Origin of the sequence: Brucella cytisi (genome assembly GCF_038433355.1) — a bacterium.
Lineage (GTDB): Bacteria > Pseudomonadota > Alphaproteobacteria > Rhizobiales > Rhizobiaceae > Brucella > Brucella cytisi.
In genome coordinates, this window is sequence record NZ_JBCAUP010000004.1 from 115,344 (window position 1) to 346,029 (window position 230,686).

A 230,686-nucleotide genomic window follows, 5' to 3' on the forward strand; every position below is an offset into this window, starting at 1 on the left:
CGGCTGGAACTCGCTGACCGGCACGCCGGAATATGGCGGTCAGGGCCTGCCCACGATGATGTCGGTGGCAGTGAGCGAAATGTGGAACTCCGGCACGCTGGCCTTCGCCATCGCGCCGACACTGACCATGGGTGCCGTCGAAGCGGTCGAAAAGCACGCCTCCAAGGAGTTGAAGGACATCTATCTCGAAAAGCTCATCAGCGGCGAGTGGATGGGCACGATGAACCTGACTGAACCGCACGCCGGTTCCGATCTTGGTGTACTGCGTACCCGTGCGGAACGCGCCGGTGACGGCAGCTACCGCATCTTCGGCCAGAAGATTTTCATCACCTATGGCGAGCATGACCTGACCGACAATATCGTGCATCTGGTGCTGGCGCGCCTGCCCGATGCCCCGGTCGGGACGAAGGGCATTTCGCTTTTCCTCGTGCCAAAATTCCTCGTCAACGATGACGGCTCGCTTGGCCGCAGGAACGATCTGTTCTGCTCTGGCCTCGAGCACAAGATGGGCATCCATGCCTCGCCAACCTGCACCATGATCTATGGCGATGGTTTCGTGAAGGATGAAGAACAGGGTGCCGTCGGCTACCTGATCGGCGAGGAAAATCGTGGGTTAGCCTGCATGTTCACGATGATGAACAATGCGCGTCTTCTGGTCGGCATTCAGGGTGTCGGCGTTGCCGAGGCCGCTTATCAGCAGGCCCTTGCCTATGCCAAGGAGCGCAAGCAGGGCCGCGCCATCGGTGCTGATCCTAAGCAAGGCATGAGCCCGATTATCGAGCATCCAGACGTCCAGCGCATGTTGCTGACCATGAAGGCACTGACGCAGGTTGCCCGTTCGATCACCTATTCCTGCGCGCATGCCATTGATATGAGCCATGCAACGGAGGGCGCGGATCAGCAGTTCTGGTCAGATCGCGCCGGTCTACTGACGCCGCTAGCCAAGAGCTTCGCGACCGATGCAGGCGTGGATGTCGCTTCGCTGGGCATCCAGATTCACGGCGGCATGGGCTTCATCGAAGAGACAGGTGCTGCGCAATTGCTGCGCGATGCCCGGATTACCCCGATCTACGAAGGCACCAACGGCATTCAGGCCATCGACCTCGTGGCGCGCAAGCTGCCGCTTGGGCATGGCGAGCATATCAAGGGCTTCCTTGCAGAATTGCAGGACGACGCCGACAAGGCCGCCGCATCCAATCGTCCGGAACTCGGCGAAACCGGCGCTCGCCTTTCCAAGGCCATCAATGAGGCCCGCGAAGCCACGGACTGGCTGCAAAAGGCAGTTGCCGAAGGGCAGCTTGAGGCAGCACTTGCCGGAGCCACGCCTTATCAGCGGCTTTTGTCACTCGTTTCCGGCGGCGCCTATCTCGCGCGTGCGGGGCTCGCGGATGACGATAGCGGTCGCGCAGTGCTGAGCCGCTTCTTTGCGGAAAATATGCTTACCGAAGTATCGTCCCTGAAAGACACAGTCATCACCGGCGCTGCCAGCCTTGCCGCCGCCAAATCCGCGCTGGAGGCATAAGCATGAGCGAACACATCCTGATTGAGCGCAAAGGCGCGATCCAGATCATCCGTCTTAACCGGGCCGACAAGAAAAACGCCATTACCCGCGCCATGTATGCCACTATGACAAAGGCGCTCAAGGACGGCGATGCCGATGACGCGGTGCGTGTGCATGTGTTTCTCGGGGTTCCGGGTGCATTCTCATCCGGCAATGACATGCAGGATTTCATGGTCGCGGCATTGGGCGGCGATCTCGGCAACGATATTCTCGATTTTCTGGGTGCTCTTTCCAGCGCAAAGAAGCCGATCGTTTCCGGTGTCGATGGCCTTGCCATCGGCATCGGCACGACCATCCACCTGCATTGCGACCTGACATTTGCAACGTCGCGCGCCTTGTTCCGCACGCCTTTCGTCGATCTCGGCCTTGTGCCGGAAGCAGCTTCCAGCCTGCTGGCACCACCGCTGATGGGACATCAAAAGGCATTTGCCCTGCTGGCGCTCGGTCATGGATTTACCGCGGAAGCCGCACAGGAAGCCGGGATCGTCTATCAGATCGTTGCCGAGGATGCGCTGGAAACGGAAGTGATGAAGGCCGCAGAAGAAATCGCTGCCAAGCCTCCGCAGGCCATGCAAATCGCCCGTACGCTGATGCGCATGCCAGCTGAAAAAGTTTCCGAACGCATTGCGCGTGAGGCCAAACATTTTGCTGAACGGCTTACCTCCGATGAAGCCCGCGAGGCTGTCATGGCGTTCCTCAGCCGCAAAAAATAAACCCGGATGTCTTCTTTTCTGAGCGCATCTTTTCCGAAAACGGTTTCGACTTTTCGGGATGCGCCCCAAGACGTCCGGGGGCTTTTGGAGGTCAGCCGAATTTTTTGAAAGGGTCACTTTATCTCAGGCAACCTTTTCAGATTCAATTTCGAGCAATGATTTCCTTACCCGAGATCACCAGACGGACACCAAGCGTACCGGTCTTGCGGCGAGCAAGAAAACGCGGACGGCGCCGGCGCGGCTCCTGCCCCTGACGGCGAGCCTGCGGCTGGTAGGCGCGGACAGCGCCTGTGCTTTCGTAAAGCGGGCGGGCGACGCCGTCTTCCTCAACGAGCATCATCGGCAGATTGAAGCTTGCAGCCCAGGCACGCCAGTCGGCGGCAACGTCGGTCAAATCATGGGCGACCAGCAGGGGAACGGAAAGCTGCGGGTCTTCATGCATCAACTCCAGCGTCACTGTGATTTCGCCGAACTCATCTTCCACCGCACGGGCGGTAACGCCGACAAATGCGTTGGCCGGGAGAGCGATGGACATCGGCAGACCGCTTGACGGCAGAACCTGCCGGATCACTGCGCCGCGCTCGTTGATGGTGAAGGTAACGTCGCTGCTCCCGTCTTGGGTCGCATAGCTCACAACCTGCGGAAAGTGAAACGGATCAAGCCGCAATTCCCGTCCTGCCCAATCGGGCTTCAGTCCCTTGCTCATCATTTTCGACGCCTCTGTCTCTCTGTCTTTTTTATTGTTGGGAGCCGGTTATTCCGACTTCCCTTGGTCGAGCTTTTTGCTCTTCGTTGAGATGGAGAATAGGCGCGGTTTATTACCGACGAGCTTAATGAGTTAAGTTAACTTTTTCCTGCCTTTTCCTTTGGTTAGCAGATTGCAACCAGGTGTAAGAATTCGGAAATTCTTCTGAAGAAGTGTTTACTAAAACAAACGGGCGGTTAAAGCGCATCCCGAAAAGTGTGAAACGGTTTTCGGACAAGATGCGGGTTCAAAAAACAGTTAGCGCGCAGATCTGATTAAATCAGATCTGCGCGCTAACATCGCCCGTCTTACTTCGTGGAAATATGCTATTTTTACAGAACCTTGCCGGGGTTCATGATGCCTGCCGGATCGAACGCCGACTTGATGCGGCGCATCAGGTCGAGCGCGACATCCTGCTTGAAGAAGGCCAGTTCTTCACGCTTCAGTTGACCAATGCCGTGCTCAGCCGAAATCGAACCCGTATAGCTCGCGACGATCATGTGAATACGGTGGTTCAGTTCGTGCCAGCGCGCAAGGAAGGCTTCTTTGTCGGTGCCGACAGGCTGCGAAACGTTGTAGTGCAGATTACCGTCGCCGATATGGCCGAAGCAAACGATGCGCGCACCGGGAATCATTTCCAGCGTCGCTGCATTGGCTTCGTGGATGAAGGCAGGAATGGAAGCAACCGGCACGGATATATCATGCTTGATCGAGCCACCTTCCGGCTTCTGTGCCCAGGACATTTCCTCACGCATTTTCCAGAAGGACTGTGCCTGCGCCACGCTTTCGCCGATGGCCGCATCCTGAATAATGTCGCTCTCGAAGGCTTCGGTCAGGATCGTTTCTAGCGTCGTGCGCGCATCCTCTTCCGAGCGGGTAGAAGAAATATCGATCAGCACATACCAGTCATGAGGGCTTTCGAGCGGATCGCGCACGCCATCGACATGGCGCACCGTAAATTCCACACCCACGCGCGGCATCAATTCGAAGCCGGTCAGCGATGGGCCTGCATGTTCCGTCGCAAGCTGGAACAGGCGCAGCACATCCTCCGGATTGCGCAGGCCCGCATAAGCCACGCCCTTGCCCTTCGGCTGCGGGAAGATTTTCAGCACGGCAGCCGTGATGACGCCGAGCGTGCCTTCCGAACCGACGAAAAGGTCTTTCAGGTCGTAGCCGGTATTGTCCTTCTTCACATAGCGAAGATCGTTGAGAATCTCTCCGGTCGGCAGCACAACCTCAAGACCGAGGCAAAGCTCGCGCATGTTGCCATAGGCAAGCACTGCCGTGCCGCCAGCGTTGGAACCAAGATTGCCGCCGATCTGGCAAGAGCCTTCGGCACCCAGCGACAGAGGGAACAGGCGACCGGCCTTTTCAGCGGCTTCCTGAAGATTCTTCAGAATGACACCGGCTTCAAGTGTTACCAGATTGCCGACTGTATCGAGATTGCGGATGCGGTTCATACGACCAAGCGACAGAATAATGGCCGCGCCGCTTTCATCGGGCTGTTGCCCCCCGACGAGGCCAGTATTACCGCCCTGCGGTACAACAGGTGTTTTTGTCTCGCTGGCAAGCTTCATGATAGCAGCGACTTCTTCCGTCGAACCCGGACGAAGAACGAGAGGTGTGCGACCGTGATAGAGATCGCGCTGCTCGACGAGATAAGCGGCGAGATCTTCCGGCGCGGTGAGCGCATTCTTTTCGCCCACGATGGCGGAGAAACGTTCGATCAGAGCGGTATCCAGCATAGTCTGTCTCTTACATAGGAGGATGTTAACGCGGGGCCGCCGCGCGTTTCAAACGGTCGTTGATGGCCTCGCCGAGGCCTTCAAAGGGGATAGGCTCGACAGCGATGGTGGCGGCACCTGTCGCATCCAGCCTGCGCATGAAGTCGAACAGATTGGCCGCTGCTTCCCGCAAATTTCCATTAGCACTCAGATTCATGATCGCCTTTGCCGTATCAGAACCGGCCACGCGCTGCGGGCCAAAGGCAAGCAGGGCCTCGCCCGACAGCACCGAGCCGACATCAAGCCGCATCGCAGCATCGGGCGCATAATGCGATGCCATCATGCCCGGCGCCTGAATTGCCGATGTTTGGTCGGCGCGCACGAGCTTTTCGCCGATGACGGCCTCGATTTCTTCCGCAGCCAGCCCGCCCGGACGAAGCAGATGCACTTTGTTGCCATCAACCTTGACGATGGTGGATTCAACCCCAACACCACAAGGGCCGGCATCGAGGATGAGATCCAGCTTATCGCCAATATCGTCTGCAACCGCATCGGCGCTTGTCGGGCTGATGCGGCCCGACGTGTTGGCGCTCGGCGCTGCCACCGGACTGTCGAGTCCCTCAATGATATCGTGCACACGGCCAAGCGGCATGCGGATGGCGAGGGTCGAAAGCCCGGCGGTCACAAGCGGATGGATTGGACGATAAATGAGACGGGCAGTGTCCTGCCTGTCCTTCAGTGGCAGCACGATGGTCAATGGGCCGGGCCAGAACAGTTCGGCAAGCTTGCGCGAAAGAGCGTCAAAAATGACATAGCGCTCGGCCATGGCGATGCCGCTCACATGCGCGATCAGCGGGTTGAACTGAGGCCGCCCCTTGGCCGCGAAAATACCCGCCACGCCCTCGCCGCTGGAAGCGTCGGCGGCAAGGCCATAAACAGTTTCGGTTGGAATGGCGACAAGACCGCCGCGCCGCAGCACTTCCACCGCGCGCTGGACTGCCTCATCATCGAATTTGACTATATCGGACACTGGTTTTCCGCCTCTCGAGCGTCCCAAGTTGGAGCGCATCCCGAAAAGTGTGAAACGGTTTCGGATAAGATGCGCGTCAAAACAGACCGTTAGAGCGCCGATCTGACTCAATCAGATCGAAATGCGCTCTAAGCCCGTTCTGCCTACACAAGCTCTGGCCCCGGTGCAAGCGATGTGCAAGCAAGCTCGCCCCCTATCCGGGCACAATCACGGCAAGACGATCACGGTTGCGTATGAAAAATTGCGTTTTGTTAGGTTTTTCAGGTCATAATGATGTTATTCATGCGTGAGGTGAATAATGTTATCGCGATTTATCGCTATTTCGCTGACGGCCATCGGACTGCCCGGAATTGCTTTCGCAAACGGAGGTGAGCGCGGGGCGCCGACCTATCAGGTCGGCTCCATAGATTATATTGGCTATGACAAGATTGGCACCAACGGCCTGCCAGTCTGCGGCACCTGTGCGCAAAAGCAGGCAGCCGAACTGGACGCACAGAAGGAAATCGAAGCCCGCCGCAAGCGCGCTCGCGCTTATATGGCGCGTATGCAGGGCCAGCCCGTCCCGGACGATCTGCTTGAGCCAGCCGCAGCACCGGCAGAAGACTTTGATCTCGCCAAGCCGGTACGGGTCGTTGGCGATCCCTGGGCCAGTGCATTGGGCGAGATCGACCTCAGTTCACTCGAACTGAGACCAAGTCTGAAATAAACAAAAATGGCGCCCACAGGCGCCATATTTTTTATCATACTGCCAATAATCAGCCAGCGATTTTCGAGAAATCCGCCACCTTGCCGGTGGCCGCACGAATCTGGTCGAGCAATGCCAGACGATTGGCGCGGACATTCTCGTCCTCGTCGTTCACCAGCACCTTTTCGAAGAACGTATCGACGGGACCGCGCAGCTTGGCGAGTGCCAGCATCGCACCGTTGAAATCTTCACGGGCAATTGCCGCCTCGGCATCTTGCGAAGCCAGAGTGACAGCTTCGAACAGCGCCTTTTCTTCCGCTTCGCGAAGAAGAGAAGCGCTCACGCTGTCTGCAACCTTCGTACCCTTCTTCTCTTCTGCAGCGAGAATATTGGCGGCGCGCTTGGCACCGGCCAGAAGGTTTTTGCCATCTTCTTCATTGATGAAGACGATCAGCGCTTCCAGTCGACGCGCAACCAGAAGCAGATTGTCGGCATCCGGCGTCAGCACGGCATCGATGGCGTCGTAGCGTGCGCCCTCTTCCTTCAGATGCACCTTGAAACGGTCATGGAGGAACGACAAAAGATCGACCAGCAACGGCTCGGACGATGCCTCCGCCTCGGCGCGAGCCTGCTTTTCATAGCTGGCCAATGCGTTGTCGACGTCCTGTTCGCCGTCAACATCACCGGAGTTTTCCGCAGCAAGCTTGGCTTCAAATTCGCGCAGCTTGCGCTGGACCTGACCTTCTTTCAGCGCGGCAAACGCCGAGCGGAAGAGCGGAAGCAGCGGGAACTTCCATTCCTGCGACAGCAGGAGTCGGATCACGCCCAGTGCCGCACGGCGCAGAGCAAACGGGTCCTTCGAACCGGTAGGCTTTTCGTCGATCGCCCAGAAGCCGACCAGCGTGTCGAGCTTGTCGGCAAGCGCAACGGCAACCGAAACAGGGTTCTTTGGCACAAAGTCAGATGGACCTTGCGGCTTGTAGTGTTCTTCAATCGCAGCGGCGACGGCTTCATCTTCGCCCTGAAGCAACGCATATTTGCGACCCATCGCGCCCTGAAGCTCGGGGAACTCTCCGACAACTTCGGTGGTCAGATCGGCTTTGGCTAAAACTGCGGCACGGGCTGCAAGCTTCGGATCGGCACCCACCAGCGGCGCAATCTGCGCAGCCAGTTCGCGAATGCGTTCAATGCGTGCGCCTTGCGTGCCCAGCTTGGCATGGAAGGTCACATTCAGTGCATCCAGACGCGCCATGCGCTGATCGAGCGGCTTTTTCAGCTCAAGACCGAACTTTTCCGCCGAAGCGGCAAGCTTGTCGAGGTCGGGCAGATCATGCTGATCGGTGTGCCAGAAATAGAGCGCATCCGACAGGCGTGCGCGCACGACCTTGCCGTTGCCATAGGCGATTTCCGTGCCGCCATCGCGGGCCGCAATGTTCGACACCAGAATGAAGCGGTTGGAAAGCGCTTCGGTTTCGCCCTGCTTGCGGGTGACGAAGCACTTCTGATTGGCGCGGATAGTGAGGCGAATGACTTCCGGCGGAATGGCCAGGAATTCTTGCTCGAACTCGCCCATCAGCACCACCGGCCATTCGACCAGACCGGACACTTCTTCCAGAAGTCCATCGTCTTCGACCAGCTCAAGGCCGGAAGCGAAGGCGAGATTATGCGCATCCTGCGAAATGATTTCCTTGCGGCGCTCGGCATCTAGAACCACGAAAGCCTTTTCGAGCTTTTCGACATAATCCTCGAAGCGGCGCACCTTGATCGCCTGACCGTCGCTCAGGAAACGATGGCCATAGGTGACATTGCCCGACTTGATGCCATCGACATCGAAATCGATAACCACGGTTTCCTCGGTTTCAGGACCGAAGGTGCAGAGGATCGACTGTAGCGGGCGTACCCAACGAAGCGAACCCGGCCTAGCGGAAGCAGCACCCCAGCGCATGGATTTCGGCCATGGGAAATTGCGGATAGTCTGCGGCACCAATTCGGCAACGATCTCTTCAGCTGCACGGCCCGGCTTCGTCAGATGGGCGACGTAGAAATCACCCTTCTTCGGATCGGAGTGGATATGGGCTTGGGCTACATCCGTCAGACCGGCCTTGCGCAGAAATCCTTGAATGGCCTGTTCCGGTGCTGTGACCGATGGGCCCTTGATGTCTTCATGCACGTCCTTGGAACGCACGGTGAGACCGCGAATATCAAGCGTCAGACGACGTGGCGTCCAATAAGGGGTCGCAGCTTCATAGGTAAGGCCAGCCTCCACCAGACCATCGGTAATCATCTTTTTCAGATCACCGGCAGCCTTGCGCTGCATGCGAGCGGGAATTTCTTCGGAAAAGAGTTCGAGCAACAAATCAGGCATGTTCTTTACTCGCCCTCACGCTTGAAATTGAAACCACCGGCATCCGTCAAAAGGAATGCCTCGCCGCACTGACGCGCAAGATTGCGCACGCGCAGAATATAGCTCTGACGCTCGGTAACCGAGATCACGCCGCGCGCATCCATCAGATTGAACACGTGGGATGCCTTGATGCACTGGTCATAGGCCGGGAAAACGCACTTATGCAAGGAGGTCTCGCCCATGCTGCCAGCTTTCAGAACGGCTTCGCATTCACGCTCGGCATCGATAAAGTGCTGATGTAGCATTTCGGTGTTAGCAATCTCGAAATTGTAGCGGGAGTATTCTTGCTCGGCCTGCAGGAACACGTCGCCATAGGTGACCTTTTTGTCGCCTTCGAGGCCGTTGAAGTTGAGGTCGTAGACGTTGTCCACGCCCTGCACATACATGGCGAGGCGTTCGAGACCGTAGGTCAGTTCACCGGAAACCGGCGAGCATTCAATACCGCAGACCTGTTGGAAATAGGTGAACTGCGACACTTCCATGCCGTCGCACCAGCATTCCCAGCCAAGGCCCCACGAACCCGTCGTCGGATTTTCCCAGTCGTCCTCGACAAAGCGCACATCATGCAGGTTCATGTCGATGCCGATTGCCTTAAGTGAACCAAGATAGAGTTCTTGCAAATTGGGTGGGCTTGGCTTCAGGAGAACCTGATACTGATAATAGTGCTGGAGACGGTTCGGGTTTTCACCATAGCGTCCATCTTTTGGGCGGCGTGAGGGCTGAACATAGGCCACGTTCCACGGACGCGGTCCGAGCGCCCGCAAAGTCGTCGCCGGGTGCAACGTACCCGCGCCCACTTCCATGTCATAGGGCTGCAAGATAGCGCAGCCGTGCTCCGCCCAATAGTTATGGAGCGTCAGGATCAGCCCCTGAAAGGAACGGGTGGGATGCATATGTGCTGGCAACGTACTGGACACGGGGTCGGGCCTTGTAATTGAAATGATGGCCCGGTCTAATTTGTCCGTAACGCAGGGTCAAGCATAGGCTGCCAGTTTCGGTGTCACACCATCTTGAAACCGACAGCCTGAAGTTCGTTAGTCCGTAGCAGGCTTTTCCGGAGCCTTATCGGAAGGTGCGGCAGGAGCAGGCGATGGCGCGGGATCTCCCGGCTTCTGCCCATCCGGCTTTTTCACGGCAGGCTTTGCAGCTTCAGCAGAAGATTGCCCCGGAATATCCGGCAGTCCCTTCTTCAGCTTCGCCTCGATCTTCACCAGATCTTCCGGCTCGGGTTTGCCTGCAATGGCATGGTTCCACTGGAACGTCGCTTCCAGAAGGCGCCCGACACGCCAATAGGCATCGCCCATATGGTCGTTAATCGTCGGGTCTTCCGGGCGAAGCTTGACCGCCTTTTCCAGTTCAACCACCGCCTCATCATACCGACCCAGCATGTAATAGGCCCAGCCCAGCGAGTCGACGATATAACCGTCCTGCGGGCGCAGCTCGACCGCCTTCTTGATCATGCCCAGCGCTTCATCAAGATTATCACCACGGTCGACCCAGGAATAACCGAGATAATTCAGCACCTGCGGCTGGTCGGGATAAAGCTCAAGCGCCTTGCGGAAATTGGGCTCGGCCTTGTCCCATTGCTTCAGACGTTCATAGGCAATGCCGCGCTGGTAGAAGACTGGCCAGTCCTTGCGTTCCGGTGTTTTGATCTGCTCCACAGCAGCATCATAAATTTTCGCTGCATCGGCAAAATTCTTGTCCTGCGCATAGACGCCACCGAGGGCCAGATAAGTGCGCATGTCGGTCTTGTCGCGGTCTAGCAGAACTTTCAGCTGCTTGACGGCCTCGGCAGACTGGTCGTTTTCTGCCAGATTGAGCGCGCGCTGCATTTCCGCGTCACGGCGATAAGGCGACTTCTCTGGCACGCGGCCATAATAGTCGATTGCCTTTTCCGGCTGGCGCAATTTGGCGGAAATATCGCCCAGCTGATAAAGCGTTGCGTCATTGCCCGGACGCAGCGGCAGTGACATCTGCAGATAAAGCTTTGCAAAGGCTTCAGCGCCACTGCGGTTGATCGCAGTGCCAAGCGTGTAGAGGGCTTCGGCAGTACCTTCCTGAGCGGTTTTGATCAGGCGGCCATATTTCTCGCCAGCCTCGATCTTTTCACGCATTTCTGTGATCGTCATGCGACCGTTCAGAAGTTCGGCTGCATCGTTCAACGTCTTGATCGCACCTTTCTTGTCGCCCTGACGAAGTTTGAAGGAGGCATAGGCCATCACGATGCGTTCATAAGTGTCGGGGGCAGAGCTTCCGCCCGGCCGGTCGTCGATAGCCTGCTGGTAGAAATCACGCGCCTCCTGCTTCTGGCCGGCGAGATCGGCTATGAGCGCAGAATTATAGGTGCGGAACAAACCATACCATTCCGGTCCCTGCATTTTCTGGATGTCGGCGAGCGCCTGTTTGGGGTTGCCCTGCCCGACCTTCACCCATGCGCTCATGAAGCCTGTCGCAAGGCGATCCATATCGGATTGCAACGACAGCATCAAAAGCGGCTCGACCTTGCGATATTGCTTGCGGTCGATGGCGTCGATGGCCAGCGCCACGCGAGAAAAACGCTCGATATCCGGGACGTTCTTCAGTTCCTCCGCCAGAGGCAGGGCATCCTTGAAGCGGCCCTCGGTCAGCAGAACCAGCAGCAGATCCTGTTTGACCTGCGCATTGCCCGGATCAAATGCCATGGCCTGACGATAGAAATCGACGGCAGCGGCAAGATTATTGTCGGATTCGGCAGTACGTCCGGCAAGATAGGCCCCGGCGAACGAACCGGCGCGGACAGGAGGCGGTACAGGATCGGTTGTCGCCTTGGCCAAAGCACCGCTTGTCGGGATCGCGATTCCCGCCAGAAGCGAGAGCAGCAATCCATAAAGCGGGCGGTATTTCGATCCTTGCCGCATAAAGCCCTATCCTCTTCTCAAATCCCTGTGACAGATACCGGCAAGCAAACCCTCAAGTGGCTCAAAGCCGGGCACGCTGTCTCTTTGCCGGAAAAGGCACCCCAAGCATGGCCTTTTTGGGATGGCGGGGCAAGAAAAGCATCCGTGATAGGATGCTTTTCCTGAGTATTCCTGGCTCGCAAGAAATGCTGGCCGGAGTTTGCAACTGTTGTCGGTCAGTTCACACGGCTGATGCAGAAATCGATGACTTCGATCAGCGCGTCCTTCTGAGGCGTCGCTTTCAGAGGTGCCAGAGCATCGCGGGCAATTTCGCCAAAATGCCGCGCGCGCTGTACCGTGTCGGCAATCGCACCGTGTTTCGTCATCAGGCCGATGGCTTTTTCAAGCGAGGCGTCATCGCTCGCACCGTCCTCGATCGCGTGCTTCCAGAAAGCGCGTTCATTGTCGGTGCCGCGGCGATAGCTCAGAATCACCGGAAGCGTGATCTTGCCTTCGCGGAAGTCATCGCCGGTATTCTTGCCGAGTTCGGCTGCCGAGCCGCCATAATCGAGCGCATCGTCAACGAGCTGGAAAGCGAGACCGAGATTGAGACCGTAATCGCGTAGTGCCGCACGATCCGAACGCTGTGCGCCCGCGATGATCGGGCCGACCTCAGCGGCTGCCGAGAACAGCGCCGCAGTCTTGGCTTTGATGACCGCCAGATATTCGTCTTCGGTAGTTTCCATGTTCTTGGCAGCGGCAAGCTGCATTACTTCGCCTTCCGCAATCACCGAAGCCGAGGTCGCCAGAACGTCGAGCGCGTCCAGCGAACCGACATCGACCATCATCTTGAAGGCCTGACCGAGCAGGAAGTCGCCGACGAGAACGCTGGCCTGATTGCCCCAGATCATGCGCGCCGTGCTTTTTCCGCGACGCAGATCGCTTTCATCAACCACATCGTCATGCAGAAGTGTTGCAGTGTGCATAAATTCCACAGCAGTCGCGAGACGCACATGGCCATCGCCTTCGTAACCGAACATGCGGGCCGCCGCGAGCGTCATCATGGGACGCAGGCGCTTGCCGCCGGAGGAAATCAGATGATTGGCGACCTCCGGTATCATTTCAACATCGGACCCGGCCCGGGAAAGGATCATCTCGTTCACCCGCGCCATGTCGGCCTTTGTCAGATCGACAAGCGGTTGAACCGATCCTCCCTGTTCCTTTTTACCGTCCAGATTCAGAACCACACCCAATGCCATTTCTCCTAGCTGCCCGGCCACATTATTGAAACGGACCGAATTGCTCAAGACGCAACTGCCCCCAAAGCGCCCTCAAAGCGTTACTATTCCAACGCCTGTTCACCATTGAAGGAAGCTGTTGTCAATGCGGTGCATTCGCTACAAACTGTTCAAATGATCGAACTTATCCGTACGAATGATTCCGTTCTGCTGTCCTTTGCCGAGGCCTTGATGAAAGAGGCCGGGATCGCCTATTTTATTGCCGACACTAATATGAGCATCATCGAAGGCTCTCTCGGCGTATTGCCTCGTCGCCTGCTGGTCAGCGAAGAACAGCTTGAGGAAGCACGGCAGATTCTGATCGATGCCGAGATTGAACACGAACTGCGCGATCGATGACTTCGGAAGCAAGTTTTGAAACTGAAGATGAGGCTGGAGAAACGCTTGATGTGTTTCATCGTGGGGCGTTTCACCTCATCCAGCCCGCATTGAAAGGCCATCGTTCCGGTGTGGATGCGATGATTCTGGCAAGCGCCGTTCCAAGCGGCTTTGCCGGGCGCGTTGCCGATCTTGGCAGCGGTGCAGGTGCTGCGGGGCTTGCTGTTGCCTCGCGCTGCCCTGACACCAATATCACTCTTGTCGAACGTTCCGGTTTCATGGCCGGCTTTGCCCGCAGAAGTGTTGCGCATCCGCTGAATGCCGCGCTGGCAGGCCGTATCAGCGTGATCGAAGCCGACGTCGCGCTGAGAGGCAAGGCACGCATTGCCGCAGGGCTTGTCGACAACAGTTTCGACTTCGCCATCATGAATCCGCCCTTCAACGAAGCGCGCGATCGCAGTACACCCGATCCGTTGAAGGCGGAAGCGCATGTCATGCCCGAAGGTATGTTCGAGCAATGGGTGCGCACTGCGGCAGCTATTGTGAAGCCCGGCGGCGGTATTGCCATTATTGCCCGACCGGGCTCAATTTCCCCCATCCTTGAGTCTCTGTCGGGACGGTTTGGCGGGCTTAGGATCATCCCCGTTCAGCCGCGCCCCGAAGCGGCGGCAATCCGTATTGTCGTGACAGGCACACGCGGGAGCCGCGCCGGTCTTTCGCTGATGCCAGCGCTTGTTCTCCACGGCACCAATGGACATGGTTTCACGCCACGTGCCAACGGTATCAATAACGGGCTCGACGCTCTGATCTAGAAACGCGGTTGCGTCAGCACGACCAGATTGCGGTCCGGGTCATGCAACCTCAGAATCATCCTATAGTCGGCGGTCTCGACATTGCCAGGACGAACCCCGTCGAACGAAAGACGCGCATGTTCGGCCCTCACATCGCGGACGATCAGTGTCAGGGTGCCGTGCCCTGCTTCAGCGGGGTTCTGGTAAAGCTGGAAGCCCGCACTCGAACCGTGATGCCACTCAGCCAGTCCCGGCATTGGTCGCGCATCGGGGTTCCGATCGAAAATCGTGGCGAACCATTCCGTGCTGCGTTCGAGGTCGGAGCAATTGAGCTGGGCGAAAATAGCTGTGAGCACCATCGCGGTGTCCTCCCGGATCGGATAACATCGCAATATTTCAGAAGTTCCACTCACACGAGCGGATCGTTTTCGGTCCGAGCGGGTGATTTTGGTTGAAACCCTATATTCGAGCCAATATTCCTAAAACCGCAATTTTCGTTCTGCGGCTCCCCGCCGCCCTTTTCCGAAAAAGCGCAAACAGCAAAACGACAAGAACAGGCAACGGGACCAATGAACCATAGCCCAAATCAAAGCCGCCCCGTATCGATCATGCGGCGCTTTCTGGATAGCGAATCTGCAGGGGGTGTAAGCCTCATGGTGGCGGCAGCGCTTGCGTTGATCGTGGCGAACTCTCCCTTCTCGCAGGCCTATTTTGAAGCGCTTCACTTTTATATCGGGCCGCTCAGCCTTTCTCACTGGATCAACGACGCCTTGATGGCCGTGTTCTTCCTTCTTGTGGGGCTGGAGATCAAACGTGAATTTCTCGACGGCCAACTGGCAAGCTGGCCGAACCGTATGCTGCCCGGCATTGCCGCCGCGGGCGGCGTCATTCTTCCGGCCATCATTTTCACCGCGTTCAACTGGCACGACCCAGCCAAGGTGCGCGGCTGGGCGGTGCCCTCCGCTACTGACATTGCCTTCGCGCTCGGCGTGCTGTCACTTTTGGGGTCGCGGGTTCCCTCGAGCCTCAAGGTTTTTCTGGCGACACTCGCAATTTTGGACGATCTCGCGGCCGTCGTCATCATCGCCATCTTCTATACAGCTGAAATCTCCATGCCTTATCTGGGCGGAGCTTTCGCCGCCGCTATCGTTCTGTTCGTCATGAACCGGATGGGAGTGATGAAGCTCCTGCCCTATCTGATCGGCGGAGCCGCCCTCTGGTTCTTCGTACTGAATTCCGGCGTTCATGCAACGGTTGCAGGCGTGGTGACGGCGCTGATGATTCCGCTGAAGGCAGCGCCTGGCAAGCCTGACGACATGACCTCGCCGCTGCATGTGCTGGAACATGCGCTGGCCAGGCCTGTTGCCTTCATCATCGTGCCCATTTTCGGTTTCGCCAATGCGGGCATATCGTTTGCGGGTCTCGATGCCTCGGTGATGCGGGATACACTTACTCTCGGCATTATGCTTGGCCTCTTCATCGGCAAGCAGCTTGGCGTTTTCGGCGCGGCCTGGCTCGCGATCAAGACGGGTCTCGCGCAAAAGCCGCTTGGAGCTACGTGGATACAGCTTTACGGCGTAGCGGTCCTGTGCGGGATCGGCTTTACGATGAGCATCTTCATCGGCCTCCTCTCTTTCCCATCCGAACTCATGCAAGCGGAAACGAAGATTGGCGTACTGGCCGGTTCGGGCCTGTCGGCCATTTGCGGCTATATTCTGCTGCGTCTGGTCACAAAGCCGAAAAACGTCTGAGAGAAACGACGTCACCGCCCGAAAAACAAAATTTCCGGGCGGTTTTCTTTGTGTTTCCCATATGGCTTCCTACATTCCCGCTGAATGATTTCAGTTAGCAGGAGTTAGCCTTGTCCGGTTTATTGACGCGCCTCGTTCCACGCCGCTTCCGCCCGGTTTCCATCGAGATTCCTGTCGTGCGACTGCATGGCGCCATCATGTCCGGCGGTTCTGCGTTCCGTCCGATGCTCTCATTGGCGTCGACTGCGACTGTTCTTGAAAAGGCGTTCACCGACAAGGAAGCGCCCGCCGTCGCCATTTCGCTCAACTCGCCCGGCGGGTCACCGGTTCAGTCCCGTCTGATCTATAGGCGTATTCGTGATCTTGCCGCCGAACATCAGAAGAAGGTTTTTATCTTCGTCGAAGATGTAGCCGCCTCGGGTGGCTATATGATCGCGCTGGCTGGTGATGAAATCATCGCCGACCCGTCATCCATCGTCGGTTCGATCGGCGTCGTGTCAGCGTCATTCGGTTTCCCCGAACTCCTGAAAAAGATCGGTGTTGAGCGCCGCGTCTATACGGCGGGTTCCAACAAGGTGACGCTTGACCCGTTCCAGCCGGAAAAGAAGGCCGATATCGAGCGGCTGAAATCACTGCAGCTCGAAATCCACGAAACCTTCATCGAAATGGTGAAGGAACGGCGCGGTACAAAGCTTGCCGAGGACAAGGACCTGTTTACCGGACTGTTCTGGACCGGCATCAAGGCGCAACAGCTTGGCCTGATTGACGGGCTGGGCGATATGCGCAGCTTCCTGCGCAAAACCTACGGCGACAAGATCAAGCTCAAGCTCGTGGAACAGAAACGCGGCCTTCTGGGGCGCAAGATGCCCGGCGTTGATATGGCGCTCGGTAATCTTGAACCGGCTTCCGTCGCCGCGCATCTCGGCGATGGGCTGCTTTCGATAGCCGAAGAAAAGGCACTTTGGGGCCGCTATGGCCTATAAAAATAAAGCGAAGGCGAAATTCAGCAGCGATTTTCGAACCAAAGCTTTGAATTCCTTCGTTTCACCATGATATGGTGTCTGAAAGTGGGGTGGGCCGCTTCCCGCCCCTTCATGAACATCCCGCATTTCGACTTTTGCGATCCGGCAATCCGAAATGCGACCCTTAAGGACTTGAGGCCATGCCCCAGCTCATTTTTCTGCTGCTGATCATCGCCGCCGCCTGGTACGGCTACCGCTCGTTCAAGCGTGAAGCCTCGCGCGTATCCCAGCGTGTGCGTCAGGCAGAAAAGGAAGCGCAGAACCGGGCTCACGGAACACTCGTGCAAGACCCTAAAACCGGCGAATATTACGTCAAGAAGGACTGACCTTTCCACCACGAACAATTGCCGGCGAAGCGGTGCGATCGCCATGTTTTCTCGCGTCCCGGTTCCCTAGCAGACATGACCCATTCTACGACAACCGAAACGCCCGCAAATGCCGGGTTCGCACATGTGGTGACGCGTCTTGCCCCAGCCAAGATCAATCTCGCGCTGCATGTGACGGGGCGTCGAGATGATGGCTACCATCTACTCGATATGCTGGTGGTCTTTGCGCGCTATGGCGACCTCATCCGTATCGAGCACTCCGAAAAGGACAGCTTCACTGTCAGCGGTCCTTTTGCAAAGGGCATACCGCTCGATGGCGGCAATCTGGTTCTCAAGGCGCGCGACGCCTTGCACGAGCATGCACAAAGGGCTTTGCCGCCCGTCGCCATTCATCTGGAGAAGAACCTGCCGATTGCGTCGGGCATAGGCGGCGGATCGAGCGATGCCGCAGCAACGCTGCTCGCACTTGATGCGTTGTGGGGGCTTGGTCTCGGTTTCGAGCAACTCGCCGCGATGGGGCTTACCCTTGGCGCCGATCTGCCCATGTGCCTGCATGGCGCATCGAAGGGCACACCATTAGCCGCACGTGGCATCGGTGAAAGCCTGACCCCGGTTGCGGGATTGCCAGCCGTGCCCATGCTCCTCGTCAATGATGGAACCGCTGTTGCAACGCCGGATGTCTTTCGCGCACTCGACAAACGCGACCATCCAGCGCTGAAATTCGCCTCCCATGCAGATATTGCCCCCCTTTGCGCCTATCTGGAGACGACCCGCAACGACCTTCTGCCTCCAGCCCTAAAACTTGCCCCCCAGATCGGTGACAAACTTGACCTGCTTCGCGCAAGCGGATCGCTTTATGCGCAGATGTCCGGTTCAGGTGCGACCTGTTATGCGATCTTTGAAGATATGGCTGCTGCAGAGCGCGCAGCAGCGCAACTTTCCGCCGAAAGACCCGACTGGTTCGTCATTTCGACCTATAGTGCCCCTTCTCCAAAATAATTTCTGAACGGCTCTCCCAACCAAAAGCCTGAAAATGCCCTATTGTTCACTTGGACAATACATTGGGACAGACTGTTCGCTCTTTTTGAGAAAACCGCCTTTTTCAGCTGCATCAGAACGACGAACAAACGCCGCTCCATCTTCCACGGAGATAGGAAAATGAAAAAGATTGTTGTTGCTGCCGCTGCCCTCGCTCTTAGCGCCGGTGCTGCTTTCGCTGAAAACCCGCATCTCGGCGAACCTGCCAATCTCTATGCGAACGACCGTACGCCGGTCGCAACGCAGAGCCAGAAGCTCTCGACTACGCGGCTCCTGCCTCGATAGAGGCTCCAGTCCATCAGGATGGTTCGGCTCATCGCGTTGGCGATACTTCGCCCTCCTCTCACCAGAACTAATCCGGTCGGCATGTATGCCGAAAAAGGCTAAGCTTCAGGTTTCACCTTTCTGTTTTGGTCAGTCTTCGTCGGGCGGCAGAATGGGGTGTTTGAGGCGGACAGACCGTAAATGTTGCGGAAGCTGATCAAACGCCACGCTGTCGAGCAATAGCGGCTTTACAAGGTCCAACCGGACTAGGAGCCCGGCATCAAGTGTCGCTTTGCGGCCAACGATTTTCCGAACCAAACCGAAACCGCCATCTTCCGGCAGTGAAAAGCGCGCGGCGGCGCCATCATTATCCATGTGACGGCGGAGGACTTCCTCCCACCCCTCCTGCGGAATAGCGCCCGGTTTCAGCAATAGTACCCACTGCGTTCGAATTTCATCGAGCGCAATCTCAATATCCGTTTCAGCATAAAAGGCGCAGCCTGCACCTAGTGCGACGAGAGCGGTTTCATCTGACGATCCCCGGTCGATAACGGTAACACGACGCAGCAGCCCCTCCACGACGGCAGGCACCAAAGCCGAAAGCGTGTGGGCTAGCGCTCTTTCAGAATTCAGGGTTTCAATGACGACAGACAACATGCGCGCTTCATATATCAAGAACGCGTGAACGGGAAGCTGCTGCTCGTATGTTCTTGCTTTGTTCTCAATCTTGGGATAGGAATAGATTCATCAAAACAGAGTCGCATGGCAGCACGGCACGCGCAACAGAACAGTTCTTAGCCCTGAAAGGGTGTGCTGTTTCCCGGTTTGCTTTCGCCGTGATTGCACAGGGAGACGAAGATGGAAGTGATCCAGCAGGCAGATATCATCAAACAGGCCGACCGGGCTGCCTTCGGTAACGGGCGCGCGGATCACGCCAACGCGATGATCGGTGAGGCAGGCCTGCGCATTGATCACGCCCGCAGGCGCGGACGCGGCGCGGGCATCAACCCTACCGGACGCTTCGAACCGACAACGCGGCATGATTTCGATGATGGTTGGACCACGCTTGAGGAACTACCGCCGTTCAAGACCGATGTGCAGATCGAAAAACCGCGCACGATCATCACCCGCAATGATTCACCTGACATCAATTTCGACCGCTCGATCAATCCATATCGCGGTTGCGAGCATGGCTGCATCTATTGCTTTGCCCGACCAACCCATAGCTATATGGGGCTTTCTGCTGGTCTCGACTTCGAATCCCGCCTGTTTGCGAAACCGGATGCCGCGCGCCTTCTGGAACGCGAGCTGGCCAAGCCCAGTTATCAGCCGAAAACCATCGCTATCGGCACCAACACTGATCCTTATCAGCCGGTCGAGAAGAAATGGCGTATCATGCGCGAAATTCTTGAAGTGCTGGAGGCTGCCAATCATCCGGTTGGCATCGTGACAAAATCTGCTCTGGTTGTCCGTGACATCGATATTTTGAGCCGCATGGCTGAGAAAGGGCTGGCCAAGGTCGCCTTGTCGGTCACGACGCTCGATGCTCATCTGTCCCGTACAATGGAACCACGCGCCTCTACGCCGACGCTGCGGCTTCAAGCCATCCGCAAACTGGCCGATGCGGGCATTCCTGCCTCCATCATGATGGGCCCGGTCATTCCGGGCATAAACGATCACGAGATCGAACGCATTCTGGACGCCTCTTATGCACAAGGTGCACGCGAGGCAGGCTATGTTTTGCTGCGCCTGCCGCTCGAAGTAGCACCGTTGTTCAAGGACTGGCTGCTGCGCAATTATCCAGATCGTTACCGTCACGTCATGTCGCTGGTGCGTTCTATGCGCGACGGCAAGGATTATGACGCCGAATGGGGCAAGCGCATGCGTGGCACAGGCCCCTACGCCTGGCAGATCGGACGCCGTTTCGAGATAACCGCGCGCAAGCTAGGCTTCAATGCACGTCGCCTTCAGTTGCGCACCGATTTGTTCGAGCCAGTCGAAAAGGGAGGCAAACAGCTTTCGCTATTTTAGTAGAAGCACACATAGAGGCTCCAAAAGGCGAACTTCACCTTGGACTGGTGTCGCCTTTCAAACTGAATACCCTATCAGTCGACAGCTCAACTCCCGTCTGACTTCGTGTCGGACGGAGGGCTACCTGCTTTCACGCCACCATCCTCGAGCAGGGCCCTTGCGGAGAATCGGAAGCAATGCGAGCATAGCCGCCAAATGAAATGCTCGGCTTCTGATTCTCCGCTCCTCTTTGATATCCCACTCGCGCCTGACTTTTCCGAAGAGAAAAGACTGCTTTCACGCGGACTGAAACACATCGTCGGTATAGATGAAGCCGGACGTGGCCCCTTGGCTGGTCCCGTGGTTGCCGCTGCGGTCGTTCTTGATATCGATGACCTTCCAGACGGCCTGGATGATTCCAAGCGTCTCACGGCTGCAAAACGGGCAGCGCTCTACGAGATCATTCTGGAAAAAGCTATCACCGTTTCGGTGGCAAGCCTCAGCGCGCGCAGCATTGACGGAAGCGATATCAGGAAAGCCGCGCTCGAAGCCATGCGTCGCGCATCTGTCGGCCTGACTTTGCAGCCATGCCATGCGCTGATCGACGGGCGCGATGTTCCGGCGGGGCTGCCCTGCCCTGGATCGGCTCTCGTCAAAGGCGATCAGCGCTCTATCTCGATCGCTGCTGCCTCCATCGTGGCCAAGGTGACGCGTGATTGTATGATGATTCGTGCTGGCGCGGCACATCCGCCCTATGGATTGGAAATCCATGCGGGCTACGCGACCGTGAAACATCGCGCTGCCATTGAAACGGCTGGCCCCGTTCCTGGTATCCACCGCTACACCTTCGCGCCCATCAAAGGCCGCTACAGCATTTAAACCCTAAACCGCAGCCAGCCTGGCGGCGAAGCCAAAAAGCAGTGCTGCAAAACCCCAGCGCTGGACAGACTGTATTGCCGGATAACGTTTGAACAGGTTTCCAAGCGACGAACCTGTAAAGGCGTAGATCGTGTCGAACAACAATCCCACAATCGTCATCACTGCCCCCAGCAACGCGAACTGGAGCGTAATGCTGCCATTCTCGGGGTGAACAAACTGCGGCAGCAATACTGAACAGAAAAGCAGCGCTTTCGGGTTGAGCAGATTGGTGAAAAGGCCTTTCCGGGCCGACGCCAGATAGGACCGCCGCTCACGCATGCCGCCAACTGCATCTACTGCAGGCAAGGGGTGGCGCAAAATGCCGATGGCAAGCCAGACAAGATAGCAAGCACCAATGATCCGGACGAACTGAAACGCAACAGGGAAGGCATGCAAAAGCGCAGCCAGACCAAGTGCGGCAAGTGCAACGTGACAAGCGCGTGCGATTGCGAGACCCGAGGCAGCCGCCAGCGCGTGCGCCCTCCCCTGTGCCGCACCAGTCTGGAGGAGCAGAAGCATGTCCGGACCCGGAATAAGAAATGCAGCAGCCAGTGCGCCTGCGTATAACCACATCTCGCTCATCGATATCGTCCACAAAAGAGGATGTCAGCCAGTCCACTATGTGAAGCAGCTGCGATGTCGAAACTATGCGGAGATGGATGCGCATGTCCTTGCGATTTATGGCATAATATTACGGCTTTGTGATATATTCTGCTAACTTAACAACTCTGATTGTCGGATCATGCCAAAATTGAAACTAGACACTATCGACCGCAAGATATTGACGGCACTCCAGGAAGATGCGCGGCTCTCCAATGTGCAACTGGCAGAAAAAATCGGCCTGTCGCCTTCCCCTTGCCTGCGGCGCGTCAAGATGCTCGAAAATGCAGGCGCTATTCAAGGCTATCACGCGGCGCTGGATCGAAACGCGGTCGGCCTTGGACTGACTGTATTTGTTGGTATCCGGGTGGAGCGTCATCACGAAGAAACCGCGACGGCGTTTCGCACCTCCGTGCAAAATCTGCCGGAGGTCTTATCATGCCATCTTGTGTCTGGAGAATCCGATTTCCTGTTGCAGGTCGTAGTGGCCGATCTGGCAGCCTATGAACGCTTTCTATCAGGCACGCTGTTACGGCTTCCCGGCGTAATCGATATTCGGAGCAACTTCGCCATCCAGACGGTCAAGTCACAAGGAGAGCTGCCTCTCGCACATCTGTCCGAGAGAGACCGGGACTAGCAAGGCTCCAATAAGCAGGCCAACCGAAAAACAAAAACGCCGCCCTTTCGAGGCGGCGTTTTCTAGAAAACTATATAGGCCGTTATTAGTTCAGGTTCGACTTGACCTGTGACAGAGCGTCCTTGAACAGGTTGCCTGCGACCTTCGTGTCGACCTTGTTGGCAACGATCTTACCGGCTGCAGCAACCGCCAGATCAACCGCCGAAGCGCGAACTGCGTTGATGGCATCGACTTCAGCCGTTGCGATCTTCTGCTCGGCAAGCTTGTTGCGGCGTGCAACATACTCTTCCGTCGCGCGCTTGGCGTCTTCGAGAAGTGCTTTGGCTTCACGCTCGGCGGCAGCAACGATGTCGCCTGCTTCCTTTTCGGCTTCCTTGCGTTTGCGATGATATTCGGCCAGTAGCTGCTGGGCTTCTTCGCGAAGCGTGCGGGCTTCTTCCAGTTCGTTCTTGATGCGGTCGGCCCGCTCATCGAGCGAACGACCAACCATGCCCGGAACCTTCAGGTAAGCCAGGATTGCCAGGAAGATAATGAGGCCAATCAGTGCCCAGAATGTAGCGTCCATTGTCCTCTCCTCAGGCGTTCGAAGCCTTGACGGCTGCTGTTACTGAAGCCTTGTCGGCCTTGGTGCCCAGAAGCTGCTCGACGATCTCTGCCGTGGTTTCCTCGGCAATGTTGCCAACATCGTTCATGGCCTTGGCCTTGATCGCGGCGATACGTTCTTCGGCTTCCTTGAGCTTGCCTTCCAGCGTAGCTTCGGCCGCAACGCGTTCTGCGTCGGCTTCGCCCTTGCCCTTTTCACGAGCAGCTTCGGCAATCGAAGCAGCCTTGGTGCGGGCCTGGGTCAGTTCCTGCTCGTAAGCAGCGATAGCGTTGTCGGCATCCTGCTTGAGGCGGGCTGCCTGCTCGAGATCCTGAGCGATACGGTCGCGACGGGTTTCGATCACGCCGCCGATGCGCGGCAGAACCACGCGCGACATGAACAGATAGAAAAGCCCGAAGGTGATCGCGAGCCAAAGGATCTGCGATGCATAGTGGGTGGAATCAAACGGCGGGAATACGCCGCTGCCGTGTCCGGCATCGTTGGCGACCCCGGTTTCGGTGTGCACAGCATCGGCTGCGCCGTGCTCACCAGCAGCAGGTGCCGGTTGCGATTCTGTGGCGGTTTGGGCAAACGCCGTGGACACGAACATCCAGATTTCCCCTTTAATCCAGCACGATCTGATCCAGATGGAGAAGAATCATGCCCTACTCAGACGTCATATGCAAAGGCCAGCCGCGCTGCATTTCAAGATACAGATCGCGGCCAGCCAGTTCCTTGCAACCGTTGATTAGACGGCGAAGAGGAGCAGAAGCGCGATGAGCAGCGAAAAGATGCCCAGAGCTTCCGTAACGGCGAAACCGAACACCAGACGGCCGAACTGGCTGTCAGCAGCGGACGGGTTGCGCAGAGCGCCGGAGAGGTATTGGCCAAAGATATTGCCGAGGCCGAGAGCCGTACCGGCCATACCGAAACAGGCGAGACCGGCGCCGATGTACTTTGCTGCTTCCGCTTCCATGTTAAGCTCCTTCTGGATTGAATATAAGCGCGGATTTCAGTTCTGGCGGTCGCCCGCCGGCTTGAACTCAGTGTCCCGGATGTACTGCGTCGTTGATGTACATGCAGGTGAGAACGGTAAACACGTAGGCCTGCAGGAAGGCTACGAGGAATTCGAGTGCGGTGATCGCGACTGTCATGATCAGCGGCAGAACAGCGCCGCCGATGCCGATCGGGCCAAGTGCAGCCAGCGAAACGACGAAGCCCGCAAAAACCTTCAGTGTGATGTGGCCAGCAAGCATGTTCGCAAAGAGACGAACCGAGAGGCTGATCGGACGCGACAGGAACGAGATGATTTCAATGGCGACAACCAGTGGCACAATGATGCCGGGAACTCCGCTCGGCACGAACAGCTTGAGGAAGCCCAATCCGTGCTTGAAGAAACCGTAGATAATGACCGTACCGATGACCAGAACGGCAAGCGCGAAGGTCACGATAATCTGGCTCGTAACCGTATAGAAATACGGGAAGAGACCGAGGAAGTTTGCGACCAGCACGAACATGAAGAGCGAGAAGACGAAGGGAAAGAACTTCATGCCCTTCGACCCTGCTGAATCCCGCAAACTGGTGGCCACGAATTCGTAGGCCATTTCTGACACCGACTGAAAACGGGTCGGGATCAGGCCGCGGCCCGAAGACGTCAGATAAAGGAAGCCCGAAGCGACCACGACGGTTGCGACCATGAAGGCCGAAACATTCGTGAACGAAAGGTCCACACCGCCTACATCGATGGGAATCCACCGGGAAACCTGGAACTGATGGATCGGATCGTTCGCCACCTTAACCTCGTCTGTCTTCCCTGCCCGAAGGCAATTTGGCCTGCCCGAAGGCGTTTCAGTCTCGGACCAGAGGGCCCGCTTGTTCACTTACACTTGAACGAACTTTACCGTGAAGCCCGTCAAGTCCTATTTCTTGTCGTTCTTTTCCGCGCTAGATTTAATGTTAGCCTGTTCGGCAACATATCCAGCGGAACGAAGCACGTTGAGGACGCCCGCACCGAAGCCCAGAAGGAGAAATACGATCAATCCCCAGGGCGATGTACCGGCGACACGATCAATGAACCAGCCAATCAGCGCACCGACCAGAACCCCTGCGATAAACTCGCTGGAAATCTTCATGGCCTGCGCGACCGAGCTTGCAGTCGCCGATCGCTCCTCCTCGGAAGCTGGCTGCTTGAGCACACCCTTCCTGGCCAGTTCGGCCTCCAGGCGGTTCAAACGCTGATCCAGCTCCCCGGAACCGGGTTCGTTCTTCGCATTCTTGATCGCACCGGATGGCTTTCCGGGTTCAGTCCCGCGCGCCATTGGCAGCTCCCTTTTTCAAGAAATACGAGGATTTCAATCCCATTTCCAAGTTGCGCGCAACATATTGACACGCCGCCCGCTAGTCAAGGCGGTGGAGGCATTGCTCCAAAAGGTTTTTTATCAAGCAATGTCAATTACTTAGATATTAGTGCGACTCATTTTCCGACCAAAGGATCAGATTGGCCACATTATTGGCTAAAAAAACGGAATCGATTTCGGATGATCATGCCGCTTCCAAGTCAGGAGGAAAGTCGGCCTTATGCGCCTGTTCGACCTTTTAGTCCGCTAACAAAAACGTGACTTGAAATCGGTCGATCCCGCTATTGCCGCTAGAGGAAGCGATCAGCTCCATCCCCCGCCGTAGGTGCGATAGAAAATGTGGAGACCGATCTTGGCGACCTTCTTCATGGTCGGAGCCCAGAACGGGCGAACATAGGTTGCATGATAATGGGTGGCCGAACCGACTTCCGGCAGCCATATCTGACCAGCGGAGACTGTCTTCGCCACCTGTTGCGCCATGCGCCACTGCGGCATTTCGGTCACACGGTGCTTCTGGCCGTCGCAGGCAAAGGAAAACTGGCAGGCATTGAGCCAGTCGCGATTCTGGTAGACCACACCGCAGATCGATCCGGGATAGGCCGGGTTGCGCACGCGGTTGAGGACGACTTGGGCGACGGCAACCTGTCCCTTCACGGTCTCACCGCGGGCTTCATAATAGACAGCTTCTGCGAGGCACTTCTGTTCGCCTTTGCTGAAAGCGGAAGGCGGCAGTGGCGTAGCCGCCCATTCGTGGTCTTTCTCACCGATCGGTGGCACGAAGCGACCTTCGTCCGGCTGAGGCTTCAAAATGCTTTCGAACGGCGATGTCTTGCCATAGTCCGGCGTCGCAGGCGCATAACCAAGGGCCAGTGCATCCGGCTGGTCATTGGTAATGAGCTTGGCAAGTTGGGTTGGCATTTCGGAGCGCGGCTTCGGCGGCTTGACCGCATGGAACGCCATGGTGATGGCAACTTCCTTGCCTTCCAGCTTGTTGGAAAAGGCCATTTTCGCGTCCGTCTTTTCCGGCGGACGCGTGATCATGCTGATCTTGTCAAACATGCTACCGGCAGTGAAGGCCTTGGCGGGCGCCTTGGGCTTCACCGAGACGAGACGGCCCGTCTTGTCGGAGCGATTGATACGGTTTTCATCCGGGTTCGGATCGTCAGGGCCGAGCTTAGCTGTCTTGCGTCCGCCTGAAAGTGCAACACGACCAATACCCGGCACTTCTATACCATTGGTCGCGATGCTGCCCGTCACCGTCGTTGCATCCACGAACGGCATTTCTGCCTGATGGACGGAGCCGACCGGCGCCTTGGCGACGAAGGCGGTCCAGCGATGTGACCCCAGATCCGCCGACGGCACAAGGCTTGCCATGTCCTGAAAGGCAATCGCATTGGAATTGAAGAGATATGTCATGGCCGCCAGAACCAGCGGCACCAGACGGTGCGGTTTATGAACTGTCTGACGTGGCTTTGCCCTTACGGCGTAATAGCGTCCCTCTTCCGGGCAATAGCCCGTGACAGGGTAATGCCACACCGGTTCAGCAACGGCCTTCCTTTGACCAAACAGCGCTCGTAAAGATACAAGACGCACCGCACACTCCACTTACACTGACTAAACTGACGCGGTGATAACGGAGTATTAACCTTGCCCAATGGGTGGAGGGCACGCTTGCAGCTTTGGCAAATACAGTCATTATCAGCAGCGCGTTAACCATGAACGAATATGGTTAATGCAGGGTTTAAGCTCATTCGGCTTGGCGAAGGCCGGATAGCTAGGCAAAGTGAGGTGTGACATGGATAAGGTCACGGGCGGATGCCTGTGCGGCAATGTCCGTTTTGAAGCAACGGGACGGCCATATCGGGTCGGCATCTGCCATTGCCTCGATTGTCGCAAGCATCATGGAGCGCTGTTTCACGCTTCGGCGATATTTCCTGAAGCTGCTGTTACAGTTGAAGGGGAAACCAGCAACTATGCGGGACGATTTTTCTGTCCCCATTGCGGGTCGCCTGTTTTCGGGTGCAGCGCAGATGAAATCGAAGTTAATCTCGGTTCACTCGACGCACCTGACCGGTTCAAGCCAACCTATGAACTCTGGACCACCCGCCGCGAAGCCTGGCTGCCGCCGTTCCCGGACATGAAGGGTTATGACGGTGACCGCGATAGGTCGAGCCGCTTTGAAGATTAAAGCACGTCCCGAAAAGTGTGAAACGCGATCACAGAGAAGTCAGTCCGCTGGACTGATTTCTGATCCTGCCTCGAACGGACAAAGATGCGTGGGAAAACAAATACAATAGAGCGCTCCAAACACTTCAATTTTATTTAACGATGAAATGCTATCGGTGCCATCTTTTCTTTAATGAAAACCGTTCTATTTGTGATGAAGACAGTATCGTCAAAGTTTTGGGGAGGAATTTTATGTGGGGTTTGAAAATCGGGGTTATCGGGGTGGCTTTCAGTTCTTTTGCAGTCATTGCCACAGCGCAGGCCGACGACTGCCAGAACGCCAGTTCGCAGTCCGCGCTCAATGAATGTTATGGCAATGCCTACAAGAAATCGGATGCTGAGTTGAACAAGATATTCAAGACCTTGCAGCGTCGCGCCGACAATGCGGACTTGAAGAAAAAGCTGGTTCAGTCGCAACGAACATGGATTGCCTTTCGCGACGCCGAATGCGACATGCAGACAATTGGCGGCGGCAGCATTTCCGGCATGGCCTATTCGATCTGCCTGTCCGACCTGACGGCAGAGCGCGTCAACGATCTCAAGAAGTATCTCAAATGCGGGGAAGGCGACAGCAACTGCCCCTTCCCCGCCGCCAGTAACTGATCAGTTCTATAATTATCAGTTCTGGCTCTCATAGGCGGCATCGAAGAATGCCTTTTCCAGTTCAACCGCTCGCCTGAAGAACTGCTGGCATTGTTCTGCCGCTGCCGGGCCGACCCGGTCGAGTTCCGAGCGCAGGAAACCGACAAATTCCACGAAGTATGGATTGTCGTGCAACACGATCCATTCCGCGAAAATAAAATCGTCGGGCAGAGGCTTTGGCGCTTTTTCAGCCCAGTCGAGATAAAGCCATTCGGCAACGGTCAGCACCGACAGGCAGATCGAATAGGAGCCGGATCGCGCAGCCTCCAGCATCAGGTCCTTGAATGCAGCGGTCGGCGCTGTATCGGGCGCATCGAAACGCTCGGCTTCAGCGACTGCGAGTTTCGCAAAGGCGCGTTCGAAATAGGAGTTCTCATCGCTGCTGATCATACCGATGAAACGGCCCAATGTCAGCTTGGCTTCCATCCTGTCGCAATTGACGAGCGTTCCGCCCAGCAGTGAAAGAAAGCAGTCGATAAACCGATGGTCCTGCACCAGATAGCGCGTCATGACATCAGGCGCGACCGTGCCCGTATAGATTTCGCTCACGAGGCGATGGCCAACGGCGTGCGACCAGAACGGTTCGGCACCCTGACGAAGATTATCACTAAAACGACTGGCTTTGGTATCACTTGGCATGGAACGACCGACTCCTTGCTATTTTCACGGTCGAACCTTATCGGCGCCACCCAGTATCGGCAATGAACATGTCAAAATCTCCTATGCATCGCCTGCAGATTGGTTATGCTGCTGAAATGAAATGGATATTTTTCTGAGGGGAATGATGAACACACGCTTTTCGTCTGCCCGTGCGGCACTTCTGCTTGCTGTTGCGATGGCTCTCCCGACAGGGAACGCCTTTGCCAAATCTGCCTGCGATGGCGTGACGACAACGCTGACCATCCAGCAGAAATCCGACTACAGGTCTCTCATCGCGCAAAGTCTCGGCAAGAAAGTCAAACCGGCTTCCATTAGCATTGAGAGCTTCATGCAATATGGCAACTGGTCCGTCGTCTATGCGGATGTTCCGGTGGCTGATCCTGGCTATTTCTTTTTCGACCATTCCAGCAAGCAGCCGAAACTGAAGGACGTCTGGGGCGGGATGGCTGAAAGAAGCGAGATACCCGATCTGATCAAATGGGCGAGAAAGCTCGGTGCCAACAAGCAAATTGCCGCCTGCTTTGCCGATACGGCAACCGCTCCTTAAGTTGAAGCGATGACTTCACAGGCTATTGTCGACTTGTGACGGCCCCAATCATCTGTGAAAAGCGGGCGATAACGATCTGTTCGAAGCGAGCCCCATGATCAAGAAAACCCTCTTCGCCATAGTGCTCATCACTATTGCATTATTCGGCTATACGAAAGTCTTGGCCAGGATAAGCTTGGCCAAGCCTCCGCTTGCCGCACCGTCTGAACAACAAGCCGACACGATCAGGGTTGAAAAGGCCAACCGACAGATGACCCTGTTGCGCGAAGGCAAGACAATCGGCACTTATCGTATATCGCTCGGGAGCAATGGAGATGGTGGTCACAAACAGCGCGAAGGCGATGAAAAGACTCCAGAAGGCCGTTATATTATAGACTGGCGCAATCCGCGTTCAATGGCTCATCTGAGCCTGCACATTTCCTATCCCAACGAAAACGACAAACAGGCGGCCGCTGCAGCCGGTCATGCGCCGGGCGGCAATATCATGATACATGGCCTGCCGAATGGCTGGGGCTGGCTGGCATCCGCACATCGGCTTTGGGACTGGACCGATGGCTGTATTGCTGTCACCGACGCAGAAATGCGCGATATATGGGCAAAAGTACCGAACGGAACGCCGATTGAAATTCTGCCCTGACGGCCTGTCGCCGATCGCTAACCATCCGGACTGCCTCTAGCTCTTCACAGACCAGCGTTCGATATCTGCGCTTTGTCCGATCAATGCGAGACCGTTGGCGATGGAATCGAACTGGTTCGAGCTGGTCACCACGGCATCGGGGAAGCGGTTTTCAAACACGGTGCGGATGACCGGCACGAAAGACGTGCCGCCAGTGAGGAAAACACGGTCGATACACGACGTTTCCAGCTCCGCTTTATCCACCGCCTGCTGCACCGACTGTTCGATCTGGCGCACATCGTCCGCGATCCAGTTTTCGAAATCGTTTCGAGTGATATCGGAACGGATTTCGAAGCCGTCGGCCTTGAAGTGCAATTCCGACATACGCTGCGAGGAAAGGCGCACCTTCAGGTCCGAAACGGCACGATAGATTTCATAGCCGTAATCGTTCTCGATCAGATTGATGAAATGTTCGAGTGGCTTAGGATCGACCGCTTGCCGGGCCAGTTCATCCAGATCGCGAATGGTCGCCGGAGAGTTCATCAGAAACAGCGTGTTCCAGCGCGCAAAATTTGCATAATAATGGTTCGGGATGGTCAGCCTTTTGCCGAATGACTGGTATTCAGTGCCCTTTCCAAGCAGCGGCGAAACGGCATTGTCGATGATGCGATAGTCGAACGTATCGCCTGCAATGCCAAGACCCGTCTGGCTGAGCGGCGTGAAGCTGAGGCCATTCTTGCCCACCTCGAAGCGCACGATGGAAAAGTCACTCGTACCGCCGCCAAAGTCGGCCACCAGAACAGTGGATGCAGCTTTCAGTTCCTGTGCATAGAAATAAGCTGCAGCAACCGGCTCATAGACGTAGTGAATATCGGTGAAACCGAACGTCCGGAATGCCTTTTCATAGCGCTGCATGGCCAGCGCTTCATCCGGTGAAGCGCCCGCAAAGATCACAGGCCTGCCGATGACCACGCGATTGCCTTTTGGCGGCAGCCGGTCGCCCAGCCGCGCGGCGACCGTTTGGAGGAAAGTTGTCAGAATATCCTCGAACTTAAACCGCTTGCCGAAAACCGGTGTATCGGTGAAGGATTTCGATGCTGCGAATGTCTTGAACGATTGCAGCATACGCGTCGAATGCGGCGCGTTGACGAATGCGTCCATCGCCCAAGGTCCGCTTTCAACGGTGCGCTCGCCGGTTTCGCGATCCTGCCAGAAGCAGAGGATCGAGCGATAGCCGGTAATCTCGAGGCCATCCTTCGGCACACTCAGAACTACGGTGGTTCCATCGAGTGCCGCCACAGACAGAACGGTGTTGGTGGTGCCGAAGTCGATGCCCAATGTCACGCCGTTAAAACGGCTCTGGTCAGCCTTCGTCATCATCACACCTTTCTTGGAGAAAACCGGAGAGCGGGCGAATTAGCAGTCACGGGGGCCAAGCTCAACCCGAAAGTGCCGATTTAAACACTTGTTGCGATCACTATCTCGATCGCGCGGTCCAAATGAGAAAATTTTCAGGTCGCGCAAATGTTAATGCGTGTTTTTAAAGTTTACATGACCTCTTTCTTCCGCCTGTTAGGTTTCTGCGCCGCAACTGGAGTGGTTCGTCTTCACTCACATCCCCTGAACTGCTCCGCTTATTTGTTTTCACCGCCTTCACGTAACGCCAGATATTTTCCGTCTGGCTTCGCTATGCCCAAGGTTATCCAACAAATGAAAGCGATACACATGGCGTTTCTCTCACGTACGGTTCTTGCCACTATCTTGCTGTCGGCCAGTGCTCTTCCCCATACGGCCAGTGCTCAGGAGGCTGCCGGCCAGCCCATAGCAACCGGCTATCACAGCAGCGGTCAGGCCACCGCAGAGGTGAGCGGCGTCGTGGCAGATGGCGACAAGCTGACCGTCAAGGTCCGCTTCATCAATGCCAAGGAAAACGGGAGCGTTTCGACGACGCTTTACAGCTCTCTGTCGGACGAGGACTACGAGAATGACTACTATCTTCTCGCAGGCGACAAGAAATATCTTCTGCTGAAAGACTCCGAAGGCAAGCCGCTTACTCCGGCATCGGTTTCCCTGTTCGGCACCGGCCATGTCGTCGGCGTCTGGCATGGCGTCTTTCCCGCTCCACCGAAAGGCCAAAAAGTGACGCTTTATATCAAGGGGGTCGAGCCGCTCGGACCGTTCGCCGTTCCCGCCGAATAGGGGGCTGGCCATGACCAATCAGATCAAAGGCTGCATCGCTTTCGGGCTTGCCGTGCTCTGCCTGCCGTCCATTGCGGCAGCACAGAATACAAGCACCGACAACAGCGCTTATATTCGCGACCTTGTGCCTGAAATCCGCGATCTGGTTTCAGCATCGGGCAGCACCGATGGCAAGGCACGTGGCCTGTCCGGTGCAGCACAGGAGATTGTCGAGAAGAGCGGCAACATCACTATGCGGGAAACCGATGACAGCATCGTCCTTTCCGTGACGAGCGATATTCTGTTCGATTTCGACAGCGCCAACCTGACCGGCAAAGCCAAGGCAACGCTGACCGATATTGCCGTAATATTGGAAAGCATGCCGGATTCAGCCGTACGTGTGGTGGGCCATACGGATTCCAAAGGGTCCGACAGCTACAACGATAAACTGTCAAAAAACCGTGCCGATGCGGTCATCAAGTTTCTTGTAAGCAATAGTGTTCCATCGGCACGGCTGAAGCCGGAAGGACGTGGCGAAAGCGAACCTGTCGCGCCCAACGAAATCAAGGGCAAAGACAATCCGGACGGGCGGGCGCAGAACCGGCGTGTCGAATTTGTACTGCCGAAGGCGTGATGCTGTCTCATCACTTCAAAAAGGAAAGCCCTGATTGCTCAGGGCTTTTTCTCTGTCTGGCGTTTATTTCTTTTTCTTCGCGCGGCCTGCGAACGGATTATCCGAGGTGCGTAATGAAAGCCGGATCGGCACGCCCGGCATATCGAAAGTTTCACGCAGACCGTTGATGAGATAGCGCACGTAGGATTGCGGCATAGCGTCCGGACGCGAGCAGGACACGACGAACCCCGGCGGACGGGTCTTCACCTGTGTCATATACTTCACCTTCAGGCGACGGCCAGAAACTGCCGGTGGCGGCTGGTGCGCTATGACGCCAGCCAGCCAGCGATTGAGACGTCCAGTCGAAACACGACGGTTCCAGATTTCGTGGGTCTTGACGACATTCTCCATGAGCTTGTCGATACCTTGGCCGCGCTCGCCGGAAATCGGCACGGCGCGAAGCCCACGCACCTGAGGCAGCAGGCGGGCCGTCTTTTCGTAAAGATCGGCCAGAACCATCTGGCGGTCCTCAATCAGATCCCATTTGTTGAATGCGATGATCGGTGCCCGACCTTCACGGATGATGAGATCGGCAATCTGCAGGTCCTGCTTTTCAAACGGGATCGTCGCATCAAGCACAATAATGACGACTTCCGCAAAACGGATCGCACGCAGGCCATCGGCAACCGACAGTTTCTCAAGCTTTTCCTGCACCCGCGACTTGCGGCGCAAACCGGCCGTGTCGAACAGCTTGATCTTGCGGCCACGCCATTCCCAGTCCACCGAGATCGAGTCACGTGTGATGCCTGCTTCCGGCCCGGTCAGCAGACGGTCTTCACCCAGCATCGTATTGATAAGCGTCGACTTGCCAGCGTTGGGTCGGCCGACAATGGCGATCCGCAGCGGTTTGGTCGCATCATAGGCCAGGATTTCTTCTTCATCCGGGTCTTCGATGTCGTCGCCGATCAGTTCACCGACAGCCTTCGGCGCGAAAACCTCGTCGGCGACATCCTCTTCCTTCTCGTCGGCGAAGACGCGATCTTCGCCCAAAAGCTCGACAATGGCGTCACGCAGGTCGGGCATGCCCTGACCGTGTTCGGCTGAGATCGGGCAAGGTTCGCCAAGGCCAAGCTGGAAAGCGTCATACATACCTGACTGCGCGCCGCGCGCTTCCGCTTTGTTGGCGACCAGCACGACCGGCTTGCCGGAACGGCGTACAACTTCAGCAAAGGTGCTGTCAGTCGGTGTCAGGCCGTTCTTGGCGTCAACGACGAACAAGATCACATCGGCTTCCTGAATGGCAGCCTCGGTCTGGGCACGCATGCGCGCTTCCAGGCTGTCATTGGCAGCCTCTTCGAGACCTGCCGTGTCGATGACCTGAAACTTCAGATCGTAGAGCTTGGCATCGTGGATGCGCCGGTCGCGTGTGACGCCCGGCAGGTCATCAACCAGCGCCAGCTTGCGGCCGACGAGGCGATTGAACAGCGTGGACTTGCCGACATTGGGACGCCCGACGATGGCGACTGTGAAACCCATGGGAGAAGATGACTCCAGAAACCAGAGCGGTTCCGCTTTCAACCGAAACGTGGAGCCGCTCTATCGATTTATTTCTTCGCGCATCTTATCCGAAAACCGCTTCGCACTTTTCGGGATGCGCTTGTTTTATTATGTGCTTTGCGCGTCAGGCACGTTGACGCCTGCGCTGCGCATCAGATCGAGCATCGTATTGGAACGCTGGCGGATATTGGCCGGAGCCAGGCTGTCATTGGCAATCTGCTGGAACAGTTTGACCGCATCATCGAAACGTTCAGCCTTCCAGGCAGCCAGACCCAACGCTTCCCGTGCACTTGAACGCATCGGATTGCCATCTGCGGAAAGCGTCTCGACACGCTTGGCGACGTCGTCGTAGGAACCGTTGTCGACCAACAGATAGCCGGCGCGAAGGCGAGCGACATCGCGGAGTGGTACAGGCACGGCGTTATCAGCAGCAACATCGTCGAACGCCTTCACGGCACCGGCGGCATCGCCCTTGTCCGCGATAACCGATGCGGCGCGAAGACGCGCCAGCACTGGATAGGAGCCGTAGCCGGTCTTTTCCAGATCGTCGAGCGTGGTCAGCGCTTCGTCGTTCTTGCCTTCCGAGGCCAGATCCAGTGCGACAAGAAACTTGTCACCAGAGGCGGAAGCCTTGCTGTCGACCCAGTGCTGATAGCCGACCCAGCCAGCTGTTCCCAGAACAATGGCCACAGCGCCACCGATCAACAGCGGACCGAAATTCCGCCAGATCTGCTTTGCCCGTTCCGAACGGATTTCCTCGTTTACCTCGCGAATGAAACTGTCGTCTGCCATGGACCTGCCACTAAAGCCAAATTGAGATGCGTACATATTTGTACTTGTTCATTCTGGCGCTTTTAGTCGCATTTCGCGCCATATGTAAGACCCGTCAGCGAAATAAGCCGAAACACCTGTCACAAAGTGCATTTCGGTCCGACAATAGCCTTATTCAAGAACTAGCGACGGAATTTCTGGAACTATTCCTCTTTCCCCTCGTTTCGTGGTCCATGCGCATCCTATCCCCCCGCCCTGTTCTTTTGTCCGCCTTCGTTCTGGCTACCTGTACCGCACAGGCGGAGCCGGTAGCCACAAAACCACAGTATGTGCTGATTTCCTTCGATGGCGCACATGACAACACGCTGTGGACCCGCTCACGTGAACTGGCGAAGAAAAACAACGCCCGCTTCACCTATTTCCTTTCATGCGTTTTCCTGATGACCAGGCAGGACCGGCGCGATTACAAGCCGCCCCATAAGCGGGCCGGTTCGTCCAATGTCGGTTTTGCGCTAAGCCGCGACGAAGTTGTTGCCCGCCTTGGCAATATTTGGCAGGCGCATCTGGAAGGAAACGAGATCGCCAGCCATGGCTGCGGCCACTTTGACGGTACCGATTGGTCGACCGCCGACTGGGACAAGGAAATCAAGGAATTCCGGCGCATTACCGCTGACGCCTACAAGAATAATGGCATCAGTGGTGAGCCGGAAGGCTGGCGCAATCTAGCAGTTAAGGGCATCAACGGGTTCCGCGCGCCCTATCTCGCCGCATCAAAGCCGGTACAGGACGCGCTCAAGGCAAATGGATTTCGTTATCAGGCATCGTCCATCACACGCGGCCCCGAGGAGCCGACCCTTGCCGGTCAGTTTGTTTCGTTCGGATTACCGCTTGTCCCGGAGGGCCCGTCGCAGCGTCCTATTGTGGCGATGGACTATAATCTCTATGTCCGCCACTCGAAGGGCAAGGAAGCGCCACTGCAATCGGCAGTTTTCGAGGAGCGGGCCTATAAGGCTTTCCGGGCGGCATTCGACAAGCAATATACAGGCGAGCGCATTCCGCTCCAGCTCGGCTTCCATTTCGTACTGATGAATGACGGCGCCTATTGGCGCGCCGTGGAACGGCTCGTGACAGACGTCTGCACCAAGACCGACGTCAAATGCACAACCTATAGTGATTATCTGGACAGTCTCGACAAGGACACTGTCCATGCAAACCAGAACAGGTCGTAGCCGTCCCCTTAAGCCGAAGGCGTTGCATCCAGATTGGCACTGTCCAGCAAGGGTAGAGGCTCATCGCGAATGACCGCCTCAAAGGCCCTCAAGCGCTTGTAGATCGACAGCAACTCGATGATCGTCGTCCATGAATTGACAAGATATTGAAACGAACCCTGCACCTGCGAAAAGACATTCGTGATCTGGTTCATCAGGCCGAGCGTCAGCTTGCCAGCCACAATCGACGGAACAAGGATCAGGGTCGGAAAGATATTGTCAGCCTGAATATAGAAAATCCGGGCGACGTTGAAATAGACATAGTGGAAATAGAGCCGGAAATAATTATGCCGGACATTGCGGAACAGCTCGCCCAATGTCACCGGCTGGGCACGATCCGCATGGTCCTCACCATAGACCAGTTCCTTGCGGTAAGCCGCTTCGACGCGCTGATTGTTGAATTCCAGCCCCGGTAGCTTGATACCGACCAGCGCCAGAAATCCGGTACCGAAAGCAGCCCAGAAGATTGCCGCCACGACCAAGGCATGCGGCACCATGCCAACCACTGGCAGCTCACTGACCTTTTCCGAAAAACTGAACAGGACCGGCAGAAAGGCGATCAGCGTCATCACCGATTTGACAAGGCTGACGCCGAGCTGTTCCAGTGTCGTTGAAAAGCGCATCGTGTCTTCCTGCACGCGCTGGGCCGCACCTTCGATGGAACGCAGTTTCGGCCAATGGCTGACATAGTATTCATTCATCGCCGAACGCCAGCGGAAGATATAATGGCTGACGAAAAACAGGCTCAGAACACCGACAGTCACACCGATAAAGGCGATCTCGGCAAATGTGACCATGCCCCAGTAAAAGTCGGAGGCGCTGACGGCTCCGGGCGATGTAAGTGCCTTTTGAACCAGATCGTAGAACGGCCCATACCAGGCATTGACCGCAACACTGACCTGAACGCCGAAATAAGTGGTGAACAAGATCAAGGCCGATCCGAGAATGGACCAGCGCTGCCAGCGATGTGGTGAAAACCATGCCCAGAACAGGTAGAAAGCGAACGTCACCACCGCGAAATAGATATAGAACCAGAGAAAAGGCGCCGACCAGAACAGGCTTGCGCCGATTATCGGCGTGGCGGCGTGTGCCAGCGGCTGCAGACCGAATACGGCGCCTAGCCTTTCTCCTCCCTCGTACCAGCCAAGTATCGCCAACAAGGTCCAGACGAACGCGGACCAGAAGAACAATTTGGGGCGGGGAAAGAACGACACAAACACTGAATTTCAGTCCAACTTCATGAAGAATTTCCTCATATGAAGCCTGTCTGCGTGCCTTTACCAGTTAAATTCCTGTAAGGTTTCAGCCCTGTGATCTTGTCATGCGGCCGGCCATGATGCCAAGCACAGCGACTACCATCAGCGAAAGCGCTGCGGCCAGACTTGCCGAAGTAAACGAACCGGAACGCTGCGCCATGAGGCCCGCAACCAGCGGGCCGACGATCTGGCCAATGCTGAAGCAGACTGTCATCCGCGCCAGAGCGCGTTTTGGCGAAGCCGGTGCGAGTGTGCGGGCGATCTGCAATCCGAACGCCGTCAACGCCATGAAAGTGATGCCCAGAAGCGCGCCACCCACCAAGGGGCCCAGCGGCGGCGCCAGAACCACGCTCGCGGCAACGCCGACAGCCTCCAGAATGGCTGTCAGGGCAAATGCATTGAAGAGGCCAAATTTCCTGGCAGCCGGTGCCCACAGCCAGATCGAGGGCGCAGCCGTCAGGCCCGTCACAACCCACACAGCCGCTTCCATCAGCGGACCGCCATCGGTCGCGCGCACGATTGCAATCAGGAACGTTGCCGTGATCACATAGCCAAAGCCGAAAATGCCATAGGCCAGCGCCAGCGCGTTGAAGGCAAAGCTCTTGGGGAGCGGCGGTTCACCTGAGCCACTTTTTCCACCAACCGGCCCTTCCCTGACGAAAGCCGCAACCAGAACAACCATAACGAGGGTCAGAACTGCAGCACCGATCCAGTCGGCGCGCCAGTCAAGTCCGGCAAAACGGATCAGCGCCACAAGAATCGCAGAGAGTGCGATGCCGCTGCCGACACCGCCGAAATGCAAGGCTCCAAGCCCAGCCCTTTCCGCCGCAGTGACATGGCTCAACACGATTGCGGTGCAAAGGATCATCGTCACCGCGCTGATGAAACCAGCTGCAAAACGGATGATGGAGAACAGCCAGACACCATCGAAGAGTGCCATGGCAGCGCATAGCAATCCGCTGATGATCAGGCCTGCAATCACGCTTTTCCGCTCGATGCCCGCGGACCAGCCAAAACCGGCAACGACTGCTCCCAGCAAATAGCCGATATAATTTGCGGAAGCGATGAAACCCGCATCGGCAGCCGTGAAGCCGATATCGGCCATCATTCCCGGCAGGATCGGTGTATAGATGAAACGCCCGATCCCCATGGCTGCGGCCATGGCCAGAAAACCGCCGAAGGCATAACGGACGGCAGTGCGATGTTGTGAAGATACAGGCTTGGTGATTTCCAGGGAGGTCATTGGCGGGAAAATAAACCTCAATCATCCAAGGACAATTGAATTTTTCTGATCGGATCGATCACGGGGATTGAGGCTGCAACCACACAGTTGGATTTGAACTCTGTCGAAGCAGGCCTACAATAGATTGAATACACTCTCTTGATGGAGGATCAGGATGAATAGATCGGGACTATCCGTTTGTCTGTTGGCCGCCGTTACGATTACCGCCACGGGTGCCGTTCAGGCGCAAGAACTGAAGACGATGGACGACGTCGGAAGCGCGCTGAACGCCTGCTGGTCTCCGCCTTCAGGCAGCAAAAATTCTGCTGTTACCCTCAGCTTCAGCTTCAAGCGTGATGGAAGCCTGATAGGACCTCCCCGCGCCAGCGCGATCAACGTGCAGGGTGATGACAAGGTGAAAAAGACGTTCGTGAATGCTGCAATTGAGGCGGTTGAAAAATGCACACCGTTGAAACTTGCGCCATCACTGGCAGAGGGTATCGGCGGAAATGTCTTCACCATGCAGTTTCACTCGCCTGATTAATCAAGGCGTCCAGTAAGGCCTTGCGAATCACATAAGTGTGTGCTTATGTGATTGCATGATTGAGAACGACATATTCAGAGCACTTGCCGACCCGACGCGCAGGATGATTTTCGAGAAGCTGGCATCGGGCAGCATGAATGCCAGTGCGCTGCGGGAAGGCATGGAAATCAGCCAGCCCGCCATGTCACAGCATCTGGCCGTGTTGCGCGGTGCTGGACTGGTGCGTGAGGAACGCGAGGGGCGCTTCGTCAATTACGAAGTCGATCCGAACGGACTGACGCTCATCGCCAACTGGCTTGCAAAATATCGCGCCTACTGGCCGGAACGTATCGACGCTCTCAAAACCTTGCTGAAGGATATGGACCAATGACCGACCGGCGGGAAGAACCACGCGAAAAGGGCATTGAGCTTGAATATGAGCTGGATGCCGCGCCGCAGAAAGTGTGGCGCGCGATCAGCATTCCAGAATTCCGCAAAAACTGGCTTCCATCCGAGGCATTGGCCGATCCGGAGCCTGCATCCTGCAAGCCCGGTGAGGAGATCAGTTACCGGATGCGGGAAAGCGAACCGCCCTTTCTGGAAAGCGTGGTCACGTTCCGCATTGTACCGGGCATTTCCGGCGGTACCTATCTACGCGTCATCCATGAATTGAACGACGCACAACTGAAGCGCACCGCGGCAGTTGCCGCCAACAGCAACCGGACGCCGATGATGCGGGCAGCCTAGAGCAGTTCCAGTTAAAACAGAGCCGTTAGACCCGCCCTATCTCTTTGTTTTTACGCATTATCCTACGCAAAACGGCTTCGCACTTTTGCTGAAAATGCTCTAACACCCCAAAACTCTGGTAGAGAGGAATTCGCCGATGCGCGAAACGATGCAACTCGTCCCTATGGTCGTCGAACAGTCGAGCCGTGGCGAAAGATCGTTCGATATCTATTCGCGCCTGCTGCGCGAACGGATCATCTTTCTTAACGGCGAAGTGAACGACACTGTGTCCACACTGATCTGCGCACAATTGCTTTTTCTGGAAGCGGAAAACTCCAAACAGCCGATCAATCTCTATATTAACTCGCCGGGCGGCGTTGTGACCAGTGGCCTCGCGATCTACGATACGATGCGCTATGTCCGTGCGCCTGTGCACACGCTTTGCATGGGGACAGCCCGCTCGATGGGCTCCTTCCTGTTGATGGCAGGTGAACCCGGTCACCGCGCCGCTCTTCCCAACGCAAACCTGCTTGTTCACCAGCCCTCCGGTGGCTTTCAGGGACAGGCATCGGACATTTTCATCCATGCCGAGGAAGCGCAGCGAACCAAGCGGCTGATGACCCGTCTTTATGCCGAACATTGCGGGCGCACCTATGAAGAGGTGGAGCGCGCCCTCGACCGCGATAATTTCATGACCGCGGAAGCGGGTCTAGAATGGGGTTTGATCGATCGCATTCTGGAACAGCGTGAAGTTTCAGCGGTGTGAGAACGGCAGGACATTCTACCTTCAGCCATTATTGTATATGTCCACCAAGGACAGTATCAACGAATAATGAACGGAAATCACTTAACAATACCGGAAGAAGCGACAAAGGCTCTGACCGTTTTGCGGGATTGTCTGGGGCAATCGTTGCAGGCCGTGTATCTGCACGGCTCTGCCGTAAATGGCGGACTTCGCCCCAATAGCGATGTCGATCTGCTGGTGGTCAGCAACCAGCCTCTCACGCTGGAAACCAGTGCGCGTCTCGTCGACAAGCTCATGCAGATATCAGGTCGCTATCCGGTCAGACCCGGAACACCCAGATGTCTGGAAGTGATGATCTTTCTGCAGAAGGATCTCGCCGCACTCAGCTATCCTGCGCGTTGCGCGTTCATTTATGGAGAATGGTTGCGCGACGAATTCGAGGCGGAAACCGTGCCGCAACCGCATCCAGATCCCGAATACACATTGGTGCTCGCGCAAGCCGGTCAGGAAGCGGTAAGTCTCATCGGCCCCGCACGGGAACATTTTCTACCAGCAATACCGCGTGAAGATGTGCGCAAGGCGATTACCGATGCGTTGCCCGATCTGATCGACAACCTTCAGGGTGACGAGCGCAATGTGCTGCTGACGCTTGCGCGCATGTGGTACACACTCGAAACTGGAAAATTTACCCCGAAAGATGCGGCTGCCGAATGGGCGCTGCCGCTGGTTTCGTGCGAAACCGCCTCTGCCCTTGCGCTTGGGCAGGCTGCCTATCGCGGGGTTGCCTTCGACGACTGGCGGAACCGCCCCAAGCTGGCACGACAAGCGGCGGATGAGCTGGCGCATCATGTGCAGTCGCTTCTCTGAAAATCTTCAAGCTGTGACTTCGTCCTGCTTTTGCTGCTGTCTGGGCAAGGGAATACTGTCTGGAATATCGGAATGCAGGAAGTGCAGAAGCGTGTCTTGAACCGACGACAGCCGGTGTGCGCTATCGCGCCAGCCGAAGGGAATGTCCTTTGGCATCGGCGGAATCCGGCGCGGCTCCTGCCCTTCCTCCAGCTCGCAATTGGCAATGACCACCTGTAAGGCTTCGGCAAGCCAAGGCGGTGGCGGCGCCTCCTTCTTTCGCAGCGCATTGCCCAGAGCTTCACCGAACAGCAGCGCCGATGCATAAAGACGAATACCGCGCCGGTCGTAGCGGCCCGCCATTTCCGTAACCTCGCGCGCCACCAGCCGCCCGCGCAACGACCAGCGTGCATTGCTGCGCGCAAGTGCAATACCGTCGCCGAGGGCGATTACTGCCCGGTGCGCCGATGTAAACTGGTTGATCGCACTCTGGGCGCGCACGAGGTCCTGTTTTTCGAGCGCGACAGCCGATTGCTTGAGCCCGTTCGCCAGTCGATCGAGCAAGCCACGAACGGCCTTGTCGATCAGCAGCACCGGGCTTGGCGTCATCAATATCTGGCTGAATAGCAAGCCCACGCCGGCACCGACCAGAACATCGACCAGTCGGGTAATTCCCGCGACCTGCGGACCCATGGCGAGAACCAGAATTGCAGAGACACCCGACTGGATGGCAATTGCCGGAGCCATGCCAAAAGAGGTCGCCAGAACCATGGCAACGAAGGTCACTATGCTTGTGTGGAACACCGGAACGGTTTCTGGCAGGAGCAGCGAGAGTTCTCCCACCAGCACGCCTGTCGTGACACCAACCATCACCCCTATCGCCTGCTTGCCATGGTTGGGCAGGTTGGGCGCTAGGCAGATCACCGCCGTGACCATGGCAAAGACGGGTTTCGGCTGCCCCAGCGCCAACTGGCAGATCAGCCAGGCGACACCGCCCGCAAAGGACGCGATCAGGGAATCACGCCAACTTACTGACCATTGCTGAACGACCTTATTCGCGCGCTGCCGCATCGATCTCTCCATCTGGTTATCGGCAGCTATTTATGGCAACGTTCGTCCGCCTCAAGACTTGAAGAAGTTTTCGTACTGGTCCGGTTTGAAACCGACCGTCAGCTTTCCGTCCTTGTCGAGAACAGGGCGCTTGACCATGGAAGGCTGCGCCAGCATCAGTGCCCGTGCCTTGGCGGCATCGATGTTCTGGCGTTCTTCTTCGGGCAGTTTGCGAAACGTCGTTCCGGCCCGGTTAAGCAACTGTTCCCATGGGACACTTTTCAGAAAGCGGTCGAGCGTTTCGCCGTCGAGACCATCTTTCTTGTAATCGTGAAATCCGTAGTCGATACCATGATCTTCTAGCCAGGTGCGCGCCTTCTTCATGGTGTCGCAGTTCTTGATACCGTAGATGGTCACGCTCATATCCGACTCCTTTGATCGCTTTGTCGCGATCAAAGGCCATCGAAACCCCGGTTTCAACCTCTATCTGGAATCGTGAAAGATTATGCCCAGCGTATGCCGCTGCCCGGACCGGATGCGGCTGACTCCGTGCCGCATCTTGACGCGATAATCCCCACGTGTGCCCTGCATCGGACGATCATTGACCGCGAAAACCACGCCGTCGCCCTGCCGAAGCGGCACGACTTCCGCCCGGCTCTGCATACGGGGACGCTGTTCGGTCAGCACGAATTCGCCACCCGTGAAATCTTTCTCAGGCTCCGAAAGCAAAATCGCTACCTGCAACGGAAACGCAATATCACCGTAAATATCCTGATGCAGGCAATTATAGTCGCCCTCGACATATTGCAGGATAAGCGGTGTCGGACGGGTCTGCCCTGCCGCGTGGCACCGGTCGAGAAATTCGTCATGGGTCGGCGGGAAACGGATATCCGATCCCAATCTCTCACTCCATCGATTGGCGATGGGCGCAAGCTGTGGATAGAGCTTCTGACGCAAATTCCAAATTAAGGCAGGAATGGGATTTGCGTAATATTTGTATTCTCCGCGCCCAAAACCGTGTTTTCGCATCGAAATCACCGTTCGAAATGCGGTTAGACTGTAATAGGCGGCGGCTAATTCACGGCATTCTTGTGGTGAAATTATGTTCCTGAGGACTGTGGCGCCGAACTCGTCCAGTTCAGCGCCAATTTTTTGCCAGTCATAGGCGGCGATATTTTCCACCTGCATGGGTTCATTTTTGTTCATGCCTGACTCTCCCGTTTCAGGAGATCGCGCTTGCGCTCGACGCCCCAGCGATAGCCGGAGAGACCGCCATCGTTGCGCACGACCCGGTGACATGGAACTGCAACAGCAATCTTGTTGGCCGCACAGGCCTGCGCCACAGCGCGGACCGATTTCGGCGCGCCGATGCGTTCGGCAACTTCAGTGTAACTAACTGTTTTTCCCGCAGGAATTTCACGCAATGCCTGCCAGACACGTTGCTGGAAAGCAGTTCCCTGGAGATCGAGTGGCAAGTCGAGGCCGATGCGTGGCGCTTCGACAAAACCAACCACCTCGGCCACCATGTTCTCGAAATCACGATCCGCTCCGATGAGATTGGCCTGCGGAAACCGCTTTTCCAGATCGCGGATCAGTTCTTCCGGGTCATCGCCCATCAGAATAGCGCAGACGCCCTTGTCGCTTGCAGCCACCAGCACGGCGCCGAGCGTCGACTGGCCGATGGCGAAGCGAATATCCGCGTTCTTGCCACCCTGCTTGTAAGCCTTTGGGGTCATTCCCAAAATCCCGTTCGAAGCTTCATAAAAACGGCTGCTGGAATTGTAACCGGCATCATAGATGGCGTCGGTTACACGGATTTCCGGTGCATCGAGCGCCGCGCGCATTTTCTTCGCACGATGTGCATCCGCATAGGCTTTCGGGGTCAGCCCCGTGAACTCCTTGAATACACGATGAAAATGGGCAGGGCTCGCCTTCACGAAAGCCGCTATTTCTTCCAGGGAAGGCACTTCTTCCGCGGTCTCTATGAAGCGGCAGGCGCTTGCAACCATGTCGGCGTAACGGGTACTGTTTTGCGTCGCCAACGTCTCCGAGAGATGTGGCTTGCAGCGCATGCATGCCCGAAAGCCGGCGCGTTCGGCATCCTCGCAACCGTCGAAGAATTGCACATTCTCGCGCTTTCCGCGCCGCGACGGGCATGATGGGCGGCAATAGACGCCCGTGGTGCGGACAGCATAGACAAATACACCGTCCGACGCCTTGTCGCGGTCGAGTACATTTTGCCAGCGATTTTCATCAGGGTCGTGAGTTTTCGTGGTCATAAGATTCATGTCCGTATTCCTTCAATATGAGCATGAAGGAAGGCTAATGCCATTGCGTCGAAGCTACACTCCGCTGCTTGCTTTCAAATTCGAAGCAGCGCCGTTGCACAGTCTGTTCACAAATAAGGATCATGCAAGCTCCCGGCTTTTATACCATGATACGAGAGGTAAACAGGGAGAAGACCATGACGACAATCGGCTTCATCATCGATGGCAAGGAAACTGAATCCGCATCGGGCAAGACATTCTATCGCAAGGACCCGGTTACCGGAAAAGTCACTACTACCGCACCTGCGGCCAACCTTGCCGATGTCGATGCGGTTGCAAAATCTGCCGCGAAAGCCTTTGAAAACTGGTCTGAAACCGGCCCGAATGAGCGTCGTTCGCTTCTGAACAAGGCTGCCGACCTGATGGAAAGCCGGGTCGATGATTTCACCCGTCTCATGCTCGAAGAGACCGGTGCAACCGGCCCATGGTCGGGCTTCAATGTCCATCTTGGAGCCGGTGTGCTGCGCGAGGCTGCCGCGCTCACAACGCAGATTACCGGCGAAATCATCCCTTCCGACAAACCCGGCATCGTTTCCATGGCCGTGCGCCAGCCTGTTGGCGTAGTGCTTGGCATGGCGCCATGGAATGCGCCTATCATTCTTGGCGTGCGCGCAATAGCAGCGGCACTTGCCTGCGGCAACACGGTTATTCTGCGTTCGTCCGAATCCTGCCCCGGCGTTCATCACCTGATCGTCAAGACGCTCAACGATGCGGGCTTCCCTGCCGGCGTGGTCAATGTCATTTCCAATGCGCCAGAGGATGCACCGGAAATCGTCGCGGCCCTCGTTGCCCATCCTTCCATCCGCCGCATCAACTTCACCGGCTCTACCCATGTCGGCAAGATCATCGCCAAACAGGCAGCAGAACATCTGAAGCCGGTTCTGCTGGAACTGGGCGGCAAGGCGCCCTTCATCGTGTTGGAAGATGCCGATCTTGACCAGGCAGTTGATGCCGCGGCTTTCGGAGCCTTCATGAATCAGGGCCAGATCTGCATGTCTACAGAACGCTTCATCGTGCATGAGAAGGTGGCGAGCGCCTTTGCCGAGAAGCTTGCCGCCAAGACAAAATCCCTGCCTGCCGGCGATCCGCGCGGCAATGTCGTTTTGGGTTCACTGGTCGATCTCAAATCGGCTGAGCGCATGGACGCCCTCATCGAGGATGCGGTAGCGAAAGGTGGCAAGGTTCTGGCAGGTGGCAAACGCCAGGGTTCAATCGTTGAGGCGACGATCATCGATCATGTGACGCCGGATATGAACATCTATGCGCAGGAATCCTTTGGGCCGGTGAAACCCATCATTCGCGTAAAGGATGCCGAAGAGGCGATCCGCGTGGCAAACGACACCGAATATGGCCTCTCATCGGCGATCTTCAGTCAGGATGTGAAACGGGCGCTGGCACTTTCTAGAAAGCTCGAAACCGGCATCTGTCACATCAACGGCCCGACGGTAGCCGACGAAGCGCAGATGCCTTTCGGCGGTGTTAAGTCTTCCGGTTATGGCCGTTTCGGCGGAAAGGCCGTCATCAATGAATTTACCGATCTGCGCTGGATTACCATCGAAGGTCCGCAGCAATATCCGTTTTGAATCAAAAAGGGCGGAGTTTCACTCCACCCTTTCATTACTGGTATCAATTTAAGACTTTCGAGCTTCCTTGATCGCTTCGATCAGTTCCGGCTCTTTCATGACACCGCCATAAAGCTTGGTGCCGATGACAAAGGAGGGGGTGCCGCCGAAATTGAAGGCTTCACCCTGGTCCATATTGCGTTCAAGAATGGCATTGATGCGCTTGGAATCGGCTTTATAGGCAGCGTTGAGCTTTGCCGGATCAAGCCCGCCCTTCTTCAGTGCCGCATCCACTTGTTCCGGCGTGAGACGACCCGGTGTTGCCATCAACGCTTCCATGGCCTTTACATAGTTACCCGACTTTTTCGCAGCCAGAACGAGACGTGCGGCATAAGCCGACGTGTCGCCAAAGATAATCCAGTCCTTCATGACAAGGCGAACATTGCCGTCATTCTTGACCACGCGCATCAGCTCGCCATGCCCCTTCTTGCAGTATGGGCACTGGTAATCGAAATATTCTACGATGGTCACATTGCCGTTCGGGTTACCCAGAACCGGAATTTCCTTGTCATAGAGCACTTCCGCAACCGTCGGCACGCGCTGCGCAAGGCTCTCGCCGCCTGAAATCGCAATCGTTGCGGCACCGGCTGCCGTTGCGGCCAGTATCTGACGACGGTTCATCATGTGCTTGCTCCTTTGCCCGATTGAGATTTATCCAACACGACGACACGCGCACCGGCTGTAGCACGCTTGTAGAGATCGAGGATGTCCTGATTGTAGAGACGGATGCAGCCGGACGACGCCGCCTTGCCGACGGACCAAGGCTCGTTGGTACCGTGGATGCGGTAAAGCGTGTCCTTGCCATCACGATAGAGATAAAGCGCGCGGGCACCCAGCGGATTGCGGATACCACCTTCAAGGCCATTCGCATATTTTGCGTAATGCTCCGGATTGCGCTTGATCATATTGGCCGTGGGCGTCCAGCGCGGCCACTGCGACTTGTAAGCAAGCTTGGCATCACCCTTGAAAGTAAGACCAGCGCGACCAACGCCCACGGAATAACGGATCGCCTTGCCGCCCGACTGCACGAGATAGAGATAGCGCGCATAGGGATCGACCACGATGGTCCCAACCGGTTCGGTCGTGGCATAATCGACTTCCCGGCGCAGATTGCGATCCGCAATCTTGTTGAGATCAAGTGCCGGAATGAGATTGCCGCGGTCGTTCACCGCGCCATACATGGACTCATATTCACTCTTCGCTGTCTGCACTTCTGGCGCTGGTTCGCTGACTGGTTCAACGGAAACAGGCTCTGGCGTGAAGGCAACAGTCTGCGGCATGGTGACGGCAATCGGCCGATCTGCGGATGCGGTCGTGCATGCTGCGACAGCTAAAGACAGACAGGCAACCACGGCCATACGCATCAACGATCCCCGTGCGTCCGGCTTTTCATTCAATACCATCAATTTCCTTGCCCCCGGGCCATCTTGAAATCCTTTATTTCTGGAGCATTTCCTGTCTTTCCTAAACCATTGGAAATGCTCTATCTCTTTGTTTTTGCCGCATTTTCCGACGCAAAACCGCTTCGCACTTTTGCTGGAAATGCTCTAGTCAGCGCTCACGAGGCCGACCGAACGTTCGATAGAGGCGGTCGTGACATCGCCCACCAATCTGGTCCCCTCCGGTTCCTTGCTGATACGATCAAAGAAGATCATCGTCGGAGGACCGGCCACCCCAAGCTTTGCCATAAGATCGGCATTACCGCTGGTGAGCTGCGAAATATCCGCCTTGATGAGCTGATAGCCACCCAGCGCCTTCTTCACGCTCGCGTCGGGCAAAACCCGGCGCTCCACAGTGGAACAGCTTACGCACCAGTCCGCCGTGAAATAGACAAGCGTCGGCTTGTCGCCGCGCACTTCAACAAGTATCTCCTGAAGGGAAGAAACAGTCTCGACCGGCGCAAATTGCAGCGCGGCCAGATTCTGGTTGCCGCCACGGTTACCGAATGCGGCCAGCGGTTGCAACGGGTCTTTTCCGCCCGAAGCCACGCCGAGCATCAAAATGACACCGTAAACGAAGGATGCGGTCCCGATTGTGCGCGCCACAACGCTGCGTCCCGGAATCCTGAGAAATGCGAAACTCGCTATTGCGAAAAGCAGAAGTGCCCACAGCACCATGTCAACACCGGGCGGCAGAAGCGGTGCGGCAACGAAAATTGCAGTTGCCAGAAAACCGAAGCCGAAAATCTGCTTCACCGTTTCCATCCATGCGCCAGCACGCGGAAGCGTGCCCGCACCGAGCGTGGCGAAAGCAATGAGCGGCAGTCCCTTGCCGATGCCAAGCGCAAAGAGCGCCGAAGCACCCAGCGCGACATTGGCCGTCTGCGCGATATAAAGCAGCGCGCCTGCAAGCGGTGCCGTCACGCAGGGTCCGACAATCAGCACGGACGAGAGACCGAGAATGGCAGCGGAACGTTTGGAACCTGTCCGTTGGCCCGTGCGTGACGAAATCGCGCTGACCCATGAATTTGGAAGCTGTATCTGAAACAGGCCAAACATGGAGAGCGCCAGAAGCGTGAATAGTCCGGCTAGCGCGAGCGCGGTCCATTTCGATTGCAGCACCATCTGCAGGTTCTGCCCCGACCAGCCAGCAATTGCACCCACCAAAGCAAAGCCCAGTGCCAAGCTCACGACATAGACGGCTGAAAGCACGAAGCCGCGCTTTGCCGTCAGCTTTTCACCTTCACGAGCCAGCGTTCCGGCAAGGATCGGATAGATGGGAAATACGCACGGCGTGAAAGCAAGCAGAACACCGAAAGCTAGAAATGCCACGATCACCAGCGCGGCACCGCCCTGATCGAGCAGCCCTTCGACCATGCCCTTTTCGGGTGCGAGTGCAAATGCCGTATTCTGCTCAACAGACAGCATAGAAGCCGGAGCAAATGCTGATGCCTGCGTCAGTCCCTTAGCCTTCTGACCCATTTCGCTGGATATTGCCAGCGTGACCGGATCGATGGTTCTGGCTTCCGGACGGTAGCAGATGCCGTCTTCCTGACAGCCCTGATAGGTCAGTTCAACTGGCTGTGCGTTTGCCTTCAGGCTTGCTGTGGCATGGGTGTAATAGACTTCAAGCCGCCCGAAATTCGGGTCATCCTTTGGCTGGCCGGGTTGCGTATCGACAGTAAACGCGTTTCCCTGCCCATCCTTCGCCTCGATGTGATCGCGATAAAGATAGTAACCGTCCGCGATCTGCCAGTTGAGTACGAGGCGGCCATCCGTATCTTTCAGCACGCTCAGGCGGAAAGCCTGATCGACCGGTAGTGGGTTCGCTGCCAATGCCGGGCCGAGCGCGAGAAACAAACTGATGAATAAGCCAGCGAGGCCCGCAAAGAAACGCATTACGATTTTCCGCTTAAATTCGATTCGGACAAATTGATCATGTTGCAAAAGGCGAATGCTCCGGCCACCTTAAGACAGCCTTAAGCTGGCGCGGTGAAAAGCCGTGTGCTTCTAATTATCAATGAAGGCGGAAACAGGAACTCATGCGCATACTCGTGGTAGAAGACGACACGATTCTCCTCGACGGACTGACTGTAGGTTTGGGTCTTGCCGGTTTCACCGTGGATGCCGTCTCGAATTGCGGCGACGCGGAAGCAGCCCTGGCCGCCCAGAACTATCATGCCGTAGTGCTCGACCTGATGCTTCCCGACGGTTCAGGCCTCGACATCCTCAAGACGATGCGTCGCGGCCGCGACGAGACACCGGTTTTGCTGCTGACTGCACGCGATCAGGTGCCCGAGCGCATTGCAGGCCTTGATGCGGGTGCCGACGATTATGTCGGCAAGCCCTTCGATCTGCATGAGCTTGCTGCCCGCGTACGCGCGGTCGCCCGACGCGGTGCCGGACGCGCCAATGCCCTGCTCGAATGGCGCGGCGTGGAACTCGACCCGGCGGAGATGTCAGTGCGTTTCCATGGTGAACCCGTCAGGTTGACCCGACGCGAATTCTCGATTCTGCGCGCCTTGATGGAACGACCGACCGCGACCTTCTCCAAATCCTCGCTGGAAGAAGCGCTTTATGGCTGGCAGGAAGAAGTGGAGAGCAACGCGGTGGAAGTACATATCCATCATCTGCGCTCGAAGCTCGGCTCCGATTACGTCGAAACGGTGCGTGGGGTCGGCTACCGTCTGGCGGGGGCAACCGCATGAATTCCATTCGCAGCCGCCTGACCGGCATCCTGATTGGCGTTACCTGTCTCGTCTGGCTTTTCGCGGTGGTTTGGATTCACATCAGTACCCAGTCACAGCTTGAGAAAGTGCTCGATGCGCGCCTGATGGAGGCTGCGCGCATGGTCAATTCGCTTCTGACCGAGCATCGTGTGGAGGTTGGCCCGGAAGGCGACGGCGGGCAATTGTCGCTGAAGCCGATGCCGGATTTTCCGCTCTATGACCGGCAGCTGTTCTGCCAGATATGGGCACTCGACGGCAAGCTGGTGGGACGTTCCGAAAGTGCGCCCGGCGTGCGACTCACCAGTGTCGCGAACGGTTTTTCCGATACGGAGGTTGCGGGCGATCGCTGGCGTGTGTTCGCGGTCGAAAATACCCAGCTCGGCCTGCGCGTCATGGTTGGCGACAGCCTGAGCGTTCGTGAAAAGCTGGTACAGAATGTTGTGACGGGCCTCGTATTGCCGGCCTTGTTGATGCTGCCTGTTCTGGCGCTCATGATCTGGCTGTGCGTGCGGCGCGGTCTCGACCCGCTGAGCCGCCTTGCTTCTGTGCTTTCCAAAAGGCAGGCGCAGGATTTGCGACCACTTCCCGAACAGAACCTGCCTAAGGAGATCGCACCTGCCGTCACGGCGCTGAACGGGCTTTTCCACCGTGTTGAAGAGGCGCGCGAGCGCGAGCGCAACTTTGCGATCTTTGCCGCGCATGAGCTGAAGACGCCGCTCGCCGGACTGAAGACGCAGGCACAGATTGCCGAAGGTGCGACGGACGAAAAAATGCGCGCCAATGCGGTGCGCCAGATCGCGGCGGGCGTCGACCGCACCAGCCGCCTCACCAACCAGCTTTTGGATCTCGCGGCGCTCGAAACCAGCGATGAGATTGAAGCGCCGACATGCGAACCGGTGTGCCAGCTTCTGGTTGCGGTTTCCACCGACATGCGGATGCTCGCAGCCCAACGCGGCATTTCCATCGAATTGCCGGACAACATGCCGCTGGCGCAGTTGCCTTCCCCGCATCTCTTCACGCTCGCTGCCCGCAACTTGATCGAAAATGCAGTCAATCACTCGCCTGAATATGGCGCCGCGCGCTGCCGGATCGAAGCCGAAGCGGGCAAAGTCAGGCTCACCGTCGAAGATGACGGACCTGGTATTCCCGAAAGCGAAATGCCGCACGTGACCGAGCGGTTTTTCCGTGGCACGCATCGCAACGAAGCTGGCAGCGGCCTCGGCCTCGCAATTGTGAAAATGGCGGCGGAACGGATGGGAGGCGAATTGCAGCTGCAAAACCGCCCAAAAGGCGGGCTAAGCGCATCAATCATCGTGCCAGGCATGATTATCGAATGATATAAAGCTGCATCCCGTGTCATGATGCAGCTGGAGCGGGATATTGACGAATCCTGAGCAAGGCTCTCTTCCTTATTTTTCGGGCCTTCTGGCAGCTGTCTTTGATTTAGATCAATGACAGCTGCCCCCTAAGCGCTGATAGGAAACTTATCGCTATTGCTGTCTCATCCGAGATGGCTCTTGTCATGCGCTGCGAGGGGATTTCATGAACTACGCCGCTGGAACAGTCCTTTCCGGTCTGGGAGCACTTTTTGCCGTGCTTCTGGCCGGATTTTCCCATGATGAGCTGTTCAGAACCCATATGTGGATTCTGTTCGCTACACTGGCCATCTTCACCATTCTTCTGCTGCGAAATGCCGATTACGGCCTGACGCAGAAAAAGGTCGACCAATCCACCTATATGGACGGCCCGATTCGCTACGGTGTCATCGCGACGGTTTTCTGGGGGGTGACCGGTTTTCTGGTCGGAGTGGTTATCGCCGCGCAGCTCGCCTTTCCCGATCTCAATCTGGAACCTTATCTGAACTTCGGCCGCCTGCGTCCGCTGCACACCTCTGCGGTGATCTTCGCATTCGGCGGCAATGCGCTCATAGCATCGTCGTTTTATGTCGTGCAGCGCACCTGCCGCGCCCGCCTGATCGGCGGCGACCTTGCATGGTTCGTGTTCTGGGGTTATCAGCTCTTCATCGTGATGGCCGCGACCGGCTATCTGCTCGGCATCACTCAGAGCCGCGAATATGCCGAACCGGAATGGTATGTCGACATCTGGCTCACCATCGTCTGGGTCGCCTATCTGGTCGTCTTCCTCGGTACGATCCTGAAGCGCAAGGAGCCGCATATCTATGTGGCGAACTGGTTCTACCTGTCCTTCATCATCACCATCGCCATGTTGCACATCATCAACAATCTGGCGATCCCGGTTTCTTTCCTCGGCGTCAAGAGCTATTCGGCCTTTGCAGGTGTGCAGGATGCTGTGACGCAGTGGTGGTATGGCCATAACGCCGTTGCCTTCTTCCTGACCGTGCCGTTTCTGGCCATGATGTACTATTTCGTACCGAAGCAGGCAGAGCGTCCGATCTATTCCTACCGCCTGTCGATCGTGCACTTCTGGTCGATCATATTCCTCTATATCTGGGCCGGTCCGCACCATCTGCATTACACCGCTGTTCCCGATTGGGCGCAGACGCTGGGTATGGTTTTCTCCATCATGCTGTGGATGCCGTCCTGGGGTGGCATGATCAACGGCCTGATGACGCTTTCGGGTGCCTGGGACAAGGTCCGTACCGATCCGATCATCCGACTGATGGTTGCAGCCATAGCCTTCTACGGCATGGCAACCTTTGAAGGCCCGATGCTGTCGATCAAGGCCGTCAATTCGCTGTCGCACTATACGGACTGGACCATCGGTCACGTTCATGCGGGTGCGCTGGGCTGGAATGGCATGATCTCGTTTGCCGCCGTCTATTATCTCGCACCGAAGCTGTGGAACCGCCAGCGGCTCTATTCGATCCGTATGGTCAACTGGCACTTCTGGCTGGCGACGCTCGGCATCGTTCTCTATGCGGCCGCAATGTGGGTTGCCGGTATCCAGCAGGGCCTGATGTGGCGCGAATATGACGACCAGGGCTTCCTCGTCTATTCCTTCGCGGAAACCGTGCTCGCCATGTTCCCGTATTACGTCATCCGTACGCTTGGCGGCGTGCTCTACCTCGCCGGTGGCTTCGTGATGGCCTGGAACGTCTATCAGACCATTCGCGGCAATCTGCGCAACGAAGCGCCCATGGGCGGTACGCAGCCTGCGACCGGCGCCACCATGCAGCCTGCCGAATAAGGAGCGTGTGATTTATGTCGATACTAAAGAACCACTCCAAGCTGGAGAAAAACGCAACTCTGCTGCTGATCGCATCACTCGCCGTGGTCACGATCGGTGGCATCGTTGAAATCGCACCGCTTTTCTATCTCGAGAACACAATCGAGAAAGTGGAGGGCATGCGCCCCTACTCGCCGCTGGAACTCGCGGGCCGCGACGTCTATGTCCGTGAAGGCTGTTACCTTTGCCACAGCCAGATGATCCGTCCGTTCCGCGACGAGGTGGAACGCTACGGTCACTACAGCCTTGCTGCGGAATCCATGTACGATCACTCATTCCAATGGGGTTCCAAGCGCACGGGGCCGGACCTCGCACGCGTCGGCGGCCGATATTCGAACGAATGGCATGTGCAGCACCTTGTCCGTCCGCGCGATGTGGTGCCGGAATCGGTCATGCCGAGCTATGCCTTCTTGAAGGACCGTCCGCTGGACGCCGCCAACATTGCTGGCAATCTGAAGGCCAATGCGGCGGTTGGTGTGCCCTACAGCCAGGAAATGATCGACAGCGCGCTGGATGATCTGACGGCACAGGCAACACCCGATGCGGATACTTCCGGCGTCGAGGCCCGCTATCCCAAGGCCAGGGTCGGTGATTTCGACGGCAATCCGCAGATGATCTCGGAGATGGACGCACTCATCGCCTATCTCCAGATGCTCGGCACGCTGGTCGATTTCTCGACCTACGACCAGTCCCCTAAAGCGAGATAAATCGGAGATTTAGCGATGGATTACAACACCATGCGCACTTTCGCCGATAGCTGGGGTCTGCTCGGCATGGCGCTCTTTTTCCTCTTCGTCGTCTTCTACGCGTTCCGGCCAGGCAGCAAGCAGATGGCCGACCACGCGAAGGACATTCCTTTCAAGGATGACGCAAATGACTGACAAGCAAATTGACGATGTCACCGGCGTAGCGACGACCGGTCACGAATGGGACGGCATCAAGGAACTCGACAATCCGATGCCCCGCTGGTGGCTGTGGACATTCTACGCCACCATTTTCTGGGCCCTAGCCTATGTCATCGCCTATCCGGCCTGGCCGTTGATTTCCAGTTCCACCGGCGGCGTGCTCGGCTGGTCGAGCCGTGGCGCCTTCTGGGAAGAAACCGCGAAGATCGACAGCGAGCGTCAGGGCATTATCGACCAGATCAAGGCCAAGGACGTGCACGAGATTCTGGCTGACGAAAACCTGCGCCAGTATGCGATTGCCGGCGGCGCCGCTGCCTTTCGCGTCAACTGCGTGCAATGCCACGGTTCTGGCGCACAGGGCGCACCCGGCTATCCGAACCTCAACGATGACGACTGGCTGTGGGGCGGTTCCATCGACGACGTTCTGACGACCATTCGTCATGGTGTGCGTTCGAAGGACGATGCCGACACCCGCATCTCCGAGATGCCGGCTTTTGTCGACGTGCTGGAACCGCAGCAGATCCGCGATGTCGCTGCCTATGTGGTGAGCCTCTCCGGCACACCGCATAATCCGGGAATGGTGCCGGAAGGCAAGAAGGTGTTCGCCGAAAACTGTGCTGTCTGCCACGGCGCGGATGCCAAGGGTCTGCGTGAGTTCGGTGCGCCGAACCTGACAGACGCCATCTGGTTCTACGGTTCCGGCGAGGACGCCATCATACGTCAGGTATCGCATCCCAAGCATGGCGTCATGCCTGCATGGGAAACACGCCTCGGTGATGCGACCGTCAAGCAGCTTGCCATCTTCGTCCATTCACTGGGCGGTGGTGAGTAACAATAACTGGCCCTCACATCGGTTCCGATGAGAGGGCCAGGTGCTCCCGGCTTAAACGGCAGGCCGGATAAACTTCGAACCACTGCATTGGAACGGACGGCGAATAACCACCCCGCTCTCAATTGTTGCAAGTGCGATCATTCCGGGAAACCAGCTTCTGTCTTTCCGGGATCACGCTTCAGGAGCAAGGCAAATGTCAGACGATGTCGAACGCATTGACGTTCAGGCAGTCAATTCCCCCAAGACCCGCCAATCGCTTTATGCGGCGCGGGTGAAGATTTTTCCGAAGCGCGTGCAGGGCGAGTTCCGGCGCTTCAAGTGGATTGTAATGCTCATTACGCTGGGCATCTACTATCTGACGCCCTGGCTGCGCTGGGATCGCGGTCCCTATGCGCCAGATCAGGCGGTGCTGATCGATCTTGCCAACCGCCGCTTCTATTTCTTCTTCGTCGAAATCTGGCCGCAGGAATTCTATTACGTTGCAGGCTTGCTCATCATGGCGGGCCTCGGCCTGTTTCTTGTAACGTCCGTCGCAGGCCGCGCCTGGTGTGGCTATACCTGCCCCCAGACCGTATGGGTCGATCTCTATCTGGTCGTCGAACGCGCCATCGAAGGCGACCGCAATGCACGCATGAAACTGGACAAGGCACCTTGGACCTTCGACAAGATCTGGAAGCGGGTCGCCAAACACTCCATCTGGATCATAATCGGCGTCCTGACCGGCGGCGCCTGGATCTTCTATTTCGCCGACGCGCCAAAGTTGCTCTTGGATTTCGTGACAGGTCAGGCCGCACCTGTCGCCTATTTCACTGTCGCCATCCTAACCGCCACCACATATATTTTTGGCGGACTGATGCGCGAGCAAGTCTGCACCTATATGTGCCCATGGCCGCGTATTCAGGCCGCGATGCTGGACGAAAATTCGCTCACCGTCACCTATAATGACTGGCGCGGCGAGCCGCGTTCACGCCATTCCAAGAAGGCGATTGCCACAGGCGAAACCGTAGGCGATTGCGTGGATTGCAACGCCTGTGTCGCAGCCTGCCCGATGGGTATCGACATTCGCGACGGCCAGCAGCTCGAATGCATCACCTGTGCACTGTGCATCGATGCCTGCAATTCGGTGATGGACAAGATCGACAAGCCGCGCGGTCTCATCTCCTATGCGACGCTGGCCGATTACGAATTCAACATGGCGCTCGCGACCAATAATGGCACGGCTCCTATCGATCAGGCACGCGTCTACAAGGCGCCGAACACTTTCTCGGACAAAGTGCAGAACCTGTCATGGAAGAAGGTGTTACGCCCGCGCAGCATGTTCTACTTCGCCGTATGGGCGCTGATTGGCCTGACACTTGTCATCTCGCTTTCGACGCGTCAGCGCATCGGCATCAACGTGTTGCATGATCGCACGCCGCAGTATGTGCTTCTATCCGATGGCTCGATCCGCAATGGCTATACGGTCAAGTTGCTCAACATGATCCCGACGCCGCGCACCTTCCGCCTTTCCATCGAGGGCCTGCCGAAGGCGACACTGACAGTGCAAGACGAAACAGCGGATGCAAACGGCAATTACGATGTTCCGGTGGAGCCGGACCGTTTGAAGACGTTGCGTGTCTTCGTCACCATGCCGCATGATGCGATTACCGACCATCGCAAGGACTATGAAATCGAAGTGCGTGACGCGAACGGTGCGGAACATGCACGCTACAAGGCAACTTTCATGGCACCGGAGGGCAGATAATGTCGATCAAGTCGAAAACTCCAGGCACGTTTACAGGCTGGCATATGCTGGGCATAATGCTCGCATTCTTCGGTGTCATTATCGCCGTCAATCTGACCATGGCCTACAATGCCATCCATAGCTGGAGCGGGCTGGTGGTGAAGAACACCTATGTCGCCAGCCAGGAATTCAACGACAAGGCACAGACCGGCAAGGAGCAGGCAGCGCTGCAATGGCAGTCGAAGCCTGCTTTTGAACACGGCGTCTTCACCTGGCAGTTGGCCGACCGTGAAGGCAAGGTCGTCGCCATGACCGGCGGCACAGTTGAGTTCAAGCGCCCGGTCGGCGACGTGAACGACACCAAGGTCACGCTGACCGTCCGCGAGCCCGGCACGCTGACCGCCCCACTGGAACTTGGTGAGGGTGCCTGGATAATGGAAGTCAATGCCGATGCCGGTCTTGAAGACCCTTATCGCCACATCATCCGCGTTCTTGTGAAGGACGGGAGGATACTATGAGCTGCTGCGTTGAGAATGCACAGATTGCGACCGTCGTTCAGTCCGTTTCGGCAGATGAAATGCAGGTCGCAAGCCGCGCGCTTGGAGACGGCTTTCGCCAGCTCGACCTGTCGGTTCCGGGCGTTCATTGTGGCCTGTGCATCAAGAATATCGAGGAGACACTCGGCAAGATCGCAGGCGTTGCCTATGTCCGCGTCAACCTGACGGCGCGCCGCGTATCCGTGCGCTGGAAAGATGGTGAGACGCCGCCGGATGTAGTCGATCCACTGCGCAGGCTTGGCTATGAAGCCCATATCTTTGACATGGCGCAGGACAAGGACCCCACCTTCACGCGGCTTTTGATCGCGCTTGGCGTCGCGGCCTTTGCTTCCAGCAATGTGATGCTCCTGTCCGTTGCCGTGTGGTCGGGTGCGGATGCCGCGACGCGCGACATGTTTCACTGGATTTCCGGCCTCATCGCCCTTCCGACGCTGATTTATTCAGGTCGCATTTTCTATGTTTCTGCTTGGAATGCACTGCGCGCACGGCGCGTGAACATGGACGTACCGATTGCACTCGCAATCACGCTTGCCTTTGGTATGAGCGTTTATGAGACGATAAACCATGGCCAGCACGCCTATTTCGATGCATCGGTGACACTGCTGTTCTTCCTGTTGATCGGTCGCACGCTCGATTACATGATGCGCGCACGTGCCCGTTCTGCCGTGCGCGGTCTGGCGCAGCTCGGCAGCCGCGGTGCCGTGGTGATTGGCGAGAATGACGAACGCAACTACCTGCCGGTCAATGAAATCCGCCCCGGAATGCGCATCATCCTTGCAGCAGGTGAGCGTGTACCTGTCGATGCAAAGGTGGAAGAAGGCCGCTCGGAACTTGATTGCGCCATTGCATCGGGCGAAAGCGATGCGGTTCCCGTTGGCCCCGGCTCGGAGATCCGCGCGGGCACGCTTAATCTTTCCACGCCGCTTATCCTTCGCGCGACAGCGGAAGCCAAGGATTCCTTCCTTGCTGAAATGGTGCGGCTGATGGATGTCGCCGAAGGCGGGCGTGCTTATTATCGCCGTCTTGCCGACCGTGCTTCCGAACTCTACGTGCCGATGGTCCACACCATCGCCTTCCTCGCCTTCGTTGGCTGGATGTTCTACACTGGCGGTGAGTGGTATCGCTCGATCTACATCGCGATCTGCACACTCATCATTACCTGCCCTTGCGCGCTTGCCCTTGCAGTTCCAATCGTTCAAGTGGTTGCAGCCCGCCGCCTGTTCGAGAACGGCATCATGATCAAGGACGGCTCCGCCATGGAGCGGATGGCCGAGATTGACACTGCCATTTTCGACAAGACAGGCACATTGACCCTCGGTCAGCCCAGACTGATCGATGCAGATGCTATTGATCCCCGCAATCTGGAAATTGCTGCCGAGCTGTCGCTTTATTCGCGTCATCCGTTGTCGCGTGCACTTGCGCTGTTTTCGGGCGCAAAACCAATGACCGCTTTTACCCGTATCGAGGAAGTGCCGGGCGCAGGCATCGAAGCGGAACTGAATGGCTCCATCTATCGGCTTGGCAAGCAAGACTGGGCGGATGATGCCGCTGCCATGCCTCATGCCGATGGTCCTGAAACCTGCCTTTCCATCGATGGAAAGCTGGTTCAGACCTTCCGTTTTGAAGACCAGCCGCGCGAAGACGCTGCCGGAGCCATCGCCACACTGAAGTGCAACGGGCTGAAGCTTGGCATCATTTCCGGCGATAGGCTGCCTGCCGTCGAGAGGCTTGCAGGTTATCTCGGCGTCGACAATTATCAAGCAGAGGTACTACCTGCCGACAAGTCGGAACTGGTGCAGAAACTATCGACCGAGGGGCGCAAGGTCTTGATGGTCGGCGATGGGTTGAACGACGCTCCGGCACTCGTCGCCGCCCATGTTTCCATGGCCCCTGCAACCGCTGCCGACATTGGCCGCAATGCGGCGGATTTCGTCTTCCTGCGTCAAAGTCTGTCTGCCGTGCCGCTTGCCTTTGCCGTCTCGAAGGAAGCGGGCCGGTTGATCAGCCAGAACTTTGGGCTTTCTATCGGCTATAACATCATAGCCGTGCCAATTGCGATTTTCGGCTATGTCACCCCGCTGGTGGCAGCACTTTCAATGTCGCTGTCGTCCATCGTGGTCGTCAGCAACGCATTGCGGTTGCGAGCCGGAAAACAAAAGCGACAGACGCCAAAGACTATCGCGCCTGTTGCCGTCATCAAGGAAGCGCACAAATGAGCGGACTTCTCTTTCTCATTCCCATCGCGCTGTTTCTGGGCCTGCTTGGCCTTGTCGCCTTTCTCTGGTCGTTGAAAAACGGCCAGTATGACGATCTGGATGGAGCAGCCAATCGCATCCTTCTGGATGAGGATTCAAGGGTTGATTGAGATTGTGGTTCTGGCCTTCACGCCACAATAAGGATCGCGCGTAGGTCATTGACATTCGTGCCGGTTGGCCCCGGTACGAACAGATCGCCGATGGCGTCGAATGCTGTCCAGGCATCATTGGCGTTGAGCCGCGCCGCGCCATCCTCGCCCGCTTTTTGCAGACGCAAAACAGTAGAACCATCGGCAAAGGCTCCTGCATTGTCTTCCGATCCGTCGATGCCATCGGTGTCAGCGGCCAGTGCATGGATATTGTCATAACCATCAATATCGAGGGCAAAAGACAGCAGGAACTCGCTGTTGCGCCCACCCTTTCCGCCCTTGCCGCGAATGGTGACTGTCGTTTCGCCGCCTGACAGAATGACCACCGGCTTCTTGAACGGGCGGTCACGGTCGGCCACTTCACGGGCAACCGCCGCATGAACATGTGCCACTTCCCGCGCCTCGCCTTCCATCGCATCAGAGAGGATCACTGCTTCGACGCCATGACGCGCGGCTTCTTTCACTGCCGCTTCCAGCGAAACGGCAGCCGAGGCGATGACCCGCACTTCATTGCCTGCAAAAACCTTGTCGTTCGGCTTTGGCGCATCAGCCTTCTCGCTCTTGATGTGGGCAAGCACAGCATCGGGCAGATCGAGCCGATAGCGTTCGATGATTTTCAAAGCCTCATCGCGGTTTGTCTCGTCCGGCACGGTCGGGCCGGAAGCCACGAAAGCCGGATTGTCGCCCGGAATATCCGAGACAACGAGCGAAAAGACCTTCGCGGGATGGGCGGCCGCGGCGAGCCTGCCGCCCTTGATCGTCGACAGATGTTTGCGGACCGCATTCATCGCCGAAATGGGCGCGCCGGAAGCAAGCAGGATCTTGTTGACGGTGATTTCGTCCTCAAATGTCAGCCCGTCCGGCGGCGACGGCAACAAGGCAGACCCACCACCGGAAACGAGCGCCACCACGAGGTCATCTTCCGTCAAATCAGATACGGCATCGAACAGTCGCTTTGAGGCAGCAAGCCCCGCATCATCAGGAACCGGGTGTGCAGCCTCGATGACCTCTATACGCTCGCAAGGCGCGCCATAGCCATAGCGTGTGACCACCACGCCCTCCAGCGGAGCTTCCCAGGCACGCTCGAAAGCCGCCGCCATCTGCGCCGAGCCCTTGCCCGCCCCGATGACAATCGTGCGTCCCTTCGGCTTGGCCGGAAGATTGGCGCGGATCACCAGTTCAGGATCGGCAGCTGCAACTGCGGCATCGAAAAGGCTGGTTAGAAACTTCTTGGGATCGGTGATGGCTGTCATGAGATTCCCGATGCTGGCTCGTTTACGGCGGCACTATTCCCCGCCCGGGATATAAAATCAATGGAGCCGGCCACCTCCTCCAAGCAGCCAGCTCCACCCTCTCCCTCCAGAGAAGTCAGGCCCAAATCTAGGCGACGTCGTGGTTCGCCATCCGCTCCAGAGCACGCACCAGACCCGAATGGTCGAGGCCATCATCGCCATGCGCAGCGCAGGAATTGAACAGTTCCTGTGCCGTGGCCGTGTTCGGCAGCGAAACCCCGAGGGCCTTTGCGCCTTGCAACGCAAGGTTCAAGTCCTTCTGGTGCAGCGAAATGCGGAAACCCGGATCGAAAGTGCGCTTGATCATACGTTCGCCATGTACTTCGAGAATGCGGGACGATGCAAAGCCACCCATCAGGGCTTCGCGCACCTTTGCCGGGTCTGCGCCTGCCTTGGAAGCGAAAACCAGCGCTTCGGCGACGGCCTCAATGTTGAGCGCGACGATGATCTGGTTTGCAACCTTGGTCGTCTGGCCATCACCGCAATCGCCAACAAGCGTGATGTTCTTGCCCATGAGCTTCAGGAGCGGCAGAGCGCGGTCGAACGATTCCTGAGAGCCGCCTGCCATGATGGAGAGGCTGGCATTCTTCGCGCCGACTTCACCGCCTGAAACCGGCGCATCGACATATTCGCCGCCCGTTGCGCGAACCTTCCTCGCAAATTCTTTCGTCTCGATGGGGGAAATCGAGCTCATGTCGATGAGCAACTTGCCTTTGCCGAGACCACCGATCGCGCCGCCCTCACCGAAGATAACCTCGGCCACCTGCGGTGTATCCGGAAGCATGAGGATAACGGTGTCGCACTCTTCGGTAACAGCCTTCGGCGTCTCCAGAATTTGCAGACCGTTGTCGATCAGCTCCTGACGCGGTGGGGGATTGAACCGGGAGGTGAAGAGCTGGTGTCCCGCATCCTGCAAATGACGCGCCATCGGCGTGCCCATGATTCCCAGTCCGATGAAGCCTATCTTGGCCATTTCGCTTACTCCCTAATCAAATTTATGCGGTCAGCCATTCTTTACGCAGTAAGCCGTTCGGCTTCATGGTTCCTGAACCAGCCGAGGCCTTCTTCAGTGGTGGTCTTCGGCTTGTATTCGCAGCCGATCCAGCCCTTGTACCCGGCGTTTTTCAGTGCTTCGAACACGTTCGGATAATTGATCTCACCGGTGCCCGGCTCATTGCGGCCCGGATTGTCGGCAAGCTGAACATGGGCAATCAGCGGCTTGTAGCGTTCGTACGTTGCAACCAGTTCTCCGCGTGTCCGCTGCTGATGGTAGAGGTCGTACTGGATGAACAGGTTGTTGCTGCCCACTTCGTCAATGATCGAAACTGCCTGCTCCACTGTGTTGAGGTAGAAGCCCGGAATGTCATAGTGATTGATCGGCTCGATCAGCAGGCGAATGCCATGCTTGCCCAGTTCCTTTGCGGCCAGACGCAGATTGCTGACGAAAGTGGCACGCAAGACGTCTGGATCGACACCCTGCGGCGCAATACCGGAAAGGCAGTTGACCTGCGAGCAATTGAGCGTGGTGGCATAGTCGATGGCATCAGCCACGCCTCGCCGGAAATCATCGACGCGATCCGGCAGAACCGCGATGCCGCGCTCGCCGCCAGCCCAGTTGCCTGCTGGCAGATTGTGCAGGACCTGCGCCAGATTATGTTTGGTCAGTGCTGCCTTCAGCTCATGGCGGTTAAACTCATAAGGGAAGAGATATTCCACTCCGGTGAACCCGGCCTTTGCGGCCAGTGCGAAGCGGTCCATGAAAGGCACTTCATTGAAAAGCATTGTGAGATTGGCTGCAAATCTCGGCATTTTCGCCTCCTTATAATTCTCTATTTGCGCAATTGCGGACAAAACCGGGAATTGCTCTTAATCCAGCAACGCCGCGATGGCGGTCGGTGCATCTTCGCCACGTTCGGCCAGTTCCTCGAATTCGACAACCTGATCGATATCTACACCCATGGAGATATTGGTAACGCGTTCCAGAATGAATTCCAGAACCACCGGCACCTGATGCTCCGCCATAAGCGCTTTTGCCTGTTCAAAACTTTCGGCAAACTGGTTGGGGCTGCGAACCCGGATCGCCTTGCAACCGAGACCCTCGGCGACAGCTACGTGATCAACGCCATAGCCCTTTTCCGCGTCGCCATCGGCATTGATGTTGTCGAAGGCGAGGCTCACCTCGAAATCCATGTTGAAGCCACGCTGCGCCTGACGGATAAGGCCGAGATAGGAATTGTTCACGACTACATGAATGTAGGGCAGCTTGTGCTGTGCACCGACCGCCAGTTCCTCGATCATGAACTGGAAATCATAGTCCCCGGAAAGCGCAACGATCGGACGATCGGGATCGGCGGCACGCACGCCGAGCGCTGCTGGTAGCGTCCAGCCAAGCGGGCCGGCCTGACCGCAATTTATCCAGTTGCGCGGACGATAGACATGCAGAAACTGCGCTCCCGCGATCTGGCTGAGGCCGATGGTCGTGACATAGCAGGTATCGCGACCGAACGCCTTGTTCATTTCCTCATAAACACGTTGCGGCTTGAGCGGCGTTTGATCGAAATGCGTCTTGCGCAACATGGTGCGCTTGCGTTCGCCACATTCCTTGGCCCAGTCCGACCAGTCGCGCAGCTTGCCTGCAGACTTCCATTCAGTCGCAACGTCGAGCAGCAGCTTCAGCGCCTTGCCTGCATCAGAAACGATACCGAAGTCCGGTGCGAAGACACGACCGATCTGCGTCGGCTCAATGTCGATATGGATGAACTTGCGATCTTTTTTATAGGTGTCGACATTACCCGTATGACGGTTTGCCCAGCGGTTGCCGATGCCGATAACGACATCTGAGGCCAGCAGACTGGCATTGCCATAACGGTGCGAGGTCTGCAAACCGCACATACCTGCCATCAGGCGATGATCATCAGGAATGACGCCCCAGCCCATCAGGGTCGGGATGACCGGTATGCCGGTGATTTCGGCGAACTCGACCAGAAGATCGGACGCGTCTGCATTGATGACGCCGCCGCCAGCAACGATCAGCGGTCGCTCCGCCTCGTTCAGCATGGCGAGTGCCTTTTCGGCCTGCGCGCGTGTTGCTGCTGGCTTGTAAGCCTCCATCGGCTGGTAAGTATCGATGTCAAACTCGATTTCGGCAAGCTGGACATCGATCGGCAGATCGATCAGCACCGGGCCGGGACGGCCCGACTTCATGATGTGAAACGCCTTCTGGAAGACGTAAGGAACCAACGCCGGTTCCATGACCGTGACCGCCCATTTGGTAACGGGGGCTGCGATCTTGGCAATATCGACTGCCTGAAAGTCCTCTTTGTCGAGGCGCGCACGAGGGGCCTGGCCTGTAACGCAGAGGATTGGAATTGAATCGGCGGATGCCGAGTAGAGGCCCGTAATCATGTCCGTTCCGGCTGGACCAGATGTACCGATGCACAGGCCGATATTGCCATGCTTTGCGCGGGTATAGCCCTCGGCCATATGCGAAGCACCCTCGACATGACGCGCCAGTACGTGGCGGATCGAGCCGCGCGCTTTCATCGCCGAATAAAATGGATTGATCGCTGCGCCCGGTACTCCGAAAGCACAATTGATCCCTTCTCTTTCCAGCACAAGCACGGCTGCATCGACTGCACGCATTCTGGCCATGACGGCTCCCTCCTCAAGCGGCGCCCGTTCCTGAGGAACGGCTAGTGCCGCCTTGTTTCTTTTTCTCACGCATTTCCAGACGCAAAACGCTTACGCACTTTTGCTGGAAATGCTTGGTGGAATTCATCTCCATTTACGAAAACTAATATCAAAAAATGGAAATGCATACCATTATATGGAAATAAAGATTTTCAACGGAAAGGAGATAATCCGCCGGTGCCTTTCCGAGTAGCAATGGATGCGATAGTGGTAATTCCTGAGTTTAGGCGGGATTCGGAGACGGTGATGGAACAGACAAAGGCGAAGCGGGGCCGCAAGGCAGCGGAAAACGCAACGCCCTCCTCTGTGCAGGTTCTGGATCGAAGCTTGAAGCTGTTGGCATTGATTGCCGAGAATGACGGTTCGACATTGACCGACCTTGCAGATGAGAGCGGCATGGCGCCCTCCACCGTGCACCGCCTTCTGTCCTCGCTTGCCAATCATGGTATGGTTTCCCACGACCTGGAAAGTGGAGACTGGACAATCGGTGTCAAGGCTTTCGAAATCGGCAATGCCTTTCGCCGGTTCCGCAAGCTCGGCATTCTGGCGCGGCCTTATCTCAAGACATTGATGGAAACGAGTGGCGAAACCGCCAATATCGGCGTCGAGGACGGCGGTGATGTCGTGTTTATCTCGCAGATCGAAAGCCATGCACCGATGCGTGCCTTTTTCCGCCCCGGACGCCGCGGCCCCATCCACGCATCCGGCATCGGCAAGGCCATACTGTCCACCTGGTCGGACAAGGAAATCGCGCACGCGCTTTCGGGTCGCACGCTTGAACATTTCACGCAGCGCACGCTCGACAGCCTGCCCGCGCTATTGAAAGACATTCAGGCAACCCGCACCCGTGGCTGGTCTGTCGACGACGAGGAACACACGCTCGGCATGTGCTGCATCGCAGCTCCCATCTTCAATGAATATGGCGAGGCGATTGCCGGCATTTCCGTTTCCGGCCCCGCGGTGCGCTTGCCGAAAAAGAGGCTTGAGGAATTCGGGCCGCTGATCCGCTCCACCGCCGACGACCTGACCCGTGCCATGGGCGGCAAACGCCCGGAAGAATTTTAACAAAAGACCCGCGGCGAATCGCTCCGCCACGGGGCATCCTCCTCCAAGGATTGGGGTAATCAGGCCAGTTCGGCCTTGAGCGGCTTCCCGGCCACATAGGTTTCGGCGATGGCACGGTCATCGCCCAGCGTCTGCAACAGGAACAGTTCCTGCTCCAGCGTCGCGCCAGCCGCCATGCGAAGCCGCATTGGCGATGTGGCCGATGAATCCAGCACCACGATATCTGCTTCCGTGCCCTCATCGAGGGTACCGATCTTGTCTTCCATCAACAGCGCACGGGCATTGCCCAGCGTCATCATGTAGAAGGACTGGAACGGGTTCAGACGCTGTTCGCGCAGCTGGAGGACCTTGTAGCCCTCATCCATAGTGCGCAGCATGGAGAAACTTGTGCCGCCACCGACATCGGTCGCCACCGCCATACGCACGCCTGACGCTTTCAGGCGGTCGCGGTCGAAAAGGCCCGAACCGAGGAACAGGTTGGAGGTCGGGCAGAAGACTGCCACCGAGCCGGTTTCCGCCATGACGCGCACTTCGCGTGGTTCCAGGTGGATCGAGTGTCCGAGCAGAGTTTTGTCGCCTAACAGGCCGTAATGCTCGTAAATGCCAAGATAATCCGGCGCTTGCGGGTAAAGCGACTTGGTGAAAGAGATTTCGTCGTGATTTTCCGAAAGATGCGTCTGGATGTAGCTGCCGGGATGCTCACGGACAAGCGCCTGGCTTGCCTCAAGCTGCTCCGGCGTGGACGTAATGGCAAAACGCGGCGTGATCACATAATCAAGGCGGCCCTTGCCCTGCCAGCGCGCAATCAGCGCCTTCGTATCGTCATAACCGGACTGTGCCGTGTCACAGAGTGCTGGCGGCGCATTGCGATCCATCATTACCTTGCCACCGAGCATGCGCATGTTGCGATGTTGTGAGGCGCGGAAATAGGCATCGACGCTCTGTGGATGCACAGAGCAATAAGCAACCGCCGTGGTGGTGCCGTGGCGAATCAGCTCGTCTAGGAAGCGCTCCGCAATGAATTCCGCATGCTGCTCGTCGGCGAATTTCTGTTCAGCGACGAACGTATAGGTGTTGAGCCACTCCAGCAGATTGGCTGCGTAGGAAGCGACTACCTGCGTCTGCGGATAATGGATATGCGTATCGATGAAACCGGGCAGAATCAGGTGCGGGCGATGGTCGGCGACATTGACGTCGCTACCAGCCTCGGCACTGACTTCAGCATAGTCTCCCAGGCGCAGGATGCGGCCATCTTCGACAAGAACAGCGCCGTCTTCGATATAGCGATAAGCAGTATTGTCATCGAGGCTCTGCGGCTCGTCACGAAAGGTCAGCACACGGCCGCGGATCAGAAGCTTGGTCATTTTAGTGGTGGTCCTTATTTCGGGCCCTGCGTGGCAGACTGGTACCAGGAGGCAAGAAGCTGGCGTTCTTCCTCACTCACGCCGGTGACATTGGCGGGCGGCATGGCATGCGAACGGCCTGCCTGCAAATAGATTTCACGCGCATGCGCTGCGATATCCCGGTCGGTGTCCAGCACGACGCCCTTCGGCGGCGCAATGATGCCTTCCCAGCCAGGTTCCTTGGCGTGGCACATGGCGCAGCGCCCCATAACGGTATCCCGCACTTTTTCAAAGTGCGGGTCCGAGATGAAAGACTGCTGCAATGCCGAGACCTTCTGTTCTTCCGGCTCACCAGTGAGAATCTTCGGCACCGTCGACAGCCAGATGATGATGATGAACAGGATCACCGTTACCAGCCAGGTCCAGGTCGGGCTACCCTTGCGGGCATGCTGTGTATTGAACCAGTGGCGGATTGTGACGCCCATCAGGAACACCAGCGAGGCGATGATCCAATTGAACTGCGTTCCGAAAGCCAGCGGATAGTGGTTCGACAGCATCAGGAACAGAACAGGCAGCGTCAAATAGTTGTTGTGCGTCGAACGCTGCTTGGCGATCTTGCCGTATTTCGGGTCCGGCTTGCGGCCTGCAATCAGATCCGCGACCACGATCTTCTGGTTCGGGATGATGATCATGAACACGTTGGCAGACATGATCGTTGCCGTGAAGGCACCGAGATGCAGGAAGGCCGCACGTCCTGTAAAAAGATGCGTATAACCCCAGGCCACCACCACCAGAATACAGTAAAGGATGACCATCAGGAGCGTATCGCTCTTGCCGAGCATCAGCTTGCAGATGGTGTTATAGGCGATCCAACCGAATGCCAGCGAACCGATCGAAATCGCGATGGCGACCGGTACGGAAACATCAAGCACGTTCGGATCGATCAGGTAGAGATCAGCGCCGGCATAGTAGACGATGCAGAGCAGCGTGAAACCCGACAGCCACGTGGCGTAGGATTCCCATTTGAACCAGGTCAGGTGCTCCGGCATTTCGGCTGGCGCAACCAGATATTTCTGGATGTGATAGAAGCCACCACCATGGACCTGCCATTCCTCTCCGTGCGCACCAACCGGCAAGCCGGGACGCTGGCGAAGACCGAGGTCGAGCGCAATGAAGTAAAAGGACGAGCCGATCCACGCAATCGCGGTAATCACATGCAGCCACCGCGCTGCGAAGCCCAGCCAGTCCCAGGCTACGGCGAAATCATACATCAGGCACTCCCATTTCTTAGCCCATTTCTGGGGCCGTTTCTTAGCCCATTGTTCGTTGTTGCATTATGTGCCAAAGGAATCAGGTTCAGGGAACGTCACATCACGACCAGCACTTTCAAAAAAATCTAGACAATCGTGGAGGGGACGTATGTCATATCTTGATAATCTGCGCGTTTTTGTGCGCGTTGTCGAATTGGGAAATCTATCTGCGGCGGGTCGCGACCAGCGGGCATCGCCAGCAGTTGCAAGCAATCGAATCAAGGAGTTGGAGAAGCACCTGGGTGTCAGGCTCTTCAACCGGACGACGCGCAAACTTACGCCGACCGAACACGGTCGCGTATTCTATGACGGTGCATTGAAAATCCTTGAAGCCGTGGATGAAGCGGAAGCTGCCGTGGCGGAACTCGCGAAAAATCCGAAGGGATCGATTCGCATCACCGCCCCGCTTGGCTTCGGCAGACGGCTGATCGCATCGGGAATTCCGGAGTTTCACGACAAATATCCGGACATCGAAGTACGGCTTCGCCTCTCCGATCATGAAGTCGATATCATGAGCGAAGGCGTCGATGTGGCTTTCAAGCTCGGTGTTCTGGAGAATTCAAACCTGCGTATGCGCGGCATCATGAATTGCGAGCGCGTGATCTGTGCAGCGCCCGCATATCTCGAGAAACACGGAGTCCCGCAGTCTCCTGACGAGTTGCTTGGCGACAAACATGACTGCCTTCTGCTGCGGTTTCCAGGCTCAAAGGAATATTTCTGGTCACTGCAAACGGCGGAAGGTCTGCGCAAATTCGAAGTCACCGGACCATATGACTCGGATGACGGCGACGTATTGACGCAATGGGCGCTCGGCGGGCGCGGCATCATCAACAAGCCGCTGTTCGAAGTGAAGGAATATATCCGCGACGGACGACTTGTTCCCATCCTCGAAAGCACGCCGCCTGCGCCGATTCAGCTCGCAGCGATCTACCCGCACAAGCGCTTTCAGGACCCGAAAGTCCGTCTGATCATCGATTTCATGACAGAGCGCTGCCAGCGGCTGATCCGCGAGACTTTGGCGTAGAGCGGCGCAAACCGCTCTACGCCGTTGTTTTTTTCAAGTATCATACCGCGCGAAATCGTTTCGCGCCTGTGCTTGAAACACGCAAAGAATAACCCGCCGGATCAGGCGGGTTGCGATATACGTACGGAAGTCAGGACCGCCGTCAGAACTTCGGCTGCGGCCAATGCTGCAATGACCTCGGGCCTCTTGTCCTTCACGACCGTTCCGCCGACGGGACAGACAAGATTTTCAAAAAGATTATCGTTACCGATTTCCCGTTTCAGCCAATTTTTGAAAGTAGCCTTTTTGGTCTTCGAGCCAATCATGCCGACATAGACGGCGTCGCGCCGCTGCAAAGCCTCGGTGACAATCAGAAAATCCAGCGCATGATCATGGGTGAGGACAATGAAAGCGCTACCCGGCGGTGCGGAGCGCACCACCTGCTCGGGCATCGCCGAAAGACAGGTCTCGACACCCGCTACATCGCAGGCCATCAGCTCCGCTTCTCGCGTGTCCACCAGAATAACCCGAACGGGCGTAAGCGAAAGCGCATTCGCCAGTGCATCGCCAACGTGACCCGCGCCGAACACATAAACATGCGGGCGTGTCGCTATTTCCGCATCGACCTTGCTGACAAGTTCGTCAGTCAGCCCGCGACTAACACGCCGGAAGCTCAGGCCCACCCGTCCGCCGCAGCACTGGCCTATTTCAGGACCGAGCGGCACATCCATGGGCGAGTCCCTGCCGCCGAGCAGAATCTTTCGGGCATGGTCGATAGCCATATATTCAAGCTGACCGCCACCGATGGTCCGGAAGATCATATCGCGGGCAACCAGCATCCACGCTCCGGCATCGCGGGGTGCGGAACCTTTCACATCGGTGACTTCAACCAGCACACTATCAGGACGCCGGTTGAGAAAAGCCCGGATATCGTCGCGTGCGCCCGGCATTTCTCTAGCCCTTTTGCTTGCGGAGCCGTTCGATGGCCATGAGCACGCGTTCCGGCGTTGCTGGCGCATCGAGACGCGGGCAGATCTTGTGATCCGCCACGCTGGCGATGGCGTCGGCCAGAGCATGCAACACCGACAGCCCAAGCGGCAGCGGCGGTTCGCCGACAGCCTTGGAGCGATGGATCGTCGGCTCATACGCCTCGGACCAATCAGTCAGCGCGACATTGAAAATCTTGGGCCGATCGGAAGCCAGCGGAATCTTGTAGGTGGATGGCGCGTGGGTACGAAGCCGCCCCTTGTCGTCCCATACAAGCTCCTCTGTCGTCAGCCAGCCCATGCCCTGCACGAAGCCGCCTTCAACCTGACCGATATCGATGGCGCGGTTCAGGGAACGCCCGGTATCATGCAGAATATCGGTGCGCTCCACCACATATTCTCCAGTCAGAGTATCAACGGAAACTTCGGAACAGGCTGCTCCGTAAGCGTAGTAATAGAAGGCATGGCCCCGGCCCTTGGCACGGTCCCAGTGGATTTTCGGCGTTTTGTAGTGACCTGCCGCCGACAGTTGCACACGACCGATAAAGGCCTGCTTCACGAGATCGTTGAAGCTGATTTCCTGATTGCCGACGCGAACCCGGTTGGGAAGGAAGACAACCTGATCATCCGGCACCTGATATTGCTGCGCCGCAAAATGGATCAGACGTTTCTTGATCTGGCGGGCAGCATCCTGTGCAGCCATGCCGTTGAGATCGGCACCAGACGAAGCCGCCGTCGGCGCCGTGTTCGGCACCTTGGCAGTCGTCGTCGCTGTAATCTTCACCCGGTCTATGTCGATCTGGAATTCCTCGGCCACCACTTGCGCCACTTTCATATGGAGCCCCTGCCCCATTTCCGTGCCGCCATGGTTCATATGCACCGAGCCGTCATTATAAACATGCACCAGAGCACCAGCCTGATTGGACTCCGTTTTGGTGAAGGAGATGCCGAATTTCACCGGCGTCAGCGCCAAGCCGCGTTTCACATAGCGGTTTTTCGCATTGAATTCACGAATTGCTTCGCGGCGCTTCGCGTAATCGGAACTTTCCTCGAGTTCCGAAACGATGCGCTGGATAATGCAATCTTCGACCTTCTGGTGATAGGGCGTAACGTTGCGTGTACCATCTTTGCCCATTTCATCGTAGAAATTACGCTTGCGGATTTCGAGCGGGTCCTTGCCGACCGCGAAAGCCACCTCATCGATCACGCGTTCTGCTCCGACCATGCCCTGCGGACCGCCAAAGCCGCGAAACGCCGTGTTCGACACGGTGTTCGTGTAAAGCGGTGCCGACCGCGCATGAACTGCCGGGAAGAAATAAGCATTGTCGCAGTGAAACAGTGCGCGGTCGCCGACAGGCCCGGAAAGGTCTGCCGAGAACCCCGCATTGAGGGCAAACAGATAGTCAATGCCCAGAATATTACCATCATCGTCAAAACCGACTTCATAGTCGATGACGAAGTCATGACGCTTGCCGGTCGAGGTCATGTCCTCGTCGCGATCGAGCCTGATCTTCATGGCACGCTTGTGCTTCTTGGCTGCAATGGCTGCAATGGCCGCCCACTGGTTGGCCTGCGTTTCCTTACCGCCAAAGCCGCCACCCATGCGGCGCACTTCCACCGTCACAGAATGGCTTGGAACGCCCAGCGCATGGGCAACCAGATGCTGCGTTTCGCTCGGTCCCTGCGTTGAGCAATAGACGGTGACGTCCTCATCCTCGCCGGAGATAGCCAGCGAAACCTGGCCTTCAAGATAGAAATGGTCCTGCCCGCCAAGATACATGCGGTTCTTGATACGGTGCGGCGCAGCGTCGATGGCCACACGTGCATCGCCGCGCTTCAGCGTCAGCGGCGTGGTGACAAGCCGGTCCTTCAGGCCGTCCAGCGCATCTATGGAATAAATGCCCGCCGCTTCCTCATATTCGATCTTCGCCAAACGGGCAGCGCGGCGCGCCTGATCGCGGGTTTTCGCGATAACCGCGAAGATCGGCTGGCCATGAAACTCGACCTTGTCGATGGCAAAGATTGGGTCGTCATGCATGCCCGACGGCGAAACATCGTTTTCGCCGGGCACGTCCTTGTAGGTCAGCACGTCGACCACACCGGGAGCGGCGCGCACTGCCGACAAGTCAATCGACTTGAATGACCCGTGTGCGACGGAGGAATAACCGACACCGATATGCAACGTGCCTTCAGGCTCCGGTATATCGTCAATATAGACAGCAGTTCCTGTCACATGCTTGTGCGCGGAATCGTGCTTCTGATCGGTTGCGACACCACCGACGATGCGAGAGGCTTTCAATGCGTTTGCAGGATGCTTGTTCATGATTGCCTCCTCACGCCGCCGCGATTTCTGCCGCGCGCAGCGGCGTGTAACTGCCTTCCGTTTCGGCGAAGAAACGCCGTAACAGATTGCGCGCCGCGAGCAGCCGGTAATCCGCTGTCGCGCGCATATCGCTCAAGGGCGTATAGTCCTGTGAATAGGCTTCCAATGCCGCTTCAACCGTAGCCTCGGTCCAGGGCTTTGCCATCAGAGCGGCTTCCACCGTGCTGGCGCGCTTCGGCGTTGCGGCCATACCGCCATAGGCGATGCGGACCGTTTCCACATTGCCAGCCGCGTCGACCGTCAGATGGAAAGCGCCAAGCGTCGCCGTGATGTCTTCCTCGAAGCGCTTCGACACCTTGTAAATGGCAAAATGGCTGCCTTCTGCCGGAACCGGCACATGCACAGCCTCAACGAATTCGCCGGGCAGGCGATCTTGCTTGCCATAAGCAATGAAGAATTTTTCCAGCGGTATGGTGCGGCGCTCCGTCCCTTTGCGAAGCGTCAGCCTGGCATTGAGGGCAATCAGCGGCGGTGGCGTATCGCCAATCGGTGAGCCATTGGCGATGTTACCGCCGATGGTTCCCATATTACGCACCTGTTCACCGCCAATGCGGTTGATAAGCTGGCCGAGCTGCGGAATGCGCTTGGCAAGGAATCCGAATGCTTCCGTGTAGGTGACACCTGCGCCGATGGTAATGACACCATCTTCCTCCCGGATGGAGCGCAATTCCTCCAGATGACCGATGAAGACGACCGGAGAAATATCGCGCATCATCTTGGTGACCCACAGGCCGACATCGGTCGAACCGGCAACGATGGTCGCGTTAGGCTCAACGGCCAGAATGGTTGCAAAATCATCAAGATCGCCGGGCACGATCAACCGGTCCTTGCCTTCACCCACTTCCACCCGAACGCCATCTTGCATCGCTGTCAGTTGTTCGAGAACATGGGCGCGCTCAGTCGCAAGCGGATCCTCCATGACCGTTCCGTAGTCGGAAATAATGCGGGCGGCGCGCATGATCGCCTCATAGCCCGTGCAGCGGCAAAGATTACCTTGTAATGCCTTTTCAATCTGTGCATCGGCAGGCTTCGGTTCACGCATCCAAAGAGCGTAGAGCGACATGACAAAGCCTGGAGTGCAGAAGCCGCATTGCGAGCCATGAAACTCGATCATTGCCTTTTGCACCGGATGCAGATCGCCATCAGCGCCGCGCAAATGCTCAATCGTCACGACATGACAGCCATCCAGCGAACCCATGAAACGGATGCAGGCATTGACGCTCTCGTAAACGAGCTTGCCGTCGGAGAGCTTGCCGACCAGCACCGTGCACGCACCGCAATCGCCTTCGCCGCAACCTTCTTTGGTGCCGCGCAGCTTGGCGGACAGCCGCAGATAGTCGAGCAGCGTTTCGGTCGGGGAAACACGGTCGAGTTCAACCTTTTCACCGTTCAGAAGAAAGCGGATCGTGTGTCGCACAGACTGGTTCATGACGCTTAGCTCCCGCGATAGGTGGAATAGGAAAACGGCGAAACTAGAAGCGGTACATGATAATGCGCTTTTTCATCGGAAATGCCAAAACGCAAGGGGACGACATCGAGGAACGGCACGCCATCATCTGTCTTGCCGAAATATTCGCCGACATGGAACAAAAGCTCATAGGAACCCGCCCGCAAATTCTCACCCGACAGCAGCGGCTCATTGCAGCGGCCATCGTCATTGGTACGAATTTCCCGGATTGGTTCGGCTTGCTGATTCTCGACACGACGCAATTCGATGCGCAGATTTGCTGCTGGCTTGCCACTTGCCGTGTCGAGGACATGCGTCGTCAACCGGCCATTACCGCTGTTTTCCTGACCCATTTACACTCCTGCAGCTTGCTGATTCTCTCATCAAATAGATTGGAGAATGTTACAAGCTTTTGATTTCCGGTGGTTTATTTGAGCCCAATGTCGCCATCTGCTGTGGGGGCTGCAAACCACACCATGTTCCCAGCATTCAGTATTTCGCGATCCTCCTCATTCTGAAAGATGGTTATCGTTGGATGTCTTTCAAATTTTTGGAGGGGAATAATAGCGATAAATCTTTATTATCATGGATAAAACGAACGACAACGAGGGAAGACCCGCAATGAAATATCCGCGCAATCTCGTCGGCTATGGACGCAACACGCCAGATCCGCACTGGCCGGGAGAAGCCAATATCGCAGTTCAGTTCGTCGTCAATTATGAGGAAGGCGGCGAATGCAGCATTCTCGATGGCGACGCGGCCTCCGAATGCCTTCTGTCCGAGATTGTCGGCGCGCAGCCCTGGCAGGGCCAGCGTAACCTTAACATGGAATCCATCTACGAGTATGGCGCGCGATCCGGCTTCTGGCGCTTGTGGCGCGCCTTCACCCGCCGCAACATGCCCGTCACCGTCTATGGCGTGACGCTCGCCATGGCGCGCAATCCCGAAGCAGTTGCCGCTATGAAAGAAGCTGACTGGGAAATCGCCAGCCACGGATTGCGATGGTGGGAGTATAAGGACGTTCCTGAAGAAATCGAACGCGAGCATATCCGCGATGCGGTACGCCTTCATACGGAACTTACCGGCTCGCGACCGCTCGGCATCTATCAGGGCAAGCCTTCCGACAACACGCTGAAACTGGTGATGGAAGAAGGCGGCTTCCTCTATTCCGCCGACTCCTACGCTGACGAGTTGCCTTACTGGGTTGAGGGTCCAAAGGGACCCCACCTGATCGTGCCTTACACACTCGACGCCAATGACATGCGTTTTGCAACGCCGCAGGGGTTCAATTCCGGCGACCAGTTCTACACCTACCTGAAGGACACTTTCGACGTACTCTATCGCGAAGGCGCGGAAGGCTCACCGAAAATGATGTCCATCGGCCTGCATTGCCGCCTTGTCGGTCGCCCCGGTCGTGTGGCCGCGCTCGAACGGTTCCTCGACTATGTGCAAAGCCATGACAAGGTCTGGGTCGCCAAGCGCGTCGATATCGCGCGCCACTGGCACGAAAACTACAAGCCCGCCGTCGCCGATGTCGTGCCTTCAAGAGCCAGCAGGGATGAGTTCGTCGCCCGTTATGGCAGCATTTTCGAGCACTCACCCTGGATTGCCGAACGCGCATATGATGCGGGTTTCGGTCGGGAAGAAGATGCCGCATCCGGTCTTGCCGCCGCGATGACGCAAGCGTTCCGCGCCGCTTCCGCAGATGAACGGCTTGCCGTGTTGAAGGCGCACCCGGATCTTGCCGGCAAGCTCGCGCAGGCGAAACGGCTGACGGCTGAATCGACTGCCGAACAGGCCGGTGCCGGTCTTGATGCGCTGACTGATGTAGAAAAGCAGACGTTTACCGAACTGAATGATGCCTATACGGCGAAGTTCGGCTTTCCGTTCATCATCGCCGTGAAGGGACGCAACAAAAAAGAAATCCTCGACGCTTTCCAGCGCCGCGTTTCCAATGACCGCGATACGGAATTTGAAACGGCTTGCGCTCAGGTGGAGCGCATCGCCCTCCTGCGCCTCAAGGATATTCTGCCGGAAGCGCTCTACTGATCCGTGCAGCCCGGAAGATCAGCTTCCGGGCGCATTCATTCCATAATTTCACGACAGGTTTTCCAGAACTCGCCGTGAGTGCCAGCTTCTCACATAAGGAATTCCCGACATGGGCAACGACAAGAACAATCGCACCTATTATGCACCGACTGGCGGACTGCCGCCGCAGACGCAGCTTCTCACCGATCGTGCCATGTTCACCGAAGCCTATGCGGTGATCCCCAAAGGCACGTTCAGCGATATCGTGACAAGCTTCCTGCCCTTCTGGGACAAGACGCGGCTCTGGGTGATTGCGCGCCCACTCTCCGGCTTCGCCGAAACCTTCTCGCAATACATCATGGAAGTTCAGCCGGGTGGCGGCAGCGATCGCGCCGAACTGGATGAAAGTGCGGAAGGCGTGCTGTTCGTGGTTGAGGGAGAGATCGCCGTTACCTTGGCTGGCAAGACCCACACACTGACGGAAGGCGGCTATGCCTATCTGCCGCCCAAAAGCGGCTGGACGCTCCGCAACAAAGGCGCGGCGACGGCCCGTTTCCATTGGGTGCGCAAGGCCTATGAATATGTCGACGGCCTCGACGTCCCCGAACCGCTATTCCTCAACGAAAAAGATATTGCGCCCAATCCAATGCCGGATACCAATGGTGCCTGGGCAACGACACGCTTTGTCGATCCGAACGATCTGCGCCACGACATGCATGTCACCATCGTGACCCTGGAACCCGGCGGCGTCATTCCCTTTGCCGAAACTCACGTCATGGAACACGGCCTCTATGTTTTGGAAGGCAAGGCAGTCTACCGGCTCAATCAGGACTGGGTGGAAGTGGAAGCCGGTGACTTCATGTGGTTGCGCGCCTTCTGCCCGCAGGCTTGCTACGCGGGCGGTCCCGGCAAGTTCCGCTATCTGCTCTACAAGGACGTCAACCGTCATATGAAGCTCTCGCGATAAAGGAGAGCAGTCCATATTCTGCGATGTATTCTCGCAACGAAAAGGCCGGATCAATCCGGCCTTTTTCATATGTGCGGAATGATATGTCGGAAACAAAAACGGCGAACCGAGGCTCGCCGTACCATTCTTCCGACTGGAGATCAGATTTGTAGACAGCGCAGTCCTTCTACGCTATCGAATGGTTCTTTTAATATAGTACCAGCAATCCAAAATGCAGATTACAATTTTTCTATATCAGATCTTGGTTACTTGACGTATATATCGAAAATTTAATAAAATTTCTTCAATTAAATATGATATTATCAAATACTACACTGAAGAAGCGCCGCCACATCAGCGTGAGTGTTTTGATATACTCTTCAAGCAAGATTGGGAGACCTATACCGACCTCCCAGATCAGCATTAGAACAAGCGCTGGAAGCGGATCATACCCTGAACGGCATCCTTGCCATTAAGATATGACTTGCTGTCGTTCCATTTGGTGTAGGAGACTTCCGACGTGACCGTGAAGCCCGGAACCATTTCAAGGGCTACGTTGGCAGTGGCTGCGAAAGTGCTGGTGCCATCATAGGCGACCTGCACATTGATGACGGCCTTGTCGGCAGCCTTGAACGCCGCACCGCGCCAGACAGTCCAATCGCCACCCCCAGGTGTCGTAGAAGCTGCTGATCGCACGAACCTGACCGATATCAAGACCATTGCCATCGGTTTCGGCAACGGTCTTTAGAGTGCCAAGATCGGTTTCCGACGCCGTGGAGAGACGCAGCGTGAAGCGAGCCTTGTTATCCCGGGAATTGCAGCGCGTATCGACGGTACCGTTGCGATCAACGAAGCCACGGCCGTAAACAATGTCACCGCCAGCAGCATCGTAACGAACAAAGCTCGATACGCGAAGGCAGGTTACGGTGCCCGGAATATGGAATTATCCTGCACCATAGGCGTCGCAAACGCGAACGTACTCAACAGATTCAGGCTTTGGTGCCACAACGGCATCCGCAGCATTTGCTCCAGTGGTTGCAGCCATGCCCCAGGCGAGCCGAATAGCAAGCTCCTGATCTTCATTTCATTGCCTCCAGAAATTTTTCAGACGAGGCCTGGCTGAATGATCTCAACAAATACTTCAGTTCAAATTTTAAGTACTTAATAAATTTGAAACGTCAATTACGTCAAGAAAAGCACTTTTTATAAGAATAAATATTCTGTACTAAATAATATTAAATAAAAATGTTATTCAAGAAAAATTCCACATACATCCAAATTAGAAATTTCTTCATGGAGGAAATTCTCTACTCTAAATGGACTAAAAGAAAACGGGACCCAAAGGCCCCGCTTTACAAACGTTTCGCGACTGTGTCTTTTGAAGGCTACTTGCCTGCGGCCTGCTGCGCATAAACGTAGCTGTCATAGGTATATTCAGCGACGCGGAACCATTCGAAGCCCTCGTCACGGAATTTTTTCCAGCTTGGGTAGATTTTCGCCCATGCCGGATTTTTCTCGTTATATTCCGCGTAGAGGTCGAACGCGACTTTGTAAGCGGCATCCAGAACGTCTCGCGGAAGCGGTTGAAGCTTCACGCCCTTCGACACCAACGAACGAATCGCAGCGGTGTTCTTCACGTCATAAAGCGAGATCATGTTCTGGGTCGCAGCTTCGGCAGCCGTATTCAGCGCAACCTTGTATGGCTCCGGCAGGCTTTCATATTGCTGCTTGTTGATAAAGAAGTGCACCGAAGCGCCACCCTCCCAGAACGCCGGGTAATAATAATATGGCGCGATCTGGTAGAAGCCGAGCTTCTCGTCATCATAAGGGCCGACCCATTCGGCCGCGTCGATCGTGCCGCGCTCCAGCGACGGATAGATGTCACCGCCCGGAAGTTGCTGCGGAACGACGCCAAGGCGCGACATGACTTCACCGGCCACGCCCGCAATACGCATCTTCAGGCCCTTCAGATCCGCAAGGCTTTTGATTTCCTTGCGATACCAGCCCCCCATCTGGGCCGCCGTATTACCTCCGACAATACCGACAATGCCATAATCGGCAAGGAAAGCATTATAAAGTTCGTTGCCGCCGCCGTGATAGAGCCAGGCATTCTGCAGGCGCGTGTTCATACCAAAGGGAATAGCCGTCCCGATGGCGAAAGCCGGGTTCTTGCCGGTGAAATAATAGCCGCACGTATGGGCCATTTCGACCGTATTGGCCTGAACTGCGTCAATGGCCTGCGGGCCGGGAACGATTTCACCCGCCTGGAATACCTGAATCTGGAACTTGCCTTCAGTCATCTTTGAAACGGCATTGGCCATATAGACCGCACCGCCATAGATCGTATCCAGATTGTTCGGAAAGCCCGAAGTTAGACGCCAGCGCAGCGTCGGCAATTCCTGCGCGATTGCCGGTGTTGCGAGTGCCGCGCCGCTTGTGGCAGCGGCAGCGCCAATTGCGGCACCCTTTGTCAGAAATGTGCGACGGCTCAAATCCTGTTTCATGTGTCTCCTCCTAAGATCGTTCTGGTTTTATCGAGACCTACGCAATGCTCTTTTTCCCCTCACTGCGCAGGCTTTTGCTGTTGGTCCTTGCCCTGACCGAAGCTCGGTTGCGGAGAACCGAAAGACGGTGCGGGTAGCGGGTCGGTTGACGGTGAAGGCGCTCCGAATGGTGCGGGTGCTGCACCAAACGGATTGCCGCCGCCAGCACCGGGCATCGGCACATTGATCTGGATGGATGCCGGATCGGCTTGCGGGTGACCGCTCTTGTAGTGGGTGACGATGCCTGGGAACGCGATGATGATGCCGACCATAACAAGCTGGATCAAAAGGAACGGGATCGATCCCATGTAGATTTGTCCTGATGTCACCGGCTGGATAGTCGTGCCCGTCACCTTATCCTTATAGGGCCGAGACGGAGCGACTGAACGCAAATAGAAGAGCGAGAAGCCAAATGGCGGATGCAAGAACGATGTCTGCATGTTGACAGCAAGCATGACACCGAACCAGACTAGATCGATGCCGAGACTGTCGGCCACCGGCGCCAGAAGCGGGATGATAATGAAGGCTAGCTCGAAGTAATCGAGGAAAAAGGCCAGAAAGAACACCAGAAGATTGGCGACGATCAGGAAGCCGACTTCCCCGCCGGGGATGGACGTCATCAGATGCTCGACCCAAACGTGACCGTTGACGCCATAGAAGGTGAGCGAAAACACGCGTGCGCCGAGCAGAATGAAGATGACGAAGGACGACAGTTTTGCCGTGGCGTAGAGCGCTGACGTCAGTATCGTCATGTTGAGGCGACGGTTGATAATGGCGAGAAGCAGAGCGCCGACCGCCCCCATCGCGCCACCTTCCGTAGGCGTAGCAACGCCGATGAAGATCGTTCCGAGAACGAGGAAGATCAGCACAAGCGGCGGCACGAGCGAAATCACCACTTTCTGTGCCAGTTTCCAGCCCTTCAACGTGCGGGCCTGCGGCGGCAGAGCGGGAACCGTATCGGGCCGGAAAATCGACATGCCGATGATGAAGGCGCAGTAGAAGCCTACAAGTAGCAGACCGGGGACCAGCGCGCCCTTGTACATATCGCCGACCGAACGGCCCAGCTGATCAGCAAGCACGATCAAAACGAGGCTTGGCGGAATGATCTGTGCCAGCGTACCGGATGCGGCAATCGTGCCGCTCGCCACTTTCCGATCATAGCCGTAACGCAACATGATCGGGAGCGAAATCAGCCCCATGGAAATCACCGAAGCGGCAACCACGCCAGTCGTGGCCGCAAGAAGTGCGCCGACCACGATAACTGCAAAGGCTAGGCCGCCGCGCACGGGGCCGAAAAGCTGTCCGATCGTATCGAGCAACTCTTCCGCCATACCGCTTCGCTCCAGTATCAGCCCCATGAAGGTGAAGAACGGAATAGCGAGCAGCGTTTCGTTCGACATCTGCCCAAAGATGCGATCCGGTATCGCTCCGAATAGGTTGACCGGCAGAAGCCCCATTTCGATGCCGACGAAGCCGAAGGCAAAACCGACGAAGGCCAGTGCGAAAGCCACCGGGTAGCCGAGCAACAGCACGACCACCAGCGACAGAAACATCAACGGGGCGAGATTTTCTGCAATAAAAGCAATCATATCCATTCCCCTCAGAGCGCCTGGGCTTCCGCATCTTCAATGGCAACCGTGTCCGGTATGCGCCCTTGAAGAATGGCGATGCGCTTGATGAGTTCGGAAATGCCTTGCAATGCAAGCAGCCCGAAGCCGATGGGTATCAGCACCCAGACCGGCCAGAGAACCAGCCCGCCTGTGTTGTTGGAGGTTTCGCCACTTGCGATCTTGGCTTCTACGATAGGCCACGAGAGATAAATCGTGATGAGGCAGAAAGGCAGGAGGAAAAAGATCGTGCCGAAAATCTCAACCAGAAGCTGGGTTCGCCGCGAGTAACGGCTGTAGAGAAGATCGACCTTCACATGCTCGTTATTTAAAAGCGTATATCCAGCGGCGATCAGAAAGACTGCCGAGAACAGATACCATTGTGCTTCCAGCCATGCGTTCGAACTGACATTGAACAGCTTGCGCGAGACGGCGTTGATAGCGCTAATGAGCACTGCCACCAGGACCAGCCACGATACAGATTTTCCGATGAAATTATTCGCCGCGTCGATAGCACGCGACAACGCCAGCAAGACTGACATCGCTCCTCCCCTCCTGTTCCGCCTCCTCAAGCGGTTTTGGAGCGGATGATAAGACCGGCGAATCCCTGCCGCAAGTTGACGAAAGTTCTAAGAAACGGAGACCTACCCATTAGTGGGTAAGGAAATATCAGGGGTGAGGTGAATATCCCTTATTGCGAAGACAGGCGCAACCGGTTCTCGATGGCGTAGCGCGTAAGCCCGGCAGTGCTGGCTATTCCAAGTTTCTTCTTGATGTTCTTGCGGTGGGTTTCGACCGTCGCTTCCGAAATGCCCAACCTGATTGCAATTTCGCGGTTGCTACCACCTTCCGCCACCAGCACCAGCACATCGTTTTCGCGGACGGACAGACCTTCCGATTTCCTGTCGCCGCTGTCGAGCAGCGCTTCCGAAACACCGGAAGAGAAATATGTTCCGCCCGAAGCGACCGCATGAATGGCGGCGACGATTTCAGTGGTGGACACATCCTTCAACACATAGCCCGAAGCCCCGCGCATGATGGAGGTCGAGATATATTCGCGGCTGTCATGCATGGACAGCATGAGGATGCGAATGCCCGGCAATTGCTTCTTGAACAGTTCGATAGCGTCGATACCGTTGAGAAGCGGCATGTTGATATCCATCAAAACCACATCAGGATTGACGGTGAGCGCCAGCTCCAGAGCAGCCCGCGCATTGGACGCTGCGCCTGCAATATCGATATCGTCATAGGTTTCGAGTACAGCCCGCAAACCATCCAGAACCAGCGGATGATTGTCCACGAGCAATACGCGAATCTTGCATTCATTCGTCATGCGACTTCCGGTTCCCGCTTTCTTTCTGTTGCCGACTTCGGCAAGCGCGCGGTGAGCTGCGTACCATCTGCGCTGGTTTCTACCAAGAGCACTCCGCCGAAATGTGCCATCCGCTCCTGCATATTTCGCAAGCCGAGCCCGGAAAGCTGATCTTTCAGATCACGCGCCGTAAAACCATTGCCGTCGTCGGTGACCGTCATCGTCACCTTGCCGCCGGAACCCCAGAGGCGGATGCCTACCTGGCTCGCCCCGGAATGGCGTTCGACATTGGTAAGCGCTTCCTGCACGACGCGATAAAGCGCCGTGCTTGGCTCCGGCTTCAGCGTCTCGTTCAGTCCACTTGCTTCTAGCTCCGTTTCAATACCGGTCCGTTCGGAAAAATGCTCGCACAGGGCCTTGAGCGCGACCGTCAGGCCAAGATCGTCAAGAATGCGCGGACGCAGATCATGCGAAAGCCTACGCACCTCCTTGATTGCGCCATTGAGCGCGTCCGATGCTTTTTCGATCGCAAGCGGCGCGCCTCCGCTGTCCATGCGCACCTGACGGCTTGCGAGATCGATGGCATAACGAACACCGACGAGATTTTGGGAAATACCGTCATGCAGCTCACGCGCCAGACGCGCCCGTTCCTCCTCCTGTGTATCGATGATGCGCTGCGCCAGCTCCTTCAGCTTGTTATCGGCCATGCGCCGCTCGCGCAGATTGAGCAGCATACAAGTCGCGAAGACGAGCATCACAGCTGGCACGGCGATCAAACTGACGATCAGGAATGTCGTTCGGATATTGGCCCGGAAATCGGCGTTAGCGGCGGCAGTCTGCACGTAGACATCGTCAAGATAGACGCCTGTTCCGAGCATCCATTTCCATTTGCTAAGACCGACGGCAAAGGAGAGCTTGTCCGCCATTTCGCCGCTTGACGGCTTTTCCCATTTATACTGGTGAAGCCCTCCGCCTTCCTTCGCCTTGTCAATCAGATTGGCAATAACGCGATCTCCATCAGGGTCGACAAGATCGAGCCAGTTATGGCCGGGCCGAAATGTCTGGCGAGGATGGACAACATTGTTGCCGTCATAGTCATAGACAAAGAAGTAGCCGTCACGACCATAATCAAGCGAGGTCAAAATCTTCCGCACCTTTTCCATGGCGGCGGTATCGTCGGGGCCAGCATCGTCGTAAATCTGCTGGATAGAAGAAAGTGCCAGATTGGTAAGATTGAGAAGCTCGGTCTCCTTGGCCTTCAGCATATTCTTCTCGAAGGTCGCGATACTGCTCTGCACGAGATTTGCCGATTGCCAGGTAATGAAGGCCGTGACCGTCAGAATAGCCACGATAAGCGGCACAATCGCCAGTGCAACGATCTGATGGCGTAGCGTCACGACTTCTCCTCCCGGCACCGCAAGCTGACTTTTTACCCGGCGACTTTAGAGTTCCGGCTTGATGAGGAAAAGAGACAATCGGCAAAACGCTGCCCCAAGAATAGTTCGCTCATAAAGCCAATAATATATTATTCTATTATTATATAACTTAAATATAAACAATAAATCATATTTGAATACACGAATATTTTATGTTCAATATGCTTTCCTGGACAGTGCGTCCGAGTATACGGTTCTGGGCTCATTAATTTCAGAGAGAATCTTTTTATGAAAAGCTATCGCGTAATCGGTCTTGCATTCTCGCTGGCGGCCATTTCAGGCGCTTCGGCCTTTGCGGTTCCACTTCCAGGCGGCGCCAGCACCCTCCAGGAGACTTATCAAGACTGGATCGTTTCATGTCAGAGCCAGAAGGAAACAAGCATCTGCGTGATGCGTCAGGACCAGAGCAACACGCAGACTGGCCAACGCGTTCTGACTGTGGAATTGCGCAATCTGGAAGGTAAGGTCAGGGTGTTCTGCTGACGCCGTTTGGCCTTGATCTCGTCAAGGGCGCAGCTCTCAAGATCGACGAAGTTGCCGGACTTTCTCCACCTGCCTGCCGCAGGGGTGCCTGGCGCCGGTTAGCTTCGAAGCGAAGCAGGTCGCAGCACTCAAGGCTGGCACCAATATCAACGTCACCACGACGGCCTTAAGCCCGAGCCAGCCGGTCGCCTTCAAGGTTTCGCTGAAAGGCTTCGGCGCAGCGCTCGACCGTATCACCGCACTGACGAAGTAAGTTTCAAAACTATGATGGAACAGCTATACGCCCAACGGGCGTATAGCTTTTGTCAGGCTGCATGCGCCGAGATATGCACGAGATGCCTTCGCCATCGCAATGTCATCAGCACGGAGACTATGCCGAGACCTGCGGCGAGGCCCAACCATATACCGACCCCACCAAGTTCGAATTGGAATGCAAGCAAGGCACCCAACGGCAGACCCACGCCCCAATAGCCAAATAGCGCCAGGAACATCGGTATGCGTGTATCACGCAGGCCACGCAACATGCCCGCGGCAACGGCCTGCGCACCGTCAACGATCTGGAAAAGAGCTGCCAGTGCAAGGAATGTTACGGCCAGTTCCATCACCGGCAGGTTCTGCGGATCTTGCAGATCGAGAAAAACACCGATGAACACGCGCGGGATGAGAACCATAAGAAGCCCCATCACAGCCATGAAACCCACGCCGAGCGCATAAGCGCTCCAGCCTGCATAGGCGACAGCCTGAGGGTCGCCACGGCCATAGGCACGGCCCACGCGCACGGTTGCAACCTGACCGAAACCGAGTGGCACCATGAAGCTGAGCGATGCAATCTGGATCGCCACGGCATGGGCCGCCATGGCCGTCGGCCCAATGCGGCCCATCATCACGACGGCCGCATAGAAGATCGACGTCTCGAACACGAATGTCAGCGCCATTGGAATACCAATGCGCCACAACTCACGCAGGCGCGACCAGTCGGGACGCCAGAAGCGGCCAAACAGATGATAGCGGCGGAAGCGGTGATGACGCACCGTGATGAATGCAAGTCCAAGAAACATCATCGTGCTTGACGCTGTGGTGGCGATACCGGCGCCGTGCAGTTCCATGCGCGGGAAACCGAAGTGGCCGAATATCAGTGTCCAGCCGGCAAGCGCGTTGAAGCCGATGGCAAGCGCTGCAATCAAAAGCGTCCACATCGGCTTTTCCATCGCCGCAAAGAACGAGCGTAGAACAATATAGCCGAGATAAGGCAGCAGCGCCCATTGCAGCGTGTGCATGAAATCGGTCGAACGGGCAGCAATATCCGGACGCTGGCCGAGAAACAGGAAAATCTCCTCGCAATGCCAGAGCACGATCCAGACCGGGATCGCAATCATGATTGCGGTCCAGAAACCCTGACGCACGGTGCGGCGCACATCACGCACCGAATGACGGCTCTTGCCGAGCGCGATGGCGATCATCGGCATGACGGCAGAGACGAGCCCCATCGAGAAGATCATGAGCGTATGATAGAAGCTCGTCGCCAGCAGAGCCGAAGCAAGCGTATCCGCTCCAAGACGGCCAATGAAGATGACGTCGGTTGCCGTCAGCGCTGCCTGCGAAAGATTGGTGAAGATCAGCGGCCAGCCAAGCTTCAGCGCTGCCGCTATCTCCCTGCTCCAGCGTTGCGTGCCGGATTCATGCGGCTCCCGAAAGCCCGCATCGATTGTCCTGTCCATAATCCGCTCCCCGAAGCATCCGGGACCGTCAATCCGCCGGATGTTCCATTTGAATGAGGCCACGCCCCGGAACATCAGAGACCATGTCAATCTGAGAAGAGGCGCGGAATACGATCATCGACCGTCCCATGCCGGCTAAGGATGTCCATCGCCAAGAGAGCGACACACCCCGTTTTTCGGGTTACTCAATTTCTATCGGGAACGTTGTGTATGTTCCAGAAACTGATCCGGAGCCAAGCGGGCTGCGCATCGATTTGCACAAAATAAGAGCACAATGGATATCAGACTTGCTTAAAGAAGCAACACATCTCGAGATGGATTTTTCATCTCCTGACATAGAGAGGAATGAAATCCTCATTCTGACGCGAAAGCGCAATTGCCCGTCCGATAAAGGATTGACGCTAACGGCCTAACCGATAGGAATGATTGCATTAATTGCAGGAGGCGTCATGCGCAGCACCAAAGTCATCCATATTGTCGGCTGTCACGCGGAAGGCGAAGTCGGTGATGTCATTGTCGGTGGCGTGGCCACTCCTCCGGGCAATACAGTGTGGGAGCAGTCGCGCTTCATCGCCAGTGACGAGACCTTGCGTAATTTCGTACTGAACGAGCCGCGTGGCGGTGTGTTTCGCCATGTCAATCTACTGGTGCCACCAAAAGACCCGCGTGCGCAGATGGGTTTCATCATCATGGAACCTGCCGATACCCCGCCCATGTCCGGCTCCAATTCGATCTGTGTCTCCACGGTTCTTCTGGATAGCGGCATCATCCCGATGCAGGAACCCGTCACAAGCATGGTACTGGAAGCGCCGGGCGGGATCATTGAAGTAGAAGCTGAATGTCGCAACGGCAAGGCCGAGCGTATCAGCGTGCGCAACGTACCGTCTTTCGCTGACCGTCTGGATGCATCGCTGGAAGTTGAAGGGCTTGGCACGATCATCGTCGACACGGCCTATGGCGGTGACAGTTTCGTCATCGTCGATGCGGCACATATTGGGATAAGGATCGAGCCGGGTCAGGCGCGGGAACTCGCCGAAATTGGCGTTAAGATCACGAAAGCTGCCAATGAGCAGCTTGGTTTTCACCATCCTGAGAAAGACTGGAACCACATTTCCTTCTGCCAGATCACCGAGCCAGTGACGCGCGATGGCGGCGTACTGACGGGCGTGAACACCGTTGCCATTCGACCGGCCAAACTCGACCGTTCCCCGACCGGCACCGGCTGCTCGGCGCGCATGGCCGTGCTTCATGCAAAAGGCCAGATGAAAGTCGGCGAGAAGTTTATCGGCAAATCGGTGCTGGGCACGGAATTTCATTGTCAGCTCGACAAGGCTCTGGAGCTTGGTGACAAACCCGCTATCAGCCCCATCATTTCCGGTCGCGCATGGGTGACGGGAACTTCGCAGCTCATGCTCGATCCGAGCGATCCGTTTCCAAGCGGCTACCGTCTGTCGGACACATGGCCCAATATGCCTGAGTAAGCCAGAGCAAAGCGCCAATAAAAAACCCCGCACAAAGCATGGCATTGGGCGGGGTTTTCTTCATTCATCCGGATTACGCTTACGCGAAATCCAATGCACGGTCGCCGTCTTCATCCTTGATGCGCGATGGCAGGCCGATCTGGTTCAGAATGTGGAGGAAAGGCTTCGGGTTTAGCTCTTCCACATTGACCATCTTCTTCACGTCCCATTCGCCCGAAGCAATCAGGATTGCAGCTGCAACCGGCGGAACGCCAGCGGTGTAGGAAATGCCCTGCGAACCCACTTCGTTATAGGCGTCTTTGTGGTCGGCAACGTTATAGATGAAGACTTCCTTCTCTTTGCCGTCCCTGGTGCCCTTGACGAAATCGCCAATACAGGTCTTGCCAGTATAGTCCGGTGCCAGCGACGACGGATCAGGCAGAACGGCCTTGACCACCTTGAGCGGCACGACTTCCAGACCTTCAGCGGTCTTGACCGGCTGTTCGGACAGAAGACCGAGATTATTCAGCACCGTGAAGACGTTGATATAGTGATCGCCAAAGCCCATCCAGAAACGCACATCAGCGTTCGGATAGTTCTTGGACAACGAATGCACTTCATCATGGCCGGTCATATAGGCTTTGCTTGGACCGACGACCGGCAGGTCAAATGTGTGGCCGACTTCGAACATCTTGTTCGACTGCCATTCACCACCCTGCCAGGAATAGACCGTGCCGGTGAATTCGCGGAAGTTGATTTCCGGGTCGAAATTGGTCGAGAACCAGCGACCATGCGAACCGGCATTGATGTCAACGATGTCGATGGATTTAACTTCATCGAGATAGTCATCCGCCGCAAGGCGTGCATAGGCATTGACCACGCCCGGATCGAAGCCGATGCCGAGAATGGCGGTGATGCCCTTCTCTTCACACTCCTTGAGATGCTTCCACTCGTAATTGCCATACCATGGCGGCGTTTCGCAGATCTTCTTCGGATCTTCGTGAATCGCCGTATCCATATAGGCAACACCCGTATCGATACAGGCGCGAAGGACCGACATATTGAGGAAGGCCGAGCCGACATTGATGACGATCTGAACGCCAGTCTTCTGGATCAGAGCCTTGGTGGCTTCAATATCCAGCGCGTCCAAAGCATGCGCTTCCAGTTTCACCTCGGTTTTGAGGCTCTTCTTTTCATGCACGCTATCGATAATCTTGCGGCATTTCTCAACCGTGCGGGACGCAATGTGGATATCGCCCAATATGTCAGAGTTTTGCGCACATTTATGTGCAACAACCTGTGCCACGCCCCCGGCGCCGATAATGAGAACGTTCTTCTTCATTTTCTGTCGATGCTTCCTCTTCCAGCGGTTTCCCGCCATCTGTTTCGCGTCCCGATTGCCTTCTCATTCGGAACATGTGGGTTCGTTGCGGTTTGAAACCGCAGCAGGATCTTTACGAAAGCGACCCTTCAAAATCCGCATAATCAAATTCGCGAACAATTTTGACCGTGCCATCGAGTTCACGCACAGCAATGGCTGGCATTTTCACGCCATTAAACCAGTTCTTCTTGACCATGGTATAACCGGCGGCATCTTCAAATGAGAGGCGATCGCCGATGGAGAGCTCCTTGTCGAAAGTGAACTCGCCGAAAATATCGCCGGCAAGGCAAGACTTGCCACAAACCATATAGCTGTGCTCGCCATTGTTCGGCGCCATTTTCGCCTTTTCACGATAGATGAGCAGATCAAGCATATGCGCTTCAATCGAGCTATCGACGATGGCGAGGTTCTTGCCGTTATAAAGCGTGTCGAGAACCGTGACTTCCAGCGTCGTGGTCTTGGTGATGGAAGCCTCACCCGGCTCCAAATAAACCTGTACGCCGAATGTCTCCGAGAAAGACTTCAGCCGCGCGCAGAACTCATCGACCGGATAGTCGTCACCGGTGAAGTGGATACCGCCGCCAAGGCTAACCCATTCAACGCGATGCAGAAGCGAGCCGAATTTTTCTTCGATGTCGGTCAGCATCTTGTCGAAAAGACCGAAGTCGGAATTTTCGCAATTGTTATGGATCATGAAGCCGGTCACGCGGTCCATGACTTTTTCAACCTTCGCCACATCCCATTCGCCAAGACGGCTGAACGGACGCGCCGGATCAGCGAGATCGAAGGTTGAAGACGAAATGCCCGGATTGAGGCGCAGGCCACGCTTGATATGCGCTGCCTTGTCGGCAAAACGCTCAAGCTGACCGATCGAATTGAAGATGATCTTGTCGGCGTGGCTGATGACCTCGTCAACCTCGTTATCAGCATAGGCCACGCTATAGGCATGGGTTTCGCCGCCAAATCTTTCATGGCCGAGACGCACTTCATTGAGCGAAGACGACGTGGTGCCGTCCATATATTCGCTCATCAGATCAAACACCGACCATGTGGCAAAGCATTTGAGCGCCAACAGCGCCTTTGCGCCCGATTTCTCGCGCACATAGGCAACCTTTTCCATGTTGCGCTTCAGTTTGGTCTTGTCGATCAGGTAGTAAGGCGTCTGGATCATGAGAGTTCCGGGTCGTCCAAAGGGGAAATTTGGCCTGGCCAGCTAGGCTGGTTTGCCAAGTTGAGGAAACACACAGGTGGTTTCCCAAATTATTCGAAGGCTTATAGGAAGCTTGTGACAGAAACACAAATCCGCCACAGCATTATCGGGAAAAAATTTCCCCACAAGCTATCGCGGATTACTTCCCTGCCTTCAGCAGGTGAGCTTCATATAGAGCTTTTTACAGAAATTTGAACCCCTACCCACGCTGCCGCTTGCCCCGCCATTTTCATTGAAAGTCTTTGCCCGGACAAATGGCTTCTGGCGACCAATATGGCCCGGTACAATCTCTGGAGTATCATCAAATTAATTAAACAAGCATTTTCTTGACAAATTATAGGCGCGGGCGTAGCCATTGTCTCCATGTTCGGGGCGACCTCATTCAGGCTTTCGCCCGCACAATGACGGTCAAAGGAAAATGAAATGAAAGATCACAAGCCGACCGCCGGTTGGGGAGATCTGTTCGCAGGCAAAAACGCTATCGTCTCGCTGACGCTTGTCGGCGGCGTTGCGCTTCATGCCATCAACGTGTTCATCGCCACAACCATTCTGCCGACTGTTGTCGCCGACATTGGGGGTATGGACTATTATGCGTGGAATACGGCACTGTTCGTGACTGCATCCATTCTCGGCTCAGCGCTCGTACCACGCCTGCTTTCACAGGCGGGTCCGCGCAGCGCCTATCTGATCGCGGCGGTTATTTTCGCTGCTGGAACCCTGACCTGTGGACTGGCTCCATCCATGCCTGTCATGCTGGCAGGACGTGCCATACAGGGTCTTGGCGGCGGCATGATGCTCGCCCTTTCCTATTCCATGATCCGCATCGTTTTTGACGAAGCACTGTGGCCACGCGCCATTGGTCTCGTTTCCGGCATGTGGGGCGTGGCTACACTTGTCGGCCCGGCCATCGGCGGCGTTTTTGCAGAACTGGGCATCTGGCGCGCCGCCTTCTGGTCGATTGCGCCAGTGATTGCTGTGTTCACCATCATGGCCATGACGATCTTGCCACGTGAATCAGGATCCGCCGCTAGCAATGACCGGCTTGCCTTGCCGCAGCTCATCCTTTTGACCGCTGCAGTCCTTGCTGTTTCTGCCGGGAGCATTTCATCAGAGCTGGCGCTGAATGCCGGTGGTGTCGCGCTCGCCATTGTCTTACTGCTTCTCCTCGCTGCCGTGGAAAAGAAAGCCAGCAGACGCATTCTGCCGAAAGGCTCGTTCAGTATCCAAAAACTCGGCGCGCTTTATCTGACCCTCGCCTTCCTCAGCGCATCCGTCACCAGTTCCGAAGTCTTCGTGCCGCTGTTCTTTCAGGTGCTCCACAACCAGTCGCCGCTTGTTGCGGGCTATCTGGCAGCCATCATGGGCGGCAGCTGGACACTTGGTTCCATCGGATCGTCAGGGGTTGCCGCTGGACGCACTGACCGTGTCATTCTGGCTGCCCCCGTCATGGGCGTGGCCGGCATGGTTACGCTGGCGGTTCTCATTCCCGCTGGCAGTGAAGGACACTGGTACGATCTGCTGCCGATCTGTATCGCGCTGGCCGTCATCGGTTTCGGCGTTGGCCTGACATGGCCGCACCTGCTGACCCGCATTTTCAAGCGTGCCGACGCAGGAGATCAGAATCTGGCTTCCGCTTCAGTGACGATGGTGCAGCTTTTCACGACCGCCCTTGGTGCAGCACTTGCCGGAATGGTTGCCAATATGGCTGGTCTCACTAATCCCGGCGGCTTTACCGGCACCGCACATGCCGCACTTTGGCTCTTCTCCGGTTTTGCCATTCTGTCTGCGCTGGCGTTTGTGTCGGCACTTGCTCTCGTCCGCAGTGCGAGACAACTTCAGCCGGCACAGTCCTGAAAGGATGATTAAACGGTAGGCGCAATAACGTAGGCACAGCGCCGTGCGCCAGCCAGAATATGTTCGGTGCGGCTTACAGAAACATCAGGGCCAAGCACGGCCCTGAATACCTGAAGCTCCGATCTGCAGAAGCCCTGACAGGCATCAGCAGCGGTGCAGATAGGACAATGATTTTCGATGAGCAGCCAGGAACCATCGTCCCGCTTTTCGGCATCGGCCATGTAGCCTTCGGCGGAACGGATGTCTGCAAGTTCCTTCACCCGCTCGTCGAGCGACAAATCCTTCAGCCGCGTCTGATATTGACGGCGTGTCTCGGTTTCGCGATGGGCGATCAGCATATCCAGCGCATCATCGCCGAGAATGGTACGCACCGAATGAAGAAGCTGAACCGTCAAATCGGCATGCGTATCGGGAAAACGTTTGTTACCGGCTTCGGTCAAATCCCAAAACAACGACGGACGACCGACGCCCTGGGACACGGAATGAGAGGAAACAAGCCCTTCTTCTGCCAGACGCACGAGCTGTTGGCGAACGGCCTCGCCTGTGGTTCCCAAATGTTCCCCGATAATCGCGGCGGTCTGCGTTCCCCGCATCTTGAGCGAGAGCATAATCCTTTCCGCGGGAGAACGTGCTCCCAATTCCTCGGTATTTAGAAAGTCATTCCTTGACATATGTGCTATTTTCTATTTAAAGAAGGATTATCTTGTTAAATAGGTGATCAGGCCTGTCGAAGCAAGATAATTCTGAATTTTCAATATTCAAACCGGCTTTCGTCAAAGCCAGAGTCGACACCGGATTCGGTCCTCAGGATGCTGAACGGTGATTATGCTCAAGCGATCAGGAGTTTTAAAATGAGCTTCACTTTGCCACCACTTCCCTTTGCAACCAACGCGCTCGAAGGCGCCGGGATGGGTACGGAAACGCTTGAGTTGCACCACGGCAAGCACCATCAGGCCTATGTGACGGCACTTAACGGTTTCGTTGAAAAGAATGATGCGCTCAAGGGCAAGTCACTCGAAGAAATTGTCCTTTTCGCCAAGGACAAGGCCGATCTCGCTCCGGTGTTCAACAATGCCGGCCAGCATTGGAACCACAATCTGTTCTGGGAGAACCTGTCGGCAGCAGGCGGTCGCCTGCCCGGCGCCCTGGAAAAGAAGATTGTCGAGGATTTCGGTGGCGTCGACCAGTTCAAGGAAGCCTTTAAGGCTGCGGCCGTCGGCCAGTTCGGTTCGGGTTGGGCATGGCTGGTTCTGGCCAATGACGGCAAGCTGAAGGTCACCAAGACGCCAAATGGCTCCAATCCGCTGGCAACCGGCGAAGGCAAGGCGCTATTAGGGCTTGATGTCTGGGAGCATAGCTATTATCTCGATTTCCGTAATCGTCGGCCTGACTATGTAACGAATTTCCTCGACAAGCTGGCCAATTACGAATTCGCGGAAGCCACCCTGAAGGCAGCCTGACGCGCTTACATTGATTGCGATCAAGGCGTTTTGCCCGCAACGGATGCAGTCTTCACGGAGCTGCACGACTGCGGGCAAAATGCAGCAATGACCGATAGAAACTGAAACAACCAATCCATTCCATAGGCGCCGTCCTCCCAAGCGGTGCAGGAGCAAGACAGAGACAGTTCCGAAAATGAGCAGCAACTTCAATCAGGAAACCGTCACCGACATCCATCACTGGACCGACACGCTGTTTTCCTTCCGCACGACGCGCGACCCCGGTTTTCGCTTCCAGAGCGGCCAATTCATCATGATGGGCCTGGAAGTGAACGGCAAACCGCTCACACGCGCCTATTCGATTGCCTCGAGCCTTTACGAAGACGGTCTGGAATTCTTCTCGATCAAGGTGCCGAACGGCCCATTGACCTCAAAGCTCCAGCACCTGAGGGTTGGCGACCAGATCATCCTGTCCAAGAAGCCGGTCGGCACGCTGCTCTATGATAATCTGAAGCCCGGCAAAAACCTCTGGCTACTTTCGACCGGCACCGGCCTCGCGCCATTCCTGTCAATCATTCGCGACCTGGAAGCCTATGAACGTTTCGATAAGATCATTCTCGTTCATGGCGTGCGTCAGGTAGCCGAGCTTGCCTATACGGACTTCATCGCCAATGAATTACCGCAGGATGAATTCCTCGGCGAAATGGTCAAGAATCAGCTCATCTACTATCCGACCGTCACACGTGAGCCTTACAAGAATCGTGGCCGCCTGACCGACCTCATTCGTTCGGGTCAGCTCTTTGCTGATATTGGCCTGCCGGAATTCAACCACGATGACGACCGCATGATGCTCTGCGGCAGCCCGGAAATGCTAGCCGAAACCAAGCAGATTTTGGAAGAACGTGGCTTCAAGGAAGGCAGCCAGAGCGAAGCCGGACATTACGTCATCGAAAAGGCTTTTGTTGAAAAGTAAGCCCTGCCACAAGCGCTGGAAAATGAATAGAGGGAGGCGTCGGCCTCCCTTTTTCTTTAACTGTACTTATTGAGATCGCACCGCCTGCAGGAAAAACGTCTTCACACCGGCAACCATCTCGGCACGATCCATCATATCCGGGTTGGAGATAATCTCATCGACCGCACCGTGCAGCGCATTGAACAGAAGTACAGCCGTCAAACGCGTATCGGCGATTTTCCATGCGCCTGCAGCATTACCGTCGGTCAACAATGCATCGAGCCGGACGATTGCCGGATTTTCCTGCTTCATGCGGCGCATGGGCGGGTGAAAATCATGGAACACCATGTCGTGGAGTTTGTAGTTGTCGAGATAGCCGGCAATTCCGGTCTCGGCCCAGACCGCCAGCTTTCCCTGCCAGTCGTCGGCAGGATATCGGTCCAATTGATGCTCCAGCCCTTGGCAGAACCCGTCGATAAATCGCTCTCGCAAGGCGAGCAGGATGTCGTCCTTGCTGCGAAAATGCAGATAGAACGTGCCTTTGGCGACGTCCCCCAAGCGCACGATTTCATCCACGCTTGTCGCCGCGAAGCCTTTTTCGAGGAAGAGGGCTTCAGCTGCAGCCATCAGCTCGTCGCGACGTATTTCCGCTGGTTTGGTGCGGGGCTTGTGCTTGATGGCAGTCGACGGCAAATGAATCTCCGAAGCTTCAGGATGCCGCCAGTCTACCTCGGATCGCCACCCTGTCAAAATCGAGCTGATGTGGTCGAACGACCCGATCCTCCAGCCAATGCAGTGCCGCGTCGACATTGGAGAATGTCCCCGCCGGAACGCGAAACAGCTTTTCAGCATCCATGCGGCTCGCCTGTTCATAAACAGATTCCGGCACGATGTTCACCATGCCCAGCACCTGTTCGCGAATACGCTGCGCATTCTGCTGGAACCATTGTTTCACTTCCCGTGCCGAACCTTCGGGATGCGCAAGTGCGTCCTCGTCCAGAAAACGGCGGATCGTGATGAAGGGCTTTCCCTCATCAAGCCACCGATTCCAGACATCAAAGAATTCACGCGTTTCTTCCAAGGTCGATGCGCCCTTCGACAAGGTGACCACGTAAGGCCAATTTTCCGTATGGTGAAGCATCACGCTTCCCTCCTGTTCGATATCCATCAAACTCTCTGCGGCCATGCCGCTTTGAGCCGTGACGGCGATCCGGCAACTGGCACGCACACAAGCAAGTTGCAGAACCACCGCACGACTCATGACTGACTATCAGTCAGTCATTGTGTGACATGAAAACATGAATTATTCAATCATGTTTTTGCGTGTAGGATTCTTGCACGAGTATAGATGCAGTTTACGCCATGAATGTGCGAGACCTAACCCTTAGCGGTGGACTCGGTTTCACAGCGAAACACGTTTGGACATTGCCTATGTGGGAGATATTGCGCCTGTCCACACAAGACGTAAAGCCTTATCTATTCAGTTCAAAATCGAGCCCGATATCGAGATTTGGCGCGCTGTGCGTGGTCCAGCCGACTGAAATCAGATCAACGCCGCTGGCCGCGACTGCCGCCACCGTTTCCGGTGTGATGCCGCCCGAGGCTTCGGAAATGGCGCGACCGTCGATAATCGAGACCGCCTCGCGCAGTTGCGCAGGCGACATATTGTCGAGCAAAACGGCATCCACACCAATGGCCATCGCCTCCTCGAGTTGTTGCAGCGTATCGACTTCAACCTCGATCTTGACCATGTGACCAGCACCGGCCTTGGCGCGTTCGATGGCCGCGCGCACGCTGCCCCCAACGGCGATGTGATTATCCTTGATGAGCACCGCATCATAGAGCGCGAAACGGTGGTTCATGCCGCCGCCTGCCCGGACTGCATATTTCTGCAAGGCACGCAGACCGGGCGTCGTCTTGCGGGTGCAGACGATGGAGGCCTTTGTGCCAGCCACAGCCTTGACCAGATTAGCCGTCGCCGTGGCAATGCCGGACAGATGGCCGAGAAAATTGAGCGCGGTGCGCTCACCCGCCAAGATCGAGCGGGACGAGCCGGAAACGCGGGCAACATCCGCCCCCTTCTCAAGAGACTGACCGTCGCGCGCCATGCGTGCGAACGTAACATCCGGGTCGACCAGACGAAATGCCATTTCAGCCACGTCCAGTCCGGCGATGACACCCGGCTGACGCAGGCTGAACAGCATGGCCGAGCGGTGTTCTTCCGGCACCACCGCATTGCTGGTGATGTCGCCAGCAAGCCCCAGATCTTCCAGAAGTGCGGCGCGCACCAGCGGTTCGATGACAAGCGGAGACAAGCGCGGCAGGTTCATGAGGCTATCCTGGAGATTCGGTTTGTTTCAACCATTTCACGAGCAAGCGCGAACGCCGTCTTGAATGTGTGGAAGCAGCTTTTGGCCACCGCATCTTTGTGCGGATGGTCTGTCCGGGTATGGCCACCGCGTGACTCGCATCGTTCAAATGCTGCAACCGCAACAGCAAGCGCCACGGCTGCGGCATCGCCGGTCTCCGCTAGGGGGAGAAGGGTCGTGACTGCAAAACGTAAACCTTCTTCATCGCGCAGCAGGCCAAGATGGCTGGAAACGATGCGCCGCACAGGTTCGGGATCGGCACTCTGTGGCAGGCTGATCGGCACGGGATGCCGCGCGTCGATAACTTCTTCATCGACAACGGCGCGGGCGGTGCGCAGTCCCATGGCGGCAGCTTCGAGCAGCGAATTGCTGGCCAGCCGGTTGGCGCCATGCAGGCCGGTGCAGGCCGCTTCGCCCACAGCCCAGAGACCCGGCAGACTGCTGCGCCCGTCGGCGTCGGTCCTGATCCCGCCCATGTGATAATGCGTGGCCGGTCTGACCGGGATCAGATCACGTGACGGATCAACACCATGCTGCTTGCAAAGCGCATCAATACCGGGGAAGCGAGTTGCAAAACGCGCGCCCAGAGCCGCGCGTGCATCGAGATAAACGTTGCGCCCTTGCGCGATCTCGTTGCCGATGGCACGCGCCACCACATCACGGGGTGCAAGCTCACGGCCCGGAATATCAGCCATGAACTGCTCGCCACGATCATTGACGAGCTTAGCGCCCTCCCCGCGCACAGCTTCGCTGACCAATGGCAGACGCGGCGCAGAAACGGCAAGCGCGGTCGGGTGGAACTGCACGAATTCCATATTGGCAAGCACAGCGCCAGCGCGCCCCGCCAGAGCCGCACCTTGACCGAGATTGCCGAGCGGCGTGGTGGTGGCCTCATAAAGCCCGCCGATCCCGCCCGTCGCCAGCACTACGGCGGTTGCTGCAACCGGTCCGAGATTTTCAAGACAGGCACCGACCACACGACCATCGTGCTTGATCAAACGCAGGGCTCGGGTGTTTTCCAGAACAGTGATTGAAGGCGTCGCCAGAACCTTTGCGGTTAAAGCGCGCATGATGCCCGCGCCCGTCGCATCGCCACCGACATGCACGATGCGATGGCGGCTATGGGCAGCTTCCAGACCGAGTGAAAATGAACCGTCCGCCTTGCGGTCGAAGCGCACGCCATGTGCTTCAAGTGCTGCAACGATTTCTGCACCCGCTGCAACGATTTCAGCGGCCACAGCCGCATCGCACAGGCCGTCACCTGCCGCAATCGTATCGGCCAGATGCAGCGCCGTGCTGTCATCCGCACCGAGGCTGGCGGCAATACCGCCTTGCGCCAGCGTGCTGGAACCGGACAGGCCGAGACTTCCCGCCGTTACCAGCAGGACCGGCTGCGGAGAGAGCGTCAACGCCGTCATCAGACCGGCAAGGCCGCTGCCAATGATAAGGACCGGGGCCGTGTTCATACCGCCAGCATCCGTTCGACGGCGCGGCGGGCAGGCTCCATCAATGCGGCATCGACAGTCACTTCATGGCGGTTTTTTTCCAGCGCATCCCGAATATTGGCGAGCGTGATCCGCTTCATATGCGGGCAGAGATTGCACGGACGGATAAACTCTACGTCCGGGTGATCGACAGCAACATTGTCGCTCATCGAGCATTCGGTCAACAATACGACACGCTGCGGCTTCTTCTCGCCGACATAATCCGACATGACTGCCGTGGAGCCGGCGAAATCGGCGGCGGCTACCACTTCCGGCGGGCACTCGGGATGAGCCAGAACCATCACGTCGGGGTGGCTTTCTCGCAATTCGCGAATATCGTCGGGGGTGAACCGTTCATGCACCTCGCAATGTCCATGCCAGGCGAGAATTTCGACATCGGTTTCGCGCGCCACATTCTGCGCCAGAAACTCGTCGGGGATCATCAGCACGCGCGGCACGCCAAGCGACTCCACCACCTTTTTGGCATTGCCGGAGGTGCAGCAAATGTCGGATGCCGCCTTCACGGCAGCAGATGTGTTGACATAGGTGATGATCGGCACGCCGGGATGCGCCTCACGTAACAGCGCCACATCTTCCGGCGTGATACTGTCGGCCAGCGAACAGCCCGCAGCGATATCCGGGATCAGCACTGTCTTGCTTGGATTGAGCAGCTTGGCCGTCTCGGCCATGAAATGCACGCCCGCCAGCACGATTACATCAGCATCGACCTCTGCAGCCTTGCGCGCCAGCGCCAGACTGTCGCCGACAATGTCGGCCACGCAGTGGAAGATTTCCGGCGTTTGGTAATTATGCGCAAGGATGACGGCATTGCGCTTTTTTTTCAGCTCAATAATGGCCGCGACATCGCCTTCGAAGCCCAGCCACTCCGCCTTGGGCAGCACCTTGGCCACGCGGTCATAGAGTTGCGAAACGGAAACATGATCGTTCATGGTTGGGCCTCCCGAGCCTACCCATTTATACTCAATCTGAGTATTTTATACTTACGAACTTATACTCGATTCGAGTATATTGTCAATCGCGGGAGATTGGCAGCTTGGCTCCGGCCAGATGGCGCTCCGAAAGGGCGCGCTCCTCGACAATCGAGTAGCGAAAACGGAACAGTTTTGCCGGGCGACCGCCGGTTTCGCTGTCGCTTTCGCCGGTTTCCTCGACAAGATCCTGCTGCTCGATCAGGCGGCGGAAATTCTGCTTGTGCAGGCGCAAGCCAGCCAACGCCTCGACCGTGCGCTGCAACTGCAGCAGAGTGAAACTGTCCGGCATCAATTCGAACACCACCGGACGGTATTTGATCTTGGCACGCAGTCGCGCAATCGCCGTGGCAAGGATACGGCGATGATCGGCAAACATGGAGCGACCATTCTCGTCTTCCTTCATTCCTGCCTCGGCTACCAGACCAGCCTCGAACAGCAGCTCATAGCGCTGCAACACAAGGTCTTCGTTCCAGCGCCCGCTCCATTCTCCACTCTCAAAGCCGAAGGTAAAAGCGATACGGCGCATGCGCTGCGCGGTCAGTTCCGGCGTTTCGGCCCGATAGGCCCAGACAAGGAGCGCATTGTTGAGATGCTCCATGATAGCCGGCTCGCCCTGGCGGTGATCTTCCCATGGCAGATAATCATACCAGCCGCGCCAGCCCGCCTGCCCCGCCGCCGCATCACTTTCGCGCACAAGACCGAGATAGCTGATCGAGATGATGCGCTCGCCCTGTGCATGACGGTCACGGTCGGCAAAGGTGTAGAGTTGCTCCAGATAGCCAACCGGGTGCGCGGTTTCCGACTGCACCCAGGCACGCAGACCCGATTGGAGAGAACGATGCTCGCTTTCGAACGGACCGGACGGTAAAGCTTGCCCCTGCCGCACAGTCATGACGCGCGGCTGTTCACCAGTCACAGCGGCCAATACGGCAATCAGTTCAGTATGGGCAATATCGTCAGTCACGGTCGCTCCAGAAAACACTTCCGGCATTGAACGCGATTGACGAATAAATACAAGGCGCTACCGCCATACGGCACAAGTTTTAGAAACTAGGTTTTCGGTTTTGCGCCGAAAACATGCTCCGGCCCCGGAAATGTTCGCGCCTGAACCTCTTCGGCATAGGCTTTCGCCGCATCGGAAACCTGCGGAGCCAAATGCGCAAAACGCTTCACGAAACGCGGGGTGAAATCCTGAAACAGCCCCAGCATGTCATCTGAAACCAATATCTGCCCATCACAGGCCGCCGAAGCCCCAATGCCCACTGTTGGAATGGCGAGCGATGCGGTGATCTCGCGCGCCAGCGGCTCCACCGTGCCTTCGATGACCAGCGCGAAAGCGCCGGCATCAGCAATGGCCTGCGCATCACGGCGAATTTGATCAGCTTCTTCATCCCCGCGCCCAAGCGAGCGGAAACCACCCACCGTGTTGACCTGCTGCGGCATCAAACCGACATGTCCAAACACTGGAATGCCGCGTTTGACGAGGAATGCAACCGTTTCGGCCATTTCCTCGCCGCCTTCGAGCTTGACGCCGTCGCAGCCGGCTTCCTGCATTACGCGGGCCGCATTGCGGAACGCCTGTTCCTTCGATTCCTGATAGGAACCGAACGGCATATCGACAATAACACAGGCTGTCTCGGCCCCTCGCATGACTGCCTGCCCGTGTGCGATCATCATGTCGAGCGTCACCGCAAGCGTCGAATCCATGCCGTAAAGCACCATGCCAAGAGAGTCGCCGACCAGCAGCAGATCGCAGTGCGGATCAAGCAGACGTGCAATCGGCGTCGTATAGGCGGTCAGGCTAGCGATGAGGCGTTCGCCCTTCATGGCCTGGATGGACTTGGGCGTCAGCCGCTTCTGTTTAACAAGTGCGCTCATTTCAGGCCGCCTGTTCCTGCGCGACATGCGCGATCACACGATTGTCGAGAAGCCGCGTCGTGCCGAGCCGCACGAACAGTGCGACGAGTACTGGACGCCCCTGAACCGATGTCAGGCGCTCCAGTGTCAGCGGATCGCGGAGTGCCACCACGTCCGGCACAGCCAGCGGTTCAGTGGCGATGAAAGTGCGGATTGCCGCTTCCAGCGCATCGGGATCGTCCAGGCCGGAGCGATAGAGGCGCTCGGCTTCATCCAGCGCCTTCGGCACAATGATTGCAGCGGCGCGTTGTTCAGGCGTCAGATAGACATTGCGGGACGAACAGGCGAGCCCGTCATCCTCGCGCACCGTCTCGACGCCAACCACTCGCACTGGAATCGCCATGTCCTCCACCATGCGGCGGATGATGACGAGCTGCTGGAAATCCTTTTCGCCGAAATAGGCTGCATCCGGGCCAACGATATTGAAGAGCTTGCTAACGACCGTTGCGACACCGGCGAAGTGACCGGGACGCGCCTCACCTTCCATCTGGTTGCCAAGCGTGGGCACATCCACCACGGCCTGCATCGGGCGCGGGTACATGTCGCTGACGGTTGGAGCGAAGAGATAATCGACGCTCGCCCCACGCAGCTGAGCCGCATCGCGTTCCAGGTCGCGCGGATATTTGTCGAGGTCTTCATTTGCGCCGAATTGCAGCGGATTGACGAAAATCGACACGACGGTCACGTCATTTTCCGCCTTTGAACGATGAACCAGCTCAAGGTGGCCTTTATGGAGATAGCCCATGGTCGGCACAAAACCGATGCGTTTTCCAGCCCGCCTTGCAGGTGTCAAAATCTGACGCAATTCCTCTATGGTGCGGATGATCTGCATGAGGTTCTCCTCGCGGCCCGAATTTATTGGCCGCGAGTCCTACAGCGTCAGCTCAAATATGACAACTGTGGAGGCGAAGCGTTCTCCGTCGCTTATTGCGTAGGGATCGTTACCGCGCCAACCGTATTGCCAACAGCGCGACCAAAGCGGTCGATCTGCTCGTCATAGGTTTTGCGGGTATTCGGATCAAACACGGCAATTGGTGCTGTCACCACCAGCGAGGCGGCGGTACCGACACCTTGCGCCGTACCCATCGCCACCGCGCCCAAACGATCGCCGAGGCCGACCTGCGAATCCGTAATCGTCTGGCCAGCAACAAGGCGCTGACCGATCAGCTGCACGACTTCCGGGCTCGCAGCAAACTTGCCATGGTTAAGACGGTCACCCGCCTTCAGCTGCGTCAAGTCGATAACGGTGATGCCTGCTTTTTCCAGCTCGGAGCGATAGGGCTCAATCGACGGGTCGATTTGACCCAGGCGGTCAATATTGCCGGAAATACGCCGCGACAATGCAAGCGCCTTGTCATCCCGAGACGTGAACAATGTGAAGCGTGGATGCTGCTTGCCCATGGCAAGGAACTGTTTCGAGAACACATCGACGTCGAGATCGGGGGATGCCAGAATGACATCCGTTATCTTGGCATTCACGCGACCGTCGCGGATCGCCATCTGCCGCAGAGCCTCAACCGTCAGCCAGCTGCCCATCGAATGGGCCATGACCGTAATGTCCTTGACCTCGGGCTCGCGCACGATGGCACGCAATATCTGCTCCAGCGCATCGCGGGAATAATTGGTGCTTTCCTTGTCGTAATTATAGTCGAATACACTGGCGCGCGATGGCCAGGTGAAGATCACCGGCGCAACATCGGCTCCCGAATCATGCACGATCTGCGCAAAGCGATAGACGGAATCCTCGAACGTATTGTTGAAGCCGTGCACGAACACCATCACGCGACGGCTTTTGGTCAGGTGCGGACGAACCCAGCCCGCCATTTCCACATCGGTTTTGAGCGGCGTCACACTGACGGTGGTGAAATCCTTTTGCGGATTGGGTGGCAGTTTCTTCGGCCATTGCACTTCACCCGCCTTGCGGTTTTTTTCCGGCGGAATGGACACAACAATCTCGTTGAGCGACACGAGCTTGTCGCGTTCGCCGGAGAAAAGTATGCCGGGATTATCTGACGGACGGCGCGTGGTCGCGACGACGAGGTCAACCTTGGTCGTACCGGGAGAAACGGCATCGCCAACCGGGATAAGCACGCCTTCTGGCCGGCTGGCGCAACCGGCAAGCACAGACAGAAAAACAAGCAACGCAGGGGCAGTCCGAGAAAAAACGCGCCGCAAAACCAAACTCCCTCAACGCTACGCCAGCAGGTCTCTTATACGAGGGGGCTGAGATGCTGACGCATCACGCCCTGAAAATGCTCAATCGCCGCACAGGCTTAACCAAAATTCGATGGGTCAAACTCATCTGGTTTTGGTATTACACCCGAACCTTGAGGGTTAATATATTCTTTACGTGAAACGTTCTGCCAAGCCCCAATTATCCACCATTGTCGGAACGCAAGGCGATTGCGGCTTATGGGTTACACACTGTTCAACAGGTGATACTTTCCTCGTGATCAGCTCCGACCGATATAACCGCCAACAGCAACTCCGTTTTTGAAGGAGGCACACTATGGCATTGGAACTGACAGGGCTGCACCATTTGACAGCCATTACCGCCGACGCACCCGGCAACCGGCGTTTCTATACCGACACGCTCGGGCTTCGGCTTGTCAAGAAAACCGTTAATCAGGACGACACCAGCGCCTACCATCTGTTCTACGCAGATGGTCTGGCTTCCCCCGGCACGGACATCACCTTTTTCGACTGGCCGGTACAGCGCGAGCAGCGCGGCACCAACAGTGTCGCCCGCACCGGTTTGCGTGTTAACGGTGTCGAAAGCCTCGAATGGTGGCGAAAGCACCTGAACGATAAAGGCGTCCAGACAGGCGATATTTTCGAAGTTGCAGGACGAGCCGTTCTCGACTTCGAGGACCCGGAGGGTCAGCGCCTGCGTCTGACCGATGATGGCGGCGCGGGTGAAGCGCATAGCTGGGACCGGAGCCCTGTGCCTGCGGAACGTCAGATCAGGGGTCTTGGACCGATCACGCTCAGTGTTCCCGAACTGGCACCGACCCAAATCATTCTGGAAAAGGTCATGAACATGCGTCAGACCGGCGACTATATCTCGCCCGACGGCGAAGGTCATGTCCATGTCTTCTCGATGGGGCCGGGTGGTGCCGCCGCCGAACTGCATGTTGCGGTGCAGCCAAACCTGCCGACTGCATGGCAGGGTGCAGGCGCCGTGCATCATGTGGCCTTCCGCACGCCGGATCAGGAAAGTATGCAGGAATGGGTCGACCGTCTGAGGTCCGTGCGCATGCCGTCAAGCGGTGAGGTCGAACGCTATTATTTCCGCTCGCTCTACTTCCGCGAGCCGAACGGTATCCTGTTCGAAATCGCTACGGATGGGCCGGGTTTCGCTGTTGATGAACCACTTGAAAGTCTTGGCGAAAGCCTTTCGCTTCCACCTTTCCTCGAAGGAAAGCGGGAAGCCATCGAGCGTAACCTGAAGCCCCTCGATTAATATAGTAAAAGGGCTGCGGAGAACTCCGCAGCCCTTTAATTTATATCTTGTCCCGAAGCCAATCGCCTGCAATGCGGATATCTTCATCGATGAGCGCATGTCCTGCTTCGACCGTGCTGATGGTAAGCGCCGCCCCGTCTTCTCTCAGGACTTTTTCCAGCATTCCGGTCTCATCGCCGAACGGATCGGATGCACCATTCATCAAAAGCACTGCAGCATCCGACAAATCCGCGCCATCGGGCTGCTCCTTTAGAGCCTCCTGACCGCGCAGAAGAACCGCCGTGCGAACAACGTGTGGATGCAAGCGCATGAAAGCGGCCAGCAAGTTTGCGCCGTTGGAGTTCCCAATAAAGGCCGTCCGATTCAGATCGATATCATAAGCGGCGGCGGCACCTTCAACGAAAGCCTCGAATGCCTGCGCTTCAAACTGAATATCGGCTTGATCAAACTGTTTCAGGTCGAAGCGACGAAACCAGCGCTGGATACCTTCTTCCGTGCTGCGTCCACGCACGCCGAGAAGGGTTGCGCGTGGTGCAGCCTTGCGAGCGAAAGGCATCAGGTCGTTTTCGTTTCCGCCAGTGCCATGCAAAAGCACCAGCGTACTGCCATCCGGGTCATCCGGCTGGTGTATCCGATGAACAAAAGGGAGATCGCGATAGATGACACGCTCCTCTCCCGGCAGGGCGAATTGTGGCATCCGTGCCCGGATGGCATCCGCCTTTTCTTCATTGCCCGGCGGCACGAACAGGAACTGGCCCAGCTTTTCAACCGGCTCGTCTATTGCGAATCCCGGTGTATCAGTTGCAAATTCGAACAGCGTTCCACCCGGCTCGCGAACATAGAGCGACGTGAAATACTTACGGTCGTGCACATTGACGGCGCTGGAATTAAGTTTGGAAAGCTCCTTCTCCGCCTTTTCCACTTCGCCAGTATCGGCGGCACGAAAAGCGACATGGTCGGCAATACCCGTACCGGGAATGCCCGGCCAGAAGCCGCCTGCGTCTCGCACATCGATGGTGTCGCCGGAATCCGACAGAAGTCGATCTATCGTACCTTCTTTCGCCGAAGGCCTGAAACCAAAATAACGTTCGATGAAACCTGCAGTCTGTTCCGCTGCTTCGGACAGAATAGTCGCAGCACGCAAACGCCGGACAGCGAAAGCTGCCGGAATGCCCTCACTTTCCCACGCATCGTTGGCAGCAAGATCGCAGCCGACAAGCTTGACGATCACACCGTCGGGATCGCGCAGGCGCAGGACAGGTTCGCCAAACTCTTGCACCGGCCCTGCGGATGGCACGTGATAGCGCAAGGCGCGCTCCAGCCAAAAACCGATAGCAGTGCGATCAATAGCAAGTGCGATTTCGCTAACCTGACCGTGGCCGACACGCCCCCTGGCACCATCTTCCCACACCAGAAATGTAATCAATGATCCGGGCGTGCCCGAACGGTCTCCGTAAAACAGATGCAGTTGCTCGGCATCTTCAAACCCGCCCGTCTGCTTGACGATACGCAATCCCAGAAAGCCGGCATAGAAATCGACATTCGCCTGCACTTTTCGGGTGATGAGGGTGATGTGGTGGATGCCGCTTGTCATGGACGCTGTCTCCCCGATTCAGAACTTGTTTCAGAAATAGAGCAGATGACGAGGCTTGCCTATGGGGCCCCGCAGTTACGCATTGTCAACGCACGCAAACGAAAGCGAAGTGGGATTGTGGGGAGCTAAAAAAAGAAAAAGGCCGCGCGGGAGGAGGATGCGCGGCCTGATCTTGAATACGGCTTGGGAGGAGGAGTGCCGTATTCCTTATCGAGTTCTGGGAGGAGGAGTGAACTCGATGAAGAAATGTTTACCCGCCACCCTTCTCTGCAGCAACGGCCATTAATGCATATCAGTTATGCAAAGACGTTAATGCTCAATAAAAAGGCAGATTCGCTAATACAAAAAACGCCCGGAAACCGGGCGTTTTTAAAGAATGTCTGTAAAATTAGGCGCTTACAAAAAGCTGGCAATCAAAGGTGCAGCAAGCACATTCACGAGGCCGACAAGCACCATGACCAGCCCGGCAATCGAACCTTCTTCACTGCCGATCTGGTGAGCCTTGGCCACACCGGCTCCATGCGCACCCATGCCGAAAAGGGCTCCACGCGCCAATGCGGAGCGGATCGGCAACCAATTGAGCATGACTTCGCCAAGGGCTGCGCCGAACACACCGGTCAGCACCACAAAGATTGCTGTGAGGTCGGGGGTCCCGCCAATATCGCCTGAAACAGTCATCGCAAATGGCGTGCTCATCGAACGCGGCATCAGGCTGAGGCTGATTGCTTCGTTGAGACCCAGCAGATGCGCCAGGCCCCATGCGGAAGCCATAGCAGATGAACTTCCGACAACCACGCCCGCCAGAAGCACCGGCCAATAGCGGCGGATCGTTGCGCGCTGCTGGTAAATCGGGATTGCAAAAGCAACCGTTGCAGGTCCAAGCAGCGCGACCAGCCAATGGGTGGCGCTGAAATAGCCACGATAGTTCTGATTGAGCCCAATGACCAGAGCCATCAGCAACAATGGCGTAACAGCGAGCGGTGTCAGCCACCACATGGGAAAGCGGAGATAGACACGCTTGGCAGCGAGATAAAGGAGGATCGTTGCGGCAGACCAGAAAAGCGTCGCTACAAGCGGATTACTTAGCGACATAGCGCAAACTCCAGCGGTAGCAGAGATCAACCGTCAATGCGGTGACACTCATGACCGTCAACGTGCCCAGCAAAATCACAGCCATGATTTTCAGGCCAAGCAGACCAATCAGTTCCTGATGCTCAAGGACTGCAAGCACTGCAGGCACGAAGAAGAGCAGCATTTCTGCCAGAAACCATTCTGCGCCGCGTTTCATGCTGAACAGGCTGACACGACCGCTCAGAAGCAGAGCCAACACGAGCGCCATGCCGACGATGCCGCCCGGCAGAGGCAGGCCGACGAGGCGGACGAAAAGCTCACCTGCCAGCCAAAAGCCGACCAGCGTCGCAATCTGCATCAAACGGCTGTGATGCAGTGCGTAACGAAACCGGATCAAGAAGCTGTGGGCGTTCATGTGCTTTTCCAATGGGGACTGATGCATTTTTCATGGATGAATATAGGCTCTCTCGCACTATTCTAGAAATGAATTGATTTCATTGCAGCTATTCCGTAATAGAATGGCTCATGAACTTGCGCAGCTTCCAGGCCTTTGTCGAAGTGGTGCGGCAAGGCGGTTTTTCCGCCGCCGCTAAAACCATCAACGCGACCCAGTCGACCGTCAGCAAGGCGGTCAGACAGCTTGAAGACGAGTTGGGGCTGGTTCTGCTGGATCGCGAAATCTCGCCTTCTCGCCTCACGACAGCAGGTGAGATTGTCTTTCGTCGCGCGGTCGCCATGCTGGCAGAAAAGGACGACATGCTGGCAGAGCTGGGCGAGTTGCGCGGTATCAAGCGCGGCCTCCTGAAACTCGGCCTGCCGCCCATCGGCTCCAGCGTGCTTTTCGCTCCCGTCTTCGCGGCCTATACGAAGCTGTATCCTGAGATTGACATTCAGCTGGTCGAGCACGGCAGCCGGAGGTTGGAAGAATTGCTGCTTGCCGGAGATGTGGAACTTGCGGCTTCGCTTCTGCCGGTTGAAGACAGTTTCGAGTGGCAGGATGTGCGATGCGAACCGGTGGTGGCGCTGCTCCCGACCGATCATGTGCTTGCGCGTGGTGACGGCGTTTCGCTGCAGGACATTGCCAACCTGCCGTTCATTCTTTTCGAGAGCGGCTTTGCCCTCAATCACATTATCCTTGATGCATGTCGTTCGCATGGATTCTCTCCAAACGTTGCGGTGCGCTCCAGTCAGATTGACTTCATCGTCGAGCTCGTAGCAGCAGGCATGGGCATCGGCTTTCTACCAAAAATGATTGCGGAACAGCGGCATCATCCCGGCGTGCGCATCCACAGAATCAAAGGCGCCGATGTGAACTGGAATCTGGCGCTGATCTGGCGCAAAGGCGCGTTCCTGTCTCACGCCGCTCGTGCATGGCTCAAGCTGAGCAAAGCCGGAACCGGCACTGCATCATCTTGAAACGCCCGCTGCATCGCCTATCTCAATTAGATATACCGACTGGATAAGTGCCCCTGGCACCGCTTCAGCCATAGGCCCGTGTGTAGAATATTGCTCTACCCACTCGTTTCAAAGCGCGACGCCTGAAACCACCCACGGATTTCTGCTCAGCGCTTCATCAGAAGGAGGCTATGATGGAAGGTCAGGTTATATTCTATAAGGACGACAGAATCCTATACCGGCACCATATTGATGTGCAGGAAGACGATTATTCAAAGGGCGTAAACGATGCGCTCATTGCCTTTCAGCGCAATTATGCAGGCTTCGACCTCGCAGGCGACAACATTCACATCCGGTTCAAGAAGCCGGGTGACGTGTAGGTTTTGGAAGATTTTGCGGATCGAAACAGGCCGGTTCTCGAAACAGGGAAACGGCTTTGGTCTGCTGGTTCAACCAAAAGCGGCTTCGCGGGCGACGCGATGAATATCGGTGCGTGAAAGGCCGAGATCTGAAAGCTCGCGGTCAGTGCAGCCACTAAGCTCGCGAATATTTTCACGATACTGCATCCAGCGATGGAAATGGGTGCGAAGATTCATGGTGGTATCCCCTTTTTTTATCTTCCTCCCAACAGTAAGCTTCCGTCTTTCCCTGCCTTTTGAGAAGTGCATATCCTGCATGGCTGCCGTGTTTGCAGCGAAATCCTAGCATTTCACCCGGATTTCCAACAACAAAGGAAACTACCTCCTGTTGTTGTAATCATTATGTAATTCTAGTTTAGATATAACTACTGCTTCGGCACAGGCACCGGTTCATTCTAATTTGAGTTGGAGTTCATGAAAAAGACATTGATCATCGTCGGCAACGCGCCTTTGCCGCGCGATCTTTCTGCTGAAGTGGATGGTGCCGATTTTGTGGTCCGTTTCAACGAGCCCAAAAAATCCATCGGCATGAGTGGCACCCGAACAGATCTCTTGATCTTGGCAACCTCAAGCAAGCCGATGCAGCGGCGGCTTCGCGATCCGGGCTTTGTACAGACGCCAACGTTCAAGGCGGCCAAGGAAGTGATGCTTGCCTATCATCCAAGCATCATTCGCAAATATCACCCTGGTCCGAATTTCCTCTCCCGTCTCAAGGGAAGACGTGGCGACTGGACTATGCAGACCATCGAAGTTGTCGGCTCTGCGGGCAAGGAAATCCGGATCATGCCACCCCAATTCTATCTGGCCGGATGCAAAGAGCTGGGTGTAACCGACGAGAATATAAGCAAAGCCTTTCCAAGCACCGGCTTTTTTGGCATCTGGTACATGCTCGGAAAATGTCCGGAGGAAAGCTGGGACGTGAAAATCTGCGGCTTCACCTGGGAAGGCTGGAAACGCCACACTTGGGGAGATGAGCGCAGTTGGGTTGAGCAGAAGGTCAAATCCGGACGCATCAGCCTCATCCAGTGATCCTGCGCCATCACTATAATTTCCGGCGGAAAACGTAGGGAACGATCACGACACAATCTCTTTAGAGGAGCCTATGAATGAGTGAACCGTTACGCATTTTCATCGGATGGGATTCTCGCGAGCCCATCGCATATGAAGTCGCCAAAGCATCCGCATTGAAGCATTCCTCTATCCCGCTGGAGATCGTGCCGATCAAGTTGCAGGACCTGGTCGATCAAGGGGTCTACACGCGGGAAGTCGATCCACTGGCGTCGACGGAATTTACCTATTCGCGGTTTTTCACGCCATGGCTTGCGGGCTTCAAAGGGTGGGCGCTTTTCTGCGATTGCGACTTCCTTTTCTTGGGTGATATTGCTGGCCTCCAAGCTTACAATGATCCTTCAAAAGCCGTTTATTGCGTTCAGCACGATTATCAGCCCAAGGACAGTGTGAAGATGGATGGCAAGGTGCAGACCAGCTATCCACGCAAGAACTGGTCGTCCTGCATGCTATTCAACTGCGAACATCCTTCGACACGCCAGTTGACGCCGGAGCTGATCAACAGCGAAACCGGTGCCTACCTGCACCGCATGCAATGGGCTTCCGATGATGAAATTGGCGCTCTGCCGACGGATTATAACTGGCTGGAAGGCTGGAACGAGAAGCCGGAAACTGGCCTGCCGAAAGTGGTGCATTACACACGCGGCGGCCCCTGGTTCAAGGATTGGCAGAATGTCGACTACGCCGATTTGTGGCGAGCGGAAGCCGATAGTGTCGAGCCGGGCTGGAAGCCAGTCTGATCTGCAAAATACCTTGAGCTTTCTGTATGCTGCAAGGTAGATAAGGACCATGAACGAAACGCGTCCTGACATCACTCCGAATGACGGCCCGCAAAGGGCCGTCAAGGCTTTCATCATCCATCTGGAGCGCGCCACCGACCGGCAGCCGCAAGTCGAAGAACTTGTTCGTAAGCTGCCTGTAGAGGCGGACGTGGTGACCGCCGTCGACGGGCGCACGCTAGATGCACAAACAATCAGCCGCGTTTATCGACGATCGACGCACAAGCCCCGCTATCCATTTCAGCTCAGCACTAATGAAATCGCCTGCTTTCTGTCGCATCGGAAAGCTTGGAAAGCGATTGTCGATCAGGAACTGGATGCAGGTCTCGTGCTAGAAGACGATGTTGAACTGACGCCGGAATTTGAAGCTGCCTATTCCGCTGCATGCCAGATTCTCAAGGCCGATAGCTTCATCCGCTTTCCCTTCCAGAAACGAGAGAACGGGCGCGCAGTGTTAAACACTGAGACAGTGCGGATTATTGAACCGGTACCGGTAGGCCTTGGCATGCAGGCGCAGCTTGTGGGGAGTAAGGCCGCCCAACGCTTGTTATCTATAACCGAAATATTCGACCGCCCGGTCGATACAACGGCACAAATGAACTGGGTTACGGGGCTTAAACCACTTACTGTCCTCCCTAGCGGAGTGAGAGAAATTTCGAGGCAACTCGGTGGCAGCTCAATACAAAAATCGCGTTCTCTGCCGGACAAGCTGAAGCGTGAAATTATGCGCCCGCTTTATCGCTGGAAGATAAAATCACGCTCGCGCGCAGCTGTCTGAGATTTCCCGTTCCTGTTCCGATTTTCCTGTATCATCAGATTGACGTGCCGCCAACGCACCGTGCATCCTATCGCAGTATGATCGTGCACCCAGATCGCTTTCGCCAGAAAATGGTCTGGCTGAAACAGCCGGGTTATCGTGGTCTGTCGGTGAGGGACGCAATTCCTTACATTTACGGCGGGAAACAGGGCAAGGTCGCCGTCATCACGTTTGACGACGGTTTCGAGAACGTGTTCCGCAATGCTCTGCCCGTGCTGCAGGAGTTTGGCTTCACCGCCACGAACTATTTCGTGGCCAACCAGATCGGCGGCTTCGATCTCTGGGATCAAAAGATCTGCCTTGCGCGCCAACTGCATGAGCGTTGTCGAGTTGCGCGGACGGGCAGATGTTGGTCACGAAATCGGTTCTCATACGCTCGACCATGTCCTTCTGCCGGAAGTGAACGCGCAGGAAGCCATCTCGCAAATCCAGCAATCGCACATGAAGATTGAAGACTTGCCCGGTCGCGAGGTCACATCTTTCGCTTATCCTTACGGCGGAGAAAACGCAGTGACACGCAAGATCGTCGAAGCTGCTGGTTATACAGACGCGACGACGACGGAAAAACGCCGCGCACGGTCAGATGATGATCCGTTCGGCATTCCTCGCCTTACAATCAGGCGCAATGATACTTTACAGCAATTCCCGCGAAAGACGTTTATGCGCTAAGCTGGCTCTTCGCCCTGGTTCCACGTTCTATATCGTGTAGGTCAGCCATAAATCCGCGCTTAACAAGACAATCCGGGCCTGTGTACTGGACCGAACCTTCATAGACGAGCGAAAGGTCGTCTGAAAAACGCTCGTTCTCGATGATTGCGCGGTAGTGTTCTGCACCGCCAGCATGGCTCTTTTCCGACGCAATACGTTTGAACTCGCCGACCGAACGCGATGAGAAGCGGTAATGGAGAAGAGCACCGGTTGCCGGAAGAAAATTCCGGAAACATGGACCCGGCCCATGAATACTGCCCCGGCGATAATCCGTCTTTTCATCGACCCAAATCAGTGGGAATTTTGAAAGTCGCATGCTGCGCCCGAACAAGCGCAAACGTGGCCCGCCACGCACAGCTACACCGAACTTCTCCCATGTCGCCGTATAGCCGTCGCCGTCAAAATGCGACGAAACCTCGAACGGATATTTCGTCCCGTCGTCGATGAAGATCCCGTCACGCAGCAGACCGCGGGGATACATATCGATCATCGGTGCCAGGCACCGACGAATTCCATTCCCCTCCAGTTCCTCGATAAAAGAGCGGATATTCCGTTGCTCCATTCTCGGAAATACGAAGAACTCGTCAGCATCAACCGAAAGATACCAGCGCCCACGTCCGTAGAGATTGAACAAAGCATCACGCCAGGCACGTCCCCGGTTAGCCTGTGCGTAGCTAACGTCCGATGTGAACAAATCCACGTCAGGAGCACCGGACAATATTTCAGTCGTTCCGTCGTCCGATCGGTCATCTACAACGATGAAACGCGTGACACCCGTCTCGCGATAATAGCGCAGAAAGGATTTCATATAGGGTGCCGCATTACGAACCACGCAGACAAGTGGCAGATCGTCTGGCCGTAAAGCCTCGAAGTTTCCGGACGTAGCAATCAGATTTGCCTTGTTTTTCCGGTTCGGAACCGAAAGCTGCACGTGCCGCCAACGCGTGCGCAGACGCCGCATCGGTGAGGCACGCCAATAGGCTGTCCAGTCGTCCATCGTCGAGGCTGGATAGTTCATCACCGTTCGCGTTGATTTCATAAAGATGCCAGTTTTTCAATGAAGGTCACAAAAAGCTGGTGCTGTGTGGCGCTTCATTCAAGCAACTCTTTGTTGAGGCCAATCACTCTGTAACAGGCCCCGACACGCTTCGTGATGAAAACTTCGTCACCGTTATTTTGGTCGTTGAGCCGATTTGCTTGATTTCAATCAATGCTGCTTCACACAAACGTGGCAAATTGCCCATCAATGCGCCATGGACGGCAAGTGCCAAAAGCGCTAGTTAGTGCACAGACTAAGGAGCGCATTATGGACTATCGCCGTTTTTTCGAAGAAGCGATCGACCAGTTGCACGCCGAGAAGCGTTACCGCGTTTTTGCAGATCTTGAACGTATTGTCGGACGTTTCCCCCGAGCTATCTGGCGCAACAATGGCACTGCCCGTGAAATCACCGTCTGGTGTTCTAATGATTATCTTGGCATGGGACACCACGCCGACGTGATCAAGGCTATGTGTGATACAGCTGGCAATACCGGCTCAGGTTCCGGCGGTACGCGCAATATTTCCGGCAATAATCACCCGCTGGTCGAACTCGAATCCGAACTCGCTGATTTGCATGGCAAGGAAGCCGGCCTCGTGTTCACATCAGGCTTCGTTTCCAATGAAGCTTCGATTTCCACGATTGCACGGCTGCTGCCGAACTGCCTCATCCTCTCCGACGAACTGAACCATGCTTCGATGATCGAAGGCGTGCGTCGTTCAGGCGCGGAAAAGAAGATTTTCCGTCACAATGACGTCGAGCATCTGGAACAGCTTCTGAAAGCAGCCGATCCAGCGCGCGCCAAGCTGATCGTGTTCGAATCCGTCTATTCGATGGATGGTGATATCGCACCGATCGAGAAGATTGCCGATCTGGCCGACAAATATAATGCCATGACCTATATCGATGAAGTTCATGCTGTTGGCATGTACGGCGCACGAGGCGGCGGCATCACCGAACGCGACGGCTTGGCACATCGCATCGATATTATCGAGGGTACGCTTGCCAAGGCTTTTGGCGCTCTCGGCGGTTATATTACCGGTTCGCGCGCGATTGTTGACGCCGTACGCTCCTATGCACCAGGCTTCATCTTTACGACCTCGTTGCCACCAGCAGTCGCCGCATCGGCAACGGCCGCCATCCGGCATTTGAAGAATTCGCAGGTGGAACGCAACGGTCAGCAGCGTCAGGCCCAGCGCGCAAAGGACGTGCTTTCGGCTGCGGGCTTCCCCGTGATGCCATCCGAAACGCATATCGTGCCTATTCTGGTCGGCGATCCTGAACTTTGCAAAAAGGCCAGCGACCGTCTGCTTGAAGTTCATGGCATTTATATCCAGCCGATTAATTATCCAACCGTCCCGCGCGGCACCGAGAGACTGCGTATCACTCCGTCGCCCCGACATGACGACGCCCTGATAGACGGCCTCAAGAATGCATTGCTGGAAGTCTGGGATGCACTCGGCATTCCTTATGCGGAGCCCGCTGTTTCGCAGCCAGTCAGTTCCGAGCGGATCGTTCCGCTGATGGTCTCCAAGGCTGGCGGCTGACAATCTGAGGCTCTCGAATAAGGCCGGTTAAACCGGCCTTTTTTGTTAGAGCTTTTCGATCCAGCGCACGAGCCGTCTTGCAGCATCTTCCACTTGTTCCGGATCACGGCAGAAACAGAGACGGAAGAAGCCTTCGCCGCCGACGCCAAAAGCGCTGCCAGGTGCCAAGCCGACATTGGCATTGTCCACCATGTCAATGGCCGCCTTGACGGAATCCTCGACACCGTCCACGCCGAAGAAAAGATAAAATGCCCCTTGAGGCGGTGTCAGGCGAACTCTGCCGGTCGACAAGAGCGCGGCGCACAGGCTATCACGCGTCGCATGGGCCCGTTCAACCTGCATCAAAATGAAGGCATCCCCCTCATCCAGCGCCGCTACAGCACCACGCTGCATGAATTGTGCAACGCCCGAATTCGAATATTGGATCAGGTTTTCAATGACCGGTCCCAGAGACGGGTGAACGGTCATCCAGCCGACACGCCAGCCGGTCATCGCCCAGTTCTTGGAGAATGAATTGACGAAGATGATGCGATCATCCGGCTCCATAATATCCATGAAAGATGGAGCACGACCGCCGCCATAATAGAAGTGGGTATAAATCTCGTCGGCAATGATCCAGAGACCATGCTTGCGTGCAAGGTCGAGAAAAAATTGAAGTGTCTCGCGATCCGACGTCCAGCCGGTGGGGTTGGATGGCGTATTGATGAAGAGCGCTTTCGTGCGCGGCGTGATGGCCGCTGCAATTTTCTCCGGATCGAGCATCCAGCCATTGGCACCGAATTCCAACTCGACCGGAACCGGCACAACGCCTGCCAGACCAGCTGCGCCAACGAAGTTGGGCCAGGCCGGGGAAAGATAGATCGCCTCTTCGCCCGCTCCAACAGTTGCTGTCAGCGCCATTTCGATGGCGTGCATACCAGAACCGGTGACATAGAAATTCTCCGGCTTCAAGGGTAGCGGGAAATAGCGTGCATGATAACGCGCGAGTGCTTCTCGCAGCTCGGGGATGCCAGCTTGCCAGGTATAGAAAGTCTCTCCGTCAGAGATACCTTTTTGAGCCGCGGCGCGAATGAAATCCGGTGTCGACAGATCACCTTCGCCTACCCAAAGCGGAATAAGCCCTTCGCGTCCGCGCCCGTGATTGGCGACCGCCACAATCCCGCTTTCCGGCGACTGGACTGCTTCCCGACGAAGATTGGCTATGAGCTTCATAATTCCCCGCGTTGAACTTCGATTTTGATTTCGTGCTTATCAAGGCCTGTCAGCGAAATCACGCGGCTTTTTGTGATGGTCCGATCAAGCGTATTTATGGATCAACAAAAAACGGAGCCCGAAGACTCCGCTTTCATTCGCCAGTTCTGGATGGGTCAGCCTTTCTGCTTTGCCAGAAGATCGCGGATTTCGGTCAGCAGGACCTCTTCGCGCGGCGCTTCCGGTTCCGGCTTTGCCTCTTCCTTCTTCTTCATACGGTTCATCCCTTTCACCACAAGGAACAATACCCATGCGATGATCAGGAAGTTGATGAGAAGCGTGACGAAATTGCCGTAGGCAATGGTCGCACCGGCTTCACGGGCAGCGGCCAGCGTGGCCTTGGGTTCACCTGCCAGCTGTATGAACATATTCGAAAAATCGATACCGCCAGTGATCAGACCGATGATCGGCATGATGATATCGTTGACGATGGAATTGACGAGGCCGCCGAACGCTCCGCCAATGATCACACCGATGGCCAAATCGACCATATTGCCCTTCAGGGCGAATTCCTTGAATTCCTTTAGCATTACCTGTCTCCCTCACGAACGCAGACCGCTCGGGCCGTCCTGCCGCGGTGGCGTTCGCCAAATCAACCTGGGCACCAGATAAACTGGCAATGGATGGCAGGGCCTATCCCAGATAGCGAAACTGAAAATCGCTCTGCCTTTTCAAATGTGTTCCTGACAAATGACGTGCACTTTTCAGGATCACACTCCTAGTGTGTAGACGAAAATTACCAAAGAAAAGATGAAACCGCTAAAACGCACTGTTTTTCATCAATAATCTTGCACGAAAGCACCGAAAGTGCTTGCGTCAAATAAAGATCGAGAAGTGAGGGAACAAGCCGGCTATGCAGGGCTGGGGTATTATTGGCGCCGCCTTTTTATACTTGCTGCTGCTTTTTGCAGTAGCCAGCCTCGGCGACCGGCGCACCTCGCGCTGGAACAGTGCTCCGCGTCCCTACATCTATGCGCTCAGTCTGGCCGTTTACTGCACCTCCTGGACCTTCTTCGGCTCTGTCGGCTTATCGGCCCAGCGCGGTCTTGAGTTCCTTGGAATCTATATCGGCCCCATTCTCGTCTTTACGCTCGGCAACAGGCTTCTGCGGCATATCGCGCGACTGGCGAAATCCGAGCATATCACCTCAATCGCCGACTTTCTCGCTGCCCGCTACGGAAAGAGCTTCGGTGTAGCCTCTCTTGCGACCTGTATTGCAGCCGTCGGCTCGATTCCCTATATCGCGCTGCAGCTCAAAGCAGTTTCCGGCAGTGTCGGCCTGGTCATGGAGCATTACGGATCGACCGTCGACCCGTCAGTATTCATATTCGGCGATATTTCCCTGCCCGTTGCCGCTGTGTTGGCTGTCTTTGCTATCCTCTTCGGCACTCGCCATACCGACGCCACGGAACATCAGAACGGCCTTATTCTAGCCGTGGCTCTGGAATCCGTCATCAAGCTTTGCGCCTTCCTGACCGTTGGCTTTGCATGCACCTTTTTTCTGTTCGGTGCCCCATCCCAACTGATCAATCAAATATCACAATCACCAGAAGCGCTGGAAGCGTTCCACTATCAGACATCTGTCGGCACATGGATCGTACAAAGCGCACTCAGTGCTGCCGCCATCATCATGCTGCCGCGACAGTTCCATGTGACCGTAGTGGAAAGCCGGAGTGAAAAGGAACTGCGAACAGCTTCCTGGCTCTTCCCGCTTTATCTGGTCCTCATCAATATCTTCGTATTTCCCATCGCTTTGATCGGCGTGATGACGCTCGGAGGCAATGTCAGCGGAGATTTGTACGTTTTGGCTTTACCGCTGGCAGCAGACGCTCATTGGCTCGCACTCGTGGCTTTTCTCGGAGGGTTGTCGGCAGCAACAGCGATGGTCATCGTCGCCTGCGTTGCGCTTTCGATTATGATCTCCAATCATCTGGTACTGCCGCTCTTCATCCGGCGACTGGCGAAGCAACATGCTGCAGAACAGCGCGACCTGACCAAGGTCATTTTGAACACACGCCGCCTCACCATTATCGGCATTCTGGCATTCGCATTTGCCTATTATCGGTTTACCTCCAACAACATCCATCTTGCATCGATCGGCTTCGTTTCCTTTGCTGCAATTGCCCAGTTTGTTCCGGCCTTCATTGGCGGGTTGTTCTGGCGTAATGCGAATGGGCGCGGTGCCATGCTGGGTCTGACGGCGGGATTTCTGGTTTGGGCCTACACATTGCTGCTGCCAACCATGGCGCCGGAAAATGCCGCCATTCTGCGCGACGGCTTCCTCGGCTTTACGGCACTGCGTCCCGAAGCACTTTTCGGAACCAATGCTCTCCCATTGACCAATGGCGTGTTGTGGAGCCTAGCGGCCAATACGCTGTTCTACATCCTCGGTTCCCTTTCGCGCGCTTCGACGCCGCTCGAGCGCATCCAGGCAAGTATCTTCCTGCCGCGCTATTTCATAGGCACGCCGACGCTCAAGCGCTTCCGTACCACCGTCACCGTCGCGGAACTGAAAGCCACCATGGCGCGCTATCTCGGTGCGGAACGCGTCGAGCGCGCTTTTCTTCGATTTGAAGGAAGGGAACAGAGGCGACTTGATCCGGGCATGACCGTCGACACGCCGCTGATCCGCCACGCGGAGCAACTGCTCGGTACGGCTGTCGGCTCCGCATCGGCGCGCCTTGTCTTATCACTGCTGTTGCAGAAGAGCGATGCGTCTGGACGTGATGCACGACAGCTCCTTGACGATGCTTCGACCGCTTTGCAGCAGAACCGTGATCTTCTGCAAACTGCCCTCGATCAGATGGAACAAGGCATCACCGTTTTCGACAAGGATCTGCGACTGACATTCTGGAACCGGCAGTTCCGCAAGCTTTTCGATCTTCCAGATGAAGTGATGCAGGTCGGGATACCCGTTTCGGAAATCGTGGAACAACTGCACCGCCGCGGCGATATATTGTTCAACGCCCAGAACAGCGTCGTCCGCTCGCTCGCAGCAGTACGCCAGCCATGGCGCATCAACATGAAATCAACGGGCAAGGTGCTGGAAATCCAATCGAACCCCATGCCGGATGGCGGCATTGTCGCAACATATACCGATATCACGGCGGCAGTCGAAGCCGATGTCACGCGCCAGAAGGCGGCAGAAATGCTGGAGCAGCGTGTGGCTGACCGCACGGCAGAACTGACCCGCGTCAACCAGCAGCTTGCCAAGGCTCAATCGGCAGCAGAAGAGGCCAATCAGGGAAAGACACGCTTTCTAGCGGCAGCCGGCCACGACATTCTGCAACCGCTGAACGCAGCAAGATTGTACAGTACCGCGCTTGCCGAAAAACTCGGGCGCTCCGAAACGAGCGAATTCGCACGTAATATCGATTCCTCGCTGGAGGCTGTGGAAGCTATTCTGGGTATGGTGCTTGATATTTCCCGGCTGGACACCGGGGCGCTCAAGCCCGACGTCTCGGTGTTTCGCCTCGACAAGCTGATGAGTCAGATTGCAACCGATTTTACTCCTCTCGCTGCCGCGAAGGGGCTGACGTTGCGCGTCGTGCCGTCAAGCATCGTCATCAAAACTGACCGTAACATGCTGCGGCGCCTGATCCAGAACCTTGTTTCCAATTCGATCAAGTATAGCCGCAAGGGCGGTATTCTGCTCGGCGTCCGGCGTCGTGGAGCTTTTGTGGAGTTGCAGGTACTCGATACAGGCATCGGCATTCCGCCGCAAAAGCTGAAACTTGTCTTCCGGGAATTCACACGACTGGATGAGGGCATGCGGGAAGCGGAAGGGCTGGGGTTGGGTCTCTCAATCGTCGACCGTATCGCAAGGCTGCTTTCGCTGCCGTTATCACTGTCATCGACACCAAATAAGGGAACCATGTTTACCTTGCGCATCCCTGTCTCGCAGGAAAAAGTGCCCGCCGATGAAGTGAAAAGCCGCCGAGGGTTGCAGAAAGCGCTGGAACTAACCGGGCTTGATGTTCTCTGCATCGATAATGACGCCAACATCCTGTCTGGAATGGAGACATTGCTTAACGGCTGGAGCTGTCGGGTAACGACGTTGCACAGTGGAACAGCATTGAAGAACTATTGCGCCGACCACATCGCTCCTGATGTGATCGTCGCGGATTACCATCTGTTGAACGAAAACGGTCTCGATATGATCGGCTTTGCACGCGAGACATTTCAGGCAGAGATACCGGCCATCCTGCTGACAGCCGACCGTTCCAAGGAAGTCCGTCAGCGTGCCGAAGATGACAACGTCACGGTTTTACACAAGCCACTTCGGCCTGCTGCGCTCCGTTCCCTGCTATCGCATTTTCATCATGCGAGGCAGGATCAAAAATCGGCGCAGAATGCCGCTCAGTAATTGGCCGTTGTTCAATCCGCACTCAAGGCATCATTGCCGATGCGTGACAGAAGAATGACCGCCTGCGTGCGGCTGTCGACCCCCAGTTTCTGCAGCACTGCGGAAACATGTGCCTTGACCGTGGCTTCTGACACACCAAGCTCATAGGCAATCTGCTTGTTCAGCAGACCTTCAGCAAGCATGGTCAGCACGCGTGTCTGCTGTGGCGTCAATGTACGCAGCCGCGCAATGAGAGCCTCGATTTCTGGGTCGTGCGGATGATCCAGCTCAATATCAGCTGGCATCCAGATATCACCAGACAAAACGGCACGAACGGCCTCGCCAATAGTTTCCATGCTGGCGGATTTCGAGATGAAGCCCGAAGCGCCGAGTTCGACTGCGTGACGGATCGTAGCGGCATCGTCGGTCGCCGAAACGATGATGACCGGAAGTGCAGGCTGCAAGGCCTTCAACGTCACCAGACCGGAAAGCCCGGTTCCCCCCGGCATCGTCAAATCCAACAAGAGAAGATCGATATCCTCTCGCTCGCCAATCAGTTTCTTGACGGCGTCAAAATCGCCGACTTCGATGATTTCGACACTCTGTGACTGTCCCGAAAGAACCTGCCTGAGTGCTCCCCGGAAAAGCGGGTGATCGTCAGCGATGATGAAATGCATGTGCCTCGCGCGCCATTGTTTCAGGTCTCCTCCCCTCGCGGTGCAAGCCAATTAGCCAATAATTCCGTTTTATGCCGTTTTTTGGCTCGGGCAACCAAAATTCACGTTGCTAACCCCTTTTCACATTACTCATTGCCGCCATCTGGCCGCATTGTATGTTAGGCTGTGCGGTGAAAATAACATAAGAGCGGCCCGACCAGCTGAATGGAAGGGAACCAAAAAGGCATTTCATGACGCGCAATACGCTTTATCCAGAAATCCAACCGTTCAAGGAAGAGATGCTTCAGGTTTCTCCGCTGCATCGAATCCACGTCGAGCAATGCGGCAATCCGGACGGCAGGCCGGTCATCATGATCCATGGCGGCCCCGGCGGCGGCATCACGCCAACCATGCGCCGCCTGCACGATCCAGAGCGCTATCGCATCATCCTGTTCGACCAGCGCGGATGCGGTCGTTCGACCCCGCATGCGGAACTGCGTGAAAACACGACCTGGGATCTTGTGGCGGATATGGAGCATATTCGCGCGCATCTCGGCATCGAGAAGTGGCAGGTTTTCGGTGGCTCCTGGGGATCAACCCTCGGTCTTGCCTATGCGCAATCCCATCCGGATCGCGTGGCTGAGCTTGTTCTGCGCGGCATCTTCATGATCCGCCGTTTCGAAGTCGACTGGATGTATTCCAACGGTGCAAGCATTCTATTTCCGGACCATTTTGAGGCTTATCAGGAGCATATACCCGAAGCCGAGCGCGGCGACATGATCGCCGCTTATTACAAGCGCCTGACTGATCGTGACCCACAGGTACAGCTTGAAGCAGCACGACGCTGGGCGCGTTGGGAAGGCTCTGTCATTTCGCTTCTGCCCGACCCGGCCCGCGTCGATGCCTTCGGTGAAGACCAATACGCCATCGCCTTTGCGCGTATCGAATGCCACTATTTCCAGAACCGCGGTTTCCTCGATTCCGATGACCAGCTTCTGCGCAATGTGGATCGCATCCGGCATATTCCGGGCGTGATTGTTCACGGTCGCTATGATATCTGCACGCCATTTATCAACGCTTGGCAGTTGAAGAAAATGTGGCCCGAAGCCGATCTCAGAACCGTCGAGGATGCAGGGCACGCCGTCACCGAGCCTGGTATCACCCATGAACTGATCGAGGCGACAAAGCGTTTCGCTCAATAATGAAAAGGTGCCGCATGGCGCCTTTTTCCTTTATCGTCTCAGGTTCGACCGCCAGGTGTCATTCCACCACTCGGGCTTTCGGGCTCGCTATCGAAACTTCTAGCAATATCCATGAAACGGCGCATGAAGCGTTCCATATAGCTCATGGACTGCTCGAACTCCTGTTCGGTCGGGAGCCCCGAAGCGGCACTCCCGCCCTTCCCTTCGAGGGCAGAAACCTTGTCTTCAAGCTTCTTCACGCGATCCCGCAAGTCGGCAATGTCGTTCTCATAAGCTTCGCGATCTTCGGTCGCCATCTTGCAGATAAGCTGTCCCTGCTGCTCGGTACAGGTCGATAGCGCCCCGGTTCGTGTGTCCAGACGGACATAACCGGTTTCCGTGCCTTCCAGCCGATAGCGCCCGTTTTCCTGCGCAAGAGCATTGGCCGGTGCAAACGCTGAACCGAGAAGAGCAACAGCAGCCAGATTGCGAACCATCAGTGTCTTTCTGTTCAACATAATGCAATTCCCTTCAGTTTCTCTTTGAGATGTCCCCATCATATGGGACGTTTACGACGAAAATCGAACATGCGGGACTTTGATTTCCGAAGAATTTCAGTCTAGAGAGCAGCCATGACCAATGAGATCATCTATAAGATCGCTCCGCGCGACCTTTGGGCACAAGCAGAACAGGCTGGCAGTTTTACCGGGGCTCCGGTTGATATTGCCGATGGCTATATCCATTTCTCTACTGCAACGCAGATGCGAGAAACGACCGCCAAACATTTTGCGGGCCAACAGAATCTGCTCCTGATCAGTGTGAACGCTTCCGCGCTTGGAGCAGCGTTGAAGTTTGAAGTTTCACGCGGCGGAGCTTTGTTTCCTCATCTTTATGGCGAACTGCCGCTTGCAGCGGTTTTAAAGGTTGAACCCTTGCCACTGGGCGAAGATGGTCTTCACATTTTTCCGGAGCTGGAAGATTAATGAGCGGGCTTTTTGAAACTCTCGGGCGACGTGCTCTCTTCGCCTTCGACGCGGAACAGGCACATGGCCTTTCCATCGCTGGCCTGAAGACAGGTCTTGTCACCTGCAGTGCGCCAAACGATCTGGCTCTTTCCGTCAAGGTTGCGGGCCTGCAGTTTCCAAATCCGCTCGGCATGGCAGCGGGCTATGACAAGAACGCCGAAGTCCCGGACGCATTGCTGAAACTCGGCTTCGGCTTCACGGAAATCGGCACCATCACACCGCGCCCTCAAAGCGGCAATCCGCGTCCGCGCATTTTCCGCCTCGTGGATGATAAAGCGGTCATCAATCGTCTTGGCTTCAACAATGAAGGCCATGATGCAGCTTTTAAACGTCTGTCGCAACGCGCAGGCAAGAGCGGTATCGTGGGCGTCAACATCGGCGCCAACAAGGATGCCGACGACCGCATTGCGGATTATGTTGCCGGTATTCGCCGCTTCTATCAGCTGGCACGTTATTTCACGGTCAACATCTCTTCGCCCAACACTCCCGGTCTGCGCAATCTTCAGGCTCGCGACAGCCTGCGTGAATTGTTGAGCCGGGTACTGGAAGCCCGAAACGAAGAAGGCAAGATGTGCACGCTGAAGCGTCCGGTTTTCCTCAAGATCGCGCCCGATCTGGCCAATGAAGAACTGGACGATATAGCCGCCGAGGCAACCGAACAGAAGCTGGACGGCATCATCATATCCAATACAACACTTTCACGCGCCGGACTGAAAAGCGCAGAAAATCGTGATGAAACAGGTGGGCTTTCCGGTGCCCCACTTTTCGACCGTTCCACCATCGTCCTTGCCCGGATGCGCGAGCGCGTCGGTCCTGACATGCCGCTGATCGGTGTCGGCGGCGTGGATAGCGCCGAGACAGCGCTGACGAAGATCAAGGCAGGCGCCGATCTCGTCCAGCTTTATACGGGCCTGATCTATCGCGGCCCGAACCTGCCTGCTGAAATCGTACGCGGCCTGTCCGCCGCTGTAAAACGTGAGGGCGTTACAAACATCGCCGCACTGCGCGACCGGGACACCAAAGACTGGGCCCTGCGCGAACTGTCTGCATGATTAAGCGATGAATTCTGTACGATAGCGTCGTGGCAGGATCGCCAGAAGCGTAACGCCGCGGATAGACAGAAACAGATTGAGAGCCAGCCAAAGCCCGTGATTGCCCATCACCGGCTTTGCCGCATAAAGAACAACCATAAAGAGTGCGAGCGACAGAAACATCATGTTGCGCATGTCGCGCGACCATGTGGCGCCGATATAGACCCCGTCCATATGGAAGGCCAGCAGCCCCGTAATGCCTGTCAGCGCCGCCCATGGCAGATATTTCAGAGCCTCGGCATGAACGTCTTCAGCCTTGGACAGAAGCCCAATGATCGCATCGCCGAACACCAGCAGGAAAAAGGCGATGATGCTCGCCATGACCAGCCCCCAGATGAAAGTGAGCTTGGCGCCCCGTACAAAGGCCGGGCTGTAACGCGCCCCGATCGACCGGCCGACAATCTGTTCGGCAGCCGCCGCCATACCGTCCAAAAAGAAACCGGCAACGAGAAAGAAGTTCAACAAGACGGCATTGGCCGCAAGCGTGACCGTTCCAAGGTCGGATCCCGCCCGCGTAAAAAACGCGAAGGCAGTCAGAAGCAGGAGCGAACGGATCATGATGTCGCGATTGACCGCGAACATGCGCAAAATTCCTTGCTTCTGAAAGATGCGTGCCCGGTTCGGACGCAGGGACGCATCCTTGCGGAAATGCCTCAACACGATGAACATGCCGACGAGAGCGGCAACGGTTTCACCAGTCACTGTCGCCCAGGCAACCCCCGTGACGCCCCAGCCCAATTCAAGACCGAGGATGATGCAGAGCACTATATTGATGCCATTGAGCAGCACTTGAAGACCGAGACCGACAAGGCCCTGTCCGCGGCCAAGAACCAGCCCGAGGATCGAATAATTGATCAGCGCAACCGGTGCCGACAACATGCGGATCGACACATAGGTCGCCATGGCTTCCTGCGTGGCGGAGGTTGGATGCATGAAGGTGGACGAGACAGCGATGATGATCGGCAGGCACAGGATCATCAGACTGCCGGCTACCACAGCGATAATGATTGCGCGCCAGAAGATCGCCTGTTCTTCCACTGCATCTTCCGCACCCACGGCCTGCGCCACAAGTCCAGTCGTGCCGGAGCGGAGGAAGTTGAACATCGATAGCAGGAAGTCAAATACCAGCGCGCCGATCGCCAGACCGCCGATCAGCTCGGCCTGTCCCATCTGGCCGACAACGCCCATGTCCACAAGTCCGAGAAGCGGCGTCGTGATTGCAGCAAGCGTCATGGGAATGGCGATCAGCATCACCATCCGGTGCGTTACGTCGAACGGCCTTGTTACGCCACCAACACGTTGCAGCGACTGATCCATTATGCTTGTCCCGAATGCATTCCCTCTGATGAAGATCATCTACTCTGGAATCAATCGAAACTACAGATAATTCGGCCACCGCATTGTCGCAGTTCCTGACAGCGAACTGTCAGGAGAAACGAGATGTTAGAGACCCAACATCATAGCCCAATATATATAAGTGGGTTTGTTTTCAGGCGTGGCCCAGGCAAGGCCATAATGCTCGAAAGTCGGATCGAGCATGTTCTTGCGGTGACCCGGCGATTTCATCCATGCGTCGAAGACCGCTTGGGTATCGCGTTGTCCCGATGCCACATTTTCAGCTGCAGGCCCGCGGATACCCGCCTGGCGCAGTCGCGCGACGAAGCCATTGCCCCAACCGACGCTGTGGCCGATCTTTCCGTAACTCGCCATACGCCTTGCTTGATAAAGCGCGGCCTGCTCAAGCTTGGTTTCCGTTGTCATCAAAGGCAAACCATTTGCCTTGCGAATAGCGTTGAAAATCGGGGTGGGGTCATTGTCTCCCACAGCCAGCGCCATGTTCAACGGCACGGTCGACACCGCCAGCGCTCCACCGGCGAGGACCAGAAAACCACGCCGGTTAAGTGTAAATCCATGTTTCTGTTGCATTGCCTGTCTGAGCTATCCAATTACCGAATTGAGTTCATTTCCGGTAGCTGAGGATACGGAGCAAAATAAAGGCAGGAATGACGACTGCTGCACCAAGGATCAGATAATCGACAAAACCTGAGATTGCCGAAAAGCCCATATTCCAGAGGCGCAGGAAGAAATCGCGGATACCATAGAAAATATCATAGGGCGTCCAGTGAAACGCGCTCATGACCACGCCGACGACCAGCGAGATCAGCACCAGCTTGATCAGGACACGGGCGGGGGTATCGCCAAGAAATCGGTTCACACCATCCGACATGCAAATCTCCTGAGTGGTTATTGGTCAAAGCGACAGATTCATCGCGCAAGAAATAGGCTGTCCGTGCAGCCTTCGCAAGCTCCGCACTCGTTTATCGCTGTTTGCGGTAATTGCGCGGAGGTTTCTGCTTTTGCCGCGAAAATGAGCGGTTCATGCTGCGTGTATCGGTAAAGCCGCTCGCAACAGCCACTTCCAGAAGGGACAGACCTGTTTCCGACAAAAGTTCTTTTGCTTTCTTGACCCGAAGCTCTTCGCGAACCTCGAATGCCGTTCGCTCAAGGGCGAGTTTGAAACCACGCTCCATCTGGCGGACAGAAATCCCCAATCGCCGTGCGACGTCGATCATCGGCACCGGATCTTCCAGCGTTTCCTCAAAAATACGGATCGCCTTGCGGATCATTGGCGAGCGCACACCGTTGAAACTCAGGGCTGGCTGTTCGGAACGCACGAGCTCATAGGGGATCATGAGGATAGATGCGCTCTTGCGCGCCAGTTCCTCGGAAATCTCGTTCTGTATGATTGAAAGCGCCAGCGAGGCAGTACCAAGGCCGCCAGCACAGGTGAAATGTCTTCCGCTACGATGAAATAGACTGGTCGTATCGGCTGTATAACCGTCGAAAAGCTCCAGAAAATCGTCGCGATGAAACCAACTGACGCAACAATTGCGATCTGGCAAGAGATTGGCTTCCGCCAGCAGGAAGGCTGCAGTACACAGGCCAACCACCGTCTTGCCGCGTCGGTCCGCGCGCTTGATGAGGTCGATCAGTGTCTGCTGCCTTGGCCGATACTGTGCAAGCAGCCCGCCGACAACGGCAACATAATCACAATCGTCAAGTTCACCGATAGGAGCAGTTGGCTCGATGACCATGCCGGAACTAGAGGTTACCGGATCTCCTGACAGCGTGCAGATTTTCCAGGCACAGCGTATCTGACGGCTCTTGTCACGATCATCTGCTGCCAGGCGAAAAGGATCGAGGAAAAGGCTCAGCGCACTCAGTGTAAAACCCGGCAGCGCAACAATGCCGACCGATAGCCTGCGCTGTGGAGCATCCGTTGCCACTTGACGCTTCCCGTCCTGATCCCGTTCGATTCCAGTTACCACTTAGGTCAGTCTCCTCCATCTTTAATTATATCTGCTTGGAGGAGGCTGATATAGTCAACGAAAATGCTTGGAAAGCTTCAACTGCTGCGCCTGATAGTTGGAGCCAAGGTCGACACCGTAAAGCGCAGATGGGCGATGCAGCATGTGTTCGTAAACCAAACGCCCGACGATCTGCCCGTGCTCCAGAATAAACGGAACCTCATGACTGCGAACTTCCAGAACAGCGCGGCTGCCGGTTCCACCCGCAGCGCTATGTCCGAAACCCGGATCAAAGAAGCCTGCGTAGTGAACGCGGAATTCGCCAACCAGCGGATCGAAAGGCGTCATTTCCGCCGCATAAAGCGGGGGAACATGCACGGCCTCGCGTGAGACGAGAATATAGAATTCATCCGGATCCAACACGAGTTCACGCGCGCCACGATCATAGATCGGTTCCCAAAAATCGAGAACGTCGTGCGCCGCACGTTTGTCGACGTCGACAACCGCCGTGTGATGCTTACCGCGATAGCCGATCAGCCGGTCAGGACCACCCGAAAGATCAACCGAAAGGGCGATGCCGCCGCCGGAGATATTCGGCATCTCGGCTGCAACCAGTGTTTCGGCATCATGCAGTGCAGCGAGTTCAGCCTCGTCAAGCTGGGCACGCCCCTTGCGGAAACGTATCTGCGACAGGCGCGATCCCGTGCGCACAACAATCGGGAATGTGCGCGGGCTGACTTCCAAATAAAGCGGGCCATTATATCCCGCAGGCACCTTGTCGAATTCCTGTGCCCCGTCAGCAATAACGCGGGTGAAGATATCGAGGCGCCCTGTTGAGCTCTTCGGATTTGCCGATGCCGATAGGTCCGGCGACAGCGCCAGGCGTTCGAGGAGCGGAACGATATAAACGCAGCCGGTCTCAAGAACTGCCCCTGCGGTCAGGTCGATCTCGTGCAGTTTCAGTCGTTCCAGCTTTTCCATGACCGGTGTACCGGGCCCCGGCATGAAGGAGGCGCGGACACGATAAGCTTTTGCGCCAAGCCTGAGATCAAGGCTTGCAGGCTGTATCTGATCCGGATCAAGAGGGCGTGGAGACGCCAGCAAACCGCTTTCAAACAGCGCGGAAATATCCGCATCCGCCAGAATTCCAGCATCATTGTGCATCATTAACCCGATACTCCGTAGCCTAAGCATTGCTTGACAAAGACCATTGACCGCTAGCGGGCAGAATGCCAACCCTTCCGGCAGCTAGAAACCGGGTTTTCCGCAGGAATTCAAGCATTAACACGGCGTGCGGGATGCGCTTTTCCTGAAATGAGGTGGTTTCGGCATTGACGGTTCTGCTCAACAGGCATAATGGAAATGTGTTCCGTGGTGATTTGGCCGGCCGGCTTGCAGCCACGTTAAAGAATTCGCTAAAAAGGGCCGCGGTTCGTTACCGGCCTTTTGCGTTTTCGCAAGGCCGGTTTTTTATTGGCCGCCGAGGCCCGTTTAACCTGCCCCGGCCGACCAGCTTTCGACAGGTTGGAAAAATGACGACTGAGAATACCCGCAAGTTTCGCCCTGCAACTGAGCTCGTGCATGCCGGATCGCTGCGCTCCGGATTTGCTGAAATGTCGGAAGCAATGTTTCTGACACAGGGTTTCCTTTACCCGAATGCCGAAGCCGCCGAAGCGCGCTTCAAGGGTGAGGATCCGGGTTTCATCTATTCACGTTATGCTAATCCAACTACTGACATGTTCGAAAAGCGCATGTGCGCGCTGGAAGGTGCCGCAGAAGCACGTGCAACCGCTTCCGGTATGGCGGCAGTGGCAGCTGCGATCCTGTGCCAGGTGCAGGCCGGCGATCACGTGATTTCCGCTCGCGCCGTTTTCGGCTCTTGTCGCTACATCGTTGAGACGATCTTGCCGAAATATGGCGTCGAAATCTCGATCATCGACGGCTCCGATATTGAGAACTGGAAAGCTGCTGTTCGCCCGAACACCAAGGTCATGTTCCTTGAAAGCCCATCCAATCCGACGCTCGAAATTATCGACATTGCTGCCGTCGCGCAGGTCGCAAACGAAGCAGGCGCCAAACTCATCGTCGATAACGTCTTCGCCACACCGCTTTTCCAGAAGCCACTGGAGCTCGGTGCGCATATCGTTGTTTATTCTGCAACAAAACACATTGACGGTCAGGGACGCTGCCTTGGCGGCGTAGTTCTCTCTGACCGTGAATGGGTTGAAAACACCCTGCAGGACTATTTCCGTCATACGGGTCCGGGCCTAAGCCCGTTCAATGCGTGGATCATGCTGAAGGGCCTTGAAACATTGGCCGTACGTGTACGCCAGCAGACGTTATCAGCGGCCGCTGTTGCTGACTTCCTCGCAGACAAACAGGGCGTGAAGCGCGTGATCTATCCGGGACGGGCCGACCACCCCCAGGCCGACATTATCGCCAAACAGATGACGGGTGGCTCGACCCTCATTGCACTGGAGCTGGAAGGCGGCAAGGAGGCAGCGTTCAAGTTCCAGAATGCGTTGCAGGTCTTCAGCATCTCCAACAATCTGGGTGATGCAAAAAGCCTTATTACTCATCCAGCAACCACGACGCACAAGAACCTTAGCGACGAGGCGAAAGCTGAACTCGGTATCTCGGACGGCCTTCTCCGAATCTCGCTCGGCCTTGAGGATACCGACGACCTCATGGACGACGTGGAAGCAGCCCTCAAGATCGCTCGCTAGGCCGCTATATCTCGATACTGTGGCTTTTAGGCTTCAAACAGAAGCACAAACAATGCAATTGCCGGAACATTTCGGCAATTGCCGCATATTTGCCGCTCCGAATTGTTGACCTCCTCCGCAACTTTAGCGATAGGTGGGTTAAAAGCGGCGTCCTAGAACCGGCGAACCGTTCAATAAACAAGCACCATTGCGATCCGGCTTCGCCATATTGCAGGGTGCCGAGGCCGATGTGAATGTAGGGCGGGTGCACATGTATAGAGCGGTAACGCAAGGGATCGAAGTTTCGGTCGAACCTTTCTATCTGGAAGACCAGTCCGAGCCCGACGAAAACCGTTATGTATGGGGTTATCGTATAACGATTGCCAATAACTCCACGCAAACTGTGCAGCTCCGCTCACGTTACTGGCAAATTACTGATGCGAATGGATACGTCGAGGAAGTGCGCGGGCCAGGTGTGGTCGGCGAGCAGCCAACTCTCGAACCAGGTGACTCTTTTCAATATTCATCAGGATGCCCGTTGACCACCACGTCAGGCGTCATGGTCGGACGCTATCAGATGCAAGGCGACGGCGGCAGCTTGTTCGAGGTTGATATTCCCGCCTTCTCGCTTGACATGCCGGACCTGCGACCTACACTGAATTGAGGCGTTTCTCACCTTATTTCCCGACGGATAGCATATGAGCAGAACATACAGAAACATTCTGTTCATTGGCATTTTTTGTCTGTACTGGATCACGCTCTCCCCTTTCATTGATCTGCGCAATCCGGATGTTCTTCTCGCTCAGGAAGCGGGAAATGCGATGCAACAGGTGCTTTCGCTGCTGCTCACCGCGCTTAGCCTCGCGGTTCTCTGGCAGAACCGTAATCTGGTTGGTACGGTGTTGTTTCCGTATTTTGTTATACTGCTGGGATGGCAATTCATAACGGTAATCCTTTCCACCCAACCTGATCTCTCTTTTCGTCGCTATATTTTCAGTGTCACAGTCATTATTACCGCTTTAGCCTGGCTCCTTCTGCCAGAGGACGAAAACCATTTCATCCGGCTCATCAAGCCGCTTTCTCTGTTCGTGTTGGGACTGGCCTATTTCGGCGTGATCTTCTTGCCAGCCGTCTCCATCCACAATCTGGCGGAGGTGTTGGAGTTGACGAATGCCGGCTCGTGGCGCGGACATTTCGCCCATAAGAACATCGCCGGGCCAGCAATGGTGGTGTTGAGCTGCTACGGCATGTATCTTTGGCGGTCAAAAGCCCGGCTCAGCGGGACGCTAATCACCATATTTGCGCTTTTTTTTCTGTACAGAACAAATAACAAGACCTCTATCGGCCTGGTAGTACTGGCCTTCACCCTCGCATATTGCCTAGTGCGAACGCGAAGCCTCGCCGTGAAAGCGCTGATGGTTTATGTCCCTCTTCTGATCATGGCTTATCTGACGTTGGGAACTGTCCTTTTTCCTTCAGCCAAAAGCCTCGTCGAAAGCTTCGCCTCCGATCCCACCTTCACCGGCCGCACCGAGATATGGAAATTCGCCATCAGGCAACTTACGGAACATCCGCTGGTAGGCTATGGCTACGATGCTTTCTGGGGCACCTCGCGGCTGGTGAATGGTGGATACGACATTGAAACATGGGCGGCCCGCGCAGGCCACGCACATAACGCCTATCTTAATATAACGATTACGACGGGTTTCATTGGCTTGGCTGCACTGATCTGGTGGATCGGGGTCTGCCCACTCCTCGATTTCCACCGCGCACAACGATCAGGTAACTCCTCCAGCCTGGCGCTCATGTATCTTCAGATCTGGTTGTTCATAATGTTCTACGCCAATCTAGAGACCCCGTTCTTCGTCGCGCGTGGACCAGTCTGGTTCAGCGTGCTTACAGCGGTCATGGGTTTGCGGCTGCATGCCTGCACCGTGCATAAAAAGTCTGCAACTACAGTAAGACCGACCCATCAGCGGAAACCAAATCTCGCATGATTAAAGCGCATCCCGAAAAGGATGAAACCACTTTCGGGATACCTTGATTCAAAGAGATTCTTCGACATGTCGGCAAAGTAAAATCGCGAACAGCGAATTAAAAACAAGCGCCAAACCCAGCGCTCGTTTTTAACTCCTATAGACGTTCAAGCAAAAAATATGTCGTCGGTCCAGGTGATGCAGACAGGGAGGAAACATTGTTCCAGAGCTGTGCACCTATTGGAGAAGTTCCGTCTCCAGATACAACTTGTGGCTGCACTGTCCCGTCGAGATTGATAGGAGAAATTCTCCATGGGCGATCAGTTGGAATTGAGAATTGCACCCACTCGACTTTGATTTCGACAGGTAGCGCCCCATAATTTGAGACGATCTTCTGTTCCATATCGGAAAAAGTCATGCCGGTATTTCGGGCATTCGTAGCCATGATAATTAAAAGTTTGCCGCTTTGTGCCACGGCTTGTCCGTCAAGCGACGAGACCGCGAACAAGCTCGCGCCGGAAGCACTCCAGACAGTCATCTGATCGAGAGAAATGGGCTGGTTAACCGATGCAAAGGCTACGGCCTCCGTATGTTGTGTAACAATTCTCATCTGCTTCGCAGCTGCGTCGAGGCTGATCTCTCCAGTATCGCTAGCATAGATACCGGAAGTCGCCGTGCTCGGATTTCCAGCTTCCAGCACGGCGTTGTTACGTAGGAACGTGATCGCCGCCGCTTGGGAATTTATCTGACGGGGCGAGCCAACCAATACGGCTCCGGGTGCTTGTGCAGCATCTCCTTGTGCGAAACCCGTCATCAAAGACATGATGGTAACAGCGTCCGGCTCCTGTGTGTCCAATCCAACCAGATTACTGACATCCTGTATTTGCGCCACGACCTGATGAGCCGCCTTTGCGACATCCCCGCGCCGAAACAGCAGTGCCGACAGGGTTTCACCCGCACGGGCAACGGGATCGAGCGCAGTTCTATAGGGGCGGATATATTGTTCGTTGAAGTCGCTACCGCCATAATCAAGGATCAACGCTCCATTGCTGTGGCGGCAAAGCACATCCCATCCTTGAAGCGCGGCGTAGGAAGGCATCGCCAGACCAGCCTCATACCGAAACTGGTTCCAGAACATATGGTCGTATTCTGTCACCACAAATGGCTTGCCCAAAACGCGCGCGGAGGCCGCAAGACGGAAATATTCCGCCGCATTGGCGAGCGAACTCTCCTGCTGTATCTGACCACCTGGCGATACATTGCCAATCCAGTCGTGATAGGTGTTCATCGCAACGGCTGACTGATTGCCACGCGTCAGGGCCGGTTGGATACCTGTCCAATTGTTGTAGGGTGCCACAACGCCCTTGAAGCCCATAGCCCGAATACAGTCGCCCATCTTCTCCATGGTGCGTGTTTCGATATCCACGAGAAAACGGGCAAAATCTCGCAGTCTAACCGAGCCGGCATAGCGATTTGCAGGTAAAGCGACGGTGCTGCTCTCCAGATTCTCGTTCGGTGCCAGTTCGTCACCCCATGCATTAACCAGACCAGCCGTCGTACTGTAGCGTTCGCGAAGCCATAGGTTGAAAGGCATCAGCAATTCAATCAAAGCCTGCAGATCGCCGTCGGCATAAATCCACGAATTAAACGACAAGCCATTCTCGTTAAACGGCACAACGACCGCCATTGCCGGATCTTCGAAAGGCACAAGCCCAGTGTAAGGATTGACAGTACCGAATATATCGACTTGAAAGCGCAGCCAGTGGCCAAAAGCCGCATTTTCAACATGCGTCTTCAACTTCAGCCTGCCATCAATTCCCCAGCGGTCCGTTATGTTGCCCAACGCTCCAGCGTTGGACGTGAGGCCATCTACGATCCAGTAGATGCCATTCTGCTTCAATACGGCCATGAAGTAGCGGAATCGATCAAGAATATCCTGTCGGTATCCGAAATCCTGAAGTTGTCCGTCCATCAAAGCAAGGTCGAGAAAATGAAACCGGACACTGTTGTATCCATGACGGCGCAATTGGACGGCCATCTTATCCGCCGTCGCACTGTCTGGAATACTCCCGATGGTGCCACACAACAGCCGATATGGAACCGAAGGATCGCTGCGCAATGCGATGTGACCGTCCGGATTAACGATGAGCCGCCGCTCCTCGGTAATCGCCGGATTCAATAGAAACGTCGAAAAATCGAGTGGACTGCCGGCCACAATCTCGAGATTCTGCTGGGTAACTGGTAACCAAATGTCAGGCATATCATATCTCCACAGTTGACCTGTGAAGATTAACAGCTCAGCCTCAATTGGGGATAAATTCCTACCCTAAAAATTCATCCGCCTATTACTTCTTGAACTCCGCCGAATCGAACTCATAGAGTTTCGAGCAGAATTCACAGGTCACGGAAATCTTGCCACTGTCTGCGCTTTCCGCAATTTCCTCGGCTGTAAAACCTGACAGCACGCCGGAAATTTTTTCACGCGAGCATGAGCACTCGTCCAGCACAGACACAGATTCGAACACCCGCACACCACGCTCATGGAACAGGCGGTATAGCAACCGCTCCGAGCCGACTTGCGGATCAGTAAGCTCCGAGCTTTCTATCGTGCCGACCAGCGAGCGGGCTTCGTCCCATGCGTCGTCTTCCGGATGGAAGGAGGCTTCGGCATCGTCCTCATCCCCACCCGGCAGATCGGGGATACGCGCGCGTAGTTCGGATTCTGGCAGAAACTGGATAATCAGTCCACCAGCGCGCCACTGCTCGACAGGCTTTCCATCGGCACCACGCTCGACAAGCTTGGCAACACTCAACTTCAGGTCGGTCGGTATCTGTTCCGACTGACGGAAATAGGTCGTGGCGATTTCTTCCAGCGTCGAACCATCAAGCGCAACAATACCTTGATAGCGTTGGGTGTAAGCACCCTGATCCACGGTGAAGGCGAGTGTGCCTCGTCCAAGCAATTCCTCGGGCTTCGTCTTGTGAGCGGCAACCGCCTCCTTCAACCCTTCCTCGTCGAAACGTGCATAGGCGCGCACCGAACGCGGCGTGCGGAAGTCAACCACCAGCATGTCGACGGGACCGTCGGATTGCGTCTGGAAGATGAACTTGCCTTCAAATTTTAGCGAAGTGCCAAGCAATACGGTCAGCACCGTTGCTTCCGCCAGCAGGCGGGCCACTTCTTCCGGATAATTATGGCGTTTCAGAATACCGTCGATGCTCGCGCCAAGCTGAACCGCGCGACCACGCACGTCGAGCCCTTCCACCTGAAAAGGCACAACGGCATCATCCCCTGCGAAGTCGAAATCGCCCAGATTGACCTGGATGTTCTCGACTTCGGTATGCTCATTGCTGGTCTTATCAGCCAAATTATGCTCCTTGCAGGCACCAGGCCAGAATGGCTTTCTGGGCATGGAGCCTGTTTTCCGCCTCGTCGAATACGACCGATTGCGGTCCATCGATCACTTCATCCGTCACTTCCTCGCCGCGATGTGCAGGCAAGCAGTGCATGAAAAGCGCCTTCGGGTCAGCTTTTGCCATCAGTCGCGTATTGACCTGATAGGGCATGAAAACGTTGTGGCCGCGGGCATGATCTTCCTGCCCCATCGAAACCCACGTATCTGTCACGATGCAATCTACGCCGTTCGCCGCTCTTTCCGGATCGATGGTAGACATGATGCTCGCGCCATTCGCTTTCGCCCAATCGACATATTGCGACTTGGGTTCACTGCCTTCCGGCGTTGCGATATTGACGTTGAAATCAAAACGCGCCGCAGCTTCAACCAGCGAGTGGAGGACGTTGTTACCGTCCCCCATCCAGGCAAAGGTCTTGCCTTTGATCGGGCCGCGATGTTCCTCATATGTAAGAACGTCAGCCATGATTTGACAAGGGTGCGTATCGTCCGTCAGTGCATTGATAACCGGAACGGTCGCATATTCGGCAAGTTCCAACATGCGCTCATGCGATGTGGTGCGGATCATGATCGCATCAACATAGCGCGACAGAACTTTCGCCGTGTCAGCAATGGTTTCACTGCGCCCGAGCTGCATTTCCGAACCAGTCAGCATAATCGTTTCGCCGCCGAGCTGGCGCATACCGACATCGAACGACACGCGCGTGCGCGTGGAAGGCTTTTCGAAGATCATCGCAAGCACCTTGCCGGCGAAAGGTCGTTCGATTTCTCCCGCCTTGAGGCGGGCCTTACGTGCCTTGGCGTCTTCCATGATAGCGCGAAGTTCCGACGCCGGAACAGCGGAAAGGTCGATAAAGTGTTTGATCCCGTTATCGTTAGTCATGATATCATGCCGTCTTGCTGATCGGATTTGCAGTTGCGAGCCGTTCGACCGCCGTTTCGATGCGCTTCAGCGCTTCGCGGGCTTCTTCCGGCGTCGTAACCAGCGGCGGAAGCAGACGAACAACATTATCGCCAGCGCCGACACTCAGGAAATGCTCGTCACGGAGGGCCTGAATGAGGCTGGTATTTGGCACAACGCACTTGATGCCGATCAGCAGACCGCGACCACGGATTTCCGAAACGACATTCGGGTAGCGGTCGATGACGGAGGCGAGCCCCTGCTTCATAACCAGAGCAGTTGCCTGGACATTTTCGAGGAAGCCATCGGCCAGAACAACATCAAGCACGGCATTGCCGACGGCCATGGCCAGCGGATTGCCGCCATAGGTCGTTCCGTGAACACCAGCCGTCATGCCCTTGGCAGCTTCTGCGGTCGCAAGGCAGGCCCCCATCGGGAAACCGCCACCGATGCCCTTGGCCACGGCCATGATGTCCGGCTTGATACCAGCCCATTCATGCGCAAACAGCTTACCCGTACGGCCAACCCCGGTCTGCACTTCGTCGAGGATTAGCAGAAGACCCTTTTCATCGCAGATCTGGCGCAGCATGCGCATGAATCCTTCGGGGAAACCGCGCAAGCCGCCTTCGCCTTGCACAGGTTCAAGCAATATACCTGCGGTATCATCAGTAATGGCTGCGCGCAGCGCCGCTTCATCACCGAACGGAACCTGATCAAAACCGTCGACCTTCGGGCCAAAACCTTCGAGATACTTCGCCTGACCGCCAGCTGCAATCGTGGCCAATGTGCGACCATGGAAGGCGCCTTCAAAGGTCACTATGCGGAAACGCTCTGGATGACCGCTTACATATTGATAGCGGCGCGCGGTCTTGATCGCGCATTCGAGAGCTTCGGCCCCAGAGTTGGTGAAGAAGACCTTGTCGGCGAAGGTGCTCTCAACAAGACGCCGTCCTAGCTTTTCCTGCGCCGGAATTTCGTAGACATTCGACAGATGCCAAAGCTTTTCTGCCTGGGTCTTCAGCGTCTCCACCAGGTGCGGATGCGAATGACCAAGCGAATTCACGGCAATACCGGCAGCAAAATCGAGATAACGTTCACCGTTTTCGGTAATAAGCCAGATGCCCTCACCTCGCTCGAAGCGCAGAGCCGCACGATTATAGGTGTCGTAAAGCGGTTGCACGGTCGTAGCGTCGGTCATAGCGTCAGGCCTCCAAAGCCCTTTTTAGCAGCTTGCCCAGTTGCATCGGCAAAGCTGTGTTTCCCGTAAACAGTCCTCAGGCACTCGAAACGGTTCCCACCTTTCGAAAACGCCCAATATTCCATCCCCATCTGCCACAAAAATATAATGAGACATGAAAGGAATGGCCCAGATAGCTCATGCTCCTCACCTGAGCCCCTGGCAGAAATAAAAAACCGCCCCCAGGGCGGCACATTTATCTCGCGTGTATATTGGCGTTCATATAAAAAATGTCAATCAAAGCAAGCAAGGTTTGAAGGCCATCTTTCGACATGAGTTCATGCATTTTCGGGTTATTGTAACACTCTCCCGTCGAAGGTGACTTTACGCGAGCGTCCACATTATATAGAGAAAAACCTCTCCTCGGCTGAGGCTGCCAGACGGCATATCCGCTTCGCAAGTTGGCGATGTTCCATCCTGAAACAATCCGGGTTTTCAGTTCAGGACCAATTGCGTGCAAAATTTCGACGCTGGATCAAAGAAAAACCGTCTTTGGCACCCAAGTTGGGGAAAACCATAAAAATGGAATCTGCATGACAGGGCTATCCCTTGTCATGGAGTCGTTGGATATTGTAGTTTCTTTTTAGAGATTAAAGCTACATTTCGTGCGGCGGACCTAGTCACCCGGATAGATATGGTGTTTGCGCTTGGAGCAATCCGAGAACACTGGTGGATTCCGGATAACGAAAATGATTGGAGCCCAGGGCGATGAACTGGACAGACGAACGCGTCGAACTACTGAAGAAACTGTGGAGCGAAGGCTTGAGCGCAAGCCAGATCGCAGCACAGCTTGGCGGCGTAAGCCGTAATGCAGTGATCGGCAAAGTGCACCGTTTGAAGCTTTCGGGCCGTGGCAAAACCACGACCGCTGCTCCTCGCAGCAAGAAGGTCAACACGGTTGCCGCAGTGCCACGTCCTGCAGCACACCATTCAACCGGCGTGCATACAACGACGATGCGTACGGCTACTGTCACCAAGACGGTTGGCGCTACTGCACTTCAGATGGATTACGCCGTAGACGCCGTTGCGGAAAGAGTGGTCAAACCGGCTTCAGATGTAGTGGTGCCTATCTCGCGCCGCCTCTCACTGCTGCAACTGAGCGAACGTACCTGCAAGTGGCCGATTGGCGACCCGCTGAATGAAGACTTTCATTTCTGCGGTCATGAATCTGGTGAATCAAGCCCATATTGCAGCTATCATTCACGTCTGGCTTTCCAGCCGACTGCAGAACGCCGTCGGGCTCGTTAAGGCAAACACGAGAATTGAGATTATCCGGCCCCGGAGCGAAAGCTACCGGGGCCTTTATTTTGGTCCGCACGCGTTTTGTCCTGAAAGCCATCCCACAATTTTCGGGATGCGTTCTATTTCAAAGTGGACTTGTAAACCTCCAGCGTGCGGTCAGCGATCCCGCTCCAGCTGTAATCCCGCGCGATCGAGTCGATCATTTCTTGCGACTGCTTGCTGGTCAACGGATTATCGATCTTTTGCCGCAGCGCATTCTTCAATGCGTCGACATTGCCAAGCGGAAAGTAACTCTCCTCCGAAAGCCCCACTTCGACATTGGCGGTAATATCGCTTGCCAGTACATTCAAGCCATACCCCATCGCCTCCAGCAGAGCGATCGGCATGCCCTCGTGACTGGATGGCAGAACGAATAATGCCGCCTGACTGAACAAGGCCGAAAGCTCTTCTCCCTGAAGTGCCCCCGTCAGAACGACGCCTGGCACAGCATCAGCTCTTGCGCGGACGGTTCCGGCATATTCGGCAGTATATTCCGCTGAACCGATGAGGGCCAGCTTCAAAGAAGGATCCGAAAGTTTTGCAAAAGCCTCGATGAGATCGAGTTGGCGTTTCTCTGGAACAATTCGTGCCACGAGAGCGATATATCGCTCTGATATCAGGCCATGTTTTTCCAACCACGTCTTGTCTTGGCAGGCAGGACGCAGTGTGACGCCGTTCGGGATAAATGTGAGCGGCACGTGGTAATGCTGTTGCATGGTTTGCGCAATGTTGTTGGACACAGCGATACGTGCATTTGCAAAACGCATCCCGCACCATTCACCAAGCTTCAACATCGTACGCGCAAGACGCCCCCACTTCTGACGATTATAGTCAAATCCGTGATGCGTCACGACCGTACGTAACCCCAGCAGACGTGCCAGCGGAACAGCGAGCGCCGGACCGATTGCGTGAATGTGCAGAACATCCGGACGTTTGAACCCTGCCCGCAGCACGCCCCGAACCGTATGGACAATCGCCTCGAATTTCATGGAAGTCGGTGCCCAGATCGGCGTTACTCGCACGCCCTGCCATACATAAGGCTGTTTCTTTTCAAGGTAAGGACGACGTCCGATGACCTCGACATCCCAACCCTTTGTCACATAGATCCGGGCGAGCTCTTCGACATGTTTTTCCACTCCGCCTTGTAGGTTAGGAACACCACGCAGGCCCAGCATAATGACGCGAGGTCGTTTATCGTTTCGGACCATCAAAGCGCCCCTAACTCGGCATAAAGTTCCAGCGTGCGGTTTCTGTATGCCTGTGGCGAGAATTCGTTGCCAGCCCAGACCCGGCCTACATTTCCCATCTTGCGCCGTACCTGTGGGGAAAATCTCGCAAATTCGCCAAGAACACAGGCGAGATTATCGATATCGCCAGCACGCGAAACCATTCCGGTTTCGCCTTCGATAATCATTTCAGGAATTCCGCCAATGTTGGCGCCGATTACTGGCACCCCAAGCGCATAGGCTTCCAGAATGCTGATCGGGGCATTCTCATACCATTCAGACGGAAGAACGAGCGCCTTTGCTTCTCCGATCAGCCTATGCAGTCGTTCACCCGAGACGTAGCCCGCGAATGTGACATCGCCGCCCGCCTTAGCGGCAATCGCTTTCAGTGATTGTTCTTCAGGCCCGGTACCTGCGATAACAAGTTTCTGTCCCGCAACAGCCGCTGCATGAATGAGAGTACCGACCCCCTTTTCGGGCGCAAGTCTTCCGACATAGGCGAAATAATCGCCCTCATCCGCAAAAGGTTTGAGATTGTCGGTATGAGCGAAATTGGGAATGTAGGCCAGCTTCTCTTCCGGCCAGCCCCATTCGGCTAGCTTCGCTATATAAAAGCGGCTCGGCACGACGATGCGATCAAGTGTATTGCGGTAAAGGCCGAGCATGCGATGGATTGCGGTTTCAACCAAAACCAGTCCACTAAGAGCGGTGGAATCCTTGATGCATTTGTGAAGCGCCACATTGTAGATGCGTCCGCCCTTGCAGCGTTCGCAGATCTGGCTGTGTGACAACATCTTATAGGCCGGACATGCCAGTTTTAGATCATGTGCCGTCATAACCGTCGGCACACCGGATTGCTTCAGTACCGGAAAAATCGACGGCGACAAATGATGATAGATATTGTGTGCATGCGCCACGTTCGGGCGAAAGCGTTCGATCAGCGCCTTGATGCGGTCGCGCGCTTCCCATGAATAGATGATCTTGCCCGCCTGCACGACTTTGGTGAGCGAGCTGCTTTCCCGGCCATATTCAATTTCCGAAACGAAATAGGAAGACCAGTCGGATGCAAAATTATCCGGATGCTGCATCGCGAAAGGGGCTGTCTGCCAGCCTATCTCAGAAAACAGTTTTATATGGTCGAGAAAAACAGTTTCAGCGCCACCGCGCCGATAAAAGTAGTTGTTGATCGCCAGCAGGCGATGTTCCTTATCATTTAGATGCGTCAAGCAGCACCTCGTTGTGCGCCAAGGCGCGCCAAAGCCTCGCGAACAGAAAGAATAGCCGCTCCACTTCTCACTGCGTGAGATACGAGGCGTTCAAATGTCTCCGGCCTGCAGCCGAATTCGGTCGGCGTATCGCTAACGTCGTGGGTATAGAAAACGAGCCAGCCGGGATTGGTATTCAGATCATCGATCCAGCGGGTCTGGCGTGCAGCATTGTCATCAGGCTGCCTGATTTCAACGGCCTGCAAAAAAGCAAGGTCGATCATGCCGCGATTGATGCGGTTGCCACCGCCGCGACATGTTGCGAAACGATCAGCAAAAAGCCGACGCGACATCATGGAAGATGCACAATACGGATACGCGAAATTGCGCGGTTCGACACGATCAGGCTCAAATGCATCGAGATAGGCAGTGTTGCGATCAAGGTCGGACACTATTTCCTGGGCGCCGAAGTAAGGAACCTTGAGATGGTTATAGGTATGGCACCCCAATTCGTGCCCTCGCTCGACCAGCTTCCCGCACCCTTCCTGCGTGATCAGGTTCCTTGTGGCTTCTTTAGTGCCAACCAGATTGCCGGCAATATAAAAAGTACCGTGGACCCCGTACTTGTCGAGAATAGTAGCCCCGGCGCTCTCTGCCGTGTCGGGCACATCATCGAATGTGAAGGTGATGATCCGCTCGTTCGTCGGCAAGCAGAACGGACGCAACGGAAACCGACGGCTGATACTATCGTTCAGCCGAATGGCATACCATTCCAAGCGACTGCGCGCCCTGTCGAGACTATCCATTTCCATCATTGCCCCAGCTCCCCCAAAAGCCGTTTCAGTCAAGCCCCGCCTTTGCCTGCACACGCGATCCGAAGACAGCAATCATTATACAAAACCACAATGCCCCATCATTCTGGAAGAACGTATTTTTCATACAAGACATGTATAATCCGTAAAGCCAAAGGCGAATATAAAGGAGCGTTAATATAGGATCGTCATCTGTGCTTTCCGCTTCCTTAATATATCGACGCGGAAAGGCCGTTACCCAGATAAGTGTCAGAATTAAACCGATAACACCAGCATTGATCATCATACTCGCAAAAGAGAATTATGCGAATTTAAGGCGACGACGTTCCGGTGCTCACAGTAACTAAGCCCGTGCCGGCCGATACGGGCTCTAAGGCATCAGTATTCTGATGAACTGCGCCGGTGACAACGCCAATATCTGGATAGGGACAGGCGCTTATCCAGATGAATGAGAACATACAGAGAAAAAGCGCGCCCCCGACGACTGACGACTGTATCTCCTCACGTTAATGAACCGATAGTTTGGTCAAGTCAGGCCATATCCACACGGTTTCGGCGCCACGCGCCTAGATAGCCTAAACCAAGTGCGAGAACTACACCAAGCCCCATTCCGGCAACGCCGCCTGCGGCTCCTAACACCACGGTCTTGGGTGGCCAGCTGCGACCAATCGGAGGGATGGCAGTCGAAATGATCCGAATGTTGGTGGCATCAAGCTGCTGGCGCTGACTGGTCTCCGAAGAGCGGGTCAGGAATGTGTTGTAGATCGCTACTTTGGCTGCCATGTCACGTTCAAGGTCCGAAAGCTGAACTTGGGCATCATTGTCGAGTGCGACAGCAGAACGTGCGGAAGCTGCCTGTGCATTTAGAGCGACAACGACAGCATTTGCCTGATCGAGGTCAACCTTGGCCGATTGCAGAATACGTGCCCGCTCCTGCGCCATCTGCTGTTCCAGACCGGCAAGCTGACGTTCCGTATTTATCAGTTCCGGATAACGCGGCCCGTACGTCATGGCCAGAGCATCGTAGCGCTGCTTTAGCGATGCATATTGTCCGCGCAAATTCGTCATCGTGGATGACTGCAAAGTACTTGCTGGACTGACGGCACTGCCGGTGTCCCTCGTCAGTTCTTCATAACGCGTGCTTGCTTCGGCAAGCCGCGCCTTGGCATCGACCAGTTTGGAATTGATCTGCGTCATCGACTGGGTGCTGACGAGTTCGCCACCCGCGGTCTGCAGACCATGTGCCCTACGGAACGCTGCAACCTTTTCTTCCGCTTCAGTTGCGGCCTTCTGCAGTGAGGCCAAACGTTCGGACAGAGCCGAAGCAGCGCGTCCTGCACCATCGGCATCCGCCTGTGCAATTTCTTCCTGAAAGGCATTGGCCAGAGAATCCGCAACTTGTACCGATTTCTCAGGATTATCGGTCCAGACCGCAATCGTAACCAGATAGGATCGTTCAGGACGCGCAACCCTAATCCGCTGCGACAATGCTCGAACCGCGGTCAACGTATCGTCTTTCGGCCCCGTCGGTTTGCTGAGCCCCAACATAGCCCGAAGATCAAAAGCCGGCGGCGGGGGAACAAACTCCTCATCCTCATTCAGCTTCAAATCCGTCACAACCCGCCGCAGGACGTTGCCGGAGGTCAAGATGCGCATCTTGCTTTCAATGTCGAGAATCTGGCTGTCGGCCTGGAGGCTCTGGGCATAGACATCGTTGGGCAGCAACTGAAGTCCTGATGGTGGAACCAGCAAATCGGTATAGGCCGTATAGCGTGGCTTTGCCGTCATGCCGTAAGCAAGCCCCGCCAAACCGCCGATTATCGCCAGCGCTGCAATCAAAATCCAACGCGCGCGCATCCAGGCAATCGCCTCGAACAGGTCAAGTTCAGGCAGCATCAGCCCCTTGTTTGCGGTGGCGTTTGTTTCAGTGATCTTTTCTTCGTGAACGGTATGCGTTTCGCTGCGAACGGCACGAAGCCGGTCATCGACGGGAATCAGATTTTCACTGGCGGTCTCCGTTACCCGTGCTTTCGAAGCGAGGTCGCGCAAGGTGTACATTAGTCGTCCCTAAAGTTCACTCAATAGCGCAAACATTGCGCTACTGTTTTCCTTAGACTTAAAGATTAAAAAATTCGGTTAATGAAAGGCAATCATCTACAACAGTGTCACTAAAATGCAAATGATGGTCATTTACTCACGCAGTTTCTGATAAATTTCAGTCAACATGCTTGGCACCCCATATTCTTCGGGATTAAGACAAAATGAAGCATTTACCTCACCACCGGAAACTTTACGGAAAATAATCCTGTTCTCTGCCATAACCTCCTCTTGAAATTCCAAGCGTCTTCCATTCTCCCAGAGGCACGCTGGCCCGAGCAGCCCGAAATTCGGTATGAAAATTTGAAACGCCATTGGTCGACATTACTGTCCTACGCAGCTTCTAGCGGCAGCCTCTTTGCGGCAAACATCGCGCAGCTTTTTACATTCGCTATTCTGGCGCGTTACCTCGGCTCTCACGAGTTTGGTCTGTTCGTGACTGTCATGGCGGTAACCAGCATCGCCACCTTCATCTGTGGCCTTGGCGGAGCGGAATGTCTCGTCCGTCGCGTGGCGCAGGATCGGGCGATTTATCCGGCAATGCTCGGCCACAATCTCATTCTGATCGCAATAACCGGCGTTATCCTCGTCGCCGCCGGACTGTTGATTTTGCCGTTCTGGCTGAGCAGTACTCCTGAATTTTCCGGAAATCTGGTTGGGCTATTCCTGCTCCTTGTCACGAATATTGTACTGGTGCGCCTAATCCTGCTGGTCGAGCAGATTTACATCGCACATACCGACTTCATATCCGCCAATCTTTCCGTGGTCGGGTTTGCTGTCGCGCGCACCATCGCCGCTGCCATCGCGTGCCTTGTATTCGGTGTCTCCACTGTTGTCGGATGGGCCTATTGGCAGTTTGGTGTCCATGTACTGGTTGCCGTGGTTTACGCTTTGTTTCTGCGTAGGCTCGGTCAGCCACAATATACGATCGTGCGCGACGAACTGCGGCTTGGCATGATGTTCGCATCGCAATTCATCTTCAAGGCAGTGCGCCAGAATGCCGACCTTTTGCTACTCGGGACCTTGATGCCGCCAAGCGTTGTCGGCAGCTACGGTGTTACGCGCCGCATCATCGACAGCAGCGCGTTGACTGTCGAGGCGATGAACCGTCTCGTCTACCCGCATCTGGCTCGTGCCAGCGCAAACGGTATCCATCATGCTCTACCGATCACAATGCGTCTGCTCGGTGCTGCATTCGCCATAGGCATATTCACCTCGCTCGCCGTCTTTATCATTGCGCCATATCTGCCCTATCTGTTCGGCAGTGAATATGACACGCTGGTCTCCTTCTGCCGAACACTTTGCTGGATTACCGTGTTTGTTGCGCTGTGGTCGATAGCGGTCGATCTTCTGGGTGCTGCGAGCCAACACAGCTATCGCACGGCAGTCCTGAATACAGGCAACATTCTCGGGGCACCGCTTCTGGCGCTGGCCACCTGGTACGCACCTATTACAGGAACTTTCGCTGCCATTTACGTAATTGAAATCAGTATTGTGTTGGCATCGTGGGGATGCGTTATCTACCTCGTTCGCCAGAGTCGCGACGCAGAAGAGAAAAAGGGCGGTTTCAAGCAATTGGGGGCTTAGATGGCGCATATTTCGACATCCGCAAATGACAGAAAATCACGGCGTGTGCGTGCGATGAGCATCAACGATATTCCAGCTGTCCGCACGCTGTTTCAGCAAGTTTTTCGTCCGCACTCAAAGTCATGTGACAAGACTTTCGATCAGTATTTTCAGAAGTTCTTTTTTGAAAACCCCTATTACGACCCTGCGATTGGCAGCGTGGTCCATGAGGACGAGCACGGTGAGATCGATAGCGCGATCTCGGTCCTGCCCATTCCGTATAGGGTCAAGGGCCAATCGATCATGGGGCGATTGCTTTGCGCTTTCATGATGAAGCCGGAAATGTCGCCGCGTGGCGCCGCCGAACTGACACTCACTTTGCGTCCAAGTGAAAAGATACTCAACTTCACCGACAGTGCTGCGCCGGTGAGCCTCAAACATTCCGAAGCAATCGGGGGAGTCACACTCAGCACACATGGGCTCGGATGGACACGCGTATTCCGAGCTGCCAGCTATGTGGCCAGCTACGTTGCCGAACGGCGTCCGATCCTCGGCGGATGGGCTACCAGTTCAGTGGGCAGAATGCTCAACCCGCTTTTCCCCATTCCAGCGATCACAAGAGCCACCAAGCCCCGGGCGAATGTGAAGGAAATTGCGAAAGAAGAAGCCATATCTCTGGTTCCCGGTTACCTGCAGAGCTATTCGGCCCATCCAGCTTGGACAGAAAGCGACATCAACTGGCTGTTCGTGATGGCGTCAGACAATCAGGCCGCCGGTACCTTGCGGTTCTGTGCGATCAACGACCGCACCGGCAGTCCTAGCGGCTTTTTTTGTTACTACGTTCGCCCCAATGGCATTGCAGAAGTTCTAAACATCCTCGCAAAAGCCGGAATGGAAAAACATGCCGTCGATGCGATGCTGCTCCACCTGCAAGATGAGGGACATATCGCGGCACAAGGCAGGGTTGACCCGCGCTATCTCAATGCACTTTCACAGCAGTCGATCATGTTCTTTCGCCTGAAAGCCAATGTCTGTGTGGCCACAGCAAACACTGATATGCTGAACGCCGTTCAGCATAATGATATCTTTATTGGCGGACTCGCCGGCGAAAGCTGGAGTAGGTTGTCCACGGACTTCTATTGAGCTGCAAGCTTCCGTTCAAGAAGGAAGAACGTGGTCGGCCCCGCTTTGCCAGCTCCATTATCCAGCCGGAAAGCAATGGGGCCAGATCCGGCAGCAATCTTTTCATGAATCTTTCCATCAAGACCGACAGGCGAAAGTGTCCATGAAACCGTGTCTTGTGCCAGAATCACGTCCACTCGATTGCGTAGCAAAGTGACCGGCAGTCGCCCCCAATCCTCTATGATTTTCTCTGCCTTATCACGGAAACGCATATCGGTATTACGGGCGTCGCTGACGAAAATTATCAGCAGCTTTTCACTGTCCTTCAATCGCTTCTCGTCAATTGCCGAAACAGCAAACAGGCCCCTCTCCTCGGCATTACCGAGAGATAGTTCGCTCAAAGTTATGCGATCTTTCAATGCAGCAAAGGCAATGGCCTCAGTCTTAGGCGTAACAACCTGCATCCGCAGCTTGTTTTGATCGAGACGGATTTGACCGGGGGCACTTTCAAAAACTCCTTGTGAGGGATTGGTCGTGTTGTCTTCCGCAAGAAGTCCTGCTGCTTTGAGGCGCTGTAACACGTTATCGAGCGATACATTCCGGTATTCGACTGCGACGTCTTTTTGCAAGCCTCGCGGCCACCTCAGTTCGTTCGAGGCAAGGCCAATTCCGCCCACAAGTGCCAGCGGTTTCAGTCGAGCGGGCTCTCGAAACTCAAGCGATTCACCAAGGCTCACCTCACCTTGCATCATGAACGGCACATTGAAAGCTGCGGTTTCCACATCGCCGCGGCGAAACAGAAGTGATGCCAGTGTTTCGCCAGCTCGCGCGACAGGATCTACTGCGAAAGTGTAGGGCACGATGCGCTGACGGAATGGAGCCGCCTCATCAAACGCGAGCGTCAGCGGCCCCTGCCCGTGGCGACAGATACCGTCCCAGCCCTGCAAAGCGGCATAGGCCGGCAATACCAAACCCGCTTCATATCGATGGCGGTTCCAGAACAGGTGTTCGTATTCTGTCACAAGAAAAGGTCGACCGAGCCAGCGTCCGGCAGCAATCTCACTGACATAAGATGCTGTGTCGGCAATCGAACTCGTATGCCTGATCTCCGTTCCAGGGAGGAGGGTGCCGATCCAGTCTTGATAGGTATTGGCAACCACCGCTTTCTGGTTCTGTCTTGAAAGAGCTGTCTGTACGGTGAACAAGTTGTTATATGGGGCGACTAGACCGCGATAGCCAAGATCACGTAGCCCCTGCTCCATACGCTGCGCCAGTAAACGTTCACTTTCAACGAGGAAAGCCTGAAAATCCCGAAGCCGTCTCCCACCGCCGCTACGGCTTTCAGGCAATTGGATGGTTTCTTGTTCCAGATTTTCATCGGATGCCAAACCACCCAATGCTCGTGACAAGGCGGCGCTATTCGCATAACGCTTTTTCAGAAATGCATTGAACGCGGGACGATAGCCGGGCCAAAATGTGACTCCGTCATCGTGCTCGTGCACAAAGCTCGTGAATTCGATACCATTCTCGTTGAACGGAATAATTAGTGCAAGCGCCGGGTCTTCTAGAGGTTTGAGGCCAGTATACGGATTGATCGTCGCGTAAACTTCTTTCTGGAAGCGCAGCCAATGTTCGAATGCTTCGTCTTCCACATAGGCCCGGCGTTTCAGATTGCCTTCAGGCCCCCAACGATCAGTGTCCTTTCCACCCAAAGCGCCGCTTTCGGAAGTAAGTCCGTCGATGATCCAGTAAATGCCTTCGCGTTTGAGTGCGGCCATGAGATAGCGCATCCGGTCGAGAGCTTCCGACCGGAAATCGAAATCGCGCCCCTGTCCAAGCATCAAGTCGGCGTCGACGAAGTGGAATCGGGCTATGTTGTAGCCGTGCAGGCGAAGCTGTCGCACATATCGATCAATGAAGGCGTGATCTACCACGCCGGATGATGGTGGTCCCCACGCAATCGCGGCACACTGCAGCCGCAGCGCTCGGTTCGGTTTGTCGGCCTGTGCGAAACGCCCATCGGCATTCGCAATCAAACGATTTTTTTCTCCAATGTAGGCATTTGGCAGAAACCTTGAAAAGTCGAGAGGACTTCCATCGGAAATTTCGAGATTGTTTTCTGTGACCGGAAGCCATTCTTCGGCACCAGCGCCGGACGTTGCGAGGCCTATAAGTGAAACGAATATGGCCAGTCGCAGGATTTTCATCACGGCTCTCTTATAACCTTGCTTTCAATCCAGTCGGTTGGTTTGCGGCGTGCTTGAAAAAAGCCAAGCGGTAGTGCAGCTGCATGAAATATCCATGCAACCACCGCATAAATGCCAAGTTCGATACTATGCGACCGAATGGACATCGCCGCGAACGGAACCACGGCAATCACGGTTGCCGCCAGAACTGCCAGCGGCCATCCCGGCACGAAAATGAGAACCGCCAAGATCGCCAACCACCAAAGATAGACCGCCCCCCAGAGCCGTAACTCCGGCAGTTCACGGAACAGATTTTTCTGGTGCGGTTGTCCCATTGCGGCGCGTAACACCTCGCCGGTTCCACGCAGATATTTGCTTTTCCAGCGGCGAACCAGAAGTTTATAGGCGTTCATCGTATAGCCAAAATGCTGCACAAAAGGGCGATCCAGACGATAGAGTTTCCAGCCATTGCTGCGCAGGCGAACTCCCGCATCAAACTCTTCGTGACCATGAAGGTTGCGATCTGAAAAATATCCCGCCTGCTCGATTGCGCTGCGCCTGTAAAGTCCGCCGCCATTCATGCGATCGATGTCACCTGTTCGTGCTTCGGGCGAATACCGCTTCGCGCGACGCTGGAACTCCAGACTTTCCAAAATCTGATCCACGACATGGCCGGTTACGCCGCCGACATCCGGGTGCTTGCCGAGATAATCAAGAGCTGCCGGCAGAAAATCAGGCTCGATTATCATGTCGCCATCGATCAGGCAGATATAGGGTTGCGTCGAATACTGAAAGCCCAGTTGTGGACCGAGACCACAGCTGGCCCGCGCGGGGGGCTCGATCTGCACAATCTTGATCGGATAAGACTGTGCTATCGCTATGGTACGATCCGTGGATCCGCTATCCGCCACGATTACTTCCACTTTTCCGCCGGGCAAAGCCTTCAGAGCACTCTCCACGGCCTCGGCGATGCGCTTTTCTTCGTTCAGAGTTTTGATGATAATCGAAACAGACATCGTCGACCTATTTGGGAGCAAGCACATGCGAAGCGATCAACTGGTAGAAGCCAATCAAGCCAGCATTTCATAGTTTTCTTAGATTTCAAATCTACTAAACACTTCAACTATAAAATAAGATTCGGTGCACTTACATAATTAAAATTTCCCAAACTGGGAGATTCTGAAAGACTTTTATGCTGATCAATAATTTTGACATCCGCGTTTTTAGCAGTACGGAACAGCTATCCGCCAACTGGCCGGATGCCAACGATAGAACCGGTGCCACATTCTTTGTCTTTCAGTCCAAATCCTTCCTGAAAGTTTGGGAAGCAACCTACGGGAAGAAACCCGGAGTGCAGCTATGCCTGACCGAAGTTCGCAAGTCCGATGGCACCCCACTTCTCTTTCTGCCGCTCTTTGTTACACATATCTACGGCTTCAGGGTGCTTTCATTCATCGATGACGGCGTGAGTGATTATAACGCGCCCATCGTGTTTCCAGCAGCAGCGAAGCTTTCACACGAAACGGCAGCACTTATCCTCAATGCTGTTACAGACGCAGTCCCCTCGCATGATACCATTGCGCTTTGCAAAATGCCGGAGCGCATTGAAGGCTCTGCTAACCCTCTGTGGCTGGTGACAAACCTGCCTTCTGGCGCATCCGCACATGCCATCTCCCTGACACGTCCCTTGGACGAGATAGAGCGCTCCATACGAAGTATCGGTAATTTAAAGAAGCGCGATCGAGCGCTTCGCCGGATGGAAGGATGCCAATTCTTTATCGCGCAGACCGCAGATGAAAGACGATTAGTTCTGGAGGTCATGTTGCGCCAGAAACAACGACGTTTTGAGGAGACCATGGTTCCTGGTTTCGATGCCCATCCCGAAAAGCTTCGTTTTTTCGAGGAGGTGACAGACGAGCTTGCCCAGCGTGATGCCTTGCATCTTTCGGCGCTGAAAGTTGGTGAAACAATATTGGCTACGATGTGGAGCATCGTCCGCAATGGCCACTATTGTGCGATGATTACAACATTCGAAAACGGTGACTGGGGCAGGTTTTCACCCGGGAAAGTACTGATGTTGCGTCTGTTATCCGAACTGAAGGCGCAGGATTACACCAGTTTCGATCTTGGCTATGGTGACGAAGCCTGGAAAACTGAGCTCTGCGACCAGACAACGCTCCTGCGGGACTATATTCGCCCGGTCACACTCCGAGGACGCATATCTCTCATCCTCGTCCGTGCACTGGGAAGAATGCGTGCAACTCCGTTCTATAAAAAGCTGCGTCCATTGAAATGGCAGTTGCTGCGTAAATTTCGATAAAGCTTACGCCGCTCGCTTTGGCAGCCGCACAGTAAAGGTCGATCCTTCGCCCATTTGTGAGCGAACAACCAGCCGACCACGATGGCGCGCGAGGATATGTTTGACGATCGCAAGCCCTAAGCCGGTACCTTTTTGAGCCCGGCTCGTTTCCACGTCGATCCGGTAGAAACGTTCCGTCAGACGTGGCAAATGTTCAGCGGCAATACCCGGGCCAAAATCCTGAACAGATGCAACGACTTCCGGCAAGCTGCCACTATAGTCTTCATCGAGCTTTACGATGACACGTTTGCCCGCCTGCCCATATTTACAAGCATTTTCAACGAGATTCTGGAACACTTGAATGAGCTCGTCACGCGCGCCTGTAACATTCACGGGATGATCCGGCAATTGGCGCTCGATACTGATATCCAGACCAGCAGCCAACGGCGTCAGTGTGTCAGCAACATGATTGAGGATGGACGTCATGTCCATACATTCATTGACCGCCAGATGTGCCCGCATTTCAAGGCGAGACAGGGACAAAAGATCATCGATCAGGCGCGACATGCGTTCGGCCTGTTTCTGCATGATATCCAGAAAGCGATCTCGCGCAGCTGCGTCGTTTCGAGCTGGCCCTTGCAGCGTCTCGATGAACCCTCGAAGCGAGGCGAGCGGCGTGCGCAGTTCGTGACTTGCATTTGCTATGAAGTCCGAACGCATACGGTCAATGCGGCGCGTTTCGCTCTGATCCCGGAACAGCAAGACGAAAAGTTCAGGCCTACTATCCTTACCCGGCAAGGCTTTGACCATGGCTTTAAACCAGCGATCAATCGGGACGCGCTCAAAATAATCAATACTACGCGCTTCGCCGTCTGCGATTACACCTTGAATGAGAGCATGCATTTCCGGTGCCCGAAACCGTAGATAGAGCGCTGTGCCGGTTTCCAATGACTGGAACGCTTCGAGCGCCGCAGAATTGGTGAACAATACGGTGCCGCTATGATCGAAGACGACCAACGGATCAGCCAGGAGATCGGCCAGACGCTCGCCGGACACTCCCGCCATTTCGTTGGGTACCACAGTCTTCACCGGCTCTTCGTCTGGCTCGCTGCCCGCAACTTCGCTTGAAAGCCACACAGCGCCGAGCACGACAACGGCCAACAGGCCGGCGCGAAACCAGAACGGAAGATCAAGAGCCGACACGCAGACGGCAAGAACCATGCTGGCAATCAAAACGCCCTTGACCCGGAGAAGTGGTTCGAAAATCGACTTCTCAGCAGGTGGTTCTGGATCGGTATGGTTGCCTGCCTCGCTCATGCTGCTTCCTTCTGCGGTTGTGGCATCGACTTTAACCGGAAATGTTCGAACGTCCTTTACGCGACTTCCAAACAGCCCATATCATGCTTTGATATAAACGAAAGGGAATTGCCGTGGGTGACAGTTCGAAGACAGCTAACAAAAAGAAAGACAAAAAAGATGAGGCAAAATCAAGCGACAAGCCAATCAACCTGAAAATTGGAGGTGAGGCGCGGTCGTTTGACATAAACGATCCGAAGCTGCCGAAATGGATCGATAACAACGCACTGCAATCAGGCGGATATCCTTATCCCTCCAAGATGAAGTCGGACGAATATGAAGAAACGCTGGAGCGGCTTCAGATCGAACTCGTCAAACTTCAATATTGGCTTCAGGACACGGGCGGACGCGTCATCAGCGTTTTTGAGGGACGAGACGCTGCCGGTAAGGGGGGCACCATCTTTACAATCCGCGAGTTCATGAATCCCAGAACCGCACGCAATGTCGCCTTGCCGAAGCCCACAGAAACTGAACTGGGGCAGTGGTACTTCCAGCGTTACGTCGCTCATTTTCCAACGGCCGGCGAGTTCGTTACCTTTGACCGCTCATGGTACAACCGTGCAGGAGTGGAACGGGTGATGGGTTTCTGCACTCCGACGCAGCTTGAAACTTTCCTGACAGAAACACCAGATTTCGAGCGTATGATCGTTACGGACGGCATCCACCTTTTCAAATTCTGGCTGGATATCGGTCAGGAAATGCAGCTCAAGCGCTTTCACGAGCGTCGCCATAGCTTGCTCAAGAACTGGAAGTTCTCACCAATGGATGTGGCAGGCATTTCCCGCTGGAATGATTATTCCGAAGCCTTGCACACGATGCTTGAGAGGACTGATACGGGTTACTCACCTTGGACGATCATTCGCTCCAATGACAAGCGGCGCGCCAGACTGGCTGCAATCCGGCGTATCCTTTTGACATTGCCCTATGATGGCCGGGACCTACAGGCAATCGGGGCCGAGGATCAATCGATCATCGGGCGTGGCTCTACATTCCTCACCTCATCAATCGCGGAAATGTAAAACAGACTTGGCTGGTGCGGTGTCTTTTCCCACAGATGACGCACACGTACCAGCTGCCATAGTGCCCGCCAGGCCGACATCGAAATCAACACTCAGTATATCGGGATTGAGAACAAATGCCTGCGGCGTATCGAGAACGCCTGCTGCCGAAAGCGACTCCGCCGTCATTTCATGGGCCCGTGCGATCAGATCCTTCAGATGCCAGTGCCGCATGATTTGTTTTAAAAGTGCCGGCGTGCAGATCCGTATTCGGCTCTTCAAGTGTGGCGTCGCGAGAGTATGGTCTCGAAGTGTGCGAATACGATTTTCAGACGAGGCAACGTAGAGATAACTGCTTCCGTCTCAACTAGGAAATATAACTGTTCAATATCATTGAAATATAATGATTTATTTTTGCAATAAGCGAAAAACGAAGCGTTAATTCCTGTCTTGTGAATTTAAATATGAGAAGATCGGCAATCTGTTTATAATTTAATTGTTCCGATACGGCAAGTCTCTGAACAAATTCTACTCAATAAGATGCTAAATATTGATAATTATACTATATATAACAAGCAACATATATATAAACGCCACATCGCTCCCATCAGACTGATATTGTACCGTATATTTCCAGTTCTAATAGAATCGGTTCATTACTTATAGAACAAGATAGATAATTAATACCAATATTTTAAATTTATTAATTTACTTTTATGTTATTTTATTATATATTTTTTGATATAAAATTACAGTATGAATTCGATATACTGTAAAATTATTTCTGTCTTTATTTTCATTGAACCTTCATTGAATATTGCGCGCCGCTCAATTTTTCAGTTAACGTGAAATTATAGAGAAAATGGCAAAAGCAGCTCATGAAACGCTACCTTCCAAGACTGCTAGTCGCGCTGGCATTCGCGTGTGGCGCCCATGGTGCCTGTGCCTCAGATGCACAGCCAGAGGCTCCATCTTTCATCAACCAGAAAGAACGCCTGCAGTTACCGTCCTTGCAGGCGCTCAATCGGTTAAGGTTCCTCACAACTGTTGATTTCCCCCCATTCAACATGCTTGGCGATCAGGGACAGCTTTCCGGCTACAATGTCGACCTAGCCAAAGCCCTCTGTCGTCAATTGGGTGTTGACGACATCTGTCAGATTGAAGCGGTCCCATGGAATGAACTCGAAGAGCGGCTGCTTAGCGGACAAGCAGAAGCCATTATAGCCGGGTGGAAACCCACCGAAGAAAATCGCGATCAATTTGCTTTCTCGCGTTCGTATATGCGATTGCCTGCGCGATTTGCGACGACCAATGCGGGTGCATTTAATGACGATGCAGTTACGGCCACAAAAGGCAAAACCGTTGGCGTGGTTGCAGGATCAGCCCACGAGCAACTACTAAAAAGCTATTTTTCTCAAGCAGTCGCCAAACCGTACCCTGACGCGTCCATCATGCTCGCTGATCTCAAGAGCGGTAGGGTCAGCGCGGTGTTCCACGACGGCATGTCACTTTCATTGTGGCTGAACAGTCCTGAAGGCCATGCTTGCTGCAGCTTTACAGCCGGCGCATACCTCGCACCGCAATATCTTGGCTCCGGTCTCAGCATTGCTGTCGCACAGAAGAACGCTCCTCTTGTCAGTGCCTTCAACAATGCTCTTCAGGCCCTGCAGCTGAAAGGCACGCTCACGGAGTTCTATCTGCGCTATTTCCCCAACAACTTTTATTGAGCATAACTCACAACGGATGGCACCGATAAAACCGAAATGACCTTTGCGTGCCATTTTGACGCAGAGAAATGCAATCACTAAACGAATTTTCAGATATTCTTGAAATTTCCGACATAACGATACTTACAATAAAAAAGTAAAATTATTTTATATCAAATATATAACTCGTCAAAATCACTTCTGACGCGGAATAACCATGCACTCTCCTCCGCGAATTGCGCCGCTTATAGCAAAATAAGATCAATAAATACATACATTTATTTTGACTTGAACAAATCACCCACTCATCAATAATCAAGTTGAGGGAGAAGGAGGATTTATACAATGTTCGATGGCGTTCCTGCCCAATGGCATAAGACTCCGGAACAAACAAAGCGCTCGCCCAATGAGGCGGCCTATGTGTTTCTCGGTATCATGCTTGCAGCGCTTAGCGTACCAGCAACTTTTCTCGGCTGGGCAATCGTTCAAAGTGTTGCATCACTGTTTTAGAACACACGCACCTCGTGTTTCGGGGGATATGTCGCACTTAAATGAGACTGCTGCCTGACAAGCATGAGCATTGACCGATGTAAAAAGCCCCGCCTATCGGCGGGGCTTTTGTTTGACGTTCGAAACGGACTAAATCTGACTATCTGTCTGGCCATTCGGACCGGACGGACCAGTCGTTTCATTTACATCTTCATCCTCTGGCCGCTTCGGAGGCTTGCGCGCTATCAGACTATAGAACATGGGAATGAAGAACGTAGCGACGAACGTTGCCGCCAACATGCCGCCGATAACGCCCGTACCGATCGAGTGACGGCTTGCCGAACCGGCACCCGTACTGATCGCAAGTGGCACCACGCCAAGAATGAAGGCCAGCGAAGTCATCACGATCGGACGGAAGCGCAGGCGGGCTGCCGACGCTGCCGCCTCGATAGCTGATTTGCCTGTCTCTCGTTCGAGCACCGCGAACTCCACGATCAAAATCGCATTCTTCGCGGCCAGACCTATCAGCGTCACCAGACCAATCTGGAAGTACACGTCATTGGTCAACCCGCGCAGATCGGTTGCCAACAGCGCGCCGAAGATTGCAAAAGGCACCGCGGTAATGACAGCGAGTGGCAGGCTCCAGCGTTCGTACTGTGCAGCCAGGATCAGGAACACCATGACAAGGCCAAAGATCATTGCCTGGGTACCTGTACCGCTGGTGGTGACTTCCTGATAGGCCGAGCCTGTCCATGCAATCTGGTAGCCCTGCGGAAGAACCTCCGCTGCCACTTCCTGCATTGCCTTGATGGAATCGCCAGAGGTGAAACCTGGCGCAGGATTACCAGTGATCTTCGCTGCATTGAAGGCGTTGAAGCGTTCGAGCTGATCGGGGCCGACAATACGTTTGACGGTCACAAGAGCATCAAGCGGGATCATGCTGCCGGAATTGGCCCGTACGAAGACATGCTTGAGATCGCTTGGATCACGACGGAATTCAGCTTCCGACTGCAAGTTGACCTGATAGTTGCGGCCAAACAGCGTAAAGTCGTTGACGTAGAGACTGCCGAACGTCGCCTGCATTGCAGTGAATACAGAGTTGATCGGCACACCCATGGCCTTCGCCTTTTCGCGATCAAGCTGGATGTCGTACTGCGGAACGTTCGGATCGAACGTCGTGCGCACGCCCTGCAGTTCCGGTCGCTTGGCCGCGGCCTCGGTGATGAGGTTGGTTGCCCGCGTCAGCGATTCGACACCACCACCTGTGCGATCCTGAACGTAGAGTTCAAAACCGCCGGTCGTGCTGAGGCCCATGATCGGAGGCGGATTGAATGCCAGCACAAGCCCGTCCTTGATGCCCGAATTCATGGCCATGATTGCACCGGGAAGATTGCGGGCATCGGTTTCAGGTGTCGTGCGTTCCTTCCAGTCCTTGAGCATGATGAACATCGTGCCCGCACTGGTTTTCAGACCGCCCGACAGAAGATCGAAGCCGGATACCGCGAAGACGCTTTCCACAGCCGGGTTTTTCCGGATATTCGCACTCGCCTGATCAAGAACCGCCGTTGTGCGCTCCAACGAGGCCGCAGGAGGCAGAACAGCAACGCTGAACAGGTAGCCCTGATCTTCGTCAGGCAACAGCGACCCCGGAACCCGTTCGAAAAGATAGTACGTGGCACCAAGAAGGCCTGCAAACAGGATCAGCCCGATTGCCGCGCGCTTCAAAAAGAAACGAACGCCACGAGAGTAGCCGTCCGTCACCCGCTCGAAGAAGCGGTTGAAGATACGGAACGGCAGCATCGGCTCGTGGTGACCGGGCTTCAGGATCAGTGCGCAGAGCGCCGGTGTCAGAGTCAAAGCGACAAGACCGGACAACGTCACCGAAATCGCGATGGTGACGGCGAACTGCTTGTACATTTCGCCGACAAGGCCACCCATGAAGGCCACCGGGATGAACACGGCACAGAGCACGAGAACAATCGCAACCACCGGCCCCGTCACTTCGCCCATGGCCTTGATGGCAGCCTTGCGCGGTGACAATTTATCGGTCGTCATGATACGTTCGACGTTTTCCAGAACGACGATAGCGTCATCGACCACGATACCGATTGCCAGCACCAAACCGAACAGCGTCAAGAGGTTGATGGAGAAGCCGAGCACATACATGCCCGCGAATGTGCCAATGATCGAGATCGGCACTGCGATGATTGGAATGAGCGTCGCGCGCCAGTTCTGCAGGAAGATGAACACCACCAGCACGACGAGAATGATCGCCTCGATGAAGGTGTGAATCACTTCCTCGATGGAAACCTTGATGAACTTCGTCGTATCGAACGGAATCGAATAATCGATACCTGCCGGGAAGCTCGCCTTCAGCTCATTCATACGGTTCTGAATGAGTTCCATCGTGTTGAGCGCATTTGCGCCCGGCTGCAGATAGATTGCAATCGGAACCGCAGACGTACCATTAAGATTACTGTCGACAAGATAACTTTCCGTACCTAGCTCGACGCGTGCAACGTCCTTCAGACGCAACGTTGCAGCATTGGAGCTTGAACGCAGGATAATGTTCTCGAATGCAGCAGCATCCGGCAGACGCCCTTGCGTGGTCGCCGTATAGGTGAACGGCCCGGCTTGTGGATCGGGCTGATCACCGAAACGACCCGCTGCGAACTGCGCGTTCTGTTCCTGGATAGCCGTCGAGACATCACTCGGGGTCAGATTATACTGCGCCAGCTTGTCTGGACGCAGCCAGATACGCATCGAATAGTCAATATTGCCGAGCAACTGCACATCGCCAACGCCCTGCAGACGCTTGAGGTCGTCGACCACGTTCAGCAGCGCATAGTTACCGACATAAGTGCGATCATAGCGATCACTGTCTGAGAACATCGCAACCATGCCCAGAATCGTGGTGGAACGCTTGTCCACCGTGACGCCGAGACGCTGAACTTCTTGCGGAAGCGACGAGGTTGCACGCTGTACGCGGTTGTTGACGTTGATGGTGGCCTGATCGGGGTCGGTGCCCAGAGCGAAGGTCACGGTCAACTGCATCGTACCGCTACCAAGGCTCGAGGACTGCATATAGAGCATGTTCTCGACGCCATTGATCTGCTGTTCCAATGGCGCAGCAACAGTCTGCGCCACCGTTTCGGCACTTGCACCGGGATAGGTTGCACTGACGACCACCTGCGGCGGCGTCAGTTCAGGGTACTGGGCAATCGGCAGGATCCGGATACAAATCAAGCCAGCCAGCACGAGCACAATGGAGATGACCGCCGCGAAAACGGGGCGGTCGACGAAAAATCTATTCATTGCTTGTCTACCGCCTGTTCTTTGCCAGCTTCAGCATCGGCCTTGTCAGGCGATGTCTGATTGCTTGCTTCGGTAGCTGCGTCGACCGGATTCACGGGTTTACCCGGGGCTGCCTTGACGAGTCCTTCGCTTATAACCCGATCGCCTGCATTAAGGCCCTCGGAAACAAGCCACGCATCACTCAGTTCACGCGACACCGTGATCGGTCTCACTTCAACGATATTGTCCTTGTTGACCACATACACAAACTGCGTTTGCGGGCCCTGGAGCAAGGCTGCTTTCGGGATCGTGATAGCGTTCTTGACCTGAATGCCAAGGATCACAGCACGGACGAACTGACCGGGAATCAGGCGGCGATTGGGATTCTCAACAACAGCACGGGCGCCAAGCGTGCCCGTTTCCGTATCGAGTGACGATGAGGTGAAGTCTATAGTACCTTCATGATCATAAGCCCGTCCGTCACCGAACAGGACCTTGATCTTGAGGCGATCGGCATCTTCACCCGTCGCACCGCGTTCAGCACGCAAACGATCGATTTCTGCAGCTTCCGTGTCAGTGAAGGAGAAGTTCACGTAGACAGGATCAAGCTGTGTGATCGAGGTCAAGAGGCTCGAGGATGCATCTGTGCCAATAAGGCTGCCCTCGTTCACCTGCTCAAGACTGGTGATGCCGCTGATCGGCGCGGTTACCTTGGTATAGCTCAGATTAAGCTCTGCGGTACGAAGCTGCGCCTTGGCTGCTGCAACCGACGCCTTGTTCAAGTCGCGCGTCGCGAAAGCAGAATCACGAACTGCAGTGCTCTGCACCTTCTGCTGTACCAGTTGTTCTGCACGCTGAGCATCCCGAATGGACTGCTGATACTGAGCTTCGGCCTGAGCGACCTGAGCCTGAGCCTTCTCAAGCTCCGCTTCATAAGGGGCCGGGTCTATTTCGAACAACACGTCGCCCGCTTTGACTTCCGTGCCTTCGATAAAATTGCGGTGAAGCAGTATTCCGCCCACACGCGCACGGACCTGAACATCGCGATATGCACTGATACGCGCCGCATATTCATAGGTAACAGGTACATCATGCGGTTCAACCACGGTAACGGATACCTGCGGTGGAGGCGGTGTTGCACCCCCCGGTGCCTGTGCCAGGACGGGTTGCCCCGCAAAGACAAGAAATGCGGCCCCTGCCGCAAAAAGCCGAATAGAACGGTTCAAAGTCATGATGGGAGTGCCCTTGCTGTCGCGCGGTGCTGCCAATTTAACATACACGAGTGTTTGTAAATACGGACTACCGTGTTATAGTCAATCACCTAATATTACAGATCACGAATGAGTTATCCAGTTTCAGTGGCAACTGGGCTGCTGGCCTGTATCTACCCGAGAGAAGTCATGCGAAGAACAAAAGCCGAGGCCGCTGAAACCCGGGAAGCCATTCTTATGGCTGCCGAGCAGGTTTTCCTCGAGCGTGGTGTCAACCAATCTACACTGATGGAAATCGCATGTCATGCGGGAGTGACGCGTGGTGCGATTTATTTCCACTTCCACGACAAGCTTGAGATTGCCCGCACAATCATAGGCAGTGTCCGGTTCCCGCAAGAAGAAATCATGTTGCAGGCGGCGGTTGTCAATCACCCCAATCCAATGCACGTTCTGGAACAATCAATTATCCAGGCTCTCCATCTTTTCTCGAACGATGAACGTCAGCAGAACATTTTCATTATCATCAACCAGCGATGTGAATTCGTCGGTGAAATGGCCCCACTTGAAGACAGGCTCAGGGAAGCGCGATCTAATGTCCTTTCACTGTTCGCAGGATTGCTCGCCGTAGCGGAAAGACGCGGAGAACTTTCAAAGGAATGGACAGCAGGCACGGCCGCACCGATCCTGCTTTCCATGTTGAGCGGGCTCCTCAATGAGTGGTTGCGCGGCGACAGGAACTACGATCTCGTCACCTATGGCGGCAAGGCAATCTCGATACTCATTCGATCTCTGCGAAATCAGGCATTCGAAGCTCATCAGACGCAAGATTACACATAGTTGCGATATGACCCGCCCATCGGACCTGCTATTTTCTCCCGCGGCATCTTTCAACCTGTTGTGATTGCTGAACTTAAAAATTGGGGAAGACGCTCGACTCCTTTATAATTTACGCTTACGTCAATGTAACTCTTGCGAAGAGAGTAAAACTCGACCACATTTATGGCGAGGAGGCTGTCCGGGCGGGCAGCTTGGGAGACGGAGGGCGCACAGGCTGCCCAACTTAGGACGGAGCAATCCGGGGAGAAGACATGGCAAAAAAAACAACTGGGCGAATTGCATCCGTAGTTGAATCCGTCGCAGCAGATACAGCCAAGAAAGGCGTGCTGACGCAGGAAAAAATCTGGCTCAAATCGTATCCGGTCGGCGTTCCGCACGAAATCGATCTGAGCAATACCTCGTCTATTGGCGATATGATTCTGGCGTCCTGTCGGCAGTTCCCCGACAATCCCGCCTTTACCTGCATGGGTAAGGATCTTTCTTTCAAGAAGCTAGACGAGTACTCGCGCGCGCTTGCCGCATTCCTCCAATCGCGTGGCCTCGTCAAAGGTGATCGCGTCGCAGTGATGATGCCAAACATCCTGCATTATCCAATTGCGTTTACAGCTATTCTCCGCGCCGGTTTCGTGGTGGTGAACGTCAATCCGCTTTATACGCCGCGCGAACTGGAACACCAGCTGAACGATTCCGGCGCCAAAGCACTGATTGTTCTGGAGAACTTCGCATCGACGGTGGAAAAGACCCTCAACTCCGTCAATGTTCCCAATATCATTGTCGCTTCAATGGGCGACATGCATGGCTTCAAGGGCCACATCATCAATTTCGTCGTGCGCCGCGTGAAGAAAATGGTGCCTGTGTGGAACATTCCGGGGCATATCCGTTTCAAGGATGCATTGGCTCAAGGCCGTGCCCAATCCTTCAACCCCATTCCGGTTCAAGGTTCTGACCTTGCTTTCCTGCAATATACCGGCGGTACGACTGGCGTCTCGAAAGGCGCCATGCTCACCCATAGCAATATTCTTGCAAATGTGGAGCAGATGCATGTCTGGATGGAGGTTGCTTTCCGCAACAAAGGCAAGCCCAAGGCCCTGAACTTCGTATGCGCCTTGCCGCTTTACCATATTTTCGCGCTCACCGTGAATGCGATGATCGGCATCAAGCTTGGTGCGCGAAATATCCTCATTCCCAATCCACGCGATATTTCCGGCTTTGTCAAAGAGCTGAAGAAATACCCGTTCCATATCTTCCCGGGCCTCAACACCTTGTTCAACGGCCTCATGAACAACCCTGATTTCCAGACGCTGGATTTCAAACCTCTTATTCTTACTCTCGGCGGCGGAATGGCTGTGCAACGTCCTGTTGCCGAACGCTGGCAGAAAATGACTGGTTGCCACGTCACCGAGGGATACGGCCTTTCGGAAACCTCGCCCGTCGCCTGCGCCAACGCGCTTGATGCGACCGATTTCTCCGGAACCATCGGCCTGCCCATGCCATCGACCGATGTGGCAATCCGTGACGATGACGGACGTGACCTGGCACTCGGAGAGGTCGGGGAAATCTGCGTGCGCGGACCACAGGTGATGTTGGGCTATTGGGAACGTCCCGATGAAACCAAACGCGCGATCATGCCGGATGGTTTCTTCCGCACGGGCGACATGGGATTCATGGACGAACGCGGTTACACTAAAATCGTAGACCGCAAGAAGGACATGATCCTGGTTTCCGGCTTCAATGTCTATCCAAACGAAATTGAAGAAGTTGCCGCCGGTCACCCCGGCATCGTGGAAACGGCTGCCGTTGGCATACCGAACGAACATTCGGGCGAAGTCGTCAAATTGTTCGTTGTCCGTAGCGACCTCAACCTGACAGAAGACGAAGTCAAAGCCTATTGTGCCGAACGTCTCACCAACTACAAGCGTCCGCGCGAAGTCGAGTTCCGCGAAAGCCTGCCAAAGAGCAATGTCGGCAAGATTTTGCGTCGCGAACTTCGCGACTGAGAACGTTGAAGTTTACAAACAAATACGGCCGGACATTTCATCCGGCCGCATTTGTTTCAGACTGAATCATGCAGAGGGCGGCACCAGAGGCTGAACGATCTCCTGAAAAGGTGCCAGCGCTTCGCATCGAGCTGCCAGACCAGCCAATGCCGGATATTTCTGCTTATTAAAGAGGCTTGGATGCGCCTCGCGCAGAAAGCGAAGCGCACAAGCCGCCGCGATATCGGCATGTCCAATATCGTCTCCAAACCAGTATGATGATTTCCTTTCCGCAAGATCACTTTCCAGAACATCCAGCACCCGCGCGATCTGTGTCTCGCAGCGTTCCACCCAAACGCTTGATTTTTCGCTTCGCAGCAAACCCTCATAGAGAAGGCTCACGGCTTTATCGGCAAGACCGGTAGAAAGCGCGCATATCTTCAAAGCCTGACGGCGCTCGATACCTTTTTGCGCCACTAATAGAGGCTTGCCGACTGCGATCTCATCGAGATAATCGAGTATCGACGCGCTTTCGATCACGACGTCGCCATCGTCGAGGACAAGCGTCGGCACGCGGCTCAGCGGATTGAACTCCGCAATCCTGTCACGGTCACCGAATGTCGACCATGGTTCATGCTCGAACGGCAGGCCGTAAAGCCGCATGGCGATAGCGACACGCCGCACAAAAGGGGAATCATACTGACCAATCAGGATCATGGACATAGCTCGGGAACGTTGAACGTTCCGTCATGCTACTCCACACCGATCACACCGCAAGAGCATTGAAGATGAATTGTCATGATGCTTCCATTCAACGAATTGAATGGAAGCCAGCACTCATCTCTTCAATAATTCAGGCAATCCAGCAACGCTATCCAGCACCACATCGGCATGAGGCTCCAGCGCCTCACGAGGAGAGTTGCCCGATAGAACACCGACTGCAAGCCCTGCTCCGGCAGCATGGGCTGTTTCCAGATCATGCAGATTGTCGCCGACCATGGCGATCTCGTGGGGTGCCAATCCCAGCTTTTCTGCAAAATAGAGCAGCGGGTCGGGATAAGGTTTTGGGCGCGCCGCCGTGTTGTAGCCAATCACAACTTCGAAGAGCCCGTGGATACCCAGAGCTTTGGCAGTTGCGTGGGCACCGGCCTCGGAATCGTTGGTGGCAATACCAAGGCGAAGCCCCATCTCCCGCAGCGTTTCCAGCGTTTCGCGAACGGCTTCGATCGCAACCGCCGAACGCGCACCTTCGGTGACGCAATAAGCATCATATTCTTCGACCAGTTTGCGCACCTGCTCGGATGCGACGTCTGGATGCCAAAGTGAAACGATATCTTCGACTGTACCTGCCGCAATGACCGAATTGGCCCGGAAACGCTCGGTCAGCCAGTCATAACCTCCCGCATCGAGCAACGCGCGAGCTCGCAGCTCCTCGCCTTTTGCTGCACGCTGCGCCAGTTGCCACGAGATTGAAAACCAGGTGCGGTCGAAATCGATCAGGGTGCCGTCCTTGTCGAACAGGACGGCGCGGATTGATTTCATACGTTCTGCGGAAAGCTTGTCGCTCATGCTTCCAGCGCACCGGCACGCTTCTTGACGGTTGATGGCTGTGCCCCAAGCAGCTTGAGAAGATCATCCCCACGACGCACATAACGCAGCGAACGACGAGTTAGGATGCGGCCTGCCTGCGGTGCGGTCAGCGTAATGTCGCCCTCCGGTTCACCCGGCTTCGTAACCACTGTAACCAGCTTCGTTCCCGCCTTTACTTCATCGCCCGGCGCTACATGAAAGAGCACCATACCGCCTTCCGGCGCGCGCAACATCTCAACATGTGAGAGCGGCGTGACAAGACCCTTATATTCCGTCTCTAGCCTCACATTGTCGTCGCGAACAACGCCCCGATGCACGAGGAATTTGTACAGACCTTCGGCATCGCCTTTGCCCATATCGGCATAAACATCGCTCAAGCCACGGAATTCAACCGTTGTAACAGCCCGGCGTTTCATGTTGCGCTTGTCCGCCGGCAGTTGCAGAACCGGATGCGCACAGGCTTCTTCAAAAGCTGCGTCGGCTGTCGTGTCCCATGCGAGGATTGCCGTCGAATTGAGCGCGATGGCCAGATCCTTCATGTCTTCGGCGAATTCTTCCGCGATATAAACGTAATTTTCGCTCTCGTCGTCGCAATGCAGGTCGAGCACGATATCGTTCGTCAGAGCCAGCTTCAAAAGCGTCGCCTTCAGGCGCTGAGCCAGTGAGATCGGCGCATCCGGCTCCGGCAGTTCAGACGTGTCGAAATCCGGCAGTAGTGGGAAAGCGCGATTGAAATTGGTCAGCGAAAACGTCTCGAAACGGCCGAGATGCTGATGTGCCTGCCACTGATTGGAGCCGATCGGATTGGCTTGCGGAACAATGGTAATATTACCAAGAACGCGCCCTTCCTCAGTCGCTTTCTTCAACATCGGAACCAGGAAATGAAGAGCCGCCTGACCCGGAAGTTCGGCCCCATGAAGCGAAGATTGCAAATAGGCGGAAGGCGCATCGCTGTCCTTGCCTGCAAAGCGCAGCACGCGCAACTCGATGGCATTTCCCGGTACATCGCCGGCAAATTTTACGATCTCGGTTTTCATTTCATTTCCCATTTATTTCTCATGAAGAGAGCCGGGTTACAAACCCGGCTCTCCTTTATTTCTAGCTGTGCAAAGAATGCCGTCAAGCTTTCCTTCGCGCATGCAGATGCGCGACAAGCCCTTGTGTGGAAGCGTCGCGACCGTCGCTGCTCTCTTCACCCGAAACCACCGGCAGAAGTTGGGTGGCAAGTTCCTTGCCAAGCTCCACGCCCCATTGATCGAAAGCATTGATGCCGAAAATCTGTGCTTCGACGAACACGCGGTGTTCATACAGCGCTACCAGACGTCCGAGAGCAAACGGATCAAGCTTGTCATGAACCAGCGTCAACGAAGGGCGATTGCCTGAGAAAACGCGATGCGGAGCAATGCGTTCAACTTCGCTTTCCGGCAGGTTCTTCGCCTTCAACTGCGCCCGCGCTTCATCAAGGGTACGCCCCTTCATCAAGGCCTCGGACTGTGCAAGACAATTCGCCAGCAACATTTCATGCTGATGGTCGAGGTGCTTTTCATGGCCCTTTGCCGCAACGATGAATTCGAGCGGAATAGTGTCGGTGCCCTGATGCAGAAGCTGGAAGAAAGCGTGCTGGCCGTTCGTGCCAGGTTCACCCCACACAACCGGGCCAGTCGGACCGGAAACCGGCTTGCCGTCGACCGTGACGCTTTTGCCATTCGACTCCATGTCCAGCTGCTGCAGATAGGCTGGGAGACGGGCAAGACGCTGGTCGTATGGAATTATCGCACGGCTGCCATAACCACAGATCGCACGATGCCAGTAACCGATGAGACCAAGCCAGACGGCTAAGTTCTTTTCCAGCGGCGCGTCTCGGAAATGCACATCCATCGAATGCGCACCTGCCAGAAACTTGCGGAAATCCTCCGGTCCAATCGCAATCATCACAGGCAGGCCGATGGCCGACCATACGGAATAACGTCCACCGACCCAGTCCCAGAAACCAAAGACCCGGTCTTCAGCAATGCCGAAGGCGGCAACCTTGTCCAATGCGGTTGAGACAGCAGCGAAATGGGCGCCCACAGCCGCTTCTCCAAGTGCATCTGCTACCCATTTACGCGCGGTCTGCGCGTTGGTCATTGTTTCGATGGTCGTGAACGTCTTGGAAGCGATGATGACAAGCGTCGTCGCAGGATCGAGAATGCCAAGCGCATCCGCAATATGAGCACCGTCGATATTAGAGACGAAATGCGCACGCGGGCCATCATGATATGGGGAAAGAGCCAGAGTTGCCATGACCGGTCCGAGGTCGGACCCGCCAATGCCAATATTGACGATATCGGTGATCTTCTTTCCGGTCGCTCCCTTGATCGCACCCGACCGAATGCCATCCGCAAATGCCGCCATACGGTCGAGCACTTCCTTCACGTCCGGTACAACATTGTGTCCGTCAACAAGCACTTCCTTTGAGGAAGTATCGCGCAGCGCGACATGGAGAACGGCACGGTCCTCCGTGTTGTTGATGTGCTCACCCGCAAACATCGCTGCGCGACGGCCTTCAACATCGGCAGCAACGGCCAGCTCCTTGAGGAGCCCGATCGTCTCGTCATTGACCCGGCATTTTGACCAATCGAACAGAAGGTCATCCAGGGATAGCGAATACCGCTCGAACCGGCGCGGGTCTGATTTGAACGCCGCGCGCATATCGTGCGGGGCCGAATCCGCCCAGTGCTTTTTAAGCTTTGCGACCGTTGCTTCAAGCTTCGTCGCGTCTCTTGCCATGATGCTACTCCCGAATCAAATCGATTTAATTGCGGACATTAAGCGTTTTAGAGAGGATTTGCGGCAAATAAATTACCGAACTTCCAATTTGGACAGAGTGTCATATACACCATATTGATCAATTTAGGGTGATCCACCTCGGAGTGAAGCATGGACCTGACCGGAGAAGAGCGGATTGCGGCACCACGCCAAGCAGTCTGGGATGCGTTGAACGACATTGAAACGCTGAAATCCTGCATTCCCGGTTGCGAAGATATAGAGCGCATTTCGGAAACAGAGATACGTGCCGCCCTCAAAGTGAGTTTCGGAATCCTGAAAGTCCGCTTTCACGGCATTCTGGAATTGTCGAATATGAAACCGCCTGTCTCTTATACGATCTCCGGCCATGGGGAAGGCTCTATAGCAGGGTTTGCGCACGGTGCGACCGATGTGCGCCTGGACGAAGATGGTGACGACACGATTTTATCCTACGCTATACGTGGCGATGCCGGTGGCAAGGTGGCACAGATCGGCACGAAATTGCTCGGCTCAGTCGCACGAAAAATTGCAGACCGCTTCTTTGCCAATATCGCAGAAGCGGCATCGAACGCCGCCGCAAAAACGACCTGATCCAGCTTCACTCTAATAAAGCTGCAACGGTGTTCCTTAACAATCCGGTATTCGATAATTCGCAATACTTCTTGAAAGCCCGCTGGCATGAAACCCAGAGACGTCGCGACCTATATTTTCCTTGCCGTAGCATGGGGACTTTCGTTCCTCGTGGTGCTGCGCGTGGTCGAAGCCTTTGGCTGGGCTGGTGCGGTTGCCTTCCGCTCCTTCATTGCCGCCGGAACACTTTTTGCAATCGCGAAACTCTCCGGACGCAATCTTGATTTTCAGGCGGGCTGGCAACCCTTCGCCGTAGTTGGTGCAACCACCGTTGCGGGCCAGCTTATTGGCCTTTCCTACGGGACGCCGCTTATCGGCACCGCAATGGCCGCGATCTGCGTCGCATCCATTCCGCTTTTCTCGATGGTAATCAGCCAGCTCTGGGGTCTCGAACGCATCACGTCGCGCGGCCTCATCGGCTTGCTCCTCGGCGTGACCGGCATTGTGCTTCTGGTCGGCTTCCCGGCTGTTGCGGTTACGCCTGAATTCATCATGGGCTGTATTGCTGTGCTTTTCTCCTGCTTCTCCGCAGCTTTCGGCAGCAACTATGCAAGCCGTCGTCTTTCTACCACCGGCTCATGGGAAACCACCATCGGCGCATTCGTGTTTGGCGGCATATTGAGTTTGCCACTGATCTTGGCCGTTCCTGTGCCAGCCATGCCAGGGATGATTGATTTTGTGTATCTGCTGATTTCGGCATGCGTGATGAGTGCGCTTACCTATGTGCTTTATTTCAAACTGGTTGGAAATGTCGGGCCGACAAAAGCTATCAGCGTTGAATTCGTGGTAACGGTCATCGCGGTTCTCGTCGGTGCGGTGTTCCTCAAAGAACAACTTTCCTTGATCCAGTTTGTCGGTGCTGCTGTCATTATCAGTGGCTGTGCTCTGGTGCTGAGCTCGCGCCCGGCACTCCCCAAAGAATCCCAAACTTTCCCTGCCTCGGAAGTGACACCGGACGGCCTCAAGTCCGATCCGCTTTGATTTCACACTCTGATCAGCTCTCAAAGGCCCGCGCTTCCAAAGCCGGGCCCCTCTCTATTTCTAGTGCCTAACTCTCATAAATTGACCAGATGATAAAAAATTTGACCTTCCGTAAAAATCTGTCATCCTGTCTTTAACGGGCATCACGCGACGGCAAAGATCGCAGCCCGGAACAACGTTCAAGGTGTGCAAAGGGAACCCGCGCCTGAACAAGCAAAAATGGGAGATGCGATCGATGAGATCAGCAGACAATTCGCCTATTGATGCAATTGATAATCCGGGACATGCGAACGGGCCTGATATTCATGGCTCGCGGCTGGAAAAGGCCGACTATGTGCATGTTTTCGATGATCTGCATCCGCCGCTCAACAAGCATGAAGCCCTCGTTGAATCCGACCGCTGCTATTATTGCTATGATGCGCCTTGCATGAATGCATGCCCGACCAGCATCGATATTCCGCGTTTCATTCGCCAGATTAACACCGGCAATGCAATCGGTGCGGCAAAGACCATTCTTTCAGAAAACATTCTGGGTGGCATGTGCGCCCGTGTTTGCCCGACAGAAACGCTCTGCGAAGAAGTGTGTGTGCGCGAAACGTCTGAAGGCAAGCCGGTCAAGATTGGCGAATTGCAGCGCTATGCCACCGATGTTCTGATGGAAACCGGCAATCACCCATTCAAGCGCGCGCCTGATACCGGCAAGCACATCGCAATCGTTGGTGCCGGCCCGGCAGGTATCTCCGCTGCACATCGCCTTGCGATGTATGGCCATAAGGTGACGATTTTTGAGGCGCGGCCCAAGGGCGGCGGTCTTAATGAATATGGTATTGCCGCCTATAAGACAGTCAATAATTTCGCCCAGCGCGAACTTGAATTCGTGCTGAAAATCGGCGCGATCAATATCGAATATAACCAGACGCTCGGTCAGGACATCACCATTGAAGCGCTGAAGGCGGGCTATGATGCAGTTTTCCTCGGCATGGGCATGCCAGGCGTCAACGATCTGGCGCTTGCCGGCGAAGATGCGCCCAACGTGATCGATGCCGTCGATTACATCGCCAATCTCCGTCAGGCAAAAGACCTCGCTTCGCTCCCTGTGGGTCGCAATGTTGTCGTTATCGGCGGCGGCATGACTGCAGTCGACGTTGCCATTCAGACCAAGAAGCTTGGCGCTGAAAACGTCACCATCGTCTATCGTCGCGGTCAGGAAAACATGAATGCCAGTGCCTATGAGCAGGAACTGGCACAGATTCATGGCGTGGTGATCCGTCACTGGTTGCAGCCGCATGCCCTTGAGCGGAACGAAGACGGTACCGTCAATGCGGTTGTGTTTGAATATACCAATGCCGATAGCGGCAAGCTTTCCGGCACCGGCGAATATCTCATTCTTGAAGCCGATCAGGTCTTCAAGGCTATCGGCCAGAAGTTTGAACCCGAACCAATTGCGGGATCTGGCATCGGGCTTTCCAAAGGACGCATCAGCGTCGATGAAGATCGTCGCACATCCGTTGAGGGCATATGGGCAGGGGGTGACTGCGTTGCAGGTGGTCAGGATCTGACCGTTGCATCGGTGGAAGACGGCAAGGTTGCAGCAGAATCCATCCATGCGACGCTGACAAAACGTCCCGAAGCGATTGAAGGCTTTGCCGATGCGGTATTGTCGGGCGGCGCACTTCATGCGCCCTCCCCCTCTGCTTTGCGCGACCGCAGTGTGCCATTGGGCCAGGAACAGGGCTGAGGAGAGTAAACATGGCTGATCTTTCAACGAACTTCCTCGGCATTAAATCTCCAAATCCGTTCTGGCTGGCTTCGGCTCCGCCGACTGACAAAGCTTACAATGTCGAGCGTGCTTTCAAGGCTGGCTGGGGTGGCGTGGTCTGGAAAACGCTGGGGGCTGAAGGCCCACCGGTGGTCAATGTCAATGGTCCGCGTTATGGCGCGATCCATGGTGCTGACCGGCGGTTGCTTGGTCTTAACAATATCGAGCTGATCACCGACCGGCCGCTTGAAGTGAACCTGCGTGAAATGAAAGAAGTGAAGATGCGCTGGCCCGACCGCGCATTGATCGCTTCGATCATGGTGCCGTGCGAAGAAGAAGCGTGGAAAGCAATCCTGCCCCTGGTGGAAGAAACCGGTGCCGACGGCATTGAGCTGAACTTCGGTTGTCCGCACGGCATGAGCGAGCGCGGCATGGGTGCGGCTGTCGGTCAGGTGCCGGAATATGTCGGCATGGTTGTGAAATGGTGCAAGCAATATAGCCGTATGCCGGTGATTACCAAGCTGACGCCGAACATCACCGATATTCGCAAGCCAGCGCGTGGCGCGAAAGAAAACGGCACCGATGCGGTATCGCTGATCAACACGATCAATTCGATTGTGTCGGTCGATCTCGACAGCATGTCACCGGTGCCGTCCATCGATGGTCGCGGCAGCCATGGCGGTTATTGCGGACCAGCCGTCAAGCCGATTGCGCTGAACATGGTGGCTGAAATCGCACGCGATCCTGAAACCTACGGCCTGCCGATTTCAGGCATTGGCGGGATTACCACATGGCGCGATGCTGCCGAATTTATCGCGCTCGGCTGCGGCACGGTTCAGGTCTGTACCGCTGCTATGACCTATGGCTTCAAGGTCGTTGAAGAAATGATCGATGGTCTTTCCGACTGGATGGACAGCAAAGGCTATCAGACGCTCGATGATTTCCGCGGCATGGCGGTGGGGCATGTCAGCGACTGGCAGTATCTCAACCTCAATTATGTCACCAAAGCACGGATTGATCAGGATTCTTGCATCAAGTGCGGCCGTTGCCATATTGCCTGCGAAGATACCTCGCATCAGGCAATCACCAGTCTGGTGAATGGTGCGCGGCACTTTGAGGTGATCGATGAGGAATGCGTTGGCTGCAATCTCTGCGTCAATGTCTGCCCGGTCGAGGATTGCATCACCATGGAGCAGATCGGAGATTTCGATCCACGCACCAAGGCACCAATCCCGGCACAATATGCCAATTGGACAACCCATCCGAACAATCCGATGGCGGTCAAAGAAGCGGCGGAATAGAGCGCATCCCGAAAAGTGGGAACCGGTTTTCGGATAAGATGCGCGTAAAACAAATGTCAAAAACGCCGGGCTTTTTACCCGGCGTTTTCTTTTTGATATTTAGTTTTTAACGGCTGACGCGTTTGCCTTTTTCCGGCTCAAACACATGGCTTGTTGCTGGATCAATCGCAATGGTCAGCACATCGCCGGGACGCACGGTCAGGCGTTCGCGGAACAGGCAGGTAATCGGCTGATCGCCGAGCTTGCCCATGACCATAATTTCCGAGCCAGTCGGCTCGACAATATCAACCGTGACTGGCACGCCCTGCTCTGCAATCTTCATATGCTCAGGGCGCATACCATAAACGGCCTTGCCCGAAAGACTTGCATAATCGCCTTCCGGCAGGGCCATGCGGAATCCACCGTCAGCCACAAACGAGCCTTCCTCGATCTTGCCGTTTACGAAGTTCATCGATGGGGAACCGATGAAGCCCGCGACAAACATATTGGCCGGGCGGTCATAAAGATCGAGCGGTGCGCCGATTTGTTCCACCAGACCATCACGCATGACAACGATCTTGTCAGCCATGGTCATGGCTTCGATCTGGTCGTGGGTGACGTAAATCGTGGTGGTCTTCAGACGCTGATGCAGACTCTTGATTTCGCCGCGCATCTGCACGCGCAATTTAGCGTCGAGATTGGATAGCGGCTCATCGAACAAAAAGACCTGCGGATCGCGCACGATCGCACGGCCCATCGCCACACGCTGGCGCTGACCACCGGAAAGCTGGCGCGGGAAGCGGTCGAGCAGCTTGTTGAGGCCGAGGATTTCCGCTGCACGATTGACGCGGCTGTCGCGTTCTTCCTTCGGTGCATTTTTCAGCATGAGCGCAAAGCCCATATTGTCAGCCACCGTCATATGCGGATAGAGCGCATAATTCTGGAACACCATGGCAATATCGCGCTCTTTGGCGCGCAGATCATTGACCACACGCGGGCCGATGGCGATTTCGCCATCGCTGATTTCTTCAAGTCCTGCGATCATGCGCAAAAGCGTTGACTTGCCACAACCCGACGGGCCGACCAGCACGACAAATTCGCCGTCCTGAATATCCACTGATACGCCGTGCAACACGCCGACATTGCCATATTTCTTGATTGCATTTCGGATGGATACAGATGCCATCTTAAACCTCAACTCTTATTTGACGGCGCCTGCTGTCAGACCTGCAACGATCTGGCGCTGTGCGAAAACAGTTAGCAACAGGACCGGCAATGTGACCACGAGGGCTGCGGCGGCAAGCGGACCCCAGCTGACCTGTTCAAAGGACAGCATGTTGTAAACTGCGACCGGCAGGGTGCGTGTCTCGCGACTTGCAAGCACGATGCCGAAAACGAAATTGTTCCACGAGAAGATCACCGCAAGGATGAGCGACACCACAACGCCGGGCTTGGCGATGGGAAGTGCCACTTTTCTGAACACCTGCCACGAGGATGCACCATCGATAATGGCGGCTTCTTCAAGCTCCAACGGTGTTGTCTCGAAATAGCCGATCATGATCCAAATCACGATGGGAACGGTGACAACCAGATGGATAATGATCTGCGGCCAGAGCGTGCCGAGCAGTCCCAGCGTCTGGAACAGAAGGAACAGCGGGATCAGGTAAGACAGACCCGGCGTCATACGCGCAATCATGATGACGATTGCCGACTTGTTGGCGCGCAGACGTGCGATGCCGTAACCTGCCGGAACACCAACCAGCAATGCCAGTAAAGTGGCGGTTCCGGTGACGAGAATACTGTTCCAAAAATAGAGCAGGAAGTCGTTTGTCTCAAAAATCCCGGTATAGTTCGACCATGCTATGCGGTCAGGAATCAGGATTGGCGGATAAGCGCCGTTGTCGATTTCATATTTCAACGAAAGCGACAGCATCCAGACGAAGAAGAAGATTGCGGGCGACACGATCACGAAAACCATGAGTGCCGTGCCAAGCTTAGATAGAATTGACTTACGTGCCATGGTCGGTCCTCACGAGTTCCACTTGGTCCGCTGGCGCAGGGCCAGAAGGATCATCGACATGGCGATAATGACAATGAAAAACACCACGGCAATCGCCGATCCATAGCCAATGTCGTAATAGGAAAACGCCACGTTATAGAGATAGATATTGATGGTTTCCGATGCCGTTCCGGGGCCGCCCTGCGTCATCGCATAGATGATGTCGAAGCTTTTCAGCGCATCAATCGAGCGGATGATTACAGCCACCATGATAAACGGCAGGATCATCGGAAGCGTGATATAGCGGAATTTCTGCCAGCCATTGGCGCCATCGATTTCCGCACTTTCAAACGGATCGCGCGGCATGGAAGCAAGGCCACCCAGCACAATGAGCATCACCAGCGGCGTCCACTGCCAGGTTTCAACCAGCACCAGCGACGGGATAACCGTGCTCTGATTAAAGATCCACTCCTGTGGCGCAATACCGATCAGCGACAGGAGATAGTTCAGCACGCCAAGCTGCGGGTGATACATCATTGTCCAGACAAGGGCGACCGCAACCGGCGTTGCCATCATCGGCATAACAAAGATGCCGCGCAACAGCCCGCGCATCGGCAATTTGCTGTCAAAGACCAGCGCTGCAATCGTGCCCAGTATCATTGGCGCCACGACCGAGAGAACCGTATAAACAAGCGTATGCCACATGGATTCCCAGAAGCGCATATCGGCTGCAAGACGCAGATAATTGTCGAAGCCGACAAAGCTCTGCTCCCCGCCGAGCTGCCACTGGTTTGCACTCATCCAGAGCGTAAACACCCATGGGAAGACAATCACCGCCCCGACGGTGATCAAGGCTGGAAGAACAAATGGCCAGTAACTTGGCCGCAAGCGGCTCTTGCCAGTCTTGGTGGAGGAAGCTGCATTGGCAGCAGCTTCCGTTTTTGCACCGATCGGGGCAGCAGATGTCATTTTCCTTCGCTCCGTGCGAGGACCGGACGGAATTCTTCCGTCGCGCGTTTCATTTCAGTTTCTGCGTCAGCACCATTCAACAGATTGGTGAGGCCGACACCGATGATGTCGCGGAATTCCGTGACAGGTACGATGACCGGCAGGCAGAGCTGGCTGATCGGGGCAGATTTCGACAGAGCTTCCACCCAGCCCGCTGGCATGGTGACGCCTTTGCGCACAGCTTCATCATCGATTACCGACTTGCGGAACGGAACACCAGATCCCGACTGCAACAGGCGCGCACCCATTTCCTTGGAAATGGCCCACTGGCAATAGAGATAAGCGGCTTCCTTGTTCTTGGAAGCTTCGGTCACGCCGATACCGTCGCCGGTGGTTGGTGCTGCCTGTGCATTCGGGCCTGCTGGCATGACGCCATAACCAACCTTGCCGACAACACGCGACTTGTTCGGGTCTTCGAGCGGTGGCGCAAAGCCGATACCGTCGAGCCACATGCCGACACGGCCCTGCAGGAAGTTCGACTGGCATTCAGCCCAGTTGAAGCCCGCAACGCCGGGAGGTGCCGATTTGGTCATCAGGCGCTGATAGAGCTTGGCGGCTTCAATGCCTTCAGCCGAATCCGTCTGCAGATTGCCGTCCGCGTCAACCGACTGCTTGCCATAGCCGAGCAGGAGGCTGGTATAGACCGGCGCATTGGCATTCTTCATGCCGCGTGCGACAAAACCATAGGTTCTGGTTGATGGATCAGTGAGCGCTTCTGCAGCCGCAACCAATTCTTCAAAAGTCTTCGGGAATTCGATGCCCTTGGCGGCAAAAAGTTCCTTGTTCCAGTAGATGATCCAGTAATCGACCGAGAAAGGCAGCGCGCCAAAGCGGCCATTGGCATCCTTCGCGAATGTCAGGCCAGCGCTCGCGAAATCATCTTCTGCGAGTGATGCATCGGTCAGCGTCGGGTCCTTCAGGAACGGGTTGAGGTCAGCAAGCCAGCCACCCTTTTCAAACTGACGCTTCTGAACGTGATAGCTGATGTGAATGACATCGAAGCTCGGACGACCAGACGTCAGCTCGATCACCGCCTTCTGGCGCTGCTGTTGTTCCGGCATCTGCTCGGAATTGACCTTGATGCCGGTGAGCTCTTCGAATTCCTTCTGATATTTCTGAAGGATTTCGCCGCGCGGGCTCTTGATGAGATTTACTTCAAGCGTGGTGCCAGCATACTTCTTCCAGTCAACGGTCGACTGGGCGCCCGACTGCGCGAAAGATGGGCTAATGCCCGTGACACCCGAGGCGGCGATGGCCGCTGTTCCCGCCAGAAACTGACGACGTGTTGGACGTAATAGATTCATTACATGCTCCTCCCCTATGGCTTCTTGGCCCTATCATTCTTCTGGCCCGGCAACTCCTCTTGCGCGGCCCTGGTTGTTAAATCTGCAAAGCCAGCTTCCGTGCATTGTTGATGTGAACGGCGATGGCATCCATGGCTGTCTGCGGATCGCGTGTTTCGATTGCAGCAAGGACAGCGAGATGCTCCTGCATGACCGGGATAACACGCCCGGTGATGCGGAAGCGCTCCTGATTGATCAGGCGCATCTTGATCGTATTGGTCTGGTAAGCACGCCAGATGATCTCATTATCGAGCGAGCCGACAATTGTGTCGTGCAGGCTCCAGTCGATATTCTGCGCCCGTTCTTCAAGCTCCGGCGTTTCACCTTCGCTCATTGCGCGATTGAGAGTGTCTTCATGTTCAGCGCGCAACGAACGCAACAGCTCATCGGAAGCCGCCTGACAGAAGATGGCAATCGACTCCTTTTCGATGAAAAGGCGGAACTGAAACGCTTCGCGGATCAGATTGAGGTCGATATGAGCGATCTGAAGCCCGCGCTGCGGCACTGTCTTGATAAGACCTTCCGCCTCAAGGCGCGGGATCAGTTCGCGGATCGCGCCCAGTGGCAAGCCCGTCATGGTGACGAGCTGGCGCTGCGAAACGAACTGGCCCGGATGAAAATCACGCGCCAGCAAATGCTGGGTGAAGCTCTGATAAGCCTTATCCCGCAATTTTACTGGTTCGTTGTGATCGTCTGCCAAAGCCTGTCCCCTCTTAGTCCCGTTTGCTTATGCCGCCCTTAAGCTGCTTTTGCCATATGCAAACGGTCGAATACACTGCCGATTGCATCGAAATCCGCATCATTCAGTGAAATCAGCGGTGCACGTACGCGACGCCACTCCTTGTCACCCGTATGACGCGCCACCATGGCCTTGACCGCAGGCGTTACCGGATAGTTCAGCAATTGCTGTACTGCGCCGACCAGTTCGGCATCGTCCTGACCCTCGTTGATCATGCGCAAAAGGCGATCCGGGAACAGATTGGCCATGCCGGAAATTGCACCCTGCCCGCCGAGACGCACACCGGCTGCAAGATCACGTTCATCGCCGATCAGGATCGCAATGTCTTTGTGCGCAGCAAGCAACTTTTCCGTATAGGCCCAGTTACCGGACGAATCCTTCACGCCGATGATGATGTCACCGAAAGTTGCGCGCAGGCGGCTGATCAGATCGACCGAAAGCTCTACGGCGGTAACCGATGGAATGTTGTAGAGAATAATGCTGCGGGCATTGCTGCCCAGACCTTTGAACACCGCTGAAAACCAGTTGAACAGACCTTCGTCGGAGAGATTCTTGAAATAGGAAGGCGGTGCCAGAAGAATAGCCTTGCAGCCGCGACGCAGCGCATCGGCTGACTGCAGGACCGCATCGGCAATCGAGTTTTCCATGACGCCAACAACAATGTTCGAAGCCGGGAAACCCTGCGCGATGAAGGCGTCGAGAAGTGCTGCGCGCTCAGCATCGGCAATCGATGACCCTTCGCCGGTGGTGCCAAACAAGGTTACGCTTGAGCAGCCGCTGTCGAGGCGTGCGCGTGCGTGCTTCAGCGCACGGCTGACATCGATTTTGCCATCTGCATCGAATGGCGTCGTAAGCGCTGCAGAGAGCCCGAAACGCTCCTGCCCTGAATGATTGTGCGCCAAAACTGGCTCCTCCCAAATTTGAACTTTAAGCTTGCACATACTAACATGTTAGTAAAGAGTCAATTCGAGTTCAGTGTGCAATCGCATGATTTTGGGAGAACGTGGAAGAATGCAGAATTCGAGCGCTGGCCTCTCCTTCCCTCATCCTGAGAAGCTGTTGAAAACAGCGCCTCGAAGGACGAGGGAAAATGAACCAAATGCCTCCCCTCGTCCTTCGCACCAGCTCATGATGAGGGAGGGGAGAGGGGACGACAGGAGACGCTCAATTTATCGGACTGGAACAACGCCGGTTTCGATGAAGGAAAGAACTTCTGTTTTGCTTGGCGAACCGGCACGTCCGCCAAAGCGCGCGCATTTGATGGCGGCGGCAGCATTGGCAAAGCAGATGATGTCGGTCATCGGCTTTCCCCCCACCAGACCTTGCGCGAAAGCGCCATGGAACACGTCGCCTGCAGCCAGCGTATCGACTGCATCCACCTCGAAACCAGCCACATGCGAAACGGATTGACCAGCACCGTCGGCCCAATAGCAACCATCCACTCCAGCCGTGACAGACGTGAAGACACCATAGCGATTGGCAAGAATACGGACACATTCACGCAAATCCGCCGTGCCCGCGACGCTGATGGCAGCAGGCTCCGATGCAACAATATGAGTTGCAAGCGGCAGCAGCGTTTCCAACAGTTCGACGGGTGCGGTATCGGCATCCAGAATGGCCGGAATATCGGCATCGCGCGCAGCACGCAGCGCAGTTTCAGCAGCCCATGGCCAGCGCACATCGGTCATTACAGCCGCATAGGCTCGCGCCACAATCGGCGGCACCGGATCAGACGGGCTCGCAAGTTTGCGATCATAAAACGGCACGATAATGCGTTCACCATTCGCATCGACGAAGATCGAAGAAAATGCCGTGCGTGCGCCTTCCAGCCGTCGGATATAGGAACAATCAATGCCTTCGGCTTCCAGTTCTGCGACGGCGCGATCGCCCACTGGATCAACCCCGGCAGAAGCCCAGAGCGCCACGTCCCCGCCAAGCCGGGCAATCGCGGCAGCGGCGCTCGAGGCCATGCCAGCTGCAATCTCGACCGCTTCGCGCGGCAGATATTTGCCTGCCTGTTCGGGAAGCGTGTCGAGGCGGAAAATGGTGTCCATTGTGAGGGCACCGACACAGAGAATTTTGGAAGTCATGATCAGGAAATGAGGCCTTCCGAGCGAAGCATGGTCCAGAGCTCATCCGGGATCGACTGCTCGAACCAGACCACATTTTGCCTGATCTGTTCAGGTGAACGTACACCGATCAGAATGGAGCTGACGGCCTCATGCCTCAACGGAAACTGCATGGCGGCAGCGGCAAGCGGCACATTAAACTGATCGCAAATATCATGCAGGCGATTGGTGCGAGCAATGATTTCATCAGACGCGTCGGCATAATCGAACTTCCGTTCTCCGCCGCGCGGTGCTGCCAGAATGCCGGAGTTGAACACACCAGCAATCACCAGCGCCATGCCACGCTTTTGCGCTAGCGGCAGGAACTCTTTTTCCGAAACCTGATCAAGCAGTGAATAGCGGCCCGCGAGAAGCGAGCAGTCGAGATCGGCTTCTTCCAGCGCATCGCGAATGATCTGCCATTCGTTCACACCAAGACCAAAGCCCTTGATATTACCTGCCGCGCGCAACTCGGTCAGCGCACGAAAACCACCGCCCCTGGTCAGCGCGTTCCAGTGAAACTCATGCCTGTCGGCATGGGTTACGCGGCCGATGTCATGGACATACAGAAGATCGATTTCCGGAAAGCCGAGGCGCTGCTGGCTGTCATCGAAGCTGCGCATGACGCCGTCATAGCTGTAATCGAAAACCTCACGGAAATTGAGGCCATTATGCCAGCCCGAATCGAGCGGATTCTTTGGCGGCGATGGCGGCAGCGTGCGACCAGCGCGTTCATTGGTCATCAGACGCCCGACCTTGGTTGAAACGACAGCGCGTTCGGGCTTTTCGCGCAGCATATCGCCAAGAAGGTGCTCGCATCGGCCATAACCATACATTGGTGCGCTGTCGAAATAACGGATACCGCTCTCCCAACCGGCTTCCAGCAAAGCGTCCGCATCAGCACGCGAAACCGGGGCATAAAGCCCGCCCAAAGGCGCGGTTCCCAGACCAAGCGCGGTTACAGTCAGGCTGGTACGGCCAAGCGTCCGTTTCTCGGATGCATTCAAATGCATGGGTATTTCCTCCATCGCGGCATGCAACATGCCACACTCCTCTTTCCCGATTGATAGGAGCAAGCTTGCCGAAGCGCAATCGGAAAAGCATGCGCATGCGAACAGTCTATTCACGTGCAAATAAACCGTTCTTGACAGCCGCAAATTCCTGTCGATATTACTATGATGTCAGACCAATTTAAGAACCAATAAGGGAATCGGCTCTGACCTGATTGCGCGTAGAGACTCTGGGCTGATCTCTGAGCCAATCTGTTAAATGGAGGTAGAATGAAAGATCGCAGGCTGCTGCAGATAGCTCCATTACCGCCGATGGATCGCGCCCGACAGGTAACGGATGCGCTCGCCAACTACATCGCGACAGCGCAGCTTCAGGCCGGAGATCGCCTTCCCGCCGAACGCGAATTGATGACCGCGCTGGCCGTGGGGCGCTCCACCATTCGCGAAGCAATCCGGCACTTTCAGGCTCTGGGTGTGATCGAAGCCCGCAAAGGCAGCGGCACCTATCTGCTCAAGCCGATTTCGGCGGCAACCATTCATATGCCTCTCTCATTCGACCCCGCGCAATTGCGCGATGCATTGCTGCAATCGCTTGAAGTGCGCCGTGGCATCGAAGCCGAGGCCAGCATGGTCGCCGCGCGCAAACGCACGGCGGAAGACCTCGTCATCATCGAACGCAATCTCAATGAGATGGAACGCGTTCACATCTCGGAAGGCACGTCGGGCCCCGAAGATCTGGCGTTTCACCTCGCCATTTACGACGCGACCCATAATCCGCTTTTCAGACAATTGCTCGAACAGATGCGTGAAGCCTTCTTGCACTTCTGGGATCATCCGTTCGAGCGGATCGACTTCGCGCGGCGGACCTTTCCGTTCCACCGCACGCTTTTTAACGCCATCGTGGCTCAGGACCCTGAAGCCGCACGGCAGGAAACACTCAAGATCCTCGGCATTGTCGAGGAAGACATCAAGGAAATGTCCAAATGACCGACGGGATGGATCCGCTGGATTTTGCAGCACTTACGGTTGCTCATGATGAAAGCAATGCCTACGACGCCGTGGTTCCACCCATCGTGCAGACCTCGCTTTTCACCTTCCCAAGCTATGACGACATGGTCGCCTCTTATCGCGGCGAAAAGGTTCGCCCAATCTACACGCGCGGCCTCAATCCGACCGTGCGGGCATTTGAAGAAATGCTGGCAAAACTCGAAGGCGGCGAAGACGCGCTGGGCTTTGCCAGCGGCATGGCTGCGATCTCTTCAAGTGTGCTGGCCTTCGTCAATCCCGGTGATCGCATTGTTGCGGTACGTCATGTCTACCCGGATGCATTCCGCCTGTTTGGCACCATTGTGAAGCGTATGCAGGTGCAGGTCGATTATGTCGACGGACGTGACGAGGAAGCGGTTGCAAAAGCCCTGCCCGGTGCAAAGCTCTTCTATATGGAAAGCCCGACGAGCTGGGTCATGGAAGCCCATGATGTCGGCGTCTTGGCAACGATTGCCAAACAGCATGGCGTGTTGAGCATCATCGACAACAGCTGGGCCAGCCCGATCTTCCAGCGCCCGCTGGCGCTTGGCGTTGACCTCGTCGTGCATTCAGCATCGAAATATCTTGGTGGCCATAGCGATGTCGTGGCCGGTGTCGTGACGGGCTCGAAAGAGCTGATCAATGCAATCCGCGCAGAAACCTATCCATATCTCGGCGGCAAGCTTTCACCGTTTGATGCGTGGCTTCTGGTGCGCGGTATGCGCACCTTGCCGACGCGCATGAAGGCGCATGAGGCTTCGGCACTGGAAATTGCGAAGCGTCTTCAGGCGCTGGATGTGGTTGAAACCGTCTGCCACCCGGCACTCGCCAATCGTCTGCCTGCGGGGCTCAAGGGCACGTCCGGCCTGTTCTCGGTCATCTTTCGGGAAGGCGTGAACATTCGCGAATTCTGCAATCATCTCGATCTGTTCAAGCTCGGCGTGAGCTGGGGCGGACATGAAAGCCTGATCGTGCCGGGCGAAGTCGTGCTGCAGCAGAAAGCACAGCCAAATTCGGCACATACGTTCGGCATCGACCCGCGCTCCGTGCGCCTGCATGTCGGACTGGAAGGAACGGAAGCGCTGTGGCGGGATATTGAAGGAGCGCTCGCAGCATCGACCGAATAACGAATATCTAGTGAGGAGCAATAAGGGGAACTGTAATGAAAAAACTAATAGCAGCCGCATTCGCAACCATGCTTTTAAGCGGTACGGCGCTTGCCGATACCAATCTGAAGCTTGTTGAAGTCATTACCAGCCCGGAGCGCACCAAGACGCTTGAATCCATCGTTGCCAAGTTTGAGGCAGCCAATCCGGGCACCAAGGTCGAAATCATTTCGCTGCCATGGGGTGAATCCTTCCAGAAATTCGCGACCATGGTTTCGGCAGGTGAAATTCCTGACGTCATGGAAATGCCGGACACATGGGTGTCGCTCTATGCCAATAATGGCATGCTGGAAAACCTCGAGCCATATCTCGAAAAGTGGGAAACCACGCCAGACCTGACCGAGCGCGCGCTTGAGCTTGGCCGCAGCGTCAACAACACAGCCTATACGCTGCCTTACGGCTTCTATCTGAACGCCATGTTCTACAACAAGAAGCTGCTGTCTGAGGCTGGTGTGTCCGAGCCGCCAAAGACGATGGACGAATTTGTCGAAGCCTCCAAAAAGATCGCAGCCCTTCCCGGCAAGTCCGGCTTCTGTATGCGTGGTGGCCCCGGTGGCCTCAATGGCTGGGTGATTTTTGCCGCATCCATGGCCGGTGACAATAAGTTCTTCAACGAAGACGGCACCTCGACCATGAACAGCGAAGGCTGGAAAAAGGGCATCACCTGGATGGTCGATCTCTACAAGAACGGCCTTGCACCGAAGGACAGCGTTAACTGGGGCTTCAACGAAACCGTCGCCGGTTTCTATAGCGGCACCTGCGCCTTCCTCAACCAAGACCCGGATGCACTGATCGCCATTGCCGAACGCATGAAGCCGGAAGATTTCGGCGTCACCATCATGCCAAAGGGCCCGGACGGCAAGACCTTCCCGACCATCGGTTTTGCCGGCTGGTCGATGATGAGCGCCAGCAAGAACAAGGACCTCTCCTGGAAGCTGATCTCGATGCTTGAAGGTCCGGAAGGCAATATTGAATGGAACAAGCGCACCGGTGCATTGCCGGTTCTCAAATCTGCTCAGAACGATCCGTTCTATAGCGGCGAGCAGTTCAAGGGCTGGTTCGATGAACTGGCTGACAAGAACGTCGTTCCGACCGTCATGCCGACCTATCTGGAAGAATTTGCCTTCTTCAAGGATTCGCTCGTCATCAAGACCTCGCAGGAAGCGCTTCTCGGTGACATTACGCCGGATCAGCTGGCCGACCAGTGGGCTGAATATCTGACCAAGGCACAACAGAAGCACCTTTCAAAGCAATAGCACCATGAACAGCTTGCGGGCGTGGAACAACCGCGCCTGCGAAGCGAATGATGCAGCCCCGCGAAGGGAAAAATGATGAATGACACCGCTTCCATAAAGGCCCCGGTGCGCAACGACGTGCCAAGGCAGGACCGCCGCAGCTTTCTGCAGCGACTTGCGCACGCCTCCGAACCTTATCTCTACAGTGCCCCCGCACTGATCCTTATCGGCGCCATCATGCTGGTTCCGCTGGTCCTCGGCGTCTCCTATGCCTTTCGCGACATTCAGTTGCTTAACCCGTTTTCGGGTGGCTATGTAGGGCTTGATCATTTCCGCGAACTTGCGACGGATCAGGCTTTCTATCGTTCCTTGAAGAACACACTCTGGTGGACTGGCTGTTCGGTGCTGCTGCAATTCGTGTTCGGGCTTATTCTTGCCCTGCTGCTCGACAAACCATTTGCCGGACGCGGCATTGCGCAGGCATTGATCTTCCTGCCATGGGCTGTGCCGACTTTCCTCACCGGCCTTAACTGGGCATGGCTGTTTAATCCGGTGATCGGCCCGCTGCCACACTGGCTACATGCAATCGGCATTCTGAGCGCACCAGACAACATCCTGTCCGACCCTAATCTGGCCATGTGGGGTATCATTACCGCCGGTGTGTGGTGGGGTATTCCGTTCTTTGCCATCACCATGCTGGCCGCCTTGCAGGCTATCCCGCGCGATCTTTATGAAGCAGCAGCGATCGATGGCGCTGGCCCCGTGCAGCGTTTTCTCTCGATCACGCTTCCTTACCTTGCGCCAACCATGGCTATCACCATTTTGCTGCGCACCGTCTGGATCGCCAACAGTGCCGATCTGATTGTCGTGATGACCGGTGGCGGCCCTGCCGACCGGACACAGATCGTCGCCAGCTACATCTTCACGCAGGCCTTCAAACGGCTCGATTTCGGCTACGCCTCGGCTATTGCGATGGTCCTGCTTGTCCTGCTGATGGTCTATTCAATGCTCATCGTGCTGTTGCGCCAGACGCTGCTGAGCAAGGACTGAGGCCATGACCAACCGTAAACTCCTCCTTGTCGGCGCGCATCGCATTGCCATTCTGCTGTTTGTTCTGTTCGCGCTGTTTCCGATCTTCTGGCTGGTGAAGGTTTCCGTCACGCCCAATGATTTGCTTTACAGCGAAGGCGTGCGGCTCTGGCCATCACGCATGACGTTCGATCACTTCAGCCATGTGTTGAATAACAGCTCATTTCCGCTGTTCTTCCGCAACAGCCTGATCGTGTCCGGCTCAACCGCTATCATCGTTACGCTACTGGCATCGCTGTCCGGCTATGCGCTTTCACGGTTCAACTTCCGTGCCAAATACTGGATTGTAGCGCTGATGCTGCTGACGCAGATGTTTCCGCTCGTGATGCTGATCGCGCCGATCTACAAGATCATGGCGCCGCTCGGTCTCACCAACAGCCTGATCGGCCTCATCATCGTCTATTCGGCATTCAATGTGCCTTTTGCAACCTTCCTGATGCAATCGTTCTTCGACGGCATTCCGAAGGATCTCGAAGAAGCCGCCAAGATCGACGGTGCAACGCAGTTCATGGCTTTCCGCCAGATCATCCTGCCGCTAACCCTGCCCGGTATTGCAGCAACGCTCGGCTTTGTTTTCACCGCAGCGTGGAGCGAGCTTCTGTTCGCGCTGATGCTGATTTCCGGCAATGATTCAGCCACGTTCCCGGTCGGGCTTTTGAGCTTCGTCTCAAAGTTCTCGGTCGATTTCGGACAGATGATGGCAGCGGGCGTGCTCGCGCTAATCCCGGCCTGTCTCTTCTTCTTCCTCATTCAACGATATCTCGTGCAGGGCCTCACGGCTGGCGCGGTCAAAGGCTGAAAGGATTTTTCCCTATGGCTTCCATCGATATTCAGTCAGTCCGCAAAAGCTATGGCGAACATGCTGTTCTGCACGGCGTTGACCTTGAGATCAAAGATGGCGAATTCATCGTGCTGGTCGGCCCGTCAGGCTGTGGCAAATCCACATTGCTGCGCATGATTGCAGGCCTTGAAGACATCACCGCCGGTCAGGTGCAGATCAGTGGCAAGCGCGTCAATGAACTGGCACCTAAAGACCGCGATATTGCGATGGTGTTTCAGTCCTATGCGCTCTACCCGCATATGAGTGTTGCCGACAATATGAGCTACAGTATGCGGCTGCGTAAAACGCCGAAAGAAAAGATCGCAAGCGCCATCAAATCGACCGCCGCCAAACTTGGCCTTGAGCCTTTGCTGGAACGACGCCCGAAAGCGCTTTCCGGTGGTCAGCGTCAGCGTGTTGCCATGGGGCGCGCCATTGTGCGTCAGCCCAAGGCCTTCCTCTTTGACGAACCGCTTTCCAACCTCGATGCACGCCTGCGCGAGCAGATGCGTGCCGAAATCAAGAAACTGCATGGCGAGCTGAACGCCACATCCATCTATGTGACACATGACCAGATCGAAGCCATGACTTTGGCCGATCGTATCGTCGCCATGCATGGCGGTGTGGTGCAGCAGGTCGGCTCTCCACTTGAGCTTTATGACCACCCGGCCAATCTCTTCGTGGCAGGTTTCATCGGCTCACCCGCCATGAACTTCCTCGATGTGACCTATCTTGAACAGGATAGTGGCCCGCGTCTGAAACTCAAGGACGGCACGCTCATCGCATTGCCGCAGCCCGTAAAACTCAAGGATGGCGCGAACGCCACACTCGGCGTTCGTCCCGAGCATGTGCATATCGAGAATTCAGCAGGTCTGACGGCTGGTGTCGATCTGGTCGAGCCGACTGGCTTCGGCATTATTCTGCATCTCAGCCTGCATGGATTGCCGTTCAAGATTTTCACGCTGGATCGCGATGCGCTTCATGCGCAGGGTTCCATTCAGGTGAGCTTCCCGGCACAGCATCTCCATCTGTTCGATCGCGAAGGAAATCGCGTCGAGAGTGCTTAAACTGCATCCGAAAACCGCGCCTGAATGCTCTGCGAAAGCAGGGCAACGGGACGGCTTTGATCGCCAGCTTTGATCCAGATCAGTTCTTCAATCTCGCTGGAAGCGGCAGGCACCTGCCCTTCCTTCAGCGTGAGATGAAACAACTTGGCTTCAACCGTGGCGTCGAGCTCGTTAGCTGCAGGCGCTGACATTTTCGCAGCATAGCTTAACTGGCTCTCGGCAATGCGAATGCCGAGTTCCTCCTCGATTTCGCGGATAAGGGCTGTTTCAGGCTGCTCGCCCGCATCAATCTTGCCGCCTGGCTGGAAGAAAATCTCGCTGCCGCGCTTGCGCACGAGGAGGAAACGGCCCGCTTCATCACGGACAATGGCTGCTGCAATAAGAATCGTTTTCATGATGACGAATTTTCGTTTCGTGGGCGGATTCCGTCAAGAATAATGGCACTCACCGCTTTGGCCGTCTCATCATAAAAACCGGCCTCCTCCGACCGCCTGCCGAGAACGGCCCCGACCTGCACGGAAAAATCCGAATAGTGCTGCGTTACCGCCCATATGGTGAAAATCAGATGATAAGGATCGACCGGAGCCAAGCGTTTTTCAGCAATCCATCGATGAATGACTGCCGCTTTTTCATCGACCAGTTGCTTCAGGTGCCCTTTGAGAAAGTCAGAAATCGCCGGAGCGCCATGCAGTATCTCATTGGCGAAAAGGCGCGAAGCCTCCGGTTTCTTCGCCGACATTTCAAGCTTCACAGCAATGTAGCGCCGCAATTCTTCCAGCGGATCACCGTCCGGATTAATGTGTTCGAAAGGCTCCAGCCAGGTGGCAAGCGTATCTTCCAGCACGGTCACATAAATATTCTGCTTGCGCGGGAAATAATAAAGCAGGTTTGGCTTCGACATGCCTGCCTTCTCGGCGATCTGGTCGACCGTCGAACCGCGAAAGCCATAGGCGGAAAAAACCTCCAGCGCTGCATCGAGGATAAGCCTGCGATTTATACCCTGAATGCGCGTCGCGCCTTCCGACTTGTCGTTCGACATCTTCTCGTTTTCAACCGTGTCGGTTCGTGAGTCTGAAGGAGCTGTGGCCATTTGACACCTTTCAGCAGTGTAGAATTTTTCAAAAGCGCTTGACCATATTCAAACGCTCTTCTAGCCTGCAATTTGACCAACTAGTCAAGTTTTTGGCCGCAAGGCAAGAATATTGTGGCCAAAGAGCCGGGTCGTGGGAACATATATTGGCGGGTGGATACGGGCTAGAAGTATAATGGCCCGAATTTAAACGCACATACATAATGCGGAGGCAGAGCGCATGGTGCTCACCAGCAATCTTAGAGTCAATGGCGATCGTCTTTGGGACAGTCTGATGGACATGGCCCAGATCGGCCCGGGTGTGCGCGGTGGCAATAACCGCCAGACCTTGACCGATGAGGACGGCGAAGGCCGCAAACTGTTTCAGAGCTGGTGCGAAAAATCCGGACTTTCCATGGGCGTAGACACGATGGGGAATATGTTCTTCTTCCGCCCCGGCGAAGATACGGATGCCGATCCGGTCTATATGGGCAGCCATCTCGACACGCAGCCGACGGGCGGTAAATTCGATGGCGTGCTGGGCGTGCTCGGCGGCCTCGAAGTCATGCGCACGCTCAACGATATGAATATCAAGACAAAGCGGCCAATCGTCGTCGTCAACTGGACGAATGAGGAAGGCACACGATTTGCCCCGGCGATGCTCTCATCCGGTGTTTTTGCTGGTGTCCACAAGCAGGACTGGGCCTATCAGCGCACCGACGCCAAAGGCAAGAAATTCGGAGACGAACTGGAGCGCATCGGCTGGAAAGGCGATGAACCGGTCGGGCAGCGCAAAATCCATGCGATGTTCGAGCTTCATATCGAACAGGGACCAATCCTTGAAGTTGAGCACAAGGATATCGGTGTTGTCACGCACGGTCAGGGGCTGTGGTGGCTGCAGGTGACCTTAACCGGCAAGGAGGCGCATACCGGCTCTACGCCTATGAAGATGCGAAAGAATGCGAGCCTTGGCCTCGGCAAGATGCTGCAGCTCGTCAACGAAATCGCCATGTCCCACCAGCCGGATGCAGTTGGCGGCGTCGGCCATATCGACGTTTCACCCAATTCACGCAATGTGCTTCCGGGTCAGATCGTTTTCACCGTGGATTTCCGTTCGCCCAACCAGGATGTGCTGGATGACATGAAAACGCGGTTTGAAAAGGAAGCGCCGAAGATTGCCGCAGAACTGGACATCGGCATCGAGATTGAAGTGGCCGGACATTTCGACCCGGTGACCTTTGATGATGGTTGTGTGGTGGCGATCCGCAATGCAGCAGAGCGGCTAGGCTACAGCCATCGCAACATCGTTTCCGGCGCAGGCCACGATGCCTGCTGGGTCAATCGCGTCGCACCAACGGCCATGGTCATGTGCCCATGCGTGGACGGGCTCAGCCATAATGAAGACGAGGATATTTCGAAGGAATGGGCGTCGGCGGGAACCGACGTGCTTCTGCATGCGGTATTGGAGACTGCTGAAATTGTAAGCTGATTTCACAACCATCCACTACTGCTACTGTTCGCAACAAAACCAAAAAGGGGAACGACGAACAATGGCAAAGGTCATCAAAGGCGGAACCGTCATCACGGCTGACCGCACCTTTAAAGCCGATGTTCTCATCGAAGGCGAAAAGATCGTTGCTGTCGGCGACAATCTCTCCGGCGATGAAGTCATAGATGCATCCGGCTGTTATATCATGCCGGGTGGTATCGACCCGCACACCCATCTGCAAATGCCCTTCATGGGGACCTATTCTTCCGACGATTTCGATACTGGAACGGCGGCTGCCCTTTCCGGCGGGACGACGATGGTGGTCGATTTCGTGCTGCCCGATTCTGAGGGCAATCTGCTCGACGCGCTTCAGGAGTGGTTCCAGAAGGCTGGCAAGGCGCGCACCGATTATTCGTTCCACATGGCGATTACCGGCTGGAACGAGCGCACGTTCAACGAAATGGCCGAAGTGGTGAAGCGCGGCATCAACACCTTCAAACACTTCATGGCCTATAAGGGCGCGTTGATGGTGAATGATGACGAGATGTTCGCATCGTTCCAGCGTTGTGCTGAACTGGGCGCCATGCCGCTCGTCCATGCTGAAAACGGCGATATCGTTGCGCAGTTACAAGCCAAGCTGATGGCCGAAGGCAATGACGGACCGGAAGCCCATGCCTATTCACGTCCGCCGGAAGTGGAGGGTGAAGCAACCAATCGCGCGATCATGATTGCCGATCAGGCAGGCGTTCCGCTCTATGTCGTGCATGTTTCCTGCGAACAGAGCCATGAAGCGATCCGCCGCGCCCGGCAAAAGGGTATGCGCGTGTTCGGCGAGCCGCTGATCCAGCATCTGACGCTGGACGAAAGCGAATATCATAACAAGGATTGGGATTATGCGGCACGCCGGGTGATGTCGCCGCCATTCCGTGACAAGGTCAATCAGGATAGTCTCTGGGCCGGCCTTGCGGCCGGAAGCCTGCAATGCGTTGCAACCGACCATTGCGCATTCACTACTGAACAGAAGCGTTACGGCATCGGCAATTTCACCAAGATTCCGAATGGAACGGGTGGTCTGGAAGAACGTATGCCTGTGTTGTGGTCGCGCGGCGTGCGCACTGGTCGCCTGACGCCAAATGAATTTGTTGCTGTCACCTCGACAAACATTGCCAAGATCTTGAACATCTATCCGCAGAAAGGCGCAGTGCTGCCGGGTGCTGACGCTGATCTTGTCATCTGGGATCCGGAGGCAATCAAGAAGGTTTCTGCACAAACACAGCTTTCCTCGATTGATTACAACGTGTTTGAAGGTTTTGAGCTCAAGGGCCTGCCGAGGACGACGCTTTCACGCGGACGTATCGCTTTCGACAAGGGACACGTCACGGCAGAGCCAGGTGACGGGCGCTTCGTCGAGCGCGAGCCGAACGGTGCCGTCAATCGGGCGCTGTCACAATGGAAGGAAATCGTTGCGCCGCGCAAGGTGGAACGCAGCGCCGAACATATGCCGATAGGGGTCTGAGACATGGCCATCGTCCAGCTTCGGGAACCACGCATGAACTTGAATGACAGCATGGCCCCGGAGAGGGGCGAGGCAAATGCGCAGACAGTGATCGACATCAAAGACTTGTCGCTCGTCTTCGAGACGAATGACGGACCTGTCCATGCGCTGTCCAATATTGATCTTGCCGTCAAGCGCGGCGAGTTCGTTTCCTTCATCGGACCTTCGGGATGCGGCAAGACTACGCTGATGCGTGTGGTGGCCGACCTGGAGGAACCGACATCAGGTTCTGTCACGGTCAACGGCAAAACACCGGAGCAAGCCCGTCTCGACCGGTCCTATGGTTACGTATTTCAGGCGGCCGCTCTGTTTCCGTGGCGCACCATCGAAGACAATATCAGCCTGCCGCTGGAGATTATGAGGTTCTCCAAGGCAGAACGGCGCGAGCGGATCGAAAAGAACCTCGCGCTCGTCAATCTCTCAGGCTTTGACAAAAAATATCCCTGGCAGCTTTCCGGTGGCATGCAACAGCGCGCATCGATAGCCCGCGCATTATCATTCGATCCTGATATGCTGCTGATGGACGAGCCCTTCGGCGCTCTGGACGAAATCGTGCGCGATCACCTCAACGAACAGCTTCTCAAGCTTTGGGCAGCAACCCGCAAAACAGTGATTTTCGTCACACACTCCATCCCGGAAGCGGTGTTTCTCTCAACCAAGATCGTTGTCATGAGCCCGCGCCCAGGCCGCATTCATGAAATCATCGATTGCGATCTTGGCCGGGACAGACCACTTGAAATCAGGGAGTCCGAAGCGTTCCTGAAAATTGCCCACCGCGTCCGTGAGGGTTTGCGTTTGGGGCACATCCATGAATAAGGACGCTTTTCAACGGCATCGTGCTGGAGATCGGCCATGAAAGGCTTTCTGCACGACAGATTTATCCCCGTGGCGACTATACTCGCAGTCATTATTGCGCTTTGGTACGGCCTGGCGGCGGTGCTCAACGCCCCGTTTGAGCGTGATCAGGCGACACGCGCAGGGACAGAAATCACTTTCTCGACGCTTGTTGCCAATACGATGCATCAGGACCGTCCGGTCCTGCCCGCACCGCATCAAGTAGCTGAAGAAATCTGGAAAACCGTCTTTGGGGTCAAACCGAGTTCCAAGCGCAGCCTGATCTATCACGGATGGGTCACATTATCGTCTACCCTGCTCGGTTTTGTGCTTGGGTCGGCGCTGGGGGTTCTTCTTGCAGTCGGAATCGTTCATTCCCGCACACTCGACAAGAGCCTGATGCCATGGATCATCACCTCACAAACGATCCCGATCCTTGCCATCGCGCCGATGATTATCGTGGTCCTGAATGCCATTGGCATATCGGGCTTGCTGCCCAAGGCTATCATCTCGACCTATCTCTCTTTCTTCCCGGTTGCGGTCGGTATGGTGAAAGGGCTGAGATCGCCTGATGTGATGCATCTCGACCTCATGCGCACCTATAATGCATCAAGATCGCAGGTGTTCTGGAAACTGCGCTGGCCTGCGGCCATGCCATTCCTGTTCACATCGATGCAGATCGCCGTCGCGATCAGCCTTGTGGGGGCTATCGTCGGTGAATTGCCAACCGGTGCAGTTGCCGGTCTTGGTGCCCGGTTTCTTGCAGGCTCGTACTATGGCCAGACCGTGCAGATATGGGCAGCACTTGTTGCCGCTGCTCTGATGGCTGCTGTGCTGGTTGCGCTGATTGGCGTCGCGGCACAGCTTGTGAACCGACGCATGGGTGTAAAGCCGGAAAGAGCAGCCACATGATGACAGGCATCCTATCCGTCATAGCGCTAATAGCTGTTTCATGGCTGGTTGTGGGCTGGGTCGCAAGTCTCAAGACCCGTAACCCTTTGGGCCAAAAGCTTCTGGATATCGCAGTGCCAGCGCTCTTTGGCATCGCAATGTTATTGCTCTGGGAAGTAACCGTCCGGCTTTTCGCTATTCCTCAGGTTCTCCTTCCAGCACCATCAGCAATCTGGGCACGCATAACGGCGTCCGTACCAATTCTCTGGGCGGATTTCCGACAGACCTTTCTGAAGGCCGTCATCATCGGCTATGTGGCGGGATGCGGCCTCGGTTTCATAACCGCCATCATCGCCGACCGGATTCCATTCCTGCGTAAAGGCCTGTTGCCGCTCGGCAATCTGGCTGCAGCACTTCCAATCGTGGGCGTCGCACCGATCATGGTGATGTGGTTTGGCTTCGACTGGCAATCGAAAGCAGCGGTCGTCATCATCATGACCTTCTTCCCTATGCTGGTGAACACGGTCGCGGGCCTTGCCAGTACCGGGGCAATGGAACGGGACATGATGGAAACCTACGGCTCAAGTTACTGGCAGACATTGTTCAAGCTGCGTCTTCCAGCAGCCATGCCGTTCATATTCAACGCTCTCAAGATCAATTCCACCCTCGCACTTATCGGAGCGATCGTGGCGGAGTTTTTTGGCACGCCGATTGTCGGCATGGGGTTCCGCATCTCTGCGGAAATCGGGCGCATGAATGTGGATATGGTCTGGGCTGAAATCTTTGTAGCTGCTCTTGCGGGATCGCTCTCTTATGGGCTGATCGCGCTGATCGAGCGCAGAATGACTTTCTGGCACCCTTCATACAGGAGGGCATAAGCCTGAATAATTGGCATCTGCAAAAATAAGGCAGACCAAAGCGCATTCCGAAAAGTGGGAACCGGTTTTCGGGCAAAATGCGCGCAATAAAAAAGAACCAGAGGAGAACTGAAATGAAAAAGGCAATTTCTTTATGCCTTGGAACAGCCGGCCTGGCGCTCGCGCTTATGAGCAGTTCGGCAATGGCAGCCGACAAGCTGACCTTGCAGCTCAAATGGGTGACGCAGGGGCAATTTGCCGGTTACTATGTAGCCAAGGACAAAGGCTTCTATGAGGAAGAAAATCTCGATGTCGATATCAAGCCGGGCGGACCGGACGTCGCTCCGCCGCAGGTGATTGCCGGTGGTGGCGCGGATGTTGTGGTTGACTGGATGCCGTCGGCGCTCGCGACCCGCGAAAAAGGCGTCCCGCTCGTCAACATCGCCCAGCCCTTCAAGAAATCCGGCATGATGCTGACCTGCCGCAAGGACACCAACATCACCAAGCCGGAAGACTTCAAGGGTCGCACGCTCGGTGTCTGGTTCGGCGGCAATGAATACCCGTTCCTGTCATGGATGAGCCATCTGAAAATTCCTACCGAAGGCGGCAAGGATGGCGTGACCGTGCTCAAGCAGGGCTTCAACGTCGACCCGCTGATCCAGAAGCAGGCCGACTGCATTTCTACAATGACCTATAATGAATATTGGCAAGTGATTGATGCAGGCATTCCAGCCGATCAGCTTGTGGTCTTCCCATATGAAGAGCAAGGCGTCGCCACGCTGGAAGACGGTCTCTATGTGCTGGAAAAGAGCCTAGATGATCCGGCAATGGTCGACAAGCTCGCCCGTTTTGTCCGCGCCTCAATGAAGGGCTGGAAATACGCATCCGAGAACCCTGGAGAAGCAGCTGATATCATACTCGACAACGATGCTTCGGGTGCTCAGACCAAGGAGGTTCAGGAACGTATGGTCAAGGAAATCGGCAAGCTGGTTGACGGCTCCGATGGCACCCTTGATGTGGCGGCTGCCGACCGCACCGTGGAAACGCTTCTGGGCGGTGGCTCCGACCCCGTCATCACCAAGAAACCGGAAGGCGCGTGGACAGCCAAGATAACCGACGCCATGAAGAAGTGATCCGGTTCAAAACAGCAAAAAACCGGCCCCAAAAGGCCGGTTTCTTTTTTGTCTATTCCGCCGGTTCAGCCGTGCCACCCTTTTGTGACTTCCCTTTAAGGGCGTAGTTCAGCTCCCTTTCGAGTCGTGCTTCCTCTTCGGCTTTGGGCTGCGTAAAGCGTCCCAGCAGCAGATAGGCGACCGGCGTTACATAAAGCGTAGCAATCGTTGCTAATCCAAGACCACCCACAATGACCCAGCCCAGAGCCACACGGGCTTCTGCGCCAGCGCCACTTGCCAAAACCAGCGGCACACCGCCAAGCACGGCGCAGATCATCGTCATACAGACCGGGCGAAGACGAATGTTGGATGCTTCCTCGATTGCTTCTCGAACGCTCAAGCCCCTGTCACGCAATTGATCTGCGAATTCGACAATCAGGATACCATTCTTGGCCATGATGCCGACCAGAAGCACGAGACCGATTTGGCTATAGACGTTCAGGCTCGTACCTGTGAGCAGCATCGCAAAAACCGCACAACCAAGCCCGAGAGGAACCGTCGCCATCACGATCAGCGCACTGACAAAGCTTTCAAACTGCGCTGCCAGCACTAGAAGAATGATGATGATGGCAAAACCGAACACCATTGCCAGGCCGCTTGATGTTTCGCTGAGCGTCGAAGCTTCCGCCAGCGGAATGATATGGCTTCCCGGCGGCAACAAAGGCGCTGCGATTTCCTGTGCCGCCTGATAGGCATCACCCAAGGCGAAATCGTCGCGCAGATTTGTCGTTATGGACACCGAGCGCTGACGCGTCTCGCGATCAAGCTGTGGCGGAACCGCTTTCTCAACGACCGTAGCGATAGACGACATCGGCACATAGCGACCGTCCGTCGTCTTCATGAATATGTTTTCAAGATCGGTCGGATCGTTGATCGGGTTGGTGGTGGCAACGAGTTTCACATCAAAACTGCGATCTCCGACATAAACCGATCCGATCTTGCGACCGTCGAGTACCGACTGCACAGCATTCGCAAGCCCTGTAATGTCGATACCAAGATCGGATGCTCGTTCGCGATTGATCTCGACGGAAAGCTGCGGCTGGGTCGGCTCGACGGACAGTCGCGGCTGCACGAACCGTGGATCCTTTTCCAGCGCAGCAACGACCGCCTGCGCGGCAGGCTGTAGCTTGGCATAATCGCTACCGAGTATGGCAAACTGCAAACCGTTGCCCGCACCACGGATACCAAGGCTGTTCGGTTGGGTAGTAAAAATACGCACCGCGGTTATGCCTTTGATGCGCTGGGTAATGTCAGCCATGATTTCCTGCTGGCTGCGCGCGCGTTCCTTCCACGGTGCCAGCGTCAGGACAACAAAGCCGTTATTGGACGACCCGCCGGAACCTGCGATGGCATAAGTAGTAATGATTTCACCGCTATCGCGCAGAGACTGGACGGCTTCCTCAATCTTGTCGAGCTGCGACTGGAGGAACTCCACACTGATGCCCTGGGGCCCGTTGATGCGCAGCAGTGCAACGGCACGATCTTCCGAAGGCGTCAGTTCCTGACGGATCAGACCGTAGCCGATAAAGGATGCGCCTGCGAAAAGCATTGCCACCAGCACAACAACGAATGGCGCCGACAGACAAATGTGCAGCGTCTTTTTATAGAAGTTCGCAAGCCCGCCGCCGATACGACGCAGGAAAAGCGGACCGTGGCCGCCGTCTTCGCCACTTCCTTCCTTGAGGAAGCGAGAGGCAAGCATGGGGCAAAGCGTCAACGCAACAACAGATGACAGAAGAACAGCAATTGCCAGCACGAAGCCGAATTCACGGAACAGACCACCCGCCTGCCCCGGCAAAAACGAAATTGGAACGAAGACTGCCGCCAAAGTCAGCGTCGTGGCAATAACGGCGAAGAAGACTTCCTGCGTGCCGAGGACTGCCGCAGCACGCGGCCCCATACCCTGATTGCGTCGCCGGACAACGTTTTCCAACACAACAATGGCGTCATCGACCACGAGACCCGTAGCCAGCACCAAAGCCAGAAGGGTAAGAATATTGACCGAGAATCCTGCCAGATAGATGGCCGCAATCGTGCCGATCAAAGCGACAGGCATGGACAAGGCCGGGATAAGCGTTGCACGTATATCCCAGAGGAACACGAAGATAATTGCCACAACGATGATCACTGACGCAATCAGTGCGATTTCCACCTCGTGGATGGCACCATTGATGAAATTCGCATCGTCACTGGTAACGGCGATATTCACGCCCGCAGGCAAGGTTTGCTGCAAATTGGCAACCGCTGCGCGAATGCCTTCCGAGATGTCGAGCGTATTTGACTGTGCCTGACGGACAATACCTAGACCGATTGCCGTCTTGCTGTTAGAGCGAACTGCCGAGCTTTCGATATCCGGCCCAAGCGTGACGGTCGCAACATCGCGGATCTGCGTGCGTCCGTTGATGTAGACGTTCTCAAAATCTTCCGGCTTTTCCAGATTGGCCGTAGCGCGAACCACAATGGACTGATCGGCACTACGCAATGAACCGGCAGGAGCGTCTAGGCCCATGGAAGAAAGCGCCGAGGATATATCGGCAATGGTCAGACCGTAGCTCGCAAGGCGCGCCTGAATGATATCGATACGGAAAATCTTGTCACGTTCACCGTTGATCTGCACGTCAGCAACACCCGGGACTGCTGACAGGATATCCTGTATCTGGTCTTCGACTAAAACCGTCATGTCATCGACAGACATGGTGTCGGACGTAACTGCCAGACGCATCACGGGATCAGCATTGGAATCCGCCTTGATGATGCGTGACGGATCTGCCTCTTCGGGCACGTTGTTGGCGACACGAGAGATCGCGTCGCGCATATCTGCGGCTGCAACGTTGAGGTCTACACCGTCGTTAAATTCCACCGTGACACGGCTGCGTTCGAACGAGGATGTCGAAGAAATAGATTTCACGCCCGAAACACGCGCGACTGCGTTTTCGAGAACCTGTGTCAACTGACGATCAATGGTTTCAGCGGATGCACCACTGAAATCTGTGCTGATTGTCACTACAGGCCGGTCAACGTCCGGCAGTTCGCGAATATCAACGCCAGTGAAGGCTGCAAGACCCGCGACAACGATCAGCACATTTATAACAAAAGCGAAAACTGGACGACGGATGAAAAGCGCCGTCGATCCGCCACTGCTGGATGAGGAATTGTGACCAGTCACGCGCTTACCCTCATCCTGCAGTACGTGTTATCGAAACAGGATCAGCCAGTGCCGTACCCTGCTCGTCCTTTACACGTACCGGCGCATCATCACGCACGGTTTGAACACCTTGCGTTACGATCATGTCGCCCTGTTTCACCGGACCATCGATGAGAATGTTGGTTGAATTACGCTGAACGATACGAGCGACAATTTTTTTGGCGACACCGTCCTCAACACGCCAGACATAGGAACCGTCAGCGCCCCATTGAATAGCCAGCGGATCGACCGAAGGATAACGATCACCCGGAAAGAGAACCGTGACGGAAAATGACATGCCCGCGCGCAGACGATCCTGCGTGTTCGGCACTTCTGCGCGAACATGCAGCGTACGGCTGGCTTCATCCAGCATATTGTCAACCGCGTTGATCTCACCGCTATAGGTTTCACCAGGGAAAGCGGTCGATTCCGCAGTCAATGGCTGGCCAACCTTGATTTGCGGTGCGAAGCGTTCTGGCACCCATATATCGATCAGCACTTTTGACCGGTCATCGATACGGCCAATAGAAGTCTGTGCGGTAATGTAGTTGCCCACGTTGACAGGAAGAATACCAACAATACCGGAGATTGGTGCACGAACCGTGCGACGGCTCAAGGCGAGTTGCGCGTCCTGCAAAGCAAGCTGTGCGTTCGCGACTGCCAGCTCAGTCTCAACCACCTGAACTTCAGTTGCGGTGTTCGTCGCCCGCAATTTTGCGATGCGCTGGCGTGTCGTCTGTGCATCTTTCAACGCCGTCGCGGCCTTAGCGACAGCGATCTTTTCCGTCTCGGCGTCAAGTTCAGCAATCGAGTCGCCTTCCTTCACGCTATCGCCCGCCTTGACGTAAAGCTTCGTCATGTAACCGCTGGAGTACGGGGTTATCGACACAGTGCTGAGAGCCCGTGCCGAACCGATAGCCGTCAAACGGTTGTTGATAGTCTCTTCGCCGGCAGCCTCGACAACAACGAGTGGTGCGGATCGCCCGCTTCCGCCTTTCTGCGCTTCTTCTCCGGTTGCTGCGGCCTTCACCACATCATTCTTGTTCTTATAGCCATACCAGCCGCCAACGGCGGCCACAGCTATGAGCAGGCACAAGGCAATCTGCTTCCAGGATTTCATTCAGCTCTCCGGCAAGGCCTACCGCCACCTGACGGCCCTCGTTTTTCGAAACCATTTTGTCGGGCGCGGAAAATGCCAGCAAATAGTATCAGAATGATGATTGCCTTCACATTGCGCAAATCATGCAACCCATCAGGATCCATGAATTTTTCCAACCAAGACTTTGCACGTACGATTCCAAGGCGTCGAGTTAAATTTCGGTAATACTGCTCACAGATATCCCGGAAACGGGTTCGTTCTTAACCGATTGAACAAAGGCTGTTGGATTTATCGGTCGGCTCCATATATAGGAGGCTACCTTTATGTATTGCGTTTCGATGGCACACAGGTTGAGGCACCGCGGCAATCAGGCCGGTTCACCTTGAGTTGGAAGCACAGGCTATGGCGGTTGTTGAAAAGACCACAGATACGGGCACGCCTTCCCCTGAAGCGGCCTCCCAAACTGCGACCACGGAACGGCTCTCGTCAACCCAGTTCACACGTTTACCCTGGCGAAACCGGCTTTCGAGCAAGCTATTGCTCTTGACCGCACTTGCCGTGCTGATCACCGAAGTTCTGATCTTCGTCCCGTCTGTTGCCAATATGCGCGTGCGCTGGATGAGTTCGAGACTTGATACGGTGGGCGCCGTCAGCGAGGTTCTCGCCGCAGGCGGCGATATGGATGTGCCGCGTGACATTCAGGACAAGGTACTTCTGGCAACCGGCACGAAAGCTATAGCCATGCGGGAAGCCGGTGCTTCGCGCCTGCTTGCCATGTCGGAAGTACCCGGCAAGATTGACCAGGTCATTGATCTCAACAATATCAGCGAAGCAGCTGCCATATGGGACGCATTCGGAACCTTGTTCAACGGCGGAGACAGAACGCTACGAATCTATGGTTCGGTTTCGCCATCCAGTTCTCCGGGACGTATTATTGAAATCGTGACCTCGGATGCACCCCTCCGACACGCTATGCTCGTCTATGCGCGCAACGTGACTTTTATCTCGCTCATCATTTCAGTCATAGCGGCGAGCCTGATTTACCTGATCATTCACGAAATGCTGTTGCGGCCGGTGCGTATCATGCATCGCAACATGATCGATTTCGCCTCATCCCCTGACAATCCTGCGCTGATCCTTGTGCCAGAAAACCGCAAGGACGAATTCGGCGTGGCCCAGCGTCAGATATCGCATATTCAGAGCGACCTTCAGAGAACGCTCAAAGAACAGAAACATCTCGCCGATCTTGGCCTCGCCGTCTCCAAAATCAACCACGACATGCGCAATATTCTGGCCTCAGCGCAGTTGATGTCTGACCGGCTTGCCGATACCGAAGACCCGATGGTGCAGCGGTTTGCACCCAAACTTATCCGTACTCTCAGCCGCGCGATCAGCTATTCCGAAAGCGTCATGGCCTATGGTCGCTCGCAAGAAGCACCACCGCGCCCGCGTCGCGTTCTGCTGCACACAATTATCGCTGACGTTCAGGAAACCCTTAGCCCCAGGTCAGAAAGCAGCGTTGAGTTCGAGAATCTTGTTCCAGAGGATTTCGAACTCAATGTCGATTCGGAACAGTTGTTCCGTGTGCTGAGCAATCTTTGCCGGAATTCTGTGCAAGCCATGGAGCGTGATCAGAGCATTGATGACGCGACCGTCAAGCGACTCACGATTTCTGCCGGAAGAATCGGGACGACGGCAATCATCGGTGTCGAGGACACCGGCCCCGGTTTGCCACAAAAAGCACGCGACAATCTTTTCACGGCATTCAAGGGATCGACACGCAGTGACGGCACGGGTCTTGGGCTTGCCATCGCGCAAGAACTGATCCGCGCGCATGGTGGGACAATCGAGCTTCGAGAAGACCGCCCGGTTGGGGCACATTTCGAGATTCGCATCCCCGATTTGCCGATGCAACGCGGAGACCGGAGTCCCCAACGGGCAGAGGAAAGTGTTTAGGCAATCTACCGTTGCGCCAACTTTGAACGAAAAGCCTGGAAATGTGGGGCCTGACAAGAAATCTTCACAGAACCACATTTTTTTCTAAGAAGACGCTTGCATTTAGCGATCCGTCCGATTATCAACCGCCCATCGCCGCAGCGAGCGGCACACAGGCAAGCACCCGTAGCTCAGCTGGATAGAGCACCAGACTACGAATCTGGGGGTCAGAGGTTCGAATCCTTTCGGGTGCGCCATTTTTCTCAAAACAATCAGTGATTTGTTTCGGCGCGTGACGAACCGGTTTATGCGTTGCTTTGCATATTTCCCAAATTGACTGCCCTCGACCTCGTGACGTTTTTGCTCGCTCCGCTATATGTGGCTCGACATGTCGGCATCACATTTCTGCAGTGGAATTTTTCTCATGAAGCATCACGCGCTCGTCTGGCTGCGTAACGATCTTCGAATCAACGACAATCCCGCACTGGATGCAGCCGCCGAAACAGGCGACCATATCACAGCAGTTTACGTTCATGAGACCGTTGCCGAGATTCGGGCGCCCGTCGGCGCGGCGCGGTGGTGGCTCGATCAGAGCCTGAAAGCGATAGGAAAACAGCTGGCTGATCGTGATATTGAACTTCTCATCGAGACCGGTGATCCGAGGGATATCCTCCCTCAGTTGATCGCGAAACTGGCCGTCACCGAACTGTTCTGGAACCGTCGCTACGCTCCGGCGGAACGTGAATTCGATGCAAATCTGAAGTCACAACTCAAGGAGAGCGGAACCGGTGTAACCTCATTTCCTGGCAATCTTCTTCTTGAGCCCTGGGAGCTCAAGACAGCCAGCGATACGCCGTATCAGGTCTTCACCCCTTTCGCCAAAGCGTTGCGCCTCCATAACGTTCCCCGCCCGCTTTCTCGAAGGCAATGGGACATCAAACCAACACAGAAAGCCTGCTATTCGCCCAGCGTTCCGTCCTGGGCGGAAAAGTTGGATGGGCTTTGGAATATTGGAGAAGACGCAGCGCGCGATTGTCTGACGCGTTTTCTGGAGAACACGCTGTCGACCTATACCGAGGATCGCGACGTTCCCGGCATCGACGGAACTTCAAGACTTTCACCTCATTTGCGGTTCGGTGAAATCAGCTCCCGTCAGGCGTGGTATGCCACGCTGGCGTTTATGGACGAGCATTTTGCAGCACGGGCGGGCGGTGAAAAGTTTCTGTCCGAACTGATCTGGCGGGACTTTAACTATCACCAGCTCTATCACCGCCGCGACATCAGCCGACACGATATGCGTGACACACTGTCCGGCATCGCATGGCACGATGCCCCAGCTGCATTCGAAGCGTGGCGTCGCGGAGAGACGGGCTTTCCCATCATCGATGCCGGTATGCGCCAGCTTTGGGCCACCGGATGGATGCACAATCGCGTGCGAATGCTTGTGGCATCTTTTCTCACCAAGAATCTGCTCATCGACTGGCGAAAGGGTGAAGAATGGTTCTGGGATACGCTCGTGGACGGTGATATCGCCAGCAATCCGGGAAGCTGGCAGTGGGTGGCAGGCTGCGGCATGGACGCTGCGCCCTATTTCCGGGTATTCAATCCGATCTTGCAGGGTGAAAAATTCGATGCCGAAGGACAATATGTCCGGCATTGGGTGCCAGAACTATCGGGCCTGTCCAACAAATGGCTGCACAAGCCGTTTGAGGCCCCCAAGGATGTGCTGACCAGCGCTGGAATTGCGTTGGGCAGTACCTATCCCAAACCAATCATTGATTTGCAGGCCTCACAACGGGAGGCCCGCAAACGGCTCAACAGCCAGCCGTAATCAACGCGCTTCCAGTCCGCCATTCTCAACGATAAAGTCGATGATTTCCGGCACGCCCTTGCCGCGATGGAGGTCGGTGAAACCGAATGGACGCTTGCCGCGCATGCGTGCCGCATCGCCTTGCATGATATCGAGATCGACATGAACGTGAGGGGCAAGATCGCTCTTGTTGATCACAAGAAAATCTGACCGTGTGATACCGGGACCGCCTTTGCGCGGAATTTCCTCGCCCTGGCAAACAGAGATGACATAAAGCGTCAGGTCCGCTAGATCTGGCGAGAAGGTAGCAGCGAGATTGTCACCACCGGATTCGATGAAGACAATCTCCAGATCGGGAAATCGCCGGTTCATTTCGGCAATTGCCTGCAGATTGATGGAGGCATCCTCGCGGATTGCCGTATGCGGGCATCCGCCCGTTTCGACACCCATGATCCGATCTTCGGACAAAGCCTGAGAACGCGCCAGAATGAGGGCGTCTTCCTGTGTGTAGATATCGTTGGTAATCACGGCGACCGAGTATTTATCACGCAGCGCTTTGCAAAGCTTTTCGGTCAGCGTCGTCTTTCCCGATCCCACTGGTCCGCCGATACCTATACGCAAGGGTCCGTTTTTCTGTGTCATGTGCGAAAAAGCCTCGAATGTTGGGTTTCGTGTCTCATGGCCATGATGTCGCTAATGTAAGTCGCGGAACCAAGGTCACTCAATGAAGTTTTTTCTATTCGCGCCGCTGTTTCGGCGAAAACCGGCTCCAAATCCGACATTGTCGCAGTCACGCCGTTCTGCCCCATGACAGAAAGACGGATGGATGCCTGCAAAAGATTGATACAGAAGGCTTGCAGAAAGGCGGCGAGTGTCAATCCAAGCGATACTTTGTTAGCGCCCGCCACGGCACCGACTGCCACCGGATAGGGACAATCGGCTGGCAGGCGATCGAATACAGAACTTGGCCAGTTTCGGGCTGCAGCCAGAAACGCTTCGCCTTGCAGCATCGTCTCCATATGACGTTCGCGCGAACCGGCCAGTGATTCGGCCAATTCTGCAACCTCGACAAGATCGCCTTCGGCAACCGCACGCCGCCAGCTTTCCGCGCAAAGCACGGCATCGTTCCAGCCGGAGCCACGTGTTACAAGCCAATGCAGCCAATCGCCCATCGTGGCTGTGTCTGCGACATAGCCATCATGGACGGTCCGCTCCAGCCCATGACTATAGCTGAACGATCCGACCGGAAAGACCGGCGACAGCCAGGCCATCAGCCGCAGCAAAGCGGTGGTGGTATTAGTCGTGGTGGTGGTGGTGATGTTCATGATCGTGTTCGTGATGACCATGATGATGATCGTGGTCATGCCCATGGTCATGACGCGAATGGCCACCGGAATAAGCACCGCGTAGTGGACTGAAAATAGCCGTTACATCCGTAACTGTCGCACCAAGCCCTTCTAGCATCGCCTTTATGACATGGTCGCGAAGAATGAAGATGCGATCACTCTCGATCTGAGCCGCGAGGTGACGGTTGCCGATATGCCAGGCGAGTTCGGCAATATGCAGCGGATCACGCCCGCGGATTTCGTAAAGTTTCTCGCTTGCGGCGCGGATTTCAATCTCACGTCCGTCATCGAGGACAAGCCGGTCACCGTGTTCCAGCACCACCGGCTCTGCGAAATCGATGAGCACCTTCTCGCCGCCTTCCAGTACAATGGCTTTGCGCCGCAAATGACGTTCATCACGTTCGAGAACGGCATGGCCCGCAGGCACGGCATCGATCACCTTATCCGCACGAATAATGGCAGTGGCACGAAACATTTTTTTGCCTTTCAAGATCAGAACATGAAGTAGCGTTGCGCCATTGGCACGACGTCGACGGGCTCGCAGGTCAGAAGTTCGCCATCTGCGCGCACCTCATAGGTTTCCGGGTCAACTTCCATTTGCGGCATCGCATTGTTGAGGATCATGGAATGTTTGCCGATACCGCCTCTGGTATTGGCCACTGCAATCATCTGCTTGTCCACCCCAATCTTCTCTCGAAGCCCCTCATCCATTGCGGCCTGCGAAACAAATGTAATGGACGTATTGGTGCGGGCTTTTCCAAACGAGCCAAACATCGGACGATAATGCATCGGTTGCGGCGTTGGAATTGAGCCATTCGGGTCCCCCATCGGCGCGGTTGCGATCCAGCCACCAAGCAGAACCATCTCCGGCTTGATTCCGAAGAAAGCAGGATTCCACAAAACGAGATCAGCCCGTTTGCCCACTTCCACCGAACCGATTTCATGCGCCATGCCATGGGCGATTGCTGGGTTGATGGTGTATTTCGCGATGTAGCGACGCGCCCGGTAATTGTCATTGCCCAGCTTGTCGTCGGGAAGACTGCCGCGCTGCTTCTTCATCTTGTCTGCAGTCTGCCAGCAGCGAATGATCATTTCGCCGACACGGCCCATCGCCTGACTGTCGGAGGAAATGATGGAGAACGCTCCCATATCGTGGAGGATGTCTTCTGCGGCGATTGTTTCCTTGCGGATACGGCTTTCTGCAAAGGCGATATCTTCAGGAATTGCCGGGGACAGATGATGGCACACCATCAGCATGTCGAGATGCTCTGCAATCGTATTGACCGTGTAAGGCCGGGTCGGATTTGTCGAAGCCGGCAACACGTTCGGATACTGACACACGCGAATAATATCCGGAGCGTGTCCGCCACCGGCGCCCTCCGTATGGAAGGAATGGATCGTGCGTCCCTTGAAGGCGTTGAGCGTGTCTTCGACGAAGCCGCCTTCGTTCAGCGTATCGGTGTGGATCGCAACCTGAATATCGAACTGATCGGCAACCGACAGGCAATTATCGATCGCAGCTGGCGTCGAGCCCCAGTCCTCATGCAACTTCAAGCCACAGGCACCGGCGCGGATCATTTCTTCCAATGCACCGGGCAGTGAAGCGTTTCCTTTGCCGAACACACCGATATTCATCGGCAGGCCGTCAAATGATTGGATCAGCCGGGCTATATGCCACGGCCCCGGCGTGCATGTGGTTGCAAGCGTGCCATGGGCGGATCCGGTGCCGCCACCGACCATGCAGGTGATGCCTGCATTAAGTGCTTCATCCACCTGTTGCGGTGAAATGAAATGGATATGCGTGTCGATACCGCCCGCCGTGAGGATCTTGCCCTCACCCGCGATAATCTCCGTACCGGGGCCGATGATGATCGAAACGCCGGGCTGCGTATCCGGATTTCCGGCCTTTCCGATCACCGCGATACGCCCGTCGCGAAGCCCCACATCGGCTTTATAAATACCAGTATGATCAAGGATCAGAGCATTGGTAATGACTGTATCCATCGCACCGTCGGCGCGCGACATCTGGCTTTGTCCCATACCGTCGCGGATAACCTTCCCTCCGCCAAACTTTACCTCTTCGCCATAGGTGGTGAGGTCCCGTTCGACTTCGATAAACAGTTCCGTATCGGCGAGACGCACCTTATCGCCAACAGTAGGGCCGAACATTTGCGCATAGGTGGCGCGACTAATTCTGGCTGGCATGAAATGTCTCCGTCACCTGTTCTAGAGCTTTCCCATGACCATCTGGCGAAATCCGTAGATCTCGCGCTTGCCGCTCACGGGAACCAATGTCACGTCGCGTTCCTGACCGGGCTCAAAGCGCACGGCAGTTCCGGCTGCAATATCCAGCCGCTGTCCGAGCGCCTTGTCGCGTTCGAAAGAAAGGGCCGCATTCACTTCGTAAAAATGAAAATGACTACCGACCTGGATGGGGCGGTCGCCGGTATTGGCGACCTTGACCGTGATGGTGGGATGCCCCTGATTGAGTTCTATATCGCCGTCCTGCGTAATAATTTCGCCGGGGATCATGTCACACCTCACCCGGCCATCAGCATCAGGCCGCTAAGTGCGGTAGCGCCACCGGCCAGACGCAAAGCAATTTTGCCATTCTTGCCCGCCAGAAGCCGTCCTGCGGCAAGGCCGACACCCATGCCAGCGGCGTGTAGCAGTGCGGTCGCAAGCGCAAATCCAGCCGCATAGGAGAGGAATGCCGCGCCTCCGATTTCACCACCGTGTGCATGACCGTGAAAGAAGGCGAAGAAGCCGGCAATAAGTGCACCAACAACCGTAGTGACAGGGAGGGCAAGCGCCACCATAAGACCAAGCACGACCACCGAAGCCAGAATGACCGGCTCAACGAAGGGCAGTGGCATGCCCCGAAGTGCCGCCACAAAACCAAGCAGCATCACGCCGACAAATGCCGCTGGCACGACGAAGAGTGCCCGTCCACCGAGCATGGCGGCCCAAAGTCCTACCGCAACCATCGCCAGAATATGATCCGCGCCGGAGAGCGGATGTGTGAAGCCCGCCGCGAATGAGCCGTGTTCGGCCGGATTAAGATGGGCAAAGGCAGGGCTTGCGGTGAGCGCCATTGCCACCGCGGCAGGGACCGTAGTCTTCTTCATTATCGTACCTTTCAAAAAACAGGTTCGCCTCGGCGAAACCTGAAAATCAGCGGATCGGCTCGTGAACGGTGACGAGCTTTGTGCCATCGGGAAATGTGGCTTCGACCTGAATGTCGTGGATCATTTCGGGCACGCCATCCATCACTTGTTCACGGGTGATGACGTGCGCGCCTGCTTCCATCAGATCAGCAACCGTGCGCCCATCGCGGGCACCTTCAACGACAAAATCGCTGATCAGTGCGATCGTTTCCGGATGATTGAGTTTTACACCGCGCTCCAGGCGGCGGCGGGCAACCATGGCGGCCATGGCGATCAAAAGCTTGTCTTTTTCCCTGGGCGTCAAATTCATGACTTCGTTCCAAACTTCTTACTTTCAAAGCGGTATGCATTCCGCTGGCGTTAAAAGCGGCGGGATTGCCGCGAACTCAAAATGTCCAAACTTTGGGCAGTCCTGCCTTACCGTTAAGCAGGGCAAGCAATGGCCCCAGACGTTTGCGCAAGGTGTAACTATCCGGCGCGTGAAGTCGCATCATCAGTTTGGTTACAGGACCAACCTGCCAGAGGCTGGCACCGCCCTCCTCTCCAATGATCTGCCGGGCAGCTTCCAGATGTTTCCCGGCCTCCCCTGAAATCAGAAGCACGGTGGCCACGGCAAAAGCCCCGGCGGTCACTGGACGCGCTTGCAATTCGGCCCCAACATCTGGTCCCAGCCGAAACTCTTCGGCATGCACAAGCCTCCCATCGGGCCGCCCACCCAACCGCACACGCCAACGATCACTGAACATCGCTTCATCAACCCGCTCACCCATGGCAAGGCGCCCGAATATAGTCGCCTCCACCACCAGGATTTCCGCCCCCTCCTCCAGCGCGACATCCAGCGTTCGTGACAACACGGATTGATTGAACAGAATGGTTTCCTGCGGAAGCCAAGCAAGACGCGTGCCTTTTGCCGCCTTCAAGCGCGTGGCAATGCGTGCCTCGCCGCCCCCTGAGCGATAGATACGCTCACAGGCCTGCGTGGTGATGACAGCCGAAGCGTTTTCGCCAATCTCCACATCCCATTGCAGTCGGTCACCACCCGTCAGCCCTCCTGATGTGTTGATCAGGATTGCTTCCAGCGGGTCGCCTCCGACCTGCGGCATGCGGATCTTGGCTGCGCCTTCCTGGTAAAGCCTGGAAATGCGCGAACGCCCGTCCTTGAAATGTATCGAAAGCCCACCCAGCCCGTTGACGCGCTGCGAGGAGAGCTCCGCTAACTTATTGTTATTTATTATCATCCGCGCGAATCTCGTCTTGCTCTTCTAAAGCAGAACCGACCGCAGAATAAAGGGGGGTGGGGGTGCGGCAGGACGCCGCCACATATTGGAAAGCTTGAAAATGTTTCATAAAAAGCCACGGCAATCCCACCCGAAGCAATGTTTCGGATGGGATTTATCGATCAGTTCCCCGGTCAAATATGCATTGCCGCCGGGTGCGTGACCGTCTTTCGATAGAGATGCCAGCTCGCATGCCCAAGGATGGGTATTACTACCGCCAATCCGGCAAACATCGTGGCAAAACCGACGATCAGCATCGCGGTTACGATTGCAGCCCAGAGCAGCGATTCCACGGGGTTGCGCATGACAACACGCAACGATGTCGCAACCGCCGCCGCAGCGCCGCAATCCTGATCAAGCAGCATCGGGAACGTCACAATCGTCGAGCACAGGACAACGATTGCAAAAAGCAAACCAATGCCACAACCGGCAAAAACCAGACTGCGTCCCTCTTCCGTTGACGACACCTGATTCATCAACATTGAGAAGCTCTCGGGCGGCATCGGCCCGAAATAGTGAACATAGAGATTTTGAGCCACCAGCAGCCAGGCAATAAAGATTGCGAACAGAAAAGCACCGACAGCCACGATGGACGGCAATGCCGGGGAATGGCTCACATCGAGCGCACGTTTCCAGGATGTATCCAACCCTTCTTCACGGCGTCGGCTCATCTCATAAAGCGGCAGTGCAGCAATTGGCCCGATCAGGGCAAAGCCGGACATCAGGGGAAACAAGAGCGGTAACGCGTTTGCGTTCGTGCTCCAGTAAGTGATGAGCAGCCCCGCCAGCGGATATATGAGGCAAAGGAAAACGTAATGCGATGGCTTTGCCCAGAAGTCGTCGAAGCCCAGACGCAGGGCATCAAATACATCTGCCATGCGAATGCGCTTAACTTCGGGATAAAAGGCTGATTGGTCTCGACCTGCAACAACATGAAACTGTGCCATGACGCTCCTCCTGCGGATTAAGCAGTCCTGACGGCAAGGAAACGGTCAGGACATGGCCTGCACGCAATTTCTGGCTTTCAAACAGTCACCGGATAAATCCGATTTTCGTCACGCCAATTCGTCAGACCAGAGCCTGACGGTCTGGCAATCAGTATACATCGAAAAGACTGATGGCGAAAGAAAAGCGGCTCAATGAGATTGAAAACCCCGTGTGAACTGATCTTAAATCAGCAACCACACGCACTTTCCATTAGAGCGCATCCAGAAAAGTGTGAAACGGTTTTCGGAAAAGATGCGCGTAACAACAAATGATTAGAGCGCCGATCTGATCCGATCAGATCGAAACGTGCTCTAACGAAAGCACGGCAAAGCCAGTTTCTGGATCTTATTGGAAAATAATGGTGCTGCGAGAGAGGATTGAACTCTCGACCTCTCCCTTACCAAGGGAGTGCTCTACCACTGAGCTACCGCAGCAATCTCTTGAGTGCGGCGGACTTCTGCCACATCATTACGCAAATCGCAAGCAAGCAATTGCATTTCTTTTCACATAATGTGGAAATCTGCCGGACGCGCATTTGAAAGCAGCTTTTCCGGCCCTTTTCCCGTAGTAGAGGACCGCCATGAGCGAAAATACGACCAACAAAGAGAAACAAACCCAATCGGACCAGCGCAAAAAGCGCCGGGCCGAGGAGTTGCGCGCGAATCTGATGCGCCGCAAAGCGCAATCCAGATCACGTCGCGCAGGCGAAGCGGATGAACGAAACGACGGCATCACCGCCGCCAGCGACGATACCGACTGAGAATCGCAACAACAAAGCCTTCCTTGAAGATAGGGGGGCTCTGCGGTAAAAGTTCATTTCTGTTCTTCGCAGCGATGTCGTCCTATTGTGATTCGTATTTGACGTAATTTGGCCGCAAGACTCGTAATTTCATGACGCAACGCCACCGCGCCGTAAGGGCTGCCGGATTTGGTGAAAATTTATCGGGCAAGGTATCGGCCCAGAAGGTGACACAGCATGGATCGCATCAAAATCGTTGGTGGCAACAAGCTCAACGGCATCATTCCAATCTCCGGCGCAAAAAACGCCGCTCTGCCGTTGATGATCGCCTCGCTTCTGACCGACGATACGCTGACGCTCGAAAATGTGCCGCATCTGGCTGACGTCGAACAGTTGATCCGCATCCTCAGTAATCATGGCGTCGATTATTCGGTTAACGGACGTCGCGAGCATCAGGATGGGGCCTATTCGCGTACGATCCATTTCACTGCCCGTAATATCGTCACCACCACTGCACCGTACGAACTCGTATCCAAGATGCGTGCAAGCTTCTGGGTTATTGCGCCTCTTCTCGCTCGCATGGGCGAAGCAAATGTTTCCCTGCCAGGCGGCTGCGCTATCGGAACGCGCCCTGTCGACCTTCTTCTCGAAGCTTTTTTAGCTCTTGGAGCCGACATCGAAATCGAAAACGGCTATGCGAAGGCGAAAGCCAAGCACGGTCTCGTCGGCGCACGCTATAAGTTCCCGAAGGTCTCCGTCGGCGCGACCCATGTCATGCTGATGGCAGCAGCGCTCGCCAAGGGCGAAACCGTCATCGAGAACGCTGCCCGCGAACCGGAAGTCGTCAATCTCGCCGACTGCCTTAATGCAATGGGCGCCAAGATCACCGGCGCCGGAACCAGCACTATCCATATCGATGGGGTCACCAACCTGTCGGGCGCGCGCGTTCGTGTTATTCCAGACCGTATCGAAGCTGGAACCTATGCCATGGCCGTCGCCATGACCGGCGGTGATGTGCTTCTGGAAGGCGCACAGGAAAGCCAGCTTTCCGCAGCTCTCGAAACGCTGCGACAGGCCGGAGCTGAAATCACCGAGACCAATAGCGGTCTCCGCGTTGTCCGTAACGGTCATGGTATCCATCCCGTTGACGTTACTACCGACCCTTTCCCCGGTTTCCCGACCGACTTGCAGGCGCAGTTCATGGGCCTGATGACCAAGGCCAAGGGAACGTCGCGCATCACGGAAACCATTTTTGAAAATCGCTTCATGCACGTGCAGGAGCTGGCACGTCTTGGCGCAAAGATTTCGCTGTCCGGCCAGACTGCAACCGTCGAAGGCGTGGAACGCCTGAAGGGTGCTCAGGTGATGGCAACGGATCTTCGGGCTTCAGTTTCGCTTGTGATCGCTGGCCTTGCTGCTGAAGGCGAAACCATGGTCAACCGCGTGTATCATCTGGATCGCGGCTTTGAGCGTCTGGAAGAAAAACTGTCACGCTGCGGCGCAACAGTAGAACGTATCAGTGGCTGATCTGACCAAGCCGGAGTGACATTCATCGCTCCGGCTTTTTCTCGCGCAACGCTAAAGATTCCAGTCGAAGGGCGACAGGCTTGAAAAGCCTGTCGATTTTTTTGTTTTGACATGCCAAGTTGATAATCGGCCGAGCGGGTGATTGATTTTCTGCCTGTTGGGAGCAGTTATTAACCGACAACGGAAAGTGGTGCTGGAGTATGGAGATGTTGAAGCTTGTGGCGCTGGATGAGGAGGATTTGCAGGTCCTGTCCGCTCATCTTCAGGACGCAGTTTTGAAAGTATCCGACCTTCAGTATCTCGGGAACGAGAAGCGCTTCGTTCTCACGGCAAACCGCTTTGTCTGGGAAGAAAGCAAGCCGAAGTTCCTGCGCAAGCCGCAATATCAACGCAGGCGTACCGCTCTGCACTTCAACCGTGTGATCGCAGCCAAGGCAGTCGGCATTGACCGCCAGAAACCGGATGAAGTGCTTTCCCTGATGGCCATTCAGTTCACGGCCGGTGAAACACCTGCCGGAACAATAGAACTGACTTTCTCGGCAAATGCGGCTATCCGTCTTGAAGTGGAATGTATCGAAGCGCAAATGACGGACCTTGGCGCGGCATGGGAAACAGAATCACTTCCTCGCCATAACGTCTAATACCAAACCTTGATGAGCTAAATCATCGAGATTTGGAAAGCCCGTGTGGCGATTGAACATTTTCAGGGCTTGGATAGCGTCAGCATCTTAGCGCCCTGGCATAAGAGAGGGTTATACAAAACCGTCTTTCGTCAGCCGGACGCCAGTTTGGCAAAGCATATTTGAAGGAACAGAAGCGTGGTCAAGACGCTCAGACAAACCGATCCCGATTTCGAGAATAATTTCGCGACATTTCTGGCCAGCAAACGCGAGGCGTCCGAGGATGTCGATCGTGCGGCCCGCGAGATCGTTGAACGGGTGCGTCGTGAAGGTGACAGTGCACTCATCGACTATTCCCGTCGCTTTGACCGGATCGATCTCGAAAAAACCGGAATTGCGGTCACTGAAGCTGAAATCGATGCCGCATTCGACATAGCCCCGGCATCGACGATCGAAGCGCTGAAGCTTGCTCACGAGCGCATAGAGAAACACCACGCGCGGCAGTTGCCGAAAGATGATCGTTATACGGATGCGCTTGGCGTTGAGCTCGGTTCGCGCTGGACCGCTATCGAAGCTGTGGGGCTCTATGTTCCGGGCGGCACGGCAAGCTACCCAAGTTCCGTATTGATGAACGCTGTTCCCGCCAAGGTGGCAGGTGTAGAGCGCATTGTCATGGTCGTCCCGGCACCCGACGGCATCCTCAATCCATTGGTTCTGGTGGCAGCACGTCTGGCTGGCGTTTCCGAAATTTATCGTGTCGGCGGCGCACAGGCTATCGCTGCACTCGCCTATGGCACCGAAACAATTAGTCCGGTTGCCAAGATCGTCGGCCCCGGCAACGCCTATGTTGCAGCGGCCAAACGTATCGTCTTCGGCACGGTCGGCATCGACATGATCGCTGGGCCATCGGAAGTGCTGGTCATCGCCGACAAGGACAACAATCCTGACTGGATCGCCGCTGATCTCCTTGCCCAAGCGGAGCATGATACCGCTGCGCAATCAATCCTTATGACCAATGATGAGGCTCTCGCTTTGGCTGTCGAAGAAGCTGTCGAACGGCAGCTTCGCAACCTCCCCCGCGCGCAAACTGCCGCCGCGAGCTGGCGTGATTTCGGCGCGGTTATTCTGGTCGAGGATTTCGACGCGGCCATTCCGCTTGCCAATCGCATTGCAGCCGAGCATCTGGAAATCGCTACAGCCGATCCGGAAGCATTGCTGCCCAAAATCCGTAATGCGGGATCGATCTTCATCGGCGGCTATACGCCGGAAGTGATCGGCGATTATGTCGGCGGCTGTAACCACGTTCTGCCAACGGCGCGCTCAGCGCGCTTTTCGTCCGGCTTGTCGGTTCTCGACTACATGAAACGCACGTCGCTTCTCAAACTCGGCCCTGATCAACTGCGCGTACTCGGACCTGCGGCAATCGAGATTGCCCGCGCCGAAGGCCTTGACGCACACGCGCAGTCTGTCGCTATCCGGCTGAATCTATGAGGTGACATGACCGCCGCTGTTCCAAATGCGCGCCTTGTTGACGTCGAGCTCGATGAATCCATCGGGCGCTCGACGCCTGACGTCGAGCATGAACGTGCGGTGGCCATTTTTGACCTCATCGAAGAAAATTCCTTCCACCCGATCGGAGACGACACGGGAGGGCCGTACCGTCTCAAGCTTTCGCTGATGGAATCGCGACTGATCTTCGCCATCACCCGGGAGGCCGGTGAAGACGTCGCAACTCATATTCTCTCGCTCACGCCCTTACGGCGCGTCGTGCGGGATTATTTCATGATTTGTGAAAGCTATTATCAGGCGATCCGGTCAGCCACACCAAGCAAGATCGAAGCAATCGACATGGGACGGCGCGGCCTGCACAATGAAGGGTCGCAGACGCTCCAGAACAGGCTGCAGGGCAAGATCGAGGTTGATTTCAACACGGCACGGCGGCTTTTCACACTTGTCTGCGTCCTGCACTGGAGAGGCTGATCATTGATGGTCATCACCGATGCCCCTCCCGTGAATTTCAGCGCCGACGGCGACGAAGATCATAAATCGAGCCCGCCCAAATCCCTGCTTTTTGTCTGCGGCAAGAATGCAATTCGTTCACCCATGGCGGAGTTACTTGCAAGACAGGCCCTGCCACCCAATATTTATGTAGCTTCTGCAGGTGTGAAGCGGGGCGAACGTGATCCGTTTGTCGATGCTGTACTTCAGGAAGAAGGTTTGTCGCTTGATAACCGGCAACCACGTGGCCTTGAAGAACTTGCGGATGGCTATTTCGACCTGATTGTAACGCTGACACCACTCGCCCATCATACCGTCTTGGAGCGAATGCGCGGTTTCTCGGTTGATGTCGAATATTGGCCGACGCCTGACCCCACGCTGGTGGCAGGCAGCAGAAGTCAGATCATGGCGGCTTATCGCGATGTGCGGGATCGTCTGAAGCGGCAAATCATGCAGCGCTTTGACAAGAACGGTTCCGGCTAATACGGAATCGGCGGAACCGTTCTAACTGTTTGTTTTGTCGCATTATCCGACGCAAAATGGCTTCGCACTTTTGCTGGAAATGCTCCAGCATCAAGTTCACGGAATTCCGTTGTTCACAAATGCCGCCTAATCATATAGGTTCCGCGCAAATTCCGACCTAAAGACCGCTCGAGAGCGGCATTTTATCAAAGAAAGACACAGGTATCGCATGGCGAAAGAAGAAGTCCTAGAATTTCCGGGTGTTGTTACGGAACTGCTGCCGAATGCAATGTTCCGCGTAAAGCTCGAAAACGAACATGAAATCATCGCCCATACGGCAGGCCGTATGCGCAAGAATCGCATCCGCGTTCTGGCCGGCGACAAGGTTCTGGTTGAGATGACCCCTTACGATCTGACCAAGGGCCGCATCACCTACCGCTTCAAGTAAGCAATCCGTTCCCGTTCCAGGAAATGTCTATTCGATGAGCGCGCAACACAAGCTGGTTCTTGCCTCCGGTTCTCCACGCAGGATCGAGCTTCTGGGGCAGACAGGCATCGAACCGGACCACATTCATCCGGCCGATATAGATGAAACGCCGCAGCGCGCGGAACACCCGCGCTCGCTGGCGCGACGTCTGTCGCGGGAGAAGGCGCGCAAGGCACAAGAGCAGCTGAAGGACGATGCGAATTTCGCCGGTGCCTTCATTCTTGCTGCCGATACTGTTGTGGCCGTGGGCCGGCGCATTCTCCCCAAAACGGAGATTGCCGACGAGGCAAGAGAATGTCTGCGGCTGCTTTCCGGGCGCACGCACAAGGTTTTCACAGGAGTGAGCCTTGTCTTGCCGAATGGGAACTTGCGCCAGACACTGGTTGAAACACGATTGCGTTTTGAACGGTTATCCCGCCAGCAGATGGATGCATATCTCTCGTCTGGTGAATGGCGAGGGAAAGCGGGCGGCTATGCAATCCAGGGACTAGCCGGTAGTTTCGTCGTGAAGCTGGTTGGCTCCTATACAAACGTCGTGGGATTGCCGCTGCAGGAAACTATCAGCCTGCTGAACGACGTCGACTACCCGGTTTACGCTAACTGGAACAGCGGGAAAGTCTGAGAGCAGGTATGAGCGACAAGAAGGACATATCGACCGCAGCAGGTGCACGAGTGACGCCATTGCGTCCGACGCGCCCCTGCCCGGAATGCGGAAAGCCTTCATCGCGCGAATCCTATCCGTTCTGTTCGCCACGCTGTAAAAGCATCGACCTCAATCGCTGGCTATCCGGCAGCTATGTCCTGCCGGGAAAGCCGATTGACGAAGAGGAAGAAGAAGGAAACTAAGCCTCTCTCAAAGTGGCTTCCTCCAACAAAATCAGTTATTTATCAAAGATGTGAGAAAAGCTGATAAAAATTGCGATACGGTGCTGGACAGCGCGAAATTTAATGCTATAACCCACCCACTTCCGGCGGGAACCAACGCCGCCTCGAACGAGCTAGCTGCTTGTTACGGATGCCCGGATAGCTCAGTTGGTAGAGCAGCGGATTGAAAATCCGCGTGTCGGTGGTTCGAATCCGCCTCCGGGCACCATTTTAAGCCCTTCAATAGTTGTCGCAAAAATACTTGTTCAATCAGGCCTCTGTATTCGGCGTGATCATGTTCGAAATATTGACCTGACGATTATCCTCTGCAAGGACTAATCATTCCATTTGTTCCTTCCAGGTTCTTCACCAAGCGAGGAAATCTCCATGCTCTGGACGTTGTTCGGCATCCTTTCCGGTGCCTGTATTGCTATTCAGGCGCCTATCAATGCAGCCTTGGCTCGTGGATTGGGGTCGCCGGTGACGGCTGCTGCAATTTCGTTCCTTTCGGGAGCTGTCATCCTTGCCGTTATCGCCGGAATTACCGCCCGCGCGACGGGTGCAATGCCAGCGTTCAACGTGCCTGCGGGCTGGCTGTTCGTGGCTGGCGGTGCGCTTGGCTGTATCTATGTAACCGCATCGGTGTTGCTGACGCCGCGCATCGGGGCTGCTGCCGTGATGGGGCTTGCTGTTGCTGGACAATTGATGGCCGGACTGGCTGCTGACCGCATCGGTTTCATGGGCGTTGCGGTGCGTGAAATCACCGCCGGGCGCATTGTTGGTGCGGTTCTGTTGCTTTCCGGCGCACTGATGATCCGCTTTCTCTAAAAGCAAAGCCGCACTTTTCAGCGCGGCTTTTTATTTTACGATAAGCTAAAAACTGGCTTTCAACCCTTGAACGTATATTCCGCAATCGACTGCGGTTTCATTTCAATCGAGAAGCCCGGCAGCGATGGCGGCATATAGGCCGCATCCTTGATGATGCATGGCTCGATGAAATGTTCGTGCAGGTGATCGACATATTCGATCACACGACCGTCCATGGCGCCGGAAACGGCCACATAGTCGATCATGGAAAGGTGCTGGACATATTCACACAGGCCAACGCCGCCCGCATGTGGCCAAACCGGCTTGTTGTATTTTGCAGCAATCAGCAGCACGGCCAGAACTTCATTCAGGCCACCCATACGGCATGAATCGATCTGAACGATGTCGATAGCGCCTTCTGCGATGAACTGCTTGAACATGATGCGGTTCTGGCACATTTCACCAGTCGCAACCTTCACATCGCCAATGGCTTCGCGGATCTTGCGATGGCCTGCAACATCATCCGGGCTGGTCGGCTCTTCGATGAAGAAGGGCTTGGAGAAGGCAAGCTTGTTGACCCACTCAATTGCCTGATCGACTTCCCAGACCTGATTGGCGTCGATCATCAGATAACGATCCGGGCCGATTACTTCACGTGCGATGGTGAGACGACGAATATCGTCTTCCAGATCGCGACCAACCTTCATCTTTACATGATTGAAGCCTTCATCAATCGCTTCCTGGCAAAGACGACGCAGCTTGTCATCGTCATAGCCGAGCCAGCCAGCAGACGTCGTGTAGCAAGGATAACCCTCGGCTTCGAGCTTCGCGATACGCTCGGCCTTGCTGGCTTCCGCTTTACGCAGAATTTCGACAGCTTCGTCGCGGGTCAGCGCATCGGTGAGGTAGCGATAATCGACGATATCGGCGATTTCTTCCGGCGACATGTCGGCCACAAGCCGCCATACCGGCTTACCAGCCTGCTTTGCAGCCAAATCCCAGAAGGCGTTGACGACAGCGCCGGTGGCAAGATGCATCGCGCCCTTGTCCGGGCCGATCCAGCGCAGCTGGCTGTCACCGGTCAGGTAGCGCCAGAACTTGCCGGGGGCCGCGAGGAAATCATCCATCGAGGCACCCACGACCAGATGACGCATGGCGAGAATCGCCTGACAGCAAATGTCGTTGCCGCGTCCAATGGTGAAGGTGAGGCCATGGCCCTTCAGCGCCTCGTCATCCGTATCGAGGATAACATAGGCTGCCGAATAGTCCGGGTCCGGGTTCATCGCGTCAGAGCCGTCCAGACTTTGCGAAGTCGGGAAGCGGAGATCGAAGACGCGCAGATCAGTGATTTTCGTCATGATTTATCCGTGATCAGAGCATGCTCAAAAAAGTTAAACGTCAGCGCGCACGTTCTGCTTCTGCGTGCCGAGACCTTCGATGCCGAGTTCGACAACGTCGCCAGCCTTGAGATAGCGCGGTGGCTTCATGCCCATGCCAACGCCAGGAGGCGTGCCGGTGGAGATGATATCGCCCGGCTGCAAAGACATGAACTGCGAGAGATAGGAAACGAGGTGGCGTACGCCATAGACCATGGTCTTGGTCGAGCCGTCCTGCATGGTTTCGCCATTGACCTTGAGCCACATGCCAAGGTTCTGCGGGTCGGCAACTTCGTCCTTCGTCACCAGCCATGGGCCGGTCGGGCCGAACGTGTCGCAGGATTTGCCCTTGGTCCACTGACCGGCGCGCTCGATCTGGAAAGCACGTTCCGAGACGTCGTGCAGCGTGCAGTAGCCCGCGACGTAATCAAGCGCATCATCTTCCGAAACATATTTCGCGGTCTTGCCGATAACGATGCCGAGTTCGACTTCCCAGTCGGTCTTTTCCGAACCGCGCGGGATGAGCAGATCGTCATTAGGGCCAACGATGGCCGAAGTTGCCTTCATGAAAATAACGGGCTCCGGCGGCACTGCCATGCCGGATTCTGCAGCATGATCGGCATAGTTGAGGCCAATGCAGATGAACTTGCCGGTGCCTGCAACGCATGGACCGAGGCGTGGGTTGCCTTCGACCTTCGGCAACGAATTGATATCGATCGCACCGAGCTTGGCCAGTGCATCCGGGGACAGAGCCGCGCCGGAAAGATCGCCTACATGGGCGGAAAGATCACGGATATCGCCGTCCGCATCGAGAAGGCCCGGCTTTTCCTGACCGGTTTCGCCATAGCGAAGAAATTTCATGAGTTTACTCCTTGTGGGGATGCTGAATTGGTAACGATGGGGGAGCCTAGGAAGGTTGAGATTCTGGTTATGGCGTGCCGAAAATGGTGTTTTTCGAGAACCGGAGCGGAATGTACTTATAGGTACATGGGCCTAGGCAAGCGCAGAAAAGTGCCATTTGCAGGCCGCCAGAGCCTGAATATCGACTACCCTAGATCGTCCAGCCTCCATCAATGTTATAAGCCTGACCGGTTGTGTACGTGGCACCTGCGAGATAGACCGCGAGATCGGCGATTTCTTCCGGCTGACCGATACGGCCAATAGGCTGACGCGCGATGAATGCAGCGCGCTGTTCTTCATAATCGCCCTGCGAACGCAGACGGTCCTGCAGCGACGGGCTTTCAACCGTACCGGGGCAGATGGCGTTGCAGCGGATGCCCTTGGCGACGTAGTCGGCAGCGACAGCCTTGGTGAGGCCGATGACAGCCGCCTTGGTGACGCCATAAGCAAAGCGGTTCGGCACGCCCTTCACGCTCGAAGCGACCGACGCCATGTTGACGATAGAACCGTCCTTGCGCTCCAGCATTCCCGGCAGCACTGCACGAATGGTGCGGATCATGGCCTTGACGTTGAGATTGACGGCAAAGTCGAGGTCTTCGTCCTTCATCTCAAGGATTGAGCCGCCATGGACGACGCCCGCGCAGTTGAACAGGATATCGACCTGGCCGATCTCGGCGACCGCGGCCTTCACTTCCGCCTCGTCAAGCACATTGAGCTTGCGGGTGATAATGCCCGAAACGCCTTCGATTTCCTTGAGTGCCGCCTCGTTGATATCGGTCGCGTAGACCTTGGCGCCAGCTTCCGCAAAAGCCAGCGCACTTGCACGGCCAATGCCCTGAGCGGCGGCCGTCACCAGTGCGGTTTTTCCATCAAATCGTATCGTCATTTTCAAGCCCTCCGTTCGACAAGCAGGATGTGGTCGCAAGCCAGCACCACTTCATCCCGCTGATTAAGCACTTCGCACCGCTCGGTAACGCGGCCCATATTGGCCCTCTTTGGGTCATCTTCCTTGGCGCTGATTGTCACGCGCGTGCGGATCGTATCTCCGATATGAACCGGACGAATAAAGCGCAGACGATCATAACCATAGGAAAATGCAACCGGATTGATCAGCGTTGCGGTCAATCCGACACCAATTGCAAAGATCATCGTGCCATGAGCAATGCGCTGGCCACCCGGCAGGGTCTTAGCAAACTCCGCATCCATATGATGCGGAAAGAAATCGCCCGTATGCCCGGCATGAACCACGAAATCCGTTTCAGTGATCGTGCGGCCCGTCGTGAGGCGCACATGGTTCATTTCATAATCTTCGTAGTAGATTTTCTGTTCGGCCATAATCACACCTCCGGTTTTGCGGCAAGCGGCGTAGCGGGCGCAGCGCTTGACTGATAGGCGGCTTCGACCAGCGCCATGGTGTGCCAGGCATCCTCAACCGAGCCGATAAGCTCTGCATCTTCGCCAGTCGCGAAGCGCTGCAACTGTGCCATGCGGTTCAAGAATGCATCCGGGAACCATGCGCCTTCAAGTGCGACCTGCACCCAGTCGTCCCCGCCTTTTGGCTTGATCCAGAGCTCGTCCGGCTCGCCACGCGGATAGTCGAGATTGACGCCCAGTTTCACATAGGCAGCGCCATCAGTGCCTGAAATGCGGAACTCGCAGGCCTGAAATTTGCGGCCAAAATCATGGTCGTGATTTATCGACAGCGCACAACGCACGCGGTTGCCATAATCGAGGATTGCAGCCGTGCGGGTCTGTGCGACTTCATGGTTCGGATGACCGATGGTCTTGGCGTGAACGCCTTGCGGATTGCCAAGCAGCCCGCGCACGAAATCGAGATAATGGATCGAGTGCATGGCGATCTCGATGCGCGGCAGACCTTTCAGGAACGGCCACAGACCCCATGGCGTGGCAAGCGCCAGCCATGCGTCGAAATCCACGACTTCGCCCAGCAGGCCCTTATCGACGGCGTCGTAAAGCGCGAGCATCATCGGCGCAAAGCGCAGCTGGAAATTCACCGCAGCCTTGAGATCGCGCAAATGGCAGACCTTCAGGATTTCCGTGGCGCTAGCCAAGTCGCTGCCCATCGGCTTTTGGATGAGACAAGCGGAGCTTGCCGGCAATTGCGCGAGGATCGAAGCATGGGCCGACGGCGGCGTAGCGAGATCAAAGATCGCGCCTTCAACCGCAAGCACCTCTTCAAGGCTTGCAAAAGCCTTCACATTCCATTTGTCGGCGAGTTCTTTGGCCTTCTCAAAATTAGGATCGAAAATACCCGCAACCGGGAAGCCGCCCTTCTTGTAGGCTGGCAAATGCGCGTCGCCGACGATGCTGCCCGCGCCGAAAATCACAATCGGTTTTGGCTCAGACGGCTTCGCCCACCACTGGCGCAGGTTTTTTGGATCAAAAGGTTCAGTCATGATGGAAAACCTCCTCCATCATTGCCCACCACTCACCCTCTTTACGGGTTTCAAGCGGCTTCTGGCATGGCATACAGACCGACCACCATTCCTGATTTTTAGGATTATCGGCCATCTTCTTCATGTCGGCTTCAAAGTCAGTGCCGACATAGTCCCATGTGCCAAACAGCAGGTTCTCAGGCTCTTTGAGAAAGATCGTGTAATTGGTGATGTTGCACTCGGAAATGAGTGCCAGAATTTCCGGCCACACGCTCGCATGCAGCTTTTTATATTCTGCAATCTTCTCAGGGTGAAGCCCGATCACCATCCCCATTCTTTGCGACATCACGATCTCACGATCTCGCGGGTGAATTCGGAAACGGAGCGCGCGCGCACGGCATCCCAATCCCACGAAATACCAATGCCCGGTTCGGATGGTGCGATGGCGTGGCCATCACGGATTTCCATGCCCTTGGTGGTCAGATCATCAAGCTGCGGAATATATTCGACATAGCGCCCGTTCTGAACGGCACAGGTAAGGCTGACATGCAGTTCCATCAGGAAGTGCGGGCAGACGGGAATGTCGAAGGCTTCTGCGGCGTGTGCCACTTTCAGCCATGGCGTGATGCCGCCGATACGCGCCACATCCACCTGAACGATGGAGCAAGCGCCCTTCTGCATATATTCGCGGAAATGGCGGATCGAATAGATTGATTCACCCACCGCAATCGGTGTCGGGGTGGAACGGGTCAGGCGGATGTGCCCGTCAAGATCATCCGCGGGAAGCGGTTCTTCGATCCACGCCAGATCAAGCTCTTTCAGGCGCTCGGCGCGGCGAATGGCTTCGTCCACCGTAAAGCCCTGATTGCAATCGGTCATGATCTCAAAGCCGTCCCCCACGGCTGCACGAACAGCGGAAAGACGCGCATAGTCTTCCGAACCATGTGGCTTGCCGATCTTCATCTTAGAGCCGGAGAAACCCTTGGCTTTGGCTTGCAGCGCATCCTCGACCAGCGCTTCTTTTTCGATATGCAGCCAGCCGCCTTCGGTCGTGTAAAGCGGGCAACGATCCTTTGCACCACCCGCAAGTTTCCATAGCGGCAGGCTCTGTTTCTTGGCACGCAAATCCCAAAGTGCGGTATCAATGGCCGCGAGAGCCAAGGCTGTAATCGCGCCGATGGTTGTGGCGTGGGTTGCAAATTCGAGCTTGCGCCAGATCGCTTCGATGCAATCCGCATCCTCATTGATAATCAGCGGCACCAGATGATCGCTCAACAGGCGCATGACGGACGAGCCGCCAGTGCCGATGGTGTAGCTGTAGCCCGTACCCACCGCACCATCACTATCGGTGATGGTGACGATTGGTGTTTCCTGACTGACAAAGCTCTGGATCGCATCGGTACGTTTGACCTTCGGCGGAAGGTCGACCATGCGCAATTCGACTTTTTCAATCCGTGCCATAACTATACCGCCAGACTCTTGCCGCTTGCCGCATCAAACAGATGCGCCTGCGACAGATCAAAATGCATGGAGATCGCTTCACCGGAATCGAGGTGACGTGGGTTCAGCATACGCGCCACCCATTCCTTGCCGGCAAATTCGACAAAGACCAGCGTTTCATTGCCAAGCGGCTCGGTGATCGAAACGCGCAATTCGCCCTCATGAACGGCGTCTCCCGATGAAAGCCCATGGCCTTTCGGAAACAGATCATCCGGCCGCAGGCCGAACGTGACCTTGGAGCCATCCGTGACCTTGGCCTTGAACTGTGCCGGCACTGGCAGGCGGTCGCCACTGGCAAAGACCAGTTCCGAACCCTGCACAGTTGCCTCGGCCATATTCATGGGCGGCGAGCCGATAAAGCCCGCTACAAACTGCGTTGCCGGACGCTTGAACACTTCATCCGGTGTGCCAACCTGCTCGATATGGCCATCGCGCATGATGACGATACGGTCAGCCAGCGTCATGGCTTCGACCTGATCGTGCGTCACGTAAACGACGGTGGACTGCACTTTGGCATGAAGCATCTTGATCTCCGTGCGCATCTGCGTGCGCAGCTTGGCATCGAGGTTCGATAGCGGTTCGTCGAACAGAAACACTTCCGGGTTGCGCACGATGGCGCGACCCATGGCAACGCGTTGACGCTGACCGCCTGAAAGCTGTGCCGGACGGCGTTCCATCAGCGCTTCGAGGCCAAGAATGGCGGAGGCTTCATTGACGCGGCGGTCGATTTCCGCCTGCGGCTGCTTGGCGATTTTGAGCGAGAAGCCCATGTTCTCGCGCACCGACATATGCGGATAAAGCGCATAGGACTGGAACACCATGGAGATGTTGCGATCACGCGGCGGCAGATCGTTGACCACCTTGCCGCCAATTTCGAGCGCGCCGTCGGAGATGCTCTCAAGACCTGCGATCATGCGCAGCGTCGTAGACTTGCCGCAGCCGGACGGACCGACCAGCGCCACGAACTCCTTGTCGGCGATTTCGAGATTGATGCCATGCACCACGCCGACATTGCCGTAGCGCTTGACGAGATTTTTAATGGAAAGCTGAGCCATTTTATATCAACCTTTAACCGCGCCGAACGTCAGACCAGCAACAAGATGCTTCTGGACGATGAATGTGAGGGTCAGCGCCGGAATAATCATCACGACCGCCAGCGCGCACATACCGCGCCAGTCGATGGTGAATTCAGCGGTGTAATCGAGAAGACCAACAGGAAGGGTCTTGGAATTGACGGAACGGGTGAGCTGGGACGCCAGCGCATATTCGTTCCACGAAGTGAGGAAGGCAAAAATGCCTGCGGTCGCAATGCCGGGACCAGCTAGCGGAAATTCCACCTGCCAGAAGGCCTGCCAGCGCGTGCAGCCATCAATCTGGGCTGCCTCCGCCAGATCCTTCGGCACCTGACGGAAGAAGCCGTCGATCAACCAGATCGTAAACGGCACATTGAGCGCCACATAGGTGACGATCAGGCCAAAATGCGTATCGATGATGCCGATGCGCGAATAGAGCATGAACAGCGGCAGCGACAGGGCAATGCCCGGCACCGAGCGCGTCAGCATGAGGCCGAGGAAGGTTGTCGACTTGCCCCAGAAGCGGAAGCGCGCGAAGGCATAGCCACCCGAAACGCCTACAATCAGCGCGATGATGGTGGATGTGACCGAGATAATCAGCGAGTTGCGGAAATAATCCCAGACCGGAATACCGCCGCCGCCTGCGCCTGAGAACATCGCATAATAGGCATCAAGCGTGATTTCCTGCGGTATCCAGACCGGCGGCTTTGCCATGATTTCAACCGGCGGACGCAGCGAGGACAGCACGATCCACAGACCGGGCAGGCAGATGATCGTCATCGCGAGAAACAGGCCGATAAGGTACGCGACTTTCTTGACGCGACGCAGCAGGCGATGCTGGTTATTGGAGAGCGTTGTTGATGCCATGATTACCACTCCGCTCCAATTTGCGCGCGTGCGGCTGCAAGCTTGCGGAAGAACATTACGGTGAAGAGGATCGAGAGCAGGATCGCGACATAGGCCATGGCATTGGCCAGTCCCATCTGCGCATCCGAATAGGCGGTGCGCCCGACCAGTGTCCAGATCAGCTCGGTTCGGCGTGCCGGGCCACCGTCGGTCATGATCTTCACAATGTCATAAGCGCGCGCCACATCGAGCGAACGAATGGTCATTGCGATGAAGGCAAATGGCATCAGATAAGGCCAGATGACATAGCGGAATGTCTGCCATGGCGTGCAGCCATCAACGCGCGCGGCTTCAACCGGGTCCTGCGGCATGGACAGAAGACCGCCCAGAATGAGGATCGCGAACACAGAGGTCGACATCCAGACTTCTGCCAGTAAAATCGCAAACAGCGCCAGATTGCCGTCGATCAGCCATGGAATAGCCTGGCTGGTGATGCCCAGAGATTGCAGCGCATTGTTCACGAGACCGATATTGTCGTTGAACATGAACTTGAATTGGAAGCCGACGAGAACCGGCGAAAACATCATCGGGAACATCATCAGCGTGCGCAAAACGCGCTGGCCATGGGTCGCCTTGTTGATGAGCAGCGCCAAGCCAAGGCCGAGCAGCATTTCCAGATTGAGCGCGATGGTGAGGAAAATCACCGTGCGGATGAATGCAGCCCAGAACACCCAATCGCTCATGATGCGCTGATAATTGCGTAAGCCGATGAAGTTGAACAGGCTGTCAGGGCGCGTCAGCCGAAACGGCGTAAAGCTTGAATAAAGCGAAAGCGCGAGGGGAAACAGAACCACCGCCGCAAGGATGATAATGGCCGGAAGCAAAAGCAGAACCGGCGGGGATATTCGTTTAAACATTGTTCTTCCGAAGCGGTGGATCAGCCAGAAAACCTGTCAAAACGGCCCGCCAATTGGTTTCCCAAAGGCGGGCCATGAAGTCACAAAGCGAGACTAGAGCTCGCCAGCATCCTCAAGTATCTGCGTTGCCTTCTTGGCTGCATCGTCAAGCGCCTGTTGCGAGGTCTTGTCGCCAAGAATAGCTGCCTGAAGTTCAGGATAAACAGCGTTGGAAATCTCGATCCAGGATGGGGTCTGTGGAACCGGGAAAGCGGTCTTCGCCGTTTCCTGGAACACGGAGAGCACTTCCTTCTTGTATGGATCGGAAGCAGCCTGTTCGATCACATAGTCCCAGACGGCAGTGCGAGTTGGCAGCGTGCCAGCAGCCGATTCCTGCTTCTGCGAATCTTCGTTGGTCAGGAACCAGACGAGCGAAGCAGCCGCTTCCTTGGTGGCACAGGATTCGGTGACCGAGAAGCCGTGATGACCCGACCAGCCAGTGCGTTTGCCGGAAGAACCCGTCGGAGGCGGAACGATACCGACATTGCCTGCGACCTTCGACGACTTTGGATCGTTGAAATAGGTCGCCCAGCCCGGCCAATCCAGGTTGATTGCGATGGTGCCCGAAGCAAAGCCTGCGCCGAGTTCATCCCAGAGATAGTTGGTGGTGCCTGCAGGAACGGCCTTGGCCTTGTAGAGATTGACGAACCAATCGAGCGCACGGACACCGGCTTCAGAATTGAAAGCAGGCTTGCCGTCCTTGAGATATTCGCCACCTTCTGCAACCAGCATTTCATAGAAGCGGCCATTGATCGCTTCTTCCTTGCCCGCAAACTGCGTGCCGTAGAAATTCGGTGGATCGGCAAAGAACACAGCCTGATCGGAAACTTCTTTCCAGGTCTTTGGCGGTGCCAGATCGTAGCCGTATTTTTCCTTGAACGCGGTCTTCTTGGCGTCGTCTTCGTAAAGGCCCTTCTGATAGTAGAGCGCCGAGACGTCGAACTGGGCGCGCGGCAGCATGACCAGCTTGTCGTCGAGCGTCGAAGCCTTGATCACCGATGGCACGAAACCTTCGATTTCTTCCTTTGGAAGCAAACCATTCAGGTCGGCATAGAGATCGGGATATTGCGGCGCAAAGGACGAATGGTTGGAGCCGACGCACCAGTTGATCGAACCAGAAGCGATGTCCGACTTGATTTCTTTGTCCAGTTCGAAGTGGTTCTTCTTGGACAGGATGTTGACCTTGGCACCGGTCGCTTTTTCCCATTCGGCAATGCGCGAATACAGCGCTTCATACTGCTGACCGCCGATCAGCTTGGCGTTTACCGTCACGCCTTCAAATTTACCCGGCAAATCGGCCGCACCAGCGGAACCTACTGCCAATGCCAATAGAGCCGTTCCCGCCAGGCAGGACGTTTTGAAACTCATCATGCTTCTCCTCCTCACGACGGACTTTTCCCCGGTCCGCCCCCAATTGTGCATCTGGTATTTATATGCAAACATATTATTCAAAACCGGTCAAGGCGAGTTTCCGCACATTTGCGACTTTCGCATTCCTGGTTGTTCGTATATGAAGAGGAATATTCACGAGAGGAGCTAACTTGGAAACAGACGATCGCTACCGCGCCCCCGCACTGGACAAGGGACTGGATATTCTGGAACTGCTTGCGAGCGTGGATGGTGGGCTGACACAGGCAGAAATTGCCAAACACCTCGACCGCAGCCCCAACGAGTTTTACCGGATGCTGGATCGCCTGGTGAAGCGCGGTTACGTGACCAAGCTCGAGGGCGACCGCTACTCGCTGACGCTCAAGCTGTTCGGTCTTGCACACCTTCATGCACCGGTGCGCAGACTTGCATCCTTTGCCACGCCTTTCATGCGTGAACTTGCCGACCGCTCAAAGCAGGCCAACCAGCTTGCCGTGTTTGACCGAGGATCTGTTGTCGTCATTGCACAGCAGGAGGCTCCGGATTACTGGGGCATCTCAATCCGCGTCGGTTCGCATATCAGCCTGTTCGATACCGGTTCCGGCCATGTGCTTCTCGCCTTCCGGTCACCGGAAGAACGCAAGATGATGATTGCCGAATATGCGAAAGACGGTGAAAGCGTGAAGCTCGATGAGAGTTTCTACGAGCGCCTCGACCAGATTCGCGAACGTGGCTATGAAATGATGCCCAGCGCTCAGGTGGCAGGCGTCTACAATCTCTCGGCCCCGATTCTCGGCCCGGATGGTACTTGCATTGCATCACTGACCTGTCCCTATGTGACACTCGTCAATTCGGCTTCAGCACCCGACATTACGCAGACCATCAGCCTGTTGCAAAAGACCGTCAAAGACCTGTCGAAACTGGTCGGCTCCGACATAGGGACAGCCGACTAAGCAATGCCGATAATTCTTATTTGAAAACTCTCTTCTTTTTTGAAAGTATGTCAATGGAGGAGAGTTTTCATGATTATCGATACCCATCTGCATCTGATAGACAAAAGCGCGCTGACTTACCCGTGGCTGGGGGATGTCCCGGCGCTCAACCACGATTTTCTGTTAGAGACCTATCGGAAGCAGGCCGAACGCTGCGGCATCAAGGCAGCGCTGCATATGGAAGTGGATGTTGCGGCTGATAGCATTCAAGCCGAGACGCACCATGTTCAGGATATTTCAATCGCGAATGGTGGCTTTATAAAAGGTGCAATTGCCTCCTGCCGCCCAGAAGAACCGGGCTTTCCCGAGTATCTCGAATTGCA

At 55.7% G+C, this 230,686-nt stretch carries 216 protein-coding genes, 3 tRNA genes, 5 pseudogenes and 1 riboswitch (2 of these 225 only partly in view); of the genes and pseudogenes, 101 read left to right on the forward strand and 123 right to left on the reverse strand.

Going from position 1 to position 230,686, the window contains the following annotated elements:
* Both AAE521_RS05135 and AAE521_RS05140 read left to right on the forward strand, forming a co-directional pair.
* Positions 1-1,522, forward strand: partial view of an acyl-CoA dehydrogenase family protein gene (locus AAE521_RS05135; protein WP_071633361.1) — the 3' portion only. 257 nt of this gene lie to the left of the window's left edge; the window shows 1,522 of its 1,779 coding nt (coding positions 258-1,779); its start codon lies off the left edge, out of view; its stop codon occupies positions 1,520-1,522.
* A gap of 2 nt (positions 1,523-1,524) precedes the next feature.
* The gene (locus AAE521_RS05140; RefSeq protein ID WP_342060662.1) at positions 1,525-2,274 is read left to right on the forward strand and encodes a crotonase/enoyl-CoA hydratase family protein; all 750 of its coding nucleotides are present in this window, start codon (positions 1,525-1,527) and stop codon (positions 2,272-2,274) included.
* 142 nt (positions 2,275-2,416) lie between these two features.
* Here the strand turns inward: AAE521_RS05140 and AAE521_RS05145 are convergent, their stop codons facing one another.
* The 3 genes from AAE521_RS05145 to AAE521_RS05155 all read right to left on the reverse strand — a co-directional run bounded on the left by AAE521_RS05145 (position 2,417) and on the right by AAE521_RS05155 (position 5,812).
* The gene (locus tag AAE521_RS05145) at positions 2,417-2,983 is read right to left on the reverse strand and encodes a DUF6101 family protein (RefSeq protein ID WP_071633359.1); all 567 of its coding nucleotides are present in this window, start codon (positions 2,981-2,983) and stop codon (positions 2,417-2,419) included.
* A 368-nt stretch (positions 2,984-3,351) separates the two neighbouring features.
* Entirely contained in the window at positions 3,352-4,764 is a 1,413-nt protein-coding gene (locus AAE521_RS05150) for an FAD-binding oxidoreductase (RefSeq protein ID WP_071633358.1), read from the reverse strand.
* A gap of 25 nt (positions 4,765-4,789) precedes the next feature.
* Positions 4,790-5,812: an L-threonylcarbamoyladenylate synthase gene (locus AAE521_RS05155; protein WP_374864424.1), complete on the reverse strand. Its 1,023-nt coding sequence runs from the start codon at positions 5,810-5,812 to the stop codon at positions 4,790-4,792.
* A gap of 259 nt (positions 5,813-6,071) precedes the next feature.
* Between AAE521_RS05155 and AAE521_RS05160 the strand changes: the two genes are divergently transcribed.
* Positions 6,072-6,479, forward strand: coding sequence for a hypothetical protein (locus tag AAE521_RS05160; RefSeq protein WP_071633356.1), 408 nt, complete (start codon positions 6,072-6,074; stop codon positions 6,477-6,479).
* 49 nt (positions 6,480-6,528) lie between these two features.
* On the opposite strand, the gene glyS is transcribed toward AAE521_RS05160, so the two are convergent.
* The 4 genes from glyS to AAE521_RS05180 form a co-directional block, all read right to left on the reverse strand.
* The gene (glyS, locus tag AAE521_RS05165; protein WP_342060664.1) at positions 6,529-8,823 is read right to left on the reverse strand and encodes a glycine--tRNA ligase subunit beta; all 2,295 of its coding nucleotides are present in this window, start codon (positions 8,821-8,823) and stop codon (positions 6,529-6,531) included.
* 5 nt (positions 8,824-8,828) lie between these two features.
* Positions 8,829-9,755, reverse strand: coding sequence for a glycine--tRNA ligase subunit alpha (locus tag AAE521_RS05170; RefSeq protein ID WP_071633354.1), 927 nt, complete (start codon positions 9,753-9,755; stop codon positions 8,829-8,831).
* Between the two features lie 141 nt (positions 9,756-9,896).
* Positions 9,897-11,762 (reverse strand): tetratricopeptide repeat protein, encoded by a 1,866-nt coding sequence (locus tag AAE521_RS05175; RefSeq protein WP_342060665.1) that lies wholly within the window; start codon positions 11,760-11,762, stop codon positions 9,897-9,899.
* A 215-nt stretch (positions 11,763-11,977) separates the two neighbouring features.
* On the reverse strand, positions 11,978-12,994 hold the full coding sequence (locus AAE521_RS05180) for a polyprenyl synthetase family protein (RefSeq protein ID WP_342060763.1): 1,017 nt from the start codon (positions 12,992-12,994) through the stop codon (positions 11,978-11,980).
* Between the two features lie 159 nt (positions 12,995-13,153).
* Between AAE521_RS05180 and AAE521_RS05185 the strand changes: the two genes are divergently transcribed.
* Together AAE521_RS05185 and AAE521_RS05190 are read left to right on the forward strand one after the other, a co-directional pair.
* On the forward strand, positions 13,154-13,378 hold the full coding sequence (locus tag AAE521_RS05185) for a putative signal transducing protein (RefSeq protein ID WP_010658339.1): 225 nt from the start codon (positions 13,154-13,156) through the stop codon (positions 13,376-13,378).
* Complete coding sequence (locus AAE521_RS05190) at positions 13,375-14,169, forward strand: tRNA1(Val) (adenine(37)-N6)-methyltransferase (protein WP_071633352.1); 795 nt, start codon at positions 13,375-13,377, stop codon at positions 14,167-14,169. The genes AAE521_RS05185 and AAE521_RS05190 overlap by 4 nt, the downstream gene beginning before the upstream one ends.
* Here AAE521_RS05190 and AAE521_RS05195 read toward each other — a convergent pair.
* Positions 14,166-14,507 (reverse strand): VOC family protein, encoded by a 342-nt coding sequence (locus tag AAE521_RS05195; protein ID WP_071633351.1) that lies wholly within the window; start codon positions 14,505-14,507, stop codon positions 14,166-14,168. The genes AAE521_RS05190 and AAE521_RS05195 overlap by 4 nt on opposite strands.
* Positions 14,508-14,717: 210 nt before the next feature.
* Here AAE521_RS05195 and nhaA point away from each other — a divergent pair, with 210 nt between their 5' ends.
* The 5 genes and pseudogenes from nhaA (at position 14,718) to AAE521_RS05220 (ending at position 18,641) form a co-directional block, all read left to right on the forward strand.
* Entirely contained in the window at positions 14,718-15,899 is a 1,182-nt protein-coding gene (gene nhaA / locus AAE521_RS05200) for a Na+/H+ antiporter NhaA (protein WP_071633350.1), read from the forward strand.
* Positions 15,900-16,009: 110 nt separating this feature from the next.
* On the forward strand, positions 16,010-16,882 hold the full coding sequence (locus tag AAE521_RS05205; protein WP_071633349.1) for a S49 family peptidase: 873 nt from the start codon (positions 16,010-16,012) through the stop codon (positions 16,880-16,882).
* A 179-nt stretch (positions 16,883-17,061) separates the two neighbouring features.
* Complete coding sequence (locus tag AAE521_RS05210; RefSeq protein WP_006466164.1) at positions 17,062-17,247, forward strand: membrane protein; 186 nt, start codon at positions 17,062-17,064, stop codon at positions 17,245-17,247.
* Between the two features lie 75 nt (positions 17,248-17,322).
* Positions 17,323-18,246 (forward strand): 4-(cytidine 5'-diphospho)-2-C-methyl-D-erythritol kinase, encoded by a 924-nt coding sequence (locus AAE521_RS05215; protein ID WP_071633646.1) that lies wholly within the window; start codon positions 17,323-17,325, stop codon positions 18,244-18,246.
* Positions 18,247-18,405: 159 nt separating this feature from the next.
* Positions 18,406-18,641 (forward strand): annotated as a pseudogene (locus AAE521_RS05220) (hypothetical protein).
* 58 nt (positions 18,642-18,699) lie between these two features.
* Here AAE521_RS05220 and AAE521_RS05225 read toward each other — a convergent pair.
* On the reverse strand, positions 18,700-19,206 hold the full coding sequence (locus tag AAE521_RS05225; RefSeq protein WP_071633645.1) for a glycosyl transferase: 507 nt from the start codon (positions 19,204-19,206) through the stop codon (positions 18,700-18,702).
* A 201-nt stretch (positions 19,207-19,407) separates the two neighbouring features.
* Between AAE521_RS05225 and AAE521_RS05230 the strand changes: the two genes are divergently transcribed.
* Both AAE521_RS05230 and AAE521_RS05235 read left to right on the forward strand, forming a co-directional pair.
* Positions 19,408-20,580 carry a PA0069 family radical SAM protein gene (locus AAE521_RS05230; RefSeq protein WP_342060666.1) on the forward strand — a complete coding sequence of 391 codons (1,173 nt, stop codon included), beginning with the start codon at positions 19,408-19,410 and terminating at the stop codon, positions 20,578-20,580.
* A gap of 195 nt (positions 20,581-20,775) precedes the next feature.
* Complete coding sequence (locus AAE521_RS05235) at positions 20,776-21,438, forward strand: ribonuclease HII (protein WP_071633643.1); 663 nt, start codon at positions 20,776-20,778, stop codon at positions 21,436-21,438.
* Positions 21,439-21,441: 3 nt separating this feature from the next.
* Here the strand turns inward: AAE521_RS05235 and AAE521_RS05240 are convergent, their stop codons facing one another.
* A complete protein-coding gene (locus tag AAE521_RS05240) occupies positions 21,442-22,059 on the reverse strand; it encodes a LysE family translocator (protein ID WP_071633642.1) in 618 nt (205 codons plus the stop codon).
* Positions 22,060-22,219: 160 nt separating this feature from the next.
* Here AAE521_RS05240 and AAE521_RS05245 point away from each other — a divergent pair, with 160 nt between their 5' ends.
* Entirely contained in the window at positions 22,220-22,714 is a 495-nt protein-coding gene (locus tag AAE521_RS05245; protein WP_071633641.1) for an Lrp/AsnC family transcriptional regulator, read from the forward strand.
* An 85-nt stretch (positions 22,715-22,799) separates the two neighbouring features.
* Here the strand turns inward: AAE521_RS05245 and AAE521_RS05250 are convergent, their stop codons facing one another.
* The 6 genes from AAE521_RS05250 to AAE521_RS05275 form a co-directional block, all read right to left on the reverse strand.
* The gene (locus AAE521_RS05250) at positions 22,800-23,279 is read right to left on the reverse strand and encodes a F0F1 ATP synthase subunit B (protein ID WP_071633640.1); all 480 of its coding nucleotides are present in this window, start codon (positions 23,277-23,279) and stop codon (positions 22,800-22,802) included.
* A 10-nt stretch (positions 23,280-23,289) separates the two neighbouring features.
* On the reverse strand, positions 23,290-23,907 hold the full coding sequence (locus AAE521_RS05255; RefSeq protein WP_071633639.1) for a F0F1 ATP synthase subunit B: 618 nt from the start codon (positions 23,905-23,907) through the stop codon (positions 23,290-23,292).
* A gap of 138 nt (positions 23,908-24,045) precedes the next feature.
* Entirely contained in the window at positions 24,046-24,273 is a 228-nt protein-coding gene (locus tag AAE521_RS05260) for a F0F1 ATP synthase subunit C (protein ID WP_002963544.1), read from the reverse strand.
* Between the two features lie 67 nt (positions 24,274-24,340).
* Entirely contained in the window at positions 24,341-25,090 is a 750-nt protein-coding gene (locus tag AAE521_RS05265) for a F0F1 ATP synthase subunit A (RefSeq protein WP_071633638.1), read from the reverse strand.
* Positions 25,091-25,216: 126 nt separating this feature from the next.
* The gene (locus AAE521_RS05270; protein ID WP_071633637.1) at positions 25,217-25,615 is read right to left on the reverse strand and encodes an AtpZ/AtpI family protein; all 399 of its coding nucleotides are present in this window, start codon (positions 25,613-25,615) and stop codon (positions 25,217-25,219) included.
* 342 nt (positions 25,616-25,957) lie between these two features.
* Positions 25,958-27,247 carry a cell wall hydrolase gene (locus AAE521_RS05275; RefSeq protein ID WP_342060667.1) on the reverse strand — a complete coding sequence of 430 codons (1,290 nt, stop codon included), beginning with the start codon at positions 27,245-27,247 and terminating at the stop codon, positions 25,958-25,960.
* 202 nt (positions 27,248-27,449) lie between these two features.
* On the opposite strand from AAE521_RS05275, the gene AAE521_RS05280 reads away from it, so the two are divergent.
* On the forward strand, positions 27,450-27,842 hold the full coding sequence (locus AAE521_RS05280; RefSeq protein ID WP_342060668.1) for a GFA family protein: 393 nt from the start codon (positions 27,450-27,452) through the stop codon (positions 27,840-27,842).
* Positions 27,843-28,072: 230 nt separating this feature from the next.
* Positions 28,073-28,483, forward strand: coding sequence for a lysozyme inhibitor LprI family protein (locus tag AAE521_RS05285; protein WP_342060669.1), 411 nt, complete (start codon positions 28,073-28,075; stop codon positions 28,481-28,483).
* Between the two features lie 15 nt (positions 28,484-28,498).
* On the opposite strand, the gene AAE521_RS05290 is transcribed toward AAE521_RS05285, so the two are convergent.
* A complete protein-coding gene (locus tag AAE521_RS05290; RefSeq protein ID WP_342060670.1) occupies positions 28,499-29,161 on the reverse strand; it encodes a TenA family protein in 663 nt (220 codons plus the stop codon).
* A gap of 121 nt (positions 29,162-29,282) precedes the next feature.
* On the opposite strand from AAE521_RS05290, the gene AAE521_RS05295 reads away from it, so the two are divergent.
* The gene (locus tag AAE521_RS05295; protein ID WP_374864423.1) at positions 29,283-29,729 is read left to right on the forward strand and encodes a hypothetical protein; all 447 of its coding nucleotides are present in this window, start codon (positions 29,283-29,285) and stop codon (positions 29,727-29,729) included.
* Between the two features lie 94 nt (positions 29,730-29,823).
* The gene (locus AAE521_RS05300; protein ID WP_071633633.1) at positions 29,824-30,366 is read left to right on the forward strand and encodes a L,D-transpeptidase family protein; all 543 of its coding nucleotides are present in this window, start codon (positions 29,824-29,826) and stop codon (positions 30,364-30,366) included.
* A gap of 36 nt (positions 30,367-30,402) precedes the next feature.
* Here the strand turns inward: AAE521_RS05300 and AAE521_RS05305 are convergent, their stop codons facing one another.
* Positions 30,403-31,722, reverse strand: coding sequence for an Hsp70 family protein (locus AAE521_RS05305; protein ID WP_071633649.1), 1,320 nt, complete (start codon positions 31,720-31,722; stop codon positions 30,403-30,405).
* 333 nt (positions 31,723-32,055) lie between these two features.
* Here AAE521_RS05305 and AAE521_RS05310 point away from each other — a divergent pair, with 333 nt between their 5' ends.
* Positions 32,056-32,544 carry a hypothetical protein gene (locus AAE521_RS05310; RefSeq protein WP_084094383.1) on the forward strand — a complete coding sequence of 163 codons (489 nt, stop codon included), beginning with the start codon at positions 32,056-32,058 and terminating at the stop codon, positions 32,542-32,544.
* A 10-nt stretch (positions 32,545-32,554) separates the two neighbouring features.
* Complete coding sequence (locus AAE521_RS05315) at positions 32,555-33,157, forward strand: OmpA family protein (protein ID WP_342060671.1); 603 nt, start codon at positions 32,555-32,557, stop codon at positions 33,155-33,157.
* 63 nt (positions 33,158-33,220) lie between these two features.
* Here AAE521_RS05315 and der read toward each other — a convergent pair whose 3' ends face one another.
* Positions 33,221-34,672 (reverse strand): ribosome biogenesis GTPase Der, encoded by a 1,452-nt coding sequence (gene der / locus AAE521_RS05320; protein WP_342060672.1) that lies wholly within the window; start codon positions 34,670-34,672, stop codon positions 33,221-33,223.
* Positions 34,673-34,801: 129 nt separating this feature from the next.
* On the reverse strand, positions 34,802-35,485 hold the full coding sequence (locus tag AAE521_RS05325) for a tetratricopeptide repeat protein (protein ID WP_342060673.1): 684 nt from the start codon (positions 35,483-35,485) through the stop codon (positions 34,802-34,804).
* A gap of 212 nt (positions 35,486-35,697) precedes the next feature.
* Between AAE521_RS05325 and AAE521_RS05330 the strand changes: the two genes are divergently transcribed.
* A complete protein-coding gene (locus AAE521_RS05330) occupies positions 35,698-36,693 on the forward strand; it encodes a polysaccharide deacetylase family protein (RefSeq protein WP_342060674.1) in 996 nt (331 codons plus the stop codon).
* Positions 36,694-36,701: 8 nt separating this feature from the next.
* On the opposite strand, the gene sbmA is transcribed toward AAE521_RS05330, so the two are convergent.
* Together sbmA and AAE521_RS05340 are read right to left on the reverse strand one after the other, a co-directional pair.
* Positions 36,702-37,952, reverse strand: a complete 1,251-nt coding sequence (gene sbmA / locus AAE521_RS05335; protein ID WP_342060675.1) for a peptide antibiotic transporter SbmA — start codon at positions 37,950-37,952, stop codon at positions 36,702-36,704.
* Positions 37,953-38,034: 82 nt separating this feature from the next.
* Complete coding sequence (locus tag AAE521_RS05340; protein ID WP_143132836.1) at positions 38,035-39,231, reverse strand: YbfB/YjiJ family MFS transporter; 1,197 nt, start codon at positions 39,229-39,231, stop codon at positions 38,035-38,037.
* Positions 39,232-39,385: 154 nt separating this feature from the next.
* Here AAE521_RS05340 and AAE521_RS05345 point away from each other — a divergent pair, with 154 nt between their 5' ends.
* The 5 genes from AAE521_RS05345 (at position 39,386) to ant(9)-Ic (ending at position 42,071) form a co-directional block, all read left to right on the forward strand.
* Positions 39,386-39,754: a hypothetical protein gene (locus AAE521_RS05345; RefSeq protein ID WP_071633626.1), complete on the forward strand. Its 369-nt coding sequence runs from the start codon at positions 39,386-39,388 to the stop codon at positions 39,752-39,754.
* A 37-nt stretch (positions 39,755-39,791) separates the two neighbouring features.
* Positions 39,792-40,124 (forward strand): ArsR/SmtB family transcription factor, encoded by a 333-nt coding sequence (locus AAE521_RS05350; RefSeq protein ID WP_206044341.1) that lies wholly within the window; start codon positions 39,792-39,794, stop codon positions 40,122-40,124.
* The gene (locus tag AAE521_RS05355; protein ID WP_342060676.1) at positions 40,121-40,480 is read left to right on the forward strand and encodes an SRPBCC family protein; all 360 of its coding nucleotides are present in this window, start codon (positions 40,121-40,123) and stop codon (positions 40,478-40,480) included. The genes AAE521_RS05350 and AAE521_RS05355 overlap by 4 nt, the downstream gene beginning before the upstream one ends.
* A gap of 136 nt (positions 40,481-40,616) precedes the next feature.
* Positions 40,617-41,225, forward strand: coding sequence for an ATP-dependent Clp protease proteolytic subunit (locus AAE521_RS05360; protein ID WP_071633623.1), 609 nt, complete (start codon positions 40,617-40,619; stop codon positions 41,223-41,225).
* Positions 41,226-41,291: 66 nt separating this feature from the next.
* Positions 41,292-42,071 carry an aminoglycoside nucleotidyltransferase ANT(9)-Ic gene (ant(9)-Ic, locus tag AAE521_RS05365; protein ID WP_342060677.1) on the forward strand — a complete coding sequence of 260 codons (780 nt, stop codon included), beginning with the start codon at positions 41,292-41,294 and terminating at the stop codon, positions 42,069-42,071.
* Positions 42,072-42,077: 6 nt separating this feature from the next.
* Here the strand turns inward: ant(9)-Ic and AAE521_RS05370 are convergent, their stop codons facing one another.
* The 4 genes from AAE521_RS05370 to ada are packed head-to-tail and all read right to left on the reverse strand — an operon-like array spanning position 42,078 to position 45,388.
* Positions 42,078-43,121, reverse strand: coding sequence for an FUSC family protein (locus AAE521_RS05370; protein WP_342060678.1), 1,044 nt, complete (start codon positions 43,119-43,121; stop codon positions 42,078-42,080).
* Between the two features lie 51 nt (positions 43,122-43,172).
* Entirely contained in the window at positions 43,173-43,523 is a 351-nt protein-coding gene (locus AAE521_RS05375) for an ArsC family reductase (RefSeq protein ID WP_342060679.1), read from the reverse strand.
* 60 nt (positions 43,524-43,583) lie between these two features.
* On the reverse strand, positions 43,584-44,306 hold the full coding sequence (locus AAE521_RS05380) for a 2OG-Fe(II) oxygenase (RefSeq protein ID WP_342060680.1): 723 nt from the start codon (positions 44,304-44,306) through the stop codon (positions 43,584-43,586).
* Complete coding sequence (ada, locus tag AAE521_RS05385) at positions 44,303-45,388, reverse strand: bifunctional DNA-binding transcriptional regulator/O6-methylguanine-DNA methyltransferase Ada (RefSeq protein WP_342060681.1); 1,086 nt, start codon at positions 45,386-45,388, stop codon at positions 44,303-44,305. The genes AAE521_RS05380 and ada overlap by 4 nt, the downstream gene beginning before the upstream one ends.
* A gap of 176 nt (positions 45,389-45,564) precedes the next feature.
* Here ada and AAE521_RS05390 point away from each other — a divergent pair, with 176 nt between their 5' ends.
* Positions 45,565-47,010, forward strand: a complete 1,446-nt coding sequence (locus AAE521_RS05390; RefSeq protein ID WP_342060682.1) for an aldehyde dehydrogenase — start codon at positions 45,565-45,567, stop codon at positions 47,008-47,010.
* 48 nt (positions 47,011-47,058) lie between these two features.
* On the opposite strand, the gene AAE521_RS05395 is transcribed toward AAE521_RS05390, so the two are convergent.
* The 3 genes from AAE521_RS05395 to dsbD form a co-directional block, all read right to left on the reverse strand.
* Complete coding sequence (locus tag AAE521_RS05395) at positions 47,059-47,673, reverse strand: DsbA family protein (RefSeq protein ID WP_342060683.1); 615 nt, start codon at positions 47,671-47,673, stop codon at positions 47,059-47,061.
* The gene (locus AAE521_RS05400; protein WP_235817712.1) at positions 47,670-48,452 is read right to left on the reverse strand and encodes a L,D-transpeptidase; all 783 of its coding nucleotides are present in this window, start codon (positions 48,450-48,452) and stop codon (positions 47,670-47,672) included. Before AAE521_RS05400 ends, AAE521_RS05395 begins: the two co-directional genes overlap by 4 nt.
* Before the next feature lie 144 nt (positions 48,453-48,596).
* Complete coding sequence (dsbD, locus tag AAE521_RS05405) at positions 48,597-50,387, reverse strand: protein-disulfide reductase DsbD (protein ID WP_342060684.1); 1,791 nt, start codon at positions 50,385-50,387, stop codon at positions 48,597-48,599.
* A 143-nt stretch (positions 50,388-50,530) separates the two neighbouring features.
* Here dsbD and AAE521_RS05410 point away from each other — a divergent pair, with 143 nt between their 5' ends.
* The 10 genes from AAE521_RS05410 (at position 50,531) to ccoS (ending at position 60,806) form a co-directional block, all read left to right on the forward strand.
* Positions 50,531-51,196 (forward strand): response regulator, encoded by a 666-nt coding sequence (locus AAE521_RS05410; RefSeq protein WP_071633614.1) that lies wholly within the window; start codon positions 50,531-50,533, stop codon positions 51,194-51,196.
* Positions 51,193-52,554 carry an ATP-binding protein gene (locus AAE521_RS05415; RefSeq protein ID WP_342060685.1) on the forward strand — a complete coding sequence of 454 codons (1,362 nt, stop codon included), beginning with the start codon at positions 51,193-51,195 and terminating at the stop codon, positions 52,552-52,554. The genes AAE521_RS05410 and AAE521_RS05415 overlap by 4 nt, the downstream gene beginning before the upstream one ends.
* 205 nt (positions 52,555-52,759) lie before the next feature.
* Positions 52,760-54,385, forward strand: coding sequence for a cytochrome-c oxidase, cbb3-type subunit I (gene ccoN / locus AAE521_RS05420; RefSeq protein WP_071633612.1), 1,626 nt, complete (start codon positions 52,760-52,762; stop codon positions 54,383-54,385).
* 14 nt (positions 54,386-54,399) lie between these two features.
* A complete protein-coding gene (gene ccoO / locus AAE521_RS05425) occupies positions 54,400-55,131 on the forward strand; it encodes a cytochrome-c oxidase, cbb3-type subunit II (protein ID WP_342060686.1) in 732 nt (243 codons plus the stop codon).
* Positions 55,132-55,146: 15 nt separating this feature from the next.
* Complete coding sequence (locus AAE521_RS05430) at positions 55,147-55,305, forward strand: CcoQ/FixQ family Cbb3-type cytochrome c oxidase assembly chaperone (protein ID WP_071633610.1); 159 nt, start codon at positions 55,147-55,149, stop codon at positions 55,303-55,305.
* Positions 55,298-56,161 carry a cytochrome-c oxidase, cbb3-type subunit III gene (gene ccoP, locus AAE521_RS05435; RefSeq protein WP_342060687.1) on the forward strand — a complete coding sequence of 288 codons (864 nt, stop codon included), beginning with the start codon at positions 55,298-55,300 and terminating at the stop codon, positions 56,159-56,161. Before AAE521_RS05430 ends, ccoP begins: the two co-directional genes overlap by 8 nt.
* Positions 56,162-56,354: 193 nt before the next feature.
* Positions 56,355-57,905, forward strand: a complete 1,551-nt coding sequence (gene ccoG / locus AAE521_RS05440; protein ID WP_342060688.1) for a cytochrome c oxidase accessory protein CcoG — start codon at positions 56,355-56,357, stop codon at positions 57,903-57,905.
* A complete protein-coding gene (locus tag AAE521_RS05445; protein WP_342060689.1) occupies positions 57,905-58,402 on the forward strand; it encodes a FixH family protein in 498 nt (165 codons plus the stop codon). The genes ccoG and AAE521_RS05445 overlap by 1 nt, the downstream gene beginning before the upstream one ends.
* Entirely contained in the window at positions 58,399-60,657 is a 2,259-nt protein-coding gene (locus tag AAE521_RS05450; protein WP_342060690.1) for a cation-translocating P-type ATPase, read from the forward strand. Before AAE521_RS05445 ends, AAE521_RS05450 begins: the two co-directional genes overlap by 4 nt.
* On the forward strand, positions 60,654-60,806 hold the full coding sequence (ccoS, locus tag AAE521_RS05455; RefSeq protein ID WP_071633605.1) for a cbb3-type cytochrome oxidase assembly protein CcoS: 153 nt from the start codon (positions 60,654-60,656) through the stop codon (positions 60,804-60,806). The genes AAE521_RS05450 and ccoS overlap by 4 nt, the downstream gene beginning before the upstream one ends.
* A 17-nt stretch (positions 60,807-60,823) precedes the next feature.
* Here ccoS and AAE521_RS05460 read toward each other — a convergent pair whose 3' ends face one another.
* The 4 genes from AAE521_RS05460 to gcl form a co-directional block, all read right to left on the reverse strand.
* Positions 60,824-62,098: a glycerate kinase type-2 family protein gene (locus AAE521_RS05460; protein ID WP_071633604.1), complete on the reverse strand. Its 1,275-nt coding sequence runs from the start codon at positions 62,096-62,098 to the stop codon at positions 60,824-60,826.
* A gap of 127 nt (positions 62,099-62,225) precedes the next feature.
* A complete protein-coding gene (glxR, locus tag AAE521_RS05465; protein ID WP_071633603.1) occupies positions 62,226-63,110 on the reverse strand; it encodes a 2-hydroxy-3-oxopropionate reductase in 885 nt (294 codons plus the stop codon).
* Positions 63,111-63,151: 41 nt separating this feature from the next.
* Positions 63,152-63,946, reverse strand: a complete 795-nt coding sequence (gene hyi, locus AAE521_RS05470; protein ID WP_342060691.1) for a hydroxypyruvate isomerase — start codon at positions 63,944-63,946, stop codon at positions 63,152-63,154.
* Positions 63,947-64,003: 57 nt separating this feature from the next.
* Entirely contained in the window at positions 64,004-65,788 is a 1,785-nt protein-coding gene (gcl, locus tag AAE521_RS05475; protein WP_071633601.1) for a glyoxylate carboligase, read from the reverse strand.
* A gap of 285 nt (positions 65,789-66,073) precedes the next feature.
* Between gcl and AAE521_RS05480 the strand changes: the two genes are divergently transcribed.
* Positions 66,074-66,892: an IclR family transcriptional regulator gene (locus tag AAE521_RS05480; RefSeq protein ID WP_071633600.1), complete on the forward strand. Its 819-nt coding sequence runs from the start codon at positions 66,074-66,076 to the stop codon at positions 66,890-66,892.
* Between the two features lie 59 nt (positions 66,893-66,951).
* Here AAE521_RS05480 and guaD read toward each other — a convergent pair whose 3' ends face one another.
* Together guaD and AAE521_RS05490 are read right to left on the reverse strand one after the other, a co-directional pair.
* Positions 66,952-68,256: a guanine deaminase gene (gene guaD, locus AAE521_RS05485; RefSeq protein WP_342060692.1), complete on the reverse strand. Its 1,305-nt coding sequence runs from the start codon at positions 68,254-68,256 to the stop codon at positions 66,952-66,954.
* A gap of 14 nt (positions 68,257-68,270) precedes the next feature.
* On the reverse strand, positions 68,271-69,506 hold the full coding sequence (locus tag AAE521_RS05490; protein WP_342060693.1) for a urate hydroxylase PuuD: 1,236 nt from the start codon (positions 69,504-69,506) through the stop codon (positions 68,271-68,273).
* A 148-nt stretch (positions 69,507-69,654) separates the two neighbouring features.
* Here AAE521_RS05490 and AAE521_RS05495 point away from each other — a divergent pair, with 148 nt between their 5' ends.
* Positions 69,655-70,569 carry a LysR family transcriptional regulator gene (locus tag AAE521_RS05495; protein WP_071633597.1) on the forward strand — a complete coding sequence of 305 codons (915 nt, stop codon included), beginning with the start codon at positions 69,655-69,657 and terminating at the stop codon, positions 70,567-70,569.
* Positions 70,570-70,670: 101 nt separating this feature from the next.
* On the opposite strand, the gene xdhC is transcribed toward AAE521_RS05495, so the two are convergent.
* Genes xdhC through uraH form a run of 4 tightly spaced genes read right to left on the reverse strand, consistent with a single transcriptional unit; the run spans position 70,671 to position 75,717 of the window.
* Positions 70,671-71,498, reverse strand: a complete 828-nt coding sequence (gene xdhC, locus AAE521_RS05500; RefSeq protein ID WP_071633596.1) for a xanthine dehydrogenase accessory protein XdhC — start codon at positions 71,496-71,498, stop codon at positions 70,671-70,673.
* 4 nt (positions 71,499-71,502) lie between these two features.
* Positions 71,503-73,857 (reverse strand): xanthine dehydrogenase molybdopterin binding subunit, encoded by a 2,355-nt coding sequence (gene xdhB, locus AAE521_RS05505; protein ID WP_342060694.1) that lies wholly within the window; start codon positions 73,855-73,857, stop codon positions 71,503-71,505.
* 10 nt (positions 73,858-73,867) lie between these two features.
* On the reverse strand, positions 73,868-75,346 hold the full coding sequence (gene xdhA / locus AAE521_RS05510) for a xanthine dehydrogenase small subunit (RefSeq protein WP_342060695.1): 1,479 nt from the start codon (positions 75,344-75,346) through the stop codon (positions 73,868-73,870).
* A gap of 5 nt (positions 75,347-75,351) precedes the next feature.
* Positions 75,352-75,717 (reverse strand): hydroxyisourate hydrolase, encoded by a 366-nt coding sequence (gene uraH / locus AAE521_RS05515; RefSeq protein WP_071633593.1) that lies wholly within the window; start codon positions 75,715-75,717, stop codon positions 75,352-75,354.
* 268 nt (positions 75,718-75,985) lie between these two features.
* Here uraH and puuE point away from each other — a divergent pair, with 268 nt between their 5' ends.
* Together puuE and AAE521_RS05525 are read left to right on the forward strand one after the other, a co-directional pair.
* On the forward strand, positions 75,986-77,413 hold the full coding sequence (gene puuE, locus AAE521_RS05520) for an allantoinase PuuE (RefSeq protein WP_071633592.1): 1,428 nt from the start codon (positions 75,986-75,988) through the stop codon (positions 77,411-77,413).
* Between the two features lie 109 nt (positions 77,414-77,522).
* A complete protein-coding gene (locus tag AAE521_RS05525) occupies positions 77,523-78,359 on the forward strand; it encodes a bifunctional allantoicase/(S)-ureidoglycine aminohydrolase (RefSeq protein ID WP_342060696.1) in 837 nt (278 codons plus the stop codon).
* 402 nt (positions 78,360-78,761) lie between these two features.
* Here the strand turns inward: AAE521_RS05525 and AAE521_RS05530 are convergent.
* The 6 genes and pseudogenes from AAE521_RS05530 to mctS all read right to left on the reverse strand — a co-directional run bounded on the left by AAE521_RS05530 (position 78,762) and on the right by mctS (position 85,197).
* Positions 78,762-79,421: pseudogene (locus AAE521_RS05530) on the reverse strand (porin).
* 302 nt (positions 79,422-79,723) lie between these two features.
* On the reverse strand, positions 79,724-80,842 hold the full coding sequence (locus AAE521_RS05535) for a TRAP transporter substrate-binding protein (RefSeq protein WP_071632007.1): 1,119 nt from the start codon (positions 80,840-80,842) through the stop codon (positions 79,724-79,726).
* 59 nt (positions 80,843-80,901) lie between these two features.
* Complete coding sequence (locus AAE521_RS05540) at positions 80,902-82,470, reverse strand: TRAP transporter large permease (RefSeq protein ID WP_342060697.1); 1,569 nt, start codon at positions 82,468-82,470, stop codon at positions 80,902-80,904.
* Positions 82,471-82,481: 11 nt separating this feature from the next.
* On the reverse strand, positions 82,482-83,030 hold the full coding sequence (locus AAE521_RS05545; RefSeq protein ID WP_071632006.1) for a TRAP transporter small permease subunit: 549 nt from the start codon (positions 83,028-83,030) through the stop codon (positions 82,482-82,484).
* A gap of 149 nt (positions 83,031-83,179) precedes the next feature.
* A complete protein-coding gene (mctR, locus tag AAE521_RS05550; RefSeq protein ID WP_071632005.1) occupies positions 83,180-83,821 on the reverse strand; it encodes a two-component system response regulator MctR in 642 nt (213 codons plus the stop codon).
* Entirely contained in the window at positions 83,818-85,197 is a 1,380-nt protein-coding gene (gene mctS, locus AAE521_RS05555) for a two-component system sensor histidine kinase MctS (protein ID WP_071632004.1), read from the reverse strand. Before mctS ends, mctR begins: the two co-directional genes overlap by 4 nt.
* Positions 85,198-85,464: 267 nt before the next feature.
* Here mctS and AAE521_RS05560 point away from each other — a divergent pair.
* Positions 85,465-85,972: pseudogene (locus AAE521_RS05560) on the forward strand (invasion associated locus B family protein).
* A gap of 52 nt (positions 85,973-86,024) precedes the next feature.
* Here the strand turns inward: AAE521_RS05560 and AAE521_RS05565 are convergent.
* A complete protein-coding gene (locus AAE521_RS05565; RefSeq protein ID WP_342060698.1) occupies positions 86,025-87,437 on the reverse strand; it encodes an MATE family efflux transporter in 1,413 nt (470 codons plus the stop codon).
* Between the two features lie 449 nt (positions 87,438-87,886).
* On the opposite strand from AAE521_RS05565, the gene AAE521_RS05570 reads away from it, so the two are divergent.
* A complete protein-coding gene (locus tag AAE521_RS05570; RefSeq protein ID WP_342060699.1) occupies positions 87,887-88,918 on the forward strand; it encodes a trans-3-hydroxy-L-proline dehydratase in 1,032 nt (343 codons plus the stop codon).
* 79 nt (positions 88,919-88,997) lie between these two features.
* On the opposite strand, the gene AAE521_RS05575 is transcribed toward AAE521_RS05570, so the two are convergent.
* Together AAE521_RS05575 and nspC are read right to left on the reverse strand one after the other, a co-directional pair.
* Positions 88,998-90,239, reverse strand: a complete 1,242-nt coding sequence (locus AAE521_RS05575; protein WP_071632000.1) for a saccharopine dehydrogenase family protein — start codon at positions 90,237-90,239, stop codon at positions 88,998-89,000.
* Positions 90,240-90,351: 112 nt separating this feature from the next.
* A complete protein-coding gene (gene nspC, locus AAE521_RS05580) occupies positions 90,352-91,449 on the reverse strand; it encodes a carboxynorspermidine decarboxylase (protein WP_071631999.1) in 1,098 nt (365 codons plus the stop codon).
* A 462-nt stretch (positions 91,450-91,911) separates the two neighbouring features.
* On the opposite strand from nspC, the gene AAE521_RS05585 reads away from it, so the two are divergent.
* Complete coding sequence (locus tag AAE521_RS05585; RefSeq protein ID WP_342060700.1) at positions 91,912-93,342, forward strand: MFS transporter; 1,431 nt, start codon at positions 91,912-91,914, stop codon at positions 93,340-93,342.
* Between the two features lie 8 nt (positions 93,343-93,350).
* On the opposite strand, the gene AAE521_RS05590 is transcribed toward AAE521_RS05585, so the two are convergent.
* Positions 93,351-93,950, reverse strand: a complete 600-nt coding sequence (locus AAE521_RS05590) for a helix-turn-helix transcriptional regulator (RefSeq protein ID WP_342060701.1) — start codon at positions 93,948-93,950, stop codon at positions 93,351-93,353.
* A 243-nt stretch (positions 93,951-94,193) separates the two neighbouring features.
* On the opposite strand from AAE521_RS05590, the gene AAE521_RS05595 reads away from it, so the two are divergent.
* Together AAE521_RS05595 and AAE521_RS05600 are read left to right on the forward strand one after the other, a co-directional pair.
* Complete coding sequence (locus AAE521_RS05595) at positions 94,194-94,802, forward strand: superoxide dismutase (protein WP_342060702.1); 609 nt, start codon at positions 94,194-94,196, stop codon at positions 94,800-94,802.
* Between the two features lie 175 nt (positions 94,803-94,977).
* Complete coding sequence (locus AAE521_RS05600; RefSeq protein WP_071631995.1) at positions 94,978-95,754, forward strand: ferredoxin--NADP reductase; 777 nt, start codon at positions 94,978-94,980, stop codon at positions 95,752-95,754.
* 66 nt (positions 95,755-95,820) lie between these two features.
* Here AAE521_RS05600 and AAE521_RS05605 read toward each other — a convergent pair whose 3' ends face one another.
* The 9 genes from AAE521_RS05605 to AAE521_RS05645 all read right to left on the reverse strand — a co-directional run bounded on the left by AAE521_RS05605 (position 95,821) and on the right by AAE521_RS05645 (position 104,676).
* Positions 95,821-96,426 (reverse strand): TetR/AcrR family transcriptional regulator, encoded by a 606-nt coding sequence (locus AAE521_RS05605; protein WP_342060703.1) that lies wholly within the window; start codon positions 96,424-96,426, stop codon positions 95,821-95,823.
* A 16-nt stretch (positions 96,427-96,442) separates the two neighbouring features.
* Positions 96,443-96,994, reverse strand: a complete 552-nt coding sequence (locus AAE521_RS05610; RefSeq protein ID WP_342060704.1) for a hypothetical protein — start codon at positions 96,992-96,994, stop codon at positions 96,443-96,445.
* Positions 96,995-97,205: 211 nt separating this feature from the next.
* Positions 97,206-98,063 carry a carboxylating nicotinate-nucleotide diphosphorylase gene (gene nadC / locus AAE521_RS05615; protein ID WP_071631993.1) on the reverse strand — a complete coding sequence of 286 codons (858 nt, stop codon included), beginning with the start codon at positions 98,061-98,063 and terminating at the stop codon, positions 97,206-97,208.
* Complete coding sequence (locus AAE521_RS05620; protein ID WP_342060705.1) at positions 98,060-99,568, reverse strand: L-aspartate oxidase; 1,509 nt, start codon at positions 99,566-99,568, stop codon at positions 98,060-98,062. The genes nadC and AAE521_RS05620 overlap by 4 nt, the downstream gene beginning before the upstream one ends.
* The gene (gene nadA, locus AAE521_RS05625) at positions 99,565-100,536 is read right to left on the reverse strand and encodes a quinolinate synthase NadA (protein WP_342060706.1); all 972 of its coding nucleotides are present in this window, start codon (positions 100,534-100,536) and stop codon (positions 99,565-99,567) included. The genes AAE521_RS05620 and nadA overlap by 4 nt, the downstream gene beginning before the upstream one ends.
* A gap of 82 nt (positions 100,537-100,618) precedes the next feature.
* Positions 100,619-101,569, reverse strand: a complete 951-nt coding sequence (locus tag AAE521_RS05630) for an NUDIX hydrolase (protein WP_084094194.1) — start codon at positions 101,567-101,569, stop codon at positions 100,619-100,621.
* A 59-nt stretch (positions 101,570-101,628) separates the two neighbouring features.
* Positions 101,629-102,456, reverse strand: a complete 828-nt coding sequence (gene panB, locus AAE521_RS05635; RefSeq protein WP_342060707.1) for a 3-methyl-2-oxobutanoate hydroxymethyltransferase — start codon at positions 102,454-102,456, stop codon at positions 101,629-101,631.
* A 1-nt stretch (position 102,457) separates the two neighbouring features.
* On the reverse strand, positions 102,458-103,327 hold the full coding sequence (gene panC / locus AAE521_RS05640) for a pantoate--beta-alanine ligase (RefSeq protein ID WP_342060708.1): 870 nt from the start codon (positions 103,325-103,327) through the stop codon (positions 102,458-102,460).
* Between the two features lie 92 nt (positions 103,328-103,419).
* Entirely contained in the window at positions 103,420-104,676 is a 1,257-nt protein-coding gene (locus tag AAE521_RS05645; RefSeq protein ID WP_342060709.1) for an alpha/beta hydrolase, read from the reverse strand.
* Between the two features lie 328 nt (positions 104,677-105,004).
* Here AAE521_RS05645 and AAE521_RS05650 point away from each other — a divergent pair, with 328 nt between their 5' ends.
* Positions 105,005-105,958, forward strand: a complete 954-nt coding sequence (locus AAE521_RS05650; RefSeq protein ID WP_342060710.1) for a ring-cleaving dioxygenase — start codon at positions 105,005-105,007, stop codon at positions 105,956-105,958.
* Positions 105,959-105,998: 40 nt separating this feature from the next.
* On the opposite strand, the gene AAE521_RS05655 is transcribed toward AAE521_RS05650, so the two are convergent.
* From AAE521_RS05655 to AAE521_RS05665, 3 genes are all read right to left on the reverse strand, one after another.
* Positions 105,999-107,552 carry a VOC family protein gene (locus AAE521_RS05655; RefSeq protein ID WP_342060711.1) on the reverse strand — a complete coding sequence of 518 codons (1,554 nt, stop codon included), beginning with the start codon at positions 107,550-107,552 and terminating at the stop codon, positions 105,999-106,001.
* Between the two features lie 396 nt (positions 107,553-107,948).
* Positions 107,949-108,644, reverse strand: coding sequence for an LrgB family protein (locus AAE521_RS05660; RefSeq protein WP_071631985.1), 696 nt, complete (start codon positions 108,642-108,644; stop codon positions 107,949-107,951).
* Positions 108,631-109,038 (reverse strand): CidA/LrgA family protein, encoded by a 408-nt coding sequence (locus tag AAE521_RS05665; protein WP_071631984.1) that lies wholly within the window; start codon positions 109,036-109,038, stop codon positions 108,631-108,633. Before AAE521_RS05665 ends, AAE521_RS05660 begins: the two co-directional genes overlap by 14 nt.
* A 110-nt stretch (positions 109,039-109,148) precedes the next feature.
* Here AAE521_RS05665 and AAE521_RS05670 point away from each other — a divergent pair, with 110 nt between their 5' ends.
* A complete protein-coding gene (locus AAE521_RS05670; RefSeq protein WP_342060712.1) occupies positions 109,149-110,039 on the forward strand; it encodes a LysR substrate-binding domain-containing protein in 891 nt (296 codons plus the stop codon).
* Positions 110,040-110,212: 173 nt separating this feature from the next.
* The gene (locus AAE521_RS05675; protein WP_010658240.1) at positions 110,213-110,398 is read left to right on the forward strand and encodes a hypothetical protein; all 186 of its coding nucleotides are present in this window, start codon (positions 110,213-110,215) and stop codon (positions 110,396-110,398) included.
* Between the two features lie 69 nt (positions 110,399-110,467).
* Here the strand turns inward: AAE521_RS05675 and AAE521_RS05680 are convergent, their stop codons facing one another.
* Positions 110,468-110,614: a DUF1127 domain-containing protein gene (locus AAE521_RS05680; protein WP_071631982.1), complete on the reverse strand. Its 147-nt coding sequence runs from the start codon at positions 110,612-110,614 to the stop codon at positions 110,468-110,470.
* A 237-nt stretch (positions 110,615-110,851) separates the two neighbouring features.
* Here AAE521_RS05680 and AAE521_RS05685 point away from each other — a divergent pair, with 237 nt between their 5' ends.
* The 4 genes and pseudogenes from AAE521_RS05685 to AAE521_RS05700 all read left to right on the forward strand — a co-directional run bounded on the left by AAE521_RS05685 (position 110,852) and on the right by AAE521_RS05700 (position 113,770).
* Positions 110,852-111,466, forward strand: a complete 615-nt coding sequence (locus AAE521_RS05685) for a glycosyltransferase family 29 protein (RefSeq protein WP_071631981.1) — start codon at positions 110,852-110,854, stop codon at positions 111,464-111,466.
* Between the two features lie 77 nt (positions 111,467-111,543).
* Entirely contained in the window at positions 111,544-112,245 is a 702-nt protein-coding gene (locus tag AAE521_RS05690; RefSeq protein WP_071631980.1) for a glycosyltransferase, read from the forward strand.
* Between the two features lie 49 nt (positions 112,246-112,294).
* Positions 112,295-113,062 (forward strand): glycosyltransferase family 25 protein, encoded by a 768-nt coding sequence (locus tag AAE521_RS05695; protein ID WP_071631979.1) that lies wholly within the window; start codon positions 112,295-112,297, stop codon positions 113,060-113,062.
* A pseudogene (locus AAE521_RS05700) lies at positions 113,059-113,770 on the forward strand (polysaccharide deacetylase family protein). Before AAE521_RS05695 ends, AAE521_RS05700 begins: the two are co-directional and overlap by 4 nt.
* On the opposite strand, the gene AAE521_RS05705 reads toward AAE521_RS05700, so the two are convergent.
* Positions 113,760-114,827 carry a glycosyltransferase family 2 protein gene (locus AAE521_RS05705; protein ID WP_342060713.1) on the reverse strand — a complete coding sequence of 356 codons (1,068 nt, stop codon included), beginning with the start codon at positions 114,825-114,827 and terminating at the stop codon, positions 113,760-113,762. The pseudogene AAE521_RS05700 and the gene AAE521_RS05705 sit on opposite strands and share 11 nt — an antisense overlap.
* 288 nt (positions 114,828-115,115) lie before the next feature.
* Here AAE521_RS05705 and hemA point away from each other — a divergent pair, with 288 nt between their 5' ends.
* Positions 115,116-116,393 (forward strand): 5-aminolevulinate synthase, encoded by a 1,278-nt coding sequence (gene hemA, locus AAE521_RS05710; RefSeq protein WP_071631976.1) that lies wholly within the window; start codon positions 115,116-115,118, stop codon positions 116,391-116,393.
* A 45-nt stretch (positions 116,394-116,438) separates the two neighbouring features.
* On the opposite strand, the gene AAE521_RS05715 is transcribed toward hemA, so the two are convergent.
* Positions 116,439-117,605, reverse strand: coding sequence for a pyridoxal phosphate-dependent aminotransferase (locus AAE521_RS05715; protein WP_071631975.1), 1,167 nt, complete (start codon positions 117,603-117,605; stop codon positions 116,439-116,441).
* Positions 117,606-117,760: 155 nt separating this feature from the next.
* On the reverse strand, positions 117,761-118,174 hold the full coding sequence (gene mscL, locus AAE521_RS05720; protein ID WP_071631974.1) for a large conductance mechanosensitive channel protein MscL: 414 nt from the start codon (positions 118,172-118,174) through the stop codon (positions 117,761-117,763).
* Between the two features lie 323 nt (positions 118,175-118,497).
* Here mscL and AAE521_RS05725 point away from each other — a divergent pair, with 323 nt between their 5' ends.
* Positions 118,498-122,010, forward strand: coding sequence for a PAS domain-containing hybrid sensor histidine kinase/response regulator (locus AAE521_RS05725; RefSeq protein WP_071631973.1), 3,513 nt, complete (start codon positions 118,498-118,500; stop codon positions 122,008-122,010).
* An 11-nt stretch (positions 122,011-122,021) separates the two neighbouring features.
* Here AAE521_RS05725 and AAE521_RS05730 read toward each other — a convergent pair whose 3' ends face one another.
* Entirely contained in the window at positions 122,022-122,666 is a 645-nt protein-coding gene (locus tag AAE521_RS05730) for a response regulator transcription factor (RefSeq protein WP_071631972.1), read from the reverse strand.
* Positions 122,667-122,896: 230 nt separating this feature from the next.
* On the opposite strand from AAE521_RS05730, the gene pip reads away from it, so the two are divergent.
* On the forward strand, positions 122,897-123,847 hold the full coding sequence (gene pip / locus AAE521_RS05735; RefSeq protein WP_071631971.1) for a prolyl aminopeptidase: 951 nt from the start codon (positions 122,897-122,899) through the stop codon (positions 123,845-123,847).
* Positions 123,848-123,885: 38 nt separating this feature from the next.
* Here the strand turns inward: pip and AAE521_RS05740 are convergent, their stop codons facing one another.
* The gene (locus tag AAE521_RS05740; RefSeq protein ID WP_071631970.1) at positions 123,886-124,344 is read right to left on the reverse strand and encodes a hypothetical protein; all 459 of its coding nucleotides are present in this window, start codon (positions 124,342-124,344) and stop codon (positions 123,886-123,888) included.
* Between the two features lie 114 nt (positions 124,345-124,458).
* Between AAE521_RS05740 and AAE521_RS05745 the strand changes: the two genes are divergently transcribed.
* Both AAE521_RS05745 and AAE521_RS05750 read left to right on the forward strand, forming a co-directional pair.
* On the forward strand, positions 124,459-124,809 hold the full coding sequence (locus tag AAE521_RS05745) for a DUF952 domain-containing protein (protein WP_071631969.1): 351 nt from the start codon (positions 124,459-124,461) through the stop codon (positions 124,807-124,809).
* On the forward strand, positions 124,809-125,903 hold the full coding sequence (locus AAE521_RS05750; RefSeq protein WP_071631968.1) for a quinone-dependent dihydroorotate dehydrogenase: 1,095 nt from the start codon (positions 124,809-124,811) through the stop codon (positions 125,901-125,903). Before AAE521_RS05745 ends, AAE521_RS05750 begins: the two co-directional genes overlap by 1 nt.
* On the opposite strand, the gene AAE521_RS05755 is transcribed toward AAE521_RS05750, so the two are convergent.
* The 5 genes from AAE521_RS05755 to AAE521_RS05775 all read right to left on the reverse strand — a co-directional run bounded on the left by AAE521_RS05755 (position 125,904) and on the right by AAE521_RS05775 (position 130,417).
* A complete protein-coding gene (locus AAE521_RS05755) occupies positions 125,904-127,259 on the reverse strand; it encodes an MATE family efflux transporter (protein ID WP_071631967.1) in 1,356 nt (451 codons plus the stop codon).
* 126 nt (positions 127,260-127,385) lie between these two features.
* A complete protein-coding gene (locus AAE521_RS05760) occupies positions 127,386-127,868 on the reverse strand; it encodes a CAP domain-containing protein (protein ID WP_071631966.1) in 483 nt (160 codons plus the stop codon).
* A 34-nt stretch (positions 127,869-127,902) separates the two neighbouring features.
* The gene (locus AAE521_RS05765) at positions 127,903-128,169 is read right to left on the reverse strand and encodes a DUF6460 domain-containing protein (protein ID WP_010658222.1); all 267 of its coding nucleotides are present in this window, start codon (positions 128,167-128,169) and stop codon (positions 127,903-127,905) included.
* Positions 128,170-128,260: 91 nt separating this feature from the next.
* Positions 128,261-129,271: a GlxA family transcriptional regulator gene (locus tag AAE521_RS05770; protein WP_071631965.1), complete on the reverse strand. Its 1,011-nt coding sequence runs from the start codon at positions 129,269-129,271 to the stop codon at positions 128,261-128,263.
* A 54-nt stretch (positions 129,272-129,325) separates the two neighbouring features.
* Positions 129,326-130,417: a 2'-deoxycytidine 5'-triphosphate deaminase gene (locus AAE521_RS05775; RefSeq protein ID WP_071631964.1), complete on the reverse strand. Its 1,092-nt coding sequence runs from the start codon at positions 130,415-130,417 to the stop codon at positions 129,326-129,328.
* A gap of 194 nt (positions 130,418-130,611) precedes the next feature.
* Positions 130,612-130,691, forward strand: a riboswitch (SAM riboswitch).
* A 91-nt stretch (positions 130,692-130,782) separates the two neighbouring features.
* Here AAE521_RS05775 and AAE521_RS05780 point away from each other — a divergent pair.
* The 3 genes from AAE521_RS05780 (at position 130,783) to AAE521_RS05790 (ending at position 133,952) form a co-directional block, all read left to right on the forward strand.
* A complete protein-coding gene (locus AAE521_RS05780; protein WP_342060714.1) occupies positions 130,783-131,976 on the forward strand; it encodes an O-succinylhomoserine sulfhydrylase in 1,194 nt (397 codons plus the stop codon).
* A gap of 250 nt (positions 131,977-132,226) precedes the next feature.
* Positions 132,227-132,619: a Co2+/Mg2+ efflux protein ApaG gene (apaG, locus tag AAE521_RS05785; RefSeq protein WP_084094192.1), complete on the forward strand. Its 393-nt coding sequence runs from the start codon at positions 132,227-132,229 to the stop codon at positions 132,617-132,619.
* A gap of 34 nt (positions 132,620-132,653) precedes the next feature.
* Positions 132,654-133,952 (forward strand): O-antigen ligase family protein, encoded by a 1,299-nt coding sequence (locus AAE521_RS05790; RefSeq protein ID WP_071631962.1) that lies wholly within the window; start codon positions 132,654-132,656, stop codon positions 133,950-133,952.
* Between the two features lie 136 nt (positions 133,953-134,088).
* Here the strand turns inward: AAE521_RS05790 and AAE521_RS05795 are convergent, their stop codons facing one another.
* The 4 genes from AAE521_RS05795 to AAE521_RS05810 all read right to left on the reverse strand — a co-directional run bounded on the left by AAE521_RS05795 (position 134,089) and on the right by AAE521_RS05810 (position 139,443).
* Positions 134,089-136,191, reverse strand: a complete 2,103-nt coding sequence (locus tag AAE521_RS05795) for a glycoside hydrolase (protein ID WP_342060715.1) — start codon at positions 136,189-136,191, stop codon at positions 134,089-134,091.
* Between the two features lie 85 nt (positions 136,192-136,276).
* On the reverse strand, positions 136,277-137,299 hold the full coding sequence (locus AAE521_RS05800; protein ID WP_342060716.1) for an Hsp33 family molecular chaperone: 1,023 nt from the start codon (positions 137,297-137,299) through the stop codon (positions 136,277-136,279).
* A 1-nt stretch (position 137,300) separates the two neighbouring features.
* Positions 137,301-138,227, reverse strand: coding sequence for an ornithine carbamoyltransferase (argF, locus tag AAE521_RS05805; RefSeq protein ID WP_071631959.1), 927 nt, complete (start codon positions 138,225-138,227; stop codon positions 137,301-137,303).
* A gap of 4 nt (positions 138,228-138,231) precedes the next feature.
* Positions 138,232-139,443, reverse strand: coding sequence for an aspartate aminotransferase family protein (locus AAE521_RS05810; protein WP_342060717.1), 1,212 nt, complete (start codon positions 139,441-139,443; stop codon positions 138,232-138,234).
* Between the two features lie 747 nt (positions 139,444-140,190).
* On the opposite strand from AAE521_RS05810, the gene AAE521_RS05815 reads away from it, so the two are divergent.
* Positions 140,191-140,730: a GcrA family cell cycle regulator gene (locus AAE521_RS05815; RefSeq protein WP_071631956.1), complete on the forward strand. Its 540-nt coding sequence runs from the start codon at positions 140,191-140,193 to the stop codon at positions 140,728-140,730.
* A gap of 113 nt (positions 140,731-140,843) precedes the next feature.
* Here AAE521_RS05815 and AAE521_RS05820 read toward each other — a convergent pair whose 3' ends face one another.
* The 4 genes from AAE521_RS05820 to AAE521_RS05835 form a co-directional block, all read right to left on the reverse strand.
* Positions 140,844-141,971 (reverse strand): glycosyltransferase family 4 protein, encoded by a 1,128-nt coding sequence (locus AAE521_RS05820; protein WP_071631955.1) that lies wholly within the window; start codon positions 141,969-141,971, stop codon positions 140,844-140,846.
* Entirely contained in the window at positions 141,971-143,215 is a 1,245-nt protein-coding gene (locus AAE521_RS05825) for a glycosyltransferase family 4 protein (protein ID WP_071631954.1), read from the reverse strand. The genes AAE521_RS05820 and AAE521_RS05825 overlap by 1 nt, the downstream gene beginning before the upstream one ends.
* The gene (locus tag AAE521_RS05830; RefSeq protein ID WP_342060718.1) at positions 143,212-144,009 is read right to left on the reverse strand and encodes a polysaccharide deacetylase family protein; all 798 of its coding nucleotides are present in this window, start codon (positions 144,007-144,009) and stop codon (positions 143,212-143,214) included. Before AAE521_RS05830 ends, AAE521_RS05825 begins: the two co-directional genes overlap by 4 nt.
* Before the next feature lie 528 nt (positions 144,010-144,537).
* Entirely contained in the window at positions 144,538-146,064 is a 1,527-nt protein-coding gene (locus AAE521_RS05835; RefSeq protein ID WP_342060719.1) for a GumC family protein, read from the reverse strand.
* A gap of 342 nt (positions 146,065-146,406) precedes the next feature.
* Between AAE521_RS05835 and AAE521_RS05840 the strand changes: the two genes are divergently transcribed.
* Together AAE521_RS05840 and AAE521_RS05845 are read left to right on the forward strand one after the other, a co-directional pair.
* Positions 146,407-147,690, forward strand: a complete 1,284-nt coding sequence (locus AAE521_RS05840) for a lipopolysaccharide biosynthesis protein (RefSeq protein WP_071632016.1) — start codon at positions 146,407-146,409, stop codon at positions 147,688-147,690.
* Positions 147,691-148,812: a hypothetical protein gene (locus AAE521_RS05845; protein ID WP_342060720.1), complete on the forward strand. Its 1,122-nt coding sequence runs from the start codon at positions 147,691-147,693 to the stop codon at positions 148,810-148,812. It abuts the gene before it with no gap.
* Here the strand turns inward: AAE521_RS05845 and AAE521_RS05850 are convergent.
* Complete coding sequence (locus tag AAE521_RS05850) at positions 148,806-150,998, reverse strand: glycoside hydrolase (protein WP_342060721.1); 2,193 nt, start codon at positions 150,996-150,998, stop codon at positions 148,806-148,808. The two genes, AAE521_RS05845 and AAE521_RS05850, sit on opposite strands and share 7 nt — an antisense overlap.
* Positions 150,998-151,993: a glycosyltransferase family 2 protein gene (locus AAE521_RS05855; RefSeq protein WP_342060722.1), complete on the reverse strand. Its 996-nt coding sequence runs from the start codon at positions 151,991-151,993 to the stop codon at positions 150,998-151,000. Before AAE521_RS05855 ends, AAE521_RS05850 begins: the two co-directional genes overlap by 1 nt.
* 176 nt (positions 151,994-152,169) lie before the next feature.
* On the opposite strand from AAE521_RS05855, the gene AAE521_RS05860 reads away from it, so the two are divergent.
* Entirely contained in the window at positions 152,170-153,297 is a 1,128-nt protein-coding gene (locus AAE521_RS05860) for a GNAT family N-acetyltransferase (RefSeq protein ID WP_342060723.1), read from the forward strand.
* A 3-nt stretch (positions 153,298-153,300) separates the two neighbouring features.
* Here the strand turns inward: AAE521_RS05860 and AAE521_RS05865 are convergent, their stop codons facing one another.
* On the reverse strand, positions 153,301-154,593 hold the full coding sequence (locus AAE521_RS05865; RefSeq protein ID WP_071631947.1) for an ATP-binding protein: 1,293 nt from the start codon (positions 154,591-154,593) through the stop codon (positions 153,301-153,303).
* A 113-nt stretch (positions 154,594-154,706) separates the two neighbouring features.
* Between AAE521_RS05865 and ppk2 the strand changes: the two genes are divergently transcribed.
* Complete coding sequence (gene ppk2 / locus AAE521_RS05870; protein WP_071631946.1) at positions 154,707-155,651, forward strand: polyphosphate kinase 2; 945 nt, start codon at positions 154,707-154,709, stop codon at positions 155,649-155,651.
* Here the strand turns inward: ppk2 and AAE521_RS26735 are convergent.
* A pseudogene (locus AAE521_RS26735) lies at positions 155,594-155,770 on the reverse strand (glycosyltransferase family 2 protein); the annotation flags it as partial. The gene ppk2 and the pseudogene AAE521_RS26735 sit on opposite strands and share 58 nt — an antisense overlap.
* Before the next feature lie 738 nt (positions 155,771-156,508).
* Here AAE521_RS26735 and AAE521_RS05880 point away from each other — a divergent pair.
* A complete protein-coding gene (locus tag AAE521_RS05880; protein ID WP_342060724.1) occupies positions 156,509-157,357 on the forward strand; it encodes a transporter substrate-binding domain-containing protein in 849 nt (282 codons plus the stop codon).
* A 324-nt stretch (positions 157,358-157,681) separates the two neighbouring features.
* The gene (locus tag AAE521_RS05885) at positions 157,682-157,846 is read left to right on the forward strand and encodes a hypothetical protein (RefSeq protein ID WP_167375541.1); all 165 of its coding nucleotides are present in this window, start codon (positions 157,682-157,684) and stop codon (positions 157,844-157,846) included.
* A gap of 129 nt (positions 157,847-157,975) precedes the next feature.
* Here the strand turns inward: AAE521_RS05885 and AAE521_RS05890 are convergent, their stop codons facing one another.
* Both AAE521_RS05890 and AAE521_RS05895 read right to left on the reverse strand, forming a co-directional pair.
* A complete protein-coding gene (locus AAE521_RS05890; protein WP_342060725.1) occupies positions 157,976-161,140 on the reverse strand; it encodes an efflux RND transporter permease subunit in 3,165 nt (1,054 codons plus the stop codon).
* Positions 161,137-162,351, reverse strand: a complete 1,215-nt coding sequence (locus AAE521_RS05895; protein WP_071631942.1) for an efflux RND transporter periplasmic adaptor subunit — start codon at positions 162,349-162,351, stop codon at positions 161,137-161,139. The genes AAE521_RS05890 and AAE521_RS05895 overlap by 4 nt, the downstream gene beginning before the upstream one ends.
* Before the next feature lie 168 nt (positions 162,352-162,519).
* Here AAE521_RS05895 and AAE521_RS05900 point away from each other — a divergent pair, with 168 nt between their 5' ends.
* Complete coding sequence (locus AAE521_RS05900; RefSeq protein WP_071631941.1) at positions 162,520-163,167, forward strand: TetR family transcriptional regulator; 648 nt, start codon at positions 162,520-162,522, stop codon at positions 163,165-163,167.
* A 251-nt stretch (positions 163,168-163,418) separates the two neighbouring features.
* Positions 163,419-165,164: a long-chain fatty acid--CoA ligase gene (locus AAE521_RS05905; protein ID WP_071631940.1), complete on the forward strand. Its 1,746-nt coding sequence runs from the start codon at positions 163,419-163,421 to the stop codon at positions 165,162-165,164.
* Positions 165,165-165,230: 66 nt separating this feature from the next.
* Here AAE521_RS05905 and AAE521_RS05910 read toward each other — a convergent pair whose 3' ends face one another.
* The 4 genes from AAE521_RS05910 to pgi all read right to left on the reverse strand — a co-directional run bounded on the left by AAE521_RS05910 (position 165,231) and on the right by pgi (position 169,502).
* Positions 165,231-165,860 carry a glutathione S-transferase family protein gene (locus AAE521_RS05910; RefSeq protein ID WP_071632015.1) on the reverse strand — a complete coding sequence of 210 codons (630 nt, stop codon included), beginning with the start codon at positions 165,858-165,860 and terminating at the stop codon, positions 165,231-165,233.
* Between the two features lie 120 nt (positions 165,861-165,980).
* Positions 165,981-166,712 carry an HAD family hydrolase gene (locus AAE521_RS05915; RefSeq protein WP_342060726.1) on the reverse strand — a complete coding sequence of 244 codons (732 nt, stop codon included), beginning with the start codon at positions 166,710-166,712 and terminating at the stop codon, positions 165,981-165,983.
* Positions 166,709-167,770, reverse strand: a complete 1,062-nt coding sequence (locus tag AAE521_RS05920; RefSeq protein WP_071632014.1) for a succinylglutamate desuccinylase/aspartoacylase family protein — start codon at positions 167,768-167,770, stop codon at positions 166,709-166,711. The genes AAE521_RS05915 and AAE521_RS05920 overlap by 4 nt, the downstream gene beginning before the upstream one ends.
* 82 nt (positions 167,771-167,852) lie before the next feature.
* Complete coding sequence (gene pgi / locus AAE521_RS05925) at positions 167,853-169,502, reverse strand: glucose-6-phosphate isomerase (RefSeq protein ID WP_071631938.1); 1,650 nt, start codon at positions 169,500-169,502, stop codon at positions 167,853-167,855.
* A gap of 150 nt (positions 169,503-169,652) precedes the next feature.
* On the opposite strand from pgi, the gene AAE521_RS05930 reads away from it, so the two are divergent.
* The 4 genes from AAE521_RS05930 (at position 169,653) to preA (ending at position 174,191) form a co-directional block, all read left to right on the forward strand.
* Positions 169,653-170,111 carry an SRPBCC family protein gene (locus AAE521_RS05930; RefSeq protein WP_071631937.1) on the forward strand — a complete coding sequence of 153 codons (459 nt, stop codon included), beginning with the start codon at positions 169,653-169,655 and terminating at the stop codon, positions 170,109-170,111.
* Between the two features lie 87 nt (positions 170,112-170,198).
* A complete protein-coding gene (locus AAE521_RS05935; RefSeq protein ID WP_071631936.1) occupies positions 170,199-171,131 on the forward strand; it encodes a DMT family transporter in 933 nt (310 codons plus the stop codon).
* Between the two features lie 226 nt (positions 171,132-171,357).
* Positions 171,358-172,869 carry an NAD(P)-dependent oxidoreductase gene (locus tag AAE521_RS05940; RefSeq protein ID WP_206044304.1) on the forward strand — a complete coding sequence of 504 codons (1,512 nt, stop codon included), beginning with the start codon at positions 171,358-171,360 and terminating at the stop codon, positions 172,867-172,869.
* An 11-nt stretch (positions 172,870-172,880) separates the two neighbouring features.
* Entirely contained in the window at positions 172,881-174,191 is a 1,311-nt protein-coding gene (gene preA, locus AAE521_RS05945) for an NAD-dependent dihydropyrimidine dehydrogenase subunit PreA (protein WP_010658188.1), read from the forward strand.
* A 106-nt stretch (positions 174,192-174,297) separates the two neighbouring features.
* On the opposite strand, the gene AAE521_RS05950 is transcribed toward preA, so the two are convergent.
* The 8 genes from AAE521_RS05950 to AAE521_RS05985 form a co-directional block, all read right to left on the reverse strand.
* The gene (locus AAE521_RS05950; protein ID WP_071631934.1) at positions 174,298-175,356 is read right to left on the reverse strand and encodes an ABC transporter ATP-binding protein; all 1,059 of its coding nucleotides are present in this window, start codon (positions 175,354-175,356) and stop codon (positions 174,298-174,300) included.
* Between the two features lie 15 nt (positions 175,357-175,371).
* Positions 175,372-176,190, reverse strand: a complete 819-nt coding sequence (locus tag AAE521_RS05955; RefSeq protein WP_071631933.1) for a carbohydrate ABC transporter permease — start codon at positions 176,188-176,190, stop codon at positions 175,372-175,374.
* A gap of 9 nt (positions 176,191-176,199) precedes the next feature.
* Positions 176,200-177,138 carry a carbohydrate ABC transporter permease gene (locus tag AAE521_RS05960; RefSeq protein ID WP_010658185.1) on the reverse strand — a complete coding sequence of 313 codons (939 nt, stop codon included), beginning with the start codon at positions 177,136-177,138 and terminating at the stop codon, positions 176,200-176,202.
* Complete coding sequence (locus AAE521_RS05965; RefSeq protein WP_342060727.1) at positions 177,135-178,481, reverse strand: ABC transporter substrate-binding protein; 1,347 nt, start codon at positions 178,479-178,481, stop codon at positions 177,135-177,137. The genes AAE521_RS05960 and AAE521_RS05965 overlap by 4 nt, the downstream gene beginning before the upstream one ends.
* 76 nt (positions 178,482-178,557) lie before the next feature.
* Complete coding sequence (locus tag AAE521_RS05970) at positions 178,558-179,220, reverse strand: GntR family transcriptional regulator (protein ID WP_071631931.1); 663 nt, start codon at positions 179,218-179,220, stop codon at positions 178,558-178,560.
* A gap of 38 nt (positions 179,221-179,258) precedes the next feature.
* A complete protein-coding gene (locus tag AAE521_RS05975; protein WP_071631930.1) occupies positions 179,259-180,161 on the reverse strand; it encodes a dihydrodipicolinate synthase family protein in 903 nt (300 codons plus the stop codon).
* Positions 180,162-180,428: 267 nt separating this feature from the next.
* Positions 180,429-181,349: a PfkB family carbohydrate kinase gene (locus AAE521_RS05980; RefSeq protein ID WP_071631929.1), complete on the reverse strand. Its 921-nt coding sequence runs from the start codon at positions 181,347-181,349 to the stop codon at positions 180,429-180,431.
* A 2-nt stretch (positions 181,350-181,351) separates the two neighbouring features.
* The gene (locus AAE521_RS05985; protein WP_071632013.1) at positions 181,352-182,380 is read right to left on the reverse strand and encodes an aldo/keto reductase; all 1,029 of its coding nucleotides are present in this window, start codon (positions 182,378-182,380) and stop codon (positions 181,352-181,354) included.
* A 267-nt stretch (positions 182,381-182,647) separates the two neighbouring features.
* Here AAE521_RS05985 and AAE521_RS05990 point away from each other — a divergent pair, with 267 nt between their 5' ends.
* The 6 genes from AAE521_RS05990 to AAE521_RS06015 all read left to right on the forward strand — a co-directional run bounded on the left by AAE521_RS05990 (position 182,648) and on the right by AAE521_RS06015 (position 188,780).
* A complete protein-coding gene (locus AAE521_RS05990) occupies positions 182,648-183,364 on the forward strand; it encodes a FadR/GntR family transcriptional regulator (protein ID WP_342060728.1) in 717 nt (238 codons plus the stop codon).
* Complete coding sequence (locus AAE521_RS05995; RefSeq protein ID WP_342060729.1) at positions 183,361-184,530, forward strand: PLP-dependent transferase; 1,170 nt, start codon at positions 183,361-183,363, stop codon at positions 184,528-184,530. Before AAE521_RS05990 ends, AAE521_RS05995 begins: the two co-directional genes overlap by 4 nt.
* Before the next feature lie 35 nt (positions 184,531-184,565).
* Entirely contained in the window at positions 184,566-185,825 is a 1,260-nt protein-coding gene (locus AAE521_RS06000; protein WP_342060730.1) for an ABC transporter substrate-binding protein, read from the forward strand.
* Positions 185,826-185,900: 75 nt separating this feature from the next.
* Entirely contained in the window at positions 185,901-186,854 is a 954-nt protein-coding gene (locus AAE521_RS06005; protein ID WP_342060764.1) for a carbohydrate ABC transporter permease, read from the forward strand.
* A 4-nt stretch (positions 186,855-186,858) separates the two neighbouring features.
* Positions 186,859-187,692, forward strand: coding sequence for a carbohydrate ABC transporter permease (locus tag AAE521_RS06010; protein WP_010658175.1), 834 nt, complete (start codon positions 186,859-186,861; stop codon positions 187,690-187,692).
* A gap of 14 nt (positions 187,693-187,706) precedes the next feature.
* A complete protein-coding gene (locus tag AAE521_RS06015) occupies positions 187,707-188,780 on the forward strand; it encodes an ABC transporter ATP-binding protein (RefSeq protein ID WP_342060731.1) in 1,074 nt (357 codons plus the stop codon).
* On the opposite strand, the gene AAE521_RS06020 is transcribed toward AAE521_RS06015, so the two are convergent.
* Entirely contained in the window at positions 188,777-189,175 is a 399-nt protein-coding gene (locus tag AAE521_RS06020) for an NUDIX hydrolase (protein ID WP_342060732.1), read from the reverse strand. The two genes, AAE521_RS06015 and AAE521_RS06020, sit on opposite strands and share 4 nt — an antisense overlap.
* A complete protein-coding gene (gene rutR / locus AAE521_RS06025; protein ID WP_012090679.1) occupies positions 189,172-189,870 on the reverse strand; it encodes an HTH-type transcriptional regulator RutR in 699 nt (232 codons plus the stop codon). The genes AAE521_RS06020 and rutR overlap by 4 nt, the downstream gene beginning before the upstream one ends.
* 220 nt (positions 189,871-190,090) lie before the next feature.
* Here rutR and AAE521_RS06030 point away from each other — a divergent pair, with 220 nt between their 5' ends.
* From AAE521_RS06030 to AAE521_RS06055, 6 genes are all read left to right on the forward strand, one after another.
* Positions 190,091-191,338 (forward strand): Zn-dependent hydrolase, encoded by a 1,248-nt coding sequence (locus tag AAE521_RS06030; protein WP_071631920.1) that lies wholly within the window; start codon positions 190,091-190,093, stop codon positions 191,336-191,338.
* A 61-nt stretch (positions 191,339-191,399) separates the two neighbouring features.
* A complete protein-coding gene (gene hydA, locus AAE521_RS06035) occupies positions 191,400-192,854 on the forward strand; it encodes a dihydropyrimidinase (RefSeq protein ID WP_071631919.1) in 1,455 nt (484 codons plus the stop codon).
* Between the two features lie 51 nt (positions 192,855-192,905).
* The gene (locus AAE521_RS06040) at positions 192,906-193,709 is read left to right on the forward strand and encodes an ABC transporter ATP-binding protein (protein WP_071632012.1); all 804 of its coding nucleotides are present in this window, start codon (positions 192,906-192,908) and stop codon (positions 193,707-193,709) included.
* Between the two features lie 36 nt (positions 193,710-193,745).
* Positions 193,746-194,639 (forward strand): ABC transporter permease, encoded by an 894-nt coding sequence (locus tag AAE521_RS06045; RefSeq protein ID WP_342060733.1) that lies wholly within the window; start codon positions 193,746-193,748, stop codon positions 194,637-194,639.
* Positions 194,636-195,496 carry an ABC transporter permease gene (locus AAE521_RS06050; protein ID WP_010658167.1) on the forward strand — a complete coding sequence of 287 codons (861 nt, stop codon included), beginning with the start codon at positions 194,636-194,638 and terminating at the stop codon, positions 195,494-195,496. The genes AAE521_RS06045 and AAE521_RS06050 overlap by 4 nt, the downstream gene beginning before the upstream one ends.
* A 113-nt stretch (positions 195,497-195,609) precedes the next feature.
* Entirely contained in the window at positions 195,610-196,608 is a 999-nt protein-coding gene (locus AAE521_RS06055; RefSeq protein ID WP_010658166.1) for an ABC transporter substrate-binding protein, read from the forward strand.
* Positions 196,609-196,660: 52 nt separating this feature from the next.
* Here AAE521_RS06055 and AAE521_RS06060 read toward each other — a convergent pair whose 3' ends face one another.
* Together AAE521_RS06060 and AAE521_RS06065 are read right to left on the reverse strand one after the other, a co-directional pair.
* Complete coding sequence (locus tag AAE521_RS06060; protein WP_071631918.1) at positions 196,661-199,813, reverse strand: efflux RND transporter permease subunit; 3,153 nt, start codon at positions 199,811-199,813, stop codon at positions 196,661-196,663.
* Between the two features lie 10 nt (positions 199,814-199,823).
* The gene (locus AAE521_RS06065) at positions 199,824-200,951 is read right to left on the reverse strand and encodes an efflux RND transporter periplasmic adaptor subunit (protein WP_071631917.1); all 1,128 of its coding nucleotides are present in this window, start codon (positions 200,949-200,951) and stop codon (positions 199,824-199,826) included.
* Positions 200,952-201,332: 381 nt separating this feature from the next.
* On the opposite strand from AAE521_RS06065, the gene AAE521_RS06070 reads away from it, so the two are divergent.
* The 3 genes from AAE521_RS06070 to AAE521_RS06080 all read left to right on the forward strand — a co-directional run bounded on the left by AAE521_RS06070 (position 201,333) and on the right by AAE521_RS06080 (position 204,696).
* Complete coding sequence (locus AAE521_RS06070; RefSeq protein ID WP_071631916.1) at positions 201,333-202,886, forward strand: sensor histidine kinase; 1,554 nt, start codon at positions 201,333-201,335, stop codon at positions 202,884-202,886.
* Positions 202,887-203,045: 159 nt separating this feature from the next.
* Positions 203,046-203,122: transfer RNA gene (locus tag AAE521_RS06075), tRNA-Arg, on the forward strand.
* Positions 203,123-203,289: 167 nt separating this feature from the next.
* Complete coding sequence (locus AAE521_RS06080; protein WP_342060734.1) at positions 203,290-204,696, forward strand: cryptochrome/photolyase family protein; 1,407 nt, start codon at positions 203,290-203,292, stop codon at positions 204,694-204,696.
* Here the strand turns inward: AAE521_RS06080 and ureG are convergent, their stop codons facing one another.
* The 10 genes from ureG to AAE521_RS06130 all read right to left on the reverse strand — a co-directional run bounded on the left by ureG (position 204,697) and on the right by AAE521_RS06130 (position 211,886).
* Positions 204,697-205,317, reverse strand: a complete 621-nt coding sequence (gene ureG, locus AAE521_RS06085) for an urease accessory protein UreG (RefSeq protein WP_010658108.1) — start codon at positions 205,315-205,317, stop codon at positions 204,697-204,699.
* Complete coding sequence (locus tag AAE521_RS06090; protein WP_342060765.1) at positions 205,314-206,000, reverse strand: urease accessory protein UreF; 687 nt, start codon at positions 205,998-206,000, stop codon at positions 205,314-205,316. Before AAE521_RS06090 ends, ureG begins: the two co-directional genes overlap by 4 nt.
* Positions 205,972-206,496 carry an urease accessory protein UreE gene (gene ureE, locus AAE521_RS06095; protein ID WP_342060735.1) on the reverse strand — a complete coding sequence of 175 codons (525 nt, stop codon included), beginning with the start codon at positions 206,494-206,496 and terminating at the stop codon, positions 205,972-205,974. The genes AAE521_RS06090 and ureE overlap by 29 nt, the downstream gene beginning before the upstream one ends.
* A 17-nt stretch (positions 206,497-206,513) precedes the next feature.
* On the reverse strand, positions 206,514-208,226 hold the full coding sequence (gene ureC, locus AAE521_RS06100) for an urease subunit alpha (RefSeq protein ID WP_342060736.1): 1,713 nt from the start codon (positions 208,224-208,226) through the stop codon (positions 206,514-206,516).
* A 21-nt stretch (positions 208,227-208,247) separates the two neighbouring features.
* Positions 208,248-208,553 carry an urease subunit beta gene (locus AAE521_RS06105; RefSeq protein ID WP_342060737.1) on the reverse strand — a complete coding sequence of 102 codons (306 nt, stop codon included), beginning with the start codon at positions 208,551-208,553 and terminating at the stop codon, positions 208,248-208,250.
* Between the two features lie 8 nt (positions 208,554-208,561).
* Positions 208,562-209,149: a HupE/UreJ family protein gene (locus tag AAE521_RS06110; RefSeq protein ID WP_342060738.1), complete on the reverse strand. Its 588-nt coding sequence runs from the start codon at positions 209,147-209,149 to the stop codon at positions 208,562-208,564.
* 46 nt (positions 209,150-209,195) lie between these two features.
* Positions 209,196-209,498: an urease subunit gamma gene (locus tag AAE521_RS06115; RefSeq protein ID WP_010658102.1), complete on the reverse strand. Its 303-nt coding sequence runs from the start codon at positions 209,496-209,498 to the stop codon at positions 209,196-209,198.
* A gap of 76 nt (positions 209,499-209,574) precedes the next feature.
* A complete protein-coding gene (locus tag AAE521_RS06120) occupies positions 209,575-210,426 on the reverse strand; it encodes an urease accessory protein UreD (protein WP_071631909.1) in 852 nt (283 codons plus the stop codon).
* Between the two features lie 173 nt (positions 210,427-210,599).
* Entirely contained in the window at positions 210,600-211,412 is an 813-nt protein-coding gene (locus tag AAE521_RS06125) for a DUF2189 domain-containing protein (RefSeq protein WP_071631908.1), read from the reverse strand.
* Positions 211,413-211,811: 399 nt separating this feature from the next.
* Positions 211,812-211,886 (reverse strand) — tRNA-Thr (locus AAE521_RS06130).
* Positions 211,887-212,032: 146 nt separating this feature from the next.
* Between AAE521_RS06130 and AAE521_RS06135 the strand changes: the two genes are divergently transcribed.
* The 11 genes from AAE521_RS06135 (at position 212,033) to AAE521_RS06185 (ending at position 218,977) form a co-directional block, all read left to right on the forward strand.
* A complete protein-coding gene (locus AAE521_RS06135; protein WP_010658099.1) occupies positions 212,033-212,212 on the forward strand; it encodes a hypothetical protein in 180 nt (59 codons plus the stop codon).
* A gap of 216 nt (positions 212,213-212,428) precedes the next feature.
* Positions 212,429-213,718 (forward strand): UDP-N-acetylglucosamine 1-carboxyvinyltransferase, encoded by a 1,290-nt coding sequence (gene murA, locus AAE521_RS06140; protein WP_071631907.1) that lies wholly within the window; start codon positions 212,429-212,431, stop codon positions 213,716-213,718.
* A 200-nt stretch (positions 213,719-213,918) separates the two neighbouring features.
* Entirely contained in the window at positions 213,919-214,359 is a 441-nt protein-coding gene (locus AAE521_RS06145; RefSeq protein ID WP_010658097.1) for a DUF2948 family protein, read from the forward strand.
* Positions 214,360-214,536: 177 nt separating this feature from the next.
* On the forward strand, positions 214,537-215,829 hold the full coding sequence (hisD, locus tag AAE521_RS06150; protein WP_342060739.1) for a histidinol dehydrogenase: 1,293 nt from the start codon (positions 214,537-214,539) through the stop codon (positions 215,827-215,829).
* Between the two features lie 6 nt (positions 215,830-215,835).
* Positions 215,836-216,318, forward strand: a complete 483-nt coding sequence (locus tag AAE521_RS06155) for a UPF0262 family protein (protein ID WP_010658095.1) — start codon at positions 215,836-215,838, stop codon at positions 216,316-216,318.
* Between the two features lie 6 nt (positions 216,319-216,324).
* Positions 216,325-216,819: an arsenate-mycothiol transferase ArsC gene (locus tag AAE521_RS06160; protein WP_342060766.1), complete on the forward strand. Its 495-nt coding sequence runs from the start codon at positions 216,325-216,327 to the stop codon at positions 216,817-216,819.
* Between the two features lie 208 nt (positions 216,820-217,027).
* The gene (gene infA / locus AAE521_RS06165) at positions 217,028-217,246 is read left to right on the forward strand and encodes a translation initiation factor IF-1 (RefSeq protein WP_002965531.1); all 219 of its coding nucleotides are present in this window, start codon (positions 217,028-217,030) and stop codon (positions 217,244-217,246) included.
* Between the two features lie 34 nt (positions 217,247-217,280).
* Positions 217,281-217,907: a Maf-like protein gene (locus AAE521_RS06170; RefSeq protein ID WP_010658093.1), complete on the forward strand. Its 627-nt coding sequence runs from the start codon at positions 217,281-217,283 to the stop codon at positions 217,905-217,907.
* 8 nt (positions 217,908-217,915) lie between these two features.
* Positions 217,916-218,131, forward strand: coding sequence for a DNA gyrase inhibitor YacG (gene yacG, locus AAE521_RS06175; protein ID WP_010658092.1), 216 nt, complete (start codon positions 217,916-217,918; stop codon positions 218,129-218,131).
* A gap of 171 nt (positions 218,132-218,302) precedes the next feature.
* Positions 218,303-218,378 (forward strand) — tRNA-Phe (locus tag AAE521_RS06180).
* Between the two features lie 158 nt (positions 218,379-218,536).
* Positions 218,537-218,977, forward strand: coding sequence for a DMT family transporter (locus AAE521_RS06185; protein WP_010658091.1), 441 nt, complete (start codon positions 218,537-218,539; stop codon positions 218,975-218,977).
* A gap of 59 nt (positions 218,978-219,036) precedes the next feature.
* Here the strand turns inward: AAE521_RS06185 and AAE521_RS06190 are convergent, their stop codons facing one another.
* The 11 genes from AAE521_RS06190 to AAE521_RS06240 form a co-directional block, all read right to left on the reverse strand.
* Positions 219,037-220,314, reverse strand: a complete 1,278-nt coding sequence (locus AAE521_RS06190; RefSeq protein ID WP_342060740.1) for an L-fuconate dehydratase — start codon at positions 220,312-220,314, stop codon at positions 219,037-219,039.
* A gap of 33 nt (positions 220,315-220,347) precedes the next feature.
* A complete protein-coding gene (locus AAE521_RS06195) occupies positions 220,348-221,193 on the reverse strand; it encodes a fumarylacetoacetate hydrolase family protein (protein WP_342060741.1) in 846 nt (281 codons plus the stop codon).
* Positions 221,194-221,383: 190 nt separating this feature from the next.
* The gene (locus AAE521_RS06200) at positions 221,384-222,118 is read right to left on the reverse strand and encodes an SDR family oxidoreductase (protein WP_071631901.1); all 735 of its coding nucleotides are present in this window, start codon (positions 222,116-222,118) and stop codon (positions 221,384-221,386) included.
* Between the two features lie 2 nt (positions 222,119-222,120).
* Entirely contained in the window at positions 222,121-222,567 is a 447-nt protein-coding gene (locus AAE521_RS06205) for a MaoC/PaaZ C-terminal domain-containing protein (protein WP_342060742.1), read from the reverse strand.
* Between the two features lie 2 nt (positions 222,568-222,569).
* On the reverse strand, positions 222,570-223,649 hold the full coding sequence (locus AAE521_RS06210) for a Gfo/Idh/MocA family protein (RefSeq protein ID WP_342060743.1): 1,080 nt from the start codon (positions 223,647-223,649) through the stop codon (positions 222,570-222,572).
* Positions 223,642-223,974 carry an L-rhamnose mutarotase gene (locus AAE521_RS06215; RefSeq protein WP_342060744.1) on the reverse strand — a complete coding sequence of 111 codons (333 nt, stop codon included), beginning with the start codon at positions 223,972-223,974 and terminating at the stop codon, positions 223,642-223,644. Before AAE521_RS06215 ends, AAE521_RS06210 begins: the two co-directional genes overlap by 8 nt.
* Complete coding sequence (locus AAE521_RS06220) at positions 223,974-225,089, reverse strand: mandelate racemase/muconate lactonizing enzyme family protein (protein ID WP_342060745.1); 1,116 nt, start codon at positions 225,087-225,089, stop codon at positions 223,974-223,976. The genes AAE521_RS06215 and AAE521_RS06220 overlap by 1 nt, the downstream gene beginning before the upstream one ends.
* 2 nt (positions 225,090-225,091) lie before the next feature.
* Positions 225,092-226,183, reverse strand: coding sequence for an ABC transporter ATP-binding protein (locus AAE521_RS06225; protein ID WP_342060746.1), 1,092 nt, complete (start codon positions 226,181-226,183; stop codon positions 225,092-225,094).
* 6 nt (positions 226,184-226,189) lie between these two features.
* Positions 226,190-227,068 (reverse strand): carbohydrate ABC transporter permease, encoded by an 879-nt coding sequence (locus AAE521_RS06230; protein ID WP_071631895.1) that lies wholly within the window; start codon positions 227,066-227,068, stop codon positions 226,190-226,192.
* A 2-nt stretch (positions 227,069-227,070) separates the two neighbouring features.
* The gene (locus AAE521_RS06235) at positions 227,071-227,964 is read right to left on the reverse strand and encodes a carbohydrate ABC transporter permease (RefSeq protein WP_010658081.1); all 894 of its coding nucleotides are present in this window, start codon (positions 227,962-227,964) and stop codon (positions 227,071-227,073) included.
* 93 nt (positions 227,965-228,057) lie between these two features.
* Positions 228,058-229,374 carry an ABC transporter substrate-binding protein gene (locus AAE521_RS06240; RefSeq protein ID WP_342060747.1) on the reverse strand — a complete coding sequence of 439 codons (1,317 nt, stop codon included), beginning with the start codon at positions 229,372-229,374 and terminating at the stop codon, positions 228,058-228,060.
* Between the two features lie 170 nt (positions 229,375-229,544).
* Between AAE521_RS06240 and AAE521_RS06245 the strand changes: the two genes are divergently transcribed.
* Together AAE521_RS06245 and AAE521_RS06250 are read left to right on the forward strand one after the other, a co-directional pair.
* Positions 229,545-230,324, forward strand: coding sequence for an IclR family transcriptional regulator (locus AAE521_RS06245; RefSeq protein ID WP_011982489.1), 780 nt, complete (start codon positions 229,545-229,547; stop codon positions 230,322-230,324).
* A gap of 69 nt (positions 230,325-230,393) precedes the next feature.
* Positions 230,394-230,686 carry the start of an amidohydrolase family protein gene (locus AAE521_RS06250; protein WP_342060748.1) on the forward strand. The gene runs 568 nt beyond the window's last position, so 293 of the gene's 861 nt are visible here — the first part of the coding sequence; its start codon is at positions 230,394-230,396; its stop codon lies off the right edge, out of view.

Coding starts and splice junctions, on each gene's coding strand:
- der (WP_342060672.1), bottom strand. CDS start 34,672: ATGGGTTTCACAGTCGCCATCGTCGGGCGTCCCAATGTCGGCAAGTCC.
- argF (WP_071631959.1), bottom strand. CDS start 138,227: ATGACTAACGATAACGGGATCAAACACTTTATCGACCTTTCCGCTGTT.
- panC (WP_342060708.1), bottom strand. CDS start 103,327: ATGCAGATCATCCGCACCATAGAGGAATTGCGTCAGATTTTGACACCT.
- AAE521_RS06190 (WP_342060740.1), bottom strand. CDS start 220,314: ATGACGAAAATCACTGATCTGCGCGTCTTCGATCTCCGCTTCCCGACT.
- AAE521_RS05910 (WP_071632015.1), bottom strand. CDS start 165,860: ATGATCCTGATTGGTCAGTATGATTCCCCTTTTGTGCGGCGTGTCGCT.
- AAE521_RS05695 (WP_071631979.1), top strand. CDS start 112,295: ATGAACGAAACGCGTCCTGACATCACTCCGAATGACGGCCCGCAAAGG.
- murA (WP_071631907.1), top strand. CDS start 212,429: ATGGATCGCATCAAAATCGTTGGTGGCAACAAGCTCAACGGCATCATT.
- AAE521_RS05680 (WP_071631982.1), bottom strand. CDS start 110,614: ATGAATCTTCGCACCCATTTCCATCGCTGGATGCAGTATCGTGAAAAT.
- AAE521_RS05400 (WP_235817712.1), bottom strand. CDS start 48,452: ATGGTATTGAATGAAAAGCCGGACGCACGGGGATCGTTGATGCGTATG.
- AAE521_RS05255 (WP_071633639.1), bottom strand. CDS start 23,907: ATGTTCGTGTCCACGGCGTTTGCCCAAACCGCCACAGAATCGCAACCG.
- AAE521_RS05610 (WP_342060704.1), bottom strand. CDS start 96,994: ATGAGTCGTGCGGTGGTTCTGCAACTTGCTTGTGTGCGTGCCAGTTGC.
- guaD (WP_342060692.1), bottom strand. CDS start 68,256: ATGACCAAGCTTCTGATCCGCGGCCGTGTGCTGACCTTTCGTGACGAG.
- AAE521_RS05585 (WP_342060700.1), top strand. CDS start 91,912: ATGAAAGATCACAAGCCGACCGCCGGTTGGGGAGATCTGTTCGCAGGC.
- AAE521_RS05360 (WP_071633623.1), top strand. CDS start 40,617: ATGCGCGAAACGATGCAACTCGTCCCTATGGTCGTCGAACAGTCGAGC.
- AAE521_RS05540 (WP_342060697.1), bottom strand. CDS start 82,470: ATGATTGCTTTTATTGCAGAAAATCTCGCCCCGTTGATGTTTCTGTCG.
- ccoP (WP_342060687.1), top strand. CDS start 55,298: ATGACTGACAAGCAAATTGACGATGTCACCGGCGTAGCGACGACCGGT.
- AAE521_RS06000 (WP_342060730.1), top strand. CDS start 184,566: ATGAAAAAACTAATAGCAGCCGCATTCGCAACCATGCTTTTAAGCGGT.
- AAE521_RS05790 (WP_071631962.1), top strand. CDS start 132,654: ATGAGCAGAACATACAGAAACATTCTGTTCATTGGCATTTTTTGTCTG.
- AAE521_RS05290 (WP_342060670.1), bottom strand. CDS start 29,161: ATGCCAAGTGATACCAAAGCCAGTCGTTTTAGTGATAATCTTCGTCAG.
- xdhC (WP_071633596.1), bottom strand. CDS start 71,498: ATGCCGGGCGCACGCGACGATATCCGGGCTTTTCTCAACCGGCGTCCT.
- AAE521_RS05730 (WP_071631972.1), bottom strand. CDS start 122,666: ATGCATTTCATCATCGCTGACGATCACCCGCTTTTCCGGGGAGCACTC.
- AAE521_RS05310 (WP_084094383.1), top strand. CDS start 32,056: ATGAAAGCGATACACATGGCGTTTCTCTCACGTACGGTTCTTGCCACT.
- AAE521_RS05660 (WP_071631985.1), bottom strand. CDS start 108,644: ATGTCGCTAAGTAATCCGCTTGTAGCGACGCTTTTCTGGTCTGCCGCA.
- AAE521_RS05780 (WP_342060714.1), top strand. CDS start 130,783: ATGACGACTGAGAATACCCGCAAGTTTCGCCCTGCAACTGAGCTCGTG.
- AAE521_RS05155 (WP_374864424.1), bottom strand. CDS start 5,812: ATGCGCTCCAACTTGGGACGCTCGAGAGGCGGAAAACCAGTGTCCGAT.
- AAE521_RS05380 (WP_342060680.1), bottom strand. CDS start 44,306: ATGAACAAAAATGAACCCATGCAGGTGGAAAATATCGCCGCCTATGAC.
- AAE521_RS05450 (WP_342060690.1), top strand. CDS start 58,399: ATGAGCTGCTGCGTTGAGAATGCACAGATTGCGACCGTCGTTCAGTCC.
- nhaA (WP_071633350.1), top strand. CDS start 14,718: ATGAACCATAGCCCAAATCAAAGCCGCCCCGTATCGATCATGCGGCGC.
- AAE521_RS05760 (WP_071631966.1), bottom strand. CDS start 127,868: ATGCAACAGAAACATGGATTTACACTTAACCGGCGTGGTTTTCTGGTC.
- AAE521_RS06050 (WP_010658167.1), top strand. CDS start 194,636: ATGATGACAGGCATCCTATCCGTCATAGCGCTAATAGCTGTTTCATGG.
- AAE521_RS06090 (WP_342060765.1), bottom strand. CDS start 206,000: ATGAACATCACCACCACCACCACGACTAATACCACCACCGCTTTGCTG.
- AAE521_RS05410 (WP_071633614.1), top strand. CDS start 50,531: ATGCGCATACTCGTGGTAGAAGACGACACGATTCTCCTCGACGGACTG.
- rutR (WP_012090679.1), bottom strand. CDS start 189,870: ATGGCCACAGCTCCTTCAGACTCACGAACCGACACGGTTGAAAACGAG.
- AAE521_RS05355 (WP_342060676.1), top strand. CDS start 40,121: ATGACCGACCGGCGGGAAGAACCACGCGAAAAGGGCATTGAGCTTGAA.
- glyS (WP_342060664.1), bottom strand. CDS start 8,823: ATGCCTGATTTGTTGCTCGAACTCTTTTCCGAAGAAATTCCCGCTCGC.
- mctR (WP_071632005.1), bottom strand. CDS start 83,821: ATGACGAATGAATGCAAGATTCGCGTATTGCTCGTGGACAATCATCCG.
- AAE521_RS06040 (WP_071632012.1), top strand. CDS start 192,906: ATGGCCCCGGAGAGGGGCGAGGCAAATGCGCAGACAGTGATCGACATC.
- AAE521_RS06110 (WP_342060738.1), bottom strand. CDS start 209,149: ATGAAGAAGACTACGGTCCCTGCCGCGGTGGCAATGGCGCTCACCGCA.
- AAE521_RS06145 (WP_010658097.1), top strand. CDS start 213,919: ATGGAGATGTTGAAGCTTGTGGCGCTGGATGAGGAGGATTTGCAGGTC.
- nspC (WP_071631999.1), bottom strand. CDS start 91,449: ATGATCCAGACGCCTTACTACCTGATCGACAAGACCAAACTGAAGCGC.
- AAE521_RS05305 (WP_071633649.1), bottom strand. CDS start 31,722: ATGACGAAGGCTGACCAGAGCCGTTTTAACGGCGTGACATTGGGCATC.
- AAE521_RS05480 (WP_071633600.1), top strand. CDS start 66,074: ATGGAACAGACAAAGGCGAAGCGGGGCCGCAAGGCAGCGGAAAACGCA.
- AAE521_RS05170 (WP_071633354.1), bottom strand. CDS start 9,755: ATGCATCCCACCCGTTCCTTTCAGGGGCTGATCCTGACGCTCCATAAC.
- AAE521_RS05595 (WP_342060702.1), top strand. CDS start 94,194: ATGAGCTTCACTTTGCCACCACTTCCCTTTGCAACCAACGCGCTCGAA.
- AAE521_RS05750 (WP_071631968.1), top strand. CDS start 124,809: ATGAGCGGGCTTTTTGAAACTCTCGGGCGACGTGCTCTCTTCGCCTTC.
- AAE521_RS06030 (WP_071631920.1), top strand. CDS start 190,091: ATGGTGCTCACCAGCAATCTTAGAGTCAATGGCGATCGTCTTTGGGAC.
- AAE521_RS05725 (WP_071631973.1), top strand. CDS start 118,498: ATGCAGGGCTGGGGTATTATTGGCGCCGCCTTTTTATACTTGCTGCTG.
- AAE521_RS05905 (WP_071631940.1), top strand. CDS start 163,419: ATGGCAAAAAAAACAACTGGGCGAATTGCATCCGTAGTTGAATCCGTC.
- AAE521_RS05535 (WP_071632007.1), bottom strand. CDS start 80,842: ATGAAACAGGATTTGAGCCGTCGCACATTTCTGACAAAGGGTGCCGCA.
- yacG (WP_010658092.1), top strand. CDS start 217,916: ATGAGCGACAAGAAGGACATATCGACCGCAGCAGGTGCACGAGTGACG.
- AAE521_RS05565 (WP_342060698.1), bottom strand. CDS start 87,437: ATGGACAGGACAATCGATGCGGGCTTTCGGGAGCCGCATGAATCCGGC.
- ccoO (WP_342060686.1), top strand. CDS start 54,400: ATGTCGATACTAAAGAACCACTCCAAGCTGGAGAAAAACGCAACTCTG.
- AAE521_RS05650 (WP_342060710.1), top strand. CDS start 105,005: ATGGCATTGGAACTGACAGGGCTGCACCATTTGACAGCCATTACCGCC.
- AAE521_RS05995 (WP_342060729.1), top strand. CDS start 183,361: ATGACCGACGGGATGGATCCGCTGGATTTTGCAGCACTTACGGTTGCT.
- AAE521_RS05235 (WP_071633643.1), top strand. CDS start 20,776: ATGAAATGCTCGGCTTCTGATTCTCCGCTCCTCTTTGATATCCCACTC.
- nadA (WP_342060706.1), bottom strand. CDS start 100,536: ATGAACGATCATGTTTCCGTTTCGCAACTCTATGACCGCGTGGCCAAG.
- AAE521_RS06135 (WP_010658099.1), top strand. CDS start 212,033: ATGAGCGAAAATACGACCAACAAAGAGAAACAAACCCAATCGGACCAG.
- AAE521_RS06220 (WP_342060745.1), bottom strand. CDS start 225,089: ATGGCACGGATTGAAAAAGTCGAATTGCGCATGGTCGACCTTCCGCCG.
- AAE521_RS05890 (WP_342060725.1), bottom strand. CDS start 161,140: ATGAATAGATTTTTCGTCGACCGCCCCGTTTTCGCGGCGGTCATCTCC.
- AAE521_RS05300 (WP_071633633.1), top strand. CDS start 29,824: ATGATCAAGAAAACCCTCTTCGCCATAGTGCTCATCACTATTGCATTA.
- xdhA (WP_342060695.1), bottom strand. CDS start 75,346: ATGAACCAGTCTGTGCGACACACGATCCGCTTTCTTCTGAACGGTGAA.
- AAE521_RS05985 (WP_071632013.1), bottom strand. CDS start 182,380: ATGCATTTGAATGCATCCGAGAAACGGACGCTTGGCCGTACCAGCCTG.
- mscL (WP_071631974.1), bottom strand. CDS start 118,174: ATGCTAAAGGAATTCAAGGAATTCGCCCTGAAGGGCAATATGGTCGAT.
- AAE521_RS06080 (WP_342060734.1), top strand. CDS start 203,290: ATGAAGCATCACGCGCTCGTCTGGCTGCGTAACGATCTTCGAATCAAC.
- AAE521_RS05395 (WP_342060683.1), bottom strand. CDS start 47,673: ATGATGAACCGTCGTCAGATACTGGCCGCAACGGCAGCCGGTGCCGCA.
- dsbD (WP_342060684.1), bottom strand. CDS start 50,387: ATGCGTTTCTTTGCGGGCCTCGCTGGCTTATTCATCAGTTTGTTTCTC.
- AAE521_RS05900 (WP_071631941.1), top strand. CDS start 162,520: ATGCGAAGAACAAAAGCCGAGGCCGCTGAAACCCGGGAAGCCATTCTT.
- hydA (WP_071631919.1), top strand. CDS start 191,400: ATGGCAAAGGTCATCAAAGGCGGAACCGTCATCACGGCTGACCGCACC.
- AAE521_RS06115 (WP_010658102.1), bottom strand. CDS start 209,498: ATGAATTTGACGCCCAGGGAAAAAGACAAGCTTTTGATCGCCATGGCC.
- AAE521_RS05315 (WP_342060671.1), top strand. CDS start 32,555: ATGACCAATCAGATCAAAGGCTGCATCGCTTTCGGGCTTGCCGTGCTC.
- AAE521_RS06210 (WP_342060743.1), bottom strand. CDS start 223,649: ATGACTGAACCTTTTGATCCAAAAAACCTGCGCCAGTGGTGGGCGAAG.
- AAE521_RS05575 (WP_071632000.1), bottom strand. CDS start 90,239: ATGAAGAAGAACGTTCTCATTATCGGCGCCGGGGGCGTGGCACAGGTT.
- AAE521_RS05885 (WP_167375541.1), top strand. CDS start 157,682: ATGTTCGATGGCGTTCCTGCCCAATGGCATAAGACTCCGGAACAAACA.
- AAE521_RS06205 (WP_342060742.1), bottom strand. CDS start 222,567: ATGGCCGAACAGAAAATCTACTACGAAGATTATGAAATGAACCATGTG.
- AAE521_RS05545 (WP_071632006.1), bottom strand. CDS start 83,030: ATGTCAGTCTTGCTGGCGTTGTCGCGTGCTATCGACGCGGCGAATAAT.
- AAE521_RS06125 (WP_071631908.1), bottom strand. CDS start 211,412: ATGGCACAGTTTCATGTTGTTGCAGGTCGAGACCAATCAGCCTTTTAT.
- AAE521_RS05960 (WP_010658185.1), bottom strand. CDS start 177,138: ATGACATCTGCTGCCCCGATCGGTGCAAAAACGGAAGCTGCTGCCAAT.
- AAE521_RS05490 (WP_342060693.1), bottom strand. CDS start 69,506: ATGTATGATTTCGCCGTAGCCTGGGACTGGCTGGGCTTCGCAGCGCGG.
- AAE521_RS05830 (WP_342060718.1), bottom strand. CDS start 144,009: ATGATGGAAATGGATAGTCTCGACAGGGCGCGCAGTCGCTTGGAATGG.
- AAE521_RS06185 (WP_010658091.1), top strand. CDS start 218,537: ATGCTCTGGACGTTGTTCGGCATCCTTTCCGGTGCCTGTATTGCTATT.
- AAE521_RS05810 (WP_342060717.1), bottom strand. CDS start 139,443: ATGACCGACGCTACGACCGTGCAACCGCTTTACGACACCTATAATCGT.
- AAE521_RS05820 (WP_071631955.1), bottom strand. CDS start 141,971: ATGGTCCGAAACGATAAACGACCTCGCGTCATTATGCTGGGCCTGCGT.
- AAE521_RS05600 (WP_071631995.1), top strand. CDS start 94,978: ATGAGCAGCAACTTCAATCAGGAAACCGTCACCGACATCCATCACTGG.
- AAE521_RS05215 (WP_071633646.1), top strand. CDS start 17,323: ATGACCCATTCTACGACAACCGAAACGCCCGCAAATGCCGGGTTCGCA.
- AAE521_RS06155 (WP_010658095.1), top strand. CDS start 215,836: ATGACCGCCGCTGTTCCAAATGCGCGCCTTGTTGACGTCGAGCTCGAT.
- AAE521_RS06105 (WP_342060737.1), bottom strand. CDS start 208,553: ATGATCCCCGGCGAAATTATTACGCAGGACGGCGATATAGAACTCAAT.
- AAE521_RS05375 (WP_342060679.1), bottom strand. CDS start 43,523: ATGAGCGTGACCATCTACGGTATCAAGAACTGCGACACCATGAAGAAG.
- AAE521_RS05210 (WP_006466164.1), top strand. CDS start 17,062: ATGCCCCAGCTCATTTTTCTGCTGCTGATCATCGCCGCCGCCTGGTAC.
- ureG (WP_010658108.1), bottom strand. CDS start 205,317: ATGACACAGAAAAACGGACCCTTGCGTATAGGTATCGGCGGACCAGTG.
- AAE521_RS05765 (WP_010658222.1), bottom strand. CDS start 128,169: ATGTCGGATGGTGTGAACCGATTTCTTGGCGATACCCCCGCCCGTGTC.
- ada (WP_342060681.1), bottom strand. CDS start 45,388: ATGAATCTTATGACCACGAAAACTCACGACCCTGATGAAAATCGCTGG.
- AAE521_RS05285 (WP_342060669.1), top strand. CDS start 28,073: ATGTGGGGTTTGAAAATCGGGGTTATCGGGGTGGCTTTCAGTTCTTTT.
- AAE521_RS05590 (WP_342060701.1), bottom strand. CDS start 93,950: ATGCTCTCGCTCAAGATGCGGGGAACGCAGACCGCCGCGATTATCGGG.
- uraH (WP_071633593.1), bottom strand. CDS start 75,717: ATGGGTCAGGAAAACAGCGGTAATGGCCGGTTGACGACGCATGTCCTC.
- AAE521_RS05990 (WP_342060728.1), top strand. CDS start 182,648: ATGAAAGATCGCAGGCTGCTGCAGATAGCTCCATTACCGCCGATGGAT.
- apaG (WP_084094192.1), top strand. CDS start 132,227: ATGTATAGAGCGGTAACGCAAGGGATCGAAGTTTCGGTCGAACCTTTC.
- AAE521_RS06230 (WP_071631895.1), bottom strand. CDS start 227,068: ATGGCATCAACAACGCTCTCCAATAACCAGCATCGCCTGCTGCGTCGC.
- panB (WP_342060707.1), bottom strand. CDS start 102,456: ATGAGCGCACTTGTTAAACAGAAGCGGCTGACGCCCAAGTCCATCCAG.
- xdhB (WP_342060694.1), bottom strand. CDS start 73,857: ATGAACAAGCATCCTGCAAACGCATTGAAAGCCTCTCGCATCGTCGGT.
- AAE521_RS06225 (WP_342060746.1), bottom strand. CDS start 226,183: ATGGCTCAGCTTTCCATTAAAAATCTCGTCAAGCGCTACGGCAATGTC.
- AAE521_RS06195 (WP_342060741.1), bottom strand. CDS start 221,193: ATGAAATTTCTTCGCTATGGCGAAACCGGTCAGGAAAAGCCGGGCCTT.
- AAE521_RS05920 (WP_071632014.1), bottom strand. CDS start 167,770: ATGAAAACCGAGATCGTAAAATTTGCCGGCGATGTACCGGGAAATGCC.
- AAE521_RS06015 (WP_342060731.1), top strand. CDS start 187,707: ATGGCTTCCATCGATATTCAGTCAGTCCGCAAAAGCTATGGCGAACAT.
- puuE (WP_071633592.1), top strand. CDS start 75,986: ATGAAATATCCGCGCAATCTCGTCGGCTATGGACGCAACACGCCAGAT.
- AAE521_RS05415 (WP_342060685.1), top strand. CDS start 51,193: ATGAATTCCATTCGCAGCCGCCTGACCGGCATCCTGATTGGCGTTACC.
- AAE521_RS05570 (WP_342060699.1), top strand. CDS start 87,887: ATGCGCAGCACCAAAGTCATCCATATTGTCGGCTGTCACGCGGAAGGC.
- AAE521_RS05685 (WP_071631981.1), top strand. CDS start 110,852: ATGAAAAAGACATTGATCATCGTCGGCAACGCGCCTTTGCCGCGCGAT.
- AAE521_RS05670 (WP_342060712.1), top strand. CDS start 109,149: ATGAACTTGCGCAGCTTCCAGGCCTTTGTCGAAGTGGTGCGGCAAGGC.
- AAE521_RS05345 (WP_071633626.1), top strand. CDS start 39,386: ATGAATAGATCGGGACTATCCGTTTGTCTGTTGGCCGCCGTTACGATT.
- ureC (WP_342060736.1), bottom strand. CDS start 208,226: ATGCCAGCCAGAATTAGTCGCGCCACCTATGCGCAAATGTTCGGCCCT.
- AAE521_RS05370 (WP_342060678.1), bottom strand. CDS start 43,121: ATGCGGCAGCGCGCGAATAAGGTCGTTCAGCAATGGTCAGTAAGTTGG.
- AAE521_RS05675 (WP_010658240.1), top strand. CDS start 110,213: ATGGAAGGTCAGGTTATATTCTATAAGGACGACAGAATCCTATACCGG.
- hemA (WP_071631976.1), top strand. CDS start 115,116: ATGGACTATCGCCGTTTTTTCGAAGAAGCGATCGACCAGTTGCACGCC.
- hyi (WP_342060691.1), bottom strand. CDS start 63,946: ATGCCGAGATTTGCAGCCAATCTCACAATGCTTTTCAATGAAGTGCCT.
- AAE521_RS05845 (WP_342060720.1), top strand. CDS start 147,691: ATGGCGCATATTTCGACATCCGCAAATGACAGAAAATCACGGCGTGTG.
- AAE521_RS05295 (WP_374864423.1), top strand. CDS start 29,283: ATGGATATTTTTCTGAGGGGAATGATGAACACACGCTTTTCGTCTGCC.
- AAE521_RS05340 (WP_143132836.1), bottom strand. CDS start 39,231: ATGACCTCCCTGGAAATCACCAAGCCTGTATCTTCACAACATCGCACT.
- AAE521_RS05195 (WP_071633351.1), bottom strand. CDS start 14,507: ATGGTGCTCACAGCTATTTTCGCCCAGCTCAATTGCTCCGACCTCGAA.
- AAE521_RS05855 (WP_342060722.1), bottom strand. CDS start 151,993: ATGTCTGTTTCGATTATCATCAAAACTCTGAACGAAGAAAAGCGCATC.
- AAE521_RS05460 (WP_071633604.1), bottom strand. CDS start 62,098: ATGACAGCCATCACCGATCCCAAGAAGTTTCTAACCAGCCTTTTCGAT.
- AAE521_RS05860 (WP_342060723.1), top strand. CDS start 152,170: ATGCTGATCAATAATTTTGACATCCGCGTTTTTAGCAGTACGGAACAG.
- AAE521_RS05260 (WP_002963544.1), bottom strand. CDS start 24,273: ATGGAAGCGGAAGCAGCAAAGTACATCGGCGCCGGTCTCGCCTGTTTC.
- AAE521_RS05250 (WP_071633640.1), bottom strand. CDS start 23,279: ATGGACGCTACATTCTGGGCACTGATTGGCCTCATTATCTTCCTGGCA.
- AAE521_RS05245 (WP_071633641.1), top strand. CDS start 22,220: ATGCCAAAATTGAAACTAGACACTATCGACCGCAAGATATTGACGGCA.
- AAE521_RS05940 (WP_206044304.1), top strand. CDS start 171,358: ATGCGATCGATGAGATCAGCAGACAATTCGCCTATTGATGCAATTGAT.
- ccoS (WP_071633605.1), top strand. CDS start 60,654: ATGAGCGGACTTCTCTTTCTCATTCCCATCGCGCTGTTTCTGGGCCTG.
- gcl (WP_071633601.1), bottom strand. CDS start 65,788: ATGGCCAGAATGCGTGCAGTCGATGCAGCCGTGCTTGTGCTGGAAAGA.
- AAE521_RS05690 (WP_071631980.1), top strand. CDS start 111,544: ATGAGTGAACCGTTACGCATTTTCATCGGATGGGATTCTCGCGAGCCC.
- AAE521_RS05140 (WP_342060662.1), top strand. CDS start 1,525: ATGAGCGAACACATCCTGATTGAGCGCAAAGGCGCGATCCAGATCATC.
- AAE521_RS05445 (WP_342060689.1), top strand. CDS start 57,905: ATGTCGATCAAGTCGAAAACTCCAGGCACGTTTACAGGCTGGCATATG.
- AAE521_RS06020 (WP_342060732.1), bottom strand. CDS start 189,175: ATGAAAACGATTCTTATTGCAGCAGCCATTGTCCGTGATGAAGCGGGC.
- AAE521_RS05895 (WP_071631942.1), bottom strand. CDS start 162,351: ATGACTTTGAACCGTTCTATTCGGCTTTTTGCGGCAGGGGCCGCATTT.
- AAE521_RS05145 (WP_071633359.1), bottom strand. CDS start 2,983: ATGATGAGCAAGGGACTGAAGCCCGATTGGGCAGGACGGGAATTGCGG.
- AAE521_RS05185 (WP_010658339.1), top strand. CDS start 13,154: ATGATCGAACTTATCCGTACGAATGATTCCGTTCTGCTGTCCTTTGCC.
- AAE521_RS05240 (WP_071633642.1), bottom strand. CDS start 22,059: ATGAGCGAGATGTGGTTATACGCAGGCGCACTGGCTGCTGCATTTCTT.
- AAE521_RS05620 (WP_342060705.1), bottom strand. CDS start 99,568: ATGAACACGGCCCCGGTCCTTATCATTGGCAGCGGCCTTGCCGGTCTG.
- AAE521_RS05525 (WP_342060696.1), top strand. CDS start 77,523: ATGGGCAACGACAAGAACAATCGCACCTATTATGCACCGACTGGCGGA.
- AAE521_RS06045 (WP_342060733.1), top strand. CDS start 193,746: ATGAAAGGCTTTCTGCACGACAGATTTATCCCCGTGGCGACTATACTC.
- AAE521_RS05935 (WP_071631936.1), top strand. CDS start 170,199: ATGAAACCCAGAGACGTCGCGACCTATATTTTCCTTGCCGTAGCATGG.
- AAE521_RS06065 (WP_071631917.1), bottom strand. CDS start 200,951: ATGAAATCCTGGAAGCAGATTGCCTTGTGCCTGCTCATAGCTGTGGCC.
- AAE521_RS05950 (WP_071631934.1), bottom strand. CDS start 175,356: ATGGCATCTGTATCCATCCGAAATGCAATCAAGAAATATGGCAATGTC.
- AAE521_RS05270 (WP_071633637.1), bottom strand. CDS start 25,615: ATGGCGCGCGGGACTGAACCCGGAAAGCCATCCGGTGCGATCAAGAAT.
- AAE521_RS06055 (WP_010658166.1), top strand. CDS start 195,610: ATGAAAAAGGCAATTTCTTTATGCCTTGGAACAGCCGGCCTGGCGCTC.
- AAE521_RS05705 (WP_342060713.1), bottom strand. CDS start 114,827: ATGAACTATCCAGCCTCGACGATGGACGACTGGACAGCCTATTGGCGT.
- AAE521_RS05495 (WP_071633597.1), top strand. CDS start 69,655: ATGTCATATCTTGATAATCTGCGCGTTTTTGTGCGCGTTGTCGAATTG.
- AAE521_RS05955 (WP_071631933.1), bottom strand. CDS start 176,190: ATGGCACGTAAGTCAATTCTATCTAAGCTTGGCACGGCACTCATGGTT.
- ccoG (WP_342060688.1), top strand. CDS start 56,355: ATGTCAGACGATGTCGAACGCATTGACGTTCAGGCAGTCAATTCCCCC.
- AAE521_RS06010 (WP_010658175.1), top strand. CDS start 186,859: ATGACCAACCGTAAACTCCTCCTTGTCGGCGCGCATCGCATTGCCATT.
- AAE521_RS05980 (WP_071631929.1), bottom strand. CDS start 181,349: ATGACTTCCAAAATTCTCTGTGTCGGTGCCCTCACAATGGACACCATT.
- AAE521_RS06070 (WP_071631916.1), top strand. CDS start 201,333: ATGGCGGTTGTTGAAAAGACCACAGATACGGGCACGCCTTCCCCTGAA.
- preA (WP_010658188.1), top strand. CDS start 172,881: ATGGCTGATCTTTCAACGAACTTCCTCGGCATTAAATCTCCAAATCCG.
- pgi (WP_071631938.1), bottom strand. CDS start 169,502: ATGGCAAGAGACGCGACGAAGCTTGAAGCAACGGTCGCAAAGCTTAAA.
- AAE521_RS05795 (WP_342060715.1), bottom strand. CDS start 136,191: ATGCCTGACATTTGGTTACCAGTTACCCAGCAGAATCTCGAGATTGTG.
- glxR (WP_071633603.1), bottom strand. CDS start 63,110: ATGGCCAAGATAGGCTTCATCGGACTGGGAATCATGGGCACGCCGATG.
- AAE521_RS05630 (WP_084094194.1), bottom strand. CDS start 101,569: ATGCCGGAAGTGTTTTCTGGAGCGACCGTGACTGACGATATTGCCCAT.
- AAE521_RS06005 (WP_342060764.1), top strand. CDS start 185,901: ATGAATGACACCGCTTCCATAAAGGCCCCGGTGCGCAACGACGTGCCA.
- AAE521_RS05230 (WP_342060666.1), top strand. CDS start 19,408: ATGGAAGTGATCCAGCAGGCAGATATCATCAAACAGGCCGACCGGGCT.
- AAE521_RS05655 (WP_342060711.1), bottom strand. CDS start 107,552: ATGACAAGCGGCATCCACCACATCACCCTCATCACCCGAAAAGTGCAG.
- AAE521_RS05280 (WP_342060668.1), top strand. CDS start 27,450: ATGGATAAGGTCACGGGCGGATGCCTGTGCGGCAATGTCCGTTTTGAA.
- AAE521_RS05775 (WP_071631964.1), bottom strand. CDS start 130,417: ATGATGCACAATGATGCTGGAATTCTGGCGGATGCGGATATTTCCGCG.
- ccoN (WP_071633612.1), top strand. CDS start 52,760: ATGAACTACGCCGCTGGAACAGTCCTTTCCGGTCTGGGAGCACTTTTT.
- AAE521_RS05930 (WP_071631937.1), top strand. CDS start 169,653: ATGGACCTGACCGGAGAAGAGCGGATTGCGGCACCACGCCAAGCAGTC.
- AAE521_RS06235 (WP_010658081.1), bottom strand. CDS start 227,964: ATGTTTAAACGAATATCCCCGCCGGTTCTGCTTTTGCTTCCGGCCATT.
- AAE521_RS05815 (WP_071631956.1), top strand. CDS start 140,191: ATGAACTGGACAGACGAACGCGTCGAACTACTGAAGAAACTGTGGAGC.
- AAE521_RS06120 (WP_071631909.1), bottom strand. CDS start 210,426: ATGATAATAAATAACAATAAGTTAGCGGAGCTCTCCTCGCAGCGCGTC.
- AAE521_RS05175 (WP_342060665.1), bottom strand. CDS start 11,762: ATGCGGCAAGGATCGAAATACCGCCCGCTTTATGGATTGCTGCTCTCG.
- AAE521_RS06160 (WP_342060766.1), top strand. CDS start 216,325: ATGGTCATCACCGATGCCCCTCCCGTGAATTTCAGCGCCGACGGCGAC.
- AAE521_RS05835 (WP_342060719.1), bottom strand. CDS start 146,064: ATGTACACCTTGCGCGACCTCGCTTCGAAAGCACGGGTAACGGAGACC.
- AAE521_RS06200 (WP_071631901.1), bottom strand. CDS start 222,118: ATGACGATACGATTTGATGGAAAAACCGCACTGGTGACGGCCGCCGCT.
- AAE521_RS05915 (WP_342060726.1), bottom strand. CDS start 166,712: ATGAGCGACAAGCTTTCCGCAGAACGTATGAAATCAATCCGCGCCGTC.
- AAE521_RS06170 (WP_010658093.1), top strand. CDS start 217,281: ATGAGCGCGCAACACAAGCTGGTTCTTGCCTCCGGTTCTCCACGCAGG.
- AAE521_RS06215 (WP_342060744.1), bottom strand. CDS start 223,974: ATGTCGCAAAGAATGGGGATGGTGATCGGGCTTCACCCTGAGAAGATT.
- AAE521_RS05150 (WP_071633358.1), bottom strand. CDS start 4,764: ATGCTGGATACCGCTCTGATCGAACGTTTCTCCGCCATCGTGGGCGAA.
- AAE521_RS05430 (WP_071633610.1), top strand. CDS start 55,147: ATGGATTACAACACCATGCGCACTTTCGCCGATAGCTGGGGTCTGCTC.
- AAE521_RS05665 (WP_071631984.1), bottom strand. CDS start 109,038: ATGAACGCCCACAGCTTCTTGATCCGGTTTCGTTACGCACTGCATCAC.
- AAE521_RS05160 (WP_071633356.1), top strand. CDS start 6,072: ATGTTATCGCGATTTATCGCTATTTCGCTGACGGCCATCGGACTGCCC.
- ureE (WP_342060735.1), bottom strand. CDS start 206,496: ATGTTTCGTGCCACTGCCATTATTCGTGCGGATAAGGTGATCGATGCC.
- nadC (WP_071631993.1), bottom strand. CDS start 98,063: ATGAACCTGCCGCGCTTGTCTCCGCTTGTCATCGAACCGCTGGTGCGC.
- AAE521_RS05965 (WP_342060727.1), bottom strand. CDS start 178,481: ATGAATCTATTACGTCCAACACGTCGTCAGTTTCTGGCGGGAACAGCG.
- infA (WP_002965531.1), top strand. CDS start 217,028: ATGGCGAAAGAAGAAGTCCTAGAATTTCCGGGTGTTGTTACGGAACTG.
- AAE521_RS06240 (WP_342060747.1), bottom strand. CDS start 229,374: ATGATGAGTTTCAAAACGTCCTGCCTGGCGGGAACGGCTCTATTGGCA.
- AAE521_RS05850 (WP_342060721.1), bottom strand. CDS start 150,998: ATGAAAATCCTGCGACTGGCCATATTCGTTTCACTTATAGGCCTCGCA.
- AAE521_RS05390 (WP_342060682.1), top strand. CDS start 45,565: ATGACGACAATCGGCTTCATCATCGATGGCAAGGAAACTGAATCCGCA.
- AAE521_RS05190 (WP_071633352.1), top strand. CDS start 13,375: ATGACTTCGGAAGCAAGTTTTGAAACTGAAGATGAGGCTGGAGAAACG.
- AAE521_RS05330 (WP_342060674.1), top strand. CDS start 35,698: ATGCGCATCCTATCCCCCCGCCCTGTTCTTTTGTCCGCCTTCGTTCTG.
- AAE521_RS05755 (WP_071631967.1), bottom strand. CDS start 127,259: ATGGATCAGTCGCTGCAACGTGTTGGTGGCGTAACAAGGCCGTTCGAC.
- AAE521_RS05740 (WP_071631970.1), bottom strand. CDS start 124,344: ATGTTGAACAGAAAGACACTGATGGTTCGCAATCTGGCTGCTGTTGCT.
- AAE521_RS05715 (WP_071631975.1), bottom strand. CDS start 117,605: ATGAAGCTCATAGCCAATCTTCGTCGGGAAGCAGTCCAGTCGCCGGAA.
- AAE521_RS05225 (WP_071633645.1), bottom strand. CDS start 19,206: ATGTTGTCTGTCGTCATTGAAACCCTGAATTCTGAAAGAGCGCTAGCC.
- AAE521_RS05745 (WP_071631969.1), top strand. CDS start 124,459: ATGACCAATGAGATCATCTATAAGATCGCTCCGCGCGACCTTTGGGCA.
- AAE521_RS05865 (WP_071631947.1), bottom strand. CDS start 154,593: ATGAGCGAGGCAGGCAACCATACCGATCCAGAACCACCTGCTGAGAAG.
- AAE521_RS05880 (WP_342060724.1), top strand. CDS start 156,509: ATGAAACGCTACCTTCCAAGACTGCTAGTCGCGCTGGCATTCGCGTGT.
- pip (WP_071631971.1), top strand. CDS start 122,897: ATGACGCGCAATACGCTTTATCCAGAAATCCAACCGTTCAAGGAAGAG.
- AAE521_RS05325 (WP_342060673.1), bottom strand. CDS start 35,485: ATGGCAGACGACAGTTTCATTCGCGAGGTAAACGAGGAAATCCGTTCG.